Here is a 230686-nt window from a genome sequence, read left to right as displayed (position 1 = left end):
ACGGCGTCGTGGAATCTCTACCAGCAGCGCATGCGTGGCAAGGCCTGCCAGTTCGAGGCCGAGGCGCGCGACCAGTTGGGGTGCACCAATGCGCTCAGTGGCTCGATGTCGCTGCCGCTGGCGGGCGGCAATGTTTACGTGGGCTACACCCGGCGCCAGACCTGGCGCACCGGCTGGCACCGGCCGGAGTTCGAGCAGGATCCGTCGTTCGGGCTTGAGCCGCTGTTGCCGCCGGGGCCGTTGGAACCGCGCCGCGAGCCGTTGCTCAGCCGCACCTGGCAGGCCAGCTTCAGCCGCAGCCATCGCTGGCAGGATTTCAGTGTCTCCACGCGCGTGGGCGTGTGGCGGCAGAACAGCACCGACAGCGTGCGTGGCAGCACCGAGCGCGACCGTGGCATCTACGTCAACCTCAGCCTGAGCCGTCGGCACCGCAGTGCTGCCGGCGATGGACAGCGCCGCTATGCCGTGGATGTGCGCCAGCCGCAGCATCAGCGCCCGGCGATCGACTACAGCATTGGCCAGAGCCTGCGCCAGGAACTGGATACACAGTACCGCGAGCTGTCCGCCGAGCTGCGCGCCAACAACAACGAGCGCTACAGCGCTTCACTGGGTGGCCAGCTGCAGAATGGCATCGGCCACACCAGCGCCAGCGTGGCGCGCTACCAGCAGCGTGGCCGCAGCGAGACCGGCTACAGCGGCGCACACAGTTCCGGCTTCGCGCTCGGCCGTCGCGGCTTCTACTGGAGCGGTGCCAACGGCGCCGATGCCGGCCTCGCCGTGCAGGTGGCCGATACCGATGACGCCGACCTGCGCGGCGTGGCCGCCGAACTGCAGGTGGGCGGGCTGCGCAGGCAACGCCTGCAGATCGGCGAACGCCGATTGCTGCCGCTGCCGGCCTATCAATCGCAACGTGCCGAAGTGCAGGACGCCAGCACGCTGGACAGCATCGCCGCCATCCGCGTGACCGGCGTGGGCGGTGCACGGCCGATGTTCCTGACGCCCGGCAAGCTGATGCGCATGCCGGTGCCGATCGAAGTGACCTACACCTTCATCGGCCATGCCCGTGACCTGGCCGGTGCGCCGCTGGGCGGTGCCCGCATTCTCAACGCGCCGGTGCCCGGCACCAGCGCCAACGGCGGCTTCGTCGCCGATTTCCCGCGTCGCGAAACGACGCTGTACCTGCTGCAGGACGACCGCCTGCTGCACTGCCCGCTGCAGGTGCGCGAGCGCCGCCAGGTGGTGCTGCTGGTCGGTGCCGTGCATTGCGAGCCGCTGGCCGTGGCCCAGCTGCCGGCCGAGATCCGCCAGCAGGCCCGCGTGACCCGCCTGCTGCAGGAACGCGCGTTGATTGCCGCCACGCCCCGGACCGCTGCTGCAGGAGGTACGCCATGAACCGGCGTTGGATGTTCGTGTTGATGCTGGTGTGTGCGCTCGTGCTGGTGATGCCGCGGGCGTGGGCGCAACGGCCTCCGGATACAGATCCACCTACTGGCGTCATTACCCAGGACATTGTCATGAGCTGGGATCGCTCAGCGATGCCCGGAGATATTGAGATATGGGCGCCAAAGACTTTGATCGCGTACGACATAGATCTGAGTAAGCAGTACGGCGAGCTATTTCTGACGTGTGAATCGTCCACTGATCCCGCATCTGGAATGTGCCGTACCGAAGACACGGAGGCAGAAAGTGGTGGTGTAACGAGTGTGATACCGGTGCGTGCGATAGAAGAGCGTACGGGAACCCCGGGAGCGATCAATTTCGCTGCCTCAATCTATAGAGCGGATTCCACCCAAGTTTGCTCGCTCGACTACTGGCGAGATACCAGATATGCGATCTGGTCGTCGCATTCCAGACCTTGTGGCATCGACTACGCGGTCGGCACGGGTCTGGCTGTCTCAATTGCTGGGGATAGCGTTGCGCGCCTGGTGGCTGGCAGTTGGAAAGGGAGTCTCGTACTTAATCTAAGAATGCCACCAGGTAGGCATCTGGCGAAGTACGTCTTCAACTTCGATTTCACCGTCACCGACTACGACGCGATCTCGATCTACTTCCCGACCTTCGACACCGTCGCGCCGCTGGTCAATCTCGATCTGCGCTACGACCCCATCCAGAAGGTGGTGGGTGGCAGGAAACAGCTGGATATGTGCCTGTACGACGGCCTGGGTTCGCAGAGCGAATACCTCGACGTCACGGTTCGCGACAGCGGTCCACGCCCACCTGCAGGGTCGGACTTCTCGCTCTGGCACCGCGATGGCGGCAGTGATGCCAGCCAGCGCCTGGACTACCGCGTCCACCTGGACTACGGCGGCCACCGCCTGGCGATGAAGCACAACGTCAAGCAGCAGCTGCGCGGCATCGACAGCGCACAGCTGCGGCTGGTGATGCTGCCGGGCATCAGCCAGCCGGTGTACTGCGTGCCCACGCCGCTGACCCTGGAAACACCGCCTACCCCTATCGCCAGCCAGCGCCCCGGCCTGTACGAGGGCGAGCTGACCGTGGTGCTCGATGTCCCCACTGCCAAACCCTGATCCCGAGGAGCCTGCCATGAAGAAGCTGCTGTTCTGCCTGCTGCCGGTGAGCGCCCTGCTTGCACTGCCGGCATACGCCAATCTATCCATCCACCCGATGCGCGCAGCGGTGGATGCCAAGCGCGGCACCCATATCCGCGTGTACTCGCAGTCGACCATTCCGCAGTACGTGCAGACCCGCCTGCGGCGCATCGTCAATCCTGCCACGCCTGCCGAAGAAGAACAGGAGATGGAAGCCTCGGATGCGGCGATTGCCATCACCCCCGGCAAGTTCGCACTTTCCGGCGGCGGCAACCGCCTGATCCGGGTGATTCCGCTGCAGCAGGTCCAGAAGGAAACAGCCTACCGCCTCTACTTTGAAGGTGTGCGCGGGCCGGATGACGCTCCCCTCGAAGACGGCGAAGGCGCACAGGCAAACATCGGCGTCAGCCTGGTCTGGGGGGCGCTGGTCAACGTCACCCCCGACGACGGTGTGGTGGACCTGCGCCTCCAGGACAACACGCTGCACAACACCGGCACGCTGCGCGTGGGAATCATCGGTGCCGAGGAGTGCACGGCCGCGGGCACCTGCACGCCACACCCCGTGTCGCACAGCCTCTATCCCGATGCCGCACTGACGCTGCCGTTCCAGCTTCAGCCGGGCAACTCGCTGCAACTGCGTTACCGGCTCACCCGCGATGGCTATCGCGAACACGTGCGGACGATCGAACCGACGGCGACCTGAGCCCGCACTTTGCCCGCCCCGTGCCCGGAACGGGGCCTCACTTTCCTTGTCCTGTTAAGGAGAAACACATGAATCGAATCTATCGTCGTATCTGGAATCACGCCAAAGGCTGCTGGGAGGTGGCCAGCGAGTTGACCAGGCCCTGTGGCAGGAAATCGAGCCGCGCAACCGGCGCCGGTGGACTGCTGATGGTCGCGCTGCTGTTGGCGGGCGGGGATGCGCACGCCAAGACCCGTTACTACATTGGGTGCGATCCCTTCAATCTGGGAAATGGCGAGTTTGTTTCCTGCTCGCCCATTGCTGGCCGCTATGACGACACCATGTTCGTCGGCTATGCACTGACCAACGGCCTGAACTCGCTTGGCTACGGCGCAGGCGTGAACATGAAAGGCGACAACACCACCGCATTTGGCATCGGTGCCCGGATAGACGGGCAGAACAGCGCCGCGTTTGGCTTCAAGGCACGGACCAGTGGCGTCGATAGTGTTGCCTTTGGGTACAACGCCATTGCCAATGGCGGCCACGCACTGGCAATGGGTGCAAACGCATACACCGGAGCACTTGGGGCTACGGCCGTGGGCAACGATGCTGCGGCCACCCGGCAGAATGCGGTGGCCGTTGGCAGCGGCTCCAGCGCGGAAAAGGAGAATGCGGTGGCGCTGGGTGCCAACGCATTGTCCAACGGTGTGGATGGAGTGGCGCTGGGAAGCAGGGCACAGGTTGAGACCGGTGCTGGCACGGGTGGCGTCGCCATCGGTGGCGGTGCCCGTGCGGGAAGCCTGGGCTACACCGGTGCCATCGCCATCGGCGGTGAGAGCCGTGCTCTTACGGACGGCGTTGCGCTGGGCTATGCGGCGTCTGCCTCCGCACAGGGCGCCGTAGCCCTGGGTGTTCGCTCGGTGGCCACGGAAGCCAATACGGTGTCGGTAGGCAGCGCCTCGGTGCGCCGTCGCATCGTGAACGTGGCCGATGGTCGTGTCACCGCCTCCAGCACCGATGCGGTCACCGGTAAGCAGCTGCATGCCATGAACGAGCGGGTTGACGGCATGATCAAGCAGGATTCCGCAGGCGGCATCGTACGCATCGCCAACAGCAACACCGGCTCGGAAGTCAGCATGCGCAACGCGGTGCTGGCCACGCGCAAGGTGAGCGGCGTGTCCGATGGCGCGCTGACGACGACCAGCACCGACGCTGTGAACGGACGCCAGCTCAACACGACCAATGGTAATGTCACCAAGGCGCAGACCGCTGCGGATGCGGCCAAGGCTGATGCCAGCAAGGCGCTGGCCCAGGTCACCACGGTGACCGGCCTGATCGGCCAGACTTCGTCCACCAGCAGTGTCCGCTTGGGCGAGAAGAACAGCGGTACCTCGCTGGATGTCCGCAACAGTGCCAATGCCAACCGCAAGGTGACCGGTGTGGCCGATGCCACGCTGAGCACCTCCAGCACGGAAGCGGTGACCGGCAGGCAGTTGAACACGACCAATGAGAATGTTGCCAAGGCACAGACCGCTGCGGGAGAGGCCAAAGCTGATGCGAGCAAGGCGCTGACTCAGGTGGTGACGCTGGGCGGCCTTGTCGGGCAGGTGTCTGCAACCGGCAATGTCCGTCTGGGTGAAAAGAACAGCGGAACGGTGTTGGATGTGCGCAATAGCGCCAATGCGAATCGAAAGCTGACTGGTGTGGCCGATGGTCTGGTCAATGCCAGCAGTTATGAAGCCGTCAACGGCAGGCAGCTCAATGCCACTAATGACAAGGTGGCGGCGGTGGAGAGTATTGCCAGGGCTGCGGGCACAGAAGCGGCGGCGGCAAAGACGGATGCAGCCAAGGCGTTGGTCGAAACCGCGGCGCTTGGCGGGCTGGTGGCACAAGTGTCTACGACTGGCAATGTGCGTCTGGGCGAAAGGAACAGCGGAACGACGTTGGATGTTCGCAATAGCGCCAATGCCAACCGGAAGATCAGTGGTGTGGCGGATGGATTGCTGGAGATTGGCAGCAGCGATGTGGTGAATGGTGGTCAACTATATATCGTAGAGCAGTCTGCGCAGGCGGCAAAGACTGTTGCGGACGAAGCTATGAAGGGAATCGAAGGTCTTGTTGAGAGCTCTCGATACTTTGCGAGTGGCAAAGGTGGACCTCAGGGAGCAGCTCGAGCAGGACTGATTGGTGTCGCTATTGGTGATTCCGCCGAGGCCTCAGTTTCAAGTGAGGGGGCAGTTGCCGTCGGTAGTTTCTCCGCAGCTCTCGGTAAGAACTCCGTTGCTTTGGGGAGGGCTGCGCGGGTAAATGAGGCTGCGGACAATGGATTTGCTCTGGGTGTTCTCGCTTCAGTTGAAGAAGTGGGTGGGGTATCACTCGGGTCGAACAGTATTGTCAAGAAGGGGGCGACCAGTGCATTGGCTCTGGGAGATTCCTCGGTCGCTGATGAGGCTTACACGGCATCTTTTGGTAGTGCCGAAGCCCAACGTCGTCTTACCAATGTCGCTCGTGGCACCGCCGACCACAACGCTTCCACTGTCTCTCAGCTCAAAGATTCCCTCGCTACCCTCGGCGGCGGAGCAGGCATGGACGCCAGCGGAAATATCATCGCCCCAACGTACTCGGTGCAGGGCGGAACGCAGAGCACGGTCGAAGACGCACTGATGGCGCTTGATGGCGCCGTCATCACTGCAGGTCGTCGCGCGGGCAAGGTGGAGGATCAGCTTAGCTCGATTTTCCAGGACTCGCCGTCGGCCCGTGCCGATGGCATGAATCAGATCGCGCTCAGTGGCGCGAACGGCATGGTGCTGACCAACTTGGCTGATGGACGAGTGGCGCCAGGAAGTCGTGATGCTGTAACCGGTAGCCAGCTGTACGCCGCAGAGCAGAAGATCTCGCAGAATCGGAATGATCTGGAGGCGATGCGAAAGGAGCGAGAGGTCGGCGAACAGGCAATGCGTGGATTGGATGCTAGCGGCCCAATCGACTTCGGCGGTGCGCGTTTGACTGGCGTGGCCGAGGCGAAGTTGTCGGCTGATAGCTCGGATGTTGTACGCGGTAGCCAGCTCTATGAGACCAATAGCCGTGTGTCGGCCATGGAAGGCATCAGCCAGTATGTCAGCGTGGGCACAGCGCCTGGATATGGTCCTGCTCAGGCTGGTCCGGTTGGTCTTGCAATTGGGAACTTCGCCAAGACCGGAACTAACGGCGGCACAGCAATTGGAACGTTCGCGCATGCAATGGGAATCAACTCAGTCGCCATTGGACGCGGATCAACTGTCTTTGAAGGATCAGATTACAGCTTTGCCATCGGAACTGGAGCGGAGGTTGGAAGGCGCGATGAGCGGGGTGCGTTTGCAGCCATCGCCTTGGGTGTCAATTCAAGGGTTGAGCCGGGAGCTGATGGCTCTTTGGCGCTCGGAAGCGACTCACAGGCGATCGAGGCGAGAGTTGCATCGTTTGGTAACGCTGGAATGAAGCGCCGCCTCGTAAACATCGCCAACGGCACCGCCAACCACAACGCCGCCACCGTCGGCCAGTTGCGCGGTGCGCTGTCCGCGCTCGGCGGTGAAGTCGATGCCAACGGCAACATCGTCGGCCCCAGCTTCACCGTGCAGGGCCAGTCCCAGTCCACGCTCAATGGTGCGCTTGAGGCGCTCGACGGTGCAGTAGTCAGCAACCGCTCGAGGGTGAACCAGGTCGAGTCGCAGCTGCGCAGCGTGTTCCAGGACACGCCCTCCGTCCGCGCCGACGGTCTCAACCAGCTCACCCTGGCCGGAACCCACGGCATGGTCATTTCCAACGTGGCCAATGGCCTGATCGCCGCCGGCAGCCGCGATGCGGTCAATGGTGGTCAGCTGCATTCGATGCAGCAGCAGCTCAACGGCCGCATGGACGGGCTGGAGCAGCGCATCGATGCGCCGCAGCCGCAGGCAATGGCGGTGGCTTCAGTGCCCGAACCGGAAGCGCCGGTGCCGCAGGCCGAAGGCGGCCAGCAGGTGGCGTCGGCAGGCGAGGGTGAGAAGCCCACGCCGCAGCCGAAGACGAAGAAGGAGGACACCCCGAAGCCGCAGGTCGATACCGCTGAACTGGAGAAGATGCTGGCCCGCGCCAACGAGTATACCGATGGCGCGATCAGCAACTTCGAGCGTCGCCTGGACAAGATGGACAAGCGCTTCAACCGCATGGCGGCGATGAGCAGCGCGCAGACCGCGATGGCGATGAACACCGCCGGCCTGGCCACCTACAACCGCCTGGGTGCGGGCGTGGGATACAGCGAGGGTGAGTCGGCGATGGCGGTGGGCTACCAGCGTGTGCTCAACGAGAAGGGCTCGGCCACCTTCAGCCTCAATGGCGCGTTCACCAACAGCGGTGAACGCAGCATGGGCGTCGGCGTGGGCATCGGCTGGTAAGCCATGCAGCCCCGGCGTGGTGCGCGTAATGAACCCCGCCGCGCCGGGGTCCTTGCCGAGGAGATGGCAATGTACAGATGGGTACGCGGAATTATCAGCTATCGCACGTTCTATATCTGGCGGGCGCGCTTTCGCTACTACACCCGGAACCTGGACCTGTGGACGCTGATGAGCGGGCTGTGCATCGCCGGTCTGCTGCTGGTGCTGTGGTACCTGTGGCAGATGCTGGGCGTGCCGCCGCCGCGCGTGCACCCTCAGGCAGCGGCGCTGCGCATCGACGGCGTCACCAGCGAGGCGATCCATCGCATCGTGCTGGTGCGCCACGCGGGCAGCACGCCGGGGGCCCCGTTCACCACGCCGGAAGAGGTGCGGGCAAGCACGTTGCGCACGATGCGGGTACGCCAGGTGATGGACAGCGAAGTGGTGTGGCGGCTGAAAGCCGACATGCTGGCGGATATTGCTGACTACATCACCGCCACGGGCGGATGCTTCCCGTACAACTGCCGGCGGGTCCTCGATCGATTGGACTACGTGCGCCAGGCGGGGGTTGAGAACGCGCAGATCAACGCGGCGCTGTCGACAGTCCTGGAGGTGCCGCTGGACCAGATGCCGCCGTTGGAGGCAGACGAGCATGAGCGTGTGAAGAGCGGGTGGTCGGATGGATTCGACGACATCTACTACCAGTCCTGGTTGCTGCGGGATCTGCAGGTCATGCACGCGCAGATGATGCGGGAGTATCCGCGGCGAGCTCCTGCCCCGTGGTTGCCGCGGTTGTTCAGCGACCCGCTGCGCGATACCCGTTTTGTCTGGTAGCGGGAGCATGATCGGCATCATCTGCCAAGGCAGGTAACACCGCTTTTGTAGGGTCGAGCTTGCTCGACTGCTCTTCGCTCAGCCATCGAAATGCCCGAAGCACAGTGCGGACCAACGGTCCGCACCCACCAAAGGCAGGCACCGCTGCGCTACCGTCACCCGCCGATATACGCGGTGATCTCCGCTTCGGCCAGCAGCTGCCGCAACTGCGCCACCGACGCGCGTCGCATCGGCTTCTCATCCACCGGCGACAGCGGTGCCTGGCGCAGGGCATCGTAGGGCAGCACGGCCAGGTCGAAGGTCAGCTCCTCGGCACTGAACACCCACACCGGCACGTCCAGGCTGCGTTCGCGGTCCATGCGCAGCCGGCGCGTCCGCGATTCGGCGGGAATGCCGTGCTCGTCCAGGAAGCGATGGACGGCTTCCGGGTCGTCGCTGTGCAGGTGCAGCTGCACTGGGCTGTTGGCATCGGCGGTGCCTTCCAGCACCGGGCCGGCCAGCCGTGGGGCGAAGCCGTGCAGGAACTCCAGCGCGCGCATCGCGGCCTCGCGGCGGCGCTGCAGTTCATTGCCGTGCTGGGGCCCGGAGAACAGCCGCTGGTACTCGCGCAGGGCGTCTTCGATCTCGGTGTTGCGGGGCAGGGAGGCGTCGTCGTGGATGCCAAGCCGGCTGGCAGCCTTCAACTTGGCCTGGTGGTAGTCGCGGATGCCGCCTTCGGCCATCAGGCGGGCGGCTTCATGTGCGAGGCGGTGGCGCCGCTCGCGGGTCTGGCTGGCAGCATGCTGGCGTGCGCGATGCATGCGATGACTCCTGTTGCGACCTGGCTACAGACTAGCGCACGGATGTGACATCCGCGTGGGTATTTCACGGAGGCGAGCAAGCGGGTGCCGTTGATCCTGTAGAGCCGAGCCCATGCTCGGCTGCTCTACCGCGGGCGCCTGGAGCCGAGCATGGGCTCGGCTCTACAGAGGCGGTGCCAACCAAGGGTGGCACCTACCCCTACCTGCCTCTTAGAAGATGTCGAACGCGGCGGCGTCGGCCTGCGGGGTGTTGAGGTTCAGGTCGTAGTCGGTCAGGCGGTCCATGTCTTCCACCTTCACCCACTCGGTCGCGCCGTTGAGGGTGGCCTGGACCATGCCGCTGGGTGGGTCGTTCTGCGCGATCGGGGTGTCCTTCAGCGCGGTGCGCATGTAGTCGATCCAGATCGGCAGGGCCGCCTTGCCACCGTATTCGCGGTAACCCAGCGAACGGAAGTCGTCGCGGCCCACCCACACCGTGGTCACATACGGGCCGCCGAAGCCGGAGAACCAGGCATCCCGGTGGTCGTTGGTGGAGCCGGTCTTGCCGCCCACGTCCTCGCGGCCGAGCACCTTGGCCTGCACGCCGGTGCCGCGCTGGACCACGTCGCGCATCATCGATACCAGCTGGTAGGCGGTGCGGGCGTCGATCGCGCGCGGGGCAGTGCGGGCATCCGGGTTGGCCGGCGCGGCCGGCGTTTCGGTCTTGGCTTCGGCCTTGGCCGCAGCGGCCGGGTCCACCTTCGGCGCAGGGGCACCGAAGTTGAAGCCGTCCACCACCTGGTTGACCGGCTGGTCGCTGCTGCCGGCGCAGTCGCGGCAGGCCAGCGCCGGGTTCTCCTTGAACACCAGGTTGCCGTCGCGGTCATTGACCTGGTCGATCAGCCAGGTATCCACGCGCGAGCCGCCGTTGGCGAACACGGCGTAGCCGCGCGCCACCGACAGCGGGGTCAGCGAGGCCGTACCCAGCGACATCGACAGGTTCGGCGGCAGCTCCGATTCGGCAAAGCCAAACTCGCTGATGTACTTGCGCGCGTAGTCCACGCCCATGCCATCAAGCAGGCGTACCGAGACCAGGTTGCGCGACTGCACCAGCGCCTCGCGCAGGCGCATCGGGCCGCGGAAGCCGCCGCCGTCGTTCTGCGGGGCCCAGGTCTTGCCGCGGCGGTCGCGGAACACGACCGGGGCGTCGAGCACGATCGAGGCCGGGTTGTAGCCCTTGTCGAAGGCGGCCGCGTAGACGAACGGCTTGAAGCTCGAACCCGGCTGGCGACGCGCCTGGGTGGCGCGGTTGAACTTGTTGCCCGAGAAGCTGAAGCCCCCCACCAGCGCCTTCAGCGCGCCGCTGTGGGCATCCAGCGAGACCAGCGCGGACTGGCCGCGCGGAATCTGGTCCAGCAGCCACTCACCTTCCTTGGCGCCAGCGCGCACGCGCACGATGTCGCCGCGCTGCACCAGCTTGCCCGGGGTCTTGTTGGTCCACTTGGCGGCACCGGCCGGCAGCACGATCTCGGTACGGTTGGCCAGCACCACCGTGGCGCTGCCGTCGGCGCCGGTGCTGGCGACGATCGCCGGCAACAACCCGGCCTGGCCGGACAGGCCGCGCAGGTGCTCGGCCAGGGTGGCGGCATCGTCGCCAGCGCCCAGCGGCACCTGCTTTTCCACGCCATGCCAGCCGTGGCGGTGGTCGTACAGCAGCAGGCCGTCGCGCACGGCCAGGTTGGCCGCGGTCTGCAGACTCGAATCGATGGTGGTGGTGACGTGGTAGCCCTTGTTGACCACGTCGCCGCCGAAACGGGCGATCATTTCCTGGCGCACCAGCTCGGCCACGTAAGGCGCGTCCACCTGCACCGGCGGTTCATGCGCACTGGCGTGCATCGGCACGGCCTTGGCCGCGTCGGCCTCGGCCTGGCTGACGAACTTCAGGTCGGCCATGCGCTGCAGCACATAGTTGTCACGACGCTGGCGGGCGCGCTCCGGGTTGGAGATCGGGTTGCCCGAGGAGGGGAACTTGGGGATGCCGGCCAGCGAGGCCATCTCGTCCAGGTCCAGCTCGTTCAGCTTCTTGCCGTAATAGAACTCGGCGGCGGCGGCCACGCCGTAGGCACGGTTGCCGAAGAAACTCTTGTTCAGGTACAGCTCGAAGATCTCGTCCTTGCTCAGCTCGGACTCGATCTTCCGCGCCAGCAGGATCTCGGCCAGCTTGCGGGTGTAGCTGTACTCGGAGCTGAGGAAGAACTGGCGGGCCACCTGCTGGGTGATGGTGGAGCCACCCGGCACGCGCTTGTCGTTGGTGGTGGCCAGCAGCCACACCGCACGGCCGATGCCCATGTAGTCCACGCCGCCGTGCTCGTAGAAGCGGGCGTCCTCGGTGGCCAGGAAGGCCTGCTTCAGGCGCTCGGGCACGTCCTTCATGGTGATCGGGGTACGCCGGGTCTCGCCGAACACCGCCATCAGCTTGCCGTCGGCAGCATAGACGTACATCGGCTCCTGCATTTCCACGTCGCGCAGGGTCTGCACGTCGGGAAGCTTGGAGGACACAGCGTAGTACAGACCGCCCACGGCGGCCGCGCCGATCAGCGCCAGGACCAGGACAATCAGGAAGATCCAGCGCAGCCAGCGGCGGAGTCGAGTCATCGGGTTCAGATTCCGATTGCGAATTTCGTGGTCGCAGAGTATAGATTACGCAAGGTGGCGGCTGGGGTCGGCACCGGGGAGCGCAAGGGGAACAGTCAGGGGCTGCATCGTGAATCCGTGAGGAACTTCACAGCAGGGCCGTTGCCATTTGCTAAGAATACGTTATTAATGCTCGGGCGCAGGTCTTGCGTCCAAGTGCCCGTCGGCAGGGGAGAAACCGTGGGGCTCATCCCAAAAAGTCAGTCGCCGCTTGTAGGCGTCGACATCAGTTCGACTGCGGTAAAGCTTTTGCAGCTGTCCCGCAGCGGCAATCGTTTCCGTGTGGAACATTACGCTGTGGAACCTCTTCCGCCGAATGCGGTGGTAGAGAAGAACATCGTGGAAGTGGAGGCCGTGGGTGAGGCCATCCGCCGTGCGATGAACCGTTCAGGCAGCAAGGCCAAGCTGGCCGCTGCCGCCGTCGCCGGGTCGGCGGTGATCACCAAGGTGATCCCGATGCCGGCCGAGCTCGACGAGAACGACATGGAAGCCCAGATCGAGCTGGAAGCGGTCAACTACATTCCGTACCCGATCGAGGAAGTGAACCTGGACTTCGAGGTGATCGGGGCGATCCCGAACAACCCGGAGATGGTCCAGGTGCTGCTGGCCGCGTCGCGTTCGGAGAACGTGGAACTGCGCCAGTCGGCCCTGGAGCTGGGTGGCCTGCAGGCCAAGGTGATGGACGTGGAGGCCTTCGCGGTCGAGAACGCCTACGCCCTGGTCGCCAGCGAGCTGCCGGTGTCCATCGACGGCGTGGTCGCGCTGGTTGATATCGGCGCCACCATGACCACCCTCAACGTCCTGCGCGGCGGCCGCAGCCTGTACAGCCGCGAACAGGTGTTCGGTGGCAAGCAGCTGACCGACGAGATCATGCGCCGTTACGGCCTGAGCTACGAGGAGGCCGGCCTGGCCAAGCGCCAGGGCGGGCTGCCGGAAAGCTACGAGATGGAAGTGCTGGAGCCGTTCAAGGAAGCCACGGTCCAGCAGATCAGCCGCCTGCTGCAGTTCTTCTATGCAGGCAGTGAGTTCAACCGCGTTGATCACATCGTGCTGGCCGGCGGCTGCGCCGTGCTGGGCGGGCTGCCGGAAATGGTCGAGGAGCAGCTGGGCGTGCCGACCGTGGTCGCCAACCCGCTGGCACAGATGACGTTGGGCCCGAAGGTGAACGCGCATGCGCTGGCCCAGGATGCCCCCGCGCTGATGATCGCCACCGGTCTGGCGCTGAGGAGCTTCGACTGATGGCACGCATCAATCTATTGCCCTGGCGCGCCGAGCGGCGCAAGCAACGCCAGCGCGAGTTCTACGCAATGCTGGGCATGGCCGCGATCGGTGGCCTGCTGCTGTCGCTGCTGATCTGGTTCTATTACGACCGCCAGGTGAGCGGCCAGATGGACCGCAATGCCTATCTGGAAGCCGAGATCGAGAAGGTCAAGGAACAGAACAAGGAGATCGACCGCCTCGATGCGCAGAAGGACCGCCTGCTGGCCCGCAAGAAGGTGATCGAGGAACTGCAGGCCAAGCGCTCGCAGATGGTCCACCTGTTCGACGCGTTGGTGCGCACGATTCCCGACGGCGTGGTGCTGACCGCCTTGCAGCAGGAGGGGGACATGCTCACCCTCGAGGGACGCACCCAGTCCAATGCGCGCGTGTCGGCTTACATGCGCAACCTGGAAACCTCCGGCTGGATGACCAATCCGGAGCTGTCGATCATTCAGGCCAGTGCCGGCGACAAGAGTGCAGCCGGTCCGGTATCGGACATCAAGGCACTGCCGTACATGTTCAAGGTCACGGTGAAGCTGCCGGCGCAGAGTGAAGAGACAGGCACTGCCGGTTTGAACGCGGATGGCAGCGTGGCGGCCGCTCCGGCTGCGACGCCCGCCGTGGCGCCGCTTGCCGCCGGCCCCGATGCGGCGGCCCCGGCTGCTGCACCAGCACCGGCCCCGGCCCAACCGGCGGCGGCCCCGGCCGCAGCACCCGCCAGCGCACCGGCGCCTGCACCGGCCAAGCCGAACCAGCCCGCCGCACCGGCTCCGGCCGCCAGGCCTGAGGGCAGCCGCCTGGCGCAGCCGCCGCAGGCCTCTTACGCCCCGCTGCAGGGGGACCGCGCATGAGCCAGAAAATCGATCTGAAGAACCTGGATTTCAACGACATCGGCAACTGGCCGCAGAAGGCCAAGATCGTCTTCTGTTCGTTGCTGGCCCTGGTCATCATGTTCGTTGCATGGATGCTGCTGATCAGCGGCAAGCGCGATGAACTGGCCAGCCTGGAATCGAAGGAGAGCGATCTGCGTACCGAGTTCTCCAAGCAGCAGGAACGCGCGGTGAACCTGGGGCCGCTGAAGCAGCAGCTGGCGCAGATGGAGCAGGTGCTGCAGCAGATGCTGCGGCAGCTGCCCAGCAAGACCGAAATGCCGGACCTGATCATCGACATTTCGCAGACTGCGCTGTCCAGCGGCCTGACCAGCCAGCTGTTCGAACCGGAACAGGAGCAGGTCAAGGAGTTCTACGCCGAGAAGCCGATCAAGCTGAAGATGGTGGGCAGCTACCACCAGTTCGGTGCGTTCGTCAGTGGCGTGGCCTCGCTGCCGCGCGTGGTGATCCTGACCATGCACGACATCAATCTGAAGCCGGCGGACAAGGCTGGCGGTGGTTCGCGTGCCGGTGCGCTGGAATTGTCCGGCACGGTCAAGACCTACCGGTATCTCGACGAAACCGAGGTGCAGGAACAGCAGAAGGCTGAAGCCGGCAAGGAGGGCAGCAAGTGATCCGTTCCTTCTTTGCACGCTGCGGGATGGCCGCTGCTGTATTGCTGCTGGCCGCCTGCGGCCGTGGCGTGACCAGCACGCCGGGCGATGCGCCGAATCTCGAGAAGTGGGTGGAAGGCGAACGTGCCCGGCCGGCGCAGCCGCTGGAACCGTTGCCTGTGATGCAGCAGTTCGAGACCTTCGAATACTCCGCGCAGGGCCTGCGTGATCCGTTCACCGATGCCTGGACCAATCCGCAGGGGAATGGCGGATTGCGGCCGGATCCGAACCGGCGCAAGGAGCCCCTGGAGGGCTTCCCGCTGGACGCACTGGACATGGTCGGTACCATCGGCACCGGCGGCGGCACCGTCGCACTGGTGATGGGGCCGGACAAGGTGACCTACCGGGTGCGCCCGGGCGGTTACCTGGGGCAGAGCGACGGGCGGGTCACTGCGGTCTTCGAAGACCGTGTGGAGCTGATCGAACTGGTGCCGGATGGCGCGGGTGGCTGGCTGGAACGGCCGGCAACGCTCTCGCTTGAAGATCAATGATCGTTTACTGGGGATAGCACGATGACCTTTCACCAAGCCAAGGGGCTGCGTCCCAACCGGCGCTCTACCTTGAACCGTGTCAGCGCGTTGGGAGTCGCGCTGATGCTGGCCTGCGCTCCGGCGCTGGCCGCCGCACCGGCGGAGAAGCCGGTGGGCACCACCGTCGCACCGGCCGCGGCACCGGCCGGCCTGTCGGTGGCCAAGATCGATTTCAAGCGCGGCGATGATGGCGCGGGCCGCCTGATCGTGCAGTTTGACGGCCAGGGCGCGATCCCGGACCTGCGCACGCAGGGCAACAGCGTGGTGGTCGACGTGGGCAATGCCCGCCTGCCGGCCAACCTGCAGAAGCCGTTGAACGTCGTCGACTTCGCCACGCCGGTGCAGCGCATCGACGCCAAGCCGTCCGGCGCCGGCACCCAGCTGGTGCTGAGCACCGGCGGTGCGGTGGAGTCGCTGGCCTACCAGAGCGGCAACGAATACGTGGTGGAGATCAGCGCGCGGCAGGCTCCGGCCGCCGTCGGTGCAGTGACCGCCGGCAGCGTCACCCAGGCCGCAAAGGCCGTCGGCCAGCGTGGCTTCACCGGCAAGCCGGTGACCTTCAATTTCCAGGACGTGCCAGTGCGCACTGTGCTGCAGTTGATCGCCGAAGAGTCCAACCTCAACGTGGTGGCCTCCGACTCGGTGCAGGGCAATGTGACCCTGCGCCTGGTCAACGTGCCGTGGGACCAGGCACTGGACATCGTGCTGCGTGCCAAGGGCCTGGACAAGCGACGCGATGGCAGCGTGATCTGGGTCGGCCCGCAGGCCGAGCTGGCCAAGTTCGAGCAGGAGAAGGAAGACGCGCGCATCGCCATCGAGAACCGCGAAGACCTGGTGACCGATTACGTCCAGATCAACTACCACAGCGCCACCCAGATCTTCAAAGCCCTGACCGAAGCCAAGGGCATCGGCGGTGGTGGCGGTGGTGGAGCAGGCGGTGGCGGCGGTGGTGGCTCATCCCAGGAAGAAAGTGGCTTCCTGTCCGGCCGTGGCCGCATCGTTGCCGACGAGCGCACCAACACGCTGATGATCAGCGACATTCCGAAGAAGATCGCGCGCATGCGTGAGCTGATCAACGTGATCGACCGCCCGGTCGACCAGGTGCTGATCGAAAGCCGCATCGTCATCGCCACCGATACGTTCGCGCGTGAGCTGGGTGCGCGGTTCGGCATCAGTGGCAGCCGCGACAACGCCTACTTCAGCGGCAATCTGGAAGCCAACGAGGCAACCCGCAAGTCGCAGGTCGAAGCCAATGCGACCAACGCCAAGGCCTACCGCGACTGGCTGGCCGGTGGCAGTACGGGCCCGGCGCCGGTGCCGGTCGGCTCGGCAATCACCCGTGGCCTGAACTGGGCCATGCCGGCGGCGTCCACCAACCCGGCAGGCTCGCTTGCGCTGTCGATCCTCAATGCCGGCTACCTGCTGGACGTCGAGCTGTCGGCCATGCAGGAGGAGTCGCGTGGTGAAGTGATCTCCAACCCGCGCGTGGTCACCACCAACCAGCGCGAGGCCCTGATCAAGCAGGGTAAGGAAATCGGCTATGTGACCATCAGCGCCGGTGCGGGCGGTGTCGCTACGCCGAACGTGCAGTTCAAGGAAGTGGTGCTGGAACTGAAGGTCACCCCGACCATCACCAACGACAACCGCGTGTTCCTCAACATGCAGGTGAAGAAGGATGAAGTGGACCGGCTGATCCAGCTGGAAGGCTATGGCACCGTGCCGTCGATCAACCGCCGCGAGGTGAACACCGCGGTGCTGGTCGAGGACGGGCAGACCGTGGTCATCGGTGGTGTGTACGAGTTCACCGACCGCAACAGCATCAGCAAGGTTCCGTTCCTGGGCGATGTGCCGTTCCTGGGCAACCTGTTCAAGAAGCGTGGCCGCAGCAAGGACAAGGCCGAGCTGCTGGTGTTCGTCACCCCGAAGGTGCTGCGCGTGGCCAGGCAGAACTGAGCCAGCGCACCCGCGACACGAAGAAGGGCCGCCATGTGCGGCCCTTCTTCGTTCATGCCGGACGTAGTCCGCGGATGATCCGGTAGATACACGCCATGCGTGGAGGAGAGGCCCGTTCAGCCGTTCTTGATGCCAATCGCAGGGCACCCTGCGATGATGTGGGGAACCCGTGCCGTCCCGCGCCGGTCAAAGGCCCCCATGAACCTGCCACCGCCGATGCCCGAAACCGTCTCGCCGCCGCCCGCGCCGGCCGCCTCCCGCCTGCATGGCGCCTTCAACCAGTTGCGCGACGCGCTGTCGGCCGAAATCGTCGGCCAGGCGGCTTTGGTCGAACGCCTGTTGATCGCATTGCTGGCCGACGGGCACCTGCTGGTGGAGGGCGCCCCGGGCCTGGCCAAGACCACGGCCATCCGCGCACTGGCCTCGCGCCTGGAGGCGGATTTCGCCCGCGTGCAGTTCACCCCCGACCTGCTGCCGGCCGACCTGACCGGCACCGAGATCTGGCGCCCGCAGGAAGGGCGCTTCGAATTCGTACCTGGCCCGATCTTCCACCCGATCCTGCTGGCCGATGAAATCAATCGCGCGCCAGCCAAGGTGCAGTCGGCACTGCTGGAAGCGATGGGCGAGCGCCAGGTCACCGTTGGCCGCCACACCTATGCGTTGCCGCCGCTGTTCCTGGTGATGGCCACGCAGAACCCGATCGAGCAGGAAGGTACCTTCCCGCTGCCGGAAGCGCAGCTGGACCGTTTCCTGATGCACGTACGCATCGGCTATCCGGACCAGGCCGCCGAATCGGAGATCCTGCGGCTCGCCCGCGAGCGTGCCCGTGGCGCACTGGGCGAAGCGGCACCCGCACCGGAGAAGCTGCCGATGCAGGATGTGTTCGATGCCCGCCGCGAAGTGCTGGACCTGCACATGGCGCCGGCGCTGGAGCGCTATCTGGTCGAGCTTGTGCTGGCCTCGCGTGATCCGTCGCGCTATGACGCCGGCCTCGGGCGCCGCATCGCCTGGGGCGCAAGCCCGCGTGGTTCCATTGCGTTGGAACGCTGCGCCCGTGCACGCGCCTGGTTGGCCGGCCGTGACTTCGTCACCCCCGACGATGTGCGTGCGGTTGCCGCCGACGTGCTGCGCCATCGCGTGCTGCCCAGCTACGAAGCCACCGCCGAAGGCTGGGATGGCGAACGCCTGGTGCAGGAGCTGCTGGCCCGGGTGCCGGCACCCTGAGCCCGCGCATGACCGATCCATCCCTGGAAGCCGCATCCACCGTCAGCGATGGCGACGGACTGCGCCCGCACCTGTCCGAACTGGTGGCCCTGCGCCGGCTGGCACAGCGGCCGCCGCCGCCACGCCGTGGCCGTGCCGGCAACGCCGGGCAGGCGCCGTCGCCGCTGCGTGGGCGTGGCATGGAGTACGCCGAGTCACGCGAGTACGTGGCCGGTGATGATGCACGACATATCGACTGGCGCGTGACCGCGCGGACCGGCCGTGCCCATACCAAGCTGTTCCAGGCCGAGCGCGAGCGGGTCAGCCTGATCGTGGCCGATACGTCGCCGGCGCTGTATTTCGGCACCCGCGTGCGATTCAAGTCGGTGCAGGCGGCCCGCGCGGGCGCCGTCGCCGCGTGGTCGGCGCAGCGCCGCGGTGATCGCGTGGGTGCCCTGCGCGGCAGCGACCGCGAAGCGCCGATTGCACCCGCGGGTGGGCCGCGTGGTGTACTGCGCGTGCTCGACGCACTCACCCGCTGGTACGCACAGCCGCCCGCCGACGATCTCGGCCTGGAACGCGCGCTGGACCATGCCGCCCGCGTGCTGCGCCCCGGGGCGCGCATGCTGGTGCTGGCCGATCCGCAGCAGGCCGCGCGGATTCCCGTCGTGCGCTGGAGCGCGCTGGCCCAGCACCATGACCTCAGCCTGGTGCTGCTGGTCGATCCCCTCGAGCTGCAACCGCCCTCGGCGGCCCTGCAGTTCCAGACCGCGCAGCAGCGCATTGGCCTCGACCTGCGTCGCAGCGAGGTGCAGGCGCACTGGCAGGCGCACTTCGTCGAACCATTGCAGGCGCTGCGCCGCCAGCTCGGCGCACGCCGCGTTGACGTGCAGGTGTTGTCCACCGATGCGCCCAGCGACGCCTGGTTGGCACCACCGGTAACCGAGGTGCCGGCATGAGCGCCAACCTTCCGCTGCGCGATGTGCAGTTGCCGCCGGCACCGTCGTGGTGGCCGCCGGCCCCCGGCTATCTGATGGTCGGTGGCGCGGTGTTGCTGGTGATCCTGGCGCTGGCCGTGCTGTGGTGGAAACGCCGCCGTCGTCGCCAACGCTGGTTGCAGGCGTTCGACCAGGAGCTGGCCACCACCGCCGATGCCACCGCGGAGCTGGCGGCGATCGCCGGCCTGCTGCGTCGCGCCGCGCGGCAGGCACAGCCCGGCAGTGAATCCCTGCGTGACGATGCCTGGTGGCAGCGCGTGGATCCGAAGGGCACGTTGCCGGATGCGCGCCGCAGCCTGCTGGCCGAAGGTGCCTATCGTCCCCGCGTGGACGCCAGCGAAGTGGCGGCCGTGCGTAACTGGGCGCGCGAGCGCTACCTGGCGATGCTGCTGGAGCGCCGCCGATGAACCTGCTGGCAAGTTACTGGCCATGGCCGGACCTGCAGCTGGCGTGGCCGCTGGCCCTGCTGGCGCTGCCGTTGCCGTTGCTGATGCGCTGGTGGAAGCGTCGTGCCGATCCCGGCGCTGCGCTGCGCGTGCCCTATGCGGCGACGGAACTGGAATCGCTGGCCGGTGGCGGTCGCGTTGATGTTTCGTGGCTGCGTACGCTGCTGTTGTGGCTGGGCTGGTGCGCGCTGTGCGTCGCACTGGCTCGCCCGCAACAGCTGGGCGAAGCGATCACGCCACCGCAGCAGGGCCGGCAGATGATGCTGGCGATGGACGTGTCCGGCAGCATGGGCGAGGGCGACATGGTGCTGGGGGGGCAGGCGGTGGATCGCCTCACCGCAGCCAAGGCCGTGCTGGCCGATTTCCTGGATCGTCGTGCCGGCGATCGCATCGGCCTGCTGATCTTCGGGGACCGTGCTTATACGCTCACGCCGCTCACTGCGGACCTGGCCAGCGTGCGCGACCAGCTGCGCGACAGCGTGGTCGGCCTGGCCGGGCGCGAGACGGCCATCGGTGATGCCATCGGCCTGGCGGTGAAGCGCCTGCGCAGCCAGCCGGAAGGGCAACGTGTACTGATCCTGCTGACCGACGGCGTCAGCAATGCCGGCGTGCTGGAACCGCTGCGTGCGGCCGAAGTCGCGCAGGCCGAAGGGGTGCGCATCCACACCGTCGCGTTCGGTGGCGATGGCAGCATGCGCTTCCTCGGTATTCCGATTTCCGCTGACCAGGACCCGGTCGACGAGGCCACGTTGAAGAAGATTGCCAGCCTGACCGGTGGCCAGTTCTTCCGCGCACGCGATACCGCGCAGCTGGCCGGCATCTACGCCGAACTGGATCGTCTGGAGCCGATCGCTGCGAAGGGGCCGAGCCTGCGCCCGCGCGAGGAGCGCTATGCGTGGCCATTGGGCCTGGCCTTGCTGCTGGGGGCATTGGCATGGGTGTGGCCGGAGCGCCGTCGATGATCGCGTTGGCATCCCATCTTCCCGACTGGAATGCACTGCACTTCCTGCGCCCGGAATGGCTGTGGGCCTTGCTGGCCTTGCCGGTGATTCTCGCCGTGGCGCTGTACCGGCAGCGGCGCAGCGATGCGTGGCGGCAGGCGGTGGATGCGCACCTGTTACCGCATCTGCTGGCCGCCGGTGCTCGCCGTCGCGTGCGGCTGCCATTGGCAGTGCTGCTGGGTTGGACGCTGGCAGCACTGGCGATGGCGGGGCCGAGCTGGCGGCAGCAGGCACAGCCGATGTTCCAGCCCAGCGCACCGCTGCTGATCGTGCTGGATCTGTCCAGCCGCATCACTGCCACCGACCTGCCACCGTCGCGCCTGCTGCAGGCAAGGGCCAAGGTCGGCGAGCTCCTGCGCGCACGCAAGGGTGGGCAGGTGGGTCTGGTGGTGTACGCCGAAGATGCCTACACCGTCGCGCCGCTGACCGATGACGGCAGCAACGTCGCGCTGTATCTGGATGCCTTGTCGCCGGATGTGATGCCGCGTGATGGCCAGCGTGCCGACCGTGGCATCGACTGGGCCACGCGGCTGATGCGGCAGATCGCTGCACCGCAGGGACAGATCCTGCTGGTCACCGATCAAGCCGATGGTGAAGCTGCATTGGCGGCCGCGCAGGCACGTGGGCTCGGCCTGCAGGTGTCGGTGCTGGGGCTCGGTACACCGGCGGGTGCGGCGTATCGTGACGACAGCGGACAGATCCGCCAGGCTGCGCTGGACGAAGGTCGCCTGCGTGCGGTGGCCACGGCAGGTGGCGGTCGCTATGCGCGCATCACCGCCGATGGCAGTGACCTGCGCGCACTGGGTGTGCTTGATGCACGCGAAGGTACTGCGGCGCAGCGGCCCGGCGAGGGCAGGCAATGGCGCGATGAAGGATTCTGGCTGCTGCCACCGGTGATGCTGCTGGCGCTGCTCGCCTTCCGCCGCCGCGCGCTGCTGGCCGCAGTGCTGGCGGTGGGCCTGCTGCCATGGATGGGGGATGTGCAGGCGCAGGCAGCTCCAGCGCCCGCTTCGCCGCCATCGCAGGGCACGCTGTGGAAGCGCGCCGACCAGTTGCAGCACCAGCGCCTGGCCGACGGCGTGCAGGCCTATCGCGCGGGCGACTTCGCCACTGCGCGCAAGCAGTTCGAGGGCATCGACAGTGATGCGGGCTGGTACAACCTGGCCAACACGCTGGCGCGCCAGGGCAGCTACGACGAAGCCATCGCCGCCTACGACCGCGCGCTGGCGCTGCATCCCGGCATGGCCGATGCGGTCGCCAACCGTGCCGTGGTTGATGCCGCACGCAAGCGCAAGCAGTCGGGGGGGCAGGGCCAGGACCAGCAGAAACCGCAGCAGAACGGGCAGCAGAAGCAGCAGAACAATTCACAGGGCCAGCGGAACCCGCAGGGCCAGCAACCGCAGCAGGGTCAGAAGGATCAAGGACAGGGTCAGCCACCATCTCAGCAGGGCCAGCAGGGGCAGCCCCAGGCGGGTGACGACGACGCGCAGTCGGCGCCTCAGCCCGGCGAGCGTGGCCGCGATGGACAGCAGGCGCCACCACAGGTGGAGGATGCCAAGGCGCAGGCCCAGGCTGATGAGCAGCAGCGCCAGCGCATGCAGCAGGCGATGCAGCAGGCACGTGAGGGCAAGGGCAAACAGGATGGCAAACCCGTGCCAGGCAGTGACGGCACTACTCCGCGCCAACGCGAGGAGCAACAGGCGGTGGAGGCGTGGATGCGGCGCGTGCCGGATGATCCGGGCGCATTGCTGCGGGCCAAGTTCCAGCTGGAAAATGAACGCAGGAAGAGGGAAGGGCGATGACGCGGGCGATCAACATGCACGGGCACTGGCCCCGACAGGTACTGGCGGCGCTGCTGCTGTGGCTGCCGCTGCTGGCCTGGGCGCAGCCGCGCGCGTGGCTGGACCGCGACCGCATCGCGATGGGCGACACGGTCACGCTCAATGTCGAGAGCGACCAGGGTGCCCCTGACTTCACACCGTTGCGTACCGACTTCGACCTCAGCGGGCAGACCAGCAGCCGCCAGGTGGAGTGGAGCAACGGCAGCATGCAGCAGCGCAACCTGTATGGCGTAGCGCTGACGCCACGGCGTAGTGGTGCACTGGTGGTGCCGGGCCTGCAGGTGGGCAGCGTCCGTACCGCGCCGCTGACCCTGCAGGTGGATGCCGCTGCCGTGGCCGGCCCCGACAGTAATGCGGTGGCATTCATCGAAACCGTTGTCGATGACGAAACGCCGTATGTGCAGCAGAGCGTAGGCGTGGTGGTGAGGCTGTTCTTCGCTTCTCAGCTGGCCTCTGGCGAACTGGTGCTGGATACCCCGGCGGGTGCGTCGCTGCAGCGGGTAGGCGATGACCGCACCGATGTGCGGCAGGTCAACGGCCGCCGCTACAACGTGGTCGAGCGCCGCTTCCTGCTGATCCCCGAGCGCAGCGGTGCACTTCGGCTGGCCGGTGCGCGCTTCAGTGGGCGCAGTGCCGGTGGCTTCTTCGACGACTTCTTCGGCGGCGGCGACGGCCGCATGAATGCCACCGGCGCTGATCGCACGCTGCAGGTGCAGGCGCAACCGGCACAGGCGCCGCAGCCATGGCTTCCGCTGCAGAGCCTCCAGCTGCGCTACACCAGTGCGCCGACCAGCGCCCGTACCGGTGAGGCCGCCACTGTGGTGGTCGAGGCGATTGCCGAAGGGGCAACCCGCGCACAGTTCACCGACCTGCCGGTGCCGGATCTGGGCACCCATGCGCAGGTATTCGCCGAACCTGCGCAGTACGAAGAATCGTTCAATGGCAGCACCCCGCGGCTGAAGATCACCCGCCGCTACTCGATCGTGCCGCGCCAGCCAGGCTCGCTGGTGGTGCCGGGGCCGCGCCTGCCGTGGTGGGATGTGCGCGCAGGCAAGGCGCAGGAAGCGAAGCTGCCGGACCTGACACTGGCTGTCGCAGCCGGCAATGGCGGTGGCAGTGCTTCACCTGCGCCGCTGCCGCCGATCGACACCGATGCTGCGCTGCCGGGTGGCGATGGCCAGGACAGCCGCATCGCCGCGACCGATCCGCGCGCCAGCGGCCTGGCCGAACGCCCGTGGCCGTGGATGGGCGCGGCCATCGGACTGGCGCTGCTGTGGCTGCTGACCCTGTTGTGGGGCTGGCAGCGAGGCCGCCGACCGCATGCGGCGACGCCTGCAGCCGGCAAGCCCTCTGTGCCGACTGTGGCGCGCGGACGTGCCGGCCTGACCGAACTGCGCCGCACGCTGGATGGCGAAGGCTTCGATCAGGTGGAAGCGCAGCTGTGCGCGATGGCCGGGGTTGAGCGCATCGAGCAGGTCATCGCGCGGTTGGATGACCCTGGCCAGCGCCAGGTGCTGCAGGACCTGCAGCAGGCACGCTGGGGCGGGCAGGGCGACCTGGCATCGCTGCGCGCGCGTCTGCGCGAGGTCTTCCGTGACGGACCGCACTGGTCGGCGGCTACCGGCGCCGCTGACACTGGCCTGGCGCCGCTGTATCCAACGCGGCGAACCTGAACCGGCGCCGCTTGCGCGCTTTGTTAGAGTGCATTCATTTTTCGAGGAAATCCGCGCATGACAGCAGCTGCTGCCGACAAGAAGAAGTTGCCCCTGCATTGGAAGATGGGCATCGGCTTTGCGATCGGCCTGATCCTGGGACTGATCGTGCACGCCCTGGGCGGCAGCGTCGATGGTCTGCAGGCCGGTGCCAAGTGGGTAATGGACTACATCACCACCCCGGCGTCGGGCCTGTTCCTCAACCTGATCTTCATGCTGATCGTGCCGCTGATCTTCTCGGCGCTGATCATGGGCGTGTCGGAGATGGGCGACATCCGTGCCCTTGGCCGCATCGGCTGGAAGACCCTGGCGTATACCGTGCTGCTGTCCGGCATTGCCGTGGGCATCGGCCTGGTGCTGGTCAACCTGCTCAAGCCGGGTGCCGGCGTCGATCCGCAGGTCGCTGCGATGATGCTCTCGGAGAACGCCGAGCGCAGCAAGGAAATTGTTGCTGGCATCCATGGCACGCCGAAGGGCATGGACATGCTGCTGTCGATCGTGCCGAGCAACGTGCTGCAGGCCGCGTCCGACAACGGCGCGATCCTGTCGCTGATGTTCTTCGCGCTGATGTTCGGCATCGGCATGGTGCTGACCGACAACGAGAAGGTGGCCCCGCTGCGTCGCGCCATTGAAGGCGTGTTCGAAATTTCGATGACCCTGATCAACCTGGTCATCCGCCTGGCCCCGTATGCGGTGGCCTGCTTCATGTTCAACCTGGCCGCGCTGTTCGGCTTCGAGTTGATCATCCGCCTCGGTGCCTACGTGGGCGTGGTGGTGCTGGCACTCGGCCTGCACATGATCGTGACCTACGGTACCGCCGTGTGGCTGTCCGGCCGTTCGCCGCTGTCGTTCTTCCGCGATACCCAGGAAGCGACGGTGATGGCGTTCTCCACCGCCTCCAGCAACGCCACCCTGCCGACCGCGCTGCGCGTGGCCGACCAGATGGGCCTGCCGCAGCGCGTGTCGCGCTTCGTGCTGACCGTGGGCGCCACCGCCAACCAGAACGGCACCGCGCTGTTCGAGGGCGTGACGGTGATCTTCCTGGCCCAGTTCTTCGGCGTGGACCTGAGCATCGGCCAGCAGATCATGGTGATGGCGGTCTGCATCCTCGGTGGCATCGGCACCGCCGGCGTGCCGTCGGGCTCGCTGCCGGTGGTGGCGATGATCTGTGCGATGGTGGGCGTGAACCCGCTGGGCATTGGCCTGATCCTGGGCGTGAACCACTTCCTGGACATGTGCCGTACGGCGCTGAACGTGACCGGCGACCTGGCCCTGACCACGCTGGTGGCCAAGGGCGAATCGCACGACGGCCCGGCGCTGGGCCCGCAGCAGGACTGAGTCCAACGCCACTGCTGGCGACCTGATCGGGGTCGGATTCCTTTCCGCAAGGAAAGGGCTCCGACCCCGCTTCACATGCGGAATCCGGGGGAGATGACGACGTTGCCGGCCAGCGGCCGGCACGACCGGGCAAGGTGAACCGACCCCCCGCCCGGCGACTATGGGACAATAGGCCGCCCGCACGTCCGCGGCCGCCTCCCGATTCCGACAGAACCATGACGCAGCCTACCCGTCGCCAGTTGGCCAACGCCATCCGCTTCCTTGCCGCCGATGCGGTTGAAACCGCAAAGTCCGGCCACCCCGGCATGCCCATGGGCATGGCCGACATCGCCGAAGTCCTCTGGAACGACTACCTCCGCCATAACCCGAGCAACCCGCACTGGTTCAACCGCGACCGTTTCGTGCTGTCCAACGGCCACGGTTCGATGCTGCAGTACGCGCTGCTGCACCTGAGCGGTTACGACCTGCCGATCGAGCAGCTGAAGCTGTTCCGCCAGCTGGGCAGCCACACCGCCGGCCACCCGGAGCGCCACGAGACCCCGGGCGTGGAAACCACCACCGGCCCGCTGGGCCAGGGTTTCGCCAATGCCGTGGGCTTCGCCCTGGCCGAGAAGCTGCTGGCACAGCGCTTCAACCGCCCGGAGCTGGAAGTGGTCGACCACCGCACCTGGGTGTTCATGGGCGATGGCTGCCTGATGGAAGGCGTGTCGCATGAAGCCGCTTCGCTGGCCGGTACCTGGGGCCTGCACAAGCTGGTCTGCTTCTGGGACAACAACCACATCTCCATCGACGGCAACGTCGAGGGCTGGTTCACCGACAACACCCCGGAGCGTTTCGAGGCCTATGGCTGGAACGTGGTGCGCGATGTCGATGGTCATGACCCGGAGAGCATCAAGGCCGGCATCGAGGCCGCGCTGTCGCAGAGCGACAAGCCGACCCTGATCTGCTGCCGCACCACCATTGGCTTTGGTTCGCCGAACAAGGCGGGCAAGGAATCCAGCCACGGCGCACCGCTGGGCAAGGACGAACTGGAAGCCACCCGCAAGCAGCTGGGCTGGGAATACGGTCCGTTCGAGATCCCGCAGGCGATCTACGACGGCTGGCGCGCCAACGGCGCCGGCACGCTGCGCCAGGCCGAATGGGAACAGCTGTTCGACAAGTACGCCAGCCAGTACCCGGCTGAAGCGGCCGAACTGACCCGCCGCTCGCATGGCGAACTGCCGGCCGACTTCGTTGCCAAGGCCGATGCCTACATCGCCCAGGTGGCCGCCGAAGGCCCGACGATCGCCTCGCGCAAGGCGTCGCAGCTGGCCATCGAAGCCTACGCCCCGCTGCTGCCGGAAATCGTCGGCGGCTCGGCCGACCTGGCGCACTCCAACCTGACCCTGTGGAAGGGCAGCAAGTCGGTCGCCAGCGACGACGCCAACGCCAACTACGTGTACTACGGCGTGCGCGAGTTCGGCATGACCGCCATTGCCAACGGCCTGGCCCTGCACGGTGGCTTCATTCCGTTCGACGCCACCTTCCTGGTGTTCAGCGACTACGCCCGCAACGGCGTGCGCATGAGCGCGCTGATCCCGGCCCACGCCATCCACGTCTACACCCACGACTCGATCGGCCTGGGCGAAGATGGTCCGACCCACCAGCCGGTGGAGCACCTGGCCTCGCTGCGCTACATCCCGAACAACGACGTGTGGCGTCCGTGCGATGCGGTCGAGTCGGCGGTGAGCTGGAAGGCTGCGATCACCCGCCAGGACGGCCCGAGCTGCCTGGTGTTCAGCCGCCAGAACCTGCCGCACCAGCCGCGCAACGCTGAGCAGATCGCCCAGATCGAGCGCGGTGGTTACGTGCTGGCCGACGCTGCCGGTATCCCGGACGTGATCCTGATCGCCACCGGTTCGGAAGTCTCGCTGGCCACCGAAGCCAAGGCCCAGCTGGACGCGGCCGGCCTCAAGACCCGCGTGGTCTCGATGCCGTCCACCGACGTGTTCCTGCGCCAGGATGCGGCCTACCGTGAATCGGTGTTGCCGAACGCCGTGCGCAAGCGCGTGGCGGTGGAAGCCGGCGTCACCGGTTTCTGGCGCCAGTTCGTCGGCCTGGACGGTGCCGTGATCGGTATCGACACCTTCGGTGCCTCGGCCCCGGCCGACCAGCTGTACAAGCACTTCGGCATCACCACTGCCCACGTGGTGGAAGCGGCCAAGTCGCTGTAAGCAGCTTCGCGACGTAATGAGGAAAGGCCGGCGCACGCCGGCCTTTTCTTTGCCGCAGGAAAAAGGGGACGGAGGGGATTAAGTCGTTTGTGCACATGCGACTTGATCCCCTCCGTCCCCTTTTCTCAGGCGGTACGCGCCAGCGCCAGCCGCAGCAGTCGCGCGTCCAGACGTTCGGCGAAATCCTTCGGGGCCTGTAGACCCATGCGCTGCAGGTACACCGCATCGCCGTCGCCGGCCGGTTGCCGCAGAGCCGCCCAGACCGTGCGCAGCTTGTCGCCGCGGGTCTGCGTGTTGGCCTTCAGCCAACCCAGCGCCTTCACCAGCACCTGCTCGATCTCGTTGAAGTCGCTGCCCAGCGGATAGTCCGGCAGGCTGCCGTCGGCGCGGAACGGTGCCAGTGCCGCGGCCAGTGCCTGCGGCGTATTGCGCTGCAGGCGCTGCGGGTCGGGCTGGGACGCCGCCAACAGCTTGCGCGAGGCGTGTGCCTGCTGCAGCAGGCCGCTCTGGAACGGGGCTTCGGTGATCGCGGTCATCGCATGCACGCAGTCCTCGTCGGTCAGGCCGCGCAGATCGGCGATGCCGTATTCGTTGAGGTAGATGTCGCGCAGGTGGCGCGGGATGGTGGTGTGCCCGTAGTTCCAGCGCACGTTGGATTCGCGCTGGCCTTTGTCATCGCGCGCCGCGCGGAACATCAAGACGCTGCGCGCTTCCGGCAGGGCATGTGCCATCGCCACGAAGTTGTACTGGCCACCCACGCCGGACACCACACGTCCGTCGTCCAGCGCATCCGACACGGCCGCACCCAGTGCAGTGGCCATCATGCAGGAGTTGAAGAAGCGCGCATGGCGGCGTTGCAGGCGCTCCAGCGTCTCGTTGCCGCCATACAGCTGGTTGATTTCGCTGATGCGGCGCATGCCGATCGCACGGCATTCGTCTTCCGGCAGCGTGCGCAGCCACTCGTAGAACTCCGGCGAGCCCAGGTAGAACGCGCCGTGCAGGTACTCGCCCTCGGCGGCCAGGGTGGCGTGGTCGATGGACAGCGTGCTGCCGTTCTCGATGCGCTGCATCAGCGCCAGGTCGTCGTGCACCTTGCGCTTGATCACCCCGGTCTGCACCAGCCGGCGGAAGCCTTCGTTGAGCATCTCGCTGCAGCCGTACAGGCCCACCTCGAACGGATCCAGTCCGCCGATCTCCTGCACCAGCGGGTGGCTGGCAAGCTGTGGATCCAGCGCATGCAGCACGCGGCGGTAGCGCGCGTTGTCGGTGTGGCGCAGCACCAGCGCATGGCTGAGCGCGTCGGCCAGCGTGCCGATGCCGATCTGCAGGGTGCCGCCGTCGCGCACCAGCGTGCTGGCGTACAGGCCGATGGCGTAGTCGGCATCGCCCACCGGCTGCCGCGGCAGCCCGAACAGCGCCGGGTACGGCGGCGGCGGGGTGATCACCAGATCGAAGAACGACACATCGACCGTGGCCGAGCCGCCCATGTAAGGCAGCTGCGGATCGATCTCGGCGATGAGCAACGGGCGCGGCAGCCCGCGCGCGGTCATCGCATCCAGCGTGTCCTGGGTGATGTCGTTGTTGCACGACAGCGAAAGCCGGCGATCGTTCGGCCGCATCGCCACCTTCTGCACGATCACCTGCGGCGCGCGCTGCGCGACCGCATCGGCGGCGTGGGTGTAGTTCAGGCTGGTATAGCTGGACTGCGCCTGGCGCGAACCGAGCAGGGCGCCGGACTGCATGTAGAACTCTTCCACCTGCACATGTGCCGGCAGCGCATCGCGCGCGATCGCATCGGCATAGGCCAGGCGCGGGAAATCGTCGCCGAAATGGCGCTGCGCGAACGGCGCCATGAAGCGCGCTTCCAGGCCGTTGCCGCGCGCCTTCGGCGGGTTCAGCGACAGCGCGGTATACAGCTGCAGCGGCCGCGATGGATCGTGCTCGACGCGTGCATAAAGGGCATTGAGCAGCCGATGCGGCTTGCCCAGTGCCAGCGGTGCCCCGATCCGCAGCGGCCCGTCCACGCGCGCAAACAACCAGTCGACGGCGGCGTCCAGGTCGGTGAGGTGTTCGGTCATGCGCGGCGGTCCTGCGTGTGGGGGAGTGCTGGCATTACAGCATGTCGGGCTTGAACCGCCGTCGACGCGAGACTTCGGCGCCGGACACCATGAACTGGCCATCGCCGCGGTAATGCACCGTGCGCGGCAGTTTCGGCCGGGGCGCGACGTGGGCGCGCACGATTTCCCAGATGAACAGGTTGCTCGATTGCACCTGGCTGTCGTCGTAGAGTCGGCATTCGAAGCACGAATGACATTGGCCGACCAGCGGCGCGCCGACCTCGCGCGCGGGCAGCGCATCGAGCTCGAAACGGGCGAATTTGTCGACCTCGCGGCCGCTGCAGTTGCCGATGTCCACCACGGTGTCGAGCAGCTCCACGCCGGGCACATTGATCACGCACTCGCCGCTGCCAAGGGCCAGCGCGTGGCTGTGGTTCGCGTCCCAGAGGTAGGTGGCGACCAGCGAGGGCGAGAAGCCCATCACCATGTGCCAGCCCATCGTCATCAGGTTGCGCTGGCCACGCCAAGCGGTACTGACCAGCACGATCGGGCCAGGTTCGAGGAAGCGGCGGGCCTGCTCGACCGGGAAATCCTTCTTGGGCAGCGCTTTCATCCGGGGCCTGGAGCGGGAGGCATCGATGCTGGCGCAGCCAGGATGAACCTGGAGTCGAGGGGCTTGACAGGCGATTCGATTACGCGCGTAATCGGTTCATCGATTACGGACGTAAACAATGACTCCGATCAGCGAAGCCGAAGCCGTTGTGATGGAGGTGCTGTGGCAGCAGGCACCGCGTAGCGCCGATGAAGTGGTCGCCGCACTGGCCCACCGCGACTGGGCCGAACCGACCATCAAGACCCTGCTCAATCGTCTGCTGACCAAGGGCGCGATCGCCGCCGAGCGTGATGGCCGGCGCTACCTGTACCGGCCGCTGCTGCAGCGCCAGGCGTGGGTGGAGGCGCAGAGCCAGGACTTCATCGGCCGTGTCTTTGAAGGGCGCGTTGCGCCGTTGGTCGCGCACTTCAGCGAACGCGGCCAGTTGAGTGCGCAGGACATCGCCGAACTGAAGAAACTGATCCAGGAGCTGGACCATGACTGAGCTGCTCGACGGACTGTTGCAGGCCAGCGTGTGGCTGGCGGTGGGCGCGGTCCTGCTGGCGGTGATGCGGCCGCTGTTGGTGCGATTGGGGGGCGCTGGTCTGGCATACCGCAGCTGGTGGCTGCTGCCGATGCTGCTGCTGGCACTGATGCTGCCGTTGCCGCAGGTTGCGTTGTTGCAGCAGGTACCCACGCTGCCGCTGAAAGTGCTGCCCGGTGCCATTGATGGCGCGGCCGGCCAGTCCTTGCCATGGGCCGGGTTGTTGCTGGCATTCTGGGCCGTGGGCACGGGCCTCCGCCTGCTGCGTGACCTGCGCGCGCAGCGTCGATTCGAACGGCGCATGGGTCCACTGACGCCGCGCACCGATGGCAGCTGGCAGGCCAGCGGCGACCCGGGTCTGCCAGCGCTGGTTGGCCTGTGGCGGCCGCGCATCGTGGTTGGCCCGGAATTCGATCAGCAGTTCAGCGCGCAGGAACAGGGCTTGATCCTGCAGCACGAGCGCAGCCACCGTCGCAATGGCGACCACTGGGCCAACGGCGCGCTGCTGCTGGTGCGCGCGCTGTTCTGGTTCCACCCGTTGCTGCCATGGGCCGCACGCCGCTTCCTGCGCGACCAGGAACTGGCCTGCGATGCCCGCACCATCGGCCCGCAGCCTGCGCTGCGCGGCCTCTACGCCAGCACGCTGCTGAAGGCGCAGCTGGTCCACCCGGTTGCGCCCGCGGTCTGCCATTGGCGCAGCCAACCCGTGTTGAAGGAGCGCATCGCCATGTTGAAGCAGTCCAAGCGGAAGGCATTGCCGTGGGTGTCGGGACAGGTACTGGTGGTCGGGTTGTGCCTGGGAATGGGAGCGGTGGCGTGGGCCAGCCAGGGCGGAGGCGTGGGAGGCCCGGCAGGGTCCGTCATGGATCGGGAGATCCAGGTCGACAAGATGCCGCCGCCGTCCTATCCGAAATCTGCGGTCGAGCAGCGCCAGGTGGGCGTGGTGAACCTGCGCGTGGAAGTGGATGCCCAAGGCCATCCCACCGACGTCCAGGTGCTCAGCGCCACCAATCCGGGGGTGTTCGATGCTGTCTCGATTGCTGCGGCGCGCAGCTGGACCTATCGGCCCGCAGTGAAGAACGGCAAGCCGGTGGCCGGTGCCGTGCGCGTCCCGATTACCTACGCCATGGATGACACCGAGGACACGAAGTGAAGCGAGCGCCGCTGCTGATGATGGCGGTGCTGCTGGCGGCATGTGCAACCCAGGATCGCCTGACCACGGCCGATACCCGCAGCGAGAATGTCGGTCACCAGCGTCTGCGACCCGATGCGGGGGGAGGGACCGGTCAGATCCAGCCCTACGCACTGGCCGCCAGCGAAGGCTACCGCATGCCACAACTGCATACGGCACCGGACCCGGTAGTGGGCGAGCGTGATCCACGCACCTCGCTGCCGCCGACTACGGTCTGCCTGCAGGTGGTGGTGGATGCGCAGGGCAGCGTTGAGCGCAGCATCCCGCTGACCGACCGCAGCGAATGCAGTGCGGGTGAGGCACCGGAGAATGCGCCCTTGCTGCAGGCAGCGCAGGAGGCGGTTGCCATGTGGAAGTACTCGTCCGCCGCAGTCTGTCACTTCGCGGCAGGCAAAGTGCCGGCTGATCGCGGCGACTGCCGCAGTGCCGAGCGGGTCGAACCGGTGGCCGTCACCCTGCAGTACGCCTTCACCTTCGAGGTCGTGAAGGGCCGGCAGACGGTCCGCATGCAGGGAAAATGATCGCGCGTGATGCCGGGTAGCGCCGGGCCATGCCCGGCCAGTACAGCGGCGCGTATATCAGGCGCCGCCCTGGATGTTGGCCTTCACCGCCGGTTGCATCAGCGCCGGTTCGGCCAGCGTGGCATCGCGTGCCTGTCGCACGCTGACGAACGCCGCCTCGGCTACGCCCTCATGCACGTGGATGTTGTGCGCGCGCTGTTCGCCGATGGTGGTTTCGTTGGCGAAATCACGGCCGCCCGGACCGTAGTCGTGGCAGACGAATACGCGGGTCGCATCGGGCAGGGCTAGCAGGCGCTGGATCGAGCGGTACAGCTGCGCGGCATCACCACCGGGGAAATCACAGCGGGCAGTGCCGCCGTCGGGCATGAACAGCGAGTCGCCGGTGAACAGCGCATCGTCGATCAGGTAGGCGATGCTGTCGCTGGTATGGCCGGGCACGGCGATCACCTGGCAGCGCAGTTCGCCCAGAGCGAAAGTTTCGCCGTCGCTGAACAGGTGATCGAAGATTTCATCTGCGGCAGGAAGCTGCAGGCCATAGCGTGGTGCAAACGTTGCCTGTACCGCGCGGATGCCTTCGCCGATGGCCAGCGTGGCCTGCGGGAAACGGTGCTTCAGGCGGCGCCCGGCCGACACATGGTCAGCGTGGGCATGGGTTTCCAGCAGCCAGCGCAGCTGCAGGCCGTGTTGCTCGATGGCCTGCAACGCGGCATGCAGCGGCGCTTCACTGCTGGCGTCGGTATCAGGGTCGTAGTCCAGGACCGGGTCGATCAGCGCCGCCTCGCCGCTGGCCGGATCGCTGACCAGATAGCTGAAGGTGTTGCTGTCACGGTGGAAGAACGACTGCACCTGGACCGACATCGGAGCTCTCCTCAGCGCGTGCCGAGCACGCGGTTCAGCAACTGCGCCAGGTTCTCACCGGCCAGTCGCAGCTGCGCTTCGGCCAGCGGCCGGTAGCGCTCGGTGTATTCGTCACCGATTTTACGCGTGGCCGGATAAACGCCAGCTTGCATGGAAATGCGGCAGCTGGCCTCGGCCCACGTCTGCGGGTCGCGCTGCGGGTTGGACTGGCGCGCCAGTTTCGGCGCGCGCTGGCTCTGCAGCAGCGGCAGGTAACCCGCGTCGTCCAGCTTGCGGGTGTTGAGCATGCCGCTGTCCCACAGCGAGTGCAGGTTGGTACCGCGGTTGCCGAACTGCAGCTGGAAATCGTTGCCACCCTTGTCGTGCGCGTAACCGGCGTGCATCGGCTGATGGATGTCGCCGACCAGGTGCACGACGAACTTCAGCGCCTGCAGGCGCTCGCCATCGGTCAGGCTGCGGTCGCCGAGGATGGTGCTCTGTGCCTTCAGGGCCTCGACGATGCAGTTGCCGTTCCTGCAGTGCTTCGGTGCTTCGTAATGGCAGTTGTCTTCGGCGATGTTGACGTAGTGCCAGCCGGCCGAGCGACGGCCCAGGCCCGGATCCTTGGCACGCAGCTGGTCGGCCCAGGGGGCGATGCTGGCCAGCGTGGCGTCCGGTTCGGTGGCCAGCAGGCGGTCCACTTCTGCGCGGGCAGTGGGGTTGAGGCGGGCGTCGGCGACTTCGGCGACAAGGCGGTGGCCTTGTGCGCCCCAGGCATGGGCCGGGGCGGAAGCGGACAGCAGGGCCGGCGCCAGGGCGGCGGCGAGGAACAGGGAATGCAGGGCTTTCATGTGCACATTCTAGCGGGGTAGGTGGATTGAAGAGCGGCGCGTTCCTGTTCCGAAGCGGGAGCGCAGCGGAGGCGCGGCGTGTCCCGGCTCTGCTCCCCGCCTCGCCCCAGCTCCGGAACCGCTTCAGTCCCAGGCACAAAAAAGCCCCGGCAATCACCGGGGCAACATGCTGCGAGGGTTTTGCGTATGGCGGGGGAGCGGGGGCGAAGCCCCCGCGCCCAACACACCGCTTTAGAACTTGAAGACGTACGAAGCGCCGTAGACCAGCGGATCGATGTTGACCGTACCGATCTTCTCGCCGTTCAACTTCACCTTGCTGTCGATGTCGATCCAGCGCATGTCCACACGCAGGGCGCCCTTCTCGCCGATCGCGAAGTCGATGCCCGCATGCGCGGCCAGACCCCACGAATCCTGCAGCTTCAGCTTGCTGCCGGCCAGCGCACCGGTGGTGTCTTCGCTGAAGAAGGTCGTGTAGTTCACGCCCGCGCCGACGAACGGCGAGACCTTGCCCTTGCTGTTGAAGTGGTACTGCAGGGTCACCACCGGCGGCAACTGCTTGGTGCTGCCGACGCGGCCGAGGCCATTGATGTTGATGTCGTGCTTGAACGGCAGCGCGGCCAGCACTTCGATGCCCAGGTTGTCGGCAATGAAGTACTCGCCGGTGATGGTCGGCTTGACGTCGTTGTCGACGTCGACCTTCAGCGTGTGGCCGGCCAGCCAGCCGTTGTTCGACTTCGGCGCCACCTGGTGGACGCCGGCCGAGACGGTCCAGTCGCCCTTGGACTGGGCCATGGCCGGGGCGGCGGCGAGGGACAGGGCGGCGGCCAGGCCGGCCAGGATCAGGGGGGAGGTCTTGCGCATGGGGGGGATCTCGTTGCTGGGTGGATGGCGACAGTCTCGGCCTCACGCCGTGCTAACGCTTTGATCCGGATCAAATCCTGTCCGCCGGCCCTCTGGCCCGGGCGCTGGCCCACGGTGGCCAGCCCCGGTTTGCTAGACTTGTGGGCCCTATCCATCCCGCCGCACCCGTAGCGGCCGCAGGAGCTTGAGAAATGGCAATCAAGGTTGGTATCAACGGTTTCGGTCGCATCGGGCGTAACGTCCTGCGCTCGGCGGTGCTGAACTTCGGCGACGACATCGAAATCGTGGCCATCAACGATCTGCTGGAGCCGGACTACCTGGCGTACATGCTCAAGTACGACTCCGTGCACGGCCGCTTCAAGGCCGACGTGGCAGTGCAGGGCAACGACCTGCTGGTCAACGGCAAGAAGATCCGCCTGACCCAGGAACGCGACCCGGCCAACCTGAAGTGGGATGAAGTCGGTGCCGACGTGGTGCTGGAAGCCACCGGCCTGTTCCTGACCAAGGAAACCGCGCAGAAGCACATCGATGCCGGCGCCAAGAAGGTCATCATGTCGGCGCCGTCGAAGGACGACACGCCGATGTTCGTCTACGGCGTGAACGACAAGACCTACGCCGGCCAGGCGATCATTTCCAACGCCTCGTGCACCACCAACTGCCTGGCCCCGCTGGCCAAGGTCATCAATGACAAGTGGGGCATCAAGCGCGGCCTGATGACCACCGTGCATGCGGCAACCGCCACCCAGAAGACCGTCGATGGCCCGTCCAACAAGGACTGGCGCGGTGGCCGTGGCATCCTGGAGAACATCATCCCGTCGTCCACCGGTGCGGCCAAGGCCGTCGGCGTGGTCATCCCGGAACTGAACAAGAAGCTGACCGGCATGAGCTTCCGCGTCCCGACCTCGGACGTGTCGGTGGTCGACCTGACCGTCGAACTGGAAAAGGAAGCCACCTACGCCGAGATCTGCGCGGAAGTGAAGGCACAGAGCGAAGGCCCGCTGAAGGGCATCCTGGGCTACACCGAAGACAAGGTGGTGGCCACCGATTTCCGCGGCGAAACCTGCACTTCGGTGTTCGACGCCGACGCTGGCATCGCCCTGGACGGCACCTTCGTCAAGCTGGTCACCTGGTACGACAACGAGTGGGGCTACTCGAACAAGTGCCTGGAAATGGCCAAGGTCATCGCCGCCAAGTAAGGCCGGCGAAGATCGCACACGGACCCCGGCCTGGCCGGGGTTCGTCGTTTATGGGGCCGGCCCTGTCGTAGCATGGGCCGGTCGACCGCTGCCGCTGGGGCGCGGGAACGCTATGGAAGCACGCAATGGAAGCACTGATTGCCCTGGTCGTACTGGTCCTGCTGGCCATCCCGCTGCTGCTGGGGGTGGCGCTGGTGATGATTGCCGGCCTGCGCCGCCGCGTCGCCGCGCTGGAAAGCGCCATGGCTGCCGCGCCGGTCGCCGCCATGCACGCGCCTGAACGGCCTGCGGCCCCCCCTGTGGCCAGTGCCGATCCACCGTTCCTGCGGCCGGTGGCGGCTGCTGCACCGCCTCCGCCTCAGCCAACGCCGGTGCGCGAAGCGGTGCCTGCGGCAACGGAGGCGCCGCGCGCGATCGCACCACCGCCGGTGCCACCCGCGCCGATGCAGCCACCGTTGCCTTCCGGACCGGCGCTGCCGAACTTCATCGAGCGCGGCATTGGCGCGGTCAAGCGCTGGTTCACCGAGGGCAACGTGCCGGTGAAGATCGGCATGCTGGTGCTGCTGGCCGGTGTCGCTGCGCTGCTGAAGTACGTCAGCGACCAGGGCTGGCTGGTGCTACCGATCGAGCTGCGCCTGGCCGGTGTCACCGTCGGTGCACTGGGCCTGCTGGCGTTCGGCTGGCACCAGCGCGAGCGCCGGCGCCTGTTTGCGCTGGCCTTGCAGGGTGGTGCCATCGGCGTGCTGCTGTTGACCATCTTCGCGGCCTTCAAGCGTTTCGAGCTGATTCCGCCGGGCTTCGCCTTCGTCAGCTCCATTGCACTGGTGGCCGCGCTGTGCGTGCTGGCGGTGGTGCAGAACTCGCGCACGCTGGCGGTGCTGGGCATCCTCGCCGGCTTCATGGCACCGCTGTGGCTGTCCACCGGCAGCGGCAACCACGTGGGGTTGTTCAGCTACTACGCCGTGCTCAACGCCGGCATCTTCGCCATTGCCTGGTTCCGACCGTGGCGCGCGCTGAACCTGCTGGGCTTCGCCTTCACCTTCGGTATCGGCACGTTCTGGGGCGTGCTGCAGTACGCGCCTGACAAGTTCAGCAGCACCGAGCCGTTCCTGCTGCTGTTCTTCGCCTTCTACCTGCTGATCCCGTTGCTCTACGCACGCCGGCAGCCCGCCGGGCAGCGTGACCTGGTCGATGGCAGCCTGGTGTTCGGTACGCCGTTGGTCGCGTTCTCGTTGCAGGCGGGGATGCTGTACCAGCAGCCGATGACGCTGGCGCTGTGCGCACTTGGCCTGGCCGCGATCTACGCGGCGCTGGCGTGGGCGTTGATCAGGCGCGCGTCGTACACCGTGCTGGCGCAGTCGCACGCGGTGCTGGCGGTGGGCTTTGCCACGCTGGCGGTGCCGCTGGCCTTGTCGGCGCGGGCCACCGGCGCGGTGTTCGCGCTGGAAGGCGCCGGACTGGCCTGGTTGGGCCTGCGCCAGAAGCGCTGGCTGCCGCAGGTGTCCGGCGCGCTGCTGCAGATGGGCGCTGCGTTCGCCTTCGTGGCCGGTGGCGATCACTGGCATGAGGACCTGCGCTTCCTGATCAATCCGACTGCCATCGGGGCGCTGCTGCTGGCCCTGGCCGGCTTCGCGTCGGCCTGGAGCTACCAGCGCAGGTCACGCCACGAGATCGCCCTGGTCTACTACCTGTGGGGCCTGCTGTGGTGGCTGGGCGGCATGGTGCATGAGATCACCCGCTTCTTCCCGTACCGCACCGAAGTGGACGCGTTGCTGGTGCTGGCCGCCGTCACTGCCTGGCTGGCCGCCGAAATGCAGCGCCGTCAGCCGGCACGCGCACTGGGCGTGACCGCGCTGGCCATGCTGGCGCTGGGCTTCCCGCTGGCGCTGATGCAGAGCGACGCGCACCATCAGCCGTTCGCCGGCTACGGTGCGCTGGCCTGGGCGGTGTTCGCGGTGATGGGCGTGCGCACGCTGCTCTGCCTGCGCCAGGGGGGCGATAGCGTGGCGCGCATCGCGCAGTTCCTGTGGTGGCTGTTGTGGCCGTCTCTGCTTTCGCTGCTGGCCCTGTGGGGCGGTGGCGAGGCCGGTCTGGCACAGGGCTGGACCACGTTGCTGGTGACGGTGCCGTGGCTGTTGATGGCGGCGCTGTCGCTGTGGCGCTGGAATGCGCTGCGCTGGCCGCTGGGTGCAGCGTTCGATCGCGTGCGCCAGCCGCTGCAGTGCGTGCTGTTCGGCCTGTTGTCGATCGGCTGGCTGTTCGGACAGCTGCTGCCGGGCGATGCTGCGCCGCTGCTCTGGCTGCCGGTATTGAATCCGGCCGAGCTCGGACAGTGGCTGAGCCTGTTGCTGCTTGCACGCTGGCTGTACAGCGATCAGGCGCCGAAGACCCTGTCGGGAATCCGCATGCCGCTGCTGTCACTGGCAACGTTCGTCGCGCTGACCAGCGTGGTGCTGCATGGCGTGCATCAGTGGGGCGGCCTGTCGTGGAGTGCGTCGATGATGCGTTCCAGCCTGGCGCAGACCAGCCTGACCGTGCTGTGGAGCGTGCTCGGCGTGATTGCCTGGGTGTGGGGATCGCGCCGTGGCCAGCGCGTGTTGTGGATGGTCGGTGCCGTGCTGATGGGCGTGGTGCTGGCCAAGCTGGTCATCGTCGATCGCCAGCACCTGGGCAACCTGCTGGGCATCGCATCGTTCATCGCCTACGGCCTGCTGTGCACGGTCGTGGGTTATCTGGCACCGGCACCGCCCAGCGCGGCGCCGTCCGTGGAGGAAAAACAATGAGGAAGTGGAGCAGGGCGCTGCTGCCGGCGATGTTCGGCATGCTGGCCGCCGTCGCGGTGCAGGCCGCCGACTACCGCACGCAGTACGCCGAGCAGTGGCCGTTGACGCTGTCCAGCGCACAGTCCGGTGCGTACAGGGTGGTTCTGGAGCCGGCGATCTATCGCCGTGCAGGTGCCGCAGACCTGGGTGACCTGCAGGTGTTCAACGCCGCCGGCCAATCGTTGCCATCGGCATTGCTGGCGCCGGACCAGCCGCTGGCACAGCCGCCGGTGCAGCGTGAGCTGCCGTGGTTCGCGCTGCCGCCGCTGGCCGAAGCACAGCGCAACGATCTGCAGTTGCTGACCGAGCGCGATACCGATGGCCGTGTCCGTCGCGTCGAAGCACGCGTGAGCGGCGGTGCGGCAGCGAACGGGCAGGGTGGTTGGCTGATCGATGCCAGCGTGCTCGGCCAGCAACCGTTGGCGGCACTGGTGCTGGACTGGGCTGACAGCGGACAGCCGTTGCAGGCGCAGGTGCAGCTGGATGCCAGCGACGACCTGCAGCACTGGCGTCCGATCGGGCGTGACATCCCGCTGGTCGACCTGCAGCGTGCTGGCAAGCGCCTGCTGCAGCGCCGCCTGCAGGTGGACGGCGAGGCGCGCTATCTGCGCGTGCTGGCGCAGGGCGATGCGCGCCTGCCGACGCTGCGCAGCGTGCTGGCCGAGCTGCCGCCGGCGCCGGCCACGCTGCCGTGGGAGTGGCTGTCGCTGGAACCGACCTCGAAGGGCAAGGGTGAATACACCTTCGAACTCGACGGCCGTTTCCCGGTAGCGCGCGCGGATGTGGCCAGCACCGACAACAGCCTGGTGCAGTGGACGTTGTTCAGCCGCGATGACGAGAGTGCGGAATGGCAGCGCCGCAGTGCGCCATGGATTGCGTACCAACTGCAGCAGGGCGCGCAGGGCCAGCGCCAGCAATCAGCGGCCCAGCCGCTGGGGGGCGTGCATCGTGACCGCTACTGGAAGCTGGTGGCGAACCCGGCGGAAACTGCGACCGCACCGACCCTGCGCTTGGGCTACCAGCCGGAAGTACTGGTGTTCCTGAGCCAGGGGGCAGCACCGTATGCACTGGCAGTAGGCAGCGCGACCGCGCGCCGCATGGAAGCGCCGATCGGTGTGTTGATCGAGGAACTGCGGCAGCGCAATGATCCGTCGTGGCAGCCGACGCTCGCGCGCCTGGAGGGCAGCCCGGAGCCGCTGGCCGGTGACGCGGCGCTGAAGCCGCAGCACGATTGGAAGGCGTGGTTGCTGTGGGCGTTGCTGGGGCTGGGTGTGTTGATTGTTGGCGGCCTGGCGGTCAGCCTGCTTCGGCAGAAGCCGGCGCCTTCGGCGTAGGTTGCGGCGAACGGCGCAGCCCCTCGTGGGTGGGGGTGGTCGTGCAAAGCAAAAGCAGCGCTTGGCCGGGCGGGGCGGGTTCGCGGGGGACGCCGCAAGTACGTCCTTGTAGGCTTGGCAGCCGCATCCATGCGGCTGACACCCCCGCGAACCCACCCCGCCCGGCCTCTGACAGTTTCCGGTTGCTTCCACCCACGGAAGAGAAAGAAGAAGAGCAAGAGCAAAGCAGCTTCGCTGGGCGCTTCTTGTAGAGCCGAGCCCACGCTCGGCTGCTCTCCGCGAAATCTCCAGCCGAGCATGGGCTCGGCTCTACAGAACAGCGGGGCCCTCGGGGTCAGATCCGTTTTCCGCAGGAAAACGGATCTGACCCCTTCTTTCTCCATCCGACATCAGAAACCGCTCTTGCCTTTGCCATCCGCTCCGTCACATGAACCTGTCGAGGCCGGGGCGGTGCGGGTTGGCAGGGGTGTCAGCCGCATGGATGCGGCTGCCAAGCCTCCACGGACGGATTCACGGCGTCCCCTGCCAGCCCGCACCGCCCCGGCCCACTCACGGCACCACGAACCGCCAGCGCTTTGGCTCTGGCTGTGCTGTTGCTGTTGCTGTTGCTGCTGCAGTTGCAGTTGTGCCTCTGTCTGCCACAGGCATGGACCCTCCCACCACCCGCACCCGATACAATGGCCGCCTGCCGCATCCCGGCATCCTGTCCCCGAGCCAAAGAGTTGCCCATGTCCATCGTCCGCATGACCGACCTCGACCTCTCCGGCAAGCGCGTGCTGATCCGCCAGGATCTGAACGTGCCGATCGAGAATGGCCGCATCACTTCCGAACAGCGCATCACCGCTTCGCTGCCGACGCTCAAGCGCGCGCTGGAGCAGGGCGCGGCGGTGATGGTCACCTCGCACCTGGGGCGCCCGAAGGAAGGTGTTTGGAGCGAAGCCGATTCGCTGGCGCCGGTGGCCCAGCGCCTGTCCGAGCTGCTCGGTCGCGAGGTTCCGCTGGTGCGCGACTGGGTCGACGGCGTCGAGGTCCAGCCGGGCCAGCTGGTGCTGCTGGAAAACTGCCGCATGAACGTCGGCGAGGGCAAGGACGATGAAGCCCTGTCGAAGAAGTACGCCGCCCTGTGCGATGTGTTCGTGATGGACGCCTTCGGCACCGCGCACCGTGCGCAGGCCTCCACACACGGTGTCATCCGCTTCGCCCCGGTTGCTGCCGGTGGCCCGCTGCTGATGGCCGAACTGGACGCGCTGGCGCAGGCGCTGGATGCACCGGCCAAGCCGCTGCTGGCCATCGTGGCCGGCAGCAAGGTCAGCACCAAGCTGGAACTGCTGGCCAACCTGGTCGGCAAGGTCGACCAGCTGATCGTCGGTGGTGGCATCGCCAACACCTTCATCGCTGCCGCCGGTTACAACGTCGGCAAGTCGCTGTACGAGCCGGACCTGCTGGACACCGCGAAGAAGATCGTGGCCGATGCCAAGGCGCGCGGCGCCGACATCCCGCTGCCGGTGGACGTGGTGACCGCCAAGCAGTTCATGCCCGACGCGGTCGCCGAGGTGAAGGCAGTCGACGCCGTTGCCGAAGATGATCTGATCCTGGACATCGGCCCGCAGACCGCGGCGCAGTACGCGCAGCTGATCGACAAGGCCGGTACCGTGGTCTGGAACGGCCCGGTCGGTGTGTTCGAGTTCGAGGCCTTCAGCAAGGGCACCGAAGCACTGGCCCGCGCCATCGCCAGCTCCAGGGCGTTCTCCATCGCCGGTGGCGGCGACACCCTGGCGGCGGTCGACAAGTTCGATATCGCCCAGCAGGTCAGCTACATCTCCACCGGCGGTGGTGCGTTCCTGGAGTTCCTGGAGGGCAAGACCCTGCCGGCGGTGGCCGCACTCGACGCGCGCGGCGCATGAGTGCCGGGCACAGCAAGGATGTCCTGTTCTTCGACCTGGACGGCACGCTGATCGACTCGCAGGTGGGCATCACCGCCTGCATCGCCTATGCGCTGCAGAAGATGGACCATCCGGTGCCGCCGCAGGAGACGCTGCTGGGCTGGATCGGTCCTTCGCTGCGTACCACCTTCACGCCACTGTTCGTTGAACCAGCGCGGGTGGAGCAGGCGGTGGGCTATTACCGCGAGCGTTTCGACGCCGAAGGCTGGCGGGAACACACGGTGTACCCGCAGGTGGAAGACACCCTGCGCACGCTGCATGGCCGAGGCCACCGCCTGGCGGTGGTCACCGCCAAGAACGAGCCGCATGCGCGCCGCATCCTTGCGCACCTGCCGTTTGGCGGGCTGTTCGAGGAGATCGTCGGTTCGACCCTGGACGGCTCGCGCAGCCACAAGCCCGAGCTGGTCGGGGAGGCACTGCGCCGCCTGCAACTGCAGCCCGCACAGTGCTGGATGATCGGCGACCGCCGCATGGACATCGAGGGCGCACGCCACCACGGCCTGCGCAGCGTGGGGGTGCTGTGGGGCTTTGGCGGTGAGGCCGAACTGACCGAAGCCGGTGCGGGCCAGCTGGCTCGCGAGCCGGCACAGCTGACGACGCTGTTGGCCTAGCCGCCCCGCCTGGAGAGCTGGCCCCACGCTCGGCTGATTGCGGCCAACGGCGCAGCCGGGCATGGGCCCGGCTCTACAGAACGCCCTGCGCCAGCGTATGTCCGGGTGATGTCCGATCCATGACCCGCGAAGTCAGGCAGCACAAGGCTGTAACCGTATACATGCGGCGTGAAGGATGTGCTAATTTCCGTTCTTTATCGGGAGAGGCCCATTCACCATGTTCGAGCGTCAGCGTCGCACCAAGATCCTTGCCACCCTCGGTCCGGCCACTGATCCGCCGGGCGTGCTGGAGGATCTGTTCCGCGCCGGCGTCAACGTGGTGCGCCTCAACTTCAGCCATGGTGACCCGTCCGGCCAGGCCAAGCGTGCCGCCGAAGTGCGTGCCGCCGCCGCCCGCGTCGGCGTGGAAGTGGGCATCCTGGCCGACCTGCCGGGCCCGAAGATCCGCATCGAGCGCTTCGCAGAAGGCAAGGTGCAGCTGAAGGCGGGCAACCGCTTCGACCTGATCGCCAGCACCAGCGCCGGCCCGGGTGATGCCACCCAGGTGGGTGTGAGCTACCTCGGCCTGCCGCAGGACGTGGGTCCGGGCGACGTCCTGCTGCTCGACGACGGCCTGATGCAGCTGCAGGTGGTGGAGGTGCAGGGCGAACGCATCATCAATACCGTACTGAACGACGGTGTGCTGTCCGACCGCAAGGGCCTGAACAAGCAGGGCGGCGGCCTCTCGCTGGGCGCGCTGACCGAGCGCGACAAGGAGCTGATCGGCATCGTCGCCAAGATCGGTGTCGACTTCATCGCCGTGTCGTTCTGCCGCAACGCACAGGACATGAACGATGCGCGTGACATCGCCCGCTCGCATGGCTGTGATGCTGCGCTGGTGTCGAAGATCGAGCGCACCGAGGCCATCGAGAACCTGGAAGAAATCGTCGAGGCCAGCGACGTGGTGATGGTCGCCCGTGGCGACCTTGGCGTGGAGATCGGCGATGCCGAACTGCCGGGCCTGCAGAAGAAGATCATCAAGGCCTCGCTGGCACAGAACAAGGTGGTGATCACCGCCACGCAGATGCTGCAGTCGATGGTGGAAAGCCCGATTCCGACCCGTGCCGAAGTGCTGGACGTGGCCAACTCGGTCATCGACGGCACCGATGCGGTGATGCTGTCGGCCGAGACCGCTGCAGGTGCCTGGCCGGTCAAGGCGGTCGAAGCAATGGCGCGCATCTGCCTGGGGGCCGAGCGCCAGTTCCAGACCGAGACCGACTTCAACGCTTCGCCGCGCAACCTCGAGCGTGCCGACCAGGCCATTGCCATGGCCACCATGTTCTTGTCCCAGCACGTGGGCGTGCGCGCGATCGTGGCAATGACCGAGTCCGGTGGCACCGCGCGTTACCTGTCGCGTTTCCGCGCCAAGGCGCCGGTGTTCGCGGTGACCCGCCATGACGGCGCGCGCCGGCAGATGGCGCTGATGCGCGATGTGTTCCCGATCAACTTCGACAGCCGCGGCCTGACCCCGCGCGAAGCCGCGCGCGGCAGCATCCGCCTGCTGGTGGAAGCCGAACTGCTGCAGGCCGGCGACCGCGTCGTGTTCACCAGCGGCGAGCACATGGAAACCCACGGTGCCACCAATACCCTGCGCCTGCTGGAAGTGGGTGAAGACGGCCGCGCCATTGGGCTGGGCGATCTGTAAACCCAGTCGGCCTCGGGTCGGAGCCGCTGCGCGCATCCGACCCGGGGTCAGATCCCCAAAGGGGCTCTGACCCCATGCCGCAGGACATCCCCTGCGTGGACATTGGAATCGTTTCCATCCTGGCCTCGACACCGGGGCAACGGGCGGCGGGGCTATACTTACGTTTTTCCCGCACCCGCCACAGGAAATACATGAGCATCGAACAGCTGGCCGAAACCGCCCAGGCCATGGTCGCCCCGGGCAAGGGCATCATCGCGATCGACGAATCCACCGCTACCATCGCCAAGCGTTTCGCCGGCGTCGGTATCGAGAACACCGAGGAGAACCGTCGTGCCTACCGCGAGCTGCTGCTGACCACGCCGAAGCTCAACGAGCACATTTCCGGCGCCATCCTGTACGACGAAACCATCCGCCAGTCGACCAGGGACGGCGTGCCGTTCGCCAAGTACATGGCCGACCACGGCATGATTCCGGGCATCAAGGTGGACAAGGGTGCGCACCCGCTGGCCGGCTGCCCGGGCGAGCTGGTCACGGAAGGCCTGGACGGCCTGCGCGAGCGCCTGCAGGAGTACTACAAGCTGGGTGCGCGCTTCGCCAAGTGGCGTGCGGTCATCAACATCGGCGAGAGCATTCCGTCGGGCACCTGCATCGAGTCCAACGCCCATGCGCTGGCCCGTTATGCCGCCCTGTGCCAGGAATGCGGCCTGGTGCCGATGGTCGAGCCGGAAGTGATCATGGACGGCGACCACGACATCGAGACCTGCTACGAAGTCACCGAAGCCACCCTGCGTTCGCTGTTCGACGCGCTGTACCAGCAGAACGTGCTGCTGGAAGGCACCATCCTGAAGGCGTCCATGGTCATCTCCGGCAAGAACTGCGATGAGCAGGCCGACGTCGAGGAAGTGGCCGAGTCGACCGTGATGTGCCTGAAGAGCACCGTGCCGGCCATCCTGCCGGGCGTGGTGTTCCTGTCCGGTGGCCAGAGCGACGAGCAGTCCACCGAGCACCTGAACGCGATGAACCAGCTGGGCAACCTGCCGTGGCCGCTGAGCTTCTCCTACGGTCGCGCCATGCAGCAGGCCGCGCTGAAGCTGTGGGCCAAGGACATGAAGGGCAACTACGCAGCCGCCCAGAAGACCGTGTACGAGCGTGCCAAGGACAACGGCCTGGCTGCGCTGGGCAAGTGGAACGGTTGATCCGTCCCATCGCTGGATGAACAAGGCAGCGCCGGCATCACGCCGGCGTTTGCTTTTGCGGGTATCTTTTCCGCCCCCGCGTGCCCGGCCGGTACGCGGGAACCACATGGAAGGCCAAGGAGAAACAACATGCGTTTGGCAGCAATCACACTGGCCGTAGCCACGGTCCTGGTCGCCGGCGGGTGCAACCGCATCGGCGGCGGCGCAGAGGCAGGCAAGGCCGCGTCGCTCGATTTCGACAAGCCGGTGTCCGGCGAGATCACCTCGCGCAGCGGCATCAACTTCAATGATGGCAGCCATCACCAGCTCTACCAGATCAAGCTGGAAGACAAGGATCTGGTCGGCCTGAAACTTACTGGTGCCCTCAGCGGCTCGATCGCCGTGTTCAACAACGGCAGTCTTGTTTCCACCAGCAACACCGGTTACGAACGCGAAGGCGACGTCTCGCTGGCGTTCCGTGCCAATGGCGGCGGCACCTACCAGGTGGCGGTCAATGCCGATGGCCCGACCGCCTTTGGTCCGTATCGCCTGCGAGCCGAGAAGCTGAAACCTTACGACGGCAAGCCGTTGGCGGGCAGTGGCGAAATCGTGGACATGCTGGCCAGTGATTCGCAGGACTACACCCTGCAGGTGGACAAGGCCGGCCTGTACGAAATCCGCCTGGTGTCGGATGTCTTCGATCCGGTGCTGAAGCTGTCGGGCCAGGGCGTTGAAGCCGAAAACGACGATGGCAACGACAGCACCAACTCGCGGCTGACCCTGTCGCTGAAGCCGGGCAAGTACACCCTGACCGCGCGCGGCCTCGGCAGCGGTGTCAATGGCATGTTCACCCTGTCTGCCACCCGCATCGAACTGCCGGGGAATCTGGTCGAGCGCGATGGCACCGCCCTGCCGAAGTCGGGCAGCGTGTACACCATGCTGGACAACGAAGGCCGTCGCCGCTTCCTGCTGACCCTGGACCGGCCGGCCGACGTGCGCCTGGACGCGATTTCCAGCCAGGTCGATACCGTGCTGCGCGTGGTCGGTGGCGATGTCGAGCTGACCGACGACGACGGTGGCAACGGTACCAACTCGCGCCTGGAGGAGACTCTGCCGGCCGGTCATTACACCGTCGACGTGTCCAGCCTGAACAATGGCGCAGGCATGGTCGAGGTGCGCGTGCAGGTGGAAGGGGCCAGCGCCGAGGGTGCTGCGGCATCGGCTGCACGTGCCGCTGCCGACGCTGCAGCCGCCGTGGCCGATGACGCCGCTGCGGTGGAAGCTGCCAGTCGTTGAGCGTGATCCACGCCATGCGTGGATGACATCAATGGTGTAACTGAGAAGGCCGGGCAATGCCCGGCCTTTTCCTTTTCGCGCTGCATCGCGATTCAATGCGCGGCGGCAAAACCCGCGTCACCCAGGGGCGGCAGCATCGACCCGCGCGGTTCGCTGTCGGCGCTTTGCCCGGCGGCACTCAACGCCTGCTGGTAGGCCTTGGCCGTAGCGGTATTGAACGCCACCAGCACGATGCGCATCGGTTGCGCGTGGCTGCGCTGCCAGGCCAGTGTTTCGGTCACTGCGATCTGCGCGGCCTGGTACAGCGGATAGCCGTATACGCCGCAGCTGATGGCTGGGAATGCGATCGACTGCACGCCCAGCGATTCGGCCAGCTGCAGCGACTTCCAGTAGCAGTTGGCGAGCAACGCCGGTTCATCGCGCTGGCCGTCGTGCCAGACCGGGCCCACCGTGTGCAGTACGTAGCGTGCAGGCAAAGCGTAAGCACTGGTGGCGCGCACTTCTCCGGTCGGGCAACGTACGCCCGGGCGCAGTTCCGGCAGCTGCGCGCATTCGGCCAGCAACGCGGGCCCGGCCGCACGATGGATCGCGCCGTCGACACCGCCACCACCGAGCAGCGTTTCATTGGCCGCGTTGACGATCGCATCCACCGCCAGGGTCGTGATGTCGCCCTGCCAAACTTCGATCTTCATGCGTCCGTCTCCTGCCTGTGAGGTGATCCGCGCAGCATCTGCGCCGGCTGTTCCCACGGTAGGGGACAGGGCATCGATACTGCGTCATGACCGTCTCACGCGCTGCGATCCGACGGCCTTCACGCACGATGGCGGGCGACGCCTTCATGCAGGCTGAAGCAGAAGGGGGTCGGAGCCCTTTCCCTGCGGAAAAGGGATCCGACCCCGGGGTGTTACGGCAGGCCGGCCAACCAGTCGTCGTCGGAACCCTCGTTCACGTCGGCAAACAGCGGCGTGGAGAAGTAGCGTTCACCGGTGTCCGGCAGCATCGCCAGGATCACTGAACCCGGTTCGGCACGTGCGGCCACATCCAGTGCGCTGGCCACGGTAGCGCCGGCGGAGATGCCGACGAAGATGCCTTCTTCCGCAGCCAGTCGGCGCGCGGTGGCGATCGCGCGGTCATCTTCCACCGTCACCAGTTCATCCACCACATCACGGTTGAGCACGTCGGGCACGAAGTCCGGGGTCCAGCCCTGGATCTTGTGCGGCTTCCAGTCATCGCCCTTCAGCAGTGCGGCGCCGGCTGGCTCGGTGGCGATGATGCGGGTCTGCGGACGCGCGACCTTCAGCACTTCGCCCACGCCGGTGAGCGTGCCGCCCGTGCCCCAGCCGCTGACGAAGTAGTCCAGCCGCTTGCCGGCGAAGTCGCGCAGGATTTCGGCGGCGGTGGTGTTGCGGTGATACGCCGGATTGGCCGGGTTGGCGAACTGGCTGGCCAGGAACCAGCCGTGCTGCTCGGCCAGTTCGCGCGCCTTGCGCACCATGCCGCTGCCGCGTTCGGCGGCCGGGGTCAGGATCACCTTGGCGCCATAGGCGCGCATCAGCTTGCGGCGCTCCACCGAGAAGGTCTCGACCATGGTCGCCACGAACTTGTAGCCGCGCGCGGCGGCGACCATCGCCAGCGCCACGCCGGTGTTGCCAGAAGTGGCTTCGACGATGGTGTCGCCCGGCTTGAGCAGGCCACGTGCTTCGGCGTCGAGGATGATCGCCAGCGCCAGGCGGTCCTTGACCGAGCCGCCCGGGTTGAACGACTCGACCTTGGCGTAGACGCTGACCTGCGGCGGCGCCAGGCGCTGCAGCTTGACGATGGGGGTGTTGCCGACGGTATCGAGGATGGAGTCGTACAGGGCCATGGAAGCGCTCCGGAAACAGGGCCGCGCCGGACGCCGGCGGGCAGAAGGGGAGGGCTGGCTGTTCAGGCCAGCGGCTGCCGGCTGACCGTAGCGCCGGCATATGACGCCCGGAAATGACCAGATACCTTTCTTAAACAACCTTTGGTTATAAGCTGGTGACGGCAATTGACCCTAGAGTGGACCTCCGCCCCACGCCGCCCGCCTCCCATGACGCTGACCCAGCTGCGCTACCTGGTCGCCATCGCCGACGCCGAGCTGAACATCACGCTGGCCGCCTCGCGCGTGCACGCCACCCAGCCCGGCCTGTCCAAGCAGCTCAAGCAGCTGGAAGACGAGCTCGGCTTCCTGTTGTTCGTGCGCAAGGGCCGCAGCCTGGAGTCGGTCACCCCGGCCGGCACCGAGGTGATCGCTCGTGCCCGCGCGGTGCTGGCCGAGGCCAACAACATCCGCACCTACGCGGCCAACCAGCGCCGCGAGAGCCAGGGCCAGCTGATCCTGACCACCACCCACACCCAGGCGCGCTTCGTGCTGCCGCCGGCGGTGGCAGCGATCAAGCAGGCCTATCCCCAGGTGAGCGTGCACCTGCAGCAGGCCGGTGAAACCGACGCGCTGGACCGCTTGAACCAGGGTGACGCGGATATCGCGATCATCAGCACCGCCGGCAGTGAGCCCACCGATGGCATCGCGGTGCCGCTGTTCCGCTGGCGACGCCTGGTGGTGGTACCCAAGGGGCACCCGCTGGACCGCGCCGGCCGCGCACCGGACCTGGCCGCGTTGGCCCGGCAGCCGCTGATCAGCTACGAATCCTCGACCCGCCCGAATTCCTCGTTGCAGCGCGCCTTCGCTGCAAACGGCCTGGCGCCGGACCTGGCGCTGACCGCGCTCGATGCGGACCTGATCAAGACCTATGTGCGTACCGGGCTGGGCGTGGGCCTGCTGGCCGAGATGGCGGTCAGTTCCAACGACGAAGACCTGCGCTCGTGGCCGGCGCCGGACCCGATCAGCGAGTGCATTGCCTGGGCGGTGTTGCCGCGCGACCGGGTGCTGCGCGATTACGCGCTGGAGCTGGTGCACGTGCTGGCACCGCAGATTGATCCGCGCGATCTGCGCAGGGTGCTGGATGGCAACCAGGCCGCCGCGTGGCCGGTGCCACCGACCTGGGAGTCACTGACCCAGACCATCACGGTGTGAGGGGTTGGTCGAGCAGGGCTTGCAGCCCTGCACCTGCTGCGGACAAAGGCAACAGCAACAGCAACAGCAACAGCAGAAGCGGCATTCCGTGGGTTGGCGGGGCGGTGTCGGAGTGCGGGGACGCTGCAAGTACGTCCCTGTAAGCTTGGCAGCCGCATCCATGCGGCTGACACCCCGCACTCCGACACCGCCCCACCTCTGACAGATTCCGGCGGCTGTTGGTAGGTGTCGACCTTGGTCGACACGGTAGATCCACGCCATGCGTGGATGCTTTTCGATTCCAGTTCGAAATATTCGATTCCGATGGAGATTCATCCACGCATGGCGTGGATCTACTGCAGATCGCAGAGATCTGTCGAAGGCGGGGTGGGTCCGGTTGCGGGGGCGTGAGCCGCATGGATGCGGCGACCGAGCTTACATGGACGTACTTGCAGCGCCCCCCGCAACCGGACCCACCCCGCCTAACTCACAGGAAGCCAGCTTTTGATGTTGCTTCGGCTCTTGCTGTTGCTCCAGCTCGCAGCGGGTGCAGGGCGCAGCCCTGCCGATAAACCCCCTCCTGCGACGGTTCGTCGCACGGGCAACCCTGGACCCGCCTCTACACTAGCGGGGTGACCCGCCTGTCCCGCCCGCAGCGTCTTCTGCTCCAGCTCGCCATCCTGGCGACGCTGCTGATGGTGCTTGCGCCGCTGGTCAGCCGCGCGCTGCAGGCGCCGCCGATGGACCACACTGCAATGGCGGGCATGGACCACGCCACCATGGGCCATGACATGCACGACATGGCCATGGCCGGGCACGATCAGCACGGCGCCGCGCCGGCAGCGCCTGACCGCCCGGCCGATCCCCACGCCATGCATGGCGAGGCCTGCGAATACTGTGTACTGGCCATGCGCCTGCTGCCCTGGCTGGCGGTGCTGGTACTGCTGTTGCCGTTGCTGTGGCGGCCGCGCCTGGTGTTCCCGTGGTCGCAACAGGTGCTGCCCGCACCGCACTGGCCCGCACACGCCGCACGTGGGCCACCGCGCGTCTCCATCGTCCGCTGATATCCCCGTGGATCTGCCGCACGACGCCTGACCGGGCGCCGTGCGCGCGTGCGTACCTTGGAGCTGTTCCGATGAAAATGACTTCCCGCCCCGCGGGCGCCTGCGCGCGCCTGCCGGTTGCCCTTGGCCTGGCCGTGGCCACGTCACTGGCCTACGCTGCGCCCGCCGAAGAGGCGCGCACCCTCGACACGATGGTGGTCACCGCCGCCGCACCGTCCTCGCCGCTGCACTGGGTGACCGATCCGCGCCTGCCGCGGCAGCCGGTGCCGGCCAGTGATGGTGCCGATTACCTGAAAACCGTTCCCGGCTTCTCTGCCATCCGCAATGGCGGCACCAACGGCGACCCGGTGCTGCGCGGCATGTTCGGTTCGCGCCTGAACATCCTCAGCAACGACGGCAACCTGATCGGTGCCTGCCCGTCGCGCATGGACAATCCGCTGTCCTACATCGCGCCGGAAAGCTTCGACCGGTTGACCATCATCAAGGGCCCGCAGAGCGTGCGCTGGGGCGCAGGTGCCTCGGCCGGTACCGTGCGCTTCGAGCGCGACACGCCGCGCTTCGATGAACCCGGCCTGCGTGCCGATGCCAGTGCGCTGGTCGGTTCGCGCAACCGCAATGACCAGGTGCTGGACCTGACCCTGGGCAACCCGACCGGCTACGTGCGTGCCAGCGGCAACCGCTCCGAAGCCGATGACTACAAGGACGGCCACGGTGACGTGGTGCCGTCGAAGTGGCGCAAGTGGAACGGTGACGTGGCCATCGGCTGGACGCCGGATGCCGACACGCTGCTGGAGATTTCCGCCGGTGCCGGCGATGCCATCGCGCGTTACGCCGGGCGCGGCATGGACGGTGCCGCGTTCGAACGCACCAGCTATGCCGCGCGCTTCGAGAAGCGCAACCTGCCCGGTGCGTGGGATACGTTGCAGGCCAACGTGTACTACAACGAAGCCGACCACGTGATGGACAACTACACGCTGCGCACGCCGAACCCGCACAGCATGATGCCGATGCCGATGGCCTCGAACGTGGACCGCCGTACCCAGGGCGGCCGGGTCAGTTCCGAGTGGCGCTGGCAGGACGTGCAGCTGGTGGCCGGTGTGGATGGCGAAGACAGCCGCCATCGTGGCCGCATGGGCATGGGCCGCGACACCTACCGCCAGGCCGCCTGGGAGACCGATGCCAACTTCCGCCGCTACGGCGTGTTCACCGAGTTGACCCTGGGCGCCGGCACCGACCAGCGCTGGATCAGTGGCCTGCGCATCGACCGTGCCAGCGCCCGCGATGAGCGGCAATCGATCCGCGGAATGATGGGCAACCGGTCCAATCCCAGCGCCGGGCAGACGCGCAAGGAATGGCTCGGCAGCGGTTTCCTGCGTTACGAGCAGGACCTGGCCGATGGCCTGACCTGGTACGCCGGCCTCGGTCACAGTGAGCGCATGCCCGACTACTGGGAGCTGTTCTCGCCCAACCATGGCCCGGCCGGTGCAGTGAACGCGTTCACCGGCGTGCAGCCCGAGCGCACCACCCAGCTCGACGTCGGCCTGCAGTACAAGGGGCCGCGCGTGCAGGCGTGGGTTTCGGCGTACGCCGGGCAGATCCAGGACTACATCCTGTTCACGTACCACGGCAGCGGCATGATGGGCATGAGCCAGGCCCGCAATGTCGACGCGCGCATCGCCGGTGCCGAGGCGGGCCTGGAAGTGAGCCTGGCCGGGCAGTGGAAGCTGGGCGGCACGCTGGCCTATGCCTGGGGCGAGAACCGCGACCAGCAGCGTCCGCTGCCGCAGATGCCACCACTGGAAGCACGCCTGAGCGCGAACTGGGAAGGCGAGCGCTGGAGTGCCGGGGCACTGCTGCGTGCGGTGACCCACCAGCACCGCGTGGCCGAGGGCCAGGGCAACGTGGTCGCACAGGACCTCGGGCCGAGTGCAGGTTTCGCCACGTTCGCGCTCAACGCCGCGTACCGTTTCAGTTCGCAGCTGCAGCTCAGCGCGGGCGTCGACAACCTGTTCGACCGCGCCTACAGCGAGCACCTGAACCTGGCCGGCAGTGCCGACTTCGGCTTCCCGGCCGACCCGGTGCGCATCAACGAGCCCGGGCGCAGCCTGTGGATGAAGGTGAACTACCGGTACTGATCCGCCGGGTGAAAAAAAACCGGGGCCGGATCCCCGCCAGGATCCGTCCCCGCCCGACGCCCTCTGTCGGGCAGCTTCGACTCTACGATGGCAACGCCCGTGGTGCACGACTGGATACACCCCGACACACGCCGACACCGCCAAGGGCAGCCTTGCACGGAACGGGTTCAAGGCGCTATCACGGCTTCGGTTCCACGATGGTAAACGCTTGGCACATACCGCTTTTGCGGGGCCTTGCCTACACTCGGCGGCCGTGGATCAATCAGGACCATTCATGCTGGCTCGTATCGCTTCGACCCTGGCCCTTGGCCTCAGCCTGGCCGTGTTGGCCGGGTGCGCAGGCAAACAGGAGGCCGCCGCGCGTCGGCAGGGCGAAGCAGTGCCGGTCACGGCGCAGGTGGTGCAGCCCATGCAGTGGAACGACACCCTGCAGGCGCTGGGCACGGCCAAGGCGCGCGAGTCGATCAGCGTCACCGCCAAGGTCAGCGAAATCGTCGAGAAGGTGCATTTCGAAAGCGGCCAGCACATCGCCGCCGGCGCACCGATCGTGACGCTGCGCGGGCAGGCCCAGGAAGCGGCGCTGGTGCAGGCGCAGGCCACCTTCCACGAGGCCGACCAGTTGTACAAGCGCCAGCGCGAGCTGGCCTCCCAGCGGCTGGTGTCCAGCGCCACGCTGGATACGCAGAAGTCGATCCGTGATGCCGCCGAGGCGCGCGTGATGCAGATGCAGGCCGACATCGGTGATCGCCGTGTGCGCGCACCGTTCGCCGGCGTGCTCGGCATCCGCCAGGTCAGCCCCGGCTCGCTGGTGACCCCGACCACGGTCATCGCTACGCTCGACGACATCGAGCACATGCACATCGATTTCCAGGTGCCGGAAGTGGAACTGGCTGCACTGGGCGTCGGTGACAAGGTCAGTGCCACCAGCGTGGCGTGGCCGGGCCGCACCTTCGAGGGCGTGGTCAGTACCATCGACGCACGCATCGACCCGGCGACCCGTGCGGTGACCGTGCGCGGCGATTTCGCCAACAGCGACCATGCGCTGCGCCCGGGCATGCTGCTGGACGTGCGCCTGTTCCGCCCCGAGCGCCCGGCGCTGGTGGTGCCGGAAATCGCCGTGGTGCAGGTGGGCCGCGACACGTTCGTGTACCGCATCAAGAGCGACGACAGCGTCGAGCGCGTGGACGTGGTGACCGGTGCGCGCCGCGCCGGCGTGGTTGAGATCAAGCAGGGCCTGGAAGCCGGCCAGCGTATCGTGGTCGATGGCACCGGCAAGCTGCGCCCGGGCTTGAAGGTCGCGGCCAAGGATGCGGCGCCGGCCAGCGGTGCCAAGCCGGCGGATGCACCGGTGCCGGTCGCGGCCGAGGGCCACGGCGGATGAAGCTGTCCGACATCTCCATCCAGCGGCCGGTGTTCGCCGTGGTGATGAGCCTGTTGCTGCTGGTGCTGGGCGTGATGTCCTTCACCCGCCTGACCCTGCGCGAACTGCCCGCCATCGATCCGCCGATCGTGTCGGTGTCGGTGGACTACACCGGCGCCTCGGCGGCGGTCATCGAAAGCCGCATCACCCAGGTGCTGGAAGATGCGCTGGCCGGCATCGAAGGCATCGATACGATCAATGCGCGCAGCACCAACGGCCGCTCGCAGGTCAGCATCGAGTTCACCTCCAACCGCGATATCGAAGCGGCGGCCAATGACGTGCGCGATGCGGTCAGCCGCGTCGCCGACCGCATGCCCGAAGAAGCGCGTCCGCCGGAAATCGCCAAGGTCGAGAGCGATGCCGACCCGATCATCTGGTTCAACATGGTCTCCTCGACCATGGACACGCTGGAGCTGAGCGACTACGCCGACCGCTACGTGGTCGATCGTTTCTCCAGCCTCGATGGCGTGGCCCAGGTCCGCATCGGTGGCCGCCAGCGCTACGCGATGCGCATCTGGCTGGACCGTGACCAGCTGGCCGCGCGCGGGCTGACCACTGGCGACGTGGAAACCGCGCTGCGCAACGAGAATGTGGAATTGCCGGCCGGCCGCATCGAGTCGACCGACCGCGACTTCACCCTGCGCGTGGAGCGCAACTACATCAAGCCGGAAGACTTTGCGACCATCCCGCTGGGCAAGGGCCGCGACGGTTACGTGGTGCGCATGGGCGACGTGGCGAAGATCGAACTGGCTTCGGCCGAGCGTCGCGCGTACTACCGCAGCAACGGCGAGCCGGGCATCGGCCTGGGCATCGTCAAGACCTCCACTGCCAACTCGCTGGACGTGGCGCGTACCGCGCGCGCTGAAGCCGAGCGGGTGGCGCTGACCCTGCCCAAGGGCACGCAGATCTTCGTCGCCTTCGACAACACCACCTTCATCGAAGCCGCAGTTGACCGCGTCTATGCCACGCTGGTGGAAGCGATGATCCTGGTGCTGGCGGTGATCTGGCTGTTCCTCGGCAGTTTCCGCGCCGCGTTGATCCCGGCGGTAACGGTGCCGGTCTGCCTGGTCGCGGCGTTCATCGCGCTGTATGCGTTCGATTTCTCGATCAACCTGCTGACCCTGCTGGCCCTGGTGCTGTGCATCGGCCTGGTGGTGGACGATGCGATCGTGGTGGTGGAAAACGTGCAGCGCCGCATCGACCTGGGCGAGCCCCCGCTGGTGGCCTCCAAGCGCGGCACCACGCAGGTCGCCTTCGCGGTGATCGCCACCACCGCGGTGCTGGTGGCGGTGTTCCTGCCGGTCGGTTTCCTGGAAGGCAATACCGGCCGCCTGTTCCGCGAACTGGCGGTGGCGCTGGCGGCGGCGGTTGCGTTGTCCGCGTTCGTGGCGCTGACGCTGACGCCGATGATGGCCTCCAAGCTGCTCAAGCCGCACACCGGGCAGGCACCGCGCGGCCTGCATGGCTTCGTCAACCGCAACCTGGAGCGCCTGGCCTCCTGCTATGGCCGCGTGCTCGACCATCACGTGGACCGCACGTGGATCTACCTGCTGGTGATGGTGGCTGCGCTGGCCGCAAGCTGGGGCCTGCTGAAACTGCTGCCGTCGGAGCTGGCGCCGGCCGAAGACCGCGGTTCGTTCCAGATCATGATCGACGGCCCGGAAGGCGCCGGCTACGACTACACCGTGCAGCAGGTACAGCAGGTGGAAGCGCTGCTGGCGCCGCACGTGGGCGCCGACAAGCCGATCGTGCGTGCCAACCCCCGCGTGCCCGGCGGCTTCGGTGCCAGCGAGGAAATGCACACCGGCCGCGTCAGCATCTTCCTGCAGCCGTGGCGCCAGCGCAGCGAGGCCACGCCGGACGTGGCCAACGCACTGCAGAAGGAACTGGACACCATCCGCGGCGTGCGCGTGCGTACGCAGGTGGGCGGCGGGCTGGTGCGCAGTGGTGGCCAGCCATTCCAGATCGTGCTGGGCGGCCCGGAATACGCCGAGATCGCGCAGTGGCGTGACCGCATCCTGCTGCGCATGGCCGACAATCCGGGCCTGGTCGGCCCGGATTCGGACTACAAGGAAACCCGGCCGCAGATGCGGGTGAACATCGACCGCCAGCGTGCGGCGGATCTCGGCGTGCCGGTCACCGCGATCGGTTCGGCACTGGAAACCATGATGGGTTCGCGTCGCGTCACCACCTTCGTCGACAACGGCGAGGAGTACGACGTGCTGGTGCAGGCCGGTCGCGATGGCCGTGCCAGCCCGGCCGACCTGGCTGCGATCCGTGTGCGTGCCACCTCCGGCGAACTGGTGCCGCTGTCCAACCTGGTCACGCTCAGCGAAGTGGCCGAGGCGGGCACGCTGAACCGCTTCAACCGCCTGCGCTCGATCACCATCACCGCCGGCCTGGCACCGGGCTATCCGCTGGGCGAGGCCATCGCCTGGGCGCAGAACGTGGCCCGCGAGGAACTGCCGCAGTACGCGCAGGTGAACTGGAAGGGCGAATCGCGCGAGTACCAGAGTGCGGGTGGCGCGGTGCTGCTGACCTTCGCCATGGCCCTGCTGGTGGTTTACCTGGTGCTGGCCGCGCAGTTCGAGAGCTTCATCCACCCGCTCACCATCATGCTGACCGTGCCGCTGGGCGTGCTCGGTGCCTTGGTCGGGTTGTGGGTGAGCGGCGGCACGGTGAACCTGTTCAGCCAGATCGGCATCGTCATGCTGGTCGGCCTGGCAGCGAAGAACGGCATCCTCATCGTCGAATTCGCCAACCAGCTGCGCGACGACGGAAGAACCGTGCGCGAGGCGATCATCGAATCGGCGATGGTGCGCCTGCGCCCGATCCTGATGACCTCGATCGCCACCGTGGTCGGCGCGATTCCGCTGGTGGTGGCCGGTGGCCCCGGCTCGGCCAGCCGTGGCACGATCGGCATCGTGATCATCTTCGGCGTGACTCTTTCGACGTTCCTGTCGCTGTTCGTGGTGCCGGCGTTCTACGCGCGGCTGGCCCCGTACACCCGCTCGCCGGAAGCGGTGAAGCGCGAACTGGAGAAGCAGGAAGCCGAATCGCCCTCGGTGGGCGGGCATGCCTGACCGGCCTGCCGACGGGGTCGGACCAGGGGTCGGATCCCTTTCCGGAACGGAAAGGGCTCTGACCCCGCCACTACAGGGAGAGGGTTTCCGCCTGCGCCCCTGGCGCCCGGAAGACCTGGGATCCCTGCTGCGGCATGCCAACGACGCCGAGGTGTCGCGCGGCCTGCGTGATCGCTTTCCGTACCCGTACACGCGCGAGGATGGCGAGGCCTTCCTCGCCGGCCGCGTGCTGGCCCCTGGAACCCTGAACCTGGCCATCGAGATCGACGGCCAGGCCTGCGGCAGCGTCGGTGCCCAGCAGGGCGTGGCCGAGCGTGGGCATACCGCCGAACTGGGTTACTGGCTGGGCCAGGCCTACTGGGGGCAGGGCGTGATGACCCGCGTGGTCGGCCTGTTCGCACCGTGGGTGATGGACGAACTGCGCCTGTTCAGACTGCAGGCTACCGTGGTCGACTTCAACCTCGGCTCGGCCCGTGTACTGGAGAAGAACGGCTTCCAGGAAGAGGGCGTGGAGCGCTGTGCGGTCTACAAGCGCGGCGTCCTGCACGACCTGCGCCGCTTTGCCCGGGTACGCACCCAGCTGCCCTGACCCCAACCTGCCACACGGGCGAACTGGGGTCGGATCCCTTGCGCGGCGCGCAAGGGATCCGACCCCATCCTCTTGGCGCTACCGCAGCGGCCTTCGATCAGGGAGAATCGACCGGTCCCTTCCAGCCGACGGGACGTCCTTACAACCCGCCGACTGGAGAGAGCGCGCGTGGAAGCAACCGTACATTTCATCAACAGCATCATCTGGAGCAAGGCACTGATCTTCGTGTGCCTGGGCGCCGGCCTGTTCTTCAGCCTGCGCACGCGCTTCATGCAGATCCGCGGCTTCCTCGAGATGTGCCGCCTCACCGTCAAGGGTGAGAAATCCGACGCCGGCGTGTCCTCGTTCCAGGCCCTGGCCATGTCGATGGCCGGCCGCATGGGCATCGGCAACATCGCCGGCGTGGCCACCGCCATCGCCTTCGGCGGCCCCGGTGCGATCTTCTGGATGTGGGTGATGGGCTTCCTCGGCGCGTCCACCTCGTACGTGGAATGCACCCTGGCGCAGATCTACAAGACCAAGGACGCTGAAGGCCGCTACCGCGGTGGCCCGGCCTACTACATCGAAAAGGCCATGGGCCTGAAGTGGTACGCGCTGGCCTTCGCCATCGCCACGATCATCGCCGCCGGCTTCCTGATGCCGGGCGTGCAGGCCAACGCGATCGCCGACAGCATCATCAACGCCTGCCGCGGTACTGCCCTGTGCGGGCCGCTCGATGGCCAGGCCTTCGGCATGGAATCGGTGCAGGCGCTGAAGCTGGGCATCGGCATCGTGGTCGCGCTGCTGCTGGGCGTGGTGATCTTCGGTGGCGTCAAGCGCATCGCCAACTTCGCCGAAGTGGTGGTGCCGTTCATGGCCGCCGGCTTCATCCTGATGGCCATCATCATCATGATCATCAACTACGACCGCGTGCCGGAGATGTTCAACATCATCTTCAGCAGCGCCTTCGGCACCCACGCCGCGTTCGGCGCGATGATGGGCCTGGCAGTGGAGTGGGGCATCAAGCGCGGTATCTACGCCAACGAAGCCGGCCAGGGTTCGGGCCCGCATGCAGCGGCCGCCTCGGAAGTCTCGCACCCGGCCAAGCAGGGCTACGTGCAGGCCTTCGCCATCTACTTCGACACGATGATGGTGTGCACCGCCACCGCCTTCCTGATCCTGGCCAGCGGCACCTACAACGTGTACTCGCCGGCAGGTGCCGGCGCCCCGCCGATCTTCCAGGGCCTGGCCGGCATTCCCGAAGGCGCCGGTTACGCCCAGGCCGGCGTGGAAGCCGTGCTGCCGGGCTGGGGTTCGGCGTTCGTGTCCATCGCCATCTTCTTCTTCGCCTTCACCACCATCATGGCGTACTACTACATGGCCGAGACCAACCTCAGCTATGTGAACCACAACAGGAAGCGCCCGCTGACCGTGCTGGTGCTGCGCCTGGGCATCATCGGCATGGTGGTGTTCGGCGCGTTCCATAATGCGACCCTGGCCTGGGCGCTGGGTGACATCGGCGTCGGCCTGATGGCCTGGCTGAACATCATTGCCATCCTCATCATCCAGAAGCCGGCCATGCTCGCCCTGCGTGATTACGAACGACAGAAGAAGCTCGGCCTCGATCCAATCTTCGACCCCGATGCCCTGGGCATCAAGAACGCCGATTTCTGGCGTCAACGCAAGCTGGAGTTGTCCCGTAGTGAATGATCCCTGGAAGAATGCCCGCCGCCCGTCGTCGCGACCGCCGCGGGCCACCCCGCTGCCACCGCGTGAGGGAGGCACCCCGCCGCCGCCGGGGCGCGGCAACGACGAACTGCGCCTGTATGGCTGGAACGCCGTACAGGCGCTGTTCGCCAAGCGCCCGCAGGCGCTGCGGAAGCTGTACCTGGTGGACGCGCTGATTCCGCGCATGCAGCCGGTGCTGAAGTGGTGCGTGGCCAACCGCGTGGGCTATCGCGTGGTGGAGGAAGGCGATCTCAACAAGCTGGCTGCCACGACCCATCACGAAGGCCTGGTAGCCGACGTGCTGCGTGCGCCGGTCGTGCCGCTGGCGCAGTGGCTGGCCGATCTGGAGCAGGGCCCGGTGCTGGCGTTGTGGCTGGATGGTGTTGGCAACCCGCACAACTTCGGCGCGATCCTGCGCTCGGCCGCGCATTTCGGCGTCAAGGCGCTGCTGCTGCCGGCCGGCAGCACGCTGGCGCTGTCCGGTGCTGCCGCACGCGTGGCCGAAGGCGGGGCGGAGTCGGTGCCGCTGGTGCAGCTGCCGGAGACTGCTCAGGCGATGGCGCAGCTGCGCAGTGCCGGTTTCGGCCTGGCCGCAACCCTGGTCGAGGGCGGTGATGACGTGTTCCGTGCGTCGCTGCCGGAGCGGCTGGTGTACGTGATGGGCGCTGAAGGCGAGGGCATGGACCGCGGCCTGGCGGGACAGTGCGACCTGCAGGTCTCGATTCCCGGCAGTGGCGCGGTGGAGAGCCTGAACGTGGCCTCGGCCACGGCCGTGCTGCTGGCGCAGTGGGCCAGTCGACGCGGGTGATCCCGTATCCGGGGTCGCATGATCGGGGTCGGATCCCTCGCCGCAGGCGAGGGCTCTGACCCTGCCGGGTTCCTGATTCAGAACCCGCCTTGGTGGGTGCGAACCTTGGTTCGCACCGCGCTTCCAGTTGCGCTCGCCGGGCATGGCCCGGCACTACCGCATCACTCGTTCGGAGGCGTGGTCGCCTTGGCTTCGCTGCCGAAACTACCATCGGCTTCCGCCGCCAGGTACGCGAACACCGTATACGCGGCCACGTTCTGCGCCAGCGCCTTCGGGTCGATCTTGTCCAGGGTGTCGTCGGCGGTGTGGTGCAGGTGGAAGTAGTCCGAGCCGTCCTGCGCCAGCCACGCCCACGCACCGCCCTTGGCGGCCAGCGGGCCGACGTCCGGGCCCGGGCCACCCTTGTCGGCCTGGTACTCGATGCCCAGCGGCTTCATTACTTCGGCAATCTGCTTCGTCGCTTCACGTGAGCCTTCCGGATTCGGTGAACCGGTATTGAAGGCGTAGATGCGGCCTGCGCCGAAGTCGCTCTCGGCGGCCAGCTGGTGCAGGGCCACGTCCTTGGCGTGTGCCTCGGCATAGGCCTTGCCGCCGTAGAGGCCCTGTTCCTCGTTGGCGAAGGCGATCACGCGGATGGTGCGCTTCGGTGCCTGCTTGAGCTGGCCGATCAGGTGGCCGGCGGCCATGGTGATGCCCACGCCCGCGCCGTCATCGACCGCGCCGGTGCCCAGGTCCCACGAATCCAGGTGACCACCGATCACCACCACTTCCTTCGGCAGGCTGCGGCCGGTGATCTCGCCGATCACGTTGTACGAGGTCGCCGTACCATCCCAGCCACAGTCCAGTGCCACCTTCACCGTGGTGCTGCCACGGGCCAGCAGGCGCGCCAGCTGGTCGGCATCGGGCACCGACAGCGCCGCCGATGGCACCGGGGTCAGGCCGTCATCGAAACGGGTGATACCGGTGTGCGGCACGCGGTGCGAGTCGGTACCGGCCGAGCGCATCAGGAAGCCGACCGCGCCCTTGCGGATCGCTTCGGACGGGCCCTTGCTGCGGATCGCGCCGCCACGGCCATAGTCGCGGCCATCGCGGAACGGCAGCATCTGGTAATCGACGAAGGCGATCTTGCCCTTCAGCGAACCGGCCGGTGCGGCTTGCAGTGCGGCCAAGTCGGCAAAGCGGACCACTTCGGCTTCCACGGTGCCGCCCGGGCTGCCGCCCAGTGCCGTGATCTGCAGCGGCTGCGGGTTCCTGCCGGTTACGGCGGCGTGTTCGCTGCGGCGCTCCCACTTCGGGAAGGTCACCGGTTCCTTCCACACCTTGTCGAAGCCCAGTGCCTTGAACTTGGCTTCGGCCCAGGCCACGGCGCGGGCGTCGGCCTCGCTGCCGGCGATGCGCGGGCCGATTTCGGTGGTGAGCGATTCGACCACCTTCCAGCCGGTGTCATCGGCCAGCGCCTGGTCGCGCAGCTGCGCGGCGGTGGCCAGCGACGCCGGGGGCAGGGTGGTGGTATGCGGCGCCGCGAAGGCCGGGGCGGCCAGCAGGGCGAGGGAGGATGCGATGGCAAGGACGCGGCGACGCATGGACAACTCCGGGAAGGGACCTAAGCCTTGGAGCTTAACAGTCGTTCAGCCCGGCGCATGGGCGGGAGGTCATGGCTGGCGCGAACGCTGTTTTCCGCCATGTCCGGCAAAGCGAAAGCCCCGCCGGAGCGGGGCTTTCGCGCAGTCGCGGTAGCGCCGGCCGCTGGCCGGCTTCCGTATGTGCTGGCCTTGCCGGCCAGCGGCCGGCACTACCGTTCTGCCGCCTTATTTCTTCAGGCTGTCGCGGATCTCGCGCAGCAGCACCACTTCCTCGGCCGGTGCGGCCGGTGCAGCCTCCTGCTTGCGCGAGAGGCGGTTGATCGCCTTGACCACGATGAAGATGGCGAAGGCCACGATCACGAACTGGATGATGGTATTGATGAAGTCGCCGTAGCCAACCACCACGGCCGGAATCTCCTTGCCATCCGGACCCAGGTGGGCCGGCGACAGGGTCCAGGCCAGGCTGGAGAAGTCCACGCGGCCGATCAGGTAGCCCAGCGGCGGCATGATGATCTTCTCGACCAGCGCCGTCACGATCTTGCCGAAGGCCGCGCCGATCACCACGCCGACGGCGAGGTCGATGACGTTGCCGCGCATCGCGAATTCCTTGAACTCGGTGAGCATTCCCATTGTTGTTTTTCTCCGGTGGGGAAGTGGACAGCGCGCAGGGTAGCGCAGGTGATGTCAGCCGGCGATCACGCCGTGGCGCTCGGCCACATTTTCCAGGCGCGCGCTGAAGCGGTCGCCGGGCTTCAGTGCAGCCACGCCGGACGGGGTGCCCATGAACACCAGGTCGCCGGCACGCAGCTGCCACAGCTTGGACAGCTCGTGCAGGATCTCCGGCACGTTCCAGATCATCTGGTCCAGCAGCGCCTGCTGGCGCACCTCGCCGTTGACCTCTAGCGACAGGTTGAGCGCGGCCAGGTCGCCGACCTCTTCGGCGTGGACGATTTCGCTGATCGGCGCGGAGGCGTCGAAGCCCTTTGCGGCATCCCACGGGTGGCCCTTGTCCTTGGCCGCAGCCTGCAGGTCGCGGCGGGTCAGGTCCAGGCCGACGGCGTAGCCGTAGACCAGTGCTTCGGCATCGGCCACGGCCAGTTCGCCAGCGGGCGCATCACGGCCGATCGCCACCACCAGCTCCACTTCGTGGTGCAGGTTGGCGGTCGCCGGCGGGTAGGGGATGGCATCGTCATGGCCGACCACGATCGCATCGGCCGGCTTGCTGAAGAACATCGGGCGGCCGCGGTCATCGGCTGCCGGCACCGCCGCGCCCATCTCGCGGGCGTGGTCGGCGAAGTTGCGGCCGACGCAGTAGATGCGGTGCACGGGGAAACTGCCACCGCCCACCACCGGTACACGCGGCAGGGCTATGGCAGGGATCACATCGGAGACATCGGACATGCGGGCATCCAGGAAGGGCATGCCCGCAGTCTAGAACGCATGGCGCCCGCCGTCAGCGGGCGCGCAGGAGGTGGATCAGCGCGAGGCCGGCAACACCGGCTTGCGTACCACGCGGTACTCGCCTTCGACCACGGTCGGGTCGACCGGACGGGCAACACCCGGCTTGCGCGAGGCCAGCAGCTTCCACGCCAGGCCCACCAGGATCATCGCCGCACCGACGAACACGCCGATGAACACCATCGCGGCCAGGATCGCCAGGCCAAGCAGGCCCACGGCAACGCGCACCAGCGGATGGCGCGGCTTGCGCGGCGCGAACAGGGTGCGGAACTGGTTGAAGGCGGATGCGCGATTGAACATGGCGGCTCGATAGGCTGGGATCAGCGAAACCAGAGTATCGGGACGCGCCACTGTCATTGAGTGAAAAACTCGTTAAATATAGCCTGTGCTTATTACGGATCAATGACTTGTGTTCATGTCGCAGCCAGTCACCTGAGTGGGCGTGCGACAATGCGGGTTTACTGTCCGAGTCTTCGCCATGACTGCCTCTGCCGCCCTGATCGCCCTTGATGCCATTGCCGATGGCGCGTTTGCCGAGGTCGAAGCGGTGGTTGATGGCGATGCCGAATCGCTGGTGCTGTACCGCGACGGTGCGCAGGTGCGTGCGTTCCTGAACATCTGCCCGCACGCCGGCCGCCGGCTGGACTGGGCGCCCGGCCAGTTCCTGAAGAGCCGTGAAGGCCACCTGGTCTGCGCCGCGCATGGAGCCTCGTTCGCGCTGGACAGCGGCGACTGCATCGCCGGCCCCTGCAAGGGCGACCGCCTGCGCGCGGTGCCGGTGGACGTGCGCGACGGGCAGGTTTACCTGGCTTGAGGCAACCGGTGTGCGAACCAAGGTTCGCACCCACAGGCTCAATGGGTATCCACATCAATGGGTATCCAGAGATTCATCCACGCATGGCGTGGATCTACGGTGTCGACCAAGTCGACAGCTACCAGAGCGAGATCGGTGCCGACCAACGGTCGGCACCCACCACCAGCCTCGTGAAACTGTCGAAGGCGGGGTGGGTCCGGTTGCGGGGGTGTCCGCGGCATGGATGCCGCGGCCAAGCCCCCACGGACGGGTTTACGGCGTCCCCCGCAACCGGACCCACCCCGCCATCCCACGGAATGCACGCTTTTGCCGTTGATGTTGCCGGCCAGCGGCCGGCACTACCGGGGTGCAGGGCCCAGCCCTGCCAACAAACCCCAACCCTCAGAACATCAGGTTGATCATCAACACCACCACGCAGGTGTAGATCAGCGACAGCGGTCCGCCGACCCGCCACATCTCGCGCGGGGTGTAGTTGGCCGGGCCGGTGATCATCGAGATCACCGGGTTGGAGGCCGTCATCAGATTGTTGGACGCCGACAGCGCCACAATCAGCGCGAACGCGGTCGGGTTGCCGCCCGCCGCCAGTGCCAGGTTCACCGCGATCGGCACCATCACGATGGTCGCGCCCACATGGCTGATCACCAGCGAGAACGCCGTGGTCAGCAGCGCCAGCGCCACCTCCAGCACCCACACCGGGATGCCGGTGGGCAGCTTGTCGATGGTGTGGCCGGCCACCCATGCCGCCGCACCACTGGAGTCCATCGCCCAGCCGAGCGGAATCAGCCCGGCCATCATGAACACCGTCTTCCAGTTGATCGAGGCATAGGCCTCGTCCATGCGCAGCACGCCGGTCAGCAGCATGCCGGCCACGCCGGTCATCAGCGTCAGCGCCACCGGCAGCTTGCTGGTCAGCGCGATCAGGATGGTCAACGCGAAGATCGCCATGGCGATCTTGAACTTGTGCGGGCGTTGTTCGCCGGTCGGGTAGTCGGTCACCACCACGAAGTCGCGGCTCTTGGCCGCCTGTGCCAGGTCGGTCCAGATGCTGTGGAAGACCAGCATGTCGCCGGCGCGCAACTGCACGTCGCGCACGTCCTCGCGGATCACCTGCTTGTCGCGGTTGATCGCCAGCAGGCTGATGCCGCGCTCCTTGCGCAGGCGCAGGTCGGCCGCGCTCTTGCCGATCACGTTCGAGGTCGGCGGTACCACCGCCTCGGAAATACCGGCGCGGCTCGGGTTGAACAGGTCACCCAGGTGCTTCAGGCGCGAAGACATGCGCAGGAACTGGTTCTGCGCGAAGTCGTTGATCTGCTCGCGCGGACCCATTGCGCCGAGCACGCTGCCCACCCAGATGCGCATCTCCGCCGGCGGCGCCAGGCGGGTGTCGTTGCCGGTCTTCAGGGCCAGCAGCAGCGGGGCATCGTGCAGGTTCTCGGCCTCGCCCAGGGTCATGCCCACCAGCGGGCTTTCGGCACTGACCACCAGCTCGAACACATCGCCTTCGATGCCATAGGTCTTGGCAAAGTAGCTCTCGGTGCGCGCCGGGGTGACCCCGTCGTTGACCAGGTTCTCTTCCTCGATCAGCTTGCGGTCGCCGTAGTAGCGGAAGTACAGCAGTGACGCAATCAGCAGCGCCACGCCGATCGGCAGCGGCGCGAACATGCGCAGCGGCTCGATGGTGGCCAGGCCCGAGGGCAGGTTGTTGTTGGCCGAGGCCAGCAGGTCGTTCAGCAGGATCAGCGGTGAATTGCCGACCATGGTCAGCGCACCGCCCATCACGATCGCCGCCGAAATCGGCAGCAGCAGGCGCTGCAGGGTCAGGCCGGTGCGCGCTGCCAGTCGCGAAGCCACCGGCAGGTACAGCGCCATCACCGACGGGTTCTGCATGAAGGACGAGTTCAGGCCGGCAATGGCCGTGGTCATCATCAGCAACCGCTGCTCGACGCCATGACCGCGTCGCAGCAGCCACGCGGCCAGCCGGTTCAGCGCCCCGGTGCGGTCCAGGCCGGCACCGAGGATGGTGGTGGCGATGATGCTCATCACCGCGTTACCGGAGAAGCCGCCGAAGATTTCCTCCGGCGCGATCAGCCCGGTGACACCGAGCACCACCAGCACCACCAGCGCGACCACGTCGGCGCGGATGCGCTCGAACAGGAACATCGCCATCGTGAAGCCGACCAGCCCGAGCACGAGCTTCATGTCGTTGGTCAGCGTCAGCGCGGTATCCATGTGGGGCGCGGCGTCCTCAGGCGATCGTCAGGTGCGGTCGTACAGCAGGTCCCAGACGCCATGGCCGAGCTTCTGGCCGCGGGTCTCGAAGTGGGTCTGCGGGCGCCAGTCCGGGCGCGGCACGCTGCCACGCGGGCCGGCACGGTTGACCAGGCCGGCGGTGGCATCGAGCACGTCCCACATCTGCTCGGCGTAGTCCTCCCAGTCGGTGGCACAGTGCAGGCGGCCGCCCGGGCGCAGCTTGCGCACCAGCAGTTCGGCGAACGCCGGCTGCAGCAGGCGGCGCTTGTTGTGGCGCTTCTTGTGCCACGGGTCCGGGAAGTAGATGCGCACTTCATCGAGCGCGCCATCGGCGATCTCGTTCTGCAGCACTTCCACCGCGTCGTGGTGGTACAGGCGCACGTGGTCGGCATTGTCGTCGGCCAGCGCGTTCAGCAGCCGGCCCACGCCCGGGGCGTGCACTTCGATGCCGATGTAATCGCGTGACGGGTCGTGCTGGGCGGCGAAGCGCAGCGCGGCACCGTTGCCGAAGCCGATTTCCAGCACCTTGTGTGCCGGGCGGCCGAAGGTGGCGTCCAGGTCACGCGGTTGGCCGGTGTAGTCGAGGCCGAAGCGCGGCCAGCGTTCGTCGAACGCGCGCTGCTGGGCGGGGGTGAAGCGGCCTTGGCGCAACACGAAGCTGCGCACCTCGCGGCGGCCCTCGCTTACGGTGAAGGGCTTGGGCGGAGCCTTGGAACCGGCGCTGTCGAAAGGATTGGTCATCAGCCGATCAGCCCATCCACCGGGGAGGAGGCGCTGGCGTAGCGCTTGCGCGGGATGCGCCCGGCCAGGAAGGCCTCGCGGCCGGCCTCGACCGCCTTGCGCATGGCACTGGCCATCAGCACCGGGTGGCGCGCACCGGCAATGGCCGTGTTCATCAGCACGCCGTCGCAGCCCAGCTCCATCGCAATCGCGGCATCCGACGCGGTACCGACGCCGGCGTCGACGATGATCGGCACCTTGGCGTCTTCGATGATCTGCAGCAGGTTGTACTTGTTCTGGATGCCCAGGCCCGAACCGATCGGCGCGGCCAGCGGCATCACTGCGGCGCACCCGATTTCTTCCAGGCGCTTGGCCAGGATCGGATCGTCAGAGGTGTAGACCATCACCTCGAAGCCGTCCTTGACCAGCTGCTCGGCAGCCTTGAGGGTCTGCACCACGTCCGGGTACAGCGACTTCTGGTCGCCCAGCACTTCCAGCTTGGTCAGGTTATGGCCGTCCAGCAGCTCACGGGCCAGGCGGCAGGTGCGCACGGCGTCTTCGGCGGTGTAGCAGCCGGCGGTGTTGGGCAGGATGGTGTAGCGCTCCGGCGGCAGCACGTCGAGCAGGTTCGGCTCGCCCGGGTTCTGCCCGATGTTGGTGCGGCGGATCGCCACGGTGACGATCTGGGCGCCCGCGGCCTCGGTGGCCAGGCGGGTTTCTTCCAGATCCTTGAACTTGCCGGTGCCGGTCAGCAGCCGCGAGCCATAGGTCTTGCCGGCGATCACCAGCGAATCGGGGGAGACATGAACGTTCATGGCGCGATTATCGCCTATCCGCCTGAAGATGGGATCACGCAAGGCGGTGCTGTCCGCAGGAGGGCGAGGGTAGTGCCGGCCGCTGGCCGGCACATGCAGGGTGCCTGACAGCGTCGGATTGCCGGCCAGCGGCCGGCACCACCCGGAGGTCTCAGCCCCCGCCCAACGCGTGCACGATCTCCACCACGTCGCCTTCGGCCAGGACGTGCTCGCCGTGGCGGCTGCGGCTGACGATCTCGCCGTTGACCTCGACCGCCACCCGGCGCTGCAGCAACTGTTCGGCCTCGAGCAGGTCGTGGAGGGTTGCCGAAGCGGGCAGGGCGCGGGGTTCGCCATTGAGCTGGATGTTCATCCGTGCATTGTCGCCGATAGCCCGCCGGGATCGGAACACTTGCAAATTGAACGGGGCGCCAGCTCCGGCACAGCAGGTTTCCCGGCGATCGGGCGACAATCCATGCGGCGGCGCAGCGTGAGCAAAACGCGGCGCAGTGAAACCATTCACCGTGCGCCGGCGTACGTCCGCCGGGTCCTCAACGATATCCCCACAGGAGTTTTTTCATGCTGCTCAGCAAACGCCCGATCCGCACCCTGATGGCGGCCGCGATCGCGCTGGCCGCGCTTCCGGCCATGGCAGGCGAATCCCCGTATTCCAAGGCCGTGTTCTTCGGCGACAGCCTGACCGATGCCGGCTATTTCCGCCCGCTGCTGCCGGCCGATGTGCGTCCGGTGACCGGCCAGTTCACCACCAACCCGGGCTGGGTGTGGTCGCAGCAGGTCGCCAACTACTATGGCCTCAATGGCGCCGCCAATGGCAACGGCCAGAACGGTGACAATTACGCGGTCGGTGGTGCCCGCGTTGGCGTGGACGTGCCGAGCGCAATGGGGACTATCCCCTCGCTGAAGTCGCAGGCGGCCCGTTATCTGGCCGCCAACGGCGGCAAGGCTGACGGCAATGTCCTGTACACGGTGTGGGGCGGCGCCAATGACCTGTTCGCCGCCGCAGCTGCGCCGGCGCAGGCACAGGCCATCATCGGCGCCGCCGTCACCGACCAGATCGCTCTGGTGGGTGCGCTGAAGCAGGCCGGTGCGCAGTACGTGCTGGTGCCGAACCTGCCGAACGTCGGCCTGACTCCGGCCTTCCGCGGCCCGAACGCGGCCACCGCCACCGCGCTGTCAGCCGGCTACAACAAGGCTCTTTATGGTGGCCTGAAGCAGGCCGGCATCGAGTTCATCCCGCTCGATACCTTCACCGTGCTGGGCGAAGTCGCCGCCAATCCGGCCATGTACGGCTTCACCAACGTCACCAGCACCGCCTGCAAGATCGATCCGGCCAATTCGACCCAGAGCATCCTGACCTGCAATCCGACCAGCTACGTCAGCCCGGATGCGGCCAACACCTATCTGTTCGCCGATGGCGTGCATCCGACCACGGCGGGCCACCAGCTGCTGGGCCAATACGCGGTCTCGGTGCTGGAAGCCCCGCGCCTGCAGCAGGTGCTGAGCCACTCGGCACAGACCATCGGTCGTTCGCGTGCCGATCAGGTCAGCATGCACCTGGGCGGTCGTCCGGCCGACGGCCTGTCCTGGTGGGGCGGCGTCCGCGGTGACCTGCAGCGCTACGACCACGCGGATCTGTACGACGGCCTGGCGCCGGCCGGCCTGTTCGGCATCGACTGGGCGCGCGACGGCATGGTGGTCGGCGGCTTCGCCGGCTTCGGCCGCCTCAACGCCGACTTCGGCAACAGCCGTGGCGATTTCACCCAGAAGGACACCACCGCCGGTCTGTTCGCCGGCTGGTACGGCGATCGCATCTGGGTGAACGGCCAGGTCAGCTACACCTGGCTGTCGTATGACGTGAACCGCAAGGTCCAGCTCGGCCCGGCCACCCGCGAACACGGTGGTTCGCCGGACGGCAGCAACCTGACCGCCGCCTTGAACGCCGGTTACGAGTTCGGCACCGAAGGCGGCTTCCGCCACGGCCCGATCGCTTCGGTGATCTGGCAGAAGGTGAAGATCGATGGTTACACCGAAAGCGCTGCGGCAGGCACCCTGGCCACCGCGCTGGGCTACGACCGCCAGAACGTTGATTCGACCGTTGGTCGCATCGGTTGGCAGGCCCGCTTCGATGGCGGCACCCTCAAGCCGTACGCGCAGCTGACCTACGACCATGAGTTCGAAGACACCAAGCAGGGCAGCGCGTGGCTGCAGACCCTGCCGGAACTGGGCAGCTACCGTGTGCCGGGCCTGAAGTTCGACAAGGACTACGCGACCGTCGTGCTGGGCGCCCGCACCGAACTGTTCGGGCTGCAGAGCAACTTCGGCCTGAGCGCTTCGGCCGGGCAGAAGCGTGCCCAGGACGCAACGCTGTTCGCCAACTTCAGCGGCACCTTCTAAGCAGAAACCAGGCGGGGTCGGCCCTCTCGGCAACGAGAGGGCTTTGACCCCCGGCCTGATGCGATGGGCACCATTGCGCAACACGGGGCCCAGCGCATAGACTTCCCACCGCAACGCGGGCGTAGCTCAATGGTAGAGCTGTAGCTTCCCAAGCTACTGACGTGGGTTCGATTCCCATCGCCCGCTCCATGTCTCCAGCGGTCTGCATCAGGCAGACGCTCCGCGATATCCGCACCCCGCTTTTCCGCGCATGGATCCCGGTCGAGATGCCCGGTGAATGCCAGGGCTGGACGTCGCTTCGCAAACATCCCTTGGCCGGATCGGTCGTGTCCGAATGCATCCTTGCGCAGAGCCTGCAGGACAGGAACTGCCCTGCTGCAGCTGCTGCTGTGGCCTCCCGGGCCCGGTCGAGCTGCGGGGTTCAGTTGATGCTTGGCTTCGCAATGCTAGAAGATCGTCAGCTGTTGACGCCCAACATCCATTGCCCGGAGCGTGAATGATCGCTGCACTTGTGCCCATCAGGCGATGCTTTGATTTTTCCGGACGATCCGACCGGCGGGAGTTCTGGTCGTATTCGCTGCTGGCCGGGTTCGTGATGGCGGTGAGCTACAGCGTGATGGATCGCGGTTACTGGCTGGTCGGGTACCTGTCATTGGATTGGGAAACGTCCGAGAGCCTGTGGAAGGTGGGATGGGTCATGACCGTCTGCGCTGTCTTCGTCTTCCTGCCTCCGATGCTGGCCCTGACCGTGAGGAGATTGCACGATATCGACGAGTCAGGCTGGTACACCGTGATCGCGTTCATTCCCTTGGGGGTGTTCGTCCTCTTTCCGGTCATGCTGCTTCCCGGGAGCGAGGAAGAGAATCGATTTGGCGCAGTTCCAGGAGCGCAGGATGCTTGAACCGGCATCGGCCGCAATCGATCGGATCGGCATTGAAGACGTCGACGGTTCGCTGGGGCGCCTCTCTCATCCGCATGTCCCTTGATCGAACCGCCCTGCGGCGCTACACCCAGTGGTTGCCGTTCCTGGCCCTGGTCGCCGTCTGTGTGGCCTGGTGGTCGCCTCTGGGAGTGATTGTCGGCCTTGCCGTGTGCCTTGCGTTGGGGGGCGCGCTGCAGCGAATCGATCTGGTCGGCAATGCCGTGGGCGGCTCACGACTGCGCTCGCGATCGATGAAGCCCTTTGCCGAACGGCCGCCCGCACATGATGTGCTGTTGGATTGGGGCGAGCTGGGCATGGGCGGACCGGCGTACAGCACGCAGATGCTGCGCGATGGCGCCATCGTCGAAAGCGTATCCACTGGAGGCAGTCGTGATGCCAGTGGTGAATGGCAGGACCTGCCGGGAGGCGCGCTGCGCCTGGCCAGCGGGTATGTTGATCGATGCGAAGCAGTGATCGTCTACGACGAGCGCCAAAAGACGGTGCAGGTGCTTGCGGCTGATCCCGGCCAGTTCCGGCAGCAGCTGGGCGAGCGCCTGCAGACCGATGGGGAGGCGGGGGCGGCGGCGTGGCTGCGCAGCCAGTCCGGCGGCGTGACCCAGCTGCATTCCTGCCGAGGCCTATGGTTGGAGCACGGACATCCGGCGCTGGCCGCCGGATGGCCGCGGGAGCTGAGGCACGTCCTGCCTGATGCCCGGGTGCTGCGCGCGGTCCCGCTGCTTCCCGATGATCTGCGCGTGACTGCGCATCCGGCCCTGTTCGCGTGCATCTGCCCGTATGCCCTTTACCTTGACGAGACCTCCAGTGGTCGCCATGCCTGTGATCTGGAGACCGTGATCGCAAGCCCGTCGGGACGCTGCCTGGTGGTGGCCGGCAGTGTGCTTGATGAGAACCTGCGACCCATCGAGGGCGTGTGGCTTGTCTGCTGGCAGGGTCGTTGGCAAGCCTTTGCCCGTCATGCGATAGGGGGCTTCGGCAAGGCCCGGAGCATGGCCTGGATCAATGTGATCGATGCTGACGATGACGGCACACTGCAGTGCGAAGCCTATGAGGAACGCTGGGAGTTCGATGCCGTCCATCGATACCCCACGCGCCACACAGCCTTGGAGCTGCCTGTGGAATGGCGGGAAACCGGGTTGGCGCTGCGCGCCCGGGATGGGCGCTTCAGGCTGCGCCTTCCCTCGCGCTGATCAGGCCTCGGCGGCGCGCGCGCTCGTTTCCCGCAGCGACTGTGCATATTCCTCGGTGAACAGCCCCGACAACGCCTGGCGCTGCTCCGCATCGATCTCGCGCGAGGCGTTGGCCGTGTAGTCGAAATGAACCATCACGCAGCGGCCGCTGGCTACCAGGGCCTCGAACTGGAACGCCTGCTGCACGATCGACAGCGAGGAGCGGCCAATGCTCTCGATCCGGGTCTCGATGCGCACTTCGTGTCCCGCCTGTATCTGCTGCAGGAAGTCGATCTCGTAGCGGCGCAGGATCAGTGCCAGGTCGCGCATGCTGGCCTCGCGGCTGAAATGCCGGAAGATCTCCTGGCGGCCTTCCTCGAACCAGACGGGCAGGGCGGTGTTGGTGACGTGGCCGAGTACATCCACTTCGGAGAAGCGCGGGAATACGGTGATCGACATCGGGTTTCCTTGCGGTCTGGCCTGCCCCGCAGTGTGCCGCCTGCGCCTGAGCAAGCCACGCCGCAGGGCATCATCCGCCCGCCACACGCCCGCGCTATGCTGCGCGCCTGCCGCCCGATCCTGCCGCGATGAAGCTCGCCATCCTGTCCCGCAACAGTTCCCTGTATTCCACCCGCCGGCTGGTCGAGGCGGCGCGCGCGCGCGGCCACACCGTGCGCATCCTCGATCCGCTGCGCTGCTACATGCGCATTGCCGCCGATGGCTTTTCGATGCATTACAAGGGCCGGCCGATGACCGGCGTGGACATGGTCATCCCGCGCATCGGTGCCTCGATCACCCGCTATGGCACGGCCGTGCTGCGCCAGTTCGAACTGATGGGTGCACGCACCCCGAATCCGTCCGACGCGATCCTGCGCTCGCGCGACAAGCTGCGCGCACACCAGCTGCTGGCGGCCAAGGGCATCGACATGCCGGTTACTGTGTTCGGCGACAACCCCGACGACACCGTCGACCTGTTGTCCATGCTGGGCCCACCGCCGCATGTGGTGAAGCTCAACGAGGGTACCCAGGGGCGCGGCGTGATCCTTACCGAGAAGGCCAGCGCCTCGCGCGGCATTGTCGAAGCCCTGCGCGGGTTGTACGCCAATTTCCTGATGCAGGAATTCATCGGCGAGGCCAAGGGCGCAGACCTGCGCTGCTTCGTGGTCGGTGACCAGGTGGTTGCCTCGATGCAGCGGCAGGCGCCGGAAGGTGACTTCCGCTCCAACCTGCATGCCGGGGGTACGGCGGTGGCGGCCAAGGCCAGCCGTGCCGAGCAGCAGGTGGCGGTGCGGTCGGCCAAGGCGCTGGGACTGTCGGTGTGCGGGGTGGACCTGATCCGCTCCGCGCGCGGCCCGCTGGTGCTGGAGGTCAATTCAACGCCGGGGCTGGAAGGGATCGAGGCCGCCTGCGGGGTGGACGTGGCCACGCGCATCATCGAGCACGTCGAGAAGCTTAAAAAACCCTGAGTATTCAGCGGCTTGAGATTCTCACGGGCGGATGATGCCGGCTTTAACAAGCCTTTAATCGGCCCACGCGTAGGCTTCAGCGAACCGCAGCTCTGCCTCTCAGCAGGATCGGTATCGGGATACAACTTCAGACCCAGGCGGGGGCACCGCCTGGGTCTTTTTTATGCCTGCCCGCTGTCCCTTGTGGAGGTGGCGTGACGGCCGTAGAGTGGCCCCCATCGTTCCTGGATGGATCGGAGGCTGGCGATGTACCGCATCACGATGATCGCGTTGTTGCTGGGCCTGGCCGGATCTGCTGCGGCCAAGCCGGAGAAATCCGTTGTGCAGATGGACCGGCAGTCGCCGGTGGCCGAGCAGGTGCGCCAGGTCGAAAAAGCCCTGGATGATGGCGATTACAGCGAGATTTCCGCTGATGACCGCAGCGCCGTGCGCGAAGCGCTGGCCCGGATCACCGCGCGGATGGGCGGCCACCAGAGCGTGCAGGAACTGCCGCCGCAGGTGCAGGGGGAGGTCTTCAACGACCAGGAGCGGATCAATACCCTGCTCACCCGCGCCCACGAGGACAGCCGGCAGATCTGCCAGCACACGCGCAGCACCGGCAGCAACATGCCCAAAAGCCGCTGCCTGACGGTGGCCGAGCGCCGCCGGATCGAGGAAAAGGGCAAGGCGCTGTTGAACGACCAGCGCACCTTCAACAACTTCAACCCTGCCAGCTCGCGGTAGGGCTTCCGCTGCCCCGACCATTGGCACTTGCTGGCGTGAAGGGGGTGCGAATAGAGTCGGGATTCGCCACAGACAAGGATTTGTTTGCCATGAAACAGGCTTTGATGTCGGCCGTCCTGTTGTCAGGACTCGCCCTGGTCAGTACCGCATCGGCATCCAGGGGCAAGGACGTGTTCGTGCCCGGCCAGCCGCTGCAGCAGCAGATCGCGCGTATCGAGGTGGAGCTCAAGGACGGCGAAACCTATTCGGAACTCAAGCAGGACGAGCGCACCCGCGTCAACGACGCCCTGGCACGCATGCGGGCAGCGGTGGAGCAGTACCCGGCACGTGATTCCATGCCTGAACCGGTGCAAACCCAGGTCTTCAACGATCAGCAGGTCGTGAACACGGTTTTGACACAGGCGCGTGAAGATAGTCGTCTAATATGCCAACGTGAAAAGCCCATCGGTTCCAACCGGACCACGACGCAGTGCATGACCGTTGCCGAGCGCGCTCGGCAGAAGGAACGGGCACAGCAGGACATGAGGCAGGTCATGCGCGCCGGCAGTACAGTCAATTAGAGGTGACAGTGAGAATCCTGGTAATCGAAGACAACAGCGACATTGCGGCCAACCTGGGCGACTATCTGGAGGACCGGGGGCATACGGTGGACTTCGCGGCTGACGGGGTCACCGGCCTGCATCTGGCCGTGGTGCACGAGTTCGACGCGATCGTGCTGGATCTCAACCTGCCAGGCATGGACGGCATCGAAGTCTGCCGCAAACTGCGCAATGAAGCGCGCAAGCAGACCCCGGTGCTGATGCTGACGGCCCGCGATTCGCTGGACAACAAGCTGGCCGGCTTCGATTCCGGTGCCGATGACTACCTGATCAAGCCGTTCGCGCTGCAGGAAGTGGAAGTGCGTCTGAACGCCCTGTCGCGCCGCGGCAAGGGCGTGCAGACCCGCGTGCTGGAAACCGGCGACCTGGAATACAACCTGGATACGCTGGAAGTGCGCCGCCAGGGCAAGCTGCTGCAGCTCAACCCGACCGCGCTGAAGATCCTGCAGGCGCTGATGGAAGCGGCACCGGCGGTGGTGACCCGCCAGGAGCTGGAAACCCGCGTGTGGGGCGAGGAACTGCCCGATTCGGATTCGCTGCGCGTGCATATCCATGGCCTGCGTGCGGTGGTCGACAAGCCGTTTGAAGTGCCGCTGATCCAGACCCGCCATGGCATCGGATACCGCATCGCCACCCCGGAAGCCTGATTCCGTGGCAGCCAAGGGGGAGCGCCGGCGCACGCCATACCGGCGGCGCCTGCGCAGCCGCATCATCGTCTCGTTCGTGTTGTTGGGCTTCTGCCTGACGACACTGTTCGCGTTCGCCACCAACTGGGCCCGCATGCGGGTGGAAAACCAGTTGGTGGAAGACGTGATCAACCACAACATCGAAGAGTATGCGCGGCGCTTCTACGAGCATCCGGGGCGCAATCCGGCAGTGCCCGTGCAGCAGATCCGGGCGTACGCCTACTCGGCTGACAAGTTCGACAAGGCCCGCGAGTCGTGGCCGCAGTGGGCCGACCTGCAGAACGGCAATTACAACCTCAGTGGCACCGACGAGCAGGGGCAGCCGTATGCCTACAAGCTTGCGGTACGCAAGGCCGACGACGCCTGGTTCTTCCTCGCCTATGACATGACCGACAGCGTGCGCGGCGGCAAGCAGCTCAACCGCGCGCTGGTGTTGTCGGTGCTGGTGTTCAGCGTGCTGTCGCTGGTGCTGGGCTGGTGGTCGGCGTCGAAGGTGATGAAGCCGGTGTCGGACCTGGCCGCGCGGCTGCGTGCGTACCGTGGCGGTACCAGTGAGCCCGAGCCCTTGGCGCCGCGCTTTCCCGATGACGAGGTGGGGCAGCTGGCACAGGCGCTGGACGACTATTCCTCGCGGCTGACCGAAGTGGTGCAGCGCGATCGCGAGTTCAATGCAGACGTCAGCCATGAACTGCGCACGCCGCTGGCAGTGATCCGCGGTGCCACCGAGCTGCTGCTGACCCGGCCCGGCCTGGACGAGAAGGTGCTGCAGCGCCTGCAGCGTATCCAGCGTGCCGAGCAGCAGTGCAGCGACCTGATCGGCGCACTGCTGCTGCTGTCGCGCAACGAGCGCGGGCAGGGCACCAGCAACGTGGCCCGCGTGGCCGAGCAGCTGCTGGATGCGCACCGCGCGCAGCTGGGTGGCAAGCCGCTGGAGCTGCTGCTGGAAGGCGAGCGCAACCTGGTGATCGATGCACCCGAGGCGGCGCTGTCGGTGGCGTTGGGCAACCTGATCGGCAACGCGGTGAAGTACTCGCAGGATGGCGAAGTACGCGTCTTCGTGGGCGCCAATTCGGTGTCGGTGACCGACAGCGGCCCGGGCCTGAGCGAGGAAGATGCGGCCAAGCTGTTCCAGCGTGGCTACCGCGGCACGCACGCTGGTCATTCGCAGGGCGGCGGCATCGGCCTGTCGATCGTCAGCCGTCTGTGCGACCTGTACGGCTGGCAGGTGAGCGTGCGTCCCGGTGGCGAGCGTGGCGTGATCGCCACCCTGACGTTCTCGCCGAAGCCGTTGTAAGCAGCCCTGCTTTGGTGGGTGCCGACCTTGGTCGGCACGGACCCTGCCGACCTTGCATCACGCCCTGTGTCGCTTGTGACACTGAATCCCCCGCACGCGGACATCGCATCACAGGCCCGACACGACACCACCGTGATCGCTGCCGCGCCCGGCGCGTGTTCCAACGCACGCATTGGCAAGCCCGCGCCGCACTTGGGAATTTCCTTACAGATCGCCGTGCGCGGTGATGGCCTGATGACCTGGCCGGGGTAGGTGCCTTGGCCGGGATTGGCGTCCTGAAATCAACTGTCAGATGGAAAACTTCCGATGCCTCGCGCGGCATCGCGGACAATGCACTGTGCTCGCTTCATGGCGGGCGGTGCGTGGGGATTCCCAGGAATCCGCCGGAGTTTCCATCCATCTGGGAGTTGTCCGGTACGCCAACCCGCACCGTCCGCCACCTTGCATCTGCAGGTGGCCTGCCGTCTGCGAGGAGCTTCATCATGTCCACCCGCCCGCTGTTCCCCCAGTTGCACGCCCTGATCGGCGATGCCGCCCACCTGCTGCCTGCCGACGTCGCCGAGCGGGTCGAAGTTCTGCTGGATGACCCCAGGGACCTGCTGCCCGCCCTGCTGGCGCGCATGGATGGCCGCGACGCCGCCGACGGCCAGCGGCTGGATGTGCAGGGGGCCAGCCCGGCGCAGGCCGCCACGATGGCTGGTCTCAGCCGCACGCTTGCCGGCCTGAATACCCTGATCCAGCTGCTGCACGCTGCCGAAATCGCGCGGGAGCAGGGTGGCGCCCGCCAGCAGCTCAATCCCGATGTGGTCGACGGCCTGCTGTTGGGCGCCCGCGAACTGGCCCGCTACGCCCGCCAGCAGCTGGAGTAGATCCACGTCACGCATGGATGCGCTTTGGTAGTGCCGGCCGCTGGCCGGCAATCGAATCGGCCAGTAGATCCACGTCACGCATGGATGCGCTTCGGTAGTGCCGGCCGCTGGCCGGCAATCGAATCGGCCAGTAGATCCACGCCACGCGTGGATGCGCTTTGGTAGTGCCGGCCGCTGGCCGGCAACCAGGCCTCAAGCCCCGGCCAAGCCCAGATACCGCGCATGCAGCTGTTCCACCTGCACCTGCAGGTCCTCCGGCTGCCCATCATTGACCACCACGTCATCGGCCAGCGCCAAGCGCTGCGCACGGCTGGCCTGCGCAGCAATCATCCGGTCGGCCAGCGCAGCATCAATGCCGTCGCGCTGCATCAGCCGGGCATGCTGCACGGCTTCCGGTGCATCCACCAGCAATACCCGGTCCAACCAAGGGTAGGCCTTCCGCCCGCCCACCTCGGTCAGCAGCGGAATGGCGGCAATCGCATAAGGGCTTTCAGCCTGCTCGCACTGCTGTTGCATCAGCAGGCGGATGGCCGGGTGGGTGATGGCTTCCAGCGCCGTCCGCTCGGCCGGATCGGCAAAGACGTGGGCGCGCAGGCGGGCCCGGTCCAGGTTGCCGTCGGCCAGCAGCATGTCGGCGCCGAAACGCTCGGCAATGCGGGCCAGCGCCGGGCTGTCGGCAGCCACCACGGCCCGGGCGGCCAGGTCGGCGTCGGCCACCACGATGCCCAGCGCTTCGAAGCGCCGGGTCACTTCACTCTTGCCCGAGGCGATGCCACCGGTCAGGCCAACCACATAGCGGCTCATGGGGACTCCCCTCAGCGCAGCCCGCTCATCACCATGTACTGCTCCACCAGCGGCGCACCCCACATGAAGTACAACCAACCGGCAATGGCCAGGTAAGGGCCGAACGGAATCGGCGTGGCGCGGTCACGGCCCCGGCTGTACAGCCAGATCGAGCCGATGATGGCGCCCAGCACCGACGACAGCAGGATGATCGGCAGGATGCCCTTCAGCCCGCACCAGGCGCCCAGCGCTGCCAGCAGCTTGAAATCGCCGTGGCCCATGCCCTCCTTGCCGGTCAGCTGCTTGAACAGCCACCAGACCGTCCACAGCGACAGATAGCCCACCGCCGCGCCCACCAGGGCGGGCTTGGCCGGCATGTACAGGTTGTCGATGCTGCCTATCAGCCCCAGCCACATCAGCGGCAGGGTGAGCTGGTCGGGCAGCAGCTGGGTGCGCAGATCGATGCCGGACAGCGCGATCAGGAAGCAGGTCAGCACGATGGCGCCGAAACCCTGCCAGCCGAAGCCGAACTGCCAGACGCAGGCCACCACCAGCAGTGAGGTCAGCGCCTCCACCAGCGGGTACTGCAGCGAGATCGGTGCCTTGCAGTGGCGGCACTTGCCGCCCTGGATGATCCAGCTGAACAGCGGGATGTTCTCGTACCAGCTCAGCTTGTGCTTGCAGTGCGGGCAGTGCGACGGCTCGACCACGATCCCCGGTGGGGGTGGTTCATAGAAGTCCGGTTCCTCCAGGACTTCGCGCGCATCGCGCTTCCACTGCCATTCCAGCCGCTTGGGCAGGCGCAGGATGACGACGTTCAGGAAACTGCCCAGCAGCAGTCCGAAGGCGGCCGCGGCGGGGTAGCCGAGGCCAGGATGCTGGTCGAGAAAAGCCATGTATGTGTTATCCGACGACGGAAGCGAGCTTGAAGATCGGCAGGTACATGCCGATGACCATGCCGCCGACGATGGTACCAATGATCACCATGATGATCGGTTCCAGCAGGCTGCTCAGGGCGTCAACGGCATTGTTGACCTCCTGCTCATAGTACTCGGCCACCTTGAACAGCATCGCATCCAGAGCACCAGCCTCTTCGCCGATACCGGTCATCTGGATCACCATATGCGGGAACAGGTTGCGCTGCTTCATCGCTACGTTCACCGGATAGCCCACCGAAACATCGTCGCGCATGCGCAGGATCGCCTCTTCGTACACGGTATTGCCGGTAGCGCCGGCCACGATGCCCAGCGCCTCCACCAACGGCACGCCGGCCTTGAAGGTCACCGCAGTGGTGCGCGAGAAACGGGCGATGGCACTGTTGTGCATGAGCTGGCCGATGACCGGCACTTTCAGGATCAGCCGGTCCATGCTGTGCTGCAGATTGGGTGAGCGTTTGTAGGTCGCGATGAATCCCATAATTGAGCCGATGATGACGAACAGGACCAGCCACCACCACGACACCATGAACCGGGACATGTTGACGATCATCTGGGTGAAGGCGGGCAGCTCGGCGCCGAAACCCTTGAAGACGTCTTCGAACTGCGGAACCACCCACACCAGCAGGATGCCGCTGACGACCAGTGCGACGGCCAGCACCATGGCCGGATAGAACATCGCCTTGCGGATCTTGCCCTTCAGGGCTTCGATGTTCTCTTTGTAGGTAGCGACGGTATCAAGCACCGTCTCCAGTACACCGGCGCCTTCCCCGGCCTTGACCAGATTACGATACAGCTCGTCGAACTGGACCGGGTGCTTGCTGACGGCTTCATAGAGCGACGAGCCGCCCTCGATATCGGTCCGAAGCGAATCAACCATCTTCTTCATGCGCGGGTTCTTGTGCCCGCTGCCGATGATCTCCAGCGCCGATACGATCGGAACACCGGATTTCATCATCGTCGCCATCTGGCGGCTGAAGAACGCAATATCCTTCGGCGATATCTTGCTGCCTGCCGCGCCGAACAGCGGCTTGGCCTTGGGCTTGACCACGCCAGGATTGATGCCCTGGCGACGAAGCTCGGCCCTCAGCAGGTTCGCGTTCTTCGCAGTCTGCTCGCCTTTCATCTTGACGCCCCGCTTGTCAGTCCCCTCCCAGACAAACGGCTGCAGTTCCGCGGTGCTGCGCGCCACGGGTTCCTTCTTAATCGCACTGCCACTGACAGACATATAGGCTCCCCAAGACCCGCCATCCCCAGGCGGGCGTCTAGCCGCTGATGGTAGCGGGTTCATGGCCTCGTGGGCAGTTGGCGGGCGCTCCAGCATTCTATTTTGTGCCGGGAGCCGGCCAAAGGTGACGCACTGCGTCACATTGCCGCGTCCATCGCAGATTCGGAAGCGGGGGGTTCCCATCCGCGAAATTACTGCCATCATGGGCGCGGGGAAATCCAGGGGGAGGCGTGCCGGGGTTGGCACGCAACCTGCGTTGATCCACCCGCAGGGCATGGGGCCCGCTCAACCGGCACCGTCCGGTCCGATCCCGTGCACTGAACTCAACCACCACTATCTTGGGGATGTACTAATGAAGAACCAGAAGGGCTTCACCCTTATCGAACTGATGATCGTCGTCGCGATCATCGCCATCCTGGCCGCCATCGCGCTGCCGATGTACCAGGACTACGTGGCCAAGTCGCAGGCTACCGCTGGCCTCGCCGAAATCACCCCGGGCAAGACCCAGGCCGAAGTCCTGCTGAATGAAGGCAAGGACTACGCCGACGCCGCTAGTATCGGTCTGACCGCCACCACCGAGCGCTGCGGTATTGCTGGTAAGGGCGTCAGCACCACTGGTATTGCGAACATCGAATGCACACTGAAGGGCAATTCCAAGGTTGCCACCAAGAAGGTGACTCTGGAGCGTGACGGCGCTGGTGCTTGGAAGTGCACCACCACGCTGGATGCGAAGTACCGTCCGGCCGGTTGCGGCGATGCTCCGGCGGCCCCGTAAGCGGCTTTAACCGGTTTTGCACGTATGAGCAAGGGCCCCGCGGTGCGGGGCTCTTGTTTATGGGGCGTCGGAGCATTGGATCGGCGCGTCCGAAGTTGAAATTTTGACAATCTGTTTGGGGACAGACTCGTCATGAAGCGTCCAACCGAAATGGGTTTCACCATCATCGAACTGATGATCGTTATCGCGATCATCGCAATTCTCTCTGCCATCGCTGTGCCTCTTTACCAGGTCTACATGGCCAAGGCGCAAGTAGGCGCAGCTTTGGCGGATATTCGTCCTGGTAAAACCACGATGGAATACGTGGCCCAAGATGCGAAAGATGCCAGCGTTGTAACGGCAACTTATATCGGTCTGGTCCCGACCGAGCGTTGCCCGACTATGGAAGCGAAGCTCGACAGCGCCGGTGTCGGCAGCATCACCTGCACGCTGCATGGCGGAACTGGGGTGGACGGCAAGGACCTGATCCTGCGCCGCTCGGCCGAGGGCATCTGGAGCTGCGATGGCAGCGCGTTCGAAGCGCGCTATCGCCCGACCGGCTGCTGATCACACTTCAGCGCTCCGGTGGGATGCTGGCTGCCCCTTGACGGGGCTATCATCCCCGGGGGAGTCAGGATCGTGCCTGCCGGGCCGGGAGTGCCGGGCAAGGCAGTGTTGCTCATGGATTGGCGATGCCGGTGGCCATTGGGTCGCGGCGGGTTCTGCTGCCCCGTGCGGTGTCCGTGCAAGAAGCACGGCATGGCATGACCCCATGAGCCAAGGATTCATATGAACGCTGTCACCACCGCCAATCTTGTCGGCATCACCGGCCTGGCCCGTCGCCTGGTGCAGGACGGGGCCCTGGACGAGGCCACCGCCCGCGACGCCATGGCCAAGGCCGCCGCCGCGCGCCAGCCGCTGCCGACGTGGTTCGCGCAGAACAAGCTGGTCAATGCCTCGCAGCTGGCCGCCGCCAACGCGGTCGAGTTCGGCATGCCGCTGTTCGACGTGTCCACTTTCGACGCCAGCCAGAACGCGATGAGCCTGGTCAGCGAGGAGCTGCTGCGCAAGCACAACGTGCTGCCGCTGTTCAAGCGCGGTGGCAAGCTGTTCGTCGGCACCAGCAACCCGACCCACTCGCTGGACGAGATCAAGTTCCATACCAACCTGGTGGTCGAGCCGATCCTGGTCGACGAGGACCAGATCCGGCGCACGCTGGAACAGTGGCACGCCAGCCATGACACCCTCGGCGATGCCCTGGGTGGCGATGACGATGGCATGGGCAACCTGGACGTGGCGGCCGGCGACGAGGATCTGGGCGCCACCGGCGGCGATTCCGGCATCGACGCCAAGGGTGACGACACCCCGGTGGTGAAGTTCGTCAACAAGGTGCTGGTCGATGCGATCCGCAAGGGCGCCTCGGACATCCACTTCGAGCCCTACGAAGACGATTACCGCGTGCGCCTGCGCATCGACGGCCTGCTGAAGATGGTGGCGCGCGCACCGGTGAAGCTGAACCAGCGCATCGCCGCGCGCCTGAAGGTGATGGCACAGCTGGACATCGCCGAGAAGCGCGTCCCGCAGGACGGCCGCATCAAGCTCAACCTGTCCAAGACCAAGCAGATCGACTTCCGCGTCAGCACGCTGCCGACCCTGTTCGGCGAGAAGGTGGTGCTGCGTATCCTCGATGGCAGCGCGGCCAAGCTGGGCATCGACAAGCTGGGTTACGAGCCGGACCAGCAGAAGCTGTTCCTGGATGCCATCCACAAGCCGTACGGCATGGTGCTGGTGACCGGCCCGACCGGTTCGGGCAAGACAGTGTCGCTGTATACCGCGCTGGGCATCCTCAACGACGAGACGCGCAACATCTCCACTGCCGAAGACCCGGTGGAAATCCGCCTGCCCGGCGTCAACCAGGTACAGCAGAACAACAAGCGCGGCATGACCTTCGCCGCGGCGCTGCGCTCGTTCCTGCGACAGGACCCGGACATCATCATGGTCGGCGAAATCCGCGACCTGGAAACAGCGGAGATCGCGATCAAGGCCGCGCAGACCGGCCACATGGTGCTGTCCACGCTGCATACCAACGATGCGCCGCAGACCATCGCGCGCCTGATGAACATGGGTATCGCGCCCTACAACATCACCAGCTCGGTGACGCTGGTGATCGCCCAGCGCCTGGCGCGCCGCCTGTGCGGCAACTGCAAGCGTCCGTCCAGCCTGCCCGAACATGCGCTGCTGGCCGAAGGCTTCACCCAGGCGCAGCTGGATGCGGGCATCGAGCTGTACGAGGCCGTGGGCTGCGACGAATGCACCGAGGGCTACAAGGGCCGGACCGGCGTCTACCAGGTCATGCCGATGACCGATGAGATCGCCACCATCGTGCTGGCCGGTGGCAATGCGCTGCAGATTGCCGAGGCGGCGCAGCAGATCGGGGTGAATGACCTGCGCCAGTCGGCATTGAAGAAGGCGGCGGCGGGCATCACCAGCCTGGCCGAGATCAACCGCGTCACCAAGGATTGAGGTAGATCCACGCCATGCGTGGATGACGCGATGCATGGGGTTGCCGGCCAGCGGCCGGCACTACCAGGTCGGTGGTACGCGCCGGGTCAGAGCCCTTTCCTTTGGAAAGGGATCCGACCCCGGGTTTACTCCATCCCCAGCTTCTTCAGCTTGTAGCGCAGCGCACGGAAGGTGATGCCCAGCTGCGCGGCGGTACGGGTCTTGTTCCAGCGGTTCTCTTCCAGCGCACGCTGGATGGCGCTGCGCTCGAGCTGCTCGATGTAGGAGGGCAGGGCGGCGCTGCCCGGCTGCAGGTCGGCCACGGCTTCGGCGGGCGCCGCACTGCCAGGTGCACGCGGCGCGTGCTGCGGCAGGCGCAGGTCGTCGGCGCCGATGCAGTCTTCCTCGGCCAGGGCCAGCGCACGTTCCAGGATGTTCTCCAGTTCGCGCACATTGCCCGGGAACGCGTACTGCGCCAGTGCTTCCAGCGCCGAGGGCGCCAGCAGCGGGGTGGCGCGGCCGTGGCTGCGGGCCAGGCGGGCCAGCACGGCGGCGGCCAGTTCGGGCAGGTCCTGGCGGCGTTCGCGCAGTGGCGGCACCTTCAGTTCGATCACGTTGATGCGGTAGTACAGGTCGTGGCGGAAGCGCCCGTCCTCGACCAGCTCGGCCAGGTCCTTGTGGGTGGCCGAGAGGATGCGGACATCCACCGGCTCCTCGTTGGCCGCGCCCACCGCGCGCACCGACTTTTCCTGGATCGCGCGCAGCAGCTTCACCTGCATCTGCAGCGGCAGTTCAGCCACTTCGTCCAGGAACAGGGTGCCGCCGTGCGCAGCCTGGAACAGGCCAGGCTTGTCAGCGTGTGCGCCGCTGAAACTGCCCTTGCGGTGGCCGAAGAATTCGCTCTCCATCAGCTCGCCGGGAATGGCACCGCAGTTGACCGGCACGAACGGGCCGGCCGCGCGCGCGCCCTGGGCATGGATGGTGCGTGCAACCAGCTCCTTGCCGACGCCCGACTCGCCGAGGATGTAGACCGGCGCCTGGCTGCGCGCGACCTTGCCGATGGTGGTGCGCAGCACATCCATGGCCTGCGAGTGGCCCAGCAGGCGCCCGCCCTGTTCGGCGTTGGGGCCCGGTGCCGGGCGCTCGGCGTTGTTGAGTTCCAGCGCGTGCTTGACCAGTCCGCGCAGCACCGAGATGTCCACCGGCTTGCTGACGAAATCGAACGCACCGGCCTTCAGTGCCTCCACAGCGAGATCCATGCTGCCGAATGCGGTGATCATCGCCACCGGCGTGCGCGGGTAGTGCTGGGCGATCTCGCTGACCAGTTCGATGCCGTTGCCATCGGGCAGGCGCATGTCGGTGATGCACAGGTCGTACGGATTGCTGGCCAGCAGCTCACGTGCCTCGGCCAGGTTGGCGGCGGTACTGATGCGCAGCCCCATGCGGCCGAGGGTCAGCACCAGCAGTTCGCGGATGTCGCGTTCGTCGTCGACGACGAGGGCGCTGCGGGTTTCATTCATGGGCGTGAAAGATAAACGAGGGGGCTGGAAGCGACAAATGTTTGACGCACAGAATGGGGATCAGCTCGGCAGCAGCGTATGTGGACCGGGCAGCACCAGGCGGAAGCAGGAGCCACCGGCCGGCACCGCGATGTAGTCCAGGCGGGCCTGGTTGGCCCTGCACAGCTCGCGCGCGATGTACAGGCCCAGTCCCGTGCCATGCTCGGACGTGGTGAAGAAGGGCCGGAACAGCTGCGCAGCCACGCTCTCCGGGATACCCGGGCCACGGTCCATCACGTCGATCACCGCGCTGCGTTCGTGCTGGGCCACGCGCAGCCGCACCCGTGCAGGCTGCTGGCCGATGCGGCCGTACTTCAGTGCGTTGTGCACCAGTACGGTCAGCACCTGGTAGAGATGCTTGGCGTCGACCTGGGCCATCACCGATGTGTCGCTGATGATCGGTTCGATGCTGTCGGTCTCCAGGGTCTGGCCCTGCTTGTACTCCAGCACGAAGCGGCGCACGAAGGCGACCAGGTCCACGTTCTCGGGCGTGGCGCGTTCGCGCCGTGCCAGGCCCAGCACGCTCTCGACGATGCCGTTGGTGCGCTGGCACTGCTGGCGGATGATCTGCAGCAGGCGGCGGTCGCTTTCGTTGAAGCCGGTGCCTTCCTCGAGCAGCTGCACGGCATAGTTGATCGCCGCCAGCGGATTGCGGATCTCGTGCGCCAGGCTGGCCGAGAAGCGGCCCATCGCCGACAGAGTGAGCGATTCGGCGCGGCGCGAGACCACGCTGGAATCGTCCAGGAACACCAGCGCAAGGTCGCTGCCGGCCAGCAGGCGGGCAAAGCGCGGCTGCACTTCCGGCTGGTCGGGGTTGAGCTGCAGCGGCAGTTCGTCCTGTGCCCAGCCATTGCGCCAGCGCTGCAGCCGGCGCGCCAGTTCCGGTGCGGCACTGGCCAGGTCCAGGCGCCCGCTTTCGCCGTTGCCGTCGTTGTCGCCCAGCAGCATCGAGGCGGCTTCGTTGGCCAGGGTGATGCGGTTGTCGGCGTCCACCACCAGCACGCCGGTGCGCATGCGGCGGATGATCAGTTCGTTGATCTGGAACAGGTTGGCGACTTCATCGCCGCGCTGGTTGGCCAGCTGCTGGTTGCGGCGGGCGCGGTTGCCCACCTGGAAGCTGATGAAGGCCAGCGCCAGGTAGCTGGTAGCGAACATCGCCAGTTCGGCGAGGGTGCGGGTGGGGTCGCCGCCTTCCAGCAGCTTCCAGGTGTACTCGACGCCGGTGGCCAGGCTGGCGGCCAGCGCCAGGCCCAGCCCCAGGCTGAGCGGCAGCAGGGTGGCGGCGGCGGCGATGTTGAACAGCAGCGACATCGAGATACCGGCACTGGCGCCGGGCAGGGCGTGCGACAGCAGGGTGGCGGCCACGATATCCACCAGCACGCCACTGACCACGATCGGGCGCAGCCAGCGTTCGTTGCGGCCGACCACCAGGGCCAGCAGCGACAGGGCCAGGTAGATGACCGCAACGACATCGGCCAGCCGCGGGTGGTGGGCTTCGCCGACCATGGCCGACAACGGGCTGTAGAGCAGGGCGGCAATGACCGTAGCGATCAGCACCCGGTACAGCGCGAAGAAATACAGTTCACGCCGCGGAATCGATTCGATGCGGTCAATCAATGAAGCACTGGGTGACACGCCGGAACTCCCCTTCTGGCTGCCTGGGTCTGGATTCTGCGGCGGGCCTGCCCGGCGTCCCCTGAAGCCGGGCCGGCACGTCGCGTTTGCGAAGGGCAGTATAGGGCCCCCGGCCGGGCGCCGCCGAAGTGGTCCGGATCGCGCATTTGGCCCGTTGCGGACACCGGTGGCCAGCCCCGGCGCGGGTGCAACTGCCTGAATGACCGTGGAAATCTGCCCGCGTCTGGCGTTTTGTACAGACTTCTTTGCGCCCCGGCGCCGGCTCGGCCACAATAGTGGGCCCGCCGCGGTCCATGCCGGCGCCCCGCCGGGGCCCTGAGGAATTGCGTGCGGTCGTTCCTATTCCCACGGTGACGCATGAATTTCCACGAATACCAGTCAAAACAACTGCTTGCCGAGTACGGCATCCCGGTCCCGGCCGGCAAGGTCGCTGCGACCCCGGACGAAGCGGTTGCCGCTGCCAACTCCCTGGGCCAGGGCCCCTGGATGGTCAAGGCGCAGATCCACGCTGGCGGCCGCGGCAAGGCTGGCGGCGTCAAGTTCTGCAAGACCACCGACGACGTGAAGGCCGCTGCGGCCAAGATGCTCGGCACCAAGATGGCCACCTACCAGACCGCTGGCGTTGAACTGCCGGTCAACCTGGTGCTGGTGACCACCGCCGGCGAGATCGTCAAGGAACTGTACCTGTCGGTGCTGGTCGACCGTGGCACCAAGACCATCACCTACATCGCCTCTTCGGAAGGCGGCGTGGAGATCGAGCAGGTCGCTGCTGAAACCCCGGAGCTGATCCACTCGCTGAACGTCGACTTCGTCGAAGGCGTGCAGGGTTACCACGGCCGCGATTTCGGCTTCAAGCTGGGCCTGACCGCCAAGCAGGCCGGCCAGTTCGCCAGCATCATGGTGAACCTGTACCGCCTGTTCAACGAAAAGGACCTGGCCCTGGTTGAAATCAACCCGCTGGCCATCCTGGACGACGGCAACCTGTACGCGCTGGATGGCAAGTTCGACAGCGACGACAACGCCGCGTTCCGCCAGAAGGCCCTGGTCGCCATGCGCGACAAGACCCAGGAAGATCCGACCGAAGTGATCGCTTCGGAACTGGACATCAACTACGTCACCATGGACGGCAACATCGGCTGCATGGTGAACGGCGCCGGCCTGGCCATGGCCACCATGGACGTCATCAAGCTCAACGGCGGCGAGCCGGCGAACTTCCTGGACGTGGGCGGCGGTGCCAACAAGCAGCGCGTCATCGAAGCCTTCAAGCTGATCCTGTCCTCGGACAAGGTCGAAGGCATCTTCGTCAACATCTTCGGCGGCATCGTCCGCTGCGACATGATTGCCGAAGGCATCATCGCCGCCGTGAAGGAAGTGGGCGTCAAGGTTCCGGTCGTGGTGCGCCTGGAAGGCACCAACGTGGAAGAAGGCAAGCAGCTGCTGCGTGACAGCGGCATGGCCATCATCCCGGCTGACAACATCAACGATGGCGCCAAGAAGATCGTTGAAGCTGTCAAGAACGCCGCCTGATACCGACACCAAGGAATTCCAATGTCTGTTTTGATCAACAAGAACACCAAGGTGATCGTGCAGGGCTTCACCGGCCAGCAGGGCACCTTCCACGCCACTCAGATGATCGAGTACGGCACCCAGGTTGTCGGCGGCGTGACCCCGGGCAAGGGTGGCACCACCCATATCGACCTGCCGGTCTTCAACACCGTTGCCGACGCCGTGCAGAGCACCGGCGCCAACGCCTCGGTCATCTACGTGCCGCCGCCGTACGCGGCTGACGCGATCCTGGAAGCCGCTGCTGCCGGCATCAAGGTCATCGTCTGCATCACCGAAGGCATCCCGGTGCTGGACATGCTGCGCGTCAAGAACGTGCTGACCCGTTCGCATCCGGACACCGTGCTGATCGGGCCGAACTGCCCGGGCGTCATCACCCCGGGTGAGTGCAAGATCGGCATCATGCCGGGCCACATCCATCAGCCGGGCAAGATCGGCATCGTGTCGCGTTCGGGCACCCTGACCTATGAAGCGGTCAAGCAGACCACCGAAGTCGGCCTGGGCCAGTCCACCTGCATCGGCATCGGTGGTGACCCGATCAACGGCCTGAACTTCGTCGACTGCCTGAAGCTGTTCAACGAAGACCCGCAGACCGAAGGCATCATCATGGTTGGCGAAATCGGCGGCGACGCTGAAGAAGCCGGCGCCGAGTACATCAAGAACCACGTGAAGAAGCCGGTCGTCGGTTTCATCGCCGGTGCGTCGGCTCCGGCCGGCAAGCGCATGGGCCACGCCGGTGCGATCGCCTCGGGCGGCAAGGGCACTGCTGAAGGCAAGTTCGCCGCGATGGAAGCTGCCGGTGTTGTCACCGTCCGCTCGCCGGGCGACCTGGGCGCTGCCATCGCCAAGCTGGTCAAGTAAGACCGCTGGGCGGGGGATTGTAGAGTCGACTGTTAGTCGACTGCTCTTCCCACCGGCTGCTGCAAAACAGAAAGGCCGCCTCCGGGCGGCCTTTCTGCGTCTGGCGCCCTGGCCATCCCGGCAAGCTCATCCACGCATGGCGTGGATCTACTGAGCCGGGGCTGTCCACGCAGCGAGCGCGCCCGGCGCGCGCATGGCGCAGCGCTACAATGGCGGCATTGCAACCACAGGCTGGATTCCCATGGCTTCGATCCGCATCGCGATGGCGCAGTTCGACTTCCCGGTCGGCGACGTCGCCGGCAACACCGAGCGCATCATCGAGATGATCGGCCAGGCGCGCGACGAGTACGGCGCCGAGCTGGTGATGTTCCCCGAGCTGGCGGTGAGCGGTTATCCGCCGGAAGACCTGCTGCTGCGCCCGGGCTTCCTGTACGAGTGCGAGCAGGCAATGATGCGCATCGCCGGTGCCTGCCGCGGCATCACGGCGGTGGTCGGCTGGCCGCAGGCGGCTGGCGCGGTGGTCTACAACGCCGCCAGCGTGCTGCGCGATGGCCTGGTCGAGCAGACCTACCGCAAGCGTGAGCTGCCCAATTACGCCGTGTTCGACGAACGCCGCTACTTCGATGTTGATCCGGACGGTGGCAGCTGCGTCTTCGAGGTCAACGGCATTCCGGTGGGTTTGCTGATCTGCGAGGACCTGTGGTTCGCCGAGCCGCTGGCCGACACCGTGCGCGCCGGCGCGCAGCTGGTGGTGGTACCCAATGCCTCGCCGTACGAGCGCGGCAAGCACGCCCAGCGCGATGCGGTGCTGGCCGCACGCACCCGCGAGAGCGGGGCAGCGATTGCCTATCTCAATGTGGTTGGTGGCCAGGATGCGCTGGTGTTTGATGGCGCCTCGGTGGTGGCCGATGGTGATGGCACGGTGCACCCCGCCGCCGCCGCCTTCGTCGACCAGTGGCTGGTGGTGGAGTACGACGGCCAAACGCGTCGCTTCATGCCGCACGTGTGGATGGACGACGGCGACGAGAGCATGGACGCGCTGGCCTGGCGCGCGGTGACCCGTGGCATCCAGGACTACTGCCGCAAGAACGGTTTCAAGAAGGTCTGGCTGGGCCTGTCCGGTGGCATCGATTCGGCGCTGGTACTGGCGCTGGCGGTCGACGCGCTCGGCGCCGAGAACGTCACCGCTGTGCGCCTGCCGTCGCGCTACACCGCCGGCATGTCCAACGACCTGGCCGCCGAGCAGTGCCAGGCACTGGGCGTGAAGCTGGAAGCGGTCTCGATCGAGCCGGCGTTCAAGGGCCTGATGGAATCGCTGGCGCCGATGTTCGAAGGCACTGCGCCGGACGTGACCGAAGAGAACCTGCAGTCGCGCAGCCGTGGCGTGATCCTGATGGCGCTGGCCAACAAGTTCGGAGGGCTGCTGCTGACCACCGGCAACAAGAGCGAGTACGCCGTCGGGTATGCCACCATCTATGGCGACATGTGCGGTGGCTACGCGCCGTTGAAGGACCTGTACAAGACCGAGGTGTTCGGCCTGTCCAAGTGGCGCAATACCGTGGGCGGTGCGCCGGTGATCCCGCCGGCGGTGATCAGCCGCCCGCCGTCGGCCGAACTGCGCGAGAACCAGCTGGACCAGGACTCGCTGCCGGCCTATGACGTGCTGGACGGCATCCTGTACCGCTACATCGACCAGGAGCAGTCGCGCACGGAGATCGTTGCCGCCGGTTATGACGCGGCCGTGGTCGACCGCGTGCTGCGCCTGGTGCGCATCAGCGAGTGGAAGCGGCACCAGGCCGCGCCAGGCCCGAAGGTGTCGCGCCGCGCTTTCGGTCGCGAGCGTCGCTACCCGATCAGCAACGGCTACAAGGGTTGAGGTAGCCGTTGGCAGGTAGTGCCGGCCGCTGGCCGGCAACCCGTACCCCGCGTATCCACGCATGGCGCGGATCTACTGCCTTTGGTAGTGCCGGCCGCTGGCCGGCAACCCGTATCCCGCGCATCCACGCATGGCGTGGATCTACCGGGCGTCGTCGAGCAGCTGTTCGAGGCCGGCGGTTTCCGCAGCGTCGTTGAAGTGGCCGTCCCCCAGCCGGGCTCGTACGAATGCCAGGCCATCCGCCGCCGCAGCGTCCAGCGTGCCGCGATGGTCGACCGGGTAGCGCCGGAACGCTACCGGCTCGCCGCGCAGCGCCAGGCCTGCGGCATACAGCAGGGTGGTCAGATAGGGGACGTCGCGGTCCTCGCTGCCGTGGCCCAGCATCAGCGGTTGGCTGAAACCGCGGCGCGGTACGCCGAGATAGTCGTACAGCACGGCCCAGATGCCCGGCACGCTGGTCAGCGGTGCGGTGAACATGCTGCCGGTATCCGCGCCGTCCAGCGTGGTGGCCAGTTCGCCCAGGCACTGCTCGCGTGCCACTGCCACGCGGGTGCGGCCGGTGTCGCTGAGGACGCGGTCGATCTGCGGCGCAACCTGCAGCAGACCGTCGAGCAGATACGCGTGATACGCGTTGAGCGCGCCAGGATTGGCGGTGCGGTTGTCCGGCTTCATCACCAGTGCGGTCAGCTCGACGGCGGTGGGCGTGCCGGTGGTGAAGCTGCCGCGGTAGTGCAGCGACGGGCCAGCATAGGTGGGCGCCAGATGCCCGGCAGTGAGCGCGGCGGCACCACCCTGCGAATGGCCGACCGAGACCCAGCGCGGCGACAGCGTTGCGGTGCCCAGATACTGGCGGCTGGCTTTGACGAGGTCGATGGCATTGCGCGCGGCAGTGCGCACATGCAGATAGGCATGGTCACCTGGACTGCCGAGGCCCTGGTAGTCCGCAGCAACCACCGCATAGCCCTGTGCCAGGAACTGATCGAGGAAGCGGCCGTCGCGTTCGGGTTGGTAGGGGCCGGACACCGAGGGCGCACAGCGATCCGCGATGCCCTGGGTGCCATGTGCCCAGGACACCACCGGCCAGCCGCCTGCAGGCGCCGCGCCGGCGGGCAGGTACAGCAGGCCGGTGCCTTCGGCCAGCTGGCCGCGATGATCCGGGGTGCGGTAGTGCAGCTTGTAGGCCTGCGCGGCCTTGGACGGCACCCATGGCGCGCGATAGGGGGCAGCAGACAGCAGATCGCCCGGTGCGGGTGAGGCAGCCGCCACGGGGCCCGAGGACAGCGCCAGCAGGGCAGTGGCGAGGAGGCAGGCGAGCGGGTGGAAACGGCGGGGCGGTGGGGTCATGGGGCGCTCCTTCACGGCCGGGATGGCCGTTGCGCCGTAGTGTGGAGGGCCTCGCCTACGCCGATTGGGACCGGCGTCGCATCCGCCGGGGATTCGTAGAATTCCTAGTGTCGTGGTCCATGGGCGCACGAACCCTCCACGCATGGTGTGGATCTGCCGACAAAGAAAAGGCCCCTTTCGGGGCCTTCTTTTACTTCTTTTCCAGTCGCGCGTTGCGCTGGCCGGTGCTGGCGGACTTTTCGCCAGCGAACGGGTTCAGCTTGCGGATCATCCACGGGTACTTCGGCCACTTGCCTTCCAGCCACGGGTGGTCCGGCTGGTTCAGCTGCAGGACGCGGCGGGCGTCGTCGGCCAGGGTCTTGTTGCCCAGGTGGGTGTAGGAATCGGCCAGGACGGCGACGGCATCGTACTGGAACGCGCTCTGCGGATAGGTTTCCAGCAGGTAGTTGGCGCGGCCGGCGGCCGAGACCCAGGCGCCGCGGCGCATGTAGTACAGGGCGTTGTCGAGCTCATGCTGGGCGAACACGTCACGCAGCTCCAGCATGCGCTGGCGCGCATCGGCGGCGTAGCGGCTGTTCGGGTAACGGTCCACCACGATGTTGAAGTCCGAATACGCCTGGTGCGGCGTGGACAGATCGCGGCGGCTGGCATCCAGCGACCATACGCGGCGCAGGAAAACCGTACTGCGGTTGGAGTTGGCCAGGCCGCGCAGGTAGTACAGGTACGCGATGTTGCGATGGGTCGGGTAGGTACGGATGAAGCGGTCGATGCTGGACACCGCATCGTCGTGCTTGCCGGCCTTGTACTGCGCGTAGGCGGTTTCGATCATCGCCTGTTCGGTATACGGGCCGTACGGATACTGGGCCACGAGGCGGCGGAAGCTGGTTTCAGCCCCGCTCCAGTTGCCACCCTGCATCAGCTTGTGGCTCTTCTCGTACAACTGTTCGACCGGCGTCCCTTCATCGGGGCGATCGCCCTTCTTGGCGCCACGGTGGCAGCCGGTGGCGGCGATGACCAGCACCAGCAGCAGGGCGGTGAGGCGGACGGGCGCGGAGAGCATGGAGGAGCGTCGGATCATGAGGTCAAGGCGGGACGCGGCTGGAATACGAAGGGTCGATGATAGCCTAGTGTCCTGTCCAGCGACTGAAACCGGCCGCCGGGACCCCAAAATTTCAAAGAATGCCCCCTGCCATGTCTGAACAACCCTCTGAATCGGCCCGCCAGGCCATCGTCCCCGACACCGCTGCCGGCCGCCGTTTCGACGCCGTGGTGGCCGAACTGTTCCCCGAATACTCGCGTTCGCGCCTGACCGAGTGGATCAAGGCCGGGGAGGTCCTGCTGGACGGCGCCCAGGTGCGCCCGCGCGATCCGCTGCGCGGTGGCGAGGTGGTGACCCTCAACGTGGTGCTGGAAACCCAGACCGACGCCCAGCCGGAGGACATCCCGCTGGACGTGCTGTTCGAGGACGAGCACCTGCTGGTGATCAACAAGCCGGTCGGCCTGGTGGTGCACCCGGGCGCGGGCAACCACAGCGGCACCCTGGTCAACGCCCTGCTGTTCCGCGACCCGTCGGTGGCGGTGCTGCCGCGCGCGGGCATCGTGCACCGCCTGGACAAGGACACCAGTGGCGTGATGGTGGTGGCCAAGACCCTGGAAGCGCAGACCGCGCTGGTCGAGCAGCTGGCCGCACGCGACGTGCACCGCCAGTACCTGGCCATCGTGATGGGTGCGCTGGTGGCCGGCGGCACCGCCGATGCCCCGATCGACCGCCACCCGCGCGACCGCCTGAAGATGGCGGTGCGCGAGGACGGCAAGGAAGCGATCACCCACTACCGCCTGCGCGAGCGCTTCCGTGCGCACACCGCGCTGGAGTGCCGCCTGGAAACCGGCCGTACCCACCAGATCCGCGTGCACATGGCGCATGTGCGCCATCCGATCATCGGTGACCCGCTGTACGGCGGTGCGCTGAAGCTGCCCAAGGGGGCCAGCGATGAGCTGGTGGCCGCGCTGCGTGGCTTCAAGCGCCAGGCCCTGCACGCCGAGACCCTGGAGTTCACGCACCCGATAACCGGTGAGCTGGTGCGCAACACCGCGCCGGTGCCGGAGGACATGCTGCACCTGATGAAGGTGCTGCGCGAAGACAGCGAGGCCTTCGCCGCGCGCGAGCGGGACCGCTGGTGATGGCCGCCGCGCTGCCCGTGCTGCAGGCGGACTGGCCGGCGCCGCCGGGCGTCCATGCGTTGACCACGCGTCGGCACGGTGCGGGCATTTCGCCGGCGCCGTTCGCGCAGTTCAACCTGGGCAACCGGCACGCGGCCGACGGTGATACCCCAGCCAACGTAGAGCACAACCGCCAGCTGCTGCAGCAGGGGCTGGGACTGCCCTCGACACCGCACTGGCTGCGCCAGGTGCACAGCAGCACCGTGCTGCGCTTCACCGCGCCGCCGGTGCCCGGCGCAAGCGAGCCGGTGGCCGATGCCGCAGCGACCTCGGTGCCGGGCGTGGTGCTGGCGATCCTGACTGCCGACTGCCTGCCCGTGGTGTTTGCCGCCGCCGATGGCAGTGAGGTGGGCGCGGCCCACGCAGGCTGGCGTGGCTTGGCCGATGGCATGCTGGAGGCCACCGTGGCCGCCATGCAGACGCCGCCGGCGCAGCTGCGGGCTTGGCTGGGCCCGGCCGCCGGACCGGCCGACTACGAGATCGGCGAGGAGGTCTACCACGCCTTCGTCGGCCATGATCCGGCCGCCGAGGCGGCGTTCGTGGCCACCCGCGCAGGCCATTGGAAGGTGGACCTGTTCGCGCTGGCGCGGCAGCGGTTGCAGGCGGCGGGCATGGACCCGGCGCAGGTCCACGGCGGCACGGTGTCGACCATGGCCGATCCGGACCTGTATTCGCACCGGCGCGACCGTCGCACCGGGCGCATGGCGACGCTGGCCTGGATCGCGCCCTGACCTTGCCGCTGTTCGCGCGCGTGCTGGGGCCGGCCTTCGCCACCCTGGCCGCGCCGGTGCAGGCGCTGCATGCCGCGCCGTTGCCCTGCCGCTACGTGGGGCAGGCGCGCATCGTGAGGGGGCGGCACTGGCTGGTGCCGCTGCTGGCTGTGTTGGCGCGGCTGCCGAAGGACGGTGACGCGCTGCCCACCGAAGTGGCGTTCAGCGCACATGGGCAGGGCGAGCAGTGGGCGCGGCAGTTTGGCCGCTGGCCGATGGTGTCGCGGCTGTGGGCGCACGAGGGCTGCCTGCGCGAGCAGTTGGGCGCGGTGCGCTTCGAGTTTGATCTGCAGGCCCGCGAGGGTGGCATCGACTGGTCGGTGCGCCGGGTCTGGGCGTTCGGGCTGCTGCCGTTGCCGAGGCGCTGGTTTGGTGGCGTGCGTTGCCGCGAAGCCTGGCAGGGTGAGCGGTACACTTTCCTGGTCGATGTGACGCTGCCCTGGGCGGGAGCCCTGATCCGCTATGAAGGTTGGCTCGAACCGCAGTGAGGCCGCCGCCGAGGCGGGCAGCGCGGTGATCGTATTCGATGGCGTATGCGCGCTGTGCAACCGCTGGGTGCGCTTCCTGCTGCGTTTCGACCGCGCCGGGCGCTACCGCTTTGCGGCGATGCAGGGGCAGCAGGGCAGCGCGATGTTGCGCGCGCACGGGCTGGACCCGCAGGACCCGATGTCGTTCCTGCTGCTGGACGCACAGGGTGCCTGGACCGATACCGATGCGATCCTGCGCGTGCTGACGGGGCTGGGCAGCGCCTGGCGCCTGATCGGCGTGTTGCGGGCAGTGCCGCGTGGCTGGCGTGATGCCGCGTACCGCGCGCTGGCGCGCAACCGCTACCGCTGGTTCGGGCGGCACGACGCCTGTCATCTGCCCGCACCGGAGCAGGCAGCGCGATTCCTGGATTGAATGAACAAGGGGACGGAGGGGATCAAGGCGTTTGTGCACAACTGCCTTGATCCCCTCCGTCCCCTTTTTTCCTCAGCCTTCCAGCGCGTCCAGATAGCTGCGGCGCCAGTGATTGATGTCGTAGGTGCGCAGGTGATCCATCATCGCGTGCCAGCGTTCCTTGCGCCTGCTCAGTGACATCGTTGCTGCCGTGGCGATGGCGTCGGCCACGCCGTCCAGATCATGCGGGTTCACCAGCAATGCCTGCTTGAGTTCGTCGGCAGCGCCGGCCAGCAGCGACAACACCAGCACGCCGGGATCTTCCGGGTCCTGCGACGCCACGTATTCCTTGGCCACCAGGTTCATGCCATCGCGCAACGGCGTGACCAGGCCGACCGCCGCCGCCCGGTAGAAGCCGGTGAGGGTGGCATGGGTGAAGTTCTGGTTGACGTAGCGCAGCGGCGTCCAGTCAGGTTCGGCGTGGCCACCGTTGATGTGGCCGGCGATCTGTTCCAGCTGGCTGCGCAGCTGCCGGTACTCGGTGACATCGCCGCGCGAGACCGGGGCGATCTGCAGGTAGGTCAGCGAGCCGCGCTGGTCGGGGTGGCGCTCAAGATAGCGCTCGAAGCCAAGGAAGCGTTCGGGCAGGCCCTTGGAATAGTCCAGGCGATCCACGCCGATCGCCAGCTGGCGATCGCGCAGGCTGGCGCGCAGGTTCTTCACGGCGGCCTTGGTGGCCGCGGTGCCGGCCTGGCGTGCGATCAGCTCGGTGTCGATGCCGATCGGGAAGGCGGCGGCACGGAAGCGGCGCCCGCCCGGTGCTTCCAGCTCGCCGTTGTCGAGCACGCGGCCGCCGCCGAACAGGCGCAGGTAGGTCTGGAAGCGATCAGCGTCGCGCTGGGTCTGGAAGCCGACCAGGTCGTAGGCGTACAGCGCGGAGAACAGCCGCAGGTGGTCGGGCATCGCCTGCAGCAGGTCGGCAGACGGCATCGGGATATGCAGGAAGAAGCCTATGCGACAACCGATGCCGCGCTCGCGCAGCAGCGCACCGAGGGGGATCAGGTGGTAGTCGTGGATCCAGACGATGTCGTCCTCGCGCAGCAGTGGCGCGAGCTTGTCGGCGAACAGCGCGTTGACCTTGTGGTAGGTCTCGCGGGTGCCGCGGTCGTAGTCGACCAGATCCAGGCGGAAGTGCAGCAGCGGCCACAAGGTGCGGTTGGCGAAGCCGTTGTAGTAGCCATCGACCTCACGCTTGCTCAGGTCCATGGTGACGTAGTCGATGTCACCGTCTTTCTGCCGGTGCAGCGTGCCGCTGCCTTCCTTCACCGTCTTGCCACTCCAGCCGAACCACAGGCCACCGCGTTCCTTCAGGGCAGCCAGCAGGCCGACAGCCAGGCCGCCGGCGCGGTTCTCGCCGGGCACGGCCACACGGTTTGAAACCACGACCAGACGACTCACGATGCCTCCTGCCAGGACCGCGACAGGCGCATTGCGGCGGTGATCAGGCCGACGTGCGAATAGGTCTGCGGGAAATTGCCCCAGGCCTCGCCGCTGTCGAAGGCCAGATCCTCCGACAGCAGGCCCAGGTGATTGCGCTGCTTCAGCAGCAGCTCGAACATCTCACGTGCTTCATCCATGCGCCCGATCGCGGCCAGCGCGTCGATGTACCAGAATGTGCAGATGGTGAAGCTGGTTTCCGGTTCACCGAAGTCATCCGGCGCGACATAGCGGTACAGCGAATTGCCATGCTTGAGGTCGCGGCCGATGGCATCGACGGTGGCGATGAAGCGGGCGTCCAGCGCGTCGATGAAACCGATATCGGCCAGCAGCAGCAGCGAGGCATCCAGCCGATGGCCGCCGAAGGTATCGGTGAAGTGGCCCAGCTCCTCGTTCCAGGATTCGGCCATGATGCGCGCGTGGATGGTGTCGGCGCGCTCGCGCCAGTAATGCGCGCGGTCATCGCGCTTCAGGCGCACGGCGATCTTGCACAGGCGGTCGCAGGCAGCCCAGCACATCGCGCTGGTGTAGGTGTGCACTTCGGTGCGGCCGCGGAATTCCCACAGGCCGGCATCGGGTACGTCGTGCAGGGCGAAGGCCTGTTCGCCCAGGGGTTCCAGGCGGGCGAAGGTGTGTGCATCACCCGGGTCCTGCAGGCGCCGGTCGAAGAACAGCTGCGTGGAGGCCAGCACCACGCTGCCGTAGACATCGTGCTGGCGCTGCACCCAGGCCAGGTTGCCGCGCCTTACCGGGCCCATGCCGCGATAACCGGACAGGCTGGGCACTTCGTCTTCGTCCAGCTTGGCCTCGAAGCCGATGCCATACAGCGGCTGCAGCGTGCCGTCGGTGGTGGCCAGGTTGAAGATGTAGCCGAGGAACTGTTCCATCGTGCGCGTGGCGCCGAGACGGTTCAGCGCCCGCACCACGAAGGCCGCGTCGCGCAGCCAGCAGTAGCGGTAGTCCCAGTTGCGCACGCTGCCGGGTGCTTCCGGAATGGAAGTGGTCATCGCCGCGATGATCGCGCCGCTGTCCTCGTACTGGCACAGCTTCAACGTGATCGCGCTGCGGATGACCGCGTCCTGCCATTCCAGTGGAATGGACAGGTAGCGCACCCACTCGCGCCAGTAGTCGCGGGTGCGCTGGAAGGCTTCCTGCACGTAGCCGCTGATCGAGCGGTTGAGTGACTCATCCACGCCCAGGATCAGGTGGATGGGATGGCTGAGCACGAACGGCAGACCGTCGCGCACGAAGCGCACCGGCACATCGGTGGTCAGCCGCAGCACGTGCTCCGGCAGGATCCAGCGCACATGGTTGCTGCCCCAGGTGGATTCGGGCACGTGTGCGCCCCAGTCCGCCAGGGGTCGCGCACGCACGGTGATGCGCGGGCTGCCAGCCAGCGGACGCACCTGGCGGATCAGGCTGACCGGACGGTAGAAGCGATCGTTCTGCCGCCAGCGCGGGGCGAAATCGAGGATTTCCAATGCGCCGCCCTGCGTGTCACGCAGCACGGTGCGCAGGATCGCAGTGTTGGTGAGGTATTCCTGCTCGCTGCTCGCGAAGTCCTCCAGCTCGATGGCGAAGTCGCCGCCGGTCTGCCGGTTGGGGCCGAGCAGGGCGCAGAAGGTGGGGTCGCCGTCGAAGGTGGGCAGGCAGCTCCAGACAACGCGGGCATGTTTGTCGACCAGGGCGCCGAAGCTGCCGTTGCCGACCACGCCCAGATCAAGATCGGGTTGGGTCATCACGCGGTACATCTCGGTTGCGGCCGTGGGGGTTGGCCGGGTCAATAGGCATTCTCACGCAGCCAGGCGTGCACGCTGCGTATGTCGGGCAGCGCGAACACGGCCGCACTGGGTTCACGTTCACCCACCAGCACGCTCCAGCCATGCTGGCCGTTGGCGGCATCGAAGCCGAATTCGTCGGTGAGGTCATCACCGAGGAACACCGGCAGGCGGCCGCGGAAGGGCAGGTACTGCATCATCCGGCGCACGGCACGGCCCTTGTCGGTGCCGACAGGCACGAACTCGACCACATGGTCGCCAGGCTGCAGGCGGTAGCTGGTGCGGCCACGCACGTGGCGGTCAGCGAACGCGCGGACATCGCTGGCGGCGTGCGGCGCACCGCGCCAGTGCAAGGCCAGGCCGACGCCCTTGTCTTCCACCAGCACGCCAGGATGCCCATGGGCGAAGCGCATCGCCTGCTGGTGCAGCGCGTGCAGCCATTCGGCGGTGTCGTCGTCGTGTTCGTCGCGCAGCACACGACCGTCTTCGCCACGCAGCTCATGGCCGTGCAGGCCGGCGGCGGGTAGTTGCAGGGGGGCGAACAGTTGATCCAGCTGTTCAAGCGGGCGACCACTGACCAGTGCCACGGCACCTTCCAGGCGGTCGCTGATGCGGCCGATGGCTTCACGCACATCCGGCAGCAGCTGCACGGCATCCGGGCGTGCAGCGAATTCGATCAGGGTGCCATCGACATCGAGGAACAACGCACAGGCGTCGTCCAGCAATGGCGGTGGCGGACGCAGGGGGAGCGGTTCAGCCATGACGTCCAGCTTGCCAGCGTGGGCGTGTACGCGGGGTCGAGGGCAGGCTACGGCGCTGCTTCGGTGGGTGCCGACCGTTGGTCGGCACGGCAGCAGTGCGGACCAACGGTCCGCACCCACCCAAAGCAGATCCGCACCCCGATCACGAAGTTGCCGGCCAGCGGCCGGCACTACCATTTCAGGCGTGCGGACCAACGGTCCGCACCCGCCCAATGCGATCAGAACGTATAGCGGACGCGACCGTAGTAGTACGCGCCGTTGCTGCCGATCGGCGACAGCACGTCATACGGCAGGTTGCCGAAGTAGTGGATATCGCTGTTGGATCGATCCGGGTAGTTGTCGGTCAGGTTCTGGCCGCCGATGGCCACGCTCCAGCGCGGAGTGATGCGGTATTCGACCTCCGCATCCAGCTGCCACTCGGCCTGGTAGGTCTGGCGCGGGATGTAGCCGTCACCGAAGTTGAACACGCGGGTGGCGCTGCCGTAGCGGTTCACACGGGTGCTCAGCGACCAGTGGTCGTTGCTCCACGCGGCAGAGAAGCTGCCGCGGGTACGCGGCGTGGCATCGGTAAGCGTGTTGGTTTCTTCGATGCCGAACAGCACGTAGTCCGGATTCAGTGCACGCAGCTGTGCCGGCGTGGCCAGCACGTTCTTCAGCGTGGTCTTGGTGTACGCATAGGTGCCGGTCAGCAGCAGCTGGCCATCGCCCAGCGACTGGCGCCAGTTGCTCACCAGCTCGGCGCCGCGGGTGCGGGTATTGGCGGCGTTGACGAAGAAGCTGGCGCTCTGCAGGCCGCTGACGCCGTAGTTGGCGGCCACGTAGTCGGTCAGTGCATCGCCGGTGATGCTCTCCGACAGCGCGATGCGATCGTCGATGTCGATCTGGAAGAAGTCCAGTGACAGGTCGAAGTGCTCGCCAATTCGGCTGGTGAAACCCAGCGAGGTATTGATCGACTTCTCCGGCTTCAGGTTCTGCGCACCGAGGCCACGCGCGATCGGGTTGTTGACCGACAACAGGCGGCCCTGCACCAGCTGGCCGCCAGCGTTGTAGCCGGTGGAGGTGGATTCGTAGCCGATCTGTGCCAGCGACGGCGCACGGAAGTTGTTGGAGATGGCACCGCGCAGCGCGAACGCCGGGGTGAATTCATAGCGCAGGCCGAGTTTGCCGGTCAGTTCACCGCCGAAGTCGTCGTTGTGCTCGTAGCGCGCGGCCAGATCGGTGGAGAACTTCTCGCCGAACTGACTGGACAGGCTGGCGTAGGCGCTGGCGACGTCGCGCGACAGGGTGGCCGCGTCCTGCGGGGTCAAGCCGCCACCGGCCTGCGAACCGGTCGGGCGGTCGGTGTACGGGCCGGCCGCATAGCTGGCCGGGTCGCCGGGACGGGTCTGGTAGCGCTCATGGCGCGCTTCCACGCCCAGGCCCAGGGTGTGGCTGATGCTGTCGTTCTGGGTGAACACGCGGCTCAGGTCGAAGTTGCCCACGGTCTGTGCGTATTCGTAATCGGCGGTCTTGAAGCGGGTCGGGCTGGTCGGGCCCAGCGAGGCGTTGAGCGAATCACGCAGGCGGTAGGTGAAGTCGTTCTGGCCGTAGTCCAGGCTGCCGTCGTAGCTCCATTCGCCCCACTGCCCGCGTACACCGGCCACGGCCTGCACGTCGCGGTTCTCGCCCTCGGAGATCGGCCGGTACCCATTCGGATAGACCTGCTTCCAGTTGGCATCGCCATCGGGGTAGCGGAAGTAGTTTGCGCCTTCGGTATCGCGCTGGTTGAAGGTGCCGAATGCATAGAATGTCGAGGTCTGGCCCACCGGGATCTCGGTGTTCAGCCACAGGTTGATGTCCTTGCTCTTGCCATCGCCCAGCACATAGTTGCGCTTGCCCTGCAGCGCCAGGTTGCCCGGGGTCTGGTCCCACGGCGGAATCTGGTCGAAGCCGGCACGGTTGGTGCCGTTGCGATGCTTGTATTCCAGGCCGACGCGCAGGAAGCCGCCGTCCTCGCCCAGCGAGGTGCCGACCTTGGCGCTGATGTTGCCGGTCTGGCCGTCGGTGAGGGTACGCCCGATCGGCTTGAGGTCGGTGTGGTTGGCACCGTAGCTGGCCTCGATCTCGCCACCGTCGCCGCCGTTGTCGAGTATCACGTTGATCACACCGGCCACCGCATCCGAGCCATACAGCGCACCAGCGCCATCACGCAGTACTTCGATGCGCTTGATCGCGCTGACCGGGATCGAATTGAAATCAACCGGGGTGGTGCCCTTGCCGATCTTGCTGTCGGTGTTGACCAGCGCGGTGTGGTGGCGGCGCTTGCCATTGACCAGCACCAGCACCTGGTCCGGCGACAGGCCGCGCAACTGTGCGGCGCGCACATGGTCGGCGCCACCGGAGTTGGACTGGCGCGGGAAGTTGAACGACGGCAACAGCGCCTGCAGCGCGCTGCCCAGCTCGCCGTTGACCACGCCGGCCTTGCGGATGTCCTCGGCGGTGAGCACATCCACCGGCGAGGTGGATTCGAGCACGGTGCGGTCGGCGGCACGGGTGCCGGTGACGATCACCGTGTCCAGGTTGGTGGCGTCCTGGGCCAGGGCCGGGACGGCGGCGGAGGAAAGCGCGAGGGCGATAGCGAGGCCGAGCGGCGACGCGGGCAGGCGGACGGACATGGGGGCTCCAGCAACAACGACGACGGGGAAGGGGGGAGATGGTTTCACTTACATCCATCCGGATGAAGCGATATATTATCTTCGCGTGATGACCGGTGCCGATGCAAGCCCCTGCCGGTCCGGCATGAGTTGATGCCCTGCTGGCATCAGCACGCCGGGCCGGTGGCGCTGTACGCTGCCGGCTCGCCTTGTCCCCCTTCCCCGGAGCTGTACCGATGAAACACCTTGGCCTCGTCTTCGCCGTGCTGCTGGCCACCAGTGGCTGCGCCAGCCTGTCCTCGCAGGCGCCCAGCGCCTATGCCACGGCCACCACCGCCGAACTGAAGGGCGATGCTGCACGCCCGTCCGCCGGCCACGGCTGGGTGCGCAGCGAGCTGTATTTCGGCGTGGGCGAGGAGCAGGGCGCCGGCAACCGCCCGCAGGCCGATACCATCAGCGAGGCGCAGTGGCGCACCTTCCTGGACAAGGAAGTCACTCCGCGCTTCCCGGATGGCCTGACCGTGTTCGATGCCTATGGCCAATGGCTGTTCCGCGGTGATGCCGCGCCCAACCGCCTGCGCACCAAGGTGCTGGTGGTGCTGCACGAGGACACCCCGCAGCGCCGCGCCGACATCGAAGCGATCCGCCTGGCGTGGAAGCAGCAGACCAAGCATCAATCGGTGCTGTGGTCGCGGCAGCCGGTCGAGGTATCGTTCTGAGTTGAAGGTGCCGCCGCGGTGTCGCAGGGAGCAATGATGAATTACAGGGAATGCGTGCTGGGCCTGGTGCTGGCGGGCGTGCTGGCACCGTCGGCGCAGGCAAGTGGCGACGACGGCGAAACGCTGCGTTTCCAGGTGGCCGCGCATGTGCAGGCGCATGCCGATCCGCAGCAGGACGGCAGCATCGCCGTGCAGCTGTCACCGTCGGGCAAGCGCCAGACGCTTGAGGGCGCGGCGGATGCCGATGGCAGTTCGCGATGGTCGCTCGAAGATGTCGATTTCGACGGCTACCCGGAACTGGTCGCACGCGCCTCGGTGGGCATGGTCAACGAAGCGGTGACGGTGTACCGGTTCGATCCGGCCAGTGCGGGGTTCCGCGCGCTGCAGGCCGACACCCACGGCAAGGACAGTTGCGGTGACCTGATGGGGTTGAGCGTGGATGCTGCCACTCGAACCCTGACCAGCAGCTGCCGCAGTGGCCCGATGTGGTACACCGACCAGTACCGGTTTGCAGGCGCGACGCTCCATCTGTACCGCTCTGAGAGCGTGCTGATGCTGGGCGATACCTTGAACGCCGCGCTGCAGTGGGAACAGACCGACGAGCAGGGCCCGTTGGCGGTCTGGCGCACGTATGATCCGGCCGGCCGTGTGCTGGAAAGCGCGATTGCCGATGGCCTGGGCGCACCGCCGGACGGGCCGTTGCAGGGGCAGCAGGCGACCGTGGTACCCGCGCGCCTGTTCCTGTTCGACCGACCCGGCGCGTCCAGCACCAAACGCTACCTGGTGCAGGGTGATCGCGTGGAACTGCTGGATGAACAGGACGGCTGGGTGAAGCTGCGCTACCGCAACCCGAAGCAGGGCGCGGTGGAAGGCTGGATCAACGTCAACGATTGAAGAAAAAGGGGACGGAGGGAATTAAGTCGTTTGCGGCACATACGACTTGATTCCCTCCGTCCCTTTTTTGCGGAGGCATCACTTCATCGGGTCTAGCCTCGGATGTTCCCCCGTTCGAGGATGTATCCGATGAGCAAGCGTGTGGCCGAAATCGTGGTGGACGCCCTGCAGCAGGCCGGTGTCCGCCGTTGCTACGGCATCGTGGGCGATACGCTCAACCATGTGACCGATGCGATGCATGGCAGCGAGATCGCATGGGTGCATGTGCGGCATGAGGAAGTAGCAGCCTTTGCCGCAGGCGCCGATTCGCTGGTGAGCGGCGAACTGACCGCCTGCGCCGGCTCCTGCGGCCCCGGCAGCCTGCATTTCATCAATGGCGTGTTCGAGAGCAACCGCAACCGCGCGCCGATGGTGCTGATCGCCAGCCAGGTGGTGACCAGCGAGCTGGGCATGGAATTCCCACAGGAAGTGGACTTCAAGGCGGTGTACGCCAGTTGTTCGGTGTTCTGCGAGCAGGTGCACAGCGCCGAGCAGGCGCGTCGCGTGGTCACCCTGGCCTGCCAGGCCGCGATCAGCCGCCGTGGCGTGGCGGTGGTGATCCTGCCCGCCGATATCAGCCAGGCCGAAGTGAAGCACGATGTGCCGTTCTCGGTGCATTACACCCAGCCGGTGCTGCGCCCGTCGGATGCTGAGCTGCAGCGCATCGCCGAGTTGCTGGGGCAGGGCAAGCGCATCGGCATCTACGCCGGCGCCGGTTGCCAGGGTGCGCACGCACAGCTGCTGGAACTGGCCCGGCGCCTGCAGGCACCGATCGCGCACACCTCGCGCGCCAAGGATTTCGTTGAGCCGGACAACCCGTACAACATGGGCATGACCGGCATCTTCGGCATCGAATCCGGCTTCCACACGCTGATGGAGTGCGACACGCTGCTGCTGCTCGGCGCCGACTTCGCCTGGGGCCAGTTCTACCCGGACAAGGCCACGATCATCCAGGTCGACCGCGATGGCAGCCATCTCGGCCGCCGCCACCCGGTGAACCTGGGCGTGGTCGGTGACATCGCACCGACGCTGGATGCCTTGCTGCCGATGTTGCCGCCGCGCGAGGACAGCAGTTTCCTGGACGAATGTATCGAACGTCGCGACAAGGCGCTGAAGAAGCGCGAGCAGGAAGAACAGCCGGGCGAGGGCGAGCTGATCCACCCGCAGCATCTGACCGCGCTGCTGTCGAAGTACGCCAGCGACGATGCGCTGTTCACCGCTGACGGCGGCTCGCCGATGGTCTGGGTGCTGCGGCATATCCGCGTCAACGGTCGCCGCCGCACGCTGACCAGCCTGCTGCACGGCACGATGGCCAACGCAATGCCGCAGGCACTGGGCCTGCAGAAGGCGTTCCCCGGCCGGCAGGTGATTTCGCTGTCCGGCGATGGCGGCCTGGCGATGCTGCTGGGCGACCTGCTGACGGCCGTGCAGGAGAACCTGCCGATCAAGGTGGTGGTGTTCAACAATGGCTCGCTGAACTTCGTCGAGCTGGAGCAGAAGGTGGAAGGCCTGCTGGACAACTACACCGACCTGAAGAACCCGGATTTTGGCCGCCTTGCCGAAGTGATCGGCTTCCACGGCCGCACGGTGACGCGCAGCGAGGATCTGGAAGAAGCGGTGCAGGATTTCCTGTCGCAGCGTGGCCCGGCGCTGCTGGACGTGCATACCAGCCGCGCCGAGCTGGTGATGCCGCCGCAGATCGAGGCCAAGCAGGTGGCCGGTACAGCGCTGTATGCAGCCAAGGCGGTATTGAACGGCCGCTTCGACGACGTAAAGCATCTGCTGGTGGACAACTTCCTGAAGAAGTAACGGGGTGGGTTTGATGCAGGGCTGCGCCCTGCACCCGCTACGAGCCGGAGCCAGAGCAGAAGCGGGTTTCCTGAGGGATGGCGGGGTGGGTCCGGTTGCGGGGGACGCCGTAAACCCGTCCCTGGGGGCTTGGCCGCGGCATCCATGCCGCGGACACCCCCGCAACCGGACCCACCCCACCTTCGACAGTTTCCTGCGATCTGTCGGTAGATCCACGCCCTGCGTGGATAGCGTGGAAATGATCGAATTGTTCGTGTAGAGCCGAGCCATGCTCGGCTCAGAGCGAAGCGACCCGCTTTTGCTTTTGATCCTTTGATTCCTTTCCGTGGCTCGCACGCGCAAGGAATTATCAGGGGCCGGTCGGGATGGGCTGCGCAGGACCGTTGGCGCCATGGATGGCGCCATCGAGCCCCCAGGGATGGGTTTACGGCGTGTCCTGCGCAGCCCATCCCGACCGGCCCACTCCGATAAAGCTGCTTTTGACGACCCCCCCAGCCACGAGGGGCTCCGCCGTTGGCTGGAACCCATCATTCCACGACGGAATTGGCGCGCTGGCCCCGCTGGGCCTACCATCGGCGGTCCCCACCCCCACCGCCCCTTCCATGTCCGCTCCCGCTTCCGCCGCACCGCGTCGCTGGTTCGTCGCCGGTGACTTCAACGGCTTCTTCGGCCTGGTCGTCGACAACCTCTCCATCCTCGGCTTCATCGCCATGGCCCTGGTCGGGATCTTCCAGTTTCCCGCCGACGTGGTGTTCGGCCGCATGTTCCCCGGCACCGCCTTCGGCGTGCTGGTCGGCAACCTGCTGTACACCCTGATGGCGCGCCGGCTGGCCGCGCGTACCGGCCGCGACGACGTCACCGCCATGCCGCTCGGTCTGGATGCACCGACCAGCATCGGCATGGCGCTGCTGGTGCTCGGCCCGGCCTTCATCGCCTTCAAGCAGCAGGGCATGGACCCGCACGCTGCGGGCATCGCCACCTGGCAGCTGGGCATGGCCGCGCTGGTCATCATGGGCGTGCTCAAGTTCGTGCTGTCGTTCTTCGGCGAAGCGGTCACCCGCGCGCTGCCGCGAGCCGCGCTGCTGGGTTCCATCGCCGGCATCGCGCTGGTGCTGATGGGCCTGCTGCCGCTGCTGGAAACGCTGCGCTCGCCGCTGGTCGGCTTCACCACGCTCGGTTTGCTGCTGTACGTGCTGATTGCCAAGGGCAAGCTGCCGGTGCGTGGCCCGGGCGTGCTGCTGGCCTTCGTGTTCGGCACCGTGCTGTATTACGGACTCGGCCTGGCCGGGCTGGGCGCACCCGGCTTCCATGTACCTGAGTGGGTGCCGCCGCAGGTGGTGCTGCCGCTGCCGACACTGGGCTTCCTCGACGGCCTGCCCACCGCGATGACCTACCTGCCGCTGCTGCTGCCGTTCGGCCTGCTGATGGTGGTCGGTGGCATCAACGTCTCTGAAAGCGCGCGCGCGGCCGGCGACGACTACCGCACCCGCGACATCCTGCTGGTGGAAGCGGTGGCCACGCTGGTGGCCGGCGTCTGTGGCGGCGTGGCGCAGACCACGCCGTACATCGGCCAGCCGGCCTACAAGCACATGGGTGCGCGCAGCGGCTACACGCTGCTGACCGGCCTGTTCGTCGGCATCGGCGGCATGCTCGGCATCATCTCCGGGCTGGTGCAGTGGCTGCCGCTGGCGGTGCTGGCACCGATCATCGTGTACGTGGCCATCGATATCACTACCCAGGCCTTCCAGGCCACGCCGCGTCACCACACCGGTGCGATGGTGTTCGGTTTCCTGCCGTCGGTGGCGTACCTGCTGGCGATCAAGGCACCCGGCTGGATCGCGCCGGACCAGCTGCCGCAGCTGCTGAGCAAGCTCGACGGCCATGGCCTGCCCGAGCTGGCGGTGATCTTCACCCTCGGCAACGGCTTCATCATCACCTCGATGCTGTGGATTTCGGCGGTGGCGGCGATGGTCGATGGCCGCCTGCGCCGTGCCTGCGGCTTCCTGCTGGTGGCTGCGGTGCTGACCCTGTTCGGCCTGATCCACTCGGTGGATCCGCGTGGTGGCATCTACCTGCCGTGGGAGCTGGACGGCCTGGCGCGCATCATCAGCTGGCAGTTCGCTGGTGCCTACGTGGCACTGGCGTTGCTGCTGGGGTTGCTTTCGCTGCAGAAGCAGCCGGTGCAGCCGCTGGGTGAAAACAACTGACCCAACGGTAGTGCCGGCCGCTGGCCGGCATCCTCATGGGCTTCGGTCGGATCGTGCAGCTGCCGGCCAGCGGCCGGCACTACCGTTCGGCGTCCAGTTCCGGGTAGTGGCGGAAGATGCCGTTGGTGTTGAACGGCAACCGCCGCTCCGAGGCCAGATAGGCGGCGATGTTCGGCCGCTTTGCCACCCGCTCCTGCAGCGCACGCAGCAGGGGCAGGGTCGGCGTCAGTGCCTGCATGCGGCGCGGGAACATGTAGTCCAGTCCGCTCAGCAGCTGGAACAGCGACAGATCCACATAGGAATGCTCGCGCAGTGCGTGGCGGCCACCATTGGCGGCCAGCACCTGCTCGAAGTAGCCGAGGAACTTCGGCAGCCGTTCGCTGCGCAGTGAGGCGGCCCGTGCCTTGGCTTCGGTCTTTTGCTCTTCGTAGTACTTCGATGCGGCAATTGGATGGTGGGTGTCGTGCACCTCGGCTACCAGGTCGGCGATGGTCAGCTGCAACTGCAGTGCCTGCACCCGCCGCGAGGCCGCCTGCGGCACCAGGTCCAGCGTCGGGCCGAGGAAATCCAGGATCGCGGCGACCTGTGCAATGACCTGGCGGCCCGCCTTCAGGAATGGCGGCGCGAAGGGCTGCGCACCTTCACTGCCGCCATCGAGAAACGGCTGCATCACCGCATCGCCGTGCACCCGCGCCATGTCGATGTAGTCGGCACCGGCGTCCTCCAGCGCAAGCCGCACGAACTCGCCACGGCCCTGGATGCCGGTCCAGTAATACAGCGCGTACTGCATGGCAGTGCCTCCACAGAACAAGGCTCACAGCCTCGCGCGCTGCATGCAAAGCAAGTGTGAGCACGGCCTTGCTGCAGGCCTCAACCCGAACGGCAGCGGAACAGGCGGGGAACCGGCTGCAATCGGTGGGGTCACACCTTCACCATGCGTATGGAACGAGGTGCTGCATCATGCAGAGTGGAAAGGCGGTATGGCCCTGGGTGTTGGGCGTGGTGGTGATCGGTGGTGCCGGTGGTTGGCTGTTCCGCGATCAGCTGAAGCGCCTGGCAGACGGTGTTTCGGTGCCGGTGCAATCAACCCCCGCCAGTACCGGCGCGCCCCCACAACCGCAGGCGGCCGCGCAGCCCGCGCCGGCACCACCGCCGATCAGGCATCCGCTGGATACCGAGGCCGCGGCCGACCCGGCGCTGCCAACGCTGGCCGATAGCGATGCGGCGGCCTGGGGCGCATTGAGCCAGCTGTTCCAGGGCGAGGGGCCACTGACCCTGCTGCTGCGCGACCACCTGATCCAGCGCCTGGTTACCCAGGTCGACAACCTGGACAAGCCCAGCGTGCCGCCGACCGCGCTGGCCGCGCGGCCGCTGCCGGGCAGCCTGCAGGTCGAACCCGCCGAGGGCGGCGAACGCATCGCCGCCAGCAACGCGGCGCGCTACGCGCCCTACGTGCAGGCCTTCACCGCGCTCGACCCGGCGGCAACGGCCACCGCCTACAAGCGCTTCTATCCGCTGATCCAGCAGGCCTACGTCGACCTGGGCCGGCCCGAGGGTTACTTCAACGACCGTCTGGTAGCAGTCATCGACCACCTGCTGGAGACCCCGGAACTGGCGCAGCCCCCGGCGGTGCAGCGCGATGCGCGCGGCCGCTACCGCTTTGTCGATCCCACCCTGCAGTTGCGCTCGGTCGGTCAGAAGGCGCTGCTGCGCATGGACGCAGCCCAGGTGAATGCGGTCAAGCAGCAGCTGCGGGCGATCCGCACCGCGATCACCCGCTGAGCCGGTCCGCCGCCCCGGACTGATCGGGATCAACGCGCCGACCACACCGGTTCCGGCATGCTGGCCGAAGCCTGACTGGCCTCGGGGTGCAGTCGCAGCCACCCTTGAAACCGGGTGGGGCAACCGCATCTTTCCAGCATCGCCGGCGCGGGCCGGCCCTGATGACCGATGAGGATTCGCAATGCGGATGGACAAGCTCACCTCGCGTTTCCAGCAGGCGCTGGCAGACGCACAGTCGCTGGCCGTGGGCCGCGACAACAGCATCATCGAACCGGTTCACCTGTTCAGCGCGCTGCTGGACCAGCAGGGCGGCAGCACGCGTCCGCTTCTGGCCCAGGCCGGGGTGAACGTGCCGGTGCTGCGCGAGCGCCTGACCGAGGCGCTGGATGCGCTGCCGAAGGTGTCCGGCCAGGCTGGCAACGTCTCGATGGGCAACGACCTGGGGCGCCTGCTGAACCAGACCGACAAGCTGGCCCAGCAGCACGGGGATGCCTTCATTGCCAGCGAGTGGTTCGTGCTGGCGGCGCTGGACGACGGCGGCACGCTGGGCATGGCGCTGCGCGCCGCCGGTGCCGACAAGACCCGCCTGCAGGCGGCCATCGACAAGCTGCGCGGCGGCGAGAACGTGCAGTCGGAGAATGCCGAGGAACAGCGCCAGGCGCTGGAGAAATACACCATCGACCTGACCGCGCGTGCCGAGAGCGGCAAGCTCGACCCGGTGATCGGCCGTGACGAGGAAATCCGCCGCACCATCCAGGTGCTGCAGCGCCGGACCAAGAACAACCCGGTGCTGATCGGCGAACCCGGCGTGGGCAAGACCGCGATCGTCGAAGGGCTGGCCCAGCGCATCATCAACGACGAAGTGCCCGAAGGCCTGCGCGGCAAGCGCGTGCTGTCGCTGGACATGGGCGCGCTGATTGCCGGGGCCAAGTTCCGCGGCGAATTCGAGGAGCGCCTGAAGGGCGTGCTCAACGACCTGGCCAAGAACGAGGGCCAGATCATCCTGTTCATCGACGAACTGCACACCATGGTCGGCGCCGGCAAGGCCGATGGCGCGATGGATGCCGGCAACATGCTGAAGCCAGCGCTGGCACGCGGCGAGCTGCACTGCATCGGCGCCACCACGCTGGACGAATACCGCAAGTACATCGAGAAGGATGCTGCGCTGGAGCGTCGCTTCCAGAAGGTGTTCGTGGGCGAGCCGTCGGTGGAGGACACCATCGCGATCCTGCGCGGCCTGAAGGAAAAGTACGCGGTGCACCACGGCGTGGAGATCACCGATCCGGCCATCGTCGCGGCTGCGACGTTGTCCAACCGCTACATCACCGACCGCCAGCTGCCGGACAAGGCCATCGACCTGATGGACGAAGCCGCCTCGCGACTGCGCATGGAGATCGACTCCAAGCCGGAAGAGCTGGACCGCCTTGAGCGCCGGGTGATCCAGCTGAAGATCCAGCGCGAGATGCTGAAGAAGGAGAAGGACGAAGCCTCGCGGCAGCGCCTGGCCGACCTGGAAAACGACATCGACGGGCTGGAGCGCGAGTTCTCCGACCTCAATGAAATCTGGAAGTCGGAGAAGGCCGCGCTGCAGGGCGCGACCAAGATCAAGGAACAGGTCGAGCAGGCCAAGCTGGAGCTGGAGGCCGCGCAGCGCCGCCAGGATTTCGCCAAGATGAGCGAGATCCAGTACGGGCTGCTGCCGCAGCTGGAAAAGCAGCTGGCCGCGGCCCAGGAGGCCGAGCACAAGGACTTCAAGCTGGTGCAGGACCGCGTGACCGATGAGGAGATCGCCGAGGTCGTATCGCGCTGGACCGGCATCCCGGTCAACAAGATGCTCGAAGGCGAGCGCGACAAGCTGTTGCGCATGGAAGAGGTGCTGCACAACCGCGTGGTCGGCCAGGAAGAAGCGATCAAGGTCGTCTCCGATGCCGTGCGCCGTTCGCGTGCGGGCCTGTCCGATCCGAATCGCCCGGCCGGCTCGTTCCTGTTCCTCGGCCCGACCGGCGTCGGCAAGACCGAGCTGTGCAAGTCGCTGGCCGAGTTCCTGTTCGACAGTGCCGACGCGATGATCCGCATCGACATGAGCGAATTCATGGAGAAGCACAGCGTGGCCCGCCTGATCGGCGCGCCTCCGGGCTACGTCGGCTACGAGGAAGGTGGCTACCTGACCGAGGCCGTGCGTCGCCGTCCGTACTCGCTGATCCTGCTGGACGAAGTGGAGAAGGCGCATCCGGATGTGTTCAACATCCTGCTGCAGGTGCTGGACGATGGCCGCCTGACCGATGGACAGGGCCGTACCGTGGATTTCCGCAACACCGTCATCGTGATGACCTCGAACCTGGGCTCGCACCAGATCCAGGACATGAGCGCCGACGACAGTCCGGAGGCCTACACGCAGATGAAGGCGGCGGTGATGGGCGTGGTACAGGCGCACTTCCGTCCGGAGTTCATCAACCGCCTGGACGACATCGTAGTGTTCCACCCGCTGGACAAGCAGCAGATCAAGCAGATCGCGCGCATCCAGATGCGTGGGCTTGAAAAGCGGCTGGCCGAGCGCGGGTTGAAGCTGGCGGTCTCCGATGCGGCGTTCGACCTGCTCGGCAACGTCGGCTTCGATCCGGTCTATGGCGCACGCCCGTTGAAGCGTGCAATCCAGTCGCAGCTGGAGAATCCGCTGGCACAGCAGATCCTGTCGGGTGCTTTCGTCAACGGCGATACCATCGAAGTCGGAAACGACGGCGGCCGCCTGGTATTCGCCAAAGCGTGATTCACACGGGGCGCCGCCTGGCCGCAGCGCCCCGTTTCCTGCGAAGTATGCCGGGCCATGCCCGGCGCTCACTCAGAAGCGGTGCGTATAGCCGCTCATCAAGCCGAACTGGTTCGCCTTCTGCACGATCGGGCTGTCGGCGGCATCACCGAGCAGGCGCGTGCCTTCGGCCGAGATGTACCAGTTGCCGTTGCGGCCCACGCGGTGGCTCCACTTCAGGCCGACACCGGCACTGACCAGGCCGGCTTTTGGCTTGTGCTCGGCAAAGCCGGTACGCGCCGCCTGTTCCGGGCTGACGCCGTACCAGGTCTGCATGTAGCCGCGGTTGCCGTAGTCGGTGGACACGCTGCCGCTGACCACGCCGCCGGCCAGGTCGAACAGCGGCATGCTCAGGTTCAGATGGATCTGCTGGGTGGCCAGGCCGTTCTCTGCCTTGTCCTCGTCCTTGCGGGTGAACTGCCAGGAGCCGCTCAGCACGGCTTCGCCCAGCGTATAACCAGCCGAGACGCCGACCAGGGGACGGGCATCGATATCACCCATGCCGCGCAGGAAGTCGGAACCGCCGAGCAGCGAGTCCTTTTCCTTGCGGATGCCGCTGGCGCCGACATACGCGCGCACGCGGGTGTGCTCGCCGATGGAGGTGCCCCAGCCAATGCCACTGGTGCCCAGAAACCATCCACCCGGCGAGGTGACATCAAAGGACAACGACGGCGTCGCACGATACTCCTCGCTGCCGCTGTAGCGCGGCGCCACGCCACCGCCGGCAGCGACCTCGAAGGTCCAGTGGTCATCCTTGGCGTGGGCGATCGGTGCGGCGAACAGCGGCAACAGGGCCAGGCAGAGCAGGGCTGGGGAACGGCGAAGCTGGGACATGGAAACTCTCGACAATGGGAGGAAGGCAGCACGCGCATCCGGCGAGTGCTGCAGGGTCGCTAGCGTGGCGATACGCCGGCGACCGATCCGTCCGCAGTTGTGCGGGAGTTGTAATCAACTGTAATCGCGCCCAGGGGCGTTCAGCTGGCAGCCAGCGGCCAGTGCATTTCCATGCGCGCGCCGCCCAACGTGGCGCGGCTGATGCGAAGTTCGCCGCCGTGGCGGACGGCAATGCGGCTGACGATGGCCAGGCCCAGGCCGAAGCCCCCGGTATCGCGGCTGCGGCTGTCATCCAGGCGGGTGAACGGGCGCATCACCTTCTCGCGATCGGCTTCGGCAATGCCGGGACCGTCGTCATCCACACGCAGGCAGGCGCGGCCGCTGACACCGACCAGCGAGACTTCCACCTGCGAACGCGCATGGCGCAGCGCATTGCCCACCAGATTGCTGAGTGCCAGCTGCAGCAGGCGTGGTTCGGCATCCACCCGCGGCAACGCACTGGGCTGCACGCGCAGTACCACCCCGGCACGTTCGGCATCACGGCGCGCATCGGCCAGGCAGGCCTGCAGCCAGTCGTTGGCTTCGATACGCTGCATCGGCTCGCCCTCGCTGGGATGCTCCAGCCGTTCGTAAGCCAGCAGTTCGCTGACCAGCCGGTTGAGTTCGGCCAGATCGCCGTGCAGGCCCCGCGCCAGCCGTTCGCGGCGTTCGCGGTCATCGCTGTCCTGCATCAGGTCCAGGCCGAAGGCCACGCGCGCGATCGGCGTGCGCAGCTCGTGCGAGATCGCATGGGTCAGGTCGCGCTGGCGCTGCACCAGTTCGGCCACGCGTGCCGCCATGCGGTTGGAGTGGTCGACGATGACCCGGATCTGCGAGCGTGGCGAGACCTGCGCACGTGCCTGCAGATCGCCAGCGCCGATGCGGTCGGCATGCCGGCGCAGCGCTTCCAGGTCGCGCCAGAGCAGGCGCACCCACGCGTACAGGCTGGCGCCCACCAGCAGCAGGATGCTGAGGTAGGCGGCGATGGTCATGTACGTCGTCATCTGCACCGCGCCAGGCAGGCGCAGGTGCAGCCAGCGGCCATCGCTGCCCTCGATGGGCAGCAGGACCTGCTGGTATTGATCGCGCACGATGAAACCGTCGGCCTTCACGGCCACCTGTTCCTGCACGTCGAGTGCGGGAGGTTTGTCGAGCAGGGTCAGGGCGATGCCGTAGTGTGGCTGCCACTGCCGCAGGCGCTCACGCTGCCGGTCGGCATCCAGGCCGGCCAGGCCACTGCGCAGGGCGTACACCTGACCACGCACCTGCTGGACGAAGACGCGATCCTGCACGGGCGTGTAGATGCCGTCCAGGATGTGGTTGAGGAAGAACACCGACACCAGGAAGCAGGCACCCGTGATAAACCACAACCACAGGAACAGCCGCTTCATGCCGTCCAGGCCGACGGATTGAACTGGTAGCCACGACCCCACACGGTCTTGATCCGCCGCGGTTCGCGCGCATCATCACCGAGCTTGCGGCGCAGCTTGCCGATGCTGACATCGACACTGCGGTCCAGGCCGTCAAAGCCGATGCCGCGCACCGCCTGCAGGATCTGGTCGCGCGACAGGATCTGCCCCGGCTGGCTGGCCAGCAGCCACAGGATCTCGAATTCCGTGGTGCCCAGCTCGACCGGCTGACCGTGCAGGTGCACTTCGCGCTGCATGCGGTCGATCAGCAGTTCGCCATGCATCAGACGGCTGGGTGTACCGGTGTTGCTGCTGCCATGACGGCGGCGCAGCAGGGCGCGCAGGCGGGCCAGCAGCAGGCGCGGCTCGATCGGTTTGTGCACATAGTCATCGGCGCCCGATTCCAGGCCCAGCACCTGCTCGATGTCGTCTTCGCAGGCGGTCAGCATCAGGATCGGCACGTCGGAGAAGCTGCGGATCTGCCGGCACACGTCGATGCCGCCGAGGCCGGGCAGCATCAGGTCCAGTACCACCAGCTCGGGCGCATGCTGGCGGCAGGCCGCGCCGGCAAGGTCACCGCGCGCCACATGCTGCACGGCGAAACCATGTTCGTGGAGATAGTCGCTGACCAGCTCGGCCAGGCGACGGTCGTCCTCCACCAACAAGACCTGGGGTGGGGTACCGTTGGCGGTGGGTGTCCAGGGGGATGGCTGCATGCGCGTGGGGCCTCCGTGCCCGGGCAGGAGCGCCCGGCGGCGAAGCCTATCAACGCCCCGTGACCGCTGCCTGAATCGCGGCCAACCTGATAACCCCCGGTATGGACGTCATCGCCAGCAGCTTTCAGCGGCCGGCGACGGCTGGCCTATGGTGGCGGTTTCCCCCGGATGGAGCCTGGCGCAATGAGCGACCCGCAGTGGCAACTGGAAACCCTGGCCGTGCACGGCGGCTACCGTCCCGACCCGACTACCCGCGCGGTGGCGGTGCCGATCTACCAGACGGTGGCGTATGCCTTCGATGACACCCAGCACGGCGCCGACCTGTTCGACCTGAAGGTACCGGGCAATATCTATACGCGCATCATGAACCCCACCACCGACGTGCTGGAGCAGCGCCTGGCCGCGCTGGAAGGCGGCATCGGTGCGCTGGCGCTGGCCTCGGGGCAGGCCGCGATCACCTATGCCATCCAGACCATTGCAGAGGCCGGCGACAACATCGTCGCCTCCAGCGCGCTGTACGGCGGCAGCCTCAACCTGCTGGCGCACACGCTGCCGCAATACGGCATCCAGGCACGCTTTGCTGATCCGGCTGATCCTTCTGCGTTCGCCGCGCTGATCGACGAGCGCACCAAGGCGGTGTTCGTCGAATCGATCGGCAACCCGCGCGGCAACGTCACCGACATCGCTGCGATTGCGGAAGTCGCGCATGCCGCTGGCGTGCCGCTGATCGTCGACAACACCGTGGCCACGCCGTTCCTGCTGCGCCCATTCGAGCACGGCGCCGACATCGTGGTGCATTCGCTGACCAAATACCTGGGCGGCCACGGCACCAGCCTCGGCGGCGCGATCATCGATTCCGGCCGCTTCGACTGGACCGCACAGCCCCAACGCTTCGCGCGGCTCAACCAGCCCGACCCCAGCTACCACGGCGTGGTCTATACCGAAGCCCTGGGGCCAGCGGCCTACATCGGCCGGGCGCGGGTGGTGCCGCTGCGTAATACCGGCGCTGCGTTGTCGCCGTTCAATGCGTTCCTGATCCTGCAGGGCATCGAGACCCTGGCCCTGCGCATGGAACGCATCAACGCCAACGCACTGGCCGTCGCGCAGTTCCTGAAGTCGCACGCTAAGGTGGCGTGGGTGCGCTATGCCGGGCTGGCCGACGATCCCGAGCACGCCGCCGCGCAGCGCTATCTGGGTGGACACGGCTCGGGTGTACTGACCTTCGGCCTGCCGGGCGGGCGCGAGGCAGGCGCACGCTTCCTTGACGCGCTGAAATTGTTCACCCGCCTGGTCAACCTGGGCGATGCGAAGTCACTGGCCGCCCATCCCGCCTCGACCACCCACCGCCAGTTGGATGCGGCGGAGCTGGCCAAGGCCGGCGTCAGTGAAGACACCGTGCGGCTGTCGATCGGCATTGAACATATCGGCGACCTGCGTGCCGACCTGGAACAGGCCCTGGCCGGCGCCTGATAGCCACACGCTTGGTCGTCATCGCCACAGGCGATCACCACCGGTGCCGCGATGCGCTACGGTGGAACTGCCTCTCCAAGGCGTGGCAACGTGGCGATCCAGATCCCCGGTCGATGCGGGTCGACCGGGGATTTTTTTGTTTCCGGGGTCAGATCCGTTTTCCTGTGGAAAACGGATCTGACCCCATGCACCAACAGCAGCGGGGAACTGTCGAAGGCGGGGTGGGTCCGGTGGCGGGAGTGTCCGCGGCATGGATGCCGCGGCCAAGCCCCCATGGAAGGGTTTACGGCGTCTCCCGCCACCGGACCCACCCCGCCATCCCACGGAATGCCTGCTTTTGCCGTTGCAGTTGAAGTTGCTTCAGCAGGTGCAGGGCTGCGAGCCCTGCCGCACGCACACCCCTCACACCACCGGAATACTGTGCTGGCCCAACCCGCGATACGGCGGCGTGGCCATCACCATCTCCGCCAGCGAATACGCCAGCTCACGTTCGGCCATCACTGTGCCATCCGCACCGTGTTCCAGCAGATGCTTCACCTCGGCGTCGCTGTGCGCACGCGCCAGCAGGGTCAGATCCGGGTTGATCGCCCGCAGCTTGGCCAGTGCCTCACCGGCTTCCAGCGGCTGCGGAATCGCCAGCACCGCGATCTTCGCGCGTTCCGGATGGGCCTCGGCCAGCACCCGGTCGGCAGCGGCACTGCCGCGGATCGCCGCCAGGCCCTTGGCGTGCGCCTGCTCGACGTGTTCCTTGTTGTCATCGATCACCAGCACCGGCACGCCACGGTCGCGCAGCACCTGCGCCAGTTCGCTGCCCACCCGGCCATAGCCGATCACGATGGCGTGGTCATGCAGGTCGCGCGACGGGCCGATCGCTTCGGGCGGCTCGGGTACCTGCGGAGACTGCTCCTGCTTGGCCTGCCAACGGTCGAGCAGGCCGAACACCAGCGGGTTGAGCATGATCGACACCAGCGCACCGGCCAGCACCAGCGACTGGCCCTCCTTCGGCAGGATCTGCAGCGCCACGCCGAGGCCGGCGATGATGAAGGCGAACTCGCCGATCTGCGCCAGGCTGGCCGAGATGGTCAGCGCGGTGCTGGTCGGGTGGCCGAACGCACGCACGATGAAGAACGCGGCGGCCGACTTGCCGAACATGATGATCAGCACCGTGGCCAGCACCTGCCACGGGTGCTGCACGATGATGTTGGGGTCGAACAGCATGCCGACCGACACAAAGAACAACACCGCGAACGCATCGCGCAGCGGCAGCGAATCATGCGCGGCCTTGTGGCTCAGCTCCGATTCGTTGAGCAGCATGCCGGCAAAGAACGCGCCCAGCGCGAACGAGACGCCGAACAGCATCGCCGAGCCGAACGCCACGCCCAGCGCGATCGCCAGCACGGACAGGGTGAACAGCTCACGCGAACCGGTACCGGCGATGCGTTCCAGGATCCACGGGATGACCCGGCGCCCGACCACCAGCATCACCGCCACGAACAGGCCCAGCTGCACGAAGGTCCAGCCGATATCGGCCAGCACGCTGCCCAGCGAGTGCGATTCCTTGGCCGCGTCGGGGCCGAACACGCCGGCCATCACCGGCATCATCACCAGTGCCAGCACACAGGCCAGGTCTTCCACGATCAGCCAGCCGACCGCGATCTTGCCGCGCATGGTCTCCAGCAGACGGCGTTCCTCCATCGCCCGCAGCAGCACCACGGTACTGGCGGTGGCCAGCGAGAAACCGAAGATGACGCCATGGATGGCCGGCCAGCCCATCAGCGAGGCCACGCCCCAGCCGAGCAGGGTGGCCACTGCGATCTGCCCAATGGCACCGGGAATGGCGATGGCCTTGACCGCCATCAGGTCCTTCAGCGAGAAGTGCAGGCCGACACCGAACATCAGCAGCATCACGCCCAGTTCGGCCAGCTGGTTGGCCAGCGCCTGGTCGGCGACGAAGCCGGGGGTGAACGGACCTACGCAGATGCCAGCAACCAGGTAACCGACCAGGGGAGACAAGCGGAGCTTGTTGGCCAGCGCGCCGAAGATGAAGGCGAGCCCCAGGCCAACGGCAACGATGTTGATCAGGTCGGTGTCATGGTGCATCGGCACTCGCAGAAAGCAGGGGGATACCCCGATTTTCACCGAAGCGGCCAGATACGGCAAACCCGCCGTCCACGTGCCGTGGCCGGCGGGTTTGTCCACGCATTTCTCCTCTACCCCCGCCATCGGCGCGCCCCTTCAACAAGAAGGGGCGCTCCTCCAGACGCGGCCCGGGTATGCCGGCCAGCGGCCGGCTCTACCCCTTACCAGGTGTACTTGATCCGCCCGTACACATACGCGCCGTTGAAGCCGAACGGCGAGTAGTTGCTGTACGGCAGCATGCCGAAGGTCGAGTTCTGCAGGTCTTCGGTGCGGTCCGGGTACTTGTCCAGCAGGTTGTCGGCGCCCACGGTCAGGGTCCAGTTGCTGCTCGGCTTGTAGCTGGCCGAGGCATCCACCACCCAGGCGTCGCCGTAGGTCTGGTCACGCAGCGCGGTGGCCGAGTTGCGCACGGTGAATTTGCCGTAGCGGGTGGCGGCCAGGCCCAGTTCCCAGTGGTCCGAGCGCCAGGTGCCGCTCAGGATCGCCTTGTCGCGCGGGTAGCTGTCCTCGATGCGGCCAATTTCATCGCGACCGATCAGCGACTGGGTCAGGCCCAGCGTGCCGAACACCGGCGGGGTGCCGCCAACGCGGCGCACTTCGGTATCGTTATAGCTGTACGCAGCGGTCAGCTCCAGGCTGCTGGCGTTGAACGGCACCGTATAGCTGGACACGAAGTCGACGCCACGGGTGCGCGTATCCAGGCCGTTGGTGAAGTAGGAGAACGCGGTCACCTGCGGCAGGCCCAGGGTGCCCAGCAGCGCGCTGGTGGCCGCGTTGGTGGTGATGCTGGACGACAATGCGATGCGGTCATCGATGTCGATCTGGTAGGCGTCGACGGTGATATACAGGCGGTCGGCCGGCTGCAGCACGAGGCCCAGGCTATAGGAGGTGGAGGTTTCGGCCTTCAACGGCGAGGCGCCCAGCGCCTGCGCGGCCGGGCTGGTGGTCGGGAAGGTGCCACGCTCGACGAATACGCCATTGAGGAACTGGCTGGTGACCGCCTGGTAGCCCTGCTGCGCCAGCGACGGTGCACGGAAGCCACTGGAGGCGGTGGCCCGCAGCGCGACCTTGTCGGTGAATGCATAGCGCGCCGAAAGCTTGCCGGAGAAGCGGTCGCCGAAGTCCGAGTAGTCCTCGTAGCGGCCGGTGATGCCGGCCGAGAACTTCTCGGTCAGGTCCGCTTCCAGACCAGCATAGACCGCGTAGTTGTGGCGGTCGGCATGCACTTCATTGGTCGGGGTGAAGCCCGCGAAGCCCTGCGCGCCGCTGCCGGTGTACGAGTTCAGTTCGCCCGGGTTCTGGTCCCACTTTTCCTTGCGGTACTCACCACCGAAGGACAGCGTGACCGGGTAGGCCAGGCCCCAGTCCAGCGACTTGGTCAGGTCGGCATTGAAGATGTCCTGCTGGTACTTCAGCGTGCCGTCGTAGAACGAGCGCGGGCTGGTTGCGCCGAGGCTGTAGTTGATGCTGTTGCGGGTGTGGAAGTCGAGGGTGTTCTCACCGTGGTTCAGGCTCAGGTCCCAGGTCCAGCCGTTGTCGGTGTTGCCCTTGACCCCGGCCACCAGCGAGCGGTCCTTCGAATACTGGTTGATCTCCGGCACGAAGCCGTCGGGGTAGGTCTGCGCCAGCAGCGCGCTCTGCCCGCTGTGGTTGCGCGAACGGTAGAACGCGAACGAGGTGATGTCGCGGTTGCTGAGCAGCGCGCTGGCGTAGCCGGTCACGTGGTCGCTGAAGTCGAAGCTGGCGTTGGCCGACGCGGCGGTGGCATCCACGCGCGGGTCGCCGACGATGAAGGTCTTCTGGCCGATGCTGGGGAAGTTGCCGGTGTTCGGCGTGGCGCCGCGGTACGGGCCGGCGCGGTTGCTCTCGTCCTGCTGGCTGATCTGGCCAGCCACGTGCACGCGACCACGGCCGTTGCCGAACTCGACGCCGGTATCGCCGGAGAGCTGGTACTTGTTGCCGTCACCGGCCGAGTACTGGCCGTAGTCCACGGCCAGGCTGCCGCCACGGCCGCTGCCCTTGAGCACGATGTTGATGACGCCTGCAATGGCGTCCGAGCCGTACTGTGCCGACGCACCGTCGCGCAGCACTTCCACGCGCTCGATGGCGGCGATCGGGATCGCATTGATGTCCACCGCCGACGAGCCACGGCCGATGCTGCCGTTGACGTTGATCATCGCCGAGGTGTGGCGGCGCTTGCCGTTGACCAGCACCAGCACCTGGTCCGGCGACAGGCCGCGCAGCTGCGCCGGGCGCACGCCACTGGTGCCGTCGGTCAAGGCCGGGCGCGGGAAGTTCAGCGAGGGCAGGGCGCGCGACAGTGCGGTGGCCAGTTCACTGGTGCCGGTGGACTGCAGCACTTCAGGGGTGATGATGTCGATCGGCGACTGCGATTCGGCGACGGTGCGGTCGGCCACGCGGGTGCCGGTGACGATCACCGTGTCCAGGGTGTTGGCGGCGGTGCCGGCCTGCTGGGCAGCGGCAACGAACGGAGAGCCACCGAGTGCGACAGCGACGGCGGCGGCGATCAGGCTGGTCTTGCGGGTCATCGGGATGGGGCTCCGGTTGGCGGGGGTGGCACCGGAATCGACATCACGGGGGTGAGGCGGACGGCGGTTGTTGCGGTGCGCAAGGCAGGAATTAACGGGATATTCAGTGCCTGTCAAATGGTTGCAACAGGAAAAAACGTTGCAGCAGCAACCATTTAGCGGCAGAGGGCAGCGGCGGGAGGTGGGGCCCGGGGGCTGCGCGGGGCCGACGAGGGAGAGAGTTGGCCTGCCGCCGCGCATCCCGGGGCGCGTCAAGTATTCGTTAACGCTAGAATTACGTCGCAGGAACAGTGCTCACCAGCACATTCCATCCGGTTATATGGACCCCTCCCCCGATGATCTCCCTTCGTAATTTCGCCTTGCGCCGCGGCGAGCGGCTGCTGTTGTCCAATGTCGACCTGACCCTGCACGCCGGTTACCGGGTGGGCGTGGTCGGCCGCAACGGTGCTGGCAAGTCCAGCCTGTTCGCGGCGGTGAAGGGCGAGCTGGAGGCCGACAAGGGTGACGTCGACCTGCCCGGCAAGGTCCGTATCGCCAGCGTGGCCCAGGAAACCCCGTCGCTGCCGGACCCGGCGCTGAGCTTTGTGCTGGGCGGGGATACCGATGTGGCTGCGGTGCTGGCTGAAGAGGCTGAGGCAACCGCGCGCGAAGATTGGGAGGCGGTGGCCAACGCGCACACGAAGATGGCCGAGATGGGGGCCTACGACGCCGAAGCGCGCGCCGGCAAGCTGCTGCACGGCCTCGGTTTCCCGGCCGAGACCCACCACCGCGCGGTGTCCTCGTTCTCCGGCGGCTGGCGCGTACGCCTGAACCTGGCCCGCGCGCTGATGATGCCCAGCGACCTGCTGCTGCTGGACGAACCGACCAACCACCTGGACCTGGACGCGGTGTACTGGCTGGAGCAGTGGCTGCTGAAGTACCCCGGCACCCTGCTGTTGATCTCGCATGACCGCGAGTTCCTCGACAACGTGGCCACCCACACCCTGCACCTGCACGGCGGCGGCGCCAAGCTCTACCCGGGCGGTTATACCGATTTCGAGCGCCAGCGCGCCGAACAGCTGCGCCAGCAGCAGATCGCGCACGAGAAGGAACAGGCCGAGCGCGCCCACCTGCAGAGCTTCATCGACCGCTTCAAGGCACAGGCCAGCAAGGCCGCGCAGGCACAGAGCCGCATGAAGCGCCTGGCCAAGCTGGCCGGCACCGAAGCAGTGCGCGCCGAGCGCGAGTTCCGCATCGAGTTCGCGCCGCCGGCCAAGCTGCCGTTCTCACTGATCCGCCTGAACCATGTCGAGGCCGGCTACGGCAAGGACGCAGTGATCCTGCACAACGTCGGCTTCGGTCTGGAAGCGGGCCAGCGCATTGGCCTGCTCGGCCCGAACGGTGCCGGCAAGACCACCCTGGTGAAGACCCTGGTGGGCGAGCTGGCGCCGATCGTCGGCGAGCGCATGGCGCACCCGGACCTGAAGATCGGCTACTTCGCCCAGCACACGGTGGAGTCGCTGCACGAAGGCCAGTCGCCGATGGAGCACTTCCGCGAGATCGCCCCGGACGCACCGAACCAGTCGTTCCGCGACTTCCTCGGCAAGTGGAACTTCCCGGGTGACCGCGCGTTCGAGCCGGTCGATGGCTTCTCCGGTGGCGAGCGCGCACGCCTGGCGCTGGCGCTGATCGCCTGGCAGCAGCCAAACGTGCTGCTGCTGGACGAACCGACCAACCACCTTGACCTGGAAATGCGCGAAGCGCTGGCCGAAGCATTGGCCACCTTCGAAGGCGCGATCGTGATGGTCTCGCACGACCGCCATCTGATCGGCCTGGTCTGCGATACCTACTGGCGCGTGGCCGATGGCGTGGTCGAGCCGTTCGATGGCGACCTGGATGCCTACGCCGCGTGGCTGCGTACCCGCCCGCAGGCGCAGGGCACCAAGGCGCGCATGGAACAGGTGGAAGAGCCGGTGGTGGTCAAGACCACCCCGGTGGCGCAGGTGGTGCAGAAGAAGCCGGTGAACCCGCACAAGCTGGCCGCCGCTGAAGCCAAGGTGGCCGAGCTGGAAGGTGCCCTGGCCGAGCTGGACCGCCAGCTGGCCGACCCGGCCAACTACGCCGATGCCACGCGCATGGCCGTGCTTGGCCGCGATCGCGAAACCGCCGCCGCGCAGCTGGAAAAGGCCGAAGCCGCCTGGATGGAACTGCTCGAGTCCTGACCGGTAGTGCCGGCCGCTGGCCGGCAGCGCGATGCGCCCACAACGATCAAGGGATTGCCGGCCAGCGGCCGGCACTGCCTACCCGCCCTGTGCCTGCAGCCATTCGCGGAAGCGCCTGGCCGGCTCACGTTCGGCACGCGATCGCAGCCGCGTCAGCCAGTAGCGCCCCAGCTCCAGCGTGGTGCTGAACGGCTGCAGCAGGCGACCCTCGGCCAGTTCCTGCTCGAACATGCGCAGCGGCAGCAAGGCCACACCGGCGCCACCGGCGGCCGCCATCGCGACCGTCAACGAGGAATCGAATACCGGCCCGCGCGCTTCCACGCCGCTGACCCCGGCCGCCTGCAGCCAGCGCGGCCATTCGTCGCTGCGGTAGGAACGAAGCAGCGGCAGCGTGCCCAGGTCGCGTGGCTGTTTCAGGCGCCGCGCCAGCGCCGGTGCGCACAGCGGTGCAAACGGCGCGTCGAGGATCGCCGTGCACGCCTGGCCCTGCCAGTCGCCATCACCAAAGCGGATCGCCAGGTCCAGCCCTTCTCCGGCCAGGTCGATGCGGTTGTTGTGGGTCTGCAGGCGCAGCTCGATGTCCGGGTGCGCTGCCTCGAACGCGGCCAGCCGTGGAAGCAGCCAGCCGGTGGCGAAGGTGCCGACCACGCCCAGGGTCAGCACTTCACGCGCAGGTCCGCCGGTGTAACGCGCGATGCTGGCGGAGATGCGCTCGAACGATTCGTTGAGCACCGGATACAGGGCCGCGCCTTCATCGGTGAGCGCCACGCCGCGCGGGAGGCGATGGAACAGGCGGATGCCGAGCCGGTCCTCCAGTCCACGGATCTGGTGGCTCAGTGCGGCCTGGCTGACACACAGCTCCAGCGCGGCACGGGTGAAGTTCTGGTGGCGGGCGGCGGCCTCGAAGGCGCGCAGCGCGTTCAGTGGCAGGGTAGGGTGCAACATCGCGCAGTCGTGAGCTGGAGTGATGGATGATCCTAACGCTTCAACGAAACATTTCGGAAAATTAAGGGGTTGAATGCGTCAGACATTAATTGAACTAATGTCTATCGCAGATTTTTTGCGCTGGTCGCCCCCGATCAAGGCTTCAATAATCGAGCGGTCCCCCAGGAGAACCCGCATGCTCGCCCGTCGCCGATTCCTGCAGTTCAGTGGTGCCGCCGTGGCTTCCTCGCTTGCCTTGCCGCTGCTGGCACGTGCAGCGGGCAAGGCCACCGCCAACGCACCCACCGATGCCGCCATCACCGCCGCCAGTGATTTCGCCGCGCTGGAAAAGGCCTGCGCCGGACGCCTCGGCGTGACCCTGCTGGACACTGCCAGCGGTCGCCGCATCAGTCATCGCCAGGACGAGCGCTTCCCGATGTGCAGCACCTTCAAGAGCATGCTGGCGGCCACCGCGCTCAGCCAGGCCGAACGCATGCCGGCATTGCTGGACAGGCGCGTGCCGGTGGGCGAGGCCGATCTGCTCTCGCATGCACCGGTCACCCGCCGCCACGCCGGCAAGGACATGACCGTGCGCGACCTGTGCCGTGCCACGATCATCACCAGCGACAACACCGCCGCCAACCTGCTGTTCGGCGTGGTCGGTGGCCCGCCCGCAGTGACCGCGTTCCTGCGCGCCAGCGGCGACACAGTGAGCCGCAGTGACCGCCTGGAGCCGGAGCTGAACAGCTTTGCCAAGGGCGACCCGCGCGACACCACCACGCCGGCGGCGATGGCCGCGACCCTGCAGCGCGTGGTGTTGGGCGAGGTACTGCAACCGGCTTCGCGGCAGCAGCTGGCCGACTGGCTGATCGACAACGAAACCGGCGACGCCTGCCTGCGCGCGGGCCTGGGCAAGCGCTGGCGCGTGGGTGACAAGACCGGCAGCAATGGTGAAGACGCGCGCAACGACATCGCCGTGCTGTGGCCCGTAGCCGGGGGCGCCCCGTGGGTGCTGACGGCTTATCTGCAGGCAGGTGCGATCAGCTACGAGCAACGCGCTAGCGTGCTGGCACAGGTGGGGCGGATTGCCGACCGGTTGATCGGATGAGGTAACCGGGGTCATTCAAACGTGGCTTGCCGGATCGGTTCGGCGCGCGCATCCTGCGCGCGTTCGAACCACACGGAAGTCCCCCATGAGCCATGAACTGATCTACCTGCTGCTGATCTTCGCGCTGCTGGTGATCCCGCGCGCGCTGCAGCGTTTCAGCCTGCCCGCGCCGCTGACCTGCCTGCTGTTCGGCATCATCGGCATGCTCTGGCTGGGCGACCAGGCCCACGATGCGGTGATCGGCCTGCTGGCCACGCTGGGCATTTCCTCGCTGTTCCTGTTCGCCGGCCTGGAAGTGGACCTGCAGGCGCTGCGCCGTGGCATGTGGCCGCTGCTGGCGCACCTGGTGATCCGCACCGGCACGCTGTTCGGCGTGGGCTGGCTGGCCTGGCGCTATGCGGGGCTGCCGTGGCAGGCCGCGGGCCTGTTGGCGCTGGCGCTGCTGACGCCGTCCACGGGCTTCATCATGGACTCGCTGTCGCGGCTGGGCCTCAGCGATGACGAGCGGTTCTGGGTGACCAGCAAAGCCATCGCCGGCGAACTGCTGGCGCTGGCGGCGTTGTTCATCGTGCTGCAGGCCGGTGACCCAGGGCACATGGCGTTGTCCAGCCTGGCACTGCTGGCGATGATGATCGGCCTGCCGCTGCTGTTCATCGCGCTGGGCCGCTGGGTGGCACCGCACGCGCCGGGCTCGGAATTCTCGCTGCTGGTGATGGTCGGCATGGTGGCGGCCTACATCACCTACCTGCTGGGCGTGTACTACCTGGTTGGCGCGTTCATCGCCGGCCTGGTCGCGCGCCTGCTGCACCAGCGCATGCCGCTGCTGGCCTCGCACGAGAACCTGCACGCGCTGCGCCTGTTCGCCTCGTTCTTCGTGCCGTTCTACTTCTTCAACGCCGGCACCAAGGTGCCCGCCGAAGCGCTGAGCTTCGAGGCGCTGGGGCTGGGCATCGTGATCACCCTGGTGGTGCTGCCGCTGCGCATCGGCGTGGTCTGGCTGCAGCGCCGGGTGATGTTCGGCGAGAGCTTCCGCAGCAGCCTGCGGGTCTCGCTGGCGCTGGCACCGACGCTGATCTTCACCCTGGTGCTGGCGGCGATCATGCGTGAGCGCTTCCAGATTCCGGCGGTGCTGTTCGGTGCGCTGCTGCTGTACGCGGCGCTGACCACGCTGTTGCCGTCGCTGGTGTTCCGTACACCGTTTGACGTTGATCCGGTGGAGCAGGAGCCGGCCGGCGAGGGCGAGGCCGCACCGGTGGCGGCGACCGAAGCACTGCCGGCAGCACCGTCTGCCGAGCGCTGAGCGGGACTGGCGCGCGGTTTGCGCCCATCGTCCATGGCCGTTAGGGTTGGGGCATGAGACCGATTGCCGTTGCCACTACTGCCGCCCTCCTGCTCAGCCTCGCTGCGTGCACGCAGCGCTCCGATACAGTCGCTCATGACCTGGCGACCGCACCGGCCGATGCGTTCATGGCCGCCGTCGCCGCACATTGCGGCCAGGCCTACGTCGGCAAGGTGGTGGAGGACACGCCTGCACCGACCTCCAAGGATCCGTTCGCCGGGCAGCGCCTGGTCATGCATGTGCGCGGCTGCGCCGACCCGGCGCACGAGCTGCGCATCCCGTTCCATGTCGGTGATGACCACTCGCGGACCTGGGTGCTGACCCGCACGCCGAACGGGCTGCGGCTGAAGCACGACCATCGCCACGAAGACGGCAGCCCCGACGCGATCACCCTGTACGGTGGCGACAGCACGCCGCCGGGCACCGCCGAGCGCCAGCAGTTCCCGGCCGATGCCGATTCGGTGGCGATGTTCCGCCGTGCCGACATGCTGGCTTCCACGCACAACACCTGGGCAATGGAGATCGATCCGGACCAGACGTTCGTCTACGAACTGACGCGCCCGGACGGCCGCCGCTTCCGCGTCCAGTTCGACCTGAGCAAGCCGGTCGAACTGCCACCGCCACCGTGGGGCGACGACACAGCACCCGCGCCGTGATCCCGGGGGCGGATCCCTCCTGCGGAGGGCTCTGACCCCGACCCTGCACTCACCGCGTGCCGAAGCGCGCCCGGCAGCCGTTGCTCACCCACACCTGACCACGCGAGTAACCCCAGCTGCGGCCTTCCTGGCAGACGCTGCCCGACAACTGCTGCTGCAGCACCGGCCGGCCCTGGCGCTCATCCCAGTCGCAGGTCTGCGAGCGGTTGTTGTTGCTGCTGCAGGTGACGGAATAGTTGCTGTTGCCACCGCCCCAGCCGCCACCGCCACCGCCCCAGCCGCGGGCCTCGGCGAATTCGGCGCGGCAGCCATTGCTGACCCATACCGCGCCGTTGCGCACACCCCAGGTACGGCCCTCGTCGCAAGGGCTGCCGGACAACTGGCGGACCAAGCGGGCATTGCGCCAGCCGACCTGGCAGCTGCGCTCGCGGTTGTTCTGGCTTTCGCAGCGGATGGTCTCGCCGGGGCGACCGTTGTTGCCTCCCCAGCCACCGCCATTGCCGCCGCCCCAGCCACCACGGGCCTCGACGAACTCGGCGCGGCAACCGTTGGTGACCCAGATGCTGCCATTGCGGCTGCCCCAGGAGCGCCCTTCCTCGCAGGGGCTGCCAGACAACTGGCGGACCAGCTGCGCGCCGCGCCAGCCGGTGTTGCAGACCCGTTCGCGGTTGCTCTGGCTTTCGCAGCGGATCACCCCGTTCTGCGCAGAGGCGGACGGAGCGGGCAGGGCAAGGGTGCCCAGCGCACCCAGGCTGAGGGTCACGGCCAAGCTGGCCAGGGACAGCAGTTTCATGGCGGCATCCCATACGGTGGCAGGTGCCCGACTATAGGGAGGGGGACGATCAAGCCGGTGTGACTGGCCGGATTTGCCCCAGCCGGGGCCTCGGCCGCAGAATACGAGGCTTTCCGGCCCCCATCCGGTGCCGGCGTTCTCCAGCGGAGCTTCCCCCCATGCGTACCCACTTCTGCGGCCTGGTCGACGAGACCCTGATTGGCCAGACTGTCACCCTCGCCGGCTGGACCGACGTGGCCCGTAACCAGGGCGGCGTCTGCTTCATCGATCTCCGCGATCATGAAGGCATCGTGCAGGTGACGGTGGAGGTCGACAATGCCGAAGTGTTCGCGGTGGCCGCGTCGCTGGGCTACGAGGATGTGCTGCAGGTGGAAGGCGTCGTGCGCGCCCGCCACGCGGTGAACGACAAGATGCGCACCGGCAAGGTGGAAGTGATCGCCACCGCCATCACCGTCCTGAACAAGGCTGCGCCGCTGCCGTTCCACGCCCATGAGAACCCGGGCGAGGAAACCCGCCTGAAGTACCGCTACCTGGACCTGCGCCGCCCGGAAATGCAGCGCATGCAGCGCACCCGCATCAAGCTGGTGCAGGCGCTGCGCCGCCACCTGGACGAAAAGGGCTTCCAGGACATCGAAACCCCGATCCTGACCAAGGCCACCCCGGAAGGCGCACGCGACTTCCTGGTGCCGGCGCGCATGCACCCAGGCGAGTTCTACGCCCTGCCGCAGAGCCCGCAGCTGTTCAAGCAGATCCTGATGGTGGCCGGCTTCGACCGCTACTACCAGATCGCGCGCTGCTTCCGCGACGAGGCCCTGCGTGCCGATCGCCAGCTGGAATTCACCCAGCTGGACATGGAATTCGCCTTCGTCCGCGAGCGCGACGTGCAGGATTTCGTCGAGGACATGATCCGCGCCATCTTCAAGGAAGTGGTGGACGTGCAGCTGGATGCCAGCTTCCCGCGCATGACCTGGGCCGAGGCCATGCGCCGCTACGGCTCGGACAAGCCGGACCTGCGCATCGCGCTGGAGCTGGTGGACGTGGCCGAACTGGTCAAGGACAGCGAGTTCCCGGTGTTCACCGGCCCGGCCAATGATGCCGAGGGCCGCGTCGCTGCGCTGCGCATCCCGGGCGGTGCGTCGCTGTCGCGCAAGCAGATCGACGAATACGCCGCGCATGCCGCCAAGTACGGCGCCAAGGGCCTGGCCTACATCAAGATCGCCGACAACGGCGAAATCAGCTCGCCGATCCAGAAGTTCTTCAGCGAAGCGTCGTTCGCCGCGCTGGTCGCCCACGTCGGCGCCGGCAACGGCGATATCGTGTTCTTCGGTGCCGGCGGCTACAACAAGGTCTCCGACTTCATGGGCGCGCTGCGCCTGAAGGCCGGCAAGGACTTCGGCCTGGTCGCCGACGGCTGGGCGCCGCTGTGGGTCACCGACTTCCCGATGTTCGAGTGGGACGAGGAAGAACAGCGCTACGTCGCCCTGCATCACCCCTTCACCGCACCGGCCGTGGACGACATCGCCGACCTGCGCGCCAATGCCCGTACCGCCGTTTCGCGCGGCTACGACATGGTGCTCAACGGCAATGAGATCGGCGGCGGTTCGATCCGTATCCACCGTCCGGACATGCAGAGCGCGGTGTTCGAGCTGCTGGGCATCGGTGCCGAAGAAGCCCGTGCCAAGTTCGGCTTCCTGCTCGACGCGCTGAACTACGGCGCGCCGCCGCACGGTGGCATCGCCTTCGGCATCGACCGCATCGCCGCGCTGATGGCCGGCACCGAGTCGATCCGCGACGTCATCCCGTTCCCGAAGACCACTGGTGCACAGGATCTGATGACCGACGCGCCGTCGCCGATCGTCGACGCGCAGCTGGCCGAAGTGCACATCCAGGTTCGCCCCAAGACCAACTGATCAGGAGATCCAGGCAATGACCGAGTTTGCGTTTTCGCTGGAGTGGGAAAAGCTGGGCAATGAAGGCTCCGAGGCCAACCTGGTCACCGAGCGTGCACGCGTGTTCGGCGGTTGGCTGGTCCGCGTCGGTACCAACCCGGCCGCGATGGCCCTGACCTTCGTCGCCGACGGCGAAGGCCGTTGGGATGGAGAAGACTTCGGCGTCGAGGATTACGAGGACGACGAAGAGGAAGAGTACGACGAGGACGAGGAAGGCGAAGAAGACGAGGACGAAGAGGAATACGAGGAAGAGGACGAGGAAGACGAAGAAGCGGAATCGTCGGAAAAGGCTTGACCGCCCCTTCGCGCTGACGTCAACTTGCTGCATGTATTCCATCCGCCGCGCCACCGTGGACGACGCGCCGACCCTGTCGGCGCTGGCTGCCCGCACGTTCACCGAAACCTTCGGCCATCTGTATCCGCCGCAGGACCTGCAGGCCTTCCTTGAGGAGGCCTACACGGTCGAGCGCCAGCGCGTGATCCTGGCCCACCCGGATTACGCGGTGTGGCTACTGGAGCTGGACGGGGAGGCGGTCGGCCATGCCGCCGCCGGTCCCTGTGGCCTGCCGCACCCGGACGTGAAGCCCGGTGACGGCGAACTCAAGCGCCTGTACCTGATCAAGACGCAGCAAAGCTGCGGCTGGGGCAGCCGCCTGCTGGAAACCGCGCTGGCCTGGCTGGAACACGAGGGCCCGCGCACCCTGTGGTTGGGCGTGTGGTCGGAGAACTTCGGCGCACAGCGCTTCTACGCCCGCTACGGTTTCGAGAAGGCCGGCGAATACCTGTTCCCGGTGGGCGACACGAACGATCTCGAATTCATCCTGCGCCGCGCACCGCGCGCGGCCTGATGTTCACTGCCGCTTGCTGCGCGCGCGTGTTCAATCACCGTACGTTCCTGCCCCGCTGACCGCCAGGCTGTTTGCATGACTCCCCCCGTATTGCTGCTGCATGGCATCTGGAATGCCCGCGCCTGGGTCGGACCGCTGGCCTGGCGCCTGCGCGCGCGCGGCTTCCAGGTGCACGCGTTTGGTTATTCCTCGGTGTTCGGTGGCCCGGACGTGGCCGTACCGCAGCTGCTGGAGCGGCTGGCCGACGCCGGCCCGCTGAGTTTGGTCGGCCACAGCCTGGGCGGGCTGCTGGCGCTGGAAGCGCTGCGGCGCAATCCGCAGCTGCCGGTGCAGCGCGTGGTCTGCCTGGGCTCGCCGCTGCGCGGCAGTGGCACCGCGCGCTCGTTGTCCGATCATGGCTGGGGCCTGGCGCTGGGGCGCAGCAGCGAGCTGCTGCTGGACGGCCTGCCGGACTGGCAGGGCAAGGCCGAGGTCGGGCTGATCGCCGGTTCGGTGCCGCATGGGCTGGGCAGCCTGCTGGGCGCCATCGACGATGCCTCCGACGGCACCGTGGCATTGGCCGAGACCCGCCTGCCGGGCCTGGCCGACCATTGCGTGGTGCGCACCAGCCACAGCGGCCTGGTCGTGTCGCCCGATGCCGCGCGGCAGACCGCGCATTTCCTGCGCCACGGCCAGTTCGACCACAGCCGCGACGCCGCCGCCGCGTAATCTGGTAGGGGCGACCGCCCTGGCTCGGTGGGTGCGAACCGTCCTGCCCTGGTGGGTGCGACCGGACTACCTCGGTGGGTGCGAACCGTCCTGCCCTGGTGGGTGCGAACCGTTGGTTCGCACGCGCTTCGCCGGGCCATGCCCGACGGCATCTCTCCGCCCTAGACACGGTTGCCGTCCCCGATCAGGTAGAATCCGCGCCTTGATCCTGAAGCAGCCAGACGGTAGCACCCATGGGTAGAGGCCCCTCCATCGAAGCCCGCAAGAACGCGTCCGACGCGAAGCGCGGCAAGATTTTCACCAAGATCATCCGCGAGATCGGCGTTGCCGCGCGCGGCGGTGGAGGCGACCCCAACAACAACCCGCGCCTGCGCGTGGCGGTGGACAAGGGCCTGGCCGTGAACATGTCCAAGGACGTGATCGAGCGCGCCATCAAGAAGGCCACCGGTGAACTGGAAGGCGTCGACTACGAGGAAATCCGCTACGAAGGCTATGCCCCGGGTGGCGTGGCCGTGATCGTCGACTGCCTGACCGACAACCGCGTGCGCACCGTGGCCGATGTCCGCCATGCGTTCAGCAAGTGCGGCGGCAACATGGGCACCGAAGGCTCGGTGGCCTTCATGTTCAAGCGCCTGGGCGTGCTCAGCTTCGCCCCGGGTGCCGACGAGGAAGCCATCACCGAGGCGGCCATCGAGGCCGGCGCTGATGACATCGTGGTCTATCCGGACGATGGCTCGATCGATGTGGTCACCAGCCCTGACGCGTTCAGCGCAGTCAAGGACGCGATGACCGCCGCTGGCCATGTCGCCGACCACGCCGAGATCACCTTCCGCGCCGATAACGACATCAAGGTCGAGGGCGAGGTCGCCCTGCAGGTCAAGAAGCTGCTGGACATGCTGGAAGACCTGGACGACGTGCAGGACGTGTATTCCAACGCCGAGCTCGGCGCCGACGCCTACGCCTGAGCCGTCTTCGACGGCCTGGGCGCGGGCCGTTGAACGGTCACCGCGGACAGTCATGAGCCCATACGCCTGCCAGCGCATTCCGTTCCGCCCCGCCAGGAGTGCAGCATGACCCGCATCCTCGGCATCGACCCCGGTTCGCAGCGGACCGGGGTCGGCATCATTGATGTCGATGCCACCGGCCGCGTCAGCTACGTGCACCACCAGCCGCTGGTGCTGCTGGGCGCTGACGACTTCCCGCAGCGCATGAAGCTGCTGGTGCTGGGCCTGGCCGACCTGTGCCGCGAGTATGAGCCGCAGGAAGTGGCCATCGAACGCGTGTTCATGGCCCGCAACCCCGATTCGGCATTGAAGCTGGGCCAGGCCCGTGGCGCGGCGATCTCGGCGGTGGTGCTGCGCGACCTGCCGGTGCACGAATATGCTGCCAGCGAGATCAAGCTGGCGGTTGTCGGGCGCGGTGGCGCCGAAAAGCAACAGGTTCAACACATGGTCGGGCTCATGCTCAACCTGAAAATCAAGCTGCAGGCCGACGCGGCCGACGCGTTGGCGGTGGCGATCACCCATGCCCACGTAAGGGCGACGGCCAACCGCCTGGGGCTCAGTGCCCGCCAGGCATGGGGCCGCAAATGAGGAGCTGCACGCAATGATCGGTCGACTGCGCGGCATCGTCGCCTACAAGGCGCCGCCGTGGCTGGTGGTGGACGTGAACGGAGTGGGCTACGAACTGGAGGCGCCGATGAGCACCTTCTACGACCTGCCCGAGCTCGGCCGCGAGGTCACCCTGTACACCCACTACTCGCAGAAGGAAGACAGCGTCTCGCTGTACGGCTTCCTGCGCGAGGGCGAGCGGCGCCTGTTCCGCGATGTGCAGAAGGTCAGTGGCATCGGCGCGAAGATCGCGCTGGCCGTGCTGTCCGGCGTCACCGTCGAGGAGTTTGCGCGCATGGTCCAGGCCGGTGACATCACCGCGCTGACCCGCATTCCGGGCATCGGCAAGAAGACCGCCGAGCGCATGGTGCTGGAGCTGCGTGACCGCGCGGCCCAGTTCGGTGCCGGCGGCGCGCTGCCCACCGGCAGCGGCCCGGCCCCGGCCGATCCGCTGTCCGACGCCACCGTGGCCCTGCAGCAGCTGGGCTACAAGCCGGCCGAAGCCGCGCGCATGGCCCGTGATGCCTTCAATGAAGGCGACGAAGTGGCCACCGTGATCCGCAAGGCGCTGCAGTCGGCGCTGCGTTGATCCGCCTTCCTTTCCTTCAACAAACCGCCTGAGCTTCGCCAGGAGTCCCATGTCCAGCAGTCAAACCCCGCACGCAGCCGCCCCCGGCGGCCATGGCCACGCCCCCTCCGCTGGAGGACTGGCGCTGGTCATCGGTGCGATCGGCGTGGTCTTCGGCGATATCGGTACCAGCCCGCTGTACACCCTGAAGGAGGCGTTCTCGCCGCACTACGGGCTCAACAGCGACCACGATACCGTGCTGGGCGTGCTGTCGCTGGCTTTCTGGGCGCTGAACCTGGTGGTGACGCTGAAGTACGTCACCATCATCATGCGCGCCGACAATGATGGCGAGGGCGGCATCATGGCGCTGATGGCGTTGACCCAGCGCACGCTGCGCAATGGCTCGCGCTCGGCTTATGTGGTGGGCATCCTCGGCATCTTCGGCGCCTCGCTGTTCTTTGGCGACGGCGTGATCACCCCCGCCATGTCCGTGCTCAGTGCGGTCGAAGGCCTGGAGGTGGCCGCGCCCGGACTGCATGTCTTCATCGTGCCGGTCACCCTGGTGGTGCTGCTGGCAGTGTTCGCCGCGCAACGCTTCGGTACCGAGAAGATCGGCAAGGCGTTCGGCCCGATCATGGCAATCTGGTTCGTATCGCTGGCGGCGATCGGCATCTACAACATTGTCGATGCGCCCGAGGTGCTGAAGGCCTTCAACCCGTGGTGGGGCATCCGCTTCTTCATGGAGCACGGCTGGCACGGCATCTTCATTCTCGGTGCAGTGGTGCTGGCGGTGACCGGCGGCGAAGCGCTGTATGCGGACATGGGCCACTTCGGCCTGCGCCCGATCCGCCACGCCTGGTACTTCTTCGTGCTGCCGTGCCTGGTGCTGAACTACCTGGGGCAGGGCGCACTGGTGCTCAACCACCCCGAGGCCCTGAAGAACCCGTTCTTCGAGGCGGTGCCCTCGTGGGCGCTGTACCCGATGATCATCCTGGCCACCATGGCGGCGGTGATCGCCTCGCAGTCGGTCATCACCGGCGCGTTCTCGGTCTCGCGCCAGGCCATGCAGCTGGGCTACATCCCGCGCATGCGCATCAAGCACACCTCGCACGACACCATCGGCCAGATCTACATCCCGGGCATCAACTGGGGCATCGCGGTGATGGTGTTCGGCCTGGTGCTGGCGTTCCGCAGTTCGTCCAACCTGGCCGTGGCCTACGGCATCTCGGTGTCGGCCACGATGCTGATCGACACCCTGCTGCTGGCGGTGGTGGCACGTTCGCTGTGGCCGAAGTCGCGTGGCTGGCTGCTGCCGCTGTGCGTGGTGTTCTTCATCATCGACCTTGGCTTCGTCATCGCCAACGGCGCCAAGCTGCTGCAGGGCGCCTGGTTCCCGGTGGTGCTGGGCATCTTCCTGTTCACCATGATGCGCACCTGGCGGCGTGGCCGCGAGCTGCTGCGTGATGAGATCCGCAAGGACGGCATCCGCCTGGACACCTTCCTGCCGGGCCTGATGCTGGCACCGCCGGTACGCGTACCGGGCACCGCGGTGTTCCTCACCGCCGACCCGACCGTGGCCCCGCACGCGCTGATGCACAACCTCAAGCACAACAAGGTGCTGCACGAGCGCAACGTGTTCCTGCACGTGGAAACCCTGCCCATTCCCTATGCGATGGAAGGGCAGCGGCTGAAGATCGAGTCGGTGGGCGACGAGTTCTACCGGGTCTATGTGCGCTTCGGTTTCATGGAAACCCCGGACGTGCCGCTGGCGCTGATGCGCTCGTGTGACCACGGTGGCATCTACTTCGACCCGATGGACACCACCTTCTTCGCCAGCCGCGAAACCATTGTGGCCACCGCCAACCGCGGCATGCCGATCTGGCGCGACAAGCTGTTCGCGCTGATGCACCGGAATGCCGCGCCCGCGACCGGCTTCTTCCGGATTCCGGGCAACCGCCTGGTGGAACTCGGCGCGCAGGTGGAGATCTGACCGCGCGGGGTCGGATCCCTTTTCCGCAGGAAAAGGGCTCTGACCCCGAGTTCGGTTCGTTCCATCCAGCGCCATCCACGCACGGTGTGGATCTACCGTGTCGACCAAGGTCGACACCCACCAAGAACAGGCCATGCCATTCCGGCAGATTGCGCAGATCTGTCGAAGGCGGGGTGGGTCCGGTTGCGGGGGGCGTGAGCCGCATGGATGCGGCGACCGAGCTTACATGGACGTACTTGCAGCGTCCCCCGCAACCGGACCCACCCCGCCATCCCCCAGGAAGCCAGCTTTGGCTGTTGCTCCGGCAGTTGCTGTTGCAGTTGCCTCTGAGGGCGCCGGGCGCAGCCCGGCCGAAACCCGTACTTTTGCCGCATAATCAGCACATGACCGACGACCGCATCATCGGCGCCGGCGCCACCCGCGAGGATGACGCCGCCGACGCCAGCATCCGCCCCAAGCGCCTTGCCGACTACCTCGGCCAGGTGCCGGTGCGCGAGCAGATGGAAATCTACATCCAGGCGGCCAAGGGGCGTGGCGACGCGCTCGACCACGTACTGATCTTCGGGCCGCCGGGCCTGGGCAAGACCACCCTCAGCCATGTCATCGCCAACGAACTGGGCGTGGCCCTGCGCGTGACCTCCGGCCCGGTGATCGAAAAGGCCGGCGACCTGGCTGCGCTGCTGACCAACCTGCAGCCGCACGACGTGCTGTTCATCGACGAGATCCATCGCCTGTCGCCGGTGGTCGAGGAAGTGCTGTACCCGGCGATGGAAGATTTCCAGATCGACATCATGATCGGCGAGGGCCCCGCCGCCCGCTCGATCAAGATCGACCTGCCGCCGTTCACCCTGATCGGCGCCACCACCCGCGCCGGCCTGCTGACCGCGCCGCTGCGCGACCGCTTCGGCATCGTCCAGCGCCTGGAGTTCTACAGCGTCGAGGAACTGACCCGTATCGTGCGCCGCTCCGCCAGCATCCTCGGCATCGACTGCACCGCCGATGGGGCAGGGGAGATCGCGCGCCGCGCGCGTGGTACCCCGCGTATCGCCAACCGCCTGCTGCGACGCGTGCGCGACTATGCGCAGGTCAAGGCCGGTGGCCACATCGACGAGCCCGTGGCCCAGGCCGCGATGAAGATGCTCAAGGTCGACCCGGAAGGCTTCGACGAGCTTGACCGGCGCCTGCTGAAAACGATGGTGGACTACTTCGACGGTGGCCCGGTCGGCATCGAATCGCTGGCCGCGGCGCTGTCCGAAGAGCGTGGCACCCTGGAAGACGTGGTCGAGCCGTACCTGATCCAGCAGGGCTTCCTAGTGCGTACCGCGCGTGGCCGCATGGCCACCCACAAGGCCTACCGGCACATGGGTCTGAAGCCGAAGAACCCGCCGCAGGACCTGTTCGCGGAGGTTCCCGATGTCGGTTGAGCCACTATTCAGTTGGCCGACACGCATTTACTGGGAAGATACCGACGCTGGCGGCGTGGTCTACCACGCCCGCTACGTGGCCTTCATGGAACGGGCCCGGACCGAATGGATGCGTTCGCTCGGCTACGGCCAGGAGCGCATGCGCGCCGAGCACGGGATGGTCTTCGCGGTGCGCTCGATGCAGATGGATTTCATCAGGCCGGCACGGCTGGATGACACCCTGCAGGTGAGCGCCCGTTTGGTCCAGCTGAAGAAGGCCAGCATGGTCTTCGACCAGCAGATCCTGCGCGACGGCGAATTGCTGCTGTCGGCCCAGGCCCGCATCGCCGCACTGGACGCGGCCAGTTTCCGCCCGCGTGGCATGGACGAGGCCGTCCTTGCCGTGCTGCAACCCCACCTCCACCCCGAATCCGAACACTGAGGAACAACGGATGATCGCAACGCTCCTGGCCCTGCAGGCCACGGTCACCGAGGCACTGCCGGCCGACGTCAGCAACGCCGCGACACAGACCCTTGCCCAGGCCACCACCGGCGGCGGCATCAACTACCTCGAACTGATGGCCAAGGCCAGCCTGCCGGTGAAGATCATCGTGCTGCTGCTGCTGGTCGGCTCGTTCGTCAGCTGGGTGATCATTTTCCGCAAGGCCCGCGTGTTCAAGCAGGCCACCCGCGAAGCCGACGAGTTCGAGAACCGCTTCTGGTCCGGCGCGGACCTGGGCAAGCTGTACAGCGCGGCCACCGACCGCAGCCGCAGCGTGACCGGCCTGGAAGCCATCTTCGAAGCAGGGTTCCGCGAATACACCCGCCTGCGTGACAAGCGCCGCCTGGATGGCCGCGCACAGCTGGAAGGCGCGCAGCGCGCGATGCGCACCACCTATACCCGCGAAGTGGACCAGCTCGAGCGCAACCTGGAACTGCTGGCCAACATCGGTTCGACCGCGCCGTACGTGGGCCTGGTCGGCACCGTGTTCGGCATCATGGTGACCATGCACGACATGATCAGCAGTGGTGCGCAGGCCGGCATCGCCGCCGTCGCGCCGGGCATCTCCGAGGCACTGTTCGCTACCGCCATCGGCCTGTTCGTGGCGATCCCGGCGGTGTGGGCCTACAACCGCTTCACCACGCGCGTTGAGCGCATGTCGGTGCGGTTCGAGACCTTTGCCGAAGAGTTCAGCTCCATCCTGCAGCGCCAGAGCGCTGGCGACGAGTAAGCGCCTGACCCGGGAGTCCAAGCCATGTCCGCTGCCATCGGTCGCCGCAAGCGCCGCAAGCTGAAATCGGAAATCAACGTCGTTCCCTACATCGACGTCATGCTGGTGCTGCTGATCATCTTCATGGTCACCGCGCCGCTGCTCACCCTGAGCTTCGACGTCGACCTGCCGCAGTCCAACGCCAAGGCGCTGGAGAGCAAGCAGGACCCGGTGATCGTCTCGGTGCGCCAGGACGGCCAGCTCAGCCTGAAGCTGCCCGATGCCAAGGAACCGACCGCCGTGTCGGCCGAGGAACTGGAAGGCCGGCTGGCCGGCATCGCCGCCCAGGACAAGGGCGTGCGCGTGATCGTCGCCGCCGACCGTGCCGTGGCCTATGAAAAGGTCATCGCCGCGATGGATGTGATCAAGCGCGCCAAGGTAGACAAGGTAGGCCTGGCCACCGATGCACGCTGACGCCCTGCCACCCCCGCATCAGCGCGAACCCGGCTGGGGCCTGCCCCTGGCATTGGCGTTGCTGGTGCACCTGCTGGTCGCGCTGGTCTTCATCGTGGCCTGGTTCTGGTCGCCCGAGCGCAACACCGACGCCGCCGCCGGCGATCCGTCGGTCGAGGCCAGCCTGGCGCTGTCTGCGTCGGAGGCCTCCGCTGCGCGCCAGGCCCTGCGCCAGTCGGAAAAGCTGGAAGACCTGCCGCCGCCGGTGGCCGAGCCCATCCCGGTGCCGGAAGACACCATTCCGCCGCCGCAGCCGATCCCGGAACCGCGCCCGCAGGACGCCCCCACGCCGCAGCAGCAACAGGCGCAGGAGCGTGTCGCGCAGCCGGATACCAAGGATCAGGAAGCGGTGAGTGCGCTGGCCATCTCCCAGGAGAAGGCCAAGCAGGAACAGGAAGCCAAGCGCCGCCAGGAACAGATCGACCTGACCGAACGCAAGCGCCAGGAAGAAGCCGAGCAGAAGCTGCGCCTGGCCAAGCAGCAGGAAGCGGACGAGAAGAAGAAGCAGGCCGAGCAGGAGCGCGTGGCCGCTGACAAGGCCGAGGCCGAGAAGCAGAAGAAGATCGCCGAGATCCGTGCCCGCCGCGAGCAGGCCGAGAAGGAAGCCAAGCTGGCCGAGCAGAAGCTGCGCCAGGTGGCCGCCGCGCGCAATGCCGCCGGCAGTGCCGCTGCCGGTTCCAGTGGTGCCTCGCAGCCGGCCGCCGGTGGCGGTGGCAACAGCGACGACCTTTCGGCCAAGTACGCAGCCGCCATCCAGGCCAAGGTGCTGTCGCAGTGGGTGCGCCCGGATACGGTGCCGTTGGGCCAGCGCTGCCAGATCACCATCACCCAGATTCCGGGTGGCACGGTGATGCAGGCCAAGGTCAGCCCGAACTGCCCGTACGACGAGGCCGGCAAGCGCTCGATCGAGGCCGCCGTGCTCAACGCGCAGCCGCTGCCGTACCGCGGCTTCGAGTCGGTGTTCGCACGCACGCTCAACTTCACCTTCACCGCCCAGGATCGCTGAGGCGGGCAGGGCAGGGTGGCTCTCCGCTGCCCGCGTCCACGGATGTCGCGCTTGCCTCTGGCAGGCCAGGTCTCGACCGGGCAGGCTGTGGGCTGCTGTCGAACACCGCCCCGCAGGGCGGCGTGACGGGGCAGACGGGCGCGATGTTAGCCACGACGTTAACGGTGCGTGAGAGGACGGGCTGGAACTGACCCGGAATTCACGTACCCTTGGTTCATGATTGCGAAGCGGTTCACTGCCGCTTTGTTATCCCTCGTTCCGGTTTCCCCCTATTGAGCGCTCCATGAAAAAGATGCCTCGCTGGCTTGCCGTGTTTGCGGCCCTGTTGCTGCCCTTTGCTGCCGTCGCGCAGCAGAAGGGGCTGGATATCGACATCATCGGCGGGAATGCTTCCGCGCTGCCGATCACCATCGTGCCGATGCCTTACCAGGGGTCGTCGGCTGCACCGCAGACCGACGTCGCCGGCGTGGTCCGTGCCGACCTGGAGCGTTCGGGCCAGTTCCGTACGCTGCCCGAAGCGCAGATCGTCGAGAAGCCGGTGCGCGGCGGCGACATCCAGTTCGCCACCTGGCGCGCGCTGAAGCAGAACTACATCGTGGTCGGCCGCGTGCTCGACGCCGGTGCCGGTGCCTACCGCGTCGAGTACGAACTGTTCGACGTGCCCAAGGGTGAGCGCCTGCTGGGCCTGGCGATGACCGCCCGTGGCAACGCCATGCGTGACGTCGCCCACCAGATGGCCGACGCCATCTACGAGAAGATCACCGGCATCCGTGGCGCCTTCTGGACCCGCATCGCCTACGTGACCGCCAGCGGCAAGGGCGACGCCATGCGCTACGCGCTGATGGTGGCCGACTCCGATGGCTTCAATCCGCAGACCATCGTGCGTTCGGCCGAGCCGCTGCTGTCGCCGTCGTGGAGCCCGGATGGCAGCAAGCTGGCCTACGTCAGCTTCGAGCGTGGCAATTCGGCCATCTACATCCAGAACATCGGTACCGGCGCGCGTGAGCTCGTCACCAGCTTCCGCGGCATCAACAGCGCCCCGGCGTTCTCGCCGGACGGCCGCAAGCTGGCCCTGACCCTGTCGCGTTCGGGCAACCCGGAAATCTACGTGATGGACCTGGGCAGCAAGCAGCTGACCCAGCTGACCAACCACTTCGCCATCGATACCGAGCCGACCTGGGCGCCGGACGGCAGCGCGGTGTACTTCACCTCCGACCGCGGCGGCCGTCCGCAGGTCTACAAGGTCGGCGCGGGCGGCGGCAGCGCCGAGCGCGTGACCTTCCAGGGCAACTACAACGCCAAGCCCTCGGTGTCCTACGACGGCAAGAAGATCGCCGTCGCCCAGGGCTCGGGCAACAGCTACAAGATCGCGGTGATGGACAGCTCGCTGGGTTCGCCGCGCTGGAGCACGCTGTCCCCGGGCTCGCTGGATGAATCGCCGAGCTTTGCGCCCAACGCGAGCATGGTGTTGTACGCCGCCCGCGAAGGTGGCCGTGGTGTGTTGTATGCCGTCTCGGCCGATGCGCGGGTTCGCCAGCGCCTGGTCCTGGCCGATGGTGATGTGCGCGAGCCGGCATGGTCCCCATACCGTACCCAGCGCTAAAAGAGTGTTAATATTTTCGTTGTCTTGAACCCCTCATCGGCCTAGGAGCCACAAAGGTATCGCCATGAACAAGTCCACCCGCGTTCTGCTTGTTTCCCTGCTGTCTGTGGCCGTCCTGGCCGGTTGCTCGAAGAAGGTGAAGGAAGAGCCGGCAGCCCCGGTCGACACCGGCACCTCGACCACCACCCCGACCGGTCCGTCGACCTCGGGCCTGTACGGCCCGGGCGACCTGGATACCGACGCTTGCCTGCGCCAGCGCGTTGTCTACTTCGACCTGGACAAGGAAGACGTGAAGCCGGAATTCCAGGCCATCATGGCGTGCCACGCCAAGTACCTGCGTGACCGTCCGTCCTCGCGCATCACCCTGCAGGGCCACACCGACGAGCGCGGTTCGCGCGCGTACAACCAGGCCCTGGGTGAGCGTCGTGGCAACGGCGTCAACTCGGCCCTGCAGGCCAACGGTGGCTCGGCTTCGCAGCTGACCGTCGTTTCCTACGGTGAAGAGCGTCCGGTCTGCACCGAGTCGAACGAGTCCTGCTGGTCGCAGAACCGTCGCGTCGAAATCGTCTACACCGCGCAGTAATCCATGCGCATTGGCATCAAACTGATGCTGGTCGTTGCGGCAGCCCTCGTGGCTGCCGCACCGGCGCATGCACAGCGACAGAGCCTGGCTGACCGTGTCGGCGCGCTCGAGCAGCAGATGTACAACAACAGTGCCAACCAGGACCTGTTGAACCAGATCAACCAGCTGCGGCAGCAGGTCACCAGCCTGCAGGCCTCGATCGAGCAGTTGCAGCACGACAACGCCCAGCTCAAGCAGTCCGCCCAGGACCAGTACCTGGATCTGGACAGCCGCCTGAACCGGTTGGAAGGGGGCAATGCCGCCCCGGCCCTGCCGCCCGTTCCGGCGAGCGCGCCGAAGGCCGCACCGGCCCCGGCAAAACCCGCAGCGGCGGCCACTTCCGAGCGGCCGCCTTCCGTCCATGGTGATGCCGGCAGCCTTGCCGCCACTGGCGACGAGCGCACCTCCTACAACGTCGCCTTCGATTCGCTGAAGGCCGGCAAGTACGATGATTCGGCGCAGCTGTTCCTGAGCTTCCTGCAGCTGTACCCGAACGGCGTCTACGCGCCGAACGCGCTGTACTGGTTGGGCGAGAGCTACTACGCCACCCGCAATTTCCCGATGGCCGAGACCCAGTTCCGTGAACTGCTCGCGCGCTATCCGACCCACGACAAGGCCGCTGGCGGCCTGCTCAAGGTTGGCCTCTCGCAGTATGGCGAGGGCAAGGTCGACCAGGCCCAGCAGACGCTGGAGAGCGTCGTGGCGCAGTACCCGGGCTCGGACGCCGCGCGCACCGCCCAGGATCGGCTGCAGTCCATCCGCCTCGGCAAGCAGATCCGTTGATCCGCTGACCGGGCGTACAATGCGTACCCTGGCGCCGGGCTGATTTCCGGCAGCCTCCTGTAGAGCCGAGCCCATGCTCGGCTGCTTTCGTTTCCGGCGCCGATAAATCGGTCGCCCGTCCCATGAAGAATTGTTTGCCATGACCGCCGTTACCCCGTCCAACGCCGTCGCCACCCCCAGCGACATCGTGCAGTCGCCGCTGCCGCGCCTGAAGATCACCGAGATCTTCACCTCGCTGCAGGGCGAAGCCGATACCGCCGGCTGGCCGACCGTGTTCGTGCGCCTGACCGGCTGCCCGCTGCGCTGCCAGTACTGCGATACGGCCTATGCCTTCCATGGCGGCACCTGGAGGGACATCGACGACATCGTGGCCGAGGTGCTGGCCCAGGGCGTGCGCCACGTCTGCGTGACCGGCGGCGAGCCGCTGGCGCAGAAACGCTGCCTGGTGCTGCTGCAGAAGCTGTGCGACGCCGGCATGGACGTCTCGCTGGAAACCTCCGGCGCGCTGGACGTCAGCGCGGTGGACCCGCGTGTATCGCGCGTGGTCGACATCAAGACCCCGGGGTCGGCCGAAGTGGCGCGCAACCGCTGGGAAAACCTGCCGCTGCTGACCGCCCGCGACCAGATCAAGTTCGTCATCTGCAGCCGCGAGGACTACGACTGGGCCAAGGCCCTGGTCGCCGAGCACGAGCTGGTGAAGCGCTGCACCGTGTTCTTCTCGCCCAGCAAGGGCGAGATCACCGCGCGGCAGCTGGCCGACTGGATCGTCGAAGACCGCCTGCCGGTGCGCTTCCAGATGCAGTTGCATAAAATCCTGTGGAACGACGAGCCGGGCCGATGAGCCCGCGCGGCGTTCCCTGATGTAGCTCCGGCGCGGGACAGCGTGCTGGCTTTCCCCTCCCAACCGGATGTTTTACCCATGAAGAAGGCAGTCGTGCTTCTCTCCGGCGGCATGGATTCAGCCGCCGTCATCGCCATGGCCCAGGAACAGGGCTTTGCCGTGCATGCCCTGAGCGTGCGCTATGGCCAGCGCCATACCTCCGAACTGGATGCCGCCGCCCGCGTGGCCAAGGCCCAGGGCGTGGTCGCGCACAAGACCGTGGACGTGGACCTGCGCAGCATCGGTGGCTCGGCGCTCACCGATGACATCGACGTGCCCGAGGCCGGCGGTGCCGGCATTCCGGTCACCTACGTACCGGCGCGCAACACCATCATGCTGTCGCTGGCCCTCGGCTGGGCCGAAGTGCTCGGCGCCAACGACATCTTCTGCGGCGTCAATGCCGTGGATTATTCTGGCTATCCGGACTGCCGCCCCGAGTTCGTGGCCGCGTTCCAGGCGCTGGCCAACCTGGCCACCAAGTCGGGCGTGGAAGGTGCGGGCATCAAGGTACACGCGCCGCTGCAGTTCCTCAGCAAGGGCCAGATCGTCAGCGAAGGCGTGCGCCTGGGCGTGGACTTCGGCCTGACCGTGTCCTGTTACAACGCCGACGCCAACGGCGCCGCCTGCGGCCACTGTGACGCCTGCCGCCTGCGCGCGCAGGGCTTCGCCGAAGCCGGCGTGCCCGACCCGACGCTGTACGCCTGACCGCCCCTGGTAGTGCCGGCCGCTGGCCGGCTTCCCTGATGGGTGTGAATTCCCAGATGGTGGGGGCGAACTGCTCCACGGTGGGTGCGAACCTTGGTTCGCACTCCCTGACCCGCCGGGGAGGTCTGACTCGGGTGGGTGCGAACCGTTGGTTCGCACGCTCTTCGCCGGACACAACCCGGCGCTACCGCTGCCGCAGCCACCCCGACGCTTCAATAAACGCCCGCACCGCCTTCGGATCGGCATAGTCCAGCTCGATCATCCGCGCGACACCGGCTTTCTCGTCGGCTTGCTGGCGCATGTACTCCTGCGCGATACGGTAGCCGGCGTAGTACCCCACATCACTCACCCCGAACGGATTACCGGCGCTGTTGTACAGCCAGTTGTCCAGATCCCCGCCGTCCATTTCAGCGACGAAACGCGTGCGGATTTCCGCTTCGTGCGCGGGCCCGTAGCTGTACAGCGGAAGCGCCGGCCGACGCCCACTCAGCCGTTCGGCCACATACTCCGCCACGCCTTCGCGCACCGCGTACTGCGCCAGGCTGCCGGTAGTCTCGCGCTGCTGGGTATGCACGTACTCGTGCAGGTTGTTCTGCGCGTTGTTCGCCCCCGGACGGCTGTCGTAGAAGATCCGCAGGCGGCTGCGCATCGGCTCCGGTAGCTCGCTCACGTCCACGCGTTCATCGCCCAGCGCCATCTCCGCACCGATCAGTACCTTGTCACCCAGCGTGGTCCCGCCAGTACGCAGCACGCCCACGGCATAGGTGATGGTGGCCGGGCGCAGGGCGGGGTAGAGCGTGCGGAAGGCGGCCAGGTCCCGTTCCAGTGTGGCGCTGGCCTGCTGCGCGTTGGCGGTCAATGGGCGTACCGACGTCCAGAAGCGCGGCCACGCACGCATGGCCTCGGCGTATTCGCGGGCGGTGTAGTTACGGACCTGCCTCAGCGCATGCAGGCCGGGGCTGCCTGGATCGATGTAGCGCTCCTGCACCAGTGCGACCTGGCGTTCAACGCCGGGCTCGGCGCGCACAGCGTCATAAGTGGCCCAGAAGCGGCCGATGTCGTCGGTGACGACCTGGGATGGGGCGGCCAGTGCCGCACAGGGCAGCAACAGGGCGGCAATGAGGCAGAAGGGCAGGCGCATCCGTGGCTCCGGGCAGGAATCACAGCTGGGATGCGCGTGAGGCCCAGAAGGTTTAAGCGGGCTCACCAGATCGGGTAGTGCCGGCCGCTGGCCGGCAACCTCGACGCACCAGGGTTTCACCCGGCCCGGTAAAGTAGGGTAGAATGCCCACCCCGCCGAAAGGCTGGGGCAGTGCAATGGGCCGTTAGCTCAGTCGGTAGAGCAGAAGACTTTTAATCTTTTGGTCGAAGGTTCGAATCCTTCACGGCCCACCATTGCATCCAATGACCCAGGTCATTCAGAAAGGCACCGTAATGCGGTGCCTTTTTTGTTGCCCTGGTCCGTGGCCTCTACTTCGCCCGCATTCCCTTGGCTTTTGCGGCCGCCGCGTCGGCAGCTTGCTGTGCGGCCGTCGCTGCCGCATTCGCGGAACGCACGGCTTCCGCTTGAGCCGCGTCAAAGTCAGCCCGGCGCTGCGCGCTGATCCGGCGTTCCAGTTCTGAATATGCGACGTAGCTCTCCGGATACTTCGCGACGCAGGCCTGCTGCAGCAGCGGGATCGCGTGGTCGGACAATCCCGGTTGGAGGTGGGCGAGCAGGCAGTCCGCATACGCTGCGGATGCTGGCGGAGTGCTGCTGGACTGCGGTGAGGCGGCGGCAAGGGTGGTGGCGATCAATACACTCAACATGGGAACCTCCTTGTGGATATGAGCGTGGCGGCGACCAGTCCTTGAGCCAAAGTGCCCGTTGCATGACCATCACCGGCTCCATGGTGCTCCAGTTCCGGCAGATCGGCAAAGTGCCGCGAACGACAGTGCCTCCGGCGGTCTATGCTCGGCATCTTTCCCAGGATGGGCTGTCCCATGCGTCTGATCGTGCTGTCGCTGTTGTTGTCCGTCGTCTCCGCCGCGCCGCTGATGGCCGCCGAATCCGCGTCGCCCGCCGCCGCCACGCCGCTGGTCATCGGCGAGACCTTCACCATCGAGTCGAAGGCGCTGGGCGAGACCCGTCGTATCAACGTCTATCGCCCGCAGCCGTGGGGGCTGGACCCGAAGGCACCGCTACCGGTGCTCTACATGCCCGACGGCGGCATCGGCGAGGACTTCCTGCATGTGGCCGGGCTGGTGCAGGTGCTCAGCGGCAACGGCAGCATGCGTCCGTTCCTGCTGGTTGGCATCGAGAACACCGAGCGCCGCCGCGACATGACCGGCCCCAGCAAGGACCCGCAGGACCAGAAGATCGCGCCGCGCATCGGCGGCTCGGCGGCCTACCGTACCTTCCTGCGCGATGAACTGATGCCGCAGGTGCGCCAGCGTTACCCGACCACCGACGAGCGCGCGCTGATCGGCGAGTCGCTGGCCGGCCTGTTCGTGGTCGAGACGCTGCTGCAGGAGCCGACGCTGTTCAACAGCTATATCGCGCTGGACCCCAGCCTGTGGTGGAACCGTGGTGCAATGCTGGCCGGGGCGGCCAGACAGCTGCCGGCGGTGACGCGCACACGGCCGCGCGTGTTCCTGGCCAGCAGTGGGCAGCCGGAGCTGGCAGCCTCTGCCGCACAGCTTGCAACGCTGCTGGAGCAGTCATCGCCATCTGCGCTGGTGAAGTACCTGCCGCTGCCGGAGGAAACCCACGCCACCATCTATCATCCGGCCGCGTTGCAGGCGCTGCGCACGCTGTTCCCGGCGCCGCCGCCGGCCTCGCCCTGACCGCACTGGTACCCGCCTGCACACCATGCAACGATGCGGCAGCGGCGCCATCGGGTGCGCCGCCCGCAACGGGAGCGTATGGATGCAGCGTGTGCGTGGATGGAGTGTGGCGGCCTGCCTGGCCATGAGTGGCTGTGCGATGTCGGTGGCGCCGCCCGCAGTGCAGAGTGAAGCGAAGGACAGTGCGACGACTGCCACGCCGGGTGTGGTGCTGCCGGACACCGAAGCGCTGCGCGTGCACGACCCGGTCGGCCGCGATTATCCGGTCTGGGTGGCGCTGCCGGCCGACTACGCGGCGCATCCGGAAAAGCACTACCCGGTGCTGTACGTGACCGATGCGCTGTACAGCTTCCCGCTGGTGCGCAGCGTGCGCAACATGGTCGGGCAGAAGGGCGTCAACATCGAGGATTTCATCCTGGTCGGGCTACCGCCGCAGGAAGGCCTGACCTCCAAGCAGAGCCGCTCGCGCGATTACACGCCCAGCGACCCGGTGCGTACCGATCCGCGTGATTACAGCGATGACGTCAGCTACGGCGGCGCGGCGCACTACCGCGATTTCCTCGCTGGGCAGGTGCTGCCGATGATCGACGCGCGCTACCGCACCGATCCGGCGCGGCGTGCCTATGCGGGGCATTCCTATGGTGGCCTGTTCGGCGCCTATGTGCTGACCACGCGCCCGGACATGTTCCGCACCTACATCCTGTCCAGCCCGTCGCTGTGGTTCGACGACCATCGGGTGCCGCGCATGCAGGCCGAAGCCAAGGCGCCGGCGCAGCCGACCACGGTGGTGCTGTCGGTGGGCAGCTTTGAAACGGTCAAGCCCGAACCGCGTTACTTCACCCGCAACGACATGCTGCGCCACAACGCCGAATTCGCCGAGCAGCTGCGCAGCAGCGGGCGATCGTTGAAAGTGGAGAACATGGTGATCGATGACGAGGATCACTTCACCGTCTACCCGGACATGATCACCCGCGCACTGCTGAAGGTGTTCCCGGGTACCGGACCGTACAGCAGCGGTTGATGAATGCCTCAGGCCGCCTGTGCATCCGGCCCGGTCAATACGCCCACATCGGCGTGCCGGAAGCACAGCCGGATGGCGTCGAGCAGCTCGCTCATGTTGTACGGCTTGGGCAGGAAATGGATGCCGTCGCGCAGCTGCGGCAGCACCTGGTGCTGGTCCATGCCCGACGTCACCAGGATCGGCAGCTGGGGATACAGGCCGCGGACCCGGTTGGCGGCTTCAATGCCACTGATCGCGCCCAGATTCACGTCGGTGAACAGCAGGTCGAAACGCTCACCGGCGGCCAGCAGGCCCAGCGCCGCTTCGGCAGAGCTCACGCCCACTACGTGGCAGGCCTGGCTTTCCAGCGCCAGCCGGCTCAGTTCGCGGGTTTCCTCGGCGTCCTCGATGAGCAGGACGCGGGGTTCAACGTGGCGCTTGGACAGCAACATGACGCGACAACTCCGGACAGCAACGGTGAAAAGGCGCGCAAGTATGCGTAAGCCGGTAGTGATCCCGACGTGCACGGCAAGCTAAGCGGGCGTTACAGGCCTCTCTGGCGCCGGAGCCGCACGTGCCAGGCCAGCCCCGTGACCGCGAGCAGGGCGGTGCCGATGCGCAGGCTGGTGGCCTGCCAGCCCAATGCGAGGGCGTCATCGAGGCTGAACACATTCCAGGCCAGGTTCATCGAAACATGCAGGACCAGGCCGCACCAGAGCGTGTTGCCATCAAGGTGGTCGAGCCAGGCGAAGATGAAGCCGCCCACGGCGATCACCGCGCCGACGAACAGCGCGATGCCGCCACCGTCGAACCCACCGAAGCCGAGCCAGTGCGCCATGCCGAACAGCAGCGCCTGCGGCAGTGCAAGCCATGGCCAGGGGCCGCGCACGATCTTCACCAGCAGCACGAAGCCCAGGCCGCGGAAGAGCACTTCCTCGGCCAGCGGGAACAGCACCGCCAGCATGGCGGCATCCAGTGCAGTCAGTGCCCTGTTCGGTGTTCCGAGCAGCGCCAGGCCAAGCCAGCACGGCAGGCTGGCCAGCAGCACCCACATGGGGCCGCTCCAGCCGTTGCCGCGCAGCCCCAGGCTGGCCATCAGGCCCATGTCACGGGGCCGCAGCAGCGCGGCCAGCAGCAGTGCCACCAGTACCGCCAGCGCGTTGTCCAACAGGCTGCCGCCATAGGGGATGGGCAGTGCGGGAGTGGGTGTGCCGATGGCCGCGGCGATATCCCGCAGGTTCAGGCCAAGGCCGACGCCCAGCAGCACCAGCAACAGGCGTGCGGTGGTGGGCAGGCGGGACAACACGGTCATGTACGCATTCCCTGCGGAACAAGGGCGCAGTGTGCCCCGCGGTACGCATGTGGGCACACGCCGGAAGTCCCTGTGCCATCGGTCATGCGTTGCCGCACAGTCATCGCGGTGCAGGTACAGTCGAAACCAGACCGACAGGAGCAATGCCGATGCTGTGCCCCGTGTGCAAGACCCAGACGCTGCAGATGGCCGAGCGCCATGGCATCGAGATTGATTACTGCCCGAGTTGCCGCGGTGTGTGGCTGGATCGTGGCGAGCTGGACAAGATCATCGAACGTGCGGGCGCCGGTGCTGCAGTACCTCCGCCAGCGCCCGTGCAGGCTCAGCCGGCGTCCGCGCCGCCACCGGTGACGCACCGTGATACCCGCCACCTCGGCCAGCGCTACGAGGACAACCGGGGACACGGCTACAAGAAAAAGAAGAAGGACAGCTTCCTGTCGGAGTTGTTCGATTTCTAGTTTGTAGCGTCGAGCCATGCTCGACGTTTGGCGCTAACAGTCGAGCAAGCTTCACTCTACATGGGGCGCGTGATCACGGCCGACGCAGGATGAACTCGCGGTCGTGGGTATCGCCCACGATGAAGTCGTACTCGCCAACCTTGCTGCAGCCATAGCGCGCGTAGAAGCGCTGTGCGCCGAAATTCTCTTCCCATACGCCTACCCACAGGGTGCGGCGCTGCGGCTGGTCCAGCCACGCCATGAACGCGTCCATCATGCGTGCACCATGTCCGCCGTTCTGGTGTGCGGCCAGGATGTAGAACCGCTTCAGTTCGATGTCACCTTCGCATGCATCCGTGTGCGGCAAGGTGTTGGCACCCGCGGCCAGGTAGCCGACCACGGCGTCACCGTCCAGCAACAGCCAGATGGCACTGCGTGGGTCGGACAGTTCGATGCGCTGCGGTTCGCTGCTGTAGTGCGCCTGCAGGAAATCGTGCAGCTCCTGCGGCGGATAGGAATCGCCCCAGGTTTCGTTGTACGTGGCGATGGCGATCTCCGACAGCGCGTCGACATCAGCAAGGGTGGCGCGGCGGATCTGCAACGACATGGCGGTGCCTGCATTGGAACGTGGCGCAGTGTAGCCGGCCCCGGCGGCTGCCGGGGCTGGCCATTGCTCACGATCCGCTGCTCAGAACCACATGCGCACGCCGGCCACCCAGCGCGTGTCGCGCGCGTGGTCACCGGCATAGTCGGCGGTGTCGCCAAAACTGCGTTCGTGACTGATGCCGATGTAGGGCGCGAAGCGACGGCTGAACTCGTAGCGCAGGCGCAGGCCGGCCTCTACCTTGTTCAGGCCACGGCCGATGCCGTACTCCTGCTCGTCCTTGGCCGCAACGGTAGCTTCCAGCAGCGGCTGCAGGATCAATCGGTTGGTCAACAGCACGTCGTACTCGACCTCGGCCTTGGCCAACACCTGGCCGCCGGAGCCCATGTACAGCGTGGCCGAGCTTTCGAACTTGTACGGCGCCAGACCCTGGATGCCGATGGCCGCCCATGTGCGCGAGTCGGACGGGCGGAAGTCCTGGCGCACGCCGACCAGCACGTCCCACCACGGCGACACGCTGCGGCCATACAGTGCTTCCAGTGACGACGATTCGGTGCGGCCGCGGCTGCGTTCGCCATCGGTGCGCAGCCACAGGCGGTTGATGTTGCCGCCGACCCAGCCGGTGGCTTCCCATGCCTGGCCGTTGCTGCTCTTGCCATCCCAATGCTCAAGCCGGTCGATCAGCAGCAGGCTGTTGATCTCCGGCGCGTGTTCCATCGCGCCATGCGCGATCGGCGGGAAGGCGGCGGCGCGGTCGGCATCGGTCGGGACCGGGATCGGTTCGCGCGGTTCGGTGGGTGCAGGCGTGCCGTGGCCCATCGCCCCGTGGTCCATCTGCGAATGGTCCATCGCAGATGGCTGCATCGCGCCATGGTCCATCTTCGAGTGGTCCATCGTGGAGTGGTCCATGCCGGCCTGATCCGCCGCACCCATGTCCATCTCCGAATGATCCATCTTTGAATGATCGACCGGTTCGGCCGGGGCCTTCGCGCTCTTCGCAGGCGCGTTCATCGCGCCCATGTCATGGCCGGCGTGCGACTGCGCGAACACCGGCAACGCGGCGGCGAGGCCCAGGGCCAGCAGGCTGGGGGAAAGCAGTGAGCGGCTCATTCTTCGATCCTCACTTCGCGCATCATGCCCGCTTCCATGTGGTACAGCAGATGGCAGTGGTAGGCCCAGCGGCCGAGTGCATCGGCGCGCACGCGATAGCTGCGGCGGGTGCCCGGCGGCATGTCGATGGTGTGCTTGCGGACCTGGAACTCACCTTGCGCGTTTTCCAGATCGCTCCACACGCCGTGCAGGTGGATCGGGTGCTGCATCATGGTGTCGTTGACCAGCACGATGCGCATGCGCTCGCCGTAGTTCAGCCGCAGCGGCTCGGCGCTGGCGAACGGGACGCCATCGAAGGACCAGGAGAACTTCTCCATGTGGCCGGTCAGGTGCAGCTCGATCTCGCGGCTCGGCTCGCGGCCATCCGGGTCTTCGAACAGGCTGCGCATCGCGCCGTAGGTCAGCACCTGGCGGCCGTTGTCGCGCAGGCCGATGCCAGGGTCGTCCAGCTTCGGCTCGGTGGCCGAACTCTGCATGTCCACCAGCGGGTTGTTGCGCTCGCTGGCCGGATGCTTCGGTACCTTGCTGGCGGCACCGCCACCGTGCGCACCGTGGCCCATGCTGGCGCCGCAGCTACCTTCCGTGCCCTTCATCGCGGCCATGTCGTGGCCACCATGGCCACCACTCCCCATGTCGTGCCCCATGTCGCTCATCGTCAGCAACGGGCGTGGGTCGCGCGCGGGAATCGGTGCCTGCAGCCCGTGGCGTACCGCCAGCGTGCCGGCGGCGTAGCCGGTGCGACCCATGTCCTGGCAGAAAATGGTGAACGCATCCTGGCCGGTGGGTTCGACCAGCACGTCGTAGGTTTCGGCGGGAGCGATGCGGAATTCGTCGATGCTGACCGGGTGGATGTACTGGCCGTCAGCGGCCACCACGGTCATCTTCAAACCGGGGATGCGCACGTCGAAGTAGGTCATCGACCCGCCGTTGATGAAGCGCAGCAGCACCTTTTCGCCACTGCGGAACAGGCCGGTCCAGTTGCCGGCCGGGGCGGTGCCGTTCATCAGGTAGGTGTAGGTATGCGCGTTGATATCGGAGATATCGGTGGGCGTCATCCGCATCCGGCCCCACATGCCACGGTCGGACAGCGCCGCGGACCAACCGTCGCGTTTCGCGTCGCGCAGGAAGTCGGGCAGGGTGCGCTTGTAGTAGTTGTCGTGCTCGGCCAGCTTCTTCATGCGCCGGAACAGCGCGCCCGGGTCCATGTCGGTCCAGTCGGACAGCATGATCACGTGCTCGCGGTCGTGGTGGTACGGCGCCGGTTCGGCCGGGTCGATGATCAGCGCGCCGTACAGGCCGGCCTGTTCCTGGAACATCGAGTGGCTGTGGTACCAGTAGGTGCCCGACTGCTTCAGCTGGAAGTGGTAGTGGTAGGTCTCGCCGGGGCCGATGCCGTTGAAGCTCAGGCCCGGCACGCCGTCCATGTTGGCCGGCAGCAGGATGCCGTGCCAGTGGATGGAGGTCGGGTGGCGTTCCAGCGTGTTGCGCACGAACAGGTCCACGGTCTGGCCTTCGCGCCAGCGCAGGATCGGGGCCGGCAACGAGCCGTTGACGGTGATCGCCGGGCGGGTGCGGCCGGTGAAATTGGCCAGCGATTCGCCGATGGCCAGTTCGATGCGGGTATCGCTGAGCACGGCGGGGGCACCGGCCAGCCGTGGGGCGGCAGTGGCGGCGGCGAGCGCACGCTGCGGCACGCCGACAGCGGCGATGCCGGCGACCACGCCACCGGCGGCCAGGCCCTGCACGAACAGGCGGCGCGACGGCATGGGCACAGCGCCCGGACCGGGGGGATTGCGGGTATTCATGGTGGAGACTCCAGACACGGAAAGACGCCGGCAGGCCGCCGGCTCCGGTGCGCAGGGCGCACAGTGCGTGTGGAATCAGCCGATGGGCGGGCGTGAGATCGGCGGCAGCGGCGGCGACGGGCGGCCGGTGGCCGGCATCGGCTGCGGTGCCAGCGACAACGCCGGGCCGGCCATGAACGGCAACGCCTGCACCACCAGCAGCGGGTGCTGGGCGCAGCTGCGCACGCAGTCCTTGATCTGGCAGTGGGCGTCGTGGGCGGGGGCCTTGGTCTGCGGGGCCTGGTCGGCGTGCATGGCGGCGTGGTGGTGGCAGTCGGCATTGCCGCCTTCAAGGGCGGCTGCCGCGTGGGTCATCCGGCCCATTTCCTCGTGACCGCTGGCCATGGCCGCGTTCAGCCCGTTGAGCAGCAGGCTGAGCATGAGCACGACACGGAGCAGGGTCGAGGCGAGGGACATGGCGCTAATCTAGCCGCAAGCGGCCGTGGATGCACTTCCGGCTGAATGGTCGGTTCAAGGTTGGACCTGCACCAATGTAGAGCCGAACCCGCGCTCGGCTACTTCTGCGGCCACGGCAGCCGAGCGTGGGCTCGGTGCTACAGGGAGCGCGGCGTCAGCCTTCTTCGCGCACGATCTCGACCAGGCGCGGGCCGTAGCGGCTCAGCTTGGTGCCGCCGATGCCGCCGACCCGGGCCAGTTCATCCAGGCTGGTCGGGCGCTGCTCGGCGATGTTGCGCAGGGTGCTGTCGTGGAAGATCACGAAGGCAGGCACGTTCTGTTCGCGCGCCAGTTCGGCACGCAGGCCGCGCAGGGCGTTGAACAGTGCCAGGTCCTGCGGCAGTACCGACAACCCGGTGCGCTGCGCGCTGCGCTCGCGTCCGCTGGTGCTGCTGGCCGGGTCGCGGCGCATGCTGATCTGGCGGCGGCCGGTCAGCACGTCACGGCTGGCATCGGTCAGGCGCAGGCCACCGTGGCCCTCGCTGTCCACTTCCAGCAGGCTGGCGGCGACCAGCTGGCGGAACACGCTGCGCCAGGTGCGCGCATCCAGATCGCGGCCGATGGCGTAGGTGCTGAGCTTGTCGTGGCCCTGCTGCTTCACCTTCTCGTTCTCGCTGCCACGCAGGACGTCGATCAGGTGGCCGACGCCGAAGCGCTGGCCGGTGCGGTAGACACAGCTCAGTGCCTTCTGCGCCGGAATGGTCGCGTCCCACGAGGCCGGCGGCGTCAGGCAGTTGTCGCAGTTGCCGCACGGCTGGGGATAGGTCTCGCCGAAACCGGCCAGCAGCACCTGGCGGCGGCACTGCATGGATTCGCAGTAGCCCAGCAGGTGATCGAGCTTGCCCCGCTCCAGCTGCTTGCGTTCTTCGCCGGCCTCGGATTGTTCGATCATCTGCTTGAGCAGTACCACGTCGCCCAGGCCGTAGCACAGCCAGGCCTCGGCAGCTTCACCATCACGACCAGCGCGGCCGGTTTCCTGGTAGTAGCCTTCCATCGACTTGGGCAGGTCGGTATGCGCCACGAAGCGCACGTCCGGCTTGTCGATGCCCATGCCGAAGGCGATGGTGGCGCACATGACGATGCCGTCCTCGCGCAGGAAGCGGCGCTGGTTGTTCGCGCGCACTTCCGGCGGCAGGCCGGCGTGGTAGGGCAGGGCGTTGAAGCCCTGGCCGCAGAGGAATTCAGCGGTCTCCTCGACCTTGCGCCGCGACATGCAGTAGACGATGCCGGCCTCGCCACGGTGGCCGCGCAGGAAATCGGTCAGCTGCTTGCGCGCGTTGTCCTTCTGCACCACGGTGTAGCGGATGTTGGGGCGGTCGAAGGAGCTGACGAAGTGGCGTGCTTCCTGCAGATCCAGGCGCTCGGCGATCTCGCGCTGGGTCGGCGGGTCGGCGGTGGCGGTGAGCGCGATCCGCGGGATCTGCGGCCAGCGCTCGTGCAGTACGGTCAGCTGGCGGTATTCCGGGCGGAAGTCGTGGCCCCACTGCGACACGCAGTGGGCTTCGTCGATGGCGAACAGGGCGATCTGGCTGCGCGACAACAGCGACAGGAAGCGGCCGGTCAGCAGCCGCTCGGGAGCGACATAGAGCATGTCCAGCTCACCCGCGAGCAGTTCGCGCTCGACGCGGCCGGCGGTCTCGGCATCCAGGGTTGAATTCAGGTACTCGGCACGCACGCCGAGCTGGCGCAGGGCTTCGACCTGGTCCTGCATCAGCGCGATCAGCGGCGAGATGACGATGCCACATCCGTCACGCAGCAGGGCCGGGACCTGGTAGCACAGCGACTTGCCACCGCCGGTGGGCATCAGTACCAGGGCATCATGACCGGCAGCCACATGCTCCACGATGTCCTGCTGCGGACCACGGAAATCGTCGTAACCAAAGACGCGTTGGAGCAGGTCGTGCGCGGGACGGGAAGCCATCCGGCTAGTTTACCTCCCGGAGGCGGCGGCAGGGCTGCGCCCTGCACCTGCTACAAGCCAGAGCAACGTCAAAGGCAACAGCCGGCTCTGGGGTGATTCGTGGTTTGGTGGGGCGGTGTCGGAGTGCGGGGACGCCGCAAGTACGTCCGCGTAGGCTTGGCAGCCGCATCCATGCGGCTGACACCCCGCAATCCGACACCGCCCCACCTTCGACAGTTTCCCGCGGCCGTTGGTGGGTGTCGACCTTGGTCGACACCTCTGTCAGATATCGAATGAATTCATCCGTGTCGACCAAGGTCGACACCTACCAGAGCGGACGCCGTTCCAGCAGATCGCGGAAAACTGTCGAAGGCGGGGTGGGGCCGGTGGCAGGGGTGTCCGCGGCATGGATGCCGCGGCCAAGCCCCCATGGACGGGTTTACGGCGTCCCCTGCCACCGGATCCACCCCGCCAACCCTCAGGAAACCAGCTTCTGCTCTGGCTCTGGCCTTTGATTCAAGGCCTCTGCGGGTGCAGGGCGCAGCCCTGCCGAACACCCCCAACCCTTACTGGAGCAGGGAACGCAGCATCCAGGCGTACTTCTCGTGTGTCTGCAGCCGCTGGGTCATCAGATCCTCGGTCGGGGCGTCATCCCCCTTGGCCGCCACCTCCAGCACTTCACGTGCCGTACGGCAGACCGCTTCGTTGGCGACCACCAACTGGCGTACCATTTCACGCCAGTCCGCACTGTCGGTCAGGCCCGGTTCCTCGGCGATCGAGGTCAGCGCAGCGAATTCCCGGTAGGAGCCCGGGGCATTGAAGCCCAGCGCGCGGATGCGCTCGGCCACGTCGTCCAGTGCCGCCCACTGCTCGGTGTACTGCGTCTCGAACATGGTGTGCAGCGAGTTGAACATCGACCCGGTCACGTTCCAGTGGAAGTTGTGCGTCTTCAGGTAGAGCGTGAACGCATCGGCCTGGAACCGCGACAGACCGTCGGCGATCTTCTTGCGGTCGCCCTGGGTGATCCCGATATCGATGTTCGGTGCCGACGGTGCCGCCGCAGCAAGCTTCTGCTTGCCGGTCTTGGCCTTGGTCGTGCTCTTGGTCTTCGCCATGGGGTTCCTCCTTGTGGAATCGTTGGCCTTCACAATAAACCGGTCGTGATGACTGGTCGCTTTCAAAGTTTTGAACGAACCGATTGATGAACTCTATCGATAAAAATCCATCGCCCCGCCTGCGCCAACAGCGTGCCGCCATCGACGGCGCCATGAGCCGCGACCGGGGCCGTTTGCTGGGGATGCTCTCGCGTTGCCAGGCCAAGCCACAGGATGCGGCACTGGCCGCCACCTTCGAGCAGGCCTTGCAGGCGTCGGTGCAGCGCCGGCAGGTGCGGGCGCAACAGCAGCCGTCCATTACTCTGGACCCGCAGCTGCCGATTGCGCGTGAAGCCGACGCCATCATCGGGCTGATCCGCGAACATCAGGTGGTGGTGATCGCCGGTGAAACCGGCTCGGGCAAGACCACCCAGCTGCCGAAACTGTGCCTGGCCGCCGGCCGTGGCCAGGCCGGCATGATCGGCTGCACCCAGCCGCGACGGATTGCCGCACGTGCGGTGGCCAGCCGTGTCGCACAGGAACTGCAGAGTGAACTGGGCCAGCTGGTCGGCTACCAGGTGCGCTTCAATGACAAGGTCAGCGAAGACAGCCGCATCAAGTTCATGACCGACGGCATTCTGCTGGCGGAGATCGCCAGTGACCGCTGGCTGTCGAACTACGACACGATCATCGTCGACGAGGCGCACGAACGCAGCCTCAACATCGATTTCCTGCTGGGCTACCTGAAGCAGCTGCTGCGCAAGCGGCCGGACCTGAAGCTGATCGTCACCTCGGCCACCATCGACACCGAACGCTTCGCCCAGCATTTCGACAATGCGCCGGTGATCAGCGTCGAAGGCCGTACCTATCCGGTGGAAGTGCGCTACCGCGCGCTGGAAGGCGAGGGCGAAGACCAGGGCGAACGCACCGTCAACGACGCCATCGTGTCGGCCATTGACGAGATCACCCGCCTGGATGCGCGCGGCGACGTACTGATCTTCCTGCCGGGCGAGCGCGAGATCCGCGATGCGCACCAGTCGCTGGAGCGGCGCAAGTACCGTAATACCGAGGTGCTGCCGCTGTACGCCCGCCTGTCCAACCAGGACCAGGACCGGGTGTTCAACCCCGGGCCGAACCGGCGCATCGTGCTGGCCACCAACGTGGCGGAAACCTCGCTGACGGTGCCGCGCATCCGTTACGTGGTCGATCCGGGCTTCGCCCGCGTCAAGCGCTACAGTCCGCGCAACAAGCTGGACCGCCTGCACATCGAGCCGATCTCGCAGGCCAGCGCCAACCAGCGCAAAGGTCGCTGCGGACGTATCGCCGAAGGTATCTGTTACCGCCTGTACGCCGAAGCCGATTTCCAGGCGCGGCCCGAATTCACCGATCCGGAAATCCGCCGCTCCAGCCTGGCCGGGGTGATCCTGCGCATGCTGCAGCTGGGCCTGGGCCGCATCGAGGAATTCCCGTTCCTTGAGGCGCCGGACGAGCGTGCGGTGGCCGATGGCTGGCAGCAACTGACCGAACTGGGCGCGATCGACGCCGAGCGGCGCATGACTACCATCGGCAAGCAGATGGCACGCCTGCCGGTGGACGTGAAGCTTGCGCGCATGCTGGTGGCCGCGCAGGCCGCAGGCTGCCTGCGGCCGATGCTGGTGATCGCCTCGTTCCTGGGCATCCAGGACCCGCGCGAACGCCCACCCGAAGCGCGTGGTGCGGCCGACAGCGCGCACGCGCAGTTCGCCGATGGCCGCTCCGAGTTCGTTGGCGTGCTGCGCCTGTGGGATGCCTACCGGCAGGCCCATGAAGACCTGACCCAGTCCAAGCTGCGCGACTGGTGCGGACGTCATTTCCTCGGCTTCCTGCGCATGCGCGAGTGGCGCGAGCTGCATCGCCAGCTGCGGCTGCTGTGCGAGGAACTGGGCTGGAAGGAGGAGGCCAGCGAGGCGTCGATGGCGCCGTTGCTGGCCGGCAGCAGTGCGCCGGCCCCGGCGCGTGATGACGCGGCGGCGGTGAAAGCCACCCGGGGCCAGCTGCACCGCGCCGCGCGCCTGGCCCGCGAAGGCAAGGCGGAGACTGCACCGGCCCCGGTGGCCGTGCGTGCGCAGAAGGAACAGGCGCCAGCCGGCGGCGGCTTCAGCGAACGCGTGCGCGCCGCCGCCTACCAGACCCTGCACCGCGCGCTGGTGGCGGGCCTGCCGACGCAGATCGGCCACCGCACCGAGAAGGGCGATTTCCAGGCGCCACGCCAGCGCCGCTTCCTGCCGTTCCCGGGTTCGGCGCTGTCCAAGCGGCCGCCGCCGTGGCTGCTGGTGGCCAACCTGCTGGATACGCAGAAGGTGTGGGGCATGACCCTGGCCGCGATCGAACCGGACTGGGTGATTGCCGAGCTGCCGCACCTGCTGCTGCGCAAGCACTTCGATCCGCACTGGTCGCGCGCACAGGGGCAGGTGCTGGCCTCCGAGCAGATCAGCCTGTTCGGCCTGGTGCTGGCGCCGAAGAAGCCGGTGCATTACGGCCGCATCGAGCCGAGCGAGGCACATGACATCTTCGTGCGCCAGGCATTGGTGACCGGCGAGATCAACACCCGCGCCAGTTTCGTGGCCGACAACCAGAAAGTGCTGGAGGTCGCCCGCGAGGAGGAAGCCAAGCTGCGCCGCGCCGGCATTGTTGCCGACGAGGACTGGCAGGCGCGCTGGTACCTGGACCGGGTACCGCCGCAGATCCATTCGGCGGCGGGGATGGATACCTGGTGGAAGGGACTGGCACCGGAACAGCGCAAGGCGCTGCACTGGTCGCTCGCAGACTTGCTGCCCGGAGAGGGCAGTGAGCAGGAGCGCTACCCGAAATACCTGGCGCTGGGCCAGGCGCGGTTGCCGCTGCACTACCGCTTCGAGCCGGGTGCCGACGATGACGGCGTGACCCTGGACGTGCCGCTGCACCTGCTCAATGCATTGGACCCGGTGCAGCTGGGCTGGCTGGCGCCGGGCTTCGTCGCCGACAAGGCCTCGGCACTGATCCGCAGCCTGCCCAAGGCAATGCGTCGCAACTACGTGCCGGCGCCGGACTTCGGCCGCGCGTTCTACGAGGCGTTTCCGCAGCCCAGCGCCGATGCCATCACCGGCGAACTGGCGCGTTTCCTGTCACGTGCAACCGGTGCCACCGTGACCGCGCTCGATTTCGAGCCCGGTTCGATCGAGCCGCATCTGCACATGAACCTGCGGCTGCGCGACGAGCAGGGCAAGGTGCTGGCCACTTCGCGTGATCTGGACGCACTGCGCGCGAAATTCGGCGGTCGTGCCGGCGATGCCTTCGCTGCACGCGCTGGCCGCGAGATGGCGGCCGATGGCCTGCGCACGTTCCCGGCCATGCCGATACCGCTGCAGGTACCCGGTGAAGCCGGCGTTCCGGCCTATCCGGCGTTGCTGGACGAGGGTGACAGCGTGGCGCTGCGCATCTTCGCCGATCGGCAGCAGGCACAGGAGGCTCACCCGCTGGGCGTGCGCCGGCTGCTGGAGATCGCCCTGGCCGAGAAGGTCAAGCAGGCGCGCAAGCAGCTGCCGGTGGGCGCCAAGACCGGCCTGTTGTATGCGGCGATCGAGTCGCAGGAGCGCCTGCGTGGTGACCTGGTGGATGCGGCAATGAACGCGGTGTTGGCGGAGGGCCTGGAAGACATCCGCGATGCGGCGGCCTTCGAACAGCGCCGTGAGCATGCGGCCAAGGCCCTGTTCGGCGAGGCCATGTCGCGGCTGAAACTGGCCGAAACCATCCTGGCGCTGGTGGCGGAACTGAAGCCGATGCTGGAAGCACCGTTGATGGGTTGGGCGCGCGGCAACCTGGACGACATGGAAGCGCAGCTTTCCGGGCTGATCCACCCCGGTTTCCTGCGCGATACGCCGGCCGACGCGCTGGCGCAGTATCCGCGTTACCTGAAGGCGATGATCCTGCGCACCGAACGCGCCAAGCGTGATCCGCCACGTGACCAGGCACGCATGCTGGAACTGCATCCGTTCCTGGAAGCGCTGGAAACGGCAGAGCAGCAGGGCCTGCGCGATCGCCCGCAATGGCAGGCACTGCGCTGGGACCTGGAAGAGCTGCGGGTGTCGCTGTTCGCGCAGGAGCTGGGGGCACGTACCGGCATTTCGGCGAAGAAGCTGGCGCAGCGGGTGACGGCACTGCGCCAGGCCTCGTAACCCCCGACCGACCCCGCCGGACGATGACCGGCGGGGTACGGTGGGATGTCATCCACGCGTGGCGTGGATCCACTACTTGGAGCGGCGCACCTTGGGCTGGCTGTTCACGCCTTCCACCTTCATGTACCACACGCCCATCACGCCGGGCTTGATGCTGACCTTGGGCGATTGCTTGCGCACGCCGACCACGCTGGTGCTGTCGGTCTGCTCCCATTCCTGGCCGTTGTCCAGCACGTAGACGCGGCCCTTGCCGAAGCCACGGAACTCGCCCTGCAGCACGCCGGTGATCGGCTCGTTGCTGCCGAAATCGAAGAACCCGCGGTTCTTCACGATCACTTCCTGGCGGCCCTGTTCGCGGGCTTCTTCGCGTACCGCTGCCACAGCCTGGGTCGTCGCCGCTTCAACCTTGCCCTGCAGCCAGCGGTTGAGCGTGGCCAGTTCCTGCGCGCTCAGCTTGTCCAGGCCGGCCGCCTTGAATTCGGTCGGCGACATCTGCTGCTGCAGGTCACCGTCCACCACGCGCTGGGCCAGCGCAGGCGCCGACAGGGACAGCAGCAGTGCGGCGCAGGCCAGCAGCCGTGGACGGAAACGTGGGGCGATCGAGGGCATGGCGGAACTCTCCTGGGTTTGCCGGCGAGTGTAGCGGCATGTCTTCATGCCGGGTGATGGTGGCTGCGGTGATTGTCCCTGAACGGCGCCGGCGCTAGTGTAGGAACCTCTGTCTTGCCTGCTCGATGCTGTGAACCGCGCTTCTGTCCCCGGCCTGGATGCCTTGTTGAACCGTCCCTCCGCCGCGGTGCTGCCCGCTCCGCTGCGCCAGGCCCTGCGCGAACACTGGGAAGCACCGGAGTGCGACCACCAGATGCGCGCCAGCTGGTCGGTGCTGGGCGATACCCTCGATGCACTGTCGATGCTCTCGGCCGACGAAGGCGCGGTGGTTGCCGCGCTGTTGTTCGACCTGCCCGGCCTGCGCGCCAGCCTGGACCAGCTGCCGCTGGGCAACCACAAGGCGGCGGTGATCGGCCTGCTCGACGGCCAGGACGCCGCCGATCCGGTCTGGGCGCTGCATGCTGGCCGCGAGGCCGGGCGCAACAGCGAGGGCCTGCGCCGCCTGCTGCTGGCGATCATCCGCGACCTGCGCGTGGTGCCGATCCTGCTGGCCCGGCAGCTGGCGAGAATGCGCGCTGCCGACAAGCTGGACGACGAGCAGCGCCGGGCGCTGGCGCAGCTGACCCGCGACATCCATGCGCCGCTGGCCAACCGGTTGGGCATCTGGCAGCTGAAGTGGGAGCTGGAGGACCTGGCGTTCCGCCACCTGGAGCCGGAAACCTACCGCCGCATCGCGCGCGAAGTGGACGAAACCCGCGTGGCGCGCGAGCGCTACGTGCAGAACGTGAAGAAGCAGCTGTCGCGCGAGCTGGCCGCACAGGGCATCCATGCCGAAGTGAGTGGCCGCCCCAAGCACATCTACAGCATCTGGCGGAAGATGCAGAAGAAGCGGCTGGCGTTCGACCAGCTGTACGACATCCGCGCGGTGCGGGTGATGGTCGACGACGTCGCCGCCTGCTACGCCGCGCTGGGTGTGGTGCATGCGCTGTGGGCCCCGGTGCCGAGCGAGTTCGACGATTACATCGCACGCCCGAAGGCCAACGACTACCGTTCGCTGCACACCGCCGTGGTCGGCCCGGAAGGGCGCACGATCGAAGTGCAGATCCGCACCCACGAGATGCATTCCCAGGCCGAGCTGGGCGTGGCCGCGCACTGGAAGTACAAGGAAGGCGGCAAGGGCGCGGAAAAGTCGTTCGATCGCAAGATCACCTGGATGCGCCAGCTGCTGGAGCAGGCGCAGGACGGGCAGGGCAATGAACTGGCCGGGGCACTCGACGCCGAGCTGACCGAGGACCGGGTCTATGCGCTCAGCCCGAAGGACGAGGTGCTGGACCTGCCCCAGGGGGCCACGCCGCTCGATTTCGCCTACCAGGTACATACGATGGTGGGCCACCGCTGTCGCGGCGCCAAGGTCAATGGCCGCATCGTGCCGCTGACCTATCGCCTGCGCAGCGGCGACCGTGTCGAGATCCTCACCGGCAAGGAGGCCGACCCCCGCCGCGACTGGCTGATGCCCGCGCTGGGCTTCCTGGCCAGCAACCGCTCGCGCGAAAAGGTACGCAGCTGGTTCCACAAGCTGGACCGCGCGCGCAACGTGCAGGCCGGGCGCGAACTGCTCGAGCGCGAGCTGAAGCGCCTGGGGCTGCAGCATTCGGATCTGGCGGTGGCGGCGAAGAAGTTCCATGCCGACAGCGTTGACGACCTCTACATCCAGGTGGCGCTGGGCGACACCGGCCCGAACCAGGTCAGCCGTACGCTGCTGGAAGCAGAGCGCGCGGCCAGCCAGCCGGCCCCTGCGCCGGCGCTTCCGCGCCCGACCGCCCGCCGCGAGAACCTGGGCAAGTCCAAGTTCACGGTGCAGGGCGTGGGCAATCTGCTGGTGCAGCTGGCGCGCTGCTGCCAGCCGGTGGCCGGCGAACCGATCGTCGGCTACCTCACCCGTAGCCGTGGTGTCACCGTGCACCGGGCAGACTGTGCCGCGCTGGCCCGGCTGGCGGCCACCAGCCCGCAGCGCATCCTGCCGGTGGAATGGGGCCAGGCCGGGGGCGGCTACGAGGTGGACGTGGTGGTCAATGCGGTCGACCGCCGCTGGCTGCTGAAGGACATCACCAACCTGATCGCCCAGGAAGACGCCTACGTGCTCGACATCCACAGTGACAACGTGCGCAACAGTGGCCGTGCCCATCTGCGCCTGAGGCTGAAGGTCAGCGACTACGACCAGTTGTCGAACCTGCTGGGCAAGCTGGACGCGCTGCCGGGTGTGAGCGAGGCGCGTCGCCTCGGCTGAGCTTCACGCCGCCCCGGCTACCCTGCACGCATGGAACGCGAGCCCCCGCATCGCCCGCATGGCGCTGAACACCCTGCGCTGGATCGCGTCCGCCGCGAAGGCCGCTGGTGGTGGCTGCAGGCACGTCATGCGCGGCGGGTCTGGCGATGGGCGCTGGTCGCGGCGCTGGCGGTGTTCGTGCTGCTGGTGCTGCTGCGCAAGCCGCTGGCCGACTGGTTCTGGGACGAGCCGCAGATCGAACAGCTGCTGGTCGAAGGCGATCGCGCGCTCGCCGCCGGCCGGCTGAGTGCGGCCGACGGCAGTGGTGCGCGGGAGCGCTACCAGGCGGTGCTGGCACTGGATGGCGATCGGCCGCAGGCGCGCCAGGGCCTTGCACGAACCGCCGCGGCAGCACTGCAGCAGGCCCGCGACAAGCTGCAGGGCGACGATCTCGAGGGCAGCGCGCAGTCACTGGCGCTGGCCCGCGAGCTGCAGGTGCCGCAGGGCGACGCCGACGCCGTGGCCCGCCAACTGCAGGCGCGGCGTAGCGCCGGCGCCGGTATCGGCGCGTTGCTGGCCCAGGCCCGCAATGCGTTCGCGGCCGGCCGGCTGGACGATGGCGACAGCAGTGCGTTGCCGCTGTTCCAGCGCATCCTGGCACTGCAGCCGGACAACCTGCCCGCTCTGGAGGGGCGCGAGGATGCACTGAGCGATCTGCTGCAGCATGCGCGCGCGCTGGCCGGACGCGGGGAACTGGCTGAAGCCGCTGCGACGTTGCAGCGCGCGCGCCTGTTCGATGCAGGCCACGCCGATCTTCCCGCCAGCCAGGAGGCCCTGGCACGGGCGGTCGACGAGCGCTTGCGGCAGGCACAGCGCGCACTTCAGCGACAGCAGCTGGAACGTGCCGCAAAGGGGTTCCTGGCCGTGCTGGCGGTGGCGCCGGACGATCCCACTGCCCAGCGGGGCCGCGAGCAGGTGCTGCAGGCGGTGCTGGCGCGAAGCCAGATCCAGGCCGACGATTTCCAGTTCGAGGCGGCGCAGCGTGATGCCGTGCTGGCCGAAGCACTGGGCGCTTCGCAGGCGGCACGACAGCAACTGGTGCAGCGCCTGCAGCGTGCACGGCAGGCCCGGGAGGCACTGCAGCAGCCCGCAGTGAGCAACGCGCAGCGTGAACGCGAGCTGCGCGATCACCTGCGCCGGATCGAACGCGCCGAGCGCGCAGGCCAATGGATCAGCCCTCCGGGGCACAGCGCATTCGATGCCCTTCGCGAAGCACAGGCGCTGGCACCGCGCGATTCACGGGTGAAGGCCGCGGCCGCGCGCCTGCTGCCTGCCAGTCGCCGTTGTTTCGACGACAACCTCCGGCAGAACAGGGTGCAGGCTGCAGGTGCCTGCCTGCAGGCCTGGCAGACGTTGTCTCCCACCGCCGGCGGCCTGCCTGCGGCCCGCCAGCGCCTCGCGCAGCGTTGGATTGCGATTGGCAGCGAACGATTGGGCAACGGAGATGTCGCCTTTGCCGAACGCGCGCTCCAGCAGGCGGGCGAGCTTGGCGTCGGCCCTTCCAGCAGCGAGTACCAGCAGTTGCGGCAGCGCCTGCGCGACATCGGGGTGTCGTCGCCCTGAGCCCGCCGCTGCCGGAGGGACCGCTATAGTAGCCACCCCTCGCAACATCCCCACGGAGTGCCGATGACCGTCCTTGTTTCCGGAGCCACCAGCCAGATCGGCCGGTTCCTGCTGCCGCGCCTGGTGCAGGCGCATGGGCGGGTACAGGCGGTGAGCCGGCAACCGCAACCGGCACAGGACGGCGTGCAGTGGCTGTGCGGGGACCTGGCGGCTGCGCTGGACAGCGTGCCGTCTCCGGACTGGCAGGCGATTGCCAGCTTCGGCCCCCTTGAAGCATTGGCGCAGTGGTTGTCGCGGCAGACGGCGGCCCCCGCGCGGCAGGTCATCGCCACCAGTTCGATGAGCGTGCTGAGCAAGCAGAATTCCGAGCAGGCCGACGAGCAGGACGTCGTGGCGATGCTGCAGCGGGGCGAAGCGGGCCTGATCGCGCAGGCCGAGCGCCTTGGCATGGGCTGGACGATCCTGCGGCCGACCCTGATCTATGGGGCCGGCATCGACCGCAGCATCACCCCGATCGTGCAGCGTGCGCTGCGTCTGCGCCTGTTTCCGATTCCGCTGGTGGGAGGCCTGCGCCAACCGGTGCATGCCGACGATATCGCCCGCGCCGTGGTGGCCTGCATCGCCACCGGTGCAGCGTCGGCACGGGTGCTGGAAATCGGCGGTGGCGAGCGCCTGCCCTATCACGCGATGTTCCGCCGCGTGCACGCCAGTCTGGCACAGCCGACATTGGCGCTGCCGTTGCCGGGCGCGGCACTGCGGGGCCTGGCCGCGGTGCTGCCGCGGGCGCGTGGTCCGGTGTCACGCCTGCAGCAGGATCTGATTGCGGACAATGGCCCGCTGCAGGCGCTGCTGGACGTACATCCGCGGCCATTCCAGCCCGACGCTGGCACGTGGCGACCGATGAGCGCGGCCCAGGCCGTGCAGCGGATCGCTGCGTATCCCGGCAACGGCTAGCCAGCCACCATATCCATCCTCTTGGGGGGCTCTGCTACCATCCCCCGGCCCTTGTTTCCGCGAGTACGTTCGATGCCTGACGCGCCATCCCGATCGGCCCCTGCCGAGCGCATTGGCGTCGCGCTGTGCACCTACAACGGTGCGCGCTACCTGCAGGCGCAGCTGGACAGCATCCTCGACCAGGATCTTCCGGTGAACGAAGTCATGATCGGCGATGACGGTTCCAGCGACCAGACGCTGCAGCTGCTGCAGGCCTTCGTGCCGCGTGCAAAGGCGCTGGGCATCCGTGTCGAGATCGTCCAGCACGCGCGCAATCTCGGCTATGTGCGCAATTTCGCCGATGCACTGATGCGTTGCCAGGCCGACATCCTGTTCCTGTGCGACCAGGATGATGTCTGGCATCCGGGGCGTGTCCGCCGCTACGTGGAGCGCTTCCACGCCGATCAGGGCCTGTTGCTGCTGCACAGCGATGCATGGCTGGTGGACGCGCAGGGCGCGCCGCTTGGCCAGCGGCTGCTGGAGGTACTGGTGGTCCATCCGGCCGAGGTCGAGCTGGAACGCTCGGGCCTTGCGATCGACGCGATCCTGCTGCGCAACTTCATCACCGGTGCCACCTGCGCGCTGCGCCGCGGGCTGCTGGCCGGATCGCTGCCGGTCCCGCCGGGCTGGAGCCACGACGAATGGCTGGCGGTCCACGCATCGCTGCGTGGAGGATTGGACATGCTGGCCGAACCGACCATCGACTACCGGCAGCATGGCAACAACCAGATCGGTGCCAGTCGCCGCGGTTTCCTGCAACGCCTGCGCCATCTCGATCTGTTCGATTCACAGGCGCGCCAGCGCACGGCCGGGCGCCTGCTGGCCCTGGCCGATCTGCTGGGGCAGCGCGGCGTGGTGGTGGCGCCGGAGCGCTTCCAGGGACTTCACGCGCTCGCCTGGCGCATGGCCTGGTCGCGCCTGCAGCTGTATCGCCGTGTGGATGTGCCGGCAGGCTGGATCGCCCATGATGCGCCGCGGTTGATCGCACGCCTGGCCAACGTCTGCCTGGCGGGGGGCGGCTGGAAAGGGGGCTGGGCAGCGCTTGCGGGCGCGTGGGCCGGGTGGCGGGCGCCGCGCGCTGCTTGAACTGCAGTGAAACCGCGGGCCATCGCCTGCCAGCCACCGCGGCGCCTGCGTTAGACTCGCCAGACCCTACCTGCCTGCATGCCCGTGCCCCGACGCTACGATTCCGACGACATCGACGATTTCGACGACGACCAGCAGGACGACAGCCCGCTGTGGCGGCGTCGCCTGATCACCTGGAGCATGGCTGCGGTCGCGTTGGGATTGGGCTTCCTGATCCCTTATACGCTGTACCTGAACCAACAGGTGACCCAGCGCTTCGGTGAACTGCGCTGGCAGATCCCGACCCGGGTATATGCGCGGCCGCTGGTGCTCACACCCGGCAAGGCAATGGACGCGGCGACCCTGAAGACCGAACTCGCCGCATCTGCCTACCGCGATGACGGGCAGGGCAAGGAGCCGGCGACCTATGCGGTGAATGGCGGGCGCTTTGTCATTTCCAGCCGTGGCTACAACGATGTGGATGGCCGCGTCGCACCGCGCCGACTGGAACTGTCGCTGGCAGACGGTGCGGTCGCGTCGCTGCGTGATGCCGACAACCGCAAGGCGCTGAAGGCTGCGCGCCTGGACCCGGCACGTATTGCCACCCTGTACGGGCAGAAGCAGGAAGAACGCCGCCTGATCCGCATGGACGAGGCGCCGGACCTGCTGGTAACCGGCTTGCAGGCGGTGGAGGACAAGGACTTCAACCGTCACCACGGCATCGATCTGTCCGGCATCGCGCGCGCGGTGTGGGTGACGGTCCGTTCCGGTGGCCAGAGTCGCCAGGGGGCGTCCACGCTGACCCAGCAGCTGGCCCGCAGCGGCCTGCTCGGGATCGGCAAGGAACAGACGGTCACCCGCAAATTCAACGAAGTGCTGTACGCGCTGATCATGGAGGCGCGCTACGACAAGCGCACCATCTTCGAGGCCTATCTCAACCAGGTGTACCTGGGCCAGCGCGGCAGCCAGGCCATCCACGGCATGTCTTCCGGCGCCGAGTTCTGGTTCGGCCGTGACCTGCAATCGCTGGAAACCGAGCAGATCGCGCTGCTGATCGGCCTGGTCAAGGGCCCGTCCTACTACGATCCGCGGCGCAACCCGGAACGCGCGCTGGATCGCCGTAATTTCGTGCTGGGCAAGCTGCATGAGGCGACGCTGATCGACGATGCCGAGTACCAGCGTGCGCTGAAGGCGCCGCTGGGCGTGCCCAAGACGCCGGGCCTGGTGGCGGCCAACCGCTTCCCGGCCTATGTGGACCTGGTTCGCCGCCAGCTCGGCCATGACTATCCGGAATCGGCGCTGCAGGGCGCCGGCCTGAGCGTGATGACCGGCATGTCGCCGTCTGCGCAGGCCTATGCCGAAGGCGCGGTGACCCGCACCATCAAATCGCTGGAAAGCAAGCGCCGTCCCGAACTGCAGGCCGGCATGGTGCTGACCGACGTGCACAACGGTGACGTGCTGGCGGTGATCGGCAGCCGTGAGGTGTCCGAGGTGGGGTTCAATCGAGCGATCGAAGCACAGCGCCCGGTCGGCTCGCTGTTGAAGCCGTTCGTGTACCTGCTGGCGCTGGCGCAGCCGGACCGCTACTCGCTGGCCAGCTGGGTCGACGATTCGCCGGTGACGGTGCAGCTCGGCCGTGGCCGCAACTGGAGCCCGGGCAACGCGGACAACCGCAGCCACGGCACCGTGCGCCTGATCGACGCGCTGGCGCATTCCTACAACCAGGCCACGGTGCGCGTGGGCATGCAGGTCGGCCCCGAGCGTGTGACCCAGCTGATCCACGTGCTGGCCGGCATCAAGGCCGAAGCGAATCCGGCGGTGATCCTCGGTTCGACCGACCAGAGCCCTTACGCGATGGCACAGCTGTACCAGTTCCTCGCGTCCGGTGGCGAAATCCAGCCATTGCATGCGGTGCGTGGCGTGCTCGATCCGCAGGGCAAGCTGCTCAAGCGTTACGACAAGACCCCGGCACCGGCCCAGGAAGGCGATTCGATTGCCGCCAACCTGATCAGTGTCGGCCTGCAGCAGGTGGTTGCCAGCGGCACCGCGCAGCGGCTCAACGCCGATGGCCTCAGCCGCCTGCAGCCGGCCGGCAAGACCGGTACCACCAACGATGGTCGTGACAGCTGGTATGCCGGTTACACCGGGGATCACCTGGCGGTGATCTGGATCGGCAACGACCAGAACGAGCAGGCTGGCCTGTACGGTGCCACCGGCGCGATGCGGGTCTGGTCGGGCATCTTCCAGCGTCTTCCCAGTGCGCCGCTGCGGGTCAGCAACAAGGGCCTGGACTGGCAGCCGGTGGCCGCCAGCGGCCTCAACACGACCGACGAGGGCTGCCCGGGAGCGCGCCGCTTCCCGTTCGTGGTCGGCTATGCGCCGGCCTATGCGCCCTGTGCACCGGCGGTGTCGCCGGACGGGCAGGGCGAGGCCGAAGGCGAGGGTGGCGGCTGGCGCAGCTGGTTCGGCCTGGACCGCAAGCCGGAAGCGCCTGCCGAACCTGCCGCGACGCCCGCCGCCGCCACTCCTCCCCCGAGCCGATGATGCCGATGAACATGCGATCCCTGCTGCAGCCCCTGGCCCTGACCGGCCTCAGCCTGGCCCTGGCCGCCTGCGTGAGCAGTGCGCCGCCGGTGGTCAAACCGGTCGATACCACCACGCCGGCGCAGCGCCTGGCCGCAGTTGACGCAGCCGCTGGCCCGGATGACAAGGAGCTGTCGGTGCAGCCGTTGCGTGATTCGCAGGTGGAAGATCTGCGGGTGACCGCGCAGGCACAACGCCAGGCCAACGATCTGGCCGGTGCCGCCAGCAGCCTGGACCACGCGCTGGAAATCGTCGCCGGTGACCCGGCGGTGCTGCAGGAGCGCGCCGAGCTGGCGCTGCTGCAGGGGCAGTGGGCACAGGCGGAGGCGTTTGCGCGCAAGGCGGTCGACCTGGGCTCGAAGACAGGGCCGCTGTGCCGCCGGCATTGGGCGACGATCGAGCAGTCGCGCCTGGCGCGGGGCGAGAAGGAGAATGCGGTGTCGGCGCATGCGCAGATTGAGGGCTGCACGGTGCCGGGGATCAAGCGGTACTGAGGTATTCCACTCCATCGGGCGCTGCCCCCTCTGCGGCAAGCGCTCGCACTGATGGATGGTCGTGATGGGCCGTGTGGGTGGGGCGTGCAGGACACGCCGTAAACCCATCCCTGGGGGCTCGATGGCGCCATCCATGGCGCCAACGGTCCTGCACGCCCCACCCACCCGGTCCGCCATACATCGCGCGGGCCGCAGGCAAGAACAAAATCAAAATCAAAAGCGGGTCGCGCGCTGCGCGCGCTCGCTGCCATTTCTTTTCTTCTTTCCCCGTTACTCCCATCGCTTCTGAGCTGCCAGTCGAGCAGGCTCGGCTTTGCGAAGTCTGTCCCCTCCGTCACCGGGAAACTGTCGAAGGCGGGGGACTGTGGGTTTGCGGGGTGTCCGCGGCATGGATGCCGCGGCCAAGCCCCCAAGGACGGGTCTACGGCGTCCCCGCAAACCCACAGTTCCCCGCCAGCCCTCCGTGCAACCCAGAGCCATGACCGCCGTTGCCGTTGCTGTTGCTCCGGCTCTGGCTTGAAACGGGTGCCGGGCAGCGCCCGGCCGGGTATCCTTTCCCTCTGATGTCCGACCTTGTCCATGCCAGCCGCGAAGCCCTCAGCGACGGCGGCGCGCTCGCCTCGCACCTGGATGCCTTCGTCCCGCGTCCGGCACAGCTGCACCTGACCGAAGCCATCGCCGATGCGCTGCAGCAGCGTGACCTGCTGCTGGCCGAGGCCGGTACCGGCACTGGCAAGACCTTTGCCTATCTGGTGCCGGTGCTGCTGTCCGGGCTGCGTACCATCATTTCCACCGGAACCCGCGCGCTGCAGGACCAGCTCTACCACCGCGATCTGCCACGGGTGCGTCAGGCACTTGGTGTCGGCCTGCGCAGTGCGCTGCTGAAGGGGCGCGCGAACTACCTGTGCCGCTATCGCCTGCAGCAGGCACGTGGCGAGCCGCGTTTTTCCAGCCCCGAACAGGCGGCGCAGTTCCAGCGCATCCTGGCCTGGTCCGGTCGTTCGGAGTTCGGTGACATCGCCGAACTGGAAGGCCTGGCCGATGATTCGCCGCTGCTGCCGATGGTCACTTCCACTGTCGACAACTGCCTGGGTACCGACTGCCCGTTCTGGGATGACTGCTTCGTGGTGCGCGCGCGGCAGCGTGCGCAGGCCGCCGACGTGGTGGTGGTCAACCATCATCTGCTGCTGGCCGATCTGGCCCTGAAGCAGGATGGCTTCGGTGAATTGCTGCCGGGGGCGCAGGCCTTCGTCATCGACGAGGCACACCAGCTGCCCGAATTGGCCGCGCAGTTCTTCGGCGAAGGTTTCGGCATGCGCCCGTGGCAGGAACTGGGCCGCGACTGCCTGGCCGAAGCGCGTGGCGTCGGCGGCGCGCAGTCGGCGCTGCAGGAACCGGTCGACCAGTTGCAGCAGGCGCTGCTGGCCCTGCGTTCGGCGATGGAGGGACTGCCGCCGCGTGGCACGCAATGGCGCGCGTTGGCGATGCCGCAGGTGCGCGATGGATTCGATACGGTGATGGCGGGGTTGGTGACGCTGGAGCAGGCACTGCAGCCGCTGCGCGAAGCCGCGGCGGGCCTGGATGCCTGCCATGCGCGGGCGCGCGAGGCGGTCTCGCGGCTCAGCCGCTGGCTGGGCGATGACGAACCTGCCCTCGATTTCGATACCGACCCGGCGGAAACCGCCACTGCCGCTGATGTGCTCTGGTACGAGCTCACGCCACGTGGTTTTCGCTGCCAGCGCACGCCGATGGATGTGTCCGGCCCGTTGCGTGAGCATCGCGAACGCAGTCGCGCGGCATGGATCTTCACCTCGGCGACGCTGACCGTGGGCGGTGGCTTCGACCACATCGCCACCCGCCTGGGCCTGGACGACCCGCATACGCTGGTCCAGCCAAGCCCGTTCAATTGGCCGGAGCAGGCGCTGTGCTACCTGCCCGAAGGCCTGCCTGATCCGGCTGCGCGGGGCTTCGGTACTGCGTTGATCCAGACCCTGCGGCCGGTGTTGCAGGCATCGCAGGGCAGGGCATTCCTGTTGTTTGCCTCGCACCGTGCATTGCGCGAGGCCGCCGAGGCACTGCGCGACGGGCCATGGCCGTTGTTCGTGCAGGGCGAGGCGCCGCGCGCGACGCTGCTGCAGCGCTTCCGCGAATCGGGCAATGGCGTGCTGCTGGGCTCGGCCAGTTTCCGCGAGGGCGTGGACGTGGTGGGCGAGGCGCTGAGCGTGGTGATGATCGACAAGCTGCCGTTCGCGGCACCGGACGATCCGGTGTACGAGGCACGGCTGGAGGCGATCCGCAGCCAGGGTGGCAATCCGTTCCGCGATGAGCAGCTGCCGCAGGCGGTGATTGCGCTGAAACAGGGCGTCGGTCGCCTGATCCGCAGTGAGAGCGACCGTGGTGTGTTGGTATTGTGCGACCCGCGCCTGCTCAACCGTGGCTATGGCCGGGTCTTCCTCGATTCACTGCCGCCATTCCGCCGTACCCGCAGCCTGGCCGATGTGCAGGCCTTCTTTACGCCACAATGGGCGCCCGTGGCCGATGATGCGGCTGCCCCGGCCGCCGTTGCGACCGGCCCCGAGCCGGCGCCCGGTGCCACGTTCCCCCTGTTCTGACCCGATCCGATGAAACTGCTCGCCTTTGAAACCGCCACCGAAGCCTGTTCCGTTGCCCTGCATGTCGATGGGCAGGTGCTGGAACGCTTCGAGATCGCCCCGCGCCGGCATGCCGAACTGAGCCTGCCGTGGGCGGAGGCGCTGCTGGCCGAAGCCGGCATCAGCCGCCGCCAGCTGGACGGTATCGCGCTCAGCCGCGGCCCGGGTGCGTTCACCGGCGTGCGCCTGGCGATCGCCATTGCCCAGGGCATCGCACTGGCCCTGGACCGCCCGCTGTTGCCGGTCTCGACACTGCAGGTGCTGGCGCTGCGGGCACCGGCGGACGAAACGCAGATCCTGTCGGCGATCGATGCACGGATGGGCGAGCTGTACGTCGCGCGCTTCGAACGTGTAGACGGCCTGCCGGTGGCACGTGATGCCGAGCGCGTGTGCGCACCCGCTGCGGTCGCGCTGCCGGAAGGGATGTCGGCCTACGGTGTCGGCACCGGTTTCGGTGCAGCCGAGGGGGCACTGGTGACCCAGCTGGGCACCGGCCTGCGCGGCTTTGATGCGACGGCGCTGCCGCGGGCATCGGATGTATTGGCACTGGCGGTGCCGGCGTTCGCTCGCGGCGAAGCCATTGCACCGGAGAAGGTCGAGCCGGCGTACCTGCGTGACAATGTGGCGCTGACCCTGGTCGAGCAGCAGGCCGCGCGCGAGGCGAAGGCGAAGGCCAACGGCTGAGCCCCTCGTGGCGGGATTGGTCGCGTAGATCAAAAGCCGTGGTTTGGCCGGGCGGGTGGGCTGCGCAGGGGGCGCTGCAAGTACGTCCCTGTAAGCTCGGTCGCCGCTTGCTCGTGTGCGCAGTCCTGCGCACACGAGCAAGACCGGGGTTGGGCGTCCTGCCCAACCCGCCCGAGGCATGCCTCGGGCCCATGCGGCTCACGCCCCTGCGCAGCCCACCCGCCCGGCCTCTGACAGTTTCCGTGTGCGTCCGCCACGGAAAATCAAGAAAAGAAAAGTCAAAGTCAAAAGCGGGTCGCTTCGCTCGCATCCACGCGTGGCGTGGATGTGTGTCGACCAAGGTCGACACCTACCAAAGCAATGGTGCGCCGCGATCTGTCAGAGGCGGGGCGGTGCCGGGCGGCGGGGTATCCGCGGCATGGATGCCGCGGCTAAGCCTACACGGACGTACTTGCGGCGTCCCCGCCGCCCGACACCGCCTCGCCACGCTTCAGTACACCAACCGCCGCTGTTGCCGTTGCTCTAGCCTTCCAGCGGGTCCCGGGCCGCAGGCCCGGGCAACAAAACCCTACCGGTCGTCGTGCAGAGTGCCGCCCGGCAGGAACACCCACGTACGGGTGACCTGCAGGATGTCGATTTCGTCTTCAGTCTTCGGCAATGGCGGGAACGGCTGGGCCAGCTGCACCACCCGCAGGGCGGCCTCATCCAGCAGCGGCGTCCCGCTCGAACGCAGGATCCGGCTGCTCTCCACGCTGCCGTCGCGGCGCACGCCCACGCTGATCACTACCTGGCCGCCGAGGCGGCGCTGCCGCGCCTCATCCGGGTAATTCAGGTTGCCTACCTTCTCGGCACGGTCGACCCAGGCGCGCAGGTAATTGGCATAAGCATACTCACGCGTGCTGGCCGACACGAACTTGCGGTTCGGGCGCTTGGCGTACTGCGCCGAGCGCAGATGTACTTCGGCAGCCAGCCGCGCCATCTCCACGTCGCGCTGTTCGCGTGCGCTCAAGGGCGCATCCGGTTCGGGCTGATCCGGCGTGGGGCGGGACTGCGCCTGCGCCACCACCTCTTCGCCATTGCGGCTGCTGACCACCCGTGCCTGTGGCGGCGGAACCGGAGCGGCCGATTGCTGCTGCTGTGGAACCGGGCTGATTCCGGACTGGGCCTGCGGCACGATGCCGGCCTGGTTGTCGCGCGGACGCTGTGCGCGGTCGTGCTCGCCACCGCCTTCCTGATTGGCCGCGGCCAGGAAATCGGCCTGCTTCGGGGTCAGCGCGGTGCGGGTCTGGCTGAAGATGACTTCCAGTGTCGGCACCAGCGGCGCATCGCCCTTCACGGCGAAGCCCACGCCCAGGATCAGCAGGGCGTGGACCAGCACCGACAGCGCGATGGTCGCCCCCAGCCGTTGCGCTTCGCGCGGCGGCGGGGGCAGGACGGCAGGTGCGGCAGACATCAGCGCAGGCCGGCCTCGAGTGCGTCGAACAGGGTGCCAGCGATGTTCAGGCCGTACTGCGCGTCCAGTTCGCGCACGCAGGTCGGGCTGGTCACGTTGACCTCGGTCAGGTAATCGCCGATCACGTCCAGGCCGACGAAGCGCATGCCGCGGCGCTTCATCTCCGGGCCGACCTGGGCGGCGATCCAGCGGTCGCGCTCGCTCAGCGGGCGGCCTTCGCCGCGGCCGCCGGCGGCCAGGTTGCCGCGGAATTCATCGCCCTGCGGGATGCGCGCCAGGCAGTAGTCCACCGGTTCGCCATCGACCAGCAGGATGCGCTTGTCGCCGGCGGTGATGTCGGGAATGAACTTCTGGGCCAGCGCCAGCTTGCGGCCGCCGTCGGTCAGGGTTTCCAGGATCACGTTCAGATTCGGATCGCCCTGGCCGCTGCGGAAGATCGAGCGGCCGCCCATGCCGTCCAGCGGCTTCAGCACGGCCTGGCCGTGCTCCAGCGCAAAGGCCTTCAAGACCTTCGCGTCGCGGCTGACCAGGGTCGGCGGACAGCACTGCGGGAACAGCAGCGCGGCCAGCTTCTCGTTGTAGTCGCGCAGGCCCTGCGGGTTGTTGACCACGCAGGCGCCAGCCGCTGCGGCCACGTCCAGCACCTGGGTGTCGTAGATGTATTCGGCGTCGACCGGCGGGTCCTTGCGCATCAGCACGATCTGGCCGGGGCCGAACTCGGTGCGGCTGAACGCGCCCAGCTCATACCAGCCGGCCGGGTCGTCGCGCACCCGCAGCGGCGCGGTCTGGGCCACCGCTACGCCACCCTCCAGGGCCAGGCCGCCCGGGCGCACGTAGTGCAGGGCATGGCCGCGGCGCTGGGCTTCCAGCAGCATGGCGAAGGTGGTGTCCTTGGCGATCTTGATGTGGGCGATGGGATCCATCACCACGATGACGTTCAACGGCATGGGCGCACCTGTCAGGCAAGGCGTTGATGGTAGCGGCAACGCCGCTCGCGCGCCTCCCCGCCGTCCTGCAACGCAGCGTCCGCCCGGCGGTCGCGCACGCATTGCGAAACCCGTCACGTTCAGGAGGGTGCCATGCCCCGCGCCATGGGGCGGCCTTGAAGCGGGCGCGGAAAGTGCGATATAGATACGCTTTCGTAGCGGCCCCCGCCAGAGATCGGGCCGTGCGCTTGGGGATAGGCAATGACTGAAAACACGACTGCGGGCGGGGAACTCGCAGGACTCCGGGTGATGGTCATCGATGATTCGAAGACCATCCGCAGGACTGCGGAAACGCTGCTCAAGCGCGAAGGCTGCGAGGTGGTCACCGCCACCGACGGCTTCGAAGCGCTTGCGAAGATCGCAGACCAGCAGCCGCAGATCATCTTCGTCGACATCATGATGCCGCGCCTGGACGGGTACCAGACCTGTGCGCTGATCAAGGGCAACCAGCTGTTCAAGGCGACCCCGGTCATCATGCTCTCGTCCAAGGATGGCCTGTTCGACAAGGCGCGGGGACGCATCGTCGGCTCGGAGCAGTACCTGACGAAGCCTTTCACGCGTGAAGAACTGCTGGGTGCCATCCGCACATACGTCAACGCCTGACCAGGGGGGAAAGGCACAATGGCTCGTATCGTTCTGATCGAGGATTCACCGACCGACCGCGCGGTGTTCACCCAGTGGCTGCGCCGTGCCGGCCACGAGGTGCTGGAGGCGGACAATGCCGAGGATGGACTGCAGCTGGTCCGCGACCAGGTGCCGCAGCTGGTGCTGATGGACGTGGTACTGCCCGGCATGAGCGGCTTCCAGGCCACCCGCGCGATGGCCCGTGATGCGGCGATCAAGCACATCCCGGTGATCATCGTCAGCACCAAGGCGATGGAAACCGACAAGGCCTGGGGCCTGCGCCAGGGCGCGGCCGATTACATCGTCAAGCCGCCGCGCGAGGATGAACTGATCGCGCGGATCAACGAACTGGTGGCCTGATGCGCTCGCCCTTCGACATTCTCGAAGCCTACGAACGGCGCAGCCTGGCCCACGCGGTGCAGCTGCCCGAGCGGCAGTTCGCCCAGGACCTCTGGCGTGGCGTGGGTTACCGCGTCGGCCAGCGCCGGCTGGTGTCCGATTTCCGCGAAGTGGTGGAAATCGTGCCGATGCCGCCGGTGACCCCGGTGCCGTGCGCGCAGCCGTGGCTGCTGGGCGTGGGCAATCTGCGCGGCAACCTGTTCCCGGTGGTCGACCTGAAGTACTTCCTGGAAGGCACGCGTACCGTGCAGCAGGAAGGCCAGCGCGTGCTGATCATGCGCCAGGCCGGCGGCGACGTCGCGCTGACCATCGATGAACTGTTCGGCCAGCGCAGCTTTGAACTGGACCAGCAGATCGCGGCCGGCACGCTGGCCGAAGGGCGCTACGGCCACTTCGTCGATCGCGCCTTCCACGCCGACGGCCACGACTGGGGCGTGTTCTCCCTCTCGCTGCTGTCGCGTACCCCTGAATTCCGGCAAGCCGCGGCCTGAGGCCGGGCATCGCCCCCTGCATTGAAGATCGAGGTTGAACGATGAGTACTGCTTCGGACGCCACCAAGACCGGCAAGCTGCGGCTGGGCGGCAGCAACCTCTGGCTGTTCCTGCTGCTGGCATCGATGATCCTGTTCGGCGTCAACACCGGCGTCGCCACCTGGCAGGGCAGTCGCCTGGCCGATGCCGGTTCCAAGGCGGCCGACCTGCAGGTGCTGTCGCAGCAGCTGGCCAACCAGGGCCGTGACGCGGTGGGCGGCAACGCGCAGGCGTTCACCGCTTTCAAGGCGACCCGCAACGCGATCGAACAGAACGTGTCGACACTGCAGGGGCGCTACGGCAAGGAGCCGGGCGTGTCCGGTGCCATCGCCACCCTGGGCGAGACCTGGGCGCCGCTGGGCAAGCAGGCCGGGCAGCTGGTCGCCAGTGAACCGGCGGTGCTGGCGCTGGCTGGCAATGCCAACAACTTCACCGGTGCGGTGCCGGGCCTGCAGGCCCAGCTGAACGAGCTGGTGCGTGCGATGTCGGCCTCCGGCGCGCCGTCGTCGCAGGTGTACAGCGCCCTGCAGCAGGTGGTGGTGGCCGGCTCCATGGCCCGTCGCGTGACCGAAATGCGCGCCGGTGGCAGTGCCGCAGCGACGTCCGGCGATGCACTGGCACGCGACATCACCGTGTTCTCGCAGGTGCTCGACGGCCTGCGCAACGGCAACGAGGAACTGGGCATCACCGCCGTGCGCGGTGCCGCCGCCGTCGCCGCACTGGAGCAGTCGCAGCAGAAGTGGGAAGCGATGAAGCAGGACGCTGACGCGATCCTGGCCAGCTCGCGCCAGCTGTTCGCGGCGCAGTCCGCCGCCACCGCGCTGGGCCAGGGTTCGGCCCACATGCTGGATGACAGCCGCAAGCTGTTCGACGCGTTCTCCTCGTTCGGCTCGGTGTCTGACACCCGCCTGTTCCCGAACTTCTGGATCGGTGTGGTGTCCGGTGCGCTGTCGCTGATCGCGATCATCGGTTTCGTTTCCACCAACGTGCGCAGCCGCTCGCGCGAGCAGGAACTGCGCTACCAGACCCAGGTGGAATTCAACAGCCGCAACCAGCAGGCGATCATGCGGCTGCTGGACGAAATCTCCTCGCTGGGTGAGGGCGACCTGACGGTGAAGGCCTCGGTGACCGAGGACATGACCGGCGCCATCGCCGACGCGATCAACTACGCCGTCGACGAGCTGCGACACCTGGTGACCACCATCAACGACACCTCGGCCAAGGTCGCGCTGTCCACCCAGGAAACCCAGGCCACCGCCATGCAGCTGGCGGAAGCGGCGGGCCACCAGGCCAACCAGATCACCTCGGCCTCGGACCGCATCGGCGAGATCGCGGCGAGCATCGAACAGGTGTCGCGCAACTCGGCCGAGTCGGCCGACGTGGCACAACGCTCGGTGGTGATCGCCGCCGAAGGTGCCGGCGTGGTGCGCGAGACCATCCAGGGCATGGACCAGATCCGTGACCAGATCCAGGAGACCTCCAAGCGCATCAAGCGCCTGGGTGAGTCGTCGCAGGAAATCGGCTCGATCGTGGAACTGATCAACGACATTTCCGAACAGACCAACATCCTGGCGTTGAACGCGGCAGTGCAGGCGGCGTCGGCAGGTGAAGCAGGCCGCGGTTTCGCGGTCGTGGCCGACGAAGTGCAGCGCCTGGCAGAACGTACCTCCGGCGCGACCCGACGCATCGAGAACCTGGTGCAGGCCATTCAGGCCGATACCAACGAAGCGGTCACCTCGATGGAACAGACCACCGCCGAAGTGGTGTCCGGTGCACGCCTGGCCGAGGACGCCGGCACCGCGCTGACCGAGATCGAGCGCGTGTCCAATGCACTGAACACCCTCATCAAGAACATCTCCATCGCCGCCCAGCAGCAGTCGGCTGCGGCCTCGGACATCACCCGCACCATGGGCGTGATCCGGCAGATCACCGGCCAGACCTCGCAGGGTGCCGGGCAGACCGCCGAATCGATCGGCCACCTCGCGCAGCTGGCGGCCGACCTGCGTCGTTCGGTCGCCGACTTCAAGCTGCCGGCGTGACGCGGGCAGGGCGGCGAGCAAGGAACCAGTCGATGAAGCATTTCCATTCCCCACGCCAGAACTCGCGCGGCTTCCGCGCGGCGGCGAACGGAGCGCGTCCATGAGCAGTCTGCGCGATGCGATGAGCCACGCAGCGCTGGGCTGGGTCAAGCCCGAGCTGGACGAGACCCTGCGCCAGGTGCGCAACGAAGTCGAGTACTACGCGGAAGACCCGACCGACGCCAGCCGCATGCGCATCTGCGCCGGCTACCTGCACCAGGTACAGGGCACCCTGCGCATGGTCGAGCTGTACGCCCCGGCCATGGTGGCCGAGGAGCTGGAACAGCTGGCCAATGCCATCGGCGCCGGTGGCGTGGCCGATCGGGATGAAGCCTGCGCGACCCTGATGCGTGGCAGCGTGCTGCTGCCCGATTACCTGGAGCGCCTGCAGAACGGTCACCGTGACATCCCGATCGTGCTGATGCCGCTGCTCAACGAGATCCGTGCCGCACGTGGCGAAGAGGGCGTGCATGACAGCGTGCTGCTGGCATTCGCACCGGACAGCGTCACCGCCACCGAGGCCGAGCTGGACCATGCCCGTGGCAGCCTGAGCGGGCGCAACCGCGAGCTGCTCGATACCGTGGGCAGTGCAGTGAAGGAAGAATTGCTGCGCATCAAGGATGCGCTGGACCTGCACCTGCGTACCGGCGGTGCGCCGGAGCAGCTGCAGACCCAGGCCAACGAGCTCGGTGCGGTCGCCGATACGCTGGGCATGATGGGCCTGGGCGTGGCCCGCGGCGTGGTCGTGCAGCAACGTGATGCCCTGCGTGGCGTGGTCGAGGGCCGCCAGCAGATCGACGAAAACCTGCTGCTGGATATCGCCGGGGCGCTGCTCTACGTGGATGCGTCGCTGGATGACCAGGTCGCCCACCTGGGCGCCGGCGGCAGTGGCCAGGACGATCCGAGCGCAGTGGAGAACCGGCGCACGGTAGAGGTGCTGGCGCACGAGGCCATCGCCAACTTCGCCGCCGCGCGCGAGCACTTCGTCGCGTTCATTGAAACCAGCTGGAACCATGCCGAGCTGCACGACGTGCCGCGCCTGCTGGGCGATGTGTCCGGTGCGCTGCGCATGCTCGACCTGGGTACCGCCGCCGATTACCTGCGCGGCGTGCAGCAGTACATCGAAGCCGAGCTGATCGGTCGCCAGCGCGTGCCGAGTGGCCGCCAGCTGGACACGCTGGCCGACGCCATGGCCAGCCTGGAGTACTACCTGGAAGCCCTGCGCGACCGTCGTCCGGGTCGCGAGGACATCCTCGACATCACCCGCAGCAGCCTTGAGGCGCTGCGCTACTGGCCGTTGCCGGACCACGATGCGGCTGAGCCGGCAGCGTCCGTGCCGCAGTCGATCGAGCGTGAGCCGGTTGTGCTGCAGGGCGAGGCACTGCAGCCAGAGCACATCGAGATCCCGGTACAGTCGGCCGCGCCGGCACCCGGTGAGGTGCCGGTACCGCTGCCGGACTTCACCTTCGATCCGCCACCGCCCAGGCCTTCGCCGGCAGCGGCGGACAACAGCTTGATGTTCGGTGGGCTGGGATCCGTCGCCTCCGCGCCACTATCGCTGCGTGACGAGTCGGATGCACCGCTGGTCTTTGCCGCCTCCAGTGCACCTGCACCCGAGGTCCCGCAATGGGATCTGGCACCGTTCCATCCTGAGGCCGATCCGCTCGCTCCAGCGGACGACGAGCGCAGTCCGACGTTTGCCAGCTTCGATCCGGTCAGTTTCGAACAGCTTGATGCAGGGCAGGGCGCCGCCACCCAGTGGACGCTGTCGGAGGCGGCTCTGCCAGTGCAGTCCGATGCGACAAGCGGCCTGGACGTAGAGGACGCCGCCGACGCCTCGCTGTCCATCGAGACCGGCGCGCATGCCGCACCGGGGCTCGACCCGGTGGCCGCCGAACATGACGCGGTTTCTGCAAGTGACGACGTCGTGTTCCGTTTCGATGCCGATGCGCTGGACAATGCCGACGACGTGTTGTCGCTGCATGCGATGGAGGCATTGTCGCTGGAGGACGCTGCCGGGCTGCATCCGTCGCTGGAGAGCGTCGATGCCACTGCCCCTGCGGTGGTGGAAGAGAGCCCGGCTGCCGCAGAGCCGGACATCACCCCCGTGGATGTGCCGGTGGAAGCGCCCGCACCGCTTGCCGATGTGCCGGCAGCGGCGGTGTCGATGATCGACATCGACACCATCGCACCGATTGATTTCAGCGAAGCCGACGCGCAGTTCTTTGCCGAGCTGAGCGCTGCCGCCGCGGACTTCAATCCGCAGGCGACCCCGACGCCGGCCGATGCGGAAGCGCCGGTCGCCGTGGGCAGCGCGGAAGATGCAGACGCCGGCTTCGAGGCCGGCTTCGACGACGATGCCGAGAACATCGACGAGGACATCCGCGAGGTGTTCCTGGAAGAGTTCGACGACGAACTGGCCAACCTCGGAACGTTGCTGCCGGCATGGCGCATGCAGCCGGACAACATGGACCGTCTGCGTCCCATCCGCCGCATCTTCCATACGCTCAAGGGCAGTGGCCGACTGGTCGGTGCACGCACCCTGGGCGAATTCGCGTGGAAGATCGAGGGCATGCTCAACCGCGTGCTCGACGGCAGCCGCCCGGCGACGCCAGCCGTGCTGGCCATGGTCGACAACGCGCATGCCGCGCTGCCGCAGCTGAACGCCGCGTTGCGTCATGGCCAGCGGATCAGCGTGGACCTGCAGGCGATGCAGGCCATTGCCGATCGCGTCGGCGCGGGTGAGGAAACCTATTACGTACCGCTGCCGGTTGCGGCCGCTCCCGCCGCACCGGTGGTCGAAGCCGATGGCGAGGACGAGATCAGCCGCATCCTCGAAGCCGAAGCAATGGCGTCGGTGCAGGCTGAAGCCGATGCGGACCCGGCGCCCGAAGCATTGGGCACGCCGGCCAACATCGACAGCGTGCTGCGCGAGATCCTGGAAGCCGAAGTGGAAGTCCACCAGGCGACCCTGCAGGACTGGCTGCGCTTGGCACAGCAGGCGCCGCAGCCGGTCAGCGACGCGCTGTTGCGCGCGGTGCACACCATGAACGGCGCCTTCGCGATGACCGAAGTGCCGGAAATCACTGCCGTTACCGGCGGTGCCGAGTCCTACATCAAGCGCGCGCTGGCTGCAGACGTGGTGCCGGGCGACGAGGGCGTGGCCGCGCTGGATGCGACCGCGCAGGCGATCACCGCGACCATGGAAGCGCTGCAGGCCGAGCAGCCGCGCATCACGCCACAGGAAGCGCTGGTACAGCGCCTGCAGGCGCTGGCCGGTGAACTGCCGGAAGCGCGCTGGCCGATGGTCGGGCTGGAGGACGAGGATGAAGAGGGCATCGCGCTGGCGCCCGATGTCGGGCGGGCATCCGAAGCCGAAGCGCCGCTGGCCGGGCTGGACACGCTGGACGAAACCAGCATGGCGTCCGCTTTCGATGTGGCGCCCGATCTCATTGCCGAGCCGCAGCCGCTTGCCGAAGATGCGCTGGAACCGGTTCCAGCTGCAACCGACCCGCAGACGCTGGACATCGCGGCCGACAGCGGCCTGGACGTGGGCGAGCTGACCGCCAGCGACGATCTTTCGCGTTACTTCGACGCCGGCTGGCCGTCGGTGCCGGGCGAAGGTGAACCTGCCGTGGCGGACACCGGCGCGATTGAATCGATCCAGCCGGTCGAGAGTGCGCCTGTTGTCGAAGTGGCCGAAGCAGATGCCGTGCCCACGATCGCGACGGTCGACGACGCTGATCTGACCATGGCCGACGATCTGTCGCCCTACCTCGACGCCAGTGCGCTGCCGGTGGATGACCGCGACGCGGAAGAGTGGCCGGTGCCTGCGGAAGTTGACGCGATCGACCTGAATACGCCGTTGTCCTTTGATTCGGGCAGTGGCGATGACAGCGTCATTGACGCCGCTGCTGCACTGCCACTCGACAGCGGGCTGTCGAGCCTGCAGGATGAAATGGCTGCGCCGGGTTTTGCAGAACCGGTCACGCTGGCAGCCGCGCTCGAGGCCGGCCTGCACGTGATCGAAGAAGAGCAGACCCTGGACGACGACGGGCAATGGCCCGTGCTCGGCCTCCAGGCCAGCGAACTCGCGCCGGGCGAGGCGGAAGCCTTTGCCGAGGATGCGGACGTCGGCGGGGAGGCGGCGGTCGGCGAAGGAGAGAGCGCCGATCAGCCGTCCCCGGCGACGGTGAACGAGGCGAGCGCTGCCGAAGCACTGCAGGCCACCGCCGAGCCGGTGCGGTTCTTCGAACTGGAAGAAGCGCCGGGGCAGGGCACGGCCAACACCGATGCCGAACCTGCCGAGGCCGACGCCGGGGAGCGGGCGCCGCTCCACGATGAAGCCTCCACCCTGGAAGACACCGCGGATGGCGCCGATGCGCTCGACTTCAGCGTGTACGACCGCGAACTGGTCGACATCTTCGTCGAGGAAGGCAAGGACCTGCTCGACCACTGCGATGGCCTGATCAGCGAGCTTCGCAATGCGCCGCAGGATCGCGAGGTGCTGGCCGGCCTGCAGCGTGACCTGCATACCCTGAAGGGTGGCGCACGCATGGCCGGCATCAATGCCATCGGCGACCTTGGCCACAGCATCGAATCCCTGCTGGAAGCCGTGGCGGCCGGCCGCACCGAGATCGAACGCCGCGACGTGCAGCTGCTGGAGCGCGGCTTCGACCGCCTGCACCAGCTGCTGACGCGGACCGGTGCCCACCGTGTGGTGGCGCCTGCACAGGACCTGGTGGAGGCCTTCGAGGTCCGCACCACCACCGATATCGCGGCGGCCGCTGCGGCCGCGCGTGCGGCCAGCGAGGCCGAGGCCGTGCCGGCACAGGCTGTGGGCCCGCTGACGACGCCGGCCGATGCCCCGCTGTCGGCACCACTGCCGGCCGAAGGCGTGGCCGACGAAGATCCGCTGGCGCGTCCGCAGCAGGAGCAGGTGCGGGTGCGCGCCGACCTGCTCGACCGCCTGGTCAACCATGCCGGTGAAGTGGCGATCTATCGCTCGCGTCTGGAACAGCAGCTGGGTGCCTTCCGTGGTGCCATGGCCGAACTGGAGCGCACCAATGCGCGACTGCGCGACCAGCTGCGCCGACTTGACCTGGAAACCGAGGCGCAGATCGTCGCCCGCTACCAGCGCGAGCAGGACCAGGCGGACCAGAAGTTCGATCCGCTGGAACTGGACCGTTTCTCCACCCTGCAGCAGCTCAGCCGTGCGCTGAACGAGTCCGCCGCCGACCTTGGCGGCCTGCAGGGCGTCCTGGACGATCTGTCGCGCCAGTACGACTCCCTGCTGCAGCAGCAGTCGCGCGTCAGCTCGGAATTGCAGGATGGCCTGATGCGCGCGCGCATGGTGCCGTTCGACGGTCTGGTGCCGCGCCTGCGCCGCGTGGTCCGCCAGTCCGGCATGGATACCGGCAAGCAGGTCCACCTGACCCTGGAAGGTACCCACGGCGAACTGGACCGCAACGTCCTCGACCGCATGGTCGCGCCGCTGGAACACATGCTGCGCAACTCCGTGGCGCATGGTCTGGAAGCGCCGGAACAGCGCCGCGCCGCTGGCAAGCCGGAGGAGGGCGAGATCGCCATCCGGCTGCACCGCGAAGGCTCGGAAATCGTGCTGGAAGTGGCCGACGACGGCGCCGGCCTGGACCGCGAGGCGATCCGCCGCCGCGCCATCGACCGTGGCCTGCTGGCTGCCGATGCGCAGCCGAACGAGCAGGAACTGGACAACCTGATCTTCGCCTCTGGTTTCACCACCGCCGACCAGGTCAGCCAGCTGGCCGGCCGTGGCGTGGGCATGGACGTGGTACGCAACGAAGTGCGCCAGCTCGGCGGTTCGGTCGATATCCAGTCAGTGCGTGGCCAGGGCGTGCGCTTCACCCTGCGCCTGCCGCAGACGCTGGCGGTCACCCAGGCGGTGTTCGTGCAGATCGGCGAAACCACCTTTGCGGTGCCGGTCGCATCGGTCAGTGGCATCGGCCGCCTGTCGCGCGAGCGTTTCGAAGCGGCCGACAGCAGCTATCGCTACAGCGGCGAGGACTATCCGCTGTACGACCTCGGCAGCCTGGTCGGGCAGGCCCCGGCGCGTGCCGATGGCCAGGACCAGGTACCGCTGCTGCTGGTCCGTGCTGGTGACCTGCGTGCCGCCGTGGCGATCGACCAGGTGCTGGGCAACCGCGAAATCGTGGTCAAGCCGGTCGGCCTGCAGATCGCGTCGGTGCCGGGCATCTACGGTGCAACCATCACCGGCGATGGCCGCGTGGTGGTGATCCTGGACGTAGCGCCGCTGGTGCGCCGCTTCCTCGCCAACCCGACGCTGCCGGTGCTGGCCAACGCACCGCGCCAGGAGCGACAGGTGCCGCTGGTGATGGTGGTGGACGATTCGCTGACCATGCGCAAGGTCACCGGCCGCATCCTCGAACGCCACAACTTCGAGGTCAGCGTCGCCCGCGACGGCGTGGAAGCACTGGAGCGCCTGGAAGAACGCGTGCCCGACCTGATGCTGCTGGACATCGAGATGCCGCGCATGGATGGTTACGAGCTGGCCACCGCGATGCGCGCCGACCCGCGCTACAAGGACGTGCCGATCGTGATGATCACCTCGCGCAGCGGCGACAAGCACCGCCAGCGCGCCTTCGAGATCGGCGTGCAGCGCTACCTGGGCAAGCCGTACCAGGAGCTGGACCTGATGCGTAACGTGTACGACCTGCTGGGGATCGCCCGTGTCCGTGAGTGAAGCCCAGGCGGCCCCGGCCGTCGCCCTGCTGGCCCGTCCTGGCGCGGCGCGCGAGCGCCTGCGCGAGGCGTTGTCGCATGCCGATGTGCAGCTGGTGCTGGAAGACGACCCCAATGGCCTGGAGCCGCAGCTGCTGCAGGACGCGCGTCCACAGTTCGTGGTGATCGCGCTGGAAGCGGCCATCGAGGATGCTCTGGAGCGGCTTGAAGCGGTGCTGTCCGCACCAGGCCTGACCCTGGTCTTCGACGAAGCCGAGCTGGCGGCGCGCCGTGATGGCTGGGAGGCACAGCGCTGGGGCCGCCACCTGGCCGCCAAGCTGCACGGCCACCAGCAGGTGCTGCCGCCGGGTGCGGAAGACGAACCCGCCCTGCAGCTGGAACCGGGTCACCCGGCACCACCGCCGGCACCACGGGAAGAAGCGCTCCAGCCGCATCTGGACCAGGCATTGAGCTGGGCCGACGAGGTGCCGGCGGACAGCCTGTATGCGCCACCGGCGCACCTGCACGAACCGATCGCGCTGGAGCAGGCACTGGCCGCGCTGCAGCCGGTGGTGCCGGAGCCGCTGGAGACAGTGCCGATGCAGCCGGTTGCCACACCGGCAACGCCGCCGGTGTCCTTCGACCACACCGCGTGGTCGCTGGTCGAGGACGTAGCAGACGCGCCCGCAGCCACCGGGTACAGCGCCGCGATGGAAGCCCCGCTGCCGTCCTTCGATACCGATCACCTCAGCCTGGTGGACCTGGACACTGCGGCGCCTGCGGGCGCACGTGCCGGCTCGCTGCTGGTGCTGGCCGGCATTGGTGGCCCGGATGCGCTGCGCCGCCTGCTCGGTGCGCTGCCGTCGTCGCTGAGCGTGCCGGTGCTGGTGCACATGCGCCTGGACGGTGGCCGCTACGGCAACCTGGTCAAGCAGATGGCACGCGTGTCGCCGTTGCCGGTGCAGCTGGCCGAAGCCGGCCAGCGTGCAACACCCGGTGAAGTGCATGTGCTGGCCGATGACATCGGCGTGCAGGCCGCCAGCGACGGCCTGCATTTCGTCAGCGACGCGCAAGGCATTTCGATTGCCGGGCTGCCGGCCGACCACACTGCGCTGGTCCTGCTCAGCGGCGCCGACCTTGCGCATGTGGGTCCGGCGCTGGATCTGGCCGCCGCCGGTGCCTGGGTGGCCGGGCAGGTCGGCGAGGGCTGCTATGACCCTGCCGCAGCCACGGCGGTGGTCGCCGCTGGCATGGTGGCGGGTGAGCCACAGGAACTGGCGCAGGCCATCGCCTCGCGCTGGGGCGTGGAAAACGATAACGGAGAGGCACCATGAGCTATGCCAGCAATGACGAAATCCGCGGCGTCCTGATCCAGGCCGGCAACGAGCGCGTGCTGCTGCCCAATGCCACCGTGGCCGAAATGATGTCGCGGGTGCCGGTGCAGCCGGTTTCCGACGCCCCGCGCTGGCTGGTCGGCGAAATCGGCTGGCACGGCTGGCAGGTGCCGCTGGTGTCGTTCGCGCGCCTTTCCGGCCTGGGCGAGGAAGCCGTGGGCGGCCACAACAAGGTCGTCGTGCTGAAGGCCCTCAGCGGCAACGCGCAGCGCCCGTACTACGCGCTGCTGACGCAGAATTTCCCGCAGTTGATCTCGGTGCCGCGCGATGGCCTGCTGGCCGATGCTTCCGAGGAAACCCTGCCGCAGATCGTGCACATGCGCGTGCTGCTGGGTGAGCAGAGCGCGCTGCTGCCGAACCTGGATGCGCTGGAAGCCGCGCTGGATTCGCTGGCGGCCTGATCGGCAATCCGCCGGTCGGGTTCCCGGTAGTGCCGGCCGCTGGCCGGCAACCTCGTGATCCCTTGGATGCCGGCCAGCGGCCGGCACTACCACCAATCAACCTCACCCCAGGTCGCCCAACCGCGCCTGCAATGCCGCGATCGCGGCCAGGCCGGCCGTCTCCGTGCGCAGGATGCGCGGGCCGAGCTGCAGGCCCTGGAATCCTGCCGCTGCCAGCTGATCCCGGTCGCGCGGCGACCAGCCGCCTTCCGGGCCGATCGCGATCACGATGCCGCCCGTCGGCGCCGCGTCGAGCGTCGACAGTCGATGGGCACCGTGCGGGTCCAGCGTCAGCCGCAGCGTATCGGCCGGCAGCGTCGCCGCCGCCTGCGCCAGTGACACCGGCGATCCAACCTGCGGAATGCGCGCGCGCCCGGACTGGCCGCAGGCCGAGGTCACCACGTTGTTCCAGTGCGCTACGCGCTTCTCCGCGCGCGCGGCATCCAGCTTCACTTCGGTGCGCTCGGCATTCACCGGAACGATGGCGCTCACGCCCAGCTCGGTGGCCTTCTGCAGGATCAGGTCCATCTTCTCGCCTCGGGCAATGCCCTGCAGCAGAGTGATCGCCAGCGGCGATTCGTTGTCCACCGCCTGCACCGCATCGATGCGCACCTGCACCTCGCGCTTGCCGGCGGCGGTCAGCGTGGCGCTGTAGTCGTGGCCATCGCCGTTGAACAGCACGCAGGTATCACCCTCGCGCAGGCGCATCACCCGCACCAGATGGTTGGCCGTCTCTTCCGGCAGGGTCACGGTCTGGCCGCTGTGCAGCGCCAGGTCGATGGGGCAGCGGGTCACGCGCATGCAATCGCCTCGTCAATCGCCGCCAGCGTGGTATGTGCCAGCAGCTCCAGTTGTTCGTCATCCACGCAGTAGGGTGGCATCCAGTACAGCACGTCGCCCAGCGGACGCAGCACCACGCCACGTTTCAGCGCAGCCTTGTAGGCGTGCAGGCCCAGTCGCAGCGCCGGATCGAACGGCGTGCGCTTGTTGCCATCCCGCGACAGCTCGAAGGCCACCACCATGCCGGCCTGGCGGACGTCGGCCACGTGCGGATGGTCGCTCAATGGCGCAGCCAGCGCGCCCATCACCGAGGCGATGCCACGGTTGCGGGCGATCACATCGTCGTCGCGGAAGATGTCCAGCGTCGCCAGCGCAGCCGCACAGGCCAGCGGGTTGCCGGTGTAACTGTGCGAATGCAGGAAGGCGCGCTCGCGCGAGTCATCAAGGAAGGCGTCGTACAGCGCCTGCGTGGCCAGCACCGCGGCCAGCGGCAGGAAGCCGCCGGTCAGGCCCTTGGACAGGCACATCAGGTCCGGCATCACGCCGGCCTGCTCGCAGGCGAACAGGGTGCCGGTGCGGCCGAAGCCGGTGGCGATCTCGTCGGCGATCATGAATGCGCCGTGCGCATCACACAGTTCGCGCACCCGCTGCAGGTACACCGGGTCATGCATGCGCATGCCGCCGGCGCACTGCAGGCGCGGTTCCAGGATCACTGCGCAGATCTCGCCGGCATGCTGGTCAAACAGGGTGGCCAGGCCATCAGCGGCCTGGCGTGCGCGATCAGCCGCACTCTGGCCCGGCTCGGCCAGGTAGGCATCGGGCGAGGGCGCGAACAGGCCTTCGGCCAGCAGCGGCGCGTAGACGCGGCGGTACAGCGGAATGTCCGCCATCGCCAGCGCTCCAAGGGTCTCGCCGTGGTAGCCGTTCTCCAGCGCGATGAAGCGCGTGCGCCGTGGCTCGCCGCGGTTCTGGAAATACTGGAAGGCCATCTTCAGCGCGACTTCAACGCCGGCCGAGCCGTTGTCGGCGTAGAACACCTTGGCCAGCGGCTCGCGGCCGGGCTGGCGTGGCGCCAGCGCCAGCAGGCGCTCGGCCAGGGTGATCGCCGGCTCATGGCCGAAGCCAGCCAGCATCACCTGTTCCAGCTGCCCGGCCTGCGCCGCGATGGCGCTGCCGATGCGCGGCTCGGCATGGCCGAACAGATTGGTCCACCAGCTGCTGACGGCGTCCAGGTAGCGGTTGCCGTCGTGGTCGATCAGCCATGCGCCTTCACCACGGGCGATCGGCACCAGCGGCAGGGTATGCGGGTGCTCACGCATCTGCGTGCACGGATGCCACAGCACCTGCAGGTCGCGTTGCCGCCAGTGCTGGGCCAGCGGGGAGGGGGTTGGGTCTGCTAGCATTTCGGGCTCATGAACATGTTGCTGCCTGCACATTCTATCGGCCCCGGCGCTGGCGCCGGCCGCCGCGGAGATTCCGCATGAACGATGACCGTGCCGGCCGGCGCTTGCCGATCATCCATAAGATCACCGATGAGGAGAACGGCCCCTTCCAGCGCCAGCACCTGGACCTGGAGTTCTCCAACGGTGAACGCCGCCGCTTCGAACGCCTGGTCAGCCGTGGCCATGGTGCGGTGGTGGTGGTGCCGATGCTCGACGACGAGACGGTGCTGCTGGTGCGTGAATACGCCGCCGGCATGCACCGCTATGAACTGGGCCTGGTCAAGGGCCGGATCGACGCCGGCGAAACCCCCGGGCAGGCCGCCGACCGCGAGCTGAAGGAAGAGGCCGGGTACGGTGCACGCCGGGTCGACGTGCTGCGCGCGATGACCCTGGCCCCCACCTACATGAGCCACCAGTCGTGGCTGGTGGTGGCACGCGACCTGTATCCGGAAAAGCTGGCCGGCGACGAGCCGGAAGAACTGGAGGTGGTGCCGTGGAAGCTGGCCGAACTGGACCAGCTGATGCTGCGCGAGGACTTCTCCGAGGGACGCTCGCTGGCGGCGCTGTTCATCGCTCGCCAGTGGCTGCAGGGAACGCGATGATCAAACTGACCACGGACCTGCGCGAGACCGCCATCGCCATCGCCCAGGAAGCCGGACAGGCCATCATGCAGGTGTACGCCGATGGCTTCGAGGTGCAGATCAAGGACGACGACAGCCCGGTCACCGCCGCCGACCTGGCCGCCAACCAGGTCATCGAACTGGGCCTGCGCCAGCTGACCCCGGACCTGCCGATCCTGTCGGAGGAATCGGCGCAGGTGCCGTGGGAGCACCGCCGCCACTGGGGCGCGTACTGGCTGGTGGATCCGCTTGACGGCACCCGCGAGTTCGTCAAGCGCAATGGCGAGTTCAGCGTCAACATCGCGCTGATCTACCAGGGCGCACCTGCCTTCGGCGTGGTGTTGGCCCCGGTGACCGGCATCGTCTGGCATGCCATGCGTGGCGAGCTGGCCTATCGCCGGCAGGGCCTGCACGACACCGTGCTGCGCACCCGCACGCCGGCCACCGCCCCGCTGCGCGTCGCCGCCAGCCGCTCGCACCGTTCGCCGGAAACCGAGGCGCTGCTGGCACGCATGGGCCGCATCGAGACCATCGCGCAGGGCTCGTCGCTGAAGTTCTGCCGGATCGCCGAAGGCGGCCTGGATGTCTACCCTCGGCTGGGCCCGACCTCCGAATGGGATACCGCTGCCGGCCAGTGCGTGCTGCACGCGGCTGGTGGTGCGGTGCTGTCGGCGGCGACCGGCAAGCCATTCCGCTACAACCGCCGCGAAACCCTGTTGAACGGCGATTTCATTGCCCTTGGTGATACCAGCCTGCCGTGGCGCGACTGGTTGTCCGACTGACCCTGGAGGCCGCATGAGCGCGCACGACACCCCCACCACCGGCAGCGCCGCCGCCCACGAGCTGGAGCGCCTGCTGGCGATCATGGCGCGCCTGCGCGACCCGCAGGGCGGCTGCCCGTGGGATCTGGAGCAGAACTTCGCAACCATCGCGCCGTACACCATCGAGGAAGCCTACGAGGTGGCCGATGCGATCGATCGTGGCGATCTCGACGATCTCTGTGACGAGCTGGGCGACCTGCTGCTGCAGGTGGTGTTCCATGCGCGCATGGCCGAAGAGCAGGGGGCCTTTGCCTTCGCCGAGGTCGCACGCGCGATCAGCGACAAGATGCAGCGCCGCCACCCGCACGTGTTCGCCGACGTGAGCGTCGACGATGCCGACGGCGTGACGCGCAACTGGGACGCGATCAAGCGTGCCGAGCGTGCCGCCAAGGGCGAGCAGGACACCTCCGCGCTGGCCGGCATTTCGCGCGGGCTGCCGGAATGGCAGCGGGCGGTGAAGCTGCAGTCGCGTGCGGCCAAGGTCGGCTTCGACTGGCCCGGCCCGTTGCCGGTGCTGGACAAGGCGGCCGAGGAACTGCAGGAACTGCGCGAGGAGTTCGAACGCGGCGATATCGCCGGCAACAAGGCGCGGCTGCAGGAAGAACTGGGCGACCTGCTGTTCGTCTGCGCCAACCTGGCGCGCCATGCCGACATCGACCTGGGTGCGGCGCTGCGCGGGGCCAACCACAAGTTCGAACGCCGCTTCCGCGCGATGGAAGCGCAGGCCGACGCGCAGGGTGGGGCGCTGGCTGCGATGGACCTGGATGCGCAGGAAGCGCTGTGGCAGCACGCCAAGGCAGCAGAAAAAGCGTGAAGACGCTGGGCCTGTTCCTGCTGACGGCGCTGGCCGAGATCGTCGGCTGCTACCTGCCCTGGGTATGGCTGCGCAAGGGCGGCAGCGTCTGGTTGTTGTTGCCGGCCGCGGCCAGCCTGGCCCTGTTCGCGTGGCTGTTGACCCTGCACCCGACCGCCAGTGGGCGGGTCTATGCGGCCTACGGTGGCGTGTACATCGGCACCGCGCTGTTCTGGTTGTGGTTGGTCGACGGCATCCGCCCCAGCCGCTGGGACCTGTTCGGTGCAGCCCTGTGCCTGGCCGGCATGGCGGTGATCATGTTCGGCCCGCGCACCTCATCAGGGTAGCGCCGGGCCATGCGTGGCTGCGCCTCCTTCCGACCGCGCTGGCGCGCGCAAGCCGGGCATGGCTCGGCGCCACAAGGTCAGCGATGGTGCATGATGGCGACGACCCTGGTTCCCGGAGCACGCGCATGTCCCGCTTCGCCAGCTTCCGCGAGTTCTATCCGTTCTACCTCAGCGAGCATCGCCACCCGGTATCGCGCCGGCTGCACTTCATCGGCAGCTGCGGCGTACTGCTGCTGGTCGCGACAGCGATCCTGCGTGGGCAGCCGGTGCTGCTGCTGGCTGCCCTGTTCTGCGGTTACAGCTTCGCCTGGGTTGGCCATTTCTTCTTCGAGAAGAACCGCCCGGCCACCTTCCAGCACCCGCTGTACTCGTTCATGGGCGACTGGGTGATGTTCGCCGACATCCTGCGCGGGCGCATGCCCTGGTAGCCCCGCTGTGAATGCGGCCTTCACGCGCTATGCTGGGGCCTGGACGTCATAGATAAGGAAAGCAAGATGTTCCCGACCATGTTCTTTACCGTGGTGCTGGCCTTCGTGGCCGTGGTGATCCTGTTCAAGGCGGTACGGATGGTGCCCCAGGGCTACGAGTGGACCGTCGAGCGCTTCGGGCGCTACACGCACACCATGACCCCCGGCCTGCACTTCCTGATTCCGATCGTGTACGGGGTCGGGCGCAAGGTGAACATGATGGAGCAGGTGCTGGATGTACCCAGCCAGGAAGTGATCACCAAGGACAACGCCGCCGTGCGCGTGGACGGCGTGGTGTTCTTCCAGGTCCTGGATGCCGCCAAGGCTGCCTATGAGGTGGCCAACCTGGAAGTGGCGATGATCGCCCTGGTGCAGACCAACATCCGTACCGTGATCGGTTCGATGGACCTGGATGAATCGCTCAGCCAGCGCGAGGTGATCAATGCCCAGCTGCTGAGCGTGGTCGACCATGCCACCAACCCGTGGGGTGTGAAGGTCAACCGCATCGAGATCCGCGACATCCAGCCGCCGCGCGACCTGCTGGATGCGATGGCGCGGCAGATGAAGGCCGAGCGCGAGAAGCGCGCGCAGATTCTAGAGGCAGAGGGTTCCCGCCAGTCGGAGATCCTGCGCGCCGATGGCGAAAAGCAGGCCACCGTGCTGGAGGCCGAAGGCCGTCGCGAAGCCGCGTTCCGCGATGCCGAGGCGCGCGAGCGCCTGGCCGAGGCCGAAGCGATGGCGACCAAGGTGGTGTCGGCGGCGATTGCCGAGGGCGACGTGCAGGCGATCAACTACTTCGTTGCGCAGAAGTACGTGGAAGCGTTCAAGGAGCTGGCCAGTTCGCCGAACCAGAAGCTGGTGCTGATGCCGATGGAGGCCAGTGGCGTGATCGGTTCGATCGCCGGCGTGGCCGAACTGGCGAAGCAGGCGCTGGCCAGCCAGGACAACAAGGCCGCCGGCAAGCGGCCGCCGCCGCTCGGAGGCTGACATGCGCTGGGAAGTCGTCGGTTGGGGCGCGCTGGCGCTGCTGCTGTTTGCCGCCGAGGCGTTGGCGCCCGGGGCGTTCATGCTGTGGATCGGCATTGGCGCGGCGGCGGTGTTCGTACTGGTTGCGGTGTTCAGCGGCATTCCATTGCTGTGGCAGGTCGTTGCCTTCGTCGTGCTGAGCGTTGTCTCGATCCAGTGCTACCGGCGCTGGGGCAAGGCAAGGGCGCGACCCAGCGATGCACCGTTGCTCAACCGCCGCGCCGAACAACTGGTCGGACGGGTGGTGCCGTTGCAGCAGGGTATCGTTGGTGGGCAGGGCCGGGTCAGCATCGACGACGCGTACTGGCAGGTCAGCGGCCCGGAACTGCAGGCCGGTGCCATGGTGCGGGTGGTAGCGGTGCAGGGCAGCACGCTGGTGGTCGAGTCTGCCGCAGGTAGAGTCGACTGTTAGTCGACTGGCATGTGTTGGGTCGGGCGGGTTGGGTTCGCGGGACACGCCGTAAACCCCGCTCCGCGGTCCGGCCCAGCCGCTGGCGGCTGCGCGTTCGGGCGCTTGCGAAGCAGTGCTTCGCAAGCAAAGCGCCCCCAGGGATGGGTTCACGGCGTGTCCCGCTCGCCCCATACCGCTCCGGCCAAGCCGTCGACTTCACCGAGCCGATACGCTTTGGTTGTTGCCGTTGCCTGGCCTGTAAAAGGCGCCCGCCGGCCGCAGGCCGGCCAAACACCCCCGCTGCGCTGCGGCGCGACCTGCAGGCGACCGATCTGGGATAATGGGGATTCTTGTTTCCTCTGCTGCCGGACCCGGTCATGACCCAGAAGACGCTGCTCAACGATACCCACCGCGCCCTTGGCGCCAAGATGGTCGATTTCGGGGGTTGGGACATGCCCATCCACTACGGCTCGCAGCTGGACGAGCACCACCTGGTGCGTCGCGAGTCGGGTGTGTTCGACGTCAGCCACATGACCGTGGTCGACCTGCGCGGTGACCAGGTCAAGCCGTTCCTGCGCCGCCTGCTGGCCAACTCGGTCGACAAGCTGAAGGTGCCGGGCAAGGCGCTGTACTCGTGCATGCTGAATCCGCGCGGCGGCGTCATCGACGACCTGATCGTCTACTACCTGGGCGACGATTTCTTCCGCATGGTGGTCAACGCCTCCACCCGCGAAAAGGACCTGGCCTGGCTGCGCGAGCAGGCCGCGCCGTTCGGCGTCAGCGTCGAGCAGCGCCCGGACCTGGCCATCCTGGCCGTGCAGGGCCCGCAGGCGCGCGCGATCGTGATCGGCCTGGCCCGCGAATCCGAGCGCGAGGCGCTGACCAAGCTGGGCCGCTTCGCCGCCCTGCAGGTGCAGTCCGACGACGGCGTCGAGCTGTTCGTCGCCCGTACCGGTTACACCGGCGAAGACGGCTTCGAAATCCTGCTGCCGCAGGACGCGGTGGTCGCGTTCTGGAACCGCCTGCTGGCGGCGGGCGTGAAGCCGGCCGGTCTCGGCGCACGCGACACGTTGCGCCTGGAAGCCGGCATGAACCTGTACGGCCAGGACATGGACGAAGAGATCAGCCCGTACGAAGCGGCGCTGGCCTGGACGGTGTCGCTGGACGAAGGCCGCGACTTCATCGGTCGCGACGCGCTGGAAGCGCAGAAGGCTGCCGGCACAGCACGCCAGATGATCGGCCTGGTGATGGACGAGAAGGGCGTGCTGCGCCATGGCCAGGCGGTGACCACCGCTGGCGGCCAGGGCGAGATCCTGTCCGGCACCTTCTCGCCGACCCTGGCCAAGGGCATCGCTTTTGCCCGCGTGCCCGCCGGTGAACTCGGCGAGGTCACCGTCGACATCCGCGGCCGGCAGGTGCCGGTGCGCGTGGTCAAGTTCCCGTTCGTGCGCGAAGGCCAGGCCCAGCCCGGCGTGCTCGCCGACGCCTGATCCGGACATGCCGGTCGTCACTGACAGCAGTGGCGGCCGGTTGGTTACACTAGCCCCGTTTTTTCCACCCCTGCATATCTCTGGAGCAGTCCCATGAGCGAGATCCCCGGCGACCTCAAGTTCCTCAAGTCCCATGAGTGGGCCCGTGTCGAAGGCAATGGCCGCGTCACCGTCGGTATTTCCGACCATGCCCAGGGCCTGCTGGGTGACCTGGTCTACGTCGAACTGCCGGAAGTCGGCGCCGACGCCAAGGCCGGCGAACAGATCGCCGTCGTCGAGTCGGTGAAGGCCGCCTCGGACGTCTACAGCCCGATCAGCGGCAAGGTTGTCGAGGTCAACTCGGCCCTGTCCGACAAGCCGGAAACCATCAACGAAGATGCCTACGGCGAAGGTTGGATGTTCGTGGTCGAACTGACCAACGCTGAAGAGGTCAACGAGCTGCTGGACCCGGACGCGTACGCCGAAGCCCTGGAGAACGACGACCACTGAGTCGTCGTTTCCGGGTTCTGCAACGGCCACCTTCGGGTGGCCGTTTTTGTTTTGGCGAGTACGTTGGCTCATGACGCAGGGTTTGCTGCGCGCCCTCGACGCGGCATCAGCAGACCCGCGAACGGTACCGAGGGGCGTGCGCAGTTTTGCGCAAATCCGCGTTTCCGCCCCGCGCCGACGCGTCCGGATGTGAAAACTTTTCGCCCCCCGTTGCGGTGCCGTTGTGCTGGCGCTGGTGCCGGCGCCGGCCGGTGCCGGCGTTGCGTGCATGCAGCGGCCGCCAACATGCATGCATCTGCGCAGAGTGCCTATTTCAAGTGGTTTTTGTTCAATGCTTGCGTTGTTGTTGCTGCAGGCAACGCGCGTGCGTGGTGCTTTGTTGGTCGTCGAGGGCGGAGCGTCGCGACCGTGCAGGCAACACCGCGGATGGCGCGGATGTGAAAATTTTTCGCGGGGGTTGTTGACAGTAAAAAAAACCGTGATTAGGTTTCGCCTCAGCAGACCTTGCCTGCCAAACCGAGTGCGCAGAATCAATCGTCCGATGCGAAGCAGCCCCTTCAAGACCACCGCGACCCAGATGACGGTGGACATGGCCCCGCTTCCCCCGGAGAAATGCAAGGCACCTCCCGTTCCGATGCCCGCTCCGCCGATCGAGGCGGGCATTGCCGCATCCGTAACGGCGCGCTTGACGCGCCGGCGGTCCCCGCACGCAGCATCCGCGGGTTTGATCCACCTGGGCGTTTCAACTCCCTATCACTGACGAGGAGCCATCCCATGGCAACCAAGAAAGCTGCGAAGAAAAAGCCCGCCGCCAAGAAGGCGGTGAAGAAGGTCGCGAAGAAGGCCGCTGCCAAGAAGGCAGTGAAGAAGGTCGCGAAGAAGGCGACCGCCAAGAAGGCAGTGAAGAAGGCTGCGAAGAAGGTCGCCAAGAAGGCCACTGCGAAGAAGGCAGTGAAGAAGGCGGCGAAGAAGGTAGCCAAGAAGTCTCCTGCCAAGAAGACCGCGAAGAAGGCCGTCAAGAAGGTAGCCAAGAAGGCCACCAAGAAGACTGCCAAGAAGGCAACGGCCCGCAAGCCGGCCAAGAAGGTCGCGAAGAAGGCGACTGCCAAGAAGGCCGTCAAGAAGACCGCCAAGAAGGCAGTGAAGAAGACCGCGAAGAAGGCCACCAAGAAGGCTGCCCCGAAGAAGGCAGCGAAGAAGGTTGCCAAGCGCAAGCCGGCCGCCCGCAAGAAGAAGGCCGCTCCGGTCGCTCTGCCGGCAACCCCGGCGCCGCTGATCTAAGTACTTCCCGATAGCCGCATCCTGAAACCCCTTCCCTGGCTGCCCAGCGGGGAGGGGGTTTTTTTATGGGGCCATTGGTAGCGTCGAGCCATGCTCGACCGCCTTGCTGACGGTCGATGCTAGCGGTGCGGCGCCGGTGGAAAGCGCTCCACCAGGAAATCGATGAAGCTGCGCAGGCGGGTCGAGGGGTAGCGGTCGTGGGCGTAGACCACGTGCATCGGCCGCCCCGCGTGGCCGTGTTCGGGAAACAGCTGCACCAGCCGCCCAGCCTCGACATCCGCGGCCAGAAGCAGTGCCGATTGCAGCACGATGCCCAGCCCATGCAGCGCCGCTGTACGCAGCGCTTCGCCGTTGTTGATCTGCAGTCGACCTGTGGGCACATGGCCGAGCCCGCCAGCATCGGCCTGCAGCCACTGCGCCAGCGCGCTGGGTTCGAAGGACAGGCATTGGTGCCGGGCAAGCGCCAGCAGGTCGGAGGGCGTACCGTGCCGGGCGAGGTATCCGGGCGAGGCGCACATCATCAAGCGATACGGTGCCAATGCACGTGCCACCAGCACGCTGCTGTCGGCCAGCGTGCCGATGCGCAGGGCTGCTTCGAAACCCTCCTCTGCGAGGTCGACCACGCGGTCGGTCAGCACCGCGTCGACACGCACGTCGGGGTAGCGCGCCATGTAATCGGCCAACGCCGGTACCAGCGCATGCGTGCCGAAGATCACCGGCGCGCTGATGCGCAGCGTGCCTGCAGGTGCCAGGTGCTGGTACTGGGCCTGAGCATCGGTTTCCTCCACCAGCCGCAGGATCTCCCGGCAGCGGGCGTAGTAGTCCTCCCCGAACGGCGTCATGTGCTGGCGCCGGGTGGTACGACTGAGCAACTGCATGCCCAGCCGCGCCTCCAACGCACGCAGGTGCTTGCCGGCCATCGTCGGGGAGATGGCCAGTGCTGCCGCTGCAGCGCTGAGGCTGCCCTTGTCCACGATCAGCACGTACACCTGCATGCTTTCCAGCAGGTTCATCTGAAACTCCGGGTGTTGAATGCTGAAACTTTTGCGGAGTTTATCAATCACGGGTGATCAAACAGCATGCACTGCAGGGGCCGGATCCACCGGCCGTGCTGAAAGGAGAACACGATGGATTTGAATCTTGAGGGACGCACAGCGCTGGTCACCGGGGCGGGCAGTGGCATCGGTGCCGCTGTCGCCAGGCAACTGGCCGCGCAGGGCGTACGTGTTGCCATCTCGTCACGGCGGCAGGCACCGCTGCAAGCGCTGGCGGCAGGGATCGAAGCGGCGGGCGCACCCGCGCCGATCATCCTGCTGGGCGATGTCACTGACGCCGGGGACGTGCGACGCATTGCTGACGCGTCGCTGGCGGCGTTGCAGCGGGTGGACATCCTGGTCAACGCGGCTGGCGGTTCGCGGCCAACGACCGTCGATGCAGCCGACTCGATCTGGGAGGAGGCATTGGCGCTGAACTTCTCTGCCGCACGACGGCTGACCCAGGCACTGCTGCCGGCGATGCAGGCGCAGGGATGGGGGCGGGTGATCAACTTCAGCGGTTCGATGGAGCCCCGTTCGGTGAATGCCGCCACCGCGGCGAAAGCAGCGCTGCATCTGTGGAGCAAGGGGCTGTCGTCGGAGGTGGCCGGGCAGGGCATCACGGTGAATGCCATTGCGCCGGGTCGGATCAACAGCCCGCAGATCCTGGACCGCCTGCATCCCACCGAGGAAAGCCGACGCGCGTTCATCGCCAGTAACATCCCGATCGGGCGCTTCGGTGAGCCGGAAGAAGTGGCGCCGCTGGTGGCATTCCTCGCCTCGCCGCTGGCCGGTTACATCACCGGTGCGGTGATTCCGGTGGACGGCGGCATGCACTACTTCGCGCATTAGCCCTCCGTTTGTAGAGTCGAGCGCGGCTCGATTCCACAACAGCCAACAAAAAGGGCGGCCTGCAGGCCGCCCTTCATGCTCACGGTCGCGCCCGCCTGATCAGCGCGGCGACGCCACCGCGCGGTTGCTGGAAGCGCCCTTGCCCTTGCGCTTGTCCTGCTGCGCCGGGCTTGCACCTTCGGCCATCAGGTTGTCGCTGCCGAAGTCGGTGTCCACATCCAGCCAGCGCTGTGCCGGCAGGCCGAGCGCGGAATCGAGCACGGTCGGCAGCAGGCCGCTGGGCAGGCCGCTCTCGCCATTCCACATGATGGCGATGCCGAGATCGCGTTCCGGCACCAGCGCGACCAGGCCGCGGTAGCCCTGTACGGCACCGGCATGGAACACCACGTCGTGGCCGGCGTAGTCGAAGGTGCGCCAGCCCAGCGCGTAGCCGGCCGAGTGCAGGCGCTCGCGGCGCCAGCCCGAACGCATCTCGCCGGGGGTGTTGATCAGGCTCGAGTGCAGGGTGGCCAGCAGCGGTGCCGGCAGCACATCGGGGCGATGGCCGGTGTGCGCCAGCAGCCACTGCGCCATGTCGCTGGCGCTGGCGTTGACGCCAGCCGCCGGGGCAACACGGTAGTAGGTCGGCTTCGGTGTCAGCGACACCCAACCGTTGCGGCTGCGCACGTGCGGACGCGCCCAGCGCGAGCTGGCCTGGATGCCGGCCAGGCCGAGGCTGGCATCGTTCATGCCCAGCGGCTTGAAGATGCGGCGCTCGACCGACTGCTCGTAGAAGCTGCCGGAGGCGGCATAGACGACGTCGCCGATCAGGCTGAAGGCCACGTTCTGGTAGGCGTAGCAGTCGCCCGGCAGGCACTTCAGGCTGGTGTTGGCCAGCTTCTGGGTCAGCGCGTAGTACTCGGCGTTGCCTTCGATGTCGCGGTCGTAGGCGTTGTACGGCAGGCCGACGCGATGGCTGAGCACATCGGCCACGGTCAGGCGGTCGGTGGCTTCGGGCGAGTTGAGACGGAAGCCCGGCACATAGTCGGTGACCTTGCTGTCCCAGCGCAGCGTGCCGTCGTTGACCAGCAGGCCGGCCATGGTGCCGGCGAAGGCCTTGGACAGCGACGCCAGGCGGAACACGGTGTGCGCATCGACCGGCAGCGGATTGTTGACGTCAGTGACGCCATAGCCGCGCGCGCTGAGGATGCGGCCGCCCTGCACGATGGCCACGGCCATGCCCGGCACGCGCTCGCCGTAGGTGAGCTGCTGCGCCATCGATTCGATATTGGCGACGTTGAAGCCTGCGGCGGGCGCCTGCACCTGCGGCACCAGCCCGGTACGGTAGGCCGCCGGCTGGGTGTGGGCAACGGCGGTGGCCGCAGCGGACTCGATGTTGGCCGGCATCGGCGGCAACGGCGGCGGGGTCTGCGCGGTGGTGGACAAGGCAACAGGCATCAACATGCCCAGCAAACCGGTGGCCGCCGAACGGATCGGACGACGCAGGCTGTTCTTTTTCATCGGTGGGACCCGTGCGCGACTGCTGATGGCGATTCTAGCGCCGCTTTTCCTCTGTGCACAAACAAAGCGAAGATGAATGCGCATCTCGTTGAAAAAGTTGGGATTTTGACGCCTCGAAAGCGTGTATCGGAACGTGTCATCCGGACCCGGTCATGACACCGCGTTGCGGCCTTCAGACGGCCACCTGCTGGCGATGTTGCAGTGCATTGGATAACGTACGCGCTTCACCGCCCCGGAGCCTGCCATGCCGCTGTCCAACCGCCGTCATCTGGCGAGGGACGCCGCGTGAGCGCGGTACGAGAGAAGGGCCCGCTGCAGGGGCTGATGGCGGCACTGCGCGAGTCCCCGGCGCTGTGGTGGTCGTTCCTGTACTTCTTCTGCCTGCTCAGCGGCTACTACGTGCTGCGTCCGGTGCGTGAAGCCATGGCCGCCTCGGCGGACCTGGAAACGGTGTTCCCGCCCGTGCTGATCGCCTGGTTCGCCAGTCATGGCATCGCGTTGAAGGACTTCGTCCTGCAGTTCCTGTTCTCCTGCGTGTTCGTGATCATGCTGGTGCTGCAGCCGGTGTACGGCTGGCTGGTCAGCCGCTTCCCACGCCGTGTGTTCCTTCCCGTGGTGTACGGCTTCTTCATCGTCACCCTGCTGGGGTTCTACGCACTGTTCGACAGTCACGTGCCAGGGCGGGGCATGGCCTTCTTCCTCTGGGTGATGGTCTTCAACCTGTTCGCGGTGGCGGTGTTCTGGAGCTTCATGGCCGACGTGTTCTCCAACGCACAGGCGCGTGCCTACTACGGCTACATCGGTGCGGCCGGTACCGTTGGCGCGTTCCTCGGCCCGTTGATCACCAGCGCTCTGGTGCAGCGCGTGGGCATCGCCAACCTGATGCTGGTCTCCGCAGCATTCCTGGTCGTGTGCCTGCTGTGCATCTGGCGGCTGCGGCACTGGGCGGTGCTGCGCGAACGCGAGCAGCAACTGGTGTCTGGCGAGAAGCCGATGGGCGGCAGCGTGCTGGATGGCCTGAAATTGATCGTGCGCGAGCCGCTGCTGCGCTGGCTGGCGGTGATGGTGGTGTTCGGCGTGGGCGTCGGCACGCTGCTGTACAACCAGCAGGCCAGCATCGTGCGCGCGGCCTTCACCGACCCGGCGGCCAGTACTGCGTTCTTCTCGCGCATCGACCTGGCGGTGAACGCGCTGGCGCTGCTGATGCAGGTGGGCCTGACCCGCTGGCTGCTGTCGCGCCATGGCATCGCGCCGGCGCTGCTGATTCCCGGGTTCGCGATCCTGATCGGCTTCTCGGTGCTGGCGGCCTCGCCGATGCCGCTGATGGTCGCGGTGGTGCAGGTGATGACCCGCGCCAGCGAATTCGCACTGGCCAAGCCGGCGCGCGAGACCATCTACACGCGCGTGGACCGGCAGTGGCGCTACAAGGCCGGCGCAGCGATCGACACGGTGGTGTACCGCGGCGCGGACCTGGGCTTCACCTGGATCCACAAGGCGCTGACCCTGTTCGGTTCGCATGTGGTGTTCATCGGCGGCGTGCTGGTGGCCGGCTTCATGACCCTGGCTGCGTTCGGCGTGCTGCGCGAAGAAAAGAAGCTGCCGCGTGATCGATAGAGCGCCGATTGATGCTTGAAGGCCGTGCAACTATAGGCTCATGCAGGGTTGTTGATTGTCTGGTTTCGGGGAGAGTGGGATGATCAAGGGGAGCGCGAAGGACCACGTTCTGGACGAGGCTCAGTTGGAAGCATGGGTGTTTTCGGTACTGGAGCTGGTCAGCCAGCTACGAAATGGGAACCTGGAGAGAACGCTCTTCGCCAACGCCCTTGATGAGGAGGAGGATGTCGGAGGATGGCTCAAGGGCAACCTCGGGCTGATGAACTTCTCGGCGCGTGGATTTGGCGGTCGGCTCATCTTTCCGCACGTTATCGGCCCCAGCTCCCGAGCGTTGGCGAGGGTGGTCGATGCAGCCCGACGCGATCTGGAATTTGATGTTCTTACCCGCACCACACACGGAAAGTTGAACGTCCTTCGCCGCAGCAATGACCTGAAGCCAGACGCCTGGTTGAGTGCTGTTCCCCAACTCACCGCGGGGCGGTTGAAAGGCGGGTCTCGAGCCGGCAGGGGAGGTCAGAAGAGGCGGCAGGGCCCTGGCGGAGGCGAGGAGCAACTCCGTCATGCCGATCAGTGTGCAGGGTACCCGCACAAGCGATCGGTCTACCACGACTCGGAGTTCCTGCTGCTCAACTACTTTGATCTGGCACTTCGGCGGCTCTACCGGTTCTCCCATTGGAGGCGGATCGAGGGGGTGTTGTATCTTTTTACGGAGCGACGCCCTTGCAGTGATTGCTGCCATGTCATCATCCAATTGCTGCGTCGCTATCGCAGGATCCAGTTGGTGATCGTGCGGGCAACAGGAGGGCGCGGCTCTGACGAGAACATGCTGGAACGGTTGTCGCAGCATCCAAGGGTTCATCTGCGGAAGGTGGTGGTCCAGCCAGTAGGTGTGGAACTCTCCTCGCCATTATCCGTCGTGGAGACGGGGCCATTGGCGCTTCCGTACCCTGATGGGACACCGCGTAGAGGTTGGTCGCCCAAGGGTGCAGAAATGCGGCGTTGACCATCACCATCACCATCTGGAGGCTGGATTTGATATGCAAGTGATCGCCCTGTTGCTGACCGTGCTGGTCGCTGTGCTGCACCTGTACTTCCTGGTGCTTGAAATGTTCCTGTGGACCCGCCCGCTGGGCCTGAAGACCTTCCGTAACACACCACAGAAGGCGGAGGTCACCCGAGTGCTGGCGGCCAACCAGGGCCTCTACAACGGCTTCCTGGCGGCGTGCATCGTGGTGGGGCTGGTGATCGATCAGCCGGTGCTGGTGACGTTCTCGCTGGCCTGCGTGGTGGTGGCCGGGTGCTATGGCGCCTACAGCGTGAGCCGCCGCATTTTCATGATCCAGGCGGTACCTGCGATCCTGGCGCTGGTGTTGCGAGCGTTCTGAAGTCGGTGCGTGCTGGCAGGCGTCGCCGCTCAGCGGCTGATGGCGCGCATGAAGCCCAGCCACATCGGCACGGCATGCAGTGCCGCACCCAGCACGAACAGGCCCGTCAGCAGGTGTACGCGCCAGTCGTTGATGCGCAGGAAGACGAATTGTTCAAGTGCGCGGCCCACCCAGAACACCGCCATGAAGCCCAGCAGGACCACCCCCAGACGAGTGTCGACCAGGTCCGGGGCAAAGATCAGCGCGATCAGCCCCATTCCCAGGAACACATAGATCACGCGCAGATTGAGGATCTGCATGATCGCGCGGTTGGCTGTGCCGAGCTGGGCGAGCTCGCGTTTCCAGCCGAACAGCCGCCAGAACGCCAGATGGAAGGCGGCAAACCCCAGACTGTGAATGCCTGCCAGGCGCACCAGTAGTTCTGTGGTTGTCATGGTTGATCAGCCTGTGCGCGGAGGGCGCGGCGATACCCACATTGCGATGGTCGCATGGAACACCTCGGTCCCTGCCGCATCGGTCACGCTGACCCCCACCGGCAGGTCGTAGCCGTCCGCAGCACTGACGATGGACAACATTGGCGTCGCCACGGCCTTCAACGTGCCCAAGGCCTTGGCTTGGTATTTCACTTCCATGCCCTTGGGGATCCAACGCATGTCTGCCGGCAGGCTGGCGTCCACCATCACTCCGCCGACCAGCTCGGCCAGGTTGCACATCGCGATCGCGTGCACCGTGCCGATGTGGTTGCGCACCCTGCGGCGGTCGGCCAGCGTGCCTTCGCAGCGGCCGTGTTCCAGGCGGGTGATGCGCGGCGCGATGCTGGCGAAGTAGGGCGCCTTGAAACACACCGCGCGTGAGAACAGCCAGGTGCCGGCGGGCCAGCGCTGCAGGCGGTTGTAGAGCGAGAGCAGGGGCGTGGACATGGTCGGTGTTCCGGTCGTCGGATAGAGCGACGGCGGGCCGAGGCCCGCCGTCGAAGGCAACGCGTATCGCGGGCGATCAGGCGGCCTGCGAATGCGGATCCTTGTGCTGGCGGTCGTAGTAGCTGGCCGCGCGCAGTTCGTGGGTGTCGAAGTCGTCCACGGTGATCGTATCCAGGGTCAGCGTGCGCAGCTCTTCCAGCAGGCTGCGCTCGTCCTGGGTGATCACGCCCTCGGCCACGGCTTCGTCCAGCTGGCTCTTGAAGTCCAGCGCCTCGATGCCCTTGCTCTTCAGCGCCTTCAGGAACTTGCGTTCCACCGGCTCGGCCATGATCGCCTTGCTCAGGTAGCTGTTGATGCGGCCACCCGGGTTGTTCTCGCACGGGGTCAGGAACACGCCACTGGCCAGGCGGTCGCGGGCTTCGTTCGGCGCCATCAGCAGGGCGGCGACGCGGCGGCTCAGGCGGTCGCCCGGGGCCTCGGCACGACGGCCCAGCGGGAAGATCAGCGCCCACATCAGCCAGCCGATCGGACGGATCGGGAAGTTGCGCAGGGCCGCCGACAGCGATTCCTCGATCTTGTGCACGCTGTCATGGAAGGCCCAGGCCAGCAGCGGCTGGTCGGCCTGCGGTGCGCCCTCGTCGTGGTAGCGCTTGAGCATGGCGCTGGTCATGTAGACGTGGCTCAGCACGTCGCCCAGGCGGCCGGACAGCGATTCCTTGAACTTCAGCTTGCCGCCGAGGGTCATCATCGAGATGTCGGCCATCAGCGCCAGGTTGGCCGAGTAACGGTCCAGCTTGCGGAAGTAGCGGCGGGTGTAGGCGTCACCCGGGGCGGCACCGAAGCGTGCCCCGGTCAGGCCGAACCAGAACGAACGCACGGCATTGGAGATGCCATAGCGGATGTGGCCGAACAGGCTGCGGTCGAAGTCCTGCAGGCCGGCACGGGTATCCGGATCCTGCGCGGCCTTCATTTCCTTCAGTACCCATGGGTGGCAGAGGATCGCACCCTGGCCGAAGATCAGCAGGCTGCGGGTCATGATGTTGGCGCCTTCCACGGTGATCGCGATCGGCGCGGCCTGCCAGCTGCGGCCGGCGAAGTTGCGCGGCCCCAGGATGATGCCCTTGCCGCCGATCACGTCCATCATGTCCGAGATCACTTCGCGGCTCATGGTGGTGCAGTGGTACTTGGCGATCGCCGACGGTACCGACGGCACGTCACCACGGTCGACTGCAGCAGCGGTGGCCTGCGACAGCGCGCTGATCTTGTACGCCTTGCCGCCGATGCGGGCCAGCGCTTCTTCCACGCCTTCGAAGCGGCCGACCGACAGACCGAACTGCTTGCGGATGCGTGCATAGGCGCCGGTCACGGCGGCACCGGCCTTGGCACCGCCGCTGGCGGTGGACGGCAGGGTGATCGAACGGCCCACGGCCAGGCACTCGTTGAGCATGTTCCAGCCCTTGCCGGCCATGGCCGCGCCACCGATCAGCTGGGTCAGCGGAATGAACACGTCCTTGCCGCGGATCGGGCCGTTCTGGAACGTCGAGTTCAGCGGGAAGTGGCGACGGCCGATTTCAACGCCGGCGGTGTCGCGCGGCAGCAGGCCCAGGGTGATGCCGATGTCGCGGGTGTCGCCGATCAGGCCATCCGGGTCGTACATGCGGAAGGCCAGGCCGATCAGCGAAGCGACCGGGGCCAGGGTGATGTAACGCTTGTCGAAGGTCAGCTTGACGCCGAGCACCTGCTCGCCGTTCCACTCGCCCCTGCAGACGATGCCGTAGTCCGGAATCGAGGTGGCGTCGGAGCCGGCGAACGGACCGGTCAGGCCGAAGCAGGGCACTTCGCGGCCATCGGCCAGGCGCGGCAGGTACTGGTCCTTCTGTTCCTGGGTGCCGTAATGCACCAGCAGTTCACCCGGGCCCAGCGAGTTGGGCACACCGACGGTGGAGCTGACCACCGAGGACACCGAGGCCAGCTTCTGGATCACCTTGTGGTGGGCCAGCGCAGAGAAGCCCAGGCCGCCATATTCCTTCGGGATGATCATGCCGAAGAACTTGTTCTTCTTGATGAAGGCCCACAGCTCCGGCGGCAGGTCAGCGTGGACGTGGGTGATTTCCCAGTCGTTGACCATCGTGCACAGCTCTTCGACCGGGCCATCGAGGAAGGCCTGTTCTTCGGCGGTCAGCTGCGGCTTGGGGTAATTGAGCAGGATGTTCCAGTCCGGATCACCGGTGAACAGTTCGCCCTCGAAGCCAACCGAGCCGGTTTCCAGCGCGATGCGCTCGGTCTGCGACAGCGGCGGCAGCACCTTGCGGAACACCTTCATCATCGGGCCGGTCAGCAGCGGCTTGCGGATGAACGGCAGCAGCAGCGGCACGGCGATGACGGCCAATATGGCGGCAGCCACGATCGTGGCGGTCTGGTTGACGTAGGGAATGAACCAGCAGGCGACCAGCAGGGCCACGCTGATCAGCGTCCAGGTAACCAGCCGCATGCGGTGGTAGGCGACGAACGCGCCTGCCAGCAGCAGGGCGAGGAAGGGAAGAACGATGCTCATGAGCGTGCTCCGGTGACGTGCTCGTTTGTGGCGGACGAAGCTGCAGCATCCGCTGCGGGCAACACGTCCAGATAGTCCAACACAGTAGCGGTAAAGGCGTCGTTGTCATCGCCGGCGACCATGTGCGTGGCCTGCGGCAGCTGTACATGACGCGCGTGCGGCGCCAACGCCAGGAATTCGGCCACGGTCTGTGGCGTGACCAGGTCGCTTCGGCCGCCGCTGACCAGCAGCAGCGGGCACTTCACCTGGCGTGCGGCCTCGGCCAGTGCATCCTGGTGCTGCTCGCTGTCGCGCGCCAGTTCGGCCACCAGGCGCGGGTCCCAGTGCCAACGCCAGCGGCCGTGGCCGTCCTCGCGCAGCAGTGCGCGCAGCGACTGCTCGGATTTGCGCGGACGGTGCGGCATGTAGGCCGAGATCACATCGGCGGCCTGGGTGAGCGAGGCAAAGCCGTCGGGATGGGCGGTCATGAAGGCCAGAATGCGTTCAACACCGGCGGTATCCCAACGCGGGGTGATGTCCACCAGCACCATCGCCGAGAACAGGCCCGGCCAGCGCGATTCGGCCAGCAGGCCGAACAGGCCGCCCATCGAGGCTGCGACCAGCACCGGCGGGCGTGGCTGTTCCCCGGCCAGCACGATCAGGTCATCAGCGAACTGCTCGCCGTGATAGGGCAGTTCGGCAGAATTCCAGTCCGAATCGCCGTGGCCACGGGCGTCGTAGGCCAGCGTCTGCAGCCCCGCCGCAGACAGGGCCCGCGCGGTGGCGTTCCATGCGTGCCGGGTCTGGCCGAAGCCGTGCGCGAACAACACGCGGCCACGGCGGCCGTGGTCGCTGGCGGTTGCGGCCAGGCGTGCGCCATGGGCGGCCTCCAGGCGAAGATCATGGAACGCAGCGGGAGTAGGGGACGTAACCATACTTGCTAGTATGGATCGCTTGTGAGGGAAGTCAATACTGCACGGTATGGTGCGCTGCGGCAGGTGCCCAGGCGGGCGTCGCGACGGTTTCGGCCGCAACCGCGTACTGCAACGAACCCCGGCGTATGGTTAAATCAGCCCATGAATCAACCTGACGCTTCCGCCGGCGAACCGCGCGCCGGCCGCAACAGCCGCCTGAGTGCCGAAGACTGGGCCCAGGCCGCTCTCGATCTGATTGCTGAACAAGGTGTGGGGGCCGTCGCGGTGGAACCGTTGGCGCGGCGCCTGGGTGTGACCAAGGGCAGTTTCTACTGGCACTTCCCCTCGCGTGATGCACTGCTGCAGGCGGCGCTGGAACGCTGGGAACTGTTCGAACAGGAACAGGTGTTCGGCAGCCTGGAGGACGTGCCGGATCCGCGCGTGCGCCTGCGCCAGCTGTTCCAGATGGTCGCGCACGAAGTGCAGCCGCACATCATCTACAGCGAACTGCTGAAGGCGCTGGACCACCCGATGGTGCGCCCGGTGATCGACCGCGTTTCGCAGCGCCGGCTCGACTATTTGGTTGCTTCGTTCCGCCAGGCCGGGCTCAGCTCCACCGATGCACGGCATCGCGCGCGCCTGGCCTATGCCGCCTACGTCGGCTTCCTGCAGCTGTCGCTGCAGCTGCAGCAACCCAAGCAGGCCCGCGAGGATTTCGAGGCCTATGTCGAGCATCTGATCGAGACGCTCATTCCCAGCTGAATGGGAGAATGGCGCCCTGCAAGTGCCGAATGCGCCTTGCAGGCGACCTCAATGCGCCAACGTATGTCGTGGTGAGGCTGGTTTCACGCGATTTGGGCATTTTCTTAACGACTCTTTAATTCCAGATCAAGTGTGGCTACTATCGGGTCACCAGCCGTTTTTTGTGCCTCCCTTTTGGGGCACGTCGGTTGGACTCAGCACACAACCCAAGATCCATGGAGAGAGAGCCCATGAAGTTGAACAGCAACAAGCTGCGCGATGCAGTGTGCGTTGCGCTGGCCGCCAGCGCCGCATCCGTTGCCGGTACCGGGGTGGCGTCTGCCCAGACCGCCACCAACCTGGACCGCATCGAAGTCACCGGTTCGCGCATCCGTACCGTCGACGTCGAAACCGCCCAGCCGGTCCTGACCCTCAACCGCGCTGACATCGAGAAGCAGGGCTTCTCGTCGGTCGCTGACATCCTGCAGAACATCAGCGCCGTGGGTACGCCGCCGATCAGCCGTGCCCAGCCGCTGTCCTCGGGCGAAGCCGTCGGCGGCACCTACATCAGCCTGCGTGACCTGGGCGCCACCCGCACCCTGGTGCTGCTCAACGGCAAGCGCCTGGGCATCACCACCGGTGGCCTGCAGGACATCTCGACCGTGCCGGTCTCGGCCATCGAGCGCATCGAAGTGCTGAAGGACGGCGCTTCGTCGATCTACGGTTCCGATGCCATCGCCGGCGTCATCAACATCATCACCCGTACCAACTTCGAAGGCGCCACCGGCAGCGTCTACTACGGCCAGTACAGTGAAGGCGACGGTGCCACCCGCACCATGGACTTCACCATGGGCGTGAAGGGTGAGCGCGGTTCGCTGACCATCGGTGCCGAGTACGCCAAGGAAGACAAGGTGCGGGCGGCCGATCGTCCGTACGGTGCGTTCCCGCGCAGCTCCAACCACCCGGACTTCGGTTGGACCACCGTGGGTGAGTTCGGCGGTTTCGTCAGCCGTCCGGCCGATGGCCTGCCGGGCGTCACCTATCCGGCCGCCAGCGCATCCAACCCGAACCGCGAAGTCCGCGTGATCCTGCGTGAGGGTGGCAACGCGAACAACAAGGCCGACTACGTCGCGCAGAACGTCAACAGCTTCTCCACCAAGGACAAGACCAACACCAACCTGCAGACCGACCTGCGTACCCCGCAGGAACGCCGTGCAGTGTTCGTCGATGGCATCTACGACCTGACCGACAACGTGCGCCTGCGCACCAACATGCTGTACAGCTTCCGCGATTCGAACCGCCAGATCGCCGGCTACCCGTACGGCGCACTGGCCTTCGGTTCGCCGATTTCGGCCAGCAGTGTGTTCAATCCGCTGGGTGCTGACATCGCCAACTGGTGGCGTCGTACTTCGGAAGTGCCGCGCAACACCCGCGCCGAGCTGACCACCTTCCGCTTCAGCGGCGGCCTGGAAGGCAGCTTCGAGTTCTCCGACCGCCTGTTCGACTGGGATGTCGGCTACCTGTACAACAACAACAAGCTGGTCCAGACCAGCACCGGCGACCTCAACCTGACCGCGCTGCGTGCGGCGGTGGGTCCGTCCTTCATCAACAGCAGCGGCGTGGCGCAGTGCGGTACCGTGGCCAACCCGATCGGGCTGAACCAGTGCGTGCCGTACAACCCGTTCCTGCATGCCGGCATCCAGAGCAATGGTGCCAACGGCGCATTGACCGGCAACACCGCCCTGCAGAACCTGCTGTTCCCGTCCGCGCACTCCACCGCCGAGACCACCACCAAGGTCGTCACCGCCAACCTGGCTGGCAGCCTGTTCACCCTGCCTGCCGGCGACCTGGGCTTCGCCGTGGGTGTCGAGCACCGCAAGGAAACCGGCAGCTTCAGCCCGGACGCGCTGGTGCAGTCGGGCAACACCTCCGGCCTGGCCAACTTCCCCACCGGTGGTGGCTACAAGGTTGACGAAGTCTATGCCGAGTTCAACGTGCCGATCCTGGCCGACCTGCCGGGCGCCCGCGAGCTGAGCCTCAACGCGGCCACCCGCCATTCGGACTACGACACCTTCGGCACCACGCTGAACAGCAAGTTCGGCTTCAAGTGGAAGCCGATCGACTCGCTGCTCATCCGCGGTACCTGGGCGGAAGGCTTCCGTGCCCCGACCATCGCCGACCTGTACAGCGGCGGTTCGCAGTCGTTCGACTTCTTCACCGATCCGTGCGATTCGGTCTACGGTGCGGCGCGCACCAATCCTGCGGTGCGTGCCCGTTGCGCCGCCGCACTGCCGGCCGGCGTAAATGCAGCCAACTTCCGCCAGCAGCAGCAGGGCTTCACCCCGACCACCGCTGCATCGTCGCAGACCCCGCTGGCCTTCGTCTCCGGCTCCAACGACCAGCTGACCCCGGAAACCTCGACGTCCAAGACCCTGGGCTTCGTCTGGAGCCCGGGTTTCATCCAGAACTTCAACATGTCGCTGGACTGGTGGGAAATCCGCGTCGAGAACACCATCATCTCGGACACGGCCAACCTGATCCTCAACGACTGCTACATCAACGACATCGCGGCACGCTGCTCGGCGTTCACGCGTGACCCGGTGACCGGCATCGTCAACAACCTCAAGCGCACCGGCATCAACGCCGGTTACCGCGAGGTGGAAGGCTTCGACCTGGATGTCAGCTACCGCCTGCCGACCGATCGTTTCGGCAACTTCAGCGCGCAGTGGACCAGCACCTACACCTCGCGTGATGACCTGGTCACCACCAAGAACCCGGTCACCCACCCGAATCCCCGCACCGGCGTGGGCTGGGCGGGCGGCGCCTTCCGCGTGCGTTCGAACCTGAACCTGGGTTGGGAAATGGGTGACTTCGGCGCCAGCTGGACCGTCCGTTACTTCTCCGGCATGAAGGAATCGTGCCTGAGCGCCGTGACGTTCCCGGAAGAGTGCAACCTGCCGAACTACGCTTCGCCGAACAACCAGGGCGTGGCGGTGGGCAGCGCGACCAACCAGCGTGGCGCGACCGTATTCAACGACGTCCAGCTGCGCTGGAACGCACCGTGGAATGCGACCGTGGCCGTGGGTGCCAACAACGTGTTCGGCCGCGTGGGCCCGACCATGTACAGCCAGCCGAGCGCGAACGTCTCCTACTACGGTGGCTTCGACATCGGTCGCTTCCTGTACATGAAGTACACCCAGCGCTTCTGATCGCGGCGTAATATGTACGTGTGACATGGCCACGCCCCGAAAGGGGCGTGGCTTTTTTCATGGGGCAGCCAGGCTTGATGGCGCAGGCCTTTGCGCAGCCGTGCTGGACCAGGCCGCGCACAGGCGCTTGCGCATCGCCGCGTGGTGGCGGCGAGGTGTCATTACGGGGATGGGCGAAGGGAGCGCGCGCGGAAACGTCGCGGTGAGGCGGCAGGGAGCTTACAGGTCCTGCTCGTAGCGCACGTACGGCACGGTGCCGTCGTCGTTGCTTTCGTTGCGTGGCGAGAACGGATTCTTGCCGCGGCTGATCACGTTCTCGGCGCCCACGGTGAGCTGGCCGGACCATGGCGTGCGCCAGGTCAGGCCGATACCCAGGCCTTCCCACTTGCCGGGCTTGCCGGGCACGTCGATGACGCGGCCGATGATGCTGCCGGTGAAATTGCCGTAGCCGGCGCCGATGCTCAGGCTCTTGCTGTCCCAGCGGTCGGCAATGGCCGGCGAGGCGTCGGCCAGCGGTACCAGGCGGGCCTTGGCGTAGGTGCCGGCGATGGACACGAAGCCTTCGCGGCCGATGTTCTTCTGCGCGAACACGGTCAGGTCATTCTGCTCGGCGCGCAGCGAAGGGGTCTTGTTCGGGCCTGCCAGCCATGCCGGCAGGGTTTCACGGCCGGTGCCGGCGGTGATGCCGAGGCGGCTGCTGCCACGGTTCAATGCGGCGGTGCCGGTGAAACGCCGGCTGTTGAGGTCGTCCTCGTCGCCGAGGCTGGCCAGCATGCAGTGGCTGGCCAGGCCGCTCATGCTGGTCCCGCTGCTGCTGCAGAGCAGGCCCAGCGAATCGCCGGAGGACAGGCCAAAGGCCGCATCCAGCGAGTTGCGGCCGAAATGCCAGCGCGCCCCGGCCGCCTGCTCACCGGTCGGCTCCAGGTACAGCAGGGCCTCGACCTTGCCGCTGCCCTTGTTCCATACCGGCAGCACGGTGCGGGTGTCCTTGCTCTGCGCATGCACGCCCGTGATCGCGCCAAGGGCGATCATCATGGCCAGCGGTAGACGCAGGAAGGTACGCATCGGACCAGTTCAGACAGGGACGGACAACGGAAGTTCCCGTGGGGACGGGAACTTGATCCTAGGGTGTTTATGAATTCTTAACAAGCCTTGATCCTCCCCAGGTACAAGACTGCCGTTCATTGAAGCCGTTCAGGCGCCGGTACAGCCCCCTGGGCGCCGTGGAACAGTATGCCGAACTCCGTCAATGGAAAGTGATACTCACGCCCGCAGAATTCGCAACGGACCTCGACGGCGCCGGTGTCTGCAGCCGCTGCACGGGCCTCCTCCTCACCCAGCGACTGCAGCATCGCCGCCACCCGCTCGCGGGAACAGGAGCAGGCAAAGGACAGCGGCTTTTCGCCCATCAACGCCGGCTTCTCTTCGTGGAACAGGCGGTGCAGCAGCTGCTCGGCCGGGGTGGCCAGCAGTTCGGCCTTGCCCAGGGTCTCGAACAGGGCGCTGGCGCGCGCCCAGCCGTCCTCGTCGCCCTCGTCGCCCGGCAGCTTCTGCAGCAGCAGGCCGGCGGCACCATTGCGGTCGGCCGCCAGCAGCAGGCGGGTCGGCAGCTGCTCGGACTGGCGGAAGTAGTCCTCGAAGGCCTCGTCCAGTTCCGGTGCGGTCAGTCCGACCAGGCTCTGGTAGCGCTGTGGTTCACGCGGGTCCAGGCCGGGGTTCTCGATGGTGATGGCGAGGATCGCGTCATCGCCCAGGCTGGACAGGTCGCGCGGCGCGTCGCCGCCTTCGCTGAGCTGGGCGATACCGCGCAGGGTGCCGGCGGCGGTGCATTCGGCGAACAGGGTGCGCAGGGCAGTGCTGCTGCGCAGCTGGATCGACAGGCGTCCATCGATCTTGGTATGGCCGGTGAACAGCGCCGAGGCCACGCAGGCCTCGCCGAGCAGTTCGGCGGCGGTATCCGGGTACTCGGCGTGGGACAGGATTTCCTGCCAGGTGGCCTGCAGGTGCACGTGGACGCCGCGGACGCCGGCGTCGGGGAGCAGGAAGCGGATCAGGGAATCGGAGTTGGCGGTCATCGGCTCACATCGCGCGTAAACGGGGGCAGTTGCCGGATAATGCGCCGACAACCAGATAGAAGAAGGATGCACCAGTAATGGGGGCAGGGGGAGAGCAGCACAAGGTGGAAGCTGTCGTAGAAGGCCCGCGCCGCAGGCGCTGGCGCTGGAAACGGCTGCTGTGGCTGCCGGTGCTGCTGGCTGCTTTCAGCTGCCTGCAGGTCCTGGTGCTGCGGTTCATCGACCCGCCCGTGTCCATGGTGATGCTGTGGCGCTATGGCGAGGCGCTGGGCGAGGCCGATTGGTCCTATCGCCTGCATTACCAGTGGCGCGACCTTGACCAGATGGCGCCGAGCCTGCCGATTTCGCTGGTGGCCGCCGAGGACCAGCGTTTTCCCGACCACAACGGCTTCGATCTGCAGGCGATCGAGAAGGCCCGCGACCATAATGCCAAGGGCGGGCGACTGCGTGGCGCCAGCACGATCAGCCAGCAGGTGGCCAAGAACCTGTTCCTCTGGCAGGGCCGCAGCTGGATCCGCAAGGGGCTGGAGGTCTGGTACACCGTGCTGATCGAAGCGCTGTGGCCAAAGGAGCGCATCCTGGAGATGTACGCCAACATCGCCGAGTTCGGTGATGGCGTGTACGGAGCTCAGGCGGCGGCGCAGAAGTTCTGGGGCAAGGACGCGGCCAGGTTGAGCCCGGCCGATAGCGCGCGGTTGGCGGCGGTGCTGCCGGCACCGCGGCGCTACAACGCCGCAAAGCCAGGGCCATACGTGCAGCGGCGCGCCGCCTGGATCCAGCGCCAGGCACGGCAGCTGGGCGGGGCCGCGTACCTTTCGGAAGAGTGAGCGCGCGCCGCCTGATCTACGGCCGGCGGCAACGTACAATCCGGGCATGACCCGCGAACGGCTCACTTTCGTCATCGCCGCCTACAACGAGGCCCTGGCACTGCCGTTGCTGCATCCGCGGTTGTGCGCGGTGCTCGACGCGCTGCCCGACATCGACGGCCACATTCTGTACGTGGACGACGGCAGCCATGACGGGACCTGGGAGGTGATCGCCCGCCTGGCCCAATCCGACGCGCGGGTCTCCGCGCTGAAGCTGTCGCGCAATTTCGGCAAGGAAGCCGCACTGACCGCTGGCCTGGACCTGGTGCGCGAAGGGGCGGCGATGATCCTGGATGCCGATGGCCAGGACCCGCCGGAGCTTGTGCCGCAGTTCGTCGCGCGCTGGCGCGAGGGCCATGACAACGTCTATGGCACGCGCCTGGCGCGCGATGGCGAGGCCTGGATCAAGCGTGCCACGGCGGCGATCTTCTACCGCGTGATGGGGCGCCTTTCGCGTACGCCGATCCCGGCCGACACCGGGGATTTCCGCCTGCTGTCACCACGCGCGCTGAGTGCGCTGCGCGAGATGCGTGAGCGCCATCGTTTCATGAAGGGGCTTTTCAGCTGGGTGGGTTTCAAGCGCGTGGCGGTGCCCTACCACCGCCACGCACGCGTGGCCGGCACCAGCAAGTTCAGCCTGTGGCGGCTGTGGAACTTCGCCCTGGAAGGCATCACCGGGTTCTCGACCGTGCCCCTGCGCGCGGCGACCTACCTGGGGCTGGCAACCGCGGCGGTGGCCTTCGTGTTCGGCATGTGGGTGATCGTCAAGGCCGCGCTGTACGGCGACCGGGTGGCGGGCTGGCCGACGATGATGGCGGTGATCCTGTTCCTGGGCGGGGTGCAGTTGATTGCGCTGGGCCTGATCGGTGAGTACCTGGGGCGCCTGTACGAAGAGTCCAAGCAGCGGCCGTTGTACCTGGTTGACGCGTGGCTAGCATCCGCCGTGGCAGACTCGGCTCTGCAACCCACCCTCGGAGGGCAGGCAGATGACCACGGTACGGCAACTGTTGGACGGCAAGTCTCCTGAAGTACATGCGGTCGCGCCGGATGCGGCGGTGATCGATGCGATCCGGTTGATGGCGGAAAAGGGCATTGGCGCGGTCCTGGTGATGGACGGGCCGCGGTTGGTCGGGATCCTTTCGGAGCGCGATTACGCGCGCAAGATCGTGTTGCGTGATCGTTCTTCGCGCGATACGGCGGTGGCCGAGATCATGACGACGCAGGTGGTGACGGTGTCGCCGGGCGAACAGGTGGAGCATTGTCTGCAGCTGGTGACCGACTACCGCATCCGCCACCTGCCGGTGGTGGAGGGCGTGCAGGTGCTGGGGGTGATTTCCATTGGCGACCTGGTGAAGTCGGTGATCGATGCGCAGCGCAGGGAGCTGGATCAGCTGCAGCAGTACATCGTGGCGGGATGAGTTTTTCGCTGGCGGGCCTGCGGCCCGCCAGCCCGCTTTTCGAAGCTCAAAGCCAAAGTCAAAGCCAAAGCTAAAGCCAAAGCTAAAGCCAAAGCCAAAGCCAAAGCAGCGCCTTCCTGATACGTTGGGAGGCGGAGGGTGCGGCTGGGCAGGGTCCTCCGCCTCTGGACACGTTCCCGCGAGCGCGGTGCGTTTCAGTGCCGATCCCCCGCTCCTGGTAGATGCCAACCTTGGTTGGCAACAGCTTTTGACTTTGCTTTTTTTTTTGACTTTGAATTTCGCTCTCGTTCCGCGCGCGCAGGAAACTGTCCGGAGCCGGAGCAAGGCGGCAGGCAGGACCGTGAGGCGCATGGATGCGCCGACCGAGCCTACAGGGACGTATTTACGGCGTGTCCTGCCTGTCGCCTTGCTCCGGCTCTACGCGCGGGAAGGGAGGCGCCGCGAACAACGCTGTAACCCTACTTCGCATACTGCCCACCGCAGTTGGCATCCTTGCCCGGCCCCAGTTCAATCGTAGCCAGCAGCGCTGCCGGCGGGGCAATGCTGCCCAGTGCCAGGGCCACCGCGCCGCGAATACCCAACGCCTTGAAGTCAGGGCGGAACGACGGGTCCTTGAACGTGCCGCTGATATGCAACGGTGACCGCAGTACCAGGATGCTCTTGTCCTTGGGGCGCGGTTTCAGCAGCAGGTCCAGGGTCTCGTCGCGCAGGCTGACCGTGCCTTCGCCGATGAGGATGGTATCGGTGGTGTCCACCGCCAGTGCCTGGCTGGTCATCAGGCCGTCCTGCACACCGAAGTCGGCGAAGGCGCAGCGCAGCGGAATCTGCTTGTCACCGGTCACCAGGAACTTCAGTGATTCGGTGATATCCAGCCCGGCCAGTTCCATCACCAGGTTGCCGACATGGCCACGGCCCATCGCCAGCCCGACCTTACCGCTGCTGCTGCCGAGCATGGCGGCGATCGAGTTGCCGCGCCCGCTCAGGTCCACTTCGCCGCCGATGCCGCCCTTGGCCTGCTCGGCCAGCTTCGCATCCGGGAAAAGCTGGCCCAGTTGCACGCCGCGTACGCTGGCCCTCAACGCAGTGCGAATCTGCGCCTGGCGTGCATCCATGCGGATCGTGCTGCGGATATCGCCGCCGGCCACGCCGAAGTTCAGCGGGTCCAGCCGCAGCACGCCGTCATCCAGCAGCAGGTGCGCGTCCATGTCGTCCAGTGGCAACGAGGGCGCGTTGATGCGGTGGGCCTTCCAGCGCACGTCGGCATCCATCGCACGCAGTTTGCCCAGGTTGTAGGGCGTGTCGGGCAATACCCGGCTGCTGGCGGCGACGCGGGCGGCCTGTGCCTTTTGCTCCGCATTCGCGGTTTCGCCGCCGCCGGTCTTCGGTGGCGCTCCCACGAAGCCGGCCAGGTCATCGAAGTCCAGGCGCCTGGATTCCAGTGTCGCGGTCAGCCGTGGACGGTCGCGTCCCACCTCGAACTGCAGGTTGCCAGCGAGGTCGCTGTCACCGACCTTCCCGGTGAAGCTGTCGTAGCGCCAGACGTTGTGGTCGCGCTTCAGCCGTCCGTCCAAGGCGTAGGGCGGTGAGGGCGGGATGGCAATGCCGAGCAGCGGGTACAGGTCCGACAGGTCCTGCCCGCTGAGTGCGAACTGCAGGTCGAACACCCGCAGCTGGAACGGATTGGTCAGCGTGCCACTGGCCACCGCGTGGGTAGCGCCGGCGCGACCGTCGAGGTGGATGCGGAACGGGTGGTCGCTGTCGGTCAGTTCCAGCGGAGATTCGGTGCCACCGCGCAGGGTGAACGGGTTGCCTTGCCAGTGGCCTTTGCCCTGTACCAGCAGCGGCGGTGAGGCATCGGCCTGTTTCGGCTGACCGCTGCGCACGCCCACGCGGATGTCGGTGCGGCCCAGTGCATCGATGAACTGCAGCCGACCATCGTCGATGCGCAGGCGTTTGAGCTGCGGGCTTGTGCCGCCGGCGCTGTCACCGAGGAAGTCCCAGTTGCCCGGCTCGCCCTTGCGCGGGGCGGTTTCCAGCAGCACGTCCGGCCGGGTCAGGCGCACCTCGGGCAGCTGCACGCTGCCGCGCAGCAGGGGCCAGACCCGCACGTCGATCTCGACGCGGTCTGCGCTGGCCATCTCAGGTTGTTTCGCCCAGCTGGCATTGGCGAAGGTGATCGCATCGGCGCGGATCGTGCTGGTGCGGCCGAGGTCGACATCAAGGCTCCCGATGTGCAGCACTCGGCCGGTGCGTGCCTGCACCGCGCGCTCCACCGGTCCCTTGAACCAGTTCCAGTCCCACAACGCGAGCAGTACCAGGATCGCCGCCAGCAGGAAAACCAGGATCGTGAGCCAGCGCCGGCCTCGTGGGCCGGGGCGGCGGAGGCGCCAGCGGGGCGTGCGCCTTGCGGCAGGGGAGGCGGCAGCATTCACGCTGCCATGGTTGCCCCCTGTTCGTGGACAGGGCGCGAAGCGACCATGTGCATGGCGTGCACACGCCGCCGTCGGCGGCCGTTTACAGCACCTGCATGGTGACCGCGACGAAGTGGCAGACGCTGCCGCCGATCACGAACAGGTGCCAGATGGCATGCGAGTACGGGATCGATTCACGGTGGTAGAAGTAGGTCCCCAGCGTATACGACAGGCCGCCGGCGAACAGCCAGGTGAGGGTGCCGCCATCGATCGAGGCCCACATCGGCTTGATCGCCACGACCACCAGCCAGCCCATCGCGATGTAGATCACCGTTGAGAGCACCTTGAAACGGCCGGTGTAGAACAGCTTGAACACCACGCCGCCCAGCGCCAGCGCCCAGATCGCGGTGAACAGGCCCCAGCCCCACGGACCGCGCAGGCCGATCAGGGTGAACGGGGTATAGGTGCCCGCGATCAGCACATAGATCGCGCAGTGGTCGAACACCTTCAACCGGCCCTTGGCGACCGGATGCTGGATGGCGTGGTACAGCGTGGAGGCGGTGTACAGCAGCAACAGCGCGATACCGAACACGATCGCGCTGGCCAGCTGCCAGCCGTCGCCGTAGATCGCAGCCAGGGTGATCAACACCGCGCTGGCGGCCAGGGCGAATACCGCGCCCAGGCCATGGGTCAGGGCGCTGGCGATTTCTTCACGGATCGAAGCAATGGACGTCGTGGACATGGCGTAGGCATTGTTCGCGGGGAGGGGGACCCGCACCCCCTTATCATCGCCGCGATGGGCGATACGTGCACGCCTGTCACCGTATGGTGGGTGAATGCCTGCCTTGCGCTGGCTGGGGTCAGAGCCCTTTCCTGCCGGAAAGGGATCCGACCCCATGGCATCAGCCCGCCGAAACGGTATGCGCCGCTTCGCGGGTGGCCGAGAAACGCACGTCCGGCGAGCGTTCCTGCGCCAGCTGCAGGTTGACCCGGGTCGGTGCCAGGTAGACCAGGTGGCCGGCTGCATCCAGTGCCAGGTTCAGCGCATTCTTTTCGCGGAACTCTTCCAGCTTCTTCTCGTTGCTGCAGTGGACCCAACGCGCGGTGGTCACGCTGACCGGCTCGAAGGTGGCTTCCACGCCGTACTCGTCCTTCAGGCGATAGGCCGCCACGTCGAACTGCAGCACACCCACCGCACCCAGGATCAGGTCGTTGCTGGTGAGAGGGCGGAAGAACTGGGTCGCGCCTTCTTCGGACAGCTGGGCCAGTCCCTTCTGCAGCTGCTTGAGCTTGAGCGGATCGCGCAGGCGCGCGCGGCGGAACAGTTCCGGGGCGAAGTTGGGGATGCCGGTGAAGGTGACCGCTTCGCCTTCGGTGAAGGTATCGCCGATGGAAATGGTGCCGTGGTTGTGGATGCCGATCACGTCGCCCGGCCACGCCTCGGCCGCGATCTCGCGGTCGCTGGCCATGAAGGTCAATGCGTTGGCCAGCTTCATTTCCTTGCCGGTGCGCACGTGGAAGGTCTTCATGCCGGCGCTGAAACGGCCGGAGCAGACGCGCATGAAGGCCACGCGGTCACGGTGCTGCGGATCCATGTTGGCCTGGATCTTGAACACGAAACCGGTCAGCTTGTTTTCTTCCGGGGCGATCTCGCGGCCGGTGGTGGAGCGTGCCTGCGGCGACGGCGCATGCTCGACGAAGAAGTCCAGCAGCGGCTGCACGCCGAAGTTGTTCACGCCCGAGCCGAAGAACACCGGGGTCTGCTTGCCGGCGCGGTAGGCCTCCAGGTCGAACGGATGGCTGGCGCCCTGCACCAGTTCCAGCTCGTCGCGCAGGTCGGCCAGCATCTGCGCACCGATCTTCTCGGCCAGGCCGGGGGCGTCGATGGACGGGAAGATGGTCGAGTCCTGGCGGGTGAAGTTGCGGCCCGGCTCGTACAGGTGCACTTCGCCGGTCAGCAGGTGGACCACGCCCTTCAGGCGCTGGCCCATGCCGATCGGCCAGGTGACCGGCGCGCACTGGATGCCCAGCACGGTTTCCACTTCATCCAGCAGCTCGATCGGGTCCTTGCCCTCGCGGTCGAGCTTGTTGATGAAGGTCATGATCGGGGTATCGCGCAGGCGGCACACTTCCATCAGCTTGATGGTGCGCTCTTCCACGCCCTTGGCCACGTCGATCACCATCAGTGCCGAGTCCACCGCAGTCAGCACGCGGTAGGTGTCCTCGCCGAAGTCGGCGTGGCCGGGGGTGTCGAGCAGGTTGACGATCTTGTCTTCATACGGGAACTGCATCACCGAAGAGGTGACGGAGATGCCGCGTTCCTTTTCCAATGCCATCCAGTCGGAGGTGGCGTGGCGGGCGGCCTTGCGGCCCTTGACCGAACCGGCCATCTGGATCGCGCCTCCGAACAGCAGCAGCTTTTCGGTCAGCGTGGTCTTGCCGGCGTCAGGGTGGGAAATGATGGCGAAGGTGCGGCGACGCGACGCTTCGTTGGCGACTTCGGACATGGCAGTGGCGCCCGCCCGGGGCGCTTTTCAAAGAGATAAGCGCCCGATTATACCGGCCGGGGCCGTTCAGCGCCCGATGCCGCCCTCGGCCTCGCCCTGGCGGGCGAACTGCAGCTGGCCCTGCTCGGCGAAGATGCGTGCCGGCACCGAACGCAGGCCCATGCCGCGGTTGACCTGCACCACGAAGTGCAGGTGCGGTGCGCTGCTGAAGCCGCTGTTGCCGGACAGGCCGATGGGCTGCCCGGCGCCCACCGCCTGGCCGCGACGCACGCGCATGCCGCCGGCCTGCAGGTGGCCGTACAGGGCCATGCTGCCGTCGCTGTGCAGCACGCGGATGAAGTTGGCGCGGGCACCATCACGTTCGCGGTCCTGGCCGTTGCCTCGGAAGCCATCCTGGATCTGCATCACCGTGCCCTCGCGCGCGGCCAGCACCAGTGTGCCCTCCGGCAGTGCGAAGTCGACCGCGTCGCGGTTTTCCTCGTCGTCGTGGCTGAACCGGCCCTGCGGCGCCTGGTCCACGCGCGGGCGTGCATCATCGAAGGGCAGGCGGTAGGCCACATCCTCGGCCTGTGCGGCGGGGTTGCCTGGTACCGACTGCAGGCGCAGGTCCAGCATCCGGCCATTGACCGGCGCGGGGAGGTGGCCGACGACCAGGCTGCTGTCGCCCTGTATCAGTGACTGCACCGGCAAGCCGTCGACCGGGTGCCCAGGGGCGGCGCGCAGTTCGATCTGCAACGGCCCGGCCAGAGTGTTGTCGATCCGGGCCTGCCAATGTTCGCCGATCGACTGCAGGCGCAGCTGGGCCATCGGAAGGGGGGCCTTCGCCTCCGCGCTGGCGGGGGTAGGCGCCTTCGGCAGCATCCCCCAGCCCTGGCGCCAGTCGCTGGCGCCGGCAGAGGCGCTGGCCAGCAGCGGCAGGAGCAGGCAGGTCAAGGGCAGGCGTGGCATCAGCGGATTCAGGAAAACGGACCGTCCGGACTGTACCCGATCCTGAACGGAGCGACCGCGACGCCTCTCGCATACCTGTCGCGAAAATATTCATCGCTTTATCCGCATGAAGGGATTGACAGCGCCCGGAAGCGCTGGCATCGTGGCCTCACCATCGAGACCGGCAGAGGGACAGGCCCTTTGAAGCCGGGGCAGCCCGCGGATGCGAAAGCGTTCGCGTAGGTGCCAAATCCTGCGGGGACCGTGGCGTCCACCGAAAGATGGTTCGATCCATGCACCGCACGTGCATCTCGAACGCGAGCCCCGCGAAGGCTCGATGGCCGATTCCCCAACCGGATCCCGCCATGAGCTTCGCTGCCAGTACCGCCGTTCGCCCCGAACCCTTTGTTCCCGTCAGCGTGCCGGTCGAAGATCGCGTGCATGCCGAGCGCGGTGAGTTCGCCGCGGTGCTGTCGATGCGTCACGCTGGCCCCAGCCCGGTGCGCCTGCGCTATGAGTGGGTCGGCCCCGCCAATGCGCCGGTGGTGGTGCTGGCCGGCGGCATTTCCGCCCATCGCCATGTGGCGTCCAACGCACAGTTCAGCGAGAAGGGCTGGGCCGAAGACCTGGTCGGCAGTGGTCGCACGCTGGATCCGCAGCAGTTGCGCGTACTGGCGTTCGACTTCATCGGGGCCGACGGTGCGTTGGACGTGCCGATCGATACCGCTGACCAGGCCGATGCGCTGGCACTGCTGCTGGATCATCTGGGTATCCGCACGCTGAAGGCCTTCGTCGGCTACTCGTATGGCGCGCTGGTCGGCCAGCAGTTCGCAATCCGTCATCGAGCCCGGGTGCGCCAGCTGGTGCTGGCCAGCGGCGCGCATCGTCCGCACCCGTATGCCGCGGCCTGGCGCGCACTGCAGCGCCGCGCCGTCGCCCTCGGCCAACTGCAGTGCGGCGAAGACCACGGCCTGGCGCTGGCCCGGCAGTTCGCCATGCTCAGCTACCGCACCCCGGAAGAGTTCGGCGAGCGCTTCGACGCCGCGCCGGAAGTGATCAACGGCCGCGTGCGGGTCGCCGCCGAGGACTATCTGGACGCCGCCGGCGCGCAGTACGTCGCGCGCACGCCGGTGACCGCCTACCTGCGCCTGTCCGAATCGATCGACCTGCACCGCGTGAACCCCGCCGCCATCCTGCCGCCGACCGTGGTGGTCGCGGTGGAGGGTGACCGCCTGGTGCCGCTGGCCGACCTGGTCGGCCTGGTCGAGGGGCTGGGGCCGCGCGGAAGCCTGCGCGTGCTGCGCTCGCCCTATGGCCACGACGCCTTCCTCAAAGAAACCGATCGCATCGACGCGATCCTCGCCACCGCCTTCCGCACCTCTGGAGAGTCCGCATGAGCCTGCACGCCAACGAGCCGTCCTGTAGCCGCACCACTGCCGCCGTCCGTGCCGGCATCGATCGGGACACCGCGCATGGCGCGGTCACGCCGCCGATCGTGCTGTCGTCGAACTTCAGTTTTGAAGGCTTCGGCAACAAGCGCCAGTACGACTACACGCGCAGTGGCAACCCGACCCGCGACCTGTTGGGTGAAGCGCTGGCCGAGCTGGAAGGCGGTGCGGGCGGCGTGATCACCGCCACCGGCATGGGGGCGATCAACCTGGTGCTGAACGCGCTGCTTCAGCCGGGCGATACCCTGGTCGTGCCGCACGACGCGTACGGTGGCAGCTGGCGGCTGTTCAATGCGCTGGCGAAGAAGGGCCATTTCGAACTGGTCACCGCCGACCTGACCGATCCGCGCGCGCTGTCGCAGGCGCTGGCCACCCAGCCGAAGCTGGTGCTGGTGGAAACGCCGTCCAATCCGCTGCTGCGCATCACCGACCTGCGCTTCGTCATCGATGCCGCGCACAAGGCAGGTGCTCTGGTTGTGGTCGACAACACCTTCCTGTCGCCGGCCCTGCAGCAACCACTGTCGTTCGGTGCGGATCTGGTGCTGCATTCCACCACCAAGTACATCAACGGCCACAGCGACGTGGTGGGTGGTGCGATCGTCGCGCGCGATCCGGCACTGCATGAGCAGCTGGTGTGGTGGGGCAACGCGCTGGGCCTGACGGGTTCGCCGTTTGATGCCTTCCTGACCCTGCGCGGCCTGCGCACGCTGGATGCGCGCCTGCGCGTGCATCAGGAGAACACCACGTCGATCGTTGCGCTGCTGGACCAGCATCCGGCGGTCGGCCGCGTCTATTATCCGGGTCTGGCCGATCACCCGGGCCACTCCATCGCTGCTCGCCAGCAGAGTGGCTTCGGCGCGATGCTGTCGTTCGAACTGGCGCACTGCGCGGGTGATGATCCGCACGCGGCGGTGCGCGCGTTCGTCGATGGCCTGCGCTGTTTCACCCTGGCCGAATCGCTGGGCGGCGTCGAAAGCCTGATCGCGCACCCCGCCACCATGACCCATGCGGCGATGACCGCCGAAGCGCGTGCTGCGGCCGGCATCAACGAAGGCCTGCTGCGCCTGTCCGTTGGTATCGAGGCCGAGCGTGACCTGTTGGCCGATCTCGGCGCCGCGCTGCAGCGTGCCGAAGCGGTGATTGATGCGGCTGCGCGCCGCAAACAGGTGGTGGATGCATGAGCGCGCTTGCCGCAGAAATTCCTGCTCTGGGCGTGGGACGCCTGGCGCTGCTGGGCACCGGCACGGTCGGCTCGGCCTTCGTACAGCGTTACCAGGCATTGCGGGCGCGTGGGCTGGAACTGCCCAGCGTGCAGTGGCTGGCCAATTCACGCACTGCGCTGGAGATCGATCGTGACCTGGCCTTGCCGCTGGAACTGGCACGGCGTGCACCGCGCGATGGCCAGAGTTCGCCACCGTGGGCGAGTGCCGAAGGACTGGAGCGTGGAGACGTGGTGGTCGACGCCACCGCCAGCGAAGACGTGGCCGCGCGCCACGTGCAGTGGCTGGCGCGGGGCGTGCATGTGGTGACCGCCAACAAGCTGGGACGTGGTGCGCAGCTGGCCCGCGCGCAGGCCATTGCGGAAAGCTGTGCCGACAGTGGCGCACGCTATGGCGACAGCGCGACGGTGGGCGCGGGCCTGCCGCTGTTGAGCAGCCTGCGTGCACTGGTAGCCGGTGGCGATCACATCCATGCCATCGAAGGCGTGCTGTCCGGTTCGCTGGCGTGGCTGTTCCATCGTTATGACGGCCAGTCGCCGTTCTCGGTGGCGGTGCGCGAGGCGCTGGCTGCCGGCTACACCGAGCCCGATCCGCGCCTGGACCTTTCCGGTGAAGACGTGCGTCGCAAGCTGCTGATCCTGGCCCGCAGCAGCGGGTTGGCGCTGGATGCGTCGCAGGTAGAGGTGGATTCACTGGTGCCTGAAGCGCTTGCAGCGCTGCCGCTGGAGGATGCGGTGGCGGCGCTCGAGCAGCTGGATGCGCCGTTGCAGGCGCGCTGGCAGCAGGCGCATGACAATGGCCGCGTGCTGCGTTTCGTTGGCCGTGTCGATGGCGAGGGTGCGCAGGTGGGCCTGCGTGAGTTGCCTGCCGATCACCCGTTGGCGCAGGGCGCGGGCACCGACAATCGGGTGGCCATCCACAGCGATCGCTATCACCGCCAGCCGTTGTTGATCCAGGGCCCGGGCGCGGGCGCGGAAGTCACCGCCGCCGCGCTGCTGGATGACGTGTTGCGGATCGTCGGCTGATCGCACTGCTTCTGTAGAGCCGAGCCCATGCTCGGCTGCTACTGGCGAGATCCCTCTTGCTGGATAAGCCGAGCATGGCTCGACTCTACAGGGGAGTGCTGCCGTTCAATGCGCCTTCAATGCCTTCAGCAACGCCGCGTTGAACTGCTTCGGGTCCTGCACCTGCGGCGAATGGCCCAGTTCGGCGAACTCGATCAGCGTCGCGCCGGGAATCGCCGCGGCTGCCGCCTTGCCGAGCACCGGATAGTTGCCCAGCGTCGCC

The 230686-nt window shown here is 67.0% G+C and carries 192 protein-coding genes, 2 tRNA genes and 1 riboswitch (2 of these 195 running past the window's edge); of the genes, 129 read left to right on the top strand and 65 right to left on the bottom strand.

Annotated features, from left to right (window positions below; translation table 11 throughout):
* The 5 genes from Q9Q79_RS16410 to Q9Q79_RS16390 form a co-directional block, all read left to right on the top strand.
* On the top strand, positions 1 to 1392 hold the 3' portion of the coding sequence (locus Q9Q79_RS16410; protein ID WP_201861698.1) for a TcfC E-set like domain-containing protein. 1335 nt of this gene lie to the left of the window's left edge; only the last 1392 of its 2727 coding nucleotides appear in the window; its start codon lies beyond the left edge, outside the window; its stop codon occupies positions 1390 to 1392.
* Positions 1389 to 2528 (top strand): CfaE/CblD family pilus tip adhesin, encoded by a 1140-nt coding sequence (locus Q9Q79_RS16405; protein ID WP_138969830.1) that lies wholly within the window; start codon positions 1389 to 1391, stop codon positions 2526 to 2528. Before Q9Q79_RS16410 ends, Q9Q79_RS16405 begins: the two co-directional genes overlap by 4 nt.
* Before the next feature lie 16 nt (positions 2529 to 2544).
* A complete protein-coding gene (locus tag Q9Q79_RS16400; protein ID WP_043034091.1) occupies positions 2545 to 3252 on the top strand; it encodes a pilus assembly protein in 708 nt (235 codons plus the stop codon).
* 68 nt (positions 3253 to 3320) lie between these two features.
* On the top strand, positions 3321 to 7643 hold the full coding sequence (locus tag Q9Q79_RS16395; protein WP_201861700.1) for an ESPR-type extended signal peptide-containing protein: 4323 nt from the start codon (positions 3321 to 3323) through the stop codon (positions 7641 to 7643).
* 69 nt (positions 7644 to 7712) lie between these two features.
* A complete protein-coding gene (locus Q9Q79_RS16390; protein ID WP_099479979.1) occupies positions 7713 to 8456 on the top strand; it encodes a hypothetical protein in 744 nt (247 codons plus the stop codon).
* Between the two features lie 155 nt (positions 8457 to 8611).
* Here the strand turns inward: Q9Q79_RS16390 and Q9Q79_RS16385 are convergent, their stop codons facing one another.
* Both Q9Q79_RS16385 and Q9Q79_RS16380 read right to left on the bottom strand, forming a co-directional pair.
* Positions 8612 to 9256, bottom strand: coding sequence for a hypothetical protein (locus tag Q9Q79_RS16385; protein WP_043034094.1), 645 nt, complete (start codon positions 9254 to 9256; stop codon positions 8612 to 8614).
* A 210-nt stretch (positions 9257 to 9466) separates the two neighbouring features.
* Positions 9467 to 11890 carry a penicillin-binding protein 1A gene (locus tag Q9Q79_RS16380; protein ID WP_201861702.1) on the bottom strand — a complete coding sequence of 808 codons (2424 nt, stop codon included), beginning with the start codon at positions 11888 to 11890 and terminating at the stop codon, positions 9467 to 9469.
* Positions 11891 to 12109: 219 nt separating this feature from the next.
* Between Q9Q79_RS16380 and Q9Q79_RS16375 the strand changes: the two genes are divergently transcribed.
* The 13 genes from Q9Q79_RS16375 (at position 12110) to tkt (ending at position 27967) form a co-directional block, all read left to right on the top strand.
* On the top strand, positions 12110 to 13168 hold the full coding sequence (locus tag Q9Q79_RS16375; protein WP_005410860.1) for a pilus assembly protein PilM: 1059 nt from the start codon (positions 12110 to 12112) through the stop codon (positions 13166 to 13168).
* Entirely contained in the window at positions 13168 to 14040 is an 873-nt protein-coding gene (locus tag Q9Q79_RS16370; protein WP_005414347.1) for a PilN domain-containing protein, read from the top strand. Before Q9Q79_RS16375 ends, Q9Q79_RS16370 begins: the two co-directional genes overlap by 1 nt.
* Complete coding sequence (gene pilO / locus Q9Q79_RS16365) at positions 14037 to 14693, top strand: type 4a pilus biogenesis protein PilO (protein ID WP_005410857.1); 657 nt, start codon at positions 14037 to 14039, stop codon at positions 14691 to 14693. The genes Q9Q79_RS16370 and pilO overlap by 4 nt, the downstream gene beginning before the upstream one ends.
* A gap of 26 nt (positions 14694 to 14719) precedes the next feature.
* Positions 14720 to 15223, top strand: coding sequence for a pilus assembly protein PilP (locus Q9Q79_RS16360; RefSeq protein WP_044571441.1), 504 nt, complete (start codon positions 14720 to 14722; stop codon positions 15221 to 15223).
* A 21-nt stretch (positions 15224 to 15244) separates the two neighbouring features.
* Entirely contained in the window at positions 15245 to 17215 is a 1971-nt protein-coding gene (locus Q9Q79_RS16355; protein ID WP_099472648.1) for a type IV pilus secretin PilQ family protein, read from the top strand.
* A 198-nt stretch (positions 17216 to 17413) separates the two neighbouring features.
* Positions 17414 to 18439 carry a MoxR family ATPase gene (locus tag Q9Q79_RS16350; RefSeq protein WP_005410854.1) on the top strand — a complete coding sequence of 342 codons (1026 nt, stop codon included), beginning with the start codon at positions 17414 to 17416 and terminating at the stop codon, positions 18437 to 18439.
* An 8-nt stretch (positions 18440 to 18447) separates the two neighbouring features.
* Positions 18448 to 19377 (top strand): DUF58 domain-containing protein, encoded by a 930-nt coding sequence (locus tag Q9Q79_RS16345; RefSeq protein ID WP_049396145.1) that lies wholly within the window; start codon positions 18448 to 18450, stop codon positions 19375 to 19377.
* Positions 19374 to 19823, top strand: a complete 450-nt coding sequence (locus Q9Q79_RS16340) for a DUF4381 family protein (protein WP_049396144.1) — start codon at positions 19374 to 19376, stop codon at positions 19821 to 19823. The genes Q9Q79_RS16345 and Q9Q79_RS16340 overlap by 4 nt, the downstream gene beginning before the upstream one ends.
* Positions 19820 to 20824, top strand: coding sequence for a VWA domain-containing protein (locus Q9Q79_RS16335; protein WP_049396143.1), 1005 nt, complete (start codon positions 19820 to 19822; stop codon positions 20822 to 20824). Before Q9Q79_RS16340 ends, Q9Q79_RS16335 begins: the two co-directional genes overlap by 4 nt.
* Positions 20821 to 22665, top strand: coding sequence for a VWA domain-containing protein (locus tag Q9Q79_RS16330; RefSeq protein ID WP_049396142.1), 1845 nt, complete (start codon positions 20821 to 20823; stop codon positions 22663 to 22665). The genes Q9Q79_RS16335 and Q9Q79_RS16330 overlap by 4 nt, the downstream gene beginning before the upstream one ends.
* Complete coding sequence (locus tag Q9Q79_RS16325) at positions 22662 to 24377, top strand: BatD family protein (RefSeq protein WP_049396141.1); 1716 nt, start codon at positions 22662 to 22664, stop codon at positions 24375 to 24377. Before Q9Q79_RS16330 ends, Q9Q79_RS16325 begins: the two co-directional genes overlap by 4 nt.
* A gap of 57 nt (positions 24378 to 24434) precedes the next feature.
* Complete coding sequence (locus Q9Q79_RS16320) at positions 24435 to 25754, top strand: dicarboxylate/amino acid:cation symporter (RefSeq protein ID WP_005410848.1); 1320 nt, start codon at positions 24435 to 24437, stop codon at positions 25752 to 25754.
* A 215-nt stretch (positions 25755 to 25969) separates the two neighbouring features.
* Complete coding sequence (gene tkt, locus Q9Q79_RS16315) at positions 25970 to 27967, top strand: transketolase (protein ID WP_111189051.1); 1998 nt, start codon at positions 25970 to 25972, stop codon at positions 27965 to 27967.
* A 125-nt stretch (positions 27968 to 28092) separates the two neighbouring features.
* Here tkt and Q9Q79_RS16310 read toward each other — a convergent pair whose 3' ends face one another.
* Positions 28093 to 30045 carry an acetyl-CoA hydrolase/transferase C-terminal domain-containing protein gene (locus Q9Q79_RS16310; RefSeq protein WP_201861704.1) on the bottom strand — a complete coding sequence of 651 codons (1953 nt, stop codon included), beginning with the start codon at positions 30043 to 30045 and terminating at the stop codon, positions 28093 to 28095.
* Between the two features lie 34 nt (positions 30046 to 30079).
* A complete protein-coding gene (locus Q9Q79_RS16305; protein ID WP_111193305.1) occupies positions 30080 to 30637 on the bottom strand; it encodes a flavin reductase family protein in 558 nt (185 codons plus the stop codon).
* A 118-nt stretch (positions 30638 to 30755) separates the two neighbouring features.
* Here Q9Q79_RS16305 and Q9Q79_RS16300 point away from each other — a divergent pair, with 118 nt between their 5' ends.
* The 3 genes from Q9Q79_RS16300 to Q9Q79_RS16290 are packed head-to-tail and all read left to right on the top strand — an operon-like array spanning position 30756 to position 32873.
* Positions 30756 to 31121, top strand: a complete 366-nt coding sequence (locus tag Q9Q79_RS16300) for a BlaI/MecI/CopY family transcriptional regulator (RefSeq protein WP_012481135.1) — start codon at positions 30756 to 30758, stop codon at positions 31119 to 31121.
* Entirely contained in the window at positions 31114 to 32313 is a 1200-nt protein-coding gene (locus Q9Q79_RS16295) for a TonB family protein (protein ID WP_201861705.1), read from the top strand. The genes Q9Q79_RS16300 and Q9Q79_RS16295 overlap by 8 nt, the downstream gene beginning before the upstream one ends.
* Positions 32310 to 32873: a hypothetical protein gene (locus tag Q9Q79_RS16290; RefSeq protein WP_201861706.1), complete on the top strand. Its 564-nt coding sequence runs from the start codon at positions 32310 to 32312 to the stop codon at positions 32871 to 32873. The genes Q9Q79_RS16295 and Q9Q79_RS16290 overlap by 4 nt, the downstream gene beginning before the upstream one ends.
* Before the next feature lie 57 nt (positions 32874 to 32930).
* Here Q9Q79_RS16290 and Q9Q79_RS16285 read toward each other — a convergent pair whose 3' ends face one another.
* The 3 genes from Q9Q79_RS16285 to Q9Q79_RS16275 all read right to left on the bottom strand — a co-directional run bounded on the left by Q9Q79_RS16285 (position 32931) and on the right by Q9Q79_RS16275 (position 35422).
* The gene (locus Q9Q79_RS16285; protein ID WP_201861707.1) at positions 32931 to 33731 is read right to left on the bottom strand and encodes an MBL fold metallo-hydrolase; all 801 of its coding nucleotides are present in this window, start codon (positions 33729 to 33731) and stop codon (positions 32931 to 32933) included.
* An 11-nt stretch (positions 33732 to 33742) separates the two neighbouring features.
* The gene (locus Q9Q79_RS16280) at positions 33743 to 34561 is read right to left on the bottom strand and encodes a S1/P1 nuclease (protein ID WP_012481131.1); all 819 of its coding nucleotides are present in this window, start codon (positions 34559 to 34561) and stop codon (positions 33743 to 33745) included.
* Between the two features lie 231 nt (positions 34562 to 34792).
* Positions 34793 to 35422 (bottom strand): OmpW family outer membrane protein, encoded by a 630-nt coding sequence (locus Q9Q79_RS16275; RefSeq protein ID WP_005410839.1) that lies wholly within the window; start codon positions 35420 to 35422, stop codon positions 34793 to 34795.
* Between the two features lie 191 nt (positions 35423 to 35613).
* On the opposite strand from Q9Q79_RS16275, the gene gap reads away from it, so the two are divergent.
* The 8 genes from gap to Q9Q79_RS16235 all read left to right on the top strand — a co-directional run bounded on the left by gap (position 35614) and on the right by Q9Q79_RS16235 (position 47483).
* Positions 35614 to 36618 carry a type I glyceraldehyde-3-phosphate dehydrogenase gene (gene gap, locus Q9Q79_RS16270; protein ID WP_005414333.1) on the top strand — a complete coding sequence of 335 codons (1005 nt, stop codon included), beginning with the start codon at positions 35614 to 35616 and terminating at the stop codon, positions 36616 to 36618.
* Between the two features lie 125 nt (positions 36619 to 36743).
* The gene (locus Q9Q79_RS16265; RefSeq protein ID WP_201861708.1) at positions 36744 to 39401 is read left to right on the top strand and encodes a DUF2339 domain-containing protein; all 2658 of its coding nucleotides are present in this window, start codon (positions 36744 to 36746) and stop codon (positions 39399 to 39401) included.
* Entirely contained in the window at positions 39398 to 40774 is a 1377-nt protein-coding gene (locus Q9Q79_RS16260; RefSeq protein ID WP_111189049.1) for a DUF3999 domain-containing protein, read from the top strand. Before Q9Q79_RS16265 ends, Q9Q79_RS16260 begins: the two co-directional genes overlap by 4 nt.
* Positions 40775 to 41502: 728 nt before the next feature.
* Positions 41503 to 42678, top strand: coding sequence for a phosphoglycerate kinase (locus tag Q9Q79_RS16255; RefSeq protein WP_012481128.1), 1176 nt, complete (start codon positions 41503 to 41505; stop codon positions 42676 to 42678).
* Complete coding sequence (locus Q9Q79_RS16250; RefSeq protein ID WP_012481127.1) at positions 42675 to 43328, top strand: HAD hydrolase-like protein; 654 nt, start codon at positions 42675 to 42677, stop codon at positions 43326 to 43328. Before Q9Q79_RS16255 ends, Q9Q79_RS16250 begins: the two co-directional genes overlap by 4 nt.
* A gap of 217 nt (positions 43329 to 43545) precedes the next feature.
* On the top strand, positions 43546 to 45012 hold the full coding sequence (gene pyk, locus Q9Q79_RS16245) for a pyruvate kinase (RefSeq protein WP_005410833.1): 1467 nt from the start codon (positions 43546 to 43548) through the stop codon (positions 45010 to 45012).
* Positions 45013 to 45203: 191 nt separating this feature from the next.
* Positions 45204 to 46208: a class I fructose-bisphosphate aldolase gene (locus Q9Q79_RS16240; RefSeq protein ID WP_005410832.1), complete on the top strand. Its 1005-nt coding sequence runs from the start codon at positions 45204 to 45206 to the stop codon at positions 46206 to 46208.
* Positions 46209 to 46337: 129 nt separating this feature from the next.
* Entirely contained in the window at positions 46338 to 47483 is a 1146-nt protein-coding gene (locus Q9Q79_RS16235) for a hypothetical protein (RefSeq protein WP_043034326.1), read from the top strand.
* Between the two features lie 92 nt (positions 47484 to 47575).
* Here Q9Q79_RS16235 and Q9Q79_RS16230 read toward each other — a convergent pair whose 3' ends face one another.
* Together Q9Q79_RS16230 and cysK are read right to left on the bottom strand one after the other, a co-directional pair.
* The gene (locus Q9Q79_RS16230; protein WP_049406609.1) at positions 47576 to 48175 is read right to left on the bottom strand and encodes an O-acetyl-ADP-ribose deacetylase; all 600 of its coding nucleotides are present in this window, start codon (positions 48173 to 48175) and stop codon (positions 47576 to 47578) included.
* 212 nt (positions 48176 to 48387) lie between these two features.
* Positions 48388 to 49347 carry a cysteine synthase A gene (gene cysK / locus Q9Q79_RS16225; protein WP_012481123.1) on the bottom strand — a complete coding sequence of 320 codons (960 nt, stop codon included), beginning with the start codon at positions 49345 to 49347 and terminating at the stop codon, positions 48388 to 48390.
* A gap of 207 nt (positions 49348 to 49554) precedes the next feature.
* Between cysK and Q9Q79_RS16220 the strand changes: the two genes are divergently transcribed.
* The 8 genes from Q9Q79_RS16220 to Q9Q79_RS16185 all read left to right on the top strand — a co-directional run bounded on the left by Q9Q79_RS16220 (position 49555) and on the right by Q9Q79_RS16185 (position 61323).
* Positions 49555 to 50538: a LysR family transcriptional regulator gene (locus Q9Q79_RS16220; protein ID WP_024958695.1), complete on the top strand. Its 984-nt coding sequence runs from the start codon at positions 49555 to 49557 to the stop codon at positions 50536 to 50538.
* A gap of 611 nt (positions 50539 to 51149) precedes the next feature.
* Complete coding sequence (locus tag Q9Q79_RS16215; RefSeq protein ID WP_201861979.1) at positions 51150 to 51581, top strand: DUF2946 domain-containing protein; 432 nt, start codon at positions 51150 to 51152, stop codon at positions 51579 to 51581.
* A 71-nt stretch (positions 51582 to 51652) separates the two neighbouring features.
* Positions 51653 to 53716, top strand: a complete 2064-nt coding sequence (locus tag Q9Q79_RS16210; RefSeq protein ID WP_201861978.1) for a TonB-dependent copper receptor — start codon at positions 51653 to 51655, stop codon at positions 53714 to 53716.
* A gap of 274 nt (positions 53717 to 53990) precedes the next feature.
* A complete protein-coding gene (locus Q9Q79_RS16205) occupies positions 53991 to 55097 on the top strand; it encodes an efflux RND transporter periplasmic adaptor subunit (protein WP_012481120.1) in 1107 nt (368 codons plus the stop codon).
* On the top strand, positions 55094 to 58219 hold the full coding sequence (locus Q9Q79_RS16200) for an efflux RND transporter permease subunit (protein WP_099527258.1): 3126 nt from the start codon (positions 55094 to 55096) through the stop codon (positions 58217 to 58219). Before Q9Q79_RS16205 ends, Q9Q79_RS16200 begins: the two co-directional genes overlap by 4 nt.
* On the top strand, positions 58212 to 58808 hold the full coding sequence (locus Q9Q79_RS16195; protein ID WP_201861970.1) for a GNAT family protein: 597 nt from the start codon (positions 58212 to 58214) through the stop codon (positions 58806 to 58808). The genes Q9Q79_RS16200 and Q9Q79_RS16195 overlap by 8 nt, the downstream gene beginning before the upstream one ends.
* Positions 58809 to 58976: 168 nt before the next feature.
* Complete coding sequence (locus Q9Q79_RS16190; protein ID WP_012481117.1) at positions 58977 to 60497, top strand: alanine/glycine:cation symporter family protein; 1521 nt, start codon at positions 58977 to 58979, stop codon at positions 60495 to 60497.
* Entirely contained in the window at positions 60490 to 61323 is an 834-nt protein-coding gene (locus Q9Q79_RS16185) for a TrmH family RNA methyltransferase (protein ID WP_012481116.1), read from the top strand. The genes Q9Q79_RS16190 and Q9Q79_RS16185 overlap by 8 nt, the downstream gene beginning before the upstream one ends.
* Positions 61324 to 61484: 161 nt before the next feature.
* Here the strand turns inward: Q9Q79_RS16185 and Q9Q79_RS16180 are convergent, their stop codons facing one another.
* The 4 genes from Q9Q79_RS16180 to Q9Q79_RS16165 all read right to left on the bottom strand — a co-directional run bounded on the left by Q9Q79_RS16180 (position 61485) and on the right by Q9Q79_RS16165 (position 64664).
* On the bottom strand, positions 61485 to 62906 hold the full coding sequence (locus tag Q9Q79_RS16180) for a M28 family peptidase (protein WP_012481115.1): 1422 nt from the start codon (positions 62904 to 62906) through the stop codon (positions 61485 to 61487).
* A 225-nt stretch (positions 62907 to 63131) separates the two neighbouring features.
* Positions 63132 to 63536 carry a large-conductance mechanosensitive channel protein MscL gene (gene mscL, locus Q9Q79_RS16175; RefSeq protein ID WP_014038282.1) on the bottom strand — a complete coding sequence of 135 codons (405 nt, stop codon included), beginning with the start codon at positions 63534 to 63536 and terminating at the stop codon, positions 63132 to 63134.
* Between the two features lie 54 nt (positions 63537 to 63590).
* Positions 63591 to 64307: a fumarylacetoacetate hydrolase family protein gene (locus Q9Q79_RS16170; RefSeq protein ID WP_087802752.1), complete on the bottom strand. Its 717-nt coding sequence runs from the start codon at positions 64305 to 64307 to the stop codon at positions 63591 to 63593.
* A gap of 75 nt (positions 64308 to 64382) precedes the next feature.
* On the bottom strand, positions 64383 to 64664 hold the full coding sequence (locus tag Q9Q79_RS16165; protein ID WP_005410817.1) for a hypothetical protein: 282 nt from the start codon (positions 64662 to 64664) through the stop codon (positions 64383 to 64385).
* Positions 64665 to 64842: 178 nt separating this feature from the next.
* Between Q9Q79_RS16165 and Q9Q79_RS16160 the strand changes: the two genes are divergently transcribed.
* Positions 64843 to 65178, top strand: a complete 336-nt coding sequence (locus Q9Q79_RS16160; RefSeq protein WP_099524702.1) for a Rieske (2Fe-2S) protein — start codon at positions 64843 to 64845, stop codon at positions 65176 to 65178.
* 381 nt (positions 65179 to 65559) lie between these two features.
* Here the strand turns inward: Q9Q79_RS16160 and Q9Q79_RS16155 are convergent, their stop codons facing one another.
* The 4 genes from Q9Q79_RS16155 to thiS form a co-directional block, all read right to left on the bottom strand.
* Positions 65560 to 67407: an SLC13 family permease gene (locus tag Q9Q79_RS16155; RefSeq protein ID WP_099561921.1), complete on the bottom strand. Its 1848-nt coding sequence runs from the start codon at positions 67405 to 67407 to the stop codon at positions 65560 to 65562.
* 27 nt (positions 67408 to 67434) lie between these two features.
* A complete protein-coding gene (gene trmB, locus Q9Q79_RS16150; protein ID WP_005410814.1) occupies positions 67435 to 68169 on the bottom strand; it encodes a tRNA (guanosine(46)-N7)-methyltransferase TrmB in 735 nt (244 codons plus the stop codon).
* Positions 68169 to 68963 carry a thiazole synthase gene (locus tag Q9Q79_RS16145; protein WP_005410813.1) on the bottom strand — a complete coding sequence of 265 codons (795 nt, stop codon included), beginning with the start codon at positions 68961 to 68963 and terminating at the stop codon, positions 68169 to 68171. Before Q9Q79_RS16145 ends, trmB begins: the two co-directional genes overlap by 1 nt.
* Positions 68964 to 69114: 151 nt before the next feature.
* Positions 69115 to 69315, bottom strand: a complete 201-nt coding sequence (thiS, locus tag Q9Q79_RS16140; protein ID WP_005410812.1) for a sulfur carrier protein ThiS — start codon at positions 69313 to 69315, stop codon at positions 69115 to 69117.
* Between the two features lie 206 nt (positions 69316 to 69521).
* On the opposite strand from thiS, the gene Q9Q79_RS16135 reads away from it, so the two are divergent.
* The 4 genes from Q9Q79_RS16135 to Q9Q79_RS16120 all read left to right on the top strand — a co-directional run bounded on the left by Q9Q79_RS16135 (position 69522) and on the right by Q9Q79_RS16120 (position 73487).
* Entirely contained in the window at positions 69522 to 71357 is a 1836-nt protein-coding gene (locus Q9Q79_RS16135; protein WP_012481110.1) for an autotransporter domain-containing esterase, read from the top strand.
* Positions 71358 to 71472: 115 nt separating this feature from the next.
* A tRNA-Gly gene (locus Q9Q79_RS16130) sits at positions 71473 to 71546 on the top strand.
* Between the two features lie 307 nt (positions 71547 to 71853).
* Positions 71854 to 72258, top strand: coding sequence for a DUF805 domain-containing protein (locus Q9Q79_RS16125; protein ID WP_043034313.1), 405 nt, complete (start codon positions 71854 to 71856; stop codon positions 72256 to 72258).
* A 74-nt stretch (positions 72259 to 72332) separates the two neighbouring features.
* On the top strand, positions 72333 to 73487 hold the full coding sequence (locus Q9Q79_RS16120; protein WP_065183906.1) for a hypothetical protein: 1155 nt from the start codon (positions 72333 to 72335) through the stop codon (positions 73485 to 73487).
* Here Q9Q79_RS16120 and Q9Q79_RS16115 read toward each other — a convergent pair whose 3' ends face one another.
* Complete coding sequence (locus Q9Q79_RS16115; RefSeq protein ID WP_005414313.1) at positions 73488 to 73925, bottom strand: thioesterase family protein; 438 nt, start codon at positions 73923 to 73925, stop codon at positions 73488 to 73490.
* A gap of 128 nt (positions 73926 to 74053) precedes the next feature.
* On the opposite strand from Q9Q79_RS16115, the gene rimK reads away from it, so the two are divergent.
* The 6 genes from rimK to Q9Q79_RS16085 all read left to right on the top strand — a co-directional run bounded on the left by rimK (position 74054) and on the right by Q9Q79_RS16085 (position 79103).
* Positions 74054 to 74932, top strand: a complete 879-nt coding sequence (gene rimK / locus Q9Q79_RS16110) for a 30S ribosomal protein S6--L-glutamate ligase (protein WP_005410807.1) — start codon at positions 74054 to 74056, stop codon at positions 74930 to 74932.
* Between the two features lie 246 nt (positions 74933 to 75178).
* On the top strand, positions 75179 to 75655 hold the full coding sequence (locus Q9Q79_RS16105; protein ID WP_180873982.1) for a hypothetical protein: 477 nt from the start codon (positions 75179 to 75181) through the stop codon (positions 75653 to 75655).
* An 89-nt stretch (positions 75656 to 75744) separates the two neighbouring features.
* A complete protein-coding gene (locus Q9Q79_RS16100) occupies positions 75745 to 76215 on the top strand; it encodes a hypothetical protein (RefSeq protein WP_005410805.1) in 471 nt (156 codons plus the stop codon).
* Positions 76216 to 76223: 8 nt separating this feature from the next.
* Positions 76224 to 76901 carry a response regulator transcription factor gene (locus Q9Q79_RS16095; protein WP_005410804.1) on the top strand — a complete coding sequence of 226 codons (678 nt, stop codon included), beginning with the start codon at positions 76224 to 76226 and terminating at the stop codon, positions 76899 to 76901.
* Positions 76902 to 76905: 4 nt separating this feature from the next.
* Positions 76906 to 78234, top strand: coding sequence for a HAMP domain-containing sensor histidine kinase (locus tag Q9Q79_RS16090; protein WP_005410803.1), 1329 nt, complete (start codon positions 76906 to 76908; stop codon positions 78232 to 78234).
* 482 nt (positions 78235 to 78716) lie between these two features.
* Complete coding sequence (locus Q9Q79_RS16085; protein WP_005410802.1) at positions 78717 to 79103, top strand: hypothetical protein; 387 nt, start codon at positions 78717 to 78719, stop codon at positions 79101 to 79103.
* 192 nt (positions 79104 to 79295) lie between these two features.
* On the opposite strand, the gene coaE is transcribed toward Q9Q79_RS16085, so the two are convergent.
* Genes coaE through Q9Q79_RS16070 form a run of 3 tightly spaced genes read right to left on the bottom strand, consistent with a single transcriptional unit; the run spans position 79296 to position 82049 of the window.
* Entirely contained in the window at positions 79296 to 79907 is a 612-nt protein-coding gene (coaE, locus tag Q9Q79_RS16080) for a dephospho-CoA kinase (protein ID WP_049452340.1), read from the bottom strand.
* 11 nt (positions 79908 to 79918) lie between these two features.
* The gene (locus tag Q9Q79_RS16075) at positions 79919 to 80782 is read right to left on the bottom strand and encodes an A24 family peptidase (protein ID WP_005410800.1); all 864 of its coding nucleotides are present in this window, start codon (positions 80780 to 80782) and stop codon (positions 79919 to 79921) included.
* Between the two features lie 7 nt (positions 80783 to 80789).
* Positions 80790 to 82049: a type II secretion system F family protein gene (locus tag Q9Q79_RS16070; RefSeq protein ID WP_088430641.1), complete on the bottom strand. Its 1260-nt coding sequence runs from the start codon at positions 82047 to 82049 to the stop codon at positions 80790 to 80792.
* Positions 82050 to 82401: 352 nt separating this feature from the next.
* Between Q9Q79_RS16070 and Q9Q79_RS16065 the strand changes: the two genes are divergently transcribed.
* The 3 genes from Q9Q79_RS16065 to pilB all read left to right on the top strand — a co-directional run bounded on the left by Q9Q79_RS16065 (position 82402) and on the right by pilB (position 85326).
* A complete protein-coding gene (locus tag Q9Q79_RS16065) occupies positions 82402 to 82824 on the top strand; it encodes a pilin (RefSeq protein WP_099527265.1) in 423 nt (140 codons plus the stop codon).
* A gap of 132 nt (positions 82825 to 82956) precedes the next feature.
* Positions 82957 to 83370: a pilin gene (locus tag Q9Q79_RS16060; RefSeq protein ID WP_099527264.1), complete on the top strand. Its 414-nt coding sequence runs from the start codon at positions 82957 to 82959 to the stop codon at positions 83368 to 83370.
* A gap of 222 nt (positions 83371 to 83592) precedes the next feature.
* Positions 83593 to 85326 (top strand): type IV-A pilus assembly ATPase PilB, encoded by a 1734-nt coding sequence (pilB, locus tag Q9Q79_RS16055; protein ID WP_005414305.1) that lies wholly within the window; start codon positions 83593 to 83595, stop codon positions 85324 to 85326.
* 125 nt (positions 85327 to 85451) lie between these two features.
* Here pilB and Q9Q79_RS16050 read toward each other — a convergent pair whose 3' ends face one another.
* Positions 85452 to 86825, bottom strand: coding sequence for a sigma-54 dependent transcriptional regulator (locus Q9Q79_RS16050; RefSeq protein WP_005410795.1), 1374 nt, complete (start codon positions 86823 to 86825; stop codon positions 85452 to 85454).
* Between the two features lie 60 nt (positions 86826 to 86885).
* A complete protein-coding gene (locus Q9Q79_RS16045) occupies positions 86886 to 88499 on the bottom strand; it encodes an ATP-binding protein (RefSeq protein ID WP_201861968.1) in 1614 nt (537 codons plus the stop codon).
* A 357-nt stretch (positions 88500 to 88856) separates the two neighbouring features.
* Between Q9Q79_RS16045 and sucC the strand changes: the two genes are divergently transcribed.
* From sucC to Q9Q79_RS16030, 3 genes are all read left to right on the top strand, one after another.
* On the top strand, positions 88857 to 90026 hold the full coding sequence (sucC, locus tag Q9Q79_RS16040) for an ADP-forming succinate--CoA ligase subunit beta (RefSeq protein ID WP_004154430.1): 1170 nt from the start codon (positions 88857 to 88859) through the stop codon (positions 90024 to 90026).
* A gap of 21 nt (positions 90027 to 90047) precedes the next feature.
* Positions 90048 to 90923: a succinate--CoA ligase subunit alpha gene (gene sucD, locus Q9Q79_RS16035; protein ID WP_005410793.1), complete on the top strand. Its 876-nt coding sequence runs from the start codon at positions 90048 to 90050 to the stop codon at positions 90921 to 90923.
* Between the two features lie 241 nt (positions 90924 to 91164).
* Positions 91165 to 92799: an NAD+ synthase gene (locus tag Q9Q79_RS16030; RefSeq protein WP_024956776.1), complete on the top strand. Its 1635-nt coding sequence runs from the start codon at positions 91165 to 91167 to the stop codon at positions 92797 to 92799.
* A 141-nt stretch (positions 92800 to 92940) separates the two neighbouring features.
* On the opposite strand, the gene Q9Q79_RS16025 is transcribed toward Q9Q79_RS16030, so the two are convergent.
* On the bottom strand, positions 92941 to 94143 hold the full coding sequence (locus tag Q9Q79_RS16025; RefSeq protein WP_060380470.1) for a lipase family protein: 1203 nt from the start codon (positions 94141 to 94143) through the stop codon (positions 92941 to 92943).
* Positions 94144 to 94333: 190 nt separating this feature from the next.
* Positions 94334 to 95221 (bottom strand): outer membrane protein assembly factor BamD, encoded by an 888-nt coding sequence (locus tag Q9Q79_RS16020; RefSeq protein ID WP_024956778.1) that lies wholly within the window; start codon positions 95219 to 95221, stop codon positions 94334 to 94336.
* Positions 95222 to 95334: 113 nt separating this feature from the next.
* On the opposite strand from Q9Q79_RS16020, the gene rluD reads away from it, so the two are divergent.
* From rluD to Q9Q79_RS16000, 4 genes are read left to right on the top strand one after another with little or no spacing between them, the layout of a single operon-like run.
* Entirely contained in the window at positions 95335 to 96324 is a 990-nt protein-coding gene (gene rluD / locus Q9Q79_RS16015) for a 23S rRNA pseudouridine(1911/1915/1917) synthase RluD (RefSeq protein WP_005410789.1), read from the top strand.
* Positions 96324 to 97094: a peptidoglycan editing factor PgeF gene (gene pgeF, locus Q9Q79_RS16010; RefSeq protein WP_005414300.1), complete on the top strand. Its 771-nt coding sequence runs from the start codon at positions 96324 to 96326 to the stop codon at positions 97092 to 97094. Before rluD ends, pgeF begins: the two co-directional genes overlap by 1 nt.
* A 2-nt stretch (positions 97095 to 97096) precedes the next feature.
* On the top strand, positions 97097 to 97621 hold the full coding sequence (locus Q9Q79_RS16005; protein WP_005414299.1) for a DUF4166 domain-containing protein: 525 nt from the start codon (positions 97097 to 97099) through the stop codon (positions 97619 to 97621).
* On the top strand, positions 97596 to 98033 hold the full coding sequence (locus Q9Q79_RS16000) for a thiol-disulfide oxidoreductase DCC family protein (RefSeq protein ID WP_005414298.1): 438 nt from the start codon (positions 97596 to 97598) through the stop codon (positions 98031 to 98033). Before Q9Q79_RS16005 ends, Q9Q79_RS16000 begins: the two co-directional genes overlap by 26 nt.
* A gap of 72 nt (positions 98034 to 98105) precedes the next feature.
* On the opposite strand, the gene otsA is transcribed toward Q9Q79_RS16000, so the two are convergent.
* The 4 genes from otsA to Q9Q79_RS15980 form a co-directional block, all read right to left on the bottom strand.
* Positions 98106 to 99470 carry an alpha,alpha-trehalose-phosphate synthase (UDP-forming) gene (otsA, locus tag Q9Q79_RS15995; RefSeq protein ID WP_005410785.1) on the bottom strand — a complete coding sequence of 455 codons (1365 nt, stop codon included), beginning with the start codon at positions 99468 to 99470 and terminating at the stop codon, positions 98106 to 98108.
* The gene (locus Q9Q79_RS15990; RefSeq protein ID WP_201861967.1) at positions 99467 to 101248 is read right to left on the bottom strand and encodes a glycoside hydrolase family 15 protein; all 1782 of its coding nucleotides are present in this window, start codon (positions 101246 to 101248) and stop codon (positions 99467 to 99469) included. Before Q9Q79_RS15990 ends, otsA begins: the two co-directional genes overlap by 4 nt.
* A gap of 41 nt (positions 101249 to 101289) precedes the next feature.
* Positions 101290 to 102048, bottom strand: a complete 759-nt coding sequence (gene otsB / locus Q9Q79_RS15985) for a trehalose-phosphatase (protein ID WP_005410783.1) — start codon at positions 102046 to 102048, stop codon at positions 101290 to 101292.
* A gap of 218 nt (positions 102049 to 102266) precedes the next feature.
* Entirely contained in the window at positions 102267 to 104702 is a 2436-nt protein-coding gene (locus tag Q9Q79_RS15980) for a TonB-dependent receptor (protein WP_201861965.1), read from the bottom strand.
* 215 nt (positions 104703 to 104917) lie between these two features.
* On the opposite strand from Q9Q79_RS15980, the gene Q9Q79_RS15975 reads away from it, so the two are divergent.
* From Q9Q79_RS15975 to Q9Q79_RS15960, 4 genes are all read left to right on the top strand, one after another.
* Positions 104918 to 105400 (top strand): DUF3574 domain-containing protein, encoded by a 483-nt coding sequence (locus tag Q9Q79_RS15975; protein ID WP_010481551.1) that lies wholly within the window; start codon positions 104918 to 104920, stop codon positions 105398 to 105400.
* Positions 105401 to 105436: 36 nt separating this feature from the next.
* The gene (locus tag Q9Q79_RS15970; RefSeq protein WP_049395386.1) at positions 105437 to 106294 is read left to right on the top strand and encodes an SH3 domain-containing protein; all 858 of its coding nucleotides are present in this window, start codon (positions 105437 to 105439) and stop codon (positions 106292 to 106294) included.
* A 129-nt stretch (positions 106295 to 106423) separates the two neighbouring features.
* Entirely contained in the window at positions 106424 to 108142 is a 1719-nt protein-coding gene (locus tag Q9Q79_RS15965; RefSeq protein WP_005410779.1) for a thiamine pyrophosphate-dependent enzyme, read from the top strand.
* Between the two features lie 602 nt (positions 108143 to 108744).
* The gene (locus Q9Q79_RS15960) at positions 108745 to 110349 is read left to right on the top strand and encodes a membrane protein (RefSeq protein ID WP_049459605.1); all 1605 of its coding nucleotides are present in this window, start codon (positions 108745 to 108747) and stop codon (positions 110347 to 110349) included.
* A 79-nt stretch (positions 110350 to 110428) separates the two neighbouring features.
* Here the strand turns inward: Q9Q79_RS15960 and Q9Q79_RS15955 are convergent, their stop codons facing one another.
* Positions 110429 to 111139: a glutathione S-transferase gene (locus tag Q9Q79_RS15955; protein ID WP_201862555.1), complete on the bottom strand. Its 711-nt coding sequence runs from the start codon at positions 111137 to 111139 to the stop codon at positions 110429 to 110431.
* Positions 111140 to 111309: 170 nt separating this feature from the next.
* On the opposite strand from Q9Q79_RS15955, the gene Q9Q79_RS15950 reads away from it, so the two are divergent.
* Entirely contained in the window at positions 111310 to 112131 is an 822-nt protein-coding gene (locus Q9Q79_RS15950) for a DUF3014 domain-containing protein (protein WP_201862557.1), read from the top strand.
* Positions 112132 to 112312: 181 nt separating this feature from the next.
* Positions 112313 to 114898 carry an ATP-dependent chaperone ClpB gene (clpB, locus tag Q9Q79_RS15945; protein ID WP_012481080.1) on the top strand — a complete coding sequence of 862 codons (2586 nt, stop codon included), beginning with the start codon at positions 112313 to 112315 and terminating at the stop codon, positions 114896 to 114898.
* A gap of 72 nt (positions 114899 to 114970) precedes the next feature.
* Here the strand turns inward: clpB and Q9Q79_RS15940 are convergent, their stop codons facing one another.
* The 3 genes from Q9Q79_RS15940 to Q9Q79_RS15930 form a co-directional block, all read right to left on the bottom strand.
* Positions 114971 to 115771 carry a MipA/OmpV family protein gene (locus Q9Q79_RS15940; RefSeq protein ID WP_005410774.1) on the bottom strand — a complete coding sequence of 267 codons (801 nt, stop codon included), beginning with the start codon at positions 115769 to 115771 and terminating at the stop codon, positions 114971 to 114973.
* Positions 115772 to 115911: 140 nt separating this feature from the next.
* A complete protein-coding gene (locus Q9Q79_RS15935) occupies positions 115912 to 117201 on the bottom strand; it encodes an ATP-binding protein (RefSeq protein WP_201862559.1) in 1290 nt (429 codons plus the stop codon).
* Positions 117198 to 117935 carry a response regulator transcription factor gene (locus Q9Q79_RS15930; protein ID WP_111173679.1) on the bottom strand — a complete coding sequence of 246 codons (738 nt, stop codon included), beginning with the start codon at positions 117933 to 117935 and terminating at the stop codon, positions 117198 to 117200. The genes Q9Q79_RS15935 and Q9Q79_RS15930 overlap by 4 nt, the downstream gene beginning before the upstream one ends.
* Positions 117936 to 118118: 183 nt before the next feature.
* Between Q9Q79_RS15930 and Q9Q79_RS15925 the strand changes: the two genes are divergently transcribed.
* A complete protein-coding gene (locus Q9Q79_RS15925) occupies positions 118119 to 119405 on the top strand; it encodes an aminotransferase class V-fold PLP-dependent enzyme (RefSeq protein ID WP_201862560.1) in 1287 nt (428 codons plus the stop codon).
* Between the two features lie 402 nt (positions 119406 to 119807).
* Here the strand turns inward: Q9Q79_RS15925 and ybaL are convergent, their stop codons facing one another.
* Positions 119808 to 121505: a YbaL family putative K(+) efflux transporter gene (gene ybaL / locus Q9Q79_RS15920; protein WP_005414286.1), complete on the bottom strand. Its 1698-nt coding sequence runs from the start codon at positions 121503 to 121505 to the stop codon at positions 119808 to 119810.
* 200 nt (positions 121506 to 121705) lie between these two features.
* A complete protein-coding gene (locus tag Q9Q79_RS15915) occupies positions 121706 to 124093 on the bottom strand; it encodes a TonB-dependent receptor (protein WP_100443389.1) in 2388 nt (795 codons plus the stop codon).
* 335 nt (positions 124094 to 124428) lie between these two features.
* Here Q9Q79_RS15915 and Q9Q79_RS15910 point away from each other — a divergent pair, with 335 nt between their 5' ends.
* Positions 124429 to 126294, top strand: a complete 1866-nt coding sequence (locus Q9Q79_RS15910; protein WP_005410768.1) for an ABC-F family ATP-binding cassette domain-containing protein — start codon at positions 124429 to 124431, stop codon at positions 126292 to 126294.
* A 78-nt stretch (positions 126295 to 126372) separates the two neighbouring features.
* Here the strand turns inward: Q9Q79_RS15910 and ampR are convergent, their stop codons facing one another.
* Positions 126373 to 127239, bottom strand: a complete 867-nt coding sequence (ampR, locus tag Q9Q79_RS15905; RefSeq protein ID WP_005410767.1) for a LysR family transcriptional regulator AmpR — start codon at positions 127237 to 127239, stop codon at positions 126373 to 126375.
* Between the two features lie 175 nt (positions 127240 to 127414).
* Between ampR and blaL2 the strand changes: the two genes are divergently transcribed.
* From blaL2 to Q9Q79_RS15890, 3 genes are all read left to right on the top strand, one after another.
* Complete coding sequence (gene blaL2, locus Q9Q79_RS15900; protein WP_111108689.1) at positions 127415 to 128326, top strand: L2 family extended-spectrum class A beta-lactamase; 912 nt, start codon at positions 127415 to 127417, stop codon at positions 128324 to 128326.
* Between the two features lie 85 nt (positions 128327 to 128411).
* Positions 128412 to 129626: a cation:proton antiporter gene (locus Q9Q79_RS15895; RefSeq protein ID WP_099527676.1), complete on the top strand. Its 1215-nt coding sequence runs from the start codon at positions 128412 to 128414 to the stop codon at positions 129624 to 129626.
* Between the two features lie 53 nt (positions 129627 to 129679).
* Positions 129680 to 130321, top strand: a complete 642-nt coding sequence (locus Q9Q79_RS15890; protein ID WP_099527675.1) for a hypothetical protein — start codon at positions 129680 to 129682, stop codon at positions 130319 to 130321.
* Positions 130322 to 130370: 49 nt separating this feature from the next.
* Here the strand turns inward: Q9Q79_RS15890 and Q9Q79_RS15885 are convergent, their stop codons facing one another.
* On the bottom strand, positions 130371 to 131114 hold the full coding sequence (locus Q9Q79_RS15885) for a DUF3011 domain-containing protein (RefSeq protein ID WP_049396248.1): 744 nt from the start codon (positions 131112 to 131114) through the stop codon (positions 130371 to 130373).
* 158 nt (positions 131115 to 131272) lie between these two features.
* On the opposite strand from Q9Q79_RS15885, the gene aspS reads away from it, so the two are divergent.
* The 18 genes from aspS to queC all read left to right on the top strand — a co-directional run bounded on the left by aspS (position 131273) and on the right by queC (position 147513).
* Positions 131273 to 133024: an aspartate--tRNA ligase gene (aspS, locus tag Q9Q79_RS15880; protein ID WP_005414279.1), complete on the top strand. Its 1752-nt coding sequence runs from the start codon at positions 131273 to 131275 to the stop codon at positions 133022 to 133024.
* A gap of 16 nt (positions 133025 to 133040) precedes the next feature.
* Positions 133041 to 133358 carry a hypothetical protein gene (locus Q9Q79_RS15875; protein ID WP_005410761.1) on the top strand — a complete coding sequence of 106 codons (318 nt, stop codon included), beginning with the start codon at positions 133041 to 133043 and terminating at the stop codon, positions 133356 to 133358.
* 31 nt (positions 133359 to 133389) lie between these two features.
* Positions 133390 to 133911 (top strand): GNAT family N-acetyltransferase, encoded by a 522-nt coding sequence (locus Q9Q79_RS15870; RefSeq protein WP_005410760.1) that lies wholly within the window; start codon positions 133390 to 133392, stop codon positions 133909 to 133911.
* A gap of 75 nt (positions 133912 to 133986) precedes the next feature.
* Complete coding sequence (locus tag Q9Q79_RS15865; protein WP_049396250.1) at positions 133987 to 134619, top strand: alpha/beta fold hydrolase; 633 nt, start codon at positions 133987 to 133989, stop codon at positions 134617 to 134619.
* A gap of 233 nt (positions 134620 to 134852) precedes the next feature.
* Complete coding sequence (locus Q9Q79_RS15860) at positions 134853 to 135584, top strand: YebC/PmpR family DNA-binding transcriptional regulator (RefSeq protein WP_005414277.1); 732 nt, start codon at positions 134853 to 134855, stop codon at positions 135582 to 135584.
* A 105-nt stretch (positions 135585 to 135689) separates the two neighbouring features.
* On the top strand, positions 135690 to 136211 hold the full coding sequence (gene ruvC, locus Q9Q79_RS15855) for a crossover junction endodeoxyribonuclease RuvC (protein WP_005410757.1): 522 nt from the start codon (positions 135690 to 135692) through the stop codon (positions 136209 to 136211).
* Positions 136212 to 136224: 13 nt separating this feature from the next.
* On the top strand, positions 136225 to 136818 hold the full coding sequence (ruvA, locus tag Q9Q79_RS15850; protein WP_005410756.1) for a Holliday junction branch migration protein RuvA: 594 nt from the start codon (positions 136225 to 136227) through the stop codon (positions 136816 to 136818).
* A gap of 49 nt (positions 136819 to 136867) precedes the next feature.
* A complete protein-coding gene (locus Q9Q79_RS15845) occupies positions 136868 to 138787 on the top strand; it encodes a potassium transporter Kup (RefSeq protein ID WP_005410755.1) in 1920 nt (639 codons plus the stop codon).
* 383 nt (positions 138788 to 139170) lie between these two features.
* Entirely contained in the window at positions 139171 to 140211 is a 1041-nt protein-coding gene (ruvB, locus tag Q9Q79_RS15840; protein WP_005410754.1) for a Holliday junction branch migration DNA helicase RuvB, read from the top strand.
* Positions 140201 to 140632, top strand: a complete 432-nt coding sequence (ybgC, locus tag Q9Q79_RS15835; protein ID WP_049406848.1) for a tol-pal system-associated acyl-CoA thioesterase — start codon at positions 140201 to 140203, stop codon at positions 140630 to 140632. The genes ruvB and ybgC overlap by 11 nt, the downstream gene beginning before the upstream one ends.
* 10 nt (positions 140633 to 140642) lie before the next feature.
* Positions 140643 to 141422: a protein TolQ gene (tolQ, locus tag Q9Q79_RS15830; protein WP_005410752.1), complete on the top strand. Its 780-nt coding sequence runs from the start codon at positions 140643 to 140645 to the stop codon at positions 141420 to 141422.
* Between the two features lie 24 nt (positions 141423 to 141446).
* The gene (gene tolR, locus Q9Q79_RS15825; protein ID WP_005410751.1) at positions 141447 to 141875 is read left to right on the top strand and encodes a protein TolR; all 429 of its coding nucleotides are present in this window, start codon (positions 141447 to 141449) and stop codon (positions 141873 to 141875) included.
* The gene (gene tolA, locus Q9Q79_RS15820; protein ID WP_005410750.1) at positions 141865 to 142920 is read left to right on the top strand and encodes a cell envelope integrity protein TolA; all 1056 of its coding nucleotides are present in this window, start codon (positions 141865 to 141867) and stop codon (positions 142918 to 142920) included. Before tolR ends, tolA begins: the two co-directional genes overlap by 11 nt.
* A 283-nt stretch (positions 142921 to 143203) precedes the next feature.
* A complete protein-coding gene (gene tolB, locus Q9Q79_RS15815; protein WP_062605809.1) occupies positions 143204 to 144523 on the top strand; it encodes a Tol-Pal system beta propeller repeat protein TolB in 1320 nt (439 codons plus the stop codon).
* 64 nt (positions 144524 to 144587) lie between these two features.
* On the top strand, positions 144588 to 145106 hold the full coding sequence (pal, locus tag Q9Q79_RS15810; RefSeq protein WP_005410748.1) for a peptidoglycan-associated lipoprotein Pal: 519 nt from the start codon (positions 144588 to 144590) through the stop codon (positions 145104 to 145106).
* A gap of 3 nt (positions 145107 to 145109) precedes the next feature.
* Positions 145110 to 145928 (top strand): tol-pal system protein YbgF, encoded by an 819-nt coding sequence (gene ybgF / locus Q9Q79_RS15805; protein ID WP_005414274.1) that lies wholly within the window; start codon positions 145110 to 145112, stop codon positions 145926 to 145928.
* A 139-nt stretch (positions 145929 to 146067) separates the two neighbouring features.
* Entirely contained in the window at positions 146068 to 146769 is a 702-nt protein-coding gene (queE, locus tag Q9Q79_RS15800) for a 7-carboxy-7-deazaguanine synthase QueE (RefSeq protein WP_201862561.1), read from the top strand.
* A 78-nt stretch (positions 146770 to 146847) separates the two neighbouring features.
* Positions 146848 to 147513 carry a 7-cyano-7-deazaguanine synthase QueC gene (gene queC, locus Q9Q79_RS15795; RefSeq protein WP_005410745.1) on the top strand — a complete coding sequence of 222 codons (666 nt, stop codon included), beginning with the start codon at positions 146848 to 146850 and terminating at the stop codon, positions 147511 to 147513.
* 184 nt (positions 147514 to 147697) lie between these two features.
* Here the strand turns inward: queC and Q9Q79_RS15790 are convergent, their stop codons facing one another.
* Complete coding sequence (locus Q9Q79_RS15790) at positions 147698 to 148654, bottom strand: DUF2268 domain-containing putative Zn-dependent protease (RefSeq protein ID WP_201862562.1); 957 nt, start codon at positions 148652 to 148654, stop codon at positions 147698 to 147700.
* Positions 148655 to 148832: 178 nt separating this feature from the next.
* On the opposite strand from Q9Q79_RS15790, the gene Q9Q79_RS15785 reads away from it, so the two are divergent.
* Positions 148833 to 148908 (top strand) — tRNA-Lys (locus tag Q9Q79_RS15785).
* Positions 148909 to 148983: 75 nt separating this feature from the next.
* Here the strand turns inward: Q9Q79_RS15785 and Q9Q79_RS15780 are convergent.
* The gene (locus Q9Q79_RS15780; protein ID WP_005410743.1) at positions 148984 to 149322 is read right to left on the bottom strand and encodes a hypothetical protein; all 339 of its coding nucleotides are present in this window, start codon (positions 149320 to 149322) and stop codon (positions 148984 to 148986) included.
* Positions 149323 to 149496: 174 nt separating this feature from the next.
* Here Q9Q79_RS15780 and Q9Q79_RS15775 point away from each other — a divergent pair, with 174 nt between their 5' ends.
* Entirely contained in the window at positions 149497 to 150339 is an 843-nt protein-coding gene (locus tag Q9Q79_RS15775; RefSeq protein WP_201862563.1) for an alpha/beta hydrolase-fold protein, read from the top strand.
* Positions 150340 to 150421: 82 nt separating this feature from the next.
* Complete coding sequence (locus Q9Q79_RS15770; protein WP_201862564.1) at positions 150422 to 151360, top strand: alpha/beta hydrolase-fold protein; 939 nt, start codon at positions 150422 to 150424, stop codon at positions 151358 to 151360.
* Between the two features lie 8 nt (positions 151361 to 151368).
* On the opposite strand, the gene Q9Q79_RS15765 is transcribed toward Q9Q79_RS15770, so the two are convergent.
* Positions 151369 to 151791: a response regulator gene (locus tag Q9Q79_RS15765; protein WP_005414268.1), complete on the bottom strand. Its 423-nt coding sequence runs from the start codon at positions 151789 to 151791 to the stop codon at positions 151369 to 151371.
* 92 nt (positions 151792 to 151883) lie between these two features.
* Entirely contained in the window at positions 151884 to 152651 is a 768-nt protein-coding gene (locus Q9Q79_RS15760; RefSeq protein WP_062605817.1) for a CPBP family intramembrane glutamic endopeptidase, read from the bottom strand.
* Positions 152652 to 152800: 149 nt separating this feature from the next.
* Here Q9Q79_RS15760 and Q9Q79_RS15755 point away from each other — a divergent pair, with 149 nt between their 5' ends.
* Entirely contained in the window at positions 152801 to 153109 is a 309-nt protein-coding gene (locus Q9Q79_RS15755; protein ID WP_044570743.1) for a zf-TFIIB domain-containing protein, read from the top strand.
* Positions 153110 to 153182: 73 nt separating this feature from the next.
* Here the strand turns inward: Q9Q79_RS15755 and Q9Q79_RS15750 are convergent, their stop codons facing one another.
* From Q9Q79_RS15750 to Q9Q79_RS15725, 6 genes are all read right to left on the bottom strand, one after another.
* A complete protein-coding gene (locus Q9Q79_RS15750) occupies positions 153183 to 153695 on the bottom strand; it encodes a GNAT family N-acetyltransferase (protein ID WP_049459228.1) in 513 nt (170 codons plus the stop codon).
* Between the two features lie 81 nt (positions 153696 to 153776).
* Positions 153777 to 154802 (bottom strand): copper resistance protein B, encoded by a 1026-nt coding sequence (locus Q9Q79_RS15745; protein ID WP_062605819.1) that lies wholly within the window; start codon positions 154800 to 154802, stop codon positions 153777 to 153779.
* Positions 154799 to 156607 (bottom strand): copper resistance system multicopper oxidase, encoded by a 1809-nt coding sequence (locus Q9Q79_RS15740; RefSeq protein ID WP_062605821.1) that lies wholly within the window; start codon positions 156605 to 156607, stop codon positions 154799 to 154801. Before Q9Q79_RS15740 ends, Q9Q79_RS15745 begins: the two co-directional genes overlap by 4 nt.
* A gap of 75 nt (positions 156608 to 156682) precedes the next feature.
* Complete coding sequence (locus Q9Q79_RS15735; protein WP_201862566.1) at positions 156683 to 157063, bottom strand: CopL family metal-binding regulatory protein; 381 nt, start codon at positions 157061 to 157063, stop codon at positions 156683 to 156685.
* 154 nt (positions 157064 to 157217) lie between these two features.
* Entirely contained in the window at positions 157218 to 159023 is a 1806-nt protein-coding gene (gene recQ / locus Q9Q79_RS15730) for a DNA helicase RecQ (RefSeq protein ID WP_005410733.1), read from the bottom strand.
* Positions 159024 to 159568: 545 nt separating this feature from the next.
* Positions 159569 to 160117, bottom strand: coding sequence for a Dps family protein (locus Q9Q79_RS15725; RefSeq protein WP_005410730.1), 549 nt, complete (start codon positions 160115 to 160117; stop codon positions 159569 to 159571).
* 86 nt (positions 160118 to 160203) lie between these two features.
* On the opposite strand from Q9Q79_RS15725, the gene hrpA reads away from it, so the two are divergent.
* The gene (gene hrpA / locus Q9Q79_RS15720) at positions 160204 to 164289 is read left to right on the top strand and encodes an ATP-dependent RNA helicase HrpA (protein ID WP_201862568.1); all 4086 of its coding nucleotides are present in this window, start codon (positions 160204 to 160206) and stop codon (positions 164287 to 164289) included.
* A gap of 72 nt (positions 164290 to 164361) precedes the next feature.
* Here the strand turns inward: hrpA and Q9Q79_RS15715 are convergent, their stop codons facing one another.
* Positions 164362 to 164898 (bottom strand): hypothetical protein, encoded by a 537-nt coding sequence (locus Q9Q79_RS15715; protein ID WP_012481055.1) that lies wholly within the window; start codon positions 164896 to 164898, stop codon positions 164362 to 164364.
* Between the two features lie 130 nt (positions 164899 to 165028).
* On the opposite strand from Q9Q79_RS15715, the gene Q9Q79_RS15710 reads away from it, so the two are divergent.
* The 8 genes from Q9Q79_RS15710 to tsaB all read left to right on the top strand — a co-directional run bounded on the left by Q9Q79_RS15710 (position 165029) and on the right by tsaB (position 177257).
* Positions 165029 to 167185 carry a bifunctional (p)ppGpp synthetase/guanosine-3',5'-bis(diphosphate) 3'-pyrophosphohydrolase gene (locus Q9Q79_RS15710; RefSeq protein WP_043035705.1) on the top strand — a complete coding sequence of 719 codons (2157 nt, stop codon included), beginning with the start codon at positions 165029 to 165031 and terminating at the stop codon, positions 167183 to 167185.
* A 30-nt stretch (positions 167186 to 167215) separates the two neighbouring features.
* Positions 167216 to 168787: a hypothetical protein gene (locus tag Q9Q79_RS15705; protein WP_099484100.1), complete on the top strand. Its 1572-nt coding sequence runs from the start codon at positions 167216 to 167218 to the stop codon at positions 168785 to 168787.
* A gap of 63 nt (positions 168788 to 168850) precedes the next feature.
* The gene (locus Q9Q79_RS15700; protein WP_065184007.1) at positions 168851 to 169741 is read left to right on the top strand and encodes an NAD-dependent epimerase/dehydratase family protein; all 891 of its coding nucleotides are present in this window, start codon (positions 168851 to 168853) and stop codon (positions 169739 to 169741) included.
* A gap of 72 nt (positions 169742 to 169813) precedes the next feature.
* A complete protein-coding gene (locus tag Q9Q79_RS15695; protein WP_100443081.1) occupies positions 169814 to 170866 on the top strand; it encodes a glycosyltransferase family 2 protein in 1053 nt (350 codons plus the stop codon).
* An 84-nt stretch (positions 170867 to 170950) separates the two neighbouring features.
* On the top strand, positions 170951 to 173389 hold the full coding sequence (gene mrcB / locus Q9Q79_RS15690; RefSeq protein WP_065184011.1) for a penicillin-binding protein 1B: 2439 nt from the start codon (positions 170951 to 170953) through the stop codon (positions 173387 to 173389).
* Entirely contained in the window at positions 173386 to 173922 is a 537-nt protein-coding gene (locus Q9Q79_RS15685) for a hypothetical protein (RefSeq protein WP_005414256.1), read from the top strand. Before mrcB ends, Q9Q79_RS15685 begins: the two co-directional genes overlap by 4 nt.
* A 563-nt stretch (positions 173923 to 174485) precedes the next feature.
* Entirely contained in the window at positions 174486 to 176534 is a 2049-nt protein-coding gene (locus Q9Q79_RS15680; protein ID WP_043033640.1) for an ATP-dependent DNA helicase, read from the top strand.
* A gap of 9 nt (positions 176535 to 176543) precedes the next feature.
* Entirely contained in the window at positions 176544 to 177257 is a 714-nt protein-coding gene (gene tsaB / locus Q9Q79_RS15675) for a tRNA (adenosine(37)-N6)-threonylcarbamoyltransferase complex dimerization subunit type 1 TsaB (protein WP_012481047.1), read from the top strand.
* A gap of 568 nt (positions 177258 to 177825) precedes the next feature.
* Here the strand turns inward: tsaB and Q9Q79_RS15670 are convergent.
* Together Q9Q79_RS15670 and gshB are read right to left on the bottom strand one after the other, a co-directional pair.
* On the bottom strand, positions 177826 to 178710 hold the full coding sequence (locus Q9Q79_RS15670) for an energy transducer TonB (RefSeq protein WP_005410719.1): 885 nt from the start codon (positions 178708 to 178710) through the stop codon (positions 177826 to 177828).
* On the bottom strand, positions 178710 to 179657 hold the full coding sequence (gene gshB, locus Q9Q79_RS15665; protein ID WP_049395795.1) for a glutathione synthase: 948 nt from the start codon (positions 179655 to 179657) through the stop codon (positions 178710 to 178712). Before gshB ends, Q9Q79_RS15670 begins: the two co-directional genes overlap by 1 nt.
* Positions 179658 to 179897: 240 nt before the next feature.
* On the opposite strand from gshB, the gene pilG reads away from it, so the two are divergent.
* The 7 genes from pilG (at position 179898) to Q9Q79_RS15630 (ending at position 191839) form a co-directional block, all read left to right on the top strand.
* Complete coding sequence (gene pilG, locus Q9Q79_RS15660; RefSeq protein WP_005418455.1) at positions 179898 to 180299, top strand: twitching motility response regulator PilG; 402 nt, start codon at positions 179898 to 179900, stop codon at positions 180297 to 180299.
* Positions 180300 to 180317: 18 nt separating this feature from the next.
* The gene (locus Q9Q79_RS15655; protein WP_005410717.1) at positions 180318 to 180680 is read left to right on the top strand and encodes a response regulator; all 363 of its coding nucleotides are present in this window, start codon (positions 180318 to 180320) and stop codon (positions 180678 to 180680) included.
* Entirely contained in the window at positions 180680 to 181210 is a 531-nt protein-coding gene (locus tag Q9Q79_RS15650; RefSeq protein ID WP_005410716.1) for a chemotaxis protein CheW, read from the top strand. Before Q9Q79_RS15655 ends, Q9Q79_RS15650 begins: the two co-directional genes overlap by 1 nt.
* Before the next feature lie 41 nt (positions 181211 to 181251).
* Entirely contained in the window at positions 181252 to 183288 is a 2037-nt protein-coding gene (locus Q9Q79_RS15645) for a methyl-accepting chemotaxis protein (protein WP_005410715.1), read from the top strand.
* Positions 183289 to 183388: 100 nt separating this feature from the next.
* Complete coding sequence (locus tag Q9Q79_RS15640; RefSeq protein WP_099561914.1) at positions 183389 to 190066, top strand: Hpt domain-containing protein; 6678 nt, start codon at positions 183389 to 183391, stop codon at positions 190064 to 190066.
* Positions 190053 to 191378, top strand: a complete 1326-nt coding sequence (locus Q9Q79_RS15635) for a chemotaxis protein CheB (RefSeq protein ID WP_099523527.1) — start codon at positions 190053 to 190055, stop codon at positions 191376 to 191378. Before Q9Q79_RS15640 ends, Q9Q79_RS15635 begins: the two co-directional genes overlap by 14 nt.
* Complete coding sequence (locus Q9Q79_RS15630) at positions 191375 to 191839, top strand: chemotaxis protein CheW (protein ID WP_005410712.1); 465 nt, start codon at positions 191375 to 191377, stop codon at positions 191837 to 191839. Before Q9Q79_RS15635 ends, Q9Q79_RS15630 begins: the two co-directional genes overlap by 4 nt.
* A gap of 102 nt (positions 191840 to 191941) precedes the next feature.
* On the opposite strand, the gene Q9Q79_RS15625 is transcribed toward Q9Q79_RS15630, so the two are convergent.
* Entirely contained in the window at positions 191942 to 192679 is a 738-nt protein-coding gene (locus tag Q9Q79_RS15625; protein WP_005414248.1) for a 16S rRNA (uracil(1498)-N(3))-methyltransferase, read from the bottom strand.
* Positions 192670 to 194061, bottom strand: coding sequence for an adenosylmethionine--8-amino-7-oxononanoate transaminase (gene bioA / locus Q9Q79_RS15620; protein ID WP_043034490.1), 1392 nt, complete (start codon positions 194059 to 194061; stop codon positions 192670 to 192672). The genes Q9Q79_RS15625 and bioA overlap by 10 nt, the downstream gene beginning before the upstream one ends.
* A 77-nt stretch (positions 194062 to 194138) precedes the next feature.
* Here bioA and nudE point away from each other — a divergent pair, with 77 nt between their 5' ends.
* The 10 genes from nudE to Q9Q79_RS15570 all read left to right on the top strand — a co-directional run bounded on the left by nudE (position 194139) and on the right by Q9Q79_RS15570 (position 201825).
* Positions 194139 to 194702, top strand: a complete 564-nt coding sequence (nudE, locus tag Q9Q79_RS15615) for an ADP compounds hydrolase NudE (RefSeq protein WP_043034491.1) — start codon at positions 194139 to 194141, stop codon at positions 194700 to 194702.
* Entirely contained in the window at positions 194699 to 195502 is an 804-nt protein-coding gene (gene cysQ, locus Q9Q79_RS15610) for a 3'(2'),5'-bisphosphate nucleotidase CysQ (RefSeq protein WP_005410708.1), read from the top strand. The genes nudE and cysQ overlap by 4 nt, the downstream gene beginning before the upstream one ends.
* A gap of 13 nt (positions 195503 to 195515) precedes the next feature.
* Complete coding sequence (gene mazG / locus Q9Q79_RS15605; protein WP_099523529.1) at positions 195516 to 196355, top strand: nucleoside triphosphate pyrophosphohydrolase; 840 nt, start codon at positions 195516 to 195518, stop codon at positions 196353 to 196355.
* Positions 196352 to 196681, top strand: a complete 330-nt coding sequence (locus Q9Q79_RS15600; RefSeq protein WP_201862166.1) for a YnfA family protein — start codon at positions 196352 to 196354, stop codon at positions 196679 to 196681. Before mazG ends, Q9Q79_RS15600 begins: the two co-directional genes overlap by 4 nt.
* Positions 196682 to 196806: 125 nt before the next feature.
* Positions 196807 to 197109 carry a DUF962 domain-containing protein gene (locus tag Q9Q79_RS15595; protein ID WP_099530155.1) on the top strand — a complete coding sequence of 101 codons (303 nt, stop codon included), beginning with the start codon at positions 196807 to 196809 and terminating at the stop codon, positions 197107 to 197109.
* Positions 197110 to 197175: 66 nt separating this feature from the next.
* Entirely contained in the window at positions 197176 to 198135 is a 960-nt protein-coding gene (locus Q9Q79_RS15590) for an SPFH domain-containing protein (protein WP_005410704.1), read from the top strand.
* Between the two features lies 1 nt (position 198136).
* Complete coding sequence (locus Q9Q79_RS15585; protein ID WP_099530157.1) at positions 198137 to 198586, top strand: NfeD family protein; 450 nt, start codon at positions 198137 to 198139, stop codon at positions 198584 to 198586.
* A gap of 356 nt (positions 198587 to 198942) precedes the next feature.
* Positions 198943 to 200055, top strand: a complete 1113-nt coding sequence (gene gcvT, locus Q9Q79_RS15580) for a glycine cleavage system aminomethyltransferase GcvT (RefSeq protein WP_024958146.1) — start codon at positions 198943 to 198945, stop codon at positions 200053 to 200055.
* A gap of 93 nt (positions 200056 to 200148) precedes the next feature.
* Complete coding sequence (gcvH, locus tag Q9Q79_RS15575) at positions 200149 to 200544, top strand: glycine cleavage system protein GcvH (RefSeq protein WP_005410701.1); 396 nt, start codon at positions 200149 to 200151, stop codon at positions 200542 to 200544.
* Between the two features lie 612 nt (positions 200545 to 201156).
* Positions 201157 to 201825 carry a hypothetical protein gene (locus Q9Q79_RS15570; RefSeq protein WP_012481035.1) on the top strand — a complete coding sequence of 223 codons (669 nt, stop codon included), beginning with the start codon at positions 201157 to 201159 and terminating at the stop codon, positions 201823 to 201825.
* 119 nt (positions 201826 to 201944) lie between these two features.
* Here the strand turns inward: Q9Q79_RS15570 and Q9Q79_RS15565 are convergent, their stop codons facing one another.
* Positions 201945 to 202838, bottom strand: a complete 894-nt coding sequence (locus Q9Q79_RS15565) for a LysR substrate-binding domain-containing protein (RefSeq protein WP_005414244.1) — start codon at positions 202836 to 202838, stop codon at positions 201945 to 201947.
* A 114-nt stretch (positions 202839 to 202952) separates the two neighbouring features.
* Between Q9Q79_RS15565 and Q9Q79_RS15560 the strand changes: the two genes are divergently transcribed.
* Positions 202953 to 203711 carry an SDR family oxidoreductase gene (locus tag Q9Q79_RS15560; protein WP_076739152.1) on the top strand — a complete coding sequence of 253 codons (759 nt, stop codon included), beginning with the start codon at positions 202953 to 202955 and terminating at the stop codon, positions 203709 to 203711.
* Positions 203712 to 203810: 99 nt separating this feature from the next.
* On the opposite strand, the gene Q9Q79_RS15555 is transcribed toward Q9Q79_RS15560, so the two are convergent.
* Complete coding sequence (locus Q9Q79_RS15555) at positions 203811 to 205211, bottom strand: serine hydrolase domain-containing protein (protein WP_005410697.1); 1401 nt, start codon at positions 205209 to 205211, stop codon at positions 203811 to 203813.
* A 324-nt stretch (positions 205212 to 205535) separates the two neighbouring features.
* On the opposite strand from Q9Q79_RS15555, the gene Q9Q79_RS15550 reads away from it, so the two are divergent.
* The 3 genes from Q9Q79_RS15550 to Q9Q79_RS15540 all read left to right on the top strand — a co-directional run bounded on the left by Q9Q79_RS15550 (position 205536) and on the right by Q9Q79_RS15540 (position 208210).
* Positions 205536 to 206825 carry an MFS transporter gene (locus tag Q9Q79_RS15550; RefSeq protein WP_180856231.1) on the top strand — a complete coding sequence of 430 codons (1290 nt, stop codon included), beginning with the start codon at positions 205536 to 205538 and terminating at the stop codon, positions 206823 to 206825.
* Positions 206826 to 206904: 79 nt separating this feature from the next.
* A complete protein-coding gene (locus Q9Q79_RS15545; RefSeq protein WP_201862164.1) occupies positions 206905 to 207828 on the top strand; it encodes a hypothetical protein in 924 nt (307 codons plus the stop codon).
* A gap of 34 nt (positions 207829 to 207862) precedes the next feature.
* The gene (locus Q9Q79_RS15540; protein ID WP_201862162.1) at positions 207863 to 208210 is read left to right on the top strand and encodes a DUF1304 domain-containing protein; all 348 of its coding nucleotides are present in this window, start codon (positions 207863 to 207865) and stop codon (positions 208208 to 208210) included.
* A gap of 29 nt (positions 208211 to 208239) precedes the next feature.
* Here Q9Q79_RS15540 and Q9Q79_RS15535 read toward each other — a convergent pair whose 3' ends face one another.
* The 4 genes from Q9Q79_RS15535 to Q9Q79_RS15520 form a co-directional block, all read right to left on the bottom strand.
* Positions 208240 to 208623, bottom strand: a complete 384-nt coding sequence (locus Q9Q79_RS15535; protein WP_232289652.1) for a hypothetical protein — start codon at positions 208621 to 208623, stop codon at positions 208240 to 208242.
* A gap of 27 nt (positions 208624 to 208650) precedes the next feature.
* Positions 208651 to 209130 (bottom strand): hotdog fold domain-containing protein, encoded by a 480-nt coding sequence (locus Q9Q79_RS15530; RefSeq protein WP_201862160.1) that lies wholly within the window; start codon positions 209128 to 209130, stop codon positions 208651 to 208653.
* Positions 209131 to 209206: 76 nt separating this feature from the next.
* Complete coding sequence (locus Q9Q79_RS15525; protein WP_024956326.1) at positions 209207 to 211684, bottom strand: acyl-CoA dehydrogenase; 2478 nt, start codon at positions 211682 to 211684, stop codon at positions 209207 to 209209.
* Positions 211681 to 212598: an alpha/beta hydrolase gene (locus Q9Q79_RS15520; RefSeq protein ID WP_005410691.1), complete on the bottom strand. Its 918-nt coding sequence runs from the start codon at positions 212596 to 212598 to the stop codon at positions 211681 to 211683. The genes Q9Q79_RS15525 and Q9Q79_RS15520 overlap by 4 nt, the downstream gene beginning before the upstream one ends.
* A 141-nt stretch (positions 212599 to 212739) precedes the next feature.
* Between Q9Q79_RS15520 and Q9Q79_RS15515 the strand changes: the two genes are divergently transcribed.
* Positions 212740 to 213339 (top strand): TetR/AcrR family transcriptional regulator, encoded by a 600-nt coding sequence (locus tag Q9Q79_RS15515; RefSeq protein ID WP_005410690.1) that lies wholly within the window; start codon positions 212740 to 212742, stop codon positions 213337 to 213339.
* Between the two features lie 230 nt (positions 213340 to 213569).
* Positions 213570 to 216527, top strand: coding sequence for a TonB-dependent receptor (locus Q9Q79_RS15510; protein WP_049395373.1), 2958 nt, complete (start codon positions 213570 to 213572; stop codon positions 216525 to 216527).
* Positions 216528 to 216746: 219 nt separating this feature from the next.
* On the opposite strand, the gene Q9Q79_RS15505 is transcribed toward Q9Q79_RS15510, so the two are convergent.
* Both Q9Q79_RS15505 and Q9Q79_RS15500 read right to left on the bottom strand, forming a co-directional pair.
* Positions 216747 to 217559: a hypothetical protein gene (locus Q9Q79_RS15505; protein ID WP_024956328.1), complete on the bottom strand. Its 813-nt coding sequence runs from the start codon at positions 217557 to 217559 to the stop codon at positions 216747 to 216749.
* 149 nt (positions 217560 to 217708) lie between these two features.
* Positions 217709 to 218602: an Hsp33 family molecular chaperone HslO gene (locus Q9Q79_RS15500; protein ID WP_005410687.1), complete on the bottom strand. Its 894-nt coding sequence runs from the start codon at positions 218600 to 218602 to the stop codon at positions 217709 to 217711.
* Positions 218603 to 218679: 77 nt separating this feature from the next.
* On the opposite strand from Q9Q79_RS15500, the gene mtgA reads away from it, so the two are divergent.
* Genes mtgA through Q9Q79_RS15485 form a run of 3 tightly spaced genes read left to right on the top strand, consistent with a single transcriptional unit; the run spans position 218680 to position 220886 of the window.
* Positions 218680 to 219429: a monofunctional biosynthetic peptidoglycan transglycosylase gene (gene mtgA, locus Q9Q79_RS15495; RefSeq protein ID WP_005410686.1), complete on the top strand. Its 750-nt coding sequence runs from the start codon at positions 218680 to 218682 to the stop codon at positions 219427 to 219429.
* Positions 219430 to 219475: 46 nt separating this feature from the next.
* Positions 219476 to 220495, top strand: coding sequence for a glycosyltransferase family 2 protein (locus Q9Q79_RS15490; protein ID WP_005410685.1), 1020 nt, complete (start codon positions 219476 to 219478; stop codon positions 220493 to 220495).
* A complete protein-coding gene (locus Q9Q79_RS15485) occupies positions 220455 to 220886 on the top strand; it encodes a CBS domain-containing protein (protein ID WP_033834030.1) in 432 nt (143 codons plus the stop codon). The genes Q9Q79_RS15490 and Q9Q79_RS15485 overlap by 41 nt, the downstream gene beginning before the upstream one ends.
* A 458-nt stretch (positions 220887 to 221344) precedes the next feature.
* Here the strand turns inward: Q9Q79_RS15485 and Q9Q79_RS15480 are convergent, their stop codons facing one another.
* The 4 genes from Q9Q79_RS15480 to Q9Q79_RS15465 all read right to left on the bottom strand — a co-directional run bounded on the left by Q9Q79_RS15480 (position 221345) and on the right by Q9Q79_RS15465 (position 226752).
* A complete protein-coding gene (locus Q9Q79_RS15480; protein ID WP_201862158.1) occupies positions 221345 to 223318 on the bottom strand; it encodes an AsmA family protein in 1974 nt (657 codons plus the stop codon).
* 82 nt (positions 223319 to 223400) lie between these two features.
* Complete coding sequence (locus Q9Q79_RS15475) at positions 223401 to 224039, bottom strand: hemolysin III family protein (protein WP_005410682.1); 639 nt, start codon at positions 224037 to 224039, stop codon at positions 223401 to 223403.
* Between the two features lie 160 nt (positions 224040 to 224199).
* Positions 224200 to 225804, bottom strand: coding sequence for a peptide chain release factor 3 (locus Q9Q79_RS15470; RefSeq protein ID WP_049404528.1), 1605 nt, complete (start codon positions 225802 to 225804; stop codon positions 224200 to 224202).
* Positions 225805 to 225870: 66 nt separating this feature from the next.
* Positions 225871 to 226752 (bottom strand): M23 family metallopeptidase, encoded by an 882-nt coding sequence (locus Q9Q79_RS15465; RefSeq protein WP_100438339.1) that lies wholly within the window; start codon positions 226750 to 226752, stop codon positions 225871 to 225873.
* A 148-nt stretch (positions 226753 to 226900) separates the two neighbouring features.
* Positions 226901 to 227019, top strand: a riboswitch (SAM riboswitch).
* A gap of 77 nt (positions 227020 to 227096) precedes the next feature.
* Here Q9Q79_RS15465 and Q9Q79_RS15460 point away from each other — a divergent pair.
* From Q9Q79_RS15460 to Q9Q79_RS15450, 3 genes are read left to right on the top strand one after another with little or no spacing between them, the layout of a single operon-like run.
* Positions 227097 to 228128 carry a homoserine O-succinyltransferase gene (locus Q9Q79_RS15460; protein WP_201862157.1) on the top strand — a complete coding sequence of 344 codons (1032 nt, stop codon included), beginning with the start codon at positions 227097 to 227099 and terminating at the stop codon, positions 228126 to 228128.
* Complete coding sequence (locus Q9Q79_RS15455) at positions 228125 to 229360, top strand: O-succinylhomoserine (thiol)-lyase (RefSeq protein ID WP_049396078.1); 1236 nt, start codon at positions 228125 to 228127, stop codon at positions 229358 to 229360. Before Q9Q79_RS15460 ends, Q9Q79_RS15455 begins: the two co-directional genes overlap by 4 nt.
* Entirely contained in the window at positions 229357 to 230424 is a 1068-nt protein-coding gene (locus Q9Q79_RS15450) for a homoserine dehydrogenase (RefSeq protein WP_049451506.1), read from the top strand. Before Q9Q79_RS15455 ends, Q9Q79_RS15450 begins: the two co-directional genes overlap by 4 nt.
* 105 nt (positions 230425 to 230529) lie before the next feature.
* On the opposite strand, the gene Q9Q79_RS15445 is transcribed toward Q9Q79_RS15450, so the two are convergent.
* Positions 230530 to 230686, bottom strand: partial view of an alpha/beta hydrolase gene (locus tag Q9Q79_RS15445; protein WP_012481022.1) — the 3' portion only. It continues 839 nt past the right edge of the window; only the last 157 of its 996 coding nucleotides appear in the window; its start codon lies off the right edge, out of view — the gene reads right to left on this strand; it ends in the stop codon at positions 230530 to 230532.

The sequence above is a fragment of the Stenotrophomonas sp. a6 genome (assembly GCF_030913325.1).
Classification (GTDB): domain Bacteria; phylum Pseudomonadota; class Gammaproteobacteria; order Xanthomonadales; family Xanthomonadaceae; genus Stenotrophomonas; species Stenotrophomonas maltophilia.
The sequence above is the reverse complement of the archived record's forward strand: the minus strand, read 5'-3'. Positions and strand labels throughout refer to the sequence as shown.

Bases quoted from the DNA above. Each gene is read 5' to 3' on its own strand.
- Q9Q79_RS15940 (WP_005410774.1), bottom strand. From the start codon at position 115,771: ATGTCCCAGCTTCGCCGTTCCCCAGCCCTGCTCTGCCTGGCCCTGTTG.
- Q9Q79_RS16390 (WP_099479979.1), top strand. From the start codon at position 7,713: ATGTACAGATGGGTACGCGGAATTATCAGCTATCGCACGTTCTATATC.
- tolR (WP_005410751.1), top strand. From the start codon at position 141,447: ATGTCCGCTGCCATCGGTCGCCGCAAGCGCCGCAAGCTGAAATCGGAA.
- Q9Q79_RS15525 (WP_024956326.1), bottom strand. From the start codon at position 211,684: ATGAGCATCGTTCTTCCCTTCCTCGCCCTGCTGCTGGCAGGCGCGTTC.
- ybaL (WP_005414286.1), bottom strand. From the start codon at position 121,505: ATGCACCATGACACCGACCTGATCAACATCGTTGCCGTTGGCCTGGGG.
- Q9Q79_RS15470 (WP_049404528.1), bottom strand. From the start codon at position 225,804: ATGTCCGAAGTCGCCAACGAAGCGTCGCGTCGCCGCACCTTCGCCATC.
- Q9Q79_RS16070 (WP_088430641.1), bottom strand. From the start codon at position 82,049: ATGTCTGTCAGTGGCAGTGCGATTAAGAAGGAACCCGTGGCGCGCAGC.
- trmB (WP_005410814.1), bottom strand. From the start codon at position 68,169: ATGACCAATCCTTTCGACAGCGCCGGTTCCAAGGCTCCGCCCAAGCCC.
- Q9Q79_RS16400 (WP_043034091.1), top strand. From the start codon at position 2,545: ATGAAGAAGCTGCTGTTCTGCCTGCTGCCGGTGAGCGCCCTGCTTGCA.
- Q9Q79_RS15990 (WP_201861967.1), bottom strand. From the start codon at position 101,248: ATGACCCAACCCGATCTTGATCTGGGCGTGGTCGGCAACGGCAGCTTC.
- Q9Q79_RS16260 (WP_111189049.1), top strand. From the start codon at position 39,398: ATGAGGAAGTGGAGCAGGGCGCTGCTGCCGGCGATGTTCGGCATGCTG.
- Q9Q79_RS16255 (WP_012481128.1), top strand. From the start codon at position 41,503: ATGTCCATCGTCCGCATGACCGACCTCGACCTCTCCGGCAAGCGCGTG.
- ruvA (WP_005410756.1), top strand. From the start codon at position 136,225: ATGATCGGTCGACTGCGCGGCATCGTCGCCTACAAGGCGCCGCCGTGG.
- Q9Q79_RS15545 (WP_201862164.1), top strand. From the start codon at position 206,905: ATGATCAAGGGGAGCGCGAAGGACCACGTTCTGGACGAGGCTCAGTTG.
- cysQ (WP_005410708.1), top strand. From the start codon at position 194,699: ATGATCAAACTGACCACGGACCTGCGCGAGACCGCCATCGCCATCGCC.
- Q9Q79_RS15735 (WP_201862566.1), bottom strand. From the start codon at position 157,063: ATGTCCCTCGCCTCGACCCTGCTCCGTGTCGTGCTCATGCTCAGCCTG.
- Q9Q79_RS15950 (WP_201862557.1), top strand. From the start codon at position 111,310: ATGCAGAGTGGAAAGGCGGTATGGCCCTGGGTGTTGGGCGTGGTGGTG.
- Q9Q79_RS15680 (WP_043033640.1), top strand. From the start codon at position 174,486: ATGTCCGACCTTGTCCATGCCAGCCGCGAAGCCCTCAGCGACGGCGGC.
- Q9Q79_RS15485 (WP_033834030.1), top strand. From the start codon at position 220,455: ATGACCACGGTACGGCAACTGTTGGACGGCAAGTCTCCTGAAGTACAT.
- tolQ (WP_005410752.1), top strand. From the start codon at position 140,643: ATGATCGCAACGCTCCTGGCCCTGCAGGCCACGGTCACCGAGGCACTG.
- Q9Q79_RS15740 (WP_062605821.1), bottom strand. From the start codon at position 156,607: ATGAATACCCGCAATCCCCCCGGTCCGGGCGCTGTGCCCATGCCGTCG.
- Q9Q79_RS15895 (WP_099527676.1), top strand. From the start codon at position 128,412: ATGAGCCATGAACTGATCTACCTGCTGCTGATCTTCGCGCTGCTGGTG.
- Q9Q79_RS15565 (WP_005414244.1), bottom strand. From the start codon at position 202,838: ATGAACCTGCTGGAAAGCATGCAGGTGTACGTGCTGATCGTGGACAAG.
- hrpA (WP_201862568.1), top strand. From the start codon at position 160,204: ATGAACTCTATCGATAAAAATCCATCGCCCCGCCTGCGCCAACAGCGT.
- Q9Q79_RS15460 (WP_201862157.1), top strand. From the start codon at position 227,097: ATGAGCTTCGCTGCCAGTACCGCCGTTCGCCCCGAACCCTTTGTTCCC.
- Q9Q79_RS15715 (WP_012481055.1), bottom strand. From the start codon at position 164,898: ATGCCCTCGATCGCCCCACGTTTCCGTCCACGGCTGCTGGCCTGCGCC.
- thiS (WP_005410812.1), bottom strand. From the start codon at position 69,315: ATGAACATCCAGCTCAATGGCGAACCCCGCGCCCTGCCCGCTTCGGCA.
- Q9Q79_RS16325 (WP_049396141.1), top strand. From the start codon at position 22,662: ATGACGCGGGCGATCAACATGCACGGGCACTGGCCCCGACAGGTACTG.
- Q9Q79_RS16295 (WP_201861705.1), top strand. From the start codon at position 31,114: ATGACTGAGCTGCTCGACGGACTGTTGCAGGCCAGCGTGTGGCTGGCG.
- Q9Q79_RS15925 (WP_201862560.1), top strand. From the start codon at position 118,119: ATGAGCGACCCGCAGTGGCAACTGGAAACCCTGGCCGTGCACGGCGGC.
- Q9Q79_RS15520 (WP_005410691.1), bottom strand. From the start codon at position 212,598: ATGGTTACGTCCCCTACTCCCGCTGCGTTCCATGATCTTCGCCTGGAG.
- Q9Q79_RS16145 (WP_005410813.1), bottom strand. From the start codon at position 68,963: ATGAACGTTCATGTCTCCCCCGATTCGCTGGTGATCGCCGGCAAGACC.
- Q9Q79_RS15555 (WP_005410697.1), bottom strand. From the start codon at position 205,211: ATGAAAAAGAACAGCCTGCGTCGTCCGATCCGTTCGGCGGCCACCGGT.
- Q9Q79_RS15955 (WP_201862555.1), bottom strand. From the start codon at position 111,139: ATGCAGTACGCGCTGTATTACTGGACCGGCATCCAGGGCCGTGGCGAG.
- Q9Q79_RS15655 (WP_005410717.1), top strand. From the start codon at position 180,318: ATGGCTCGTATCGTTCTGATCGAGGATTCACCGACCGACCGCGCGGTG.
- Q9Q79_RS15465 (WP_100438339.1), bottom strand. From the start codon at position 226,752: ATGCCACGCCTGCCCTTGACCTGCCTGCTCCTGCCGCTGCTGGCCAGC.
- Q9Q79_RS16050 (WP_005410795.1), bottom strand. From the start codon at position 86,825: ATGAATGAAACCCGCAGCGCCCTCGTCGTCGACGACGAACGCGACATC.
- Q9Q79_RS15505 (WP_024956328.1), bottom strand. From the start codon at position 217,559: ATGATCGCCCTTGGCGCGATCACGGGCGTGCATGCGCAGAGCAAGGAC.
- Q9Q79_RS15970 (WP_049395386.1), top strand. From the start codon at position 105,437: ATGAATTACAGGGAATGCGTGCTGGGCCTGGTGCTGGCGGGCGTGCTG.
- Q9Q79_RS15500 (WP_005410687.1), bottom strand. From the start codon at position 218,602: ATGACCGCCAACTCCGATTCCCTGATCCGCTTCCTGCTCCCCGACGCC.
- Q9Q79_RS16155 (WP_099561921.1), bottom strand. From the start codon at position 67,407: ATGGATACCGCGCTGACGCTGACCAACGACATGAAGCTCGTGCTCGGG.
- queE (WP_201862561.1), top strand. From the start codon at position 146,068: ATGACCGCCGTTACCCCGTCCAACGCCGTCGCCACCCCCAGCGACATC.
- Q9Q79_RS15980 (WP_201861965.1), bottom strand. From the start codon at position 104,702: ATGTCCGTCCGCCTGCCCGCGTCGCCGCTCGGCCTCGCTATCGCCCTC.
- Q9Q79_RS16000 (WP_005414298.1), top strand. From the start codon at position 97,596: ATGAAGGTTGGCTCGAACCGCAGTGAGGCCGCCGCCGAGGCGGGCAGC.
- Q9Q79_RS16310 (WP_201861704.1), bottom strand. From the start codon at position 30,045: ATGACCGAACACCTCACCGACCTGGACGCCGCCGTCGACTGGTTGTTT.
- clpB (WP_012481080.1), top strand. From the start codon at position 112,313: ATGCGGATGGACAAGCTCACCTCGCGTTTCCAGCAGGCGCTGGCAGAC.
- Q9Q79_RS16220 (WP_024958695.1), top strand. From the start codon at position 49,555: ATGACGCTGACCCAGCTGCGCTACCTGGTCGCCATCGCCGACGCCGAG.
- Q9Q79_RS16075 (WP_005410800.1), bottom strand. From the start codon at position 80,782: ATGGCTTTTCTCGACCAGCATCCTGGCCTCGGCTACCCCGCCGCGGCC.
- Q9Q79_RS15515 (WP_005410690.1), top strand. From the start codon at position 212,740: ATGAATCAACCTGACGCTTCCGCCGGCGAACCGCGCGCCGGCCGCAAC.
- Q9Q79_RS15540 (WP_201862162.1), top strand. From the start codon at position 207,863: ATGCAAGTGATCGCCCTGTTGCTGACCGTGCTGGTCGCTGTGCTGCAC.
- Q9Q79_RS16025 (WP_060380470.1), bottom strand. From the start codon at position 94,143: ATGACCCCACCGCCCCGCCGTTTCCACCCGCTCGCCTGCCTCCTCGCC.
- Q9Q79_RS15630 (WP_005410712.1), top strand. From the start codon at position 191,375: ATGAGCTATGCCAGCAATGACGAAATCCGCGGCGTCCTGATCCAGGCC.
- Q9Q79_RS15685 (WP_005414256.1), top strand. From the start codon at position 173,386: ATGATGCCGATGAACATGCGATCCCTGCTGCAGCCCCTGGCCCTGACC.
- Q9Q79_RS16210 (WP_201861978.1), top strand. From the start codon at position 51,653: ATGAAAATGACTTCCCGCCCCGCGGGCGCCTGCGCGCGCCTGCCGGTT.
- Q9Q79_RS16030 (WP_024956776.1), top strand. From the start codon at position 91,165: ATGGCTTCGATCCGCATCGCGATGGCGCAGTTCGACTTCCCGGTCGGC.
- ruvB (WP_005410754.1), top strand. From the start codon at position 139,171: ATGACCGACGACCGCATCATCGGCGCCGGCGCCACCCGCGAGGATGAC.
- ybgF (WP_005414274.1), top strand. From the start codon at position 145,110: ATGCGCATTGGCATCAAACTGATGCTGGTCGTTGCGGCAGCCCTCGTG.
- Q9Q79_RS16085 (WP_005410802.1), top strand. From the start codon at position 78,717: ATGTCCACCCGCCCGCTGTTCCCCCAGTTGCACGCCCTGATCGGCGAT.
- Q9Q79_RS15860 (WP_005414277.1), top strand. From the start codon at position 134,853: ATGGGTAGAGGCCCCTCCATCGAAGCCCGCAAGAACGCGTCCGACGCG.
- Q9Q79_RS16350 (WP_005410854.1), top strand. From the start codon at position 17,414: ATGAACCTGCCACCGCCGATGCCCGAAACCGTCTCGCCGCCGCCCGCG.
- Q9Q79_RS16285 (WP_201861707.1), bottom strand. From the start codon at position 33,731: ATGTCGGTCCAGGTGCAGTCGTTCTTCCACCGTGACAGCAACACCTTC.
- Q9Q79_RS16230 (WP_049406609.1), bottom strand. From the start codon at position 48,175: ATGAAGATCGAAGTTTGGCAGGGCGACATCACGACCCTGGCGGTGGAT.
- Q9Q79_RS15645 (WP_005410715.1), top strand. From the start codon at position 181,252: ATGAGTACTGCTTCGGACGCCACCAAGACCGGCAAGCTGCGGCTGGGC.
- Q9Q79_RS15745 (WP_062605819.1), bottom strand. From the start codon at position 154,802: ATGAGCCGCTCACTGCTTTCCCCCAGCCTGCTGGCCCTGGGCCTCGCC.
- Q9Q79_RS16355 (WP_099472648.1), top strand. From the start codon at position 15,245: ATGACCTTTCACCAAGCCAAGGGGCTGCGTCCCAACCGGCGCTCTACC.
- Q9Q79_RS15790 (WP_201862562.1), bottom strand. From the start codon at position 148,654: ATGCGCCTGCCCTTCTGCCTCATTGCCGCCCTGTTGCTGCCCTGTGCG.
- Q9Q79_RS16320 (WP_005410848.1), top strand. From the start codon at position 24,435: ATGACAGCAGCTGCTGCCGACAAGAAGAAGTTGCCCCTGCATTGGAAG.
- coaE (WP_049452340.1), bottom strand. From the start codon at position 79,907: ATGAGCCGCTATGTGGTTGGCCTGACCGGTGGCATCGCCTCGGGCAAG.
- Q9Q79_RS16180 (WP_012481115.1), bottom strand. From the start codon at position 62,906: ATGCGTCGCCGCGTCCTTGCCATCGCATCCTCCCTCGCCCTGCTGGCC.
- Q9Q79_RS15595 (WP_099530155.1), top strand. From the start codon at position 196,807: ATGTCCCGCTTCGCCAGCTTCCGCGAGTTCTATCCGTTCTACCTCAGC.
- Q9Q79_RS16200 (WP_099527258.1), top strand. From the start codon at position 55,094: ATGAAGCTGTCCGACATCTCCATCCAGCGGCCGGTGTTCGCCGTGGTG.
- gcvT (WP_024958146.1), top strand. From the start codon at position 198,943: ATGACCCAGAAGACGCTGCTCAACGATACCCACCGCGCCCTTGGCGCC.
- Q9Q79_RS16170 (WP_087802752.1), bottom strand. From the start codon at position 64,307: ATGTCCGATGTCTCCGATGTGATCCCTGCCATAGCCCTGCCGCGTGTA.
- Q9Q79_RS16250 (WP_012481127.1), top strand. From the start codon at position 42,675: ATGAGTGCCGGGCACAGCAAGGATGTCCTGTTCTTCGACCTGGACGGC.
- aspS (WP_005414279.1), top strand. From the start codon at position 131,273: ATGCGTACCCACTTCTGCGGCCTGGTCGACGAGACCCTGATTGGCCAG.
- Q9Q79_RS16360 (WP_044571441.1), top strand. From the start codon at position 14,720: ATGGCCGCTGCTGTATTGCTGCTGGCCGCCTGCGGCCGTGGCGTGACC.
- tolA (WP_005410750.1), top strand. From the start codon at position 141,865: ATGCACGCTGACGCCCTGCCACCCCCGCATCAGCGCGAACCCGGCTGG.
- Q9Q79_RS16100 (WP_005410805.1), top strand. From the start codon at position 75,745: ATGAAACAGGCTTTGATGTCGGCCGTCCTGTTGTCAGGACTCGCCCTG.
- Q9Q79_RS15705 (WP_099484100.1), top strand. From the start codon at position 167,216: ATGGAACGCGAGCCCCCGCATCGCCCGCATGGCGCTGAACACCCTGCG.
- Q9Q79_RS16305 (WP_111193305.1), bottom strand. From the start codon at position 30,637: ATGAAAGCGCTGCCCAAGAAGGATTTCCCGGTCGAGCAGGCCCGCCGC.
- Q9Q79_RS15930 (WP_111173679.1), bottom strand. From the start codon at position 117,935: ATGCAGCCATCCCCCTGGACACCCACCGCCAACGGTACCCCACCCCAG.
- bioA (WP_043034490.1), bottom strand. From the start codon at position 194,061: ATGCTAGCAGACCCAACCCCCTCCCCGCTGGCCCAGCACTGGCGGCAA.
- pgeF (WP_005414300.1), top strand. From the start codon at position 96,324: ATGGCCGCCGCGCTGCCCGTGCTGCAGGCGGACTGGCCGGCGCCGCCG.
- Q9Q79_RS16385 (WP_043034094.1), bottom strand. From the start codon at position 9,256: ATGCATCGCGCACGCCAGCATGCTGCCAGCCAGACCCGCGAGCGGCGC.
- Q9Q79_RS16300 (WP_012481135.1), top strand. From the start codon at position 30,756: ATGACTCCGATCAGCGAAGCCGAAGCCGTTGTGATGGAGGTGCTGTGG.
- rimK (WP_005410807.1), top strand. From the start codon at position 74,054: ATGAAGCTCGCCATCCTGTCCCGCAACAGTTCCCTGTATTCCACCCGC.
- Q9Q79_RS16120 (WP_065183906.1), top strand. From the start codon at position 72,333: ATGTCCCTTGATCGAACCGCCCTGCGGCGCTACACCCAGTGGTTGCCG.
- Q9Q79_RS15650 (WP_005410716.1), top strand. From the start codon at position 180,680: ATGCGCTCGCCCTTCGACATTCTCGAAGCCTACGAACGGCGCAGCCTG.
- Q9Q79_RS15845 (WP_005410755.1), top strand. From the start codon at position 136,868: ATGTCCAGCAGTCAAACCCCGCACGCAGCCGCCCCCGGCGGCCATGGC.
- queC (WP_005410745.1), top strand. From the start codon at position 146,848: ATGAAGAAGGCAGTCGTGCTTCTCTCCGGCGGCATGGATTCAGCCGCC.
- Q9Q79_RS15625 (WP_005414248.1), bottom strand. From the start codon at position 192,679: ATGCGCGTGACCCGCTGCCCCATCGACCTGGCGCTGCACAGCGGCCAG.
- Q9Q79_RS15910 (WP_005410768.1), top strand. From the start codon at position 124,429: ATGATCTCCCTTCGTAATTTCGCCTTGCGCCGCGGCGAGCGGCTGCTG.
- Q9Q79_RS15915 (WP_100443389.1), bottom strand. From the start codon at position 124,093: ATGACCCGCAAGACCAGCCTGATCGCCGCCGCCGTCGCTGTCGCACTC.
- gap (WP_005414333.1), top strand. From the start codon at position 35,614: ATGGCAATCAAGGTTGGTATCAACGGTTTCGGTCGCATCGGGCGTAAC.
- pyk (WP_005410833.1), top strand. From the start codon at position 43,546: ATGTTCGAGCGTCAGCGTCGCACCAAGATCCTTGCCACCCTCGGTCCG.
- Q9Q79_RS16340 (WP_049396144.1), top strand. From the start codon at position 19,374: ATGAGCGCCAACCTTCCGCTGCGCGATGTGCAGTTGCCGCCGGCACCG.
- Q9Q79_RS15750 (WP_049459228.1), bottom strand. From the start codon at position 153,695: ATGTCGTTGCAGATCCGCCGCGCCACCCTTGCTGATGTCGACGCGCTG.
- Q9Q79_RS15875 (WP_005410761.1), top strand. From the start codon at position 133,041: ATGACCGAGTTTGCGTTTTCGCTGGAGTGGGAAAAGCTGGGCAATGAA.
- cysK (WP_012481123.1), bottom strand. From the start codon at position 49,347: ATGGCCCTGTACGACTCCATCCTCGATACCGTCGGCAACACCCCCATC.
- Q9Q79_RS16205 (WP_012481120.1), top strand. From the start codon at position 53,991: ATGCTGGCTCGTATCGCTTCGACCCTGGCCCTTGGCCTCAGCCTGGCC.
- otsB (WP_005410783.1), bottom strand. From the start codon at position 102,048: ATGGCTGAACCGCTCCCCCTGCGTCCGCCACCGCCATTGCTGGACGAC.
- pilB (WP_005414305.1), top strand. From the start codon at position 83,593: ATGAACGCTGTCACCACCGCCAATCTTGTCGGCATCACCGGCCTGGCC.
- Q9Q79_RS16345 (WP_049396145.1), top strand. From the start codon at position 18,448: ATGACCGATCCATCCCTGGAAGCCGCATCCACCGTCAGCGATGGCGAC.
- Q9Q79_RS16235 (WP_043034326.1), top strand. From the start codon at position 46,338: ATGCGTTTGGCAGCAATCACACTGGCCGTAGCCACGGTCCTGGTCGCC.
- Q9Q79_RS15935 (WP_201862559.1), bottom strand. From the start codon at position 117,201: ATGAAGCGGCTGTTCCTGTGGTTGTGGTTTATCACGGGTGCCTGCTTC.
- tolB (WP_062605809.1), top strand. From the start codon at position 143,204: ATGAAAAAGATGCCTCGCTGGCTTGCCGTGTTTGCGGCCCTGTTGCTG.
- tsaB (WP_012481047.1), top strand. From the start codon at position 176,544: ATGAAACTGCTCGCCTTTGAAACCGCCACCGAAGCCTGTTCCGTTGCC.
- Q9Q79_RS16165 (WP_005410817.1), bottom strand. From the start codon at position 64,664: ATGTTCAATCGCGCATCCGCCTTCAACCAGTTCCGCACCCTGTTCGCG.
- Q9Q79_RS15965 (WP_005410779.1), top strand. From the start codon at position 106,424: ATGAGCAAGCGTGTGGCCGAAATCGTGGTGGACGCCCTGCAGCAGGCC.
- mscL (WP_014038282.1), bottom strand. From the start codon at position 63,536: ATGGGAATGCTCACCGAGTTCAAGGAATTCGCGATGCGCGGCAACGTC.
- rluD (WP_005410789.1), top strand. From the start codon at position 95,335: ATGTCTGAACAACCCTCTGAATCGGCCCGCCAGGCCATCGTCCCCGAC.
- mtgA (WP_005410686.1), top strand. From the start codon at position 218,680: ATGGGGGCAGGGGGAGAGCAGCACAAGGTGGAAGCTGTCGTAGAAGGC.
- Q9Q79_RS16265 (WP_201861708.1), top strand. From the start codon at position 36,744: ATGGAAGCACTGATTGCCCTGGTCGTACTGGTCCTGCTGGCCATCCCG.
- Q9Q79_RS16105 (WP_180873982.1), top strand. From the start codon at position 75,179: ATGTACCGCATCACGATGATCGCGTTGTTGCTGGGCCTGGCCGGATCT.
- Q9Q79_RS16330 (WP_049396142.1), top strand. From the start codon at position 20,821: ATGATCGCGTTGGCATCCCATCTTCCCGACTGGAATGCACTGCACTTC.
- gshB (WP_049395795.1), bottom strand. From the start codon at position 179,657: ATGCCGTTGAACGTCATCGTGGTGATGGATCCCATCGCCCACATCAAG.
- Q9Q79_RS15765 (WP_005414268.1), bottom strand. From the start codon at position 151,791: ATGTTGCTGTCCAAGCGCCACGTTGAACCCCGCGTCCTGCTCATCGAG.
- Q9Q79_RS15975 (WP_010481551.1), top strand. From the start codon at position 104,918: ATGAAACACCTTGGCCTCGTCTTCGCCGTGCTGCTGGCCACCAGTGGC.
- Q9Q79_RS16020 (WP_024956778.1), bottom strand. From the start codon at position 95,221: ATGATCCGACGCTCCTCCATGCTCTCCGCGCCCGTCCGCCTCACCGCC.
- Q9Q79_RS15890 (WP_099527675.1), top strand. From the start codon at position 129,680: ATGAGACCGATTGCCGTTGCCACTACTGCCGCCCTCCTGCTCAGCCTC.
- Q9Q79_RS15960 (WP_049459605.1), top strand. From the start codon at position 108,745: ATGTCCGCTCCCGCTTCCGCCGCACCGCGTCGCTGGTTCGTCGCCGGT.
- ruvC (WP_005410757.1), top strand. From the start codon at position 135,690: ATGACCCGCATCCTCGGCATCGACCCCGGTTCGCAGCGGACCGGGGTC.
- Q9Q79_RS15450 (WP_049451506.1), top strand. From the start codon at position 229,357: ATGAGCGCGCTTGCCGCAGAAATTCCTGCTCTGGGCGTGGGACGCCTG.
- Q9Q79_RS15755 (WP_044570743.1), top strand. From the start codon at position 152,801: ATGCTGTGCCCCGTGTGCAAGACCCAGACGCTGCAGATGGCCGAGCGC.
- Q9Q79_RS15560 (WP_076739152.1), top strand. From the start codon at position 202,953: ATGGATTTGAATCTTGAGGGACGCACAGCGCTGGTCACCGGGGCGGGC.
- pal (WP_005410748.1), top strand. From the start codon at position 144,588: ATGAACAAGTCCACCCGCGTTCTGCTTGTTTCCCTGCTGTCTGTGGCC.
- Q9Q79_RS16395 (WP_201861700.1), top strand. From the start codon at position 3,321: ATGAATCGAATCTATCGTCGTATCTGGAATCACGCCAAAGGCTGCTGG.
- Q9Q79_RS15670 (WP_005410719.1), bottom strand. From the start codon at position 178,710: ATGTCTGCCGCACCTGCCGTCCTGCCCCCGCCGCCGCGCGAAGCGCAA.
- Q9Q79_RS16380 (WP_201861702.1), bottom strand. From the start codon at position 11,890: ATGACTCGACTCCGCCGCTGGCTGCGCTGGATCTTCCTGATTGTCCTG.
- Q9Q79_RS15770 (WP_201862564.1), top strand. From the start codon at position 150,422: ATGCAGCGTGTGCGTGGATGGAGTGTGGCGGCCTGCCTGGCCATGAGT.
- tkt (WP_111189051.1), top strand. From the start codon at position 25,970: ATGACGCAGCCTACCCGTCGCCAGTTGGCCAACGCCATCCGCTTCCTT.
- ampR (WP_005410767.1), bottom strand. From the start codon at position 127,239: ATGTTGCACCCTACCCTGCCACTGAACGCGCTGCGCGCCTTCGAGGCC.
- Q9Q79_RS16370 (WP_005414347.1), top strand. From the start codon at position 13,168: ATGGCACGCATCAATCTATTGCCCTGGCGCGCCGAGCGGCGCAAGCAA.
- gcvH (WP_005410701.1), top strand. From the start codon at position 200,149: ATGAGCGAGATCCCCGGCGACCTCAAGTTCCTCAAGTCCCATGAGTGG.
- pilG (WP_005418455.1), top strand. From the start codon at position 179,898: ATGACTGAAAACACGACTGCGGGCGGGGAACTCGCAGGACTCCGGGTG.
- sucC (WP_004154430.1), top strand. From the start codon at position 88,857: ATGAATTTCCACGAATACCAGTCAAAACAACTGCTTGCCGAGTACGGC.
- Q9Q79_RS15530 (WP_201862160.1), bottom strand. From the start codon at position 209,130: ATGTCCACGCCCCTGCTCTCGCTCTACAACCGCCTGCAGCGCTGGCCC.
- Q9Q79_RS15775 (WP_201862563.1), top strand. From the start codon at position 149,497: ATGCGTCTGATCGTGCTGTCGCTGTTGTTGTCCGTCGTCTCCGCCGCG.
- Q9Q79_RS16280 (WP_012481131.1), bottom strand. From the start codon at position 34,561: ATGAAAGCCCTGCATTCCCTGTTCCTCGCCGCCGCCCTGGCGCCGGCC.
- Q9Q79_RS15455 (WP_049396078.1), top strand. From the start codon at position 228,125: ATGAGCCTGCACGCCAACGAGCCGTCCTGTAGCCGCACCACTGCCGCC.
- Q9Q79_RS15695 (WP_100443081.1), top strand. From the start codon at position 169,814: ATGCCTGACGCGCCATCCCGATCGGCCCCTGCCGAGCGCATTGGCGTC.
- Q9Q79_RS15585 (WP_099530157.1), top strand. From the start codon at position 198,137: ATGCGCTGGGAAGTCGTCGGTTGGGGCGCGCTGGCGCTGCTGCTGTTT.
- Q9Q79_RS16240 (WP_005410832.1), top strand. From the start codon at position 45,204: ATGAGCATCGAACAGCTGGCCGAAACCGCCCAGGCCATGGTCGCCCCG.
- Q9Q79_RS15865 (WP_049396250.1), top strand. From the start codon at position 133,987: ATGACTCCCCCCGTATTGCTGCTGCATGGCATCTGGAATGCCCGCGCC.
- Q9Q79_RS15475 (WP_005410682.1), bottom strand. From the start codon at position 224,039: ATGTCCACGACGTCCATTGCTTCGATCCGTGAAGAAATCGCCAGCGCC.
- sucD (WP_005410793.1), top strand. From the start codon at position 90,048: ATGTCTGTTTTGATCAACAAGAACACCAAGGTGATCGTGCAGGGCTTC.
- Q9Q79_RS15700 (WP_065184007.1), top strand. From the start codon at position 168,851: ATGACCGTCCTTGTTTCCGGAGCCACCAGCCAGATCGGCCGGTTCCTG.
- Q9Q79_RS15570 (WP_012481035.1), top strand. From the start codon at position 201,157: ATGCAAGGCACCTCCCGTTCCGATGCCCGCTCCGCCGATCGAGGCGGG.
- Q9Q79_RS15885 (WP_049396248.1), bottom strand. From the start codon at position 131,114: ATGAAACTGCTGTCCCTGGCCAGCTTGGCCGTGACCCTCAGCCTGGGT.
- Q9Q79_RS15760 (WP_062605817.1), bottom strand. From the start codon at position 152,651: ATGACCGTGTTGTCCCGCCTGCCCACCACCGCACGCCTGTTGCTGGTG.
- ybgC (WP_049406848.1), top strand. From the start codon at position 140,201: ATGTCGGTTGAGCCACTATTCAGTTGGCCGACACGCATTTACTGGGAA.
- Q9Q79_RS16275 (WP_005410839.1), bottom strand. From the start codon at position 35,422: ATGCGCAAGACCTCCCCCCTGATCCTGGCCGGCCTGGCCGCCGCCCTG.
- Q9Q79_RS16405 (WP_138969830.1), top strand. From the start codon at position 1,389: ATGAACCGGCGTTGGATGTTCGTGTTGATGCTGGTGTGTGCGCTCGTG.
- Q9Q79_RS16160 (WP_099524702.1), top strand. From the start codon at position 64,843: ATGACTGCCTCTGCCGCCCTGATCGCCCTTGATGCCATTGCCGATGGC.
- Q9Q79_RS15590 (WP_005410704.1), top strand. From the start codon at position 197,176: ATGTTCCCGACCATGTTCTTTACCGTGGTGCTGGCCTTCGTGGCCGTG.
- Q9Q79_RS16125 (WP_043034313.1), top strand. From the start codon at position 71,854: ATGATCGCTGCACTTGTGCCCATCAGGCGATGCTTTGATTTTTCCGGA.
- Q9Q79_RS15490 (WP_005410685.1), top strand. From the start codon at position 219,476: ATGACCCGCGAACGGCTCACTTTCGTCATCGCCGCCTACAACGAGGCC.
- Q9Q79_RS16060 (WP_099527264.1), top strand. From the start codon at position 82,957: ATGAAGCGTCCAACCGAAATGGGTTTCACCATCATCGAACTGATGATC.
- pilO (WP_005410857.1), top strand. From the start codon at position 14,037: ATGAGCCAGAAAATCGATCTGAAGAACCTGGATTTCAACGACATCGGC.
- Q9Q79_RS16195 (WP_201861970.1), top strand. From the start codon at position 58,212: ATGCCTGACCGGCCTGCCGACGGGGTCGGACCAGGGGTCGGATCCCTT.
- blaL2 (WP_111108689.1), top strand. From the start codon at position 127,415: ATGCTCGCCCGTCGCCGATTCCTGCAGTTCAGTGGTGCCGCCGTGGCT.
- Q9Q79_RS16335 (WP_049396143.1), top strand. From the start codon at position 19,820: ATGAACCTGCTGGCAAGTTACTGGCCATGGCCGGACCTGCAGCTGGCG.
- Q9Q79_RS15640 (WP_099561914.1), top strand. From the start codon at position 183,389: ATGAGCAGTCTGCGCGATGCGATGAGCCACGCAGCGCTGGGCTGGGTC.
- mazG (WP_099523529.1), top strand. From the start codon at position 195,516: ATGAGCGCGCACGACACCCCCACCACCGGCAGCGCCGCCGCCCACGAG.
- Q9Q79_RS15510 (WP_049395373.1), top strand. From the start codon at position 213,570: ATGAAGTTGAACAGCAACAAGCTGCGCGATGCAGTGTGCGTTGCGCTG.
- Q9Q79_RS16135 (WP_012481110.1), top strand. From the start codon at position 69,522: ATGCTGCTCAGCAAACGCCCGATCCGCACCCTGATGGCGGCCGCGATC.
- Q9Q79_RS15550 (WP_180856231.1), top strand. From the start codon at position 205,536: ATGGCGGCACTGCGCGAGTCCCCGGCGCTGTGGTGGTCGTTCCTGTAC.
- nudE (WP_043034491.1), top strand. From the start codon at position 194,139: ATGAACGATGACCGTGCCGGCCGGCGCTTGCCGATCATCCATAAGATC.
- Q9Q79_RS15870 (WP_005410760.1), top strand. From the start codon at position 133,390: ATGTATTCCATCCGCCGCGCCACCGTGGACGACGCGCCGACCCTGTCG.
- Q9Q79_RS15725 (WP_005410730.1), bottom strand. From the start codon at position 160,117: ATGGCGAAGACCAAGAGCACGACCAAGGCCAAGACCGGCAAGCAGAAG.
- Q9Q79_RS16065 (WP_099527265.1), top strand. From the start codon at position 82,402: ATGAAGAACCAGAAGGGCTTCACCCTTATCGAACTGATGATCGTCGTC.
- recQ (WP_005410733.1), bottom strand. From the start codon at position 159,023: ATGGCTTCCCGTCCCGCGCACGACCTGCTCCAACGCGTCTTTGGTTAC.
- Q9Q79_RS16115 (WP_005414313.1), bottom strand. From the start codon at position 73,925: ATGTCGATCACCGTATTCCCGCGCTTCTCCGAAGTGGATGTACTCGGC.
- Q9Q79_RS15780 (WP_005410743.1), bottom strand. From the start codon at position 149,322: ATGTTGAGTGTATTGATCGCCACCACCCTTGCCGCCGCCTCACCGCAG.